The sequence below is a fragment of the uncultured Mobiluncus sp. genome (genome assembly GCF_963511525.1).
Lineage (GTDB): Bacteria > Actinomycetota > Actinomycetes > Actinomycetales > Actinomycetaceae > Mobiluncus.
Window position 1 is genome coordinate 1 of sequence record NZ_CAUPIY010000002.1, and the last position, 230,686, is coordinate 230,686.

Genomic DNA, 230,686 nt, shown 5'->3' on the forward strand with positions numbered 1-230,686 from the left:
CTTCTTCTTCAAATTCATCTTCAAAAAAACCCTTCTTCTGGGTAATAAAGGGTGGGAAATTCGGGGCTAAATCAGGTTGCGAACAGACAGAGAATCCCGGGCAGACATCAGTTGGGGCTGCGGTACACGGGAGTTGGTGAGATACCATTCCTGCTGGGTTTTTTAGATAACAGTTGGATTTTTAGACTCTTCCGACTGGGTTGCAAGCGCACAGAGATTTTCAGGCCGATATTAGGTGGGTTTGAGTAAATATGGGAGGTTTTTTGAGGGAATACCCGGCAGGGGTGTACCTAAAGGTGGAGAATAGCCGGGTAGCTGCCAATAATGGCAGCTACCCGGCTATTCTCCCCTTATAATCCCCAAACCCCGAAACATCCCCCACCCAGCCACTCAAAACCCACCACCCTTCTGACTATTTTGCAGAAAAAGATCCCCCGCCCTGGTGACATGAGCCACAGGGTGGGCATCACGCCTCGAGCAGCGCGAGGGGGATGACGTAGATTCCGTCGGGACGCCGGTAGGCTTGTGTGCCGGTGCTGATTACCGCGAGGAGCGGGTTTTGGCCCGGGAGTTGGCTGCGCAGCCAGTGCAGGTGTTTCACGTCTTGGTCATCGATGGCGCTGGCGAGTTTGACTTCCAGACCGGCAATCTCGCCGTTCGCGCCTTCTAAGATGATGTCGACTTCATGGTCGCCGTTACGGGTTCGCAAGTGGTAGACACGAGCCCGGTTCGCTTCGGCTGCCACGCGGAGGCTCAACACCGCGAGGGACTCAAAAAGCTGTCCCAAGAATTTTTGGCCGCGCGCTCCCAGCAGCGTGGTTTCGTTTAGATTCAGCAGCCGCATAGCCAAAGCGGGGTCTGCCAGCTGGTGTTTCGGGGCTTGTTGCAGCCGCTTGGGAGCGTTAGACGAAGGCGTCCAGCCGGGGACCGGATCGAGAATCCACAGAGCTGTCAAATGATCGCGATAGGCGATAGTCGTGGTTTTGGCCGGCTGGGAACCGTCCCCGCCAGTAGTCGCATCCAGCAGGTTAGCGTAGGAAGTAGTCTGCGAACTTGCCGCCGCATAAGCCGCCAACCAACGGCGCAGCGTCTCAGGTCGGCGCACGGTAGCCCCGTAATCAGGCAGGTCACGGTCCACAATCAGACGCAGATATGAATCGAGCAACTCCTGAGTTACCTCGGCAGATTTCCCCATAATCCCAGGAAACCCACTGCGCGCGATGGCCCGGCAATAATCAGGCAAAGCAAAGTCTGTCCGCCCCTCCACGGCTTGGTCAGGGTCACTCAATAGTGCCCCCAGACTCACGGACGGTTGTGTCAGACCCCTTTCGAACAGCGCCATCGGACGCATCCGCAGTGACAGAATTCGCCCCGCCCCGCTGTGTGTCCCGTTTGCGTCGAAAGGCGTGGCCGAACCCGTCAGCAAAAACCTGCCCGCCGGAGCTCCCGCGTCAACTTGACGACGCACCGCGTCCCACACCGATGGAAACTTTTGCCACTCATCAAGCAGGAAAGTCCCCGCCTCGACAGTCAAAAAATCGGGATCCGCCGCCGCTACCAGCAGAGTCTCCTCGCGATCCAGCATCCAGACCGTGTCGGCCCGCTGCAGAGCCGTGGCCGTTTTCCCCACGCCCTTCGGGCCATCAATCGCAATAGCAGGCACCTCGGGCAGCAAGGCATTGAGCCGCCTATCCAACGCGCGCGTAACATAAGACATGATTCTATTATACTGTTAGCAGGTTATCTACGCTACCTTTAGCCGGTATTTTGTGATGCTTTTAGCAGGGGTTGTGTTGCGCCTGGCGTGAAGCAATATCGTAAACATGCAACGCTAGATGTTGCTAATCGGGAAGTTTTCGTTGGGATAGCGCGGAAAGTGGGGAATAGTGGAGCCGGCAAAACCCGCGAAGCTGGCTGTGTCCACCAGGACAGTGCGGAATCACAAGAACGTTGAGGAATCAAGAGGGCGGATACGCCAGGGATAGTCGAGACGGTGGTGATTTTGTGGGTCTGGGCGGGTGGATGCTTCGGTGTTTGGGGATTTATAGGGGGAGAATAGCCGGGTAGCTGCCATTATTGGCAGCTACCCGGCTATTCTCCTCCTTTAGGCACACCCCAAGCGGGTATCTCCTCAAAAAACCTCCATGATTCCCCGCAGCTCTGGCAGATGTCGGCCTTGGATTCTCTGTGTGTTCACAACCTGATTTACCCCCGAATTTCTGACCCTTTATTACCCAGAAGAAGGGTTTTTTTGAAGATGAATTTGAAGAAGAAGTTTGTGATTGGCGCTGCTTCGTTGGCGCTGGTTGCTGGCATGGGTGTCGCTCCCGCGATGGCGGTTGATATTCATATGCCTAACGGTTCTTTGGTGCAGCGTGTGGCTGGTGATGATCGTGTGGCGACATCGGTGGCTGCGGCTGAGAAGTTCGTGAAGGACGAGACAGCCGCGAACCGCACGGTTACTACGGCTTACATTGTGGGATACAACGCGATTATTGACGCGGCTGTGTCCGGTGAGCTGACTGATGGTGCTGTTATTGTGGCGCCGAAGGATAAGGGCGACCAGCTGTTGCTGGGTAAGACGATGGCTGACTCGACTGAGTTGAGGGGCATCACGACGTTGGTTGCTATTGGTGGCAAGGGCGTGGTTCCGGATGCGACCATTGATAATATTAAGAAGTTCAATGCGGCTATCACGAAGACCGAGCGTGTTGATGGTAAGAACCGTTACGAGACTGCGGTGAACATTGCTAAGCGTGCGTTCAAGAACGCTAACCCGGCTAACGTGTTCTTGACTTCTGGTGCTAACCCGGTTGATGCTTTGGCTGCTGGTTCTCTGAATGGTTCGGTGTTGTTGCCGGTGAACGTGTCTGGTGATGTGGATCCGGTTTTGCCCGAGTACTACAAGGCTTCCGGTGTTGGGGCCAATACCACCTATGTTTTGGGTGGTACTGGTGCGTTGTCTGACGAGCAGGCTCAGAAGGTTATCGGTTCTACCGAAAAGATTAATCCTTGGGCTTTTGAAAAGACAGTTGCGGAACTGAAGAAGGACGTTCAGCTGGCTGCTATCAAGTACTTCGGTACTGATGCTTGGCAGAAGGGTGCAGTTGGTTTGCAGCCTGATCCTAACAAGGCCAATTACGGTTTCTTCGGCTTGGCTGACGGTGGTGCCGCTGTAGCGGGTACTTTGCAGGATGTTCGTCAGGTGACTGATGTCCCCACGGCCCCCGTAGCTACTGCCGCGAACGTGTTTACTGGTTTCAAGGGCACGGCTGACAAGATTGAAAAGAACGCTCAGGAATTGCAGACCCTGGGTAACACTAAGAAGAGCACGCTGGATGCTGAGATTGCCAAGGCTAGCAAGGGTGGTTCAGCCCAGTGGGGTAATACTGGCACTTGTGCAGCTCCGGCCATAGCCACTCAGGCTCCGTTGGCTGCCGCTTACGCGGATTACTTCGGTACTGCTGAGGTTTTGCCGGCCCTGGCTTGCACCAATGTTGGCGGTAAGGATGTTTACAGGGTGACCAATGCCAATGTGGCTTCTTACACTATTGATGCTGACGGTGTTTTCTCTGGTCTGAACACGGCGGTTATCGAAAGGATTAACAAGGCTGCTAAGGACGGTGCCGCGACCGCTGCTGTCGGCAAAGCTGGTCAAGCTGCTGCTTCGACCTACCCGCAGGGCGTGGCTGATTCGTTGATGGCTATCGTGGCTCAGGATCACGGTATTAACTCGGATGATACCGCTAACCCGCCTACCGATACGATTAACTGGCCGGTTTTGACTGAGTTGGCTAATGATCAGGCTAAGACCCAGCGTAGCTTGGAGGAAATGTACAAGGCTGAGCTGACTGCGGCGGTGGCTGCTTACAATGCTCATTCCACTTCCGATATCGTGGCTCAGCCTGCGGGTGTGAAGCGTATCGGTGGTCAGGATCGTTACGAGACTTCCGCTCGTGTGGCTTACTGGGGCGTGCGTTTCAACGCTGTTCCTACTACGGAGCTGTACTTGGCTTCTGGTGAGGATGCGAACCTGATTGACTCCGTGGTTGCTGGCCAGTTGAACCGGGGCTCGATCGTCTTGGTTCCGAAGACCGGTGCACTGCCCGAGTCCACCAAGAACCACATGGGTTGGTTGATTGCCTTCACGAAGGCTGTGGGCGCGCCTCTGACCTCTGGTTTCGTTCTCGGTGGTACCGGAGCTGTGTCTGACGACATGGTCAAGGCTGCCGTCTCGGCCCTGAAGTAAGCCCAGTCTTACTAAAAACTGAATAAACACTTGTGCCCCGGGGCCGTACGACCCCGGGGCACAAGTGTCTGTAAAATCCGTATGCCAAGCTCGACAAAGCGGCGTCCTTTACGCGGTCTGATGTAGTTCAAACAGGAAGATATTGCCAAAAACCATCGGGATTACATGAAAGTGATTTCGCATTCTCTTTCCTTTGTGACGAGGAGGCGTGGCCATTATGCTGTAAGTGTGTAGAAATGCGTACAATGTTGGTGTAATGAATTCACTAAAGATAGGTGAGGTTAGAATTACTCTGACCTTGCTTATATACTAGAGAAGCGATATTGCGAAATACATTACTGAACTCGATATATTTGCAAGGATTAGCTAAACGTATGTAATGATTATTAATAAAAGATCTTGGATTTATTACGAAACATTCGTTAGGCATAGACAATAGATTGCTATCTAAAGCGAGGAAGAGACAGGTATGGATTACTCGAAGCATAAAGAAAAAATAAATAATAATAAATTTTACAAAATAGCATATCCCATCGCCATGATATTTGTATTAGCAGTATGTACTTACGGTGTTATTGCTCTTTTAGACACATGTGGAATAACAGAATATTCTACAGAGTATATTACTTCTTTGAATTTAACTCTAGTCACCCTGATATTCGCATTAAACACGCTGCCATCTTATATTCAAAAGAGAGATTACGAAAACGCTAATCTTGATTTGTTAATTAATAAGGAGAAACAAAAAAACCTGGTAGATGATGTGATTATGTTTTTCACAGTGCTGTCCGTCCTCACCACATCAATTTGTGTAGCAAGACCGCTCAATCTATTGTTAATAGTTAAAATGAATTGTAATGTGATTAACTGGAATGATGAATGTCCAAATTTGATTGTTAATCTAGTTGCTTACATGATTAATCTTGGTTTGCAGAGCGTTTTCTCCCTGAACCGCGATACGCCGATTAGCGGCTTTATACAGCAGGTGCAATGTTTAAAGAAGCTACAATTGATTAATTTCTCTGAGTACAAGCCATGCTGGTTTGACGATATTCTAATCGCAGCATTACTTGGACCAGCAATTTTGTTTTCAGCCCTGTCACCAAGTTTTTTAGGACTCAGCTTATTATTCACTATAATTATTAGCACCTCATTATTTTTGCACTCTCAATCAGAAATTAAATTAACGGGAACTCGGCGTAGAATAAGCTGTACGGAAAAAGTTTTACAGGTTTTCATACTAGTGTATTTTACTTTATTTCTGGTTGCTTTACCTTTTTCTTCACACGTAATTTTTCAACTTGTTTATCGAATCTACTTATTTTTAATTGCTTTTTGCGTATTTTTATCTTTACCCTTAAGATCCAATGGCTACATACGTACACACTTAAATAAATTTTTACTAAAACGTATAACTAATGTAACAAAAAAACAAGTTATGGAACTTAAATGCAAATTAGACAATGAATTAAATCCTCATCTTGCTCAACTAATTAACGCTAGATTGGATATTTCACATACTGATTACTCACTTAATCCATGAATCGTCAAAATTGTCTTTGAGAACATTCATATCTATAAGAAGTTTACTAGTTAAGATTGCTTTCAATTACTCATCCTCTCATGCACACCTTTGACTCAATGGCAATTTTTTTTAGCTTTATCCGGATTGTTTCATGCCTAGGAACTAATTACCAAAATTTGAGAATGCGCCGAATGATTACGTTTGTTTACCACCATCGAGATTGTTTTTGAGGCTAATCCAACGCCCGTTTTACGAACAAGCATACATCGACGCTTCTGCCTGAAATCCACTAGTGTCACATAGCGGATATATACCTGCAACTACCAGGCTTTCGAACCAGCCGGATACACTCACGGTTTTTGCTAATCACAGTTGAGCTTGTCATATCTTTCCGTAAATGTTTGATTTTACATTTTGCAGATTCTTTCGGATTAGTCTAGCGCTAGTTCTTGGAGTTTTTTTGGCCATACTTGGGCTTTGTGTCTCCTTTTTTAGTTTGCCCTATAATCTACGTCCAGTAAGTCTGGTAATTTATGTCTCTACAGTGAATCTTTCGAATCCCGTGAGACTCTCAACGCTTCTTCATTGTTCACACCCGCAATAATCCGTTTCTGCACTCATGTTCTCTAGCAATGGATTGTGGCATAGTTGTTGAATCCACTTTAATTGCCCGGGTTACCTACGTTGATTCGAGATTTTAGGTCACTTTAGCACGACGTGGCCCGGTCTGTGGGCAGCGTAGGGTCGAGATTCTAAAACAGACTGCACCCGGGCGGCGAAACTTGGGGGATAATGCCAACCTCGATATTTGCTTAGTTTTTCAGGTGAGCATTATTCGTGGTGTTTTTATTCAAAGAGGTCAGTGTGGGAACCGGTGCGGTTCAGGAACATAATGAGACGATTTCCATCTATTCGATAGATTAGGAGCCAATCGGGCTTGATGTGACACTCCCTGAAACCGGCGTAGTTACCGCCGAGATCGTGATCCCGGTACTTTGCGTCAAGCGTATTTCCGCTCGCAAGCTGCGTAACGACTGAGTTGAGAAGTCCCAAATCTAGGCCGCGCTTTTTGCCAGCTTCAAATCTTTTTTGAAGCGGTTGGAAAGGACAACTCGTAGGTTCACGCGAGAACGTCCTCCATGGCTTCCTGAAAGTTTGCGTAGCTCTGGTATTTTTCCGGGTGCGCTTTCATTGCCTCATATTCCTGTAAGGCGGCCAAAGTTTCCGCATTGGGAATATCTCTCGTGATTCTAAAAGGTATCCCCTGGTCACGCACGGTTTGACGAAGGAAAATTGTCACGGCAGTGGTGAGATCCATACCCAAATCTTTCAGCAACTCTTGCGCTGATCGTTTGAGATCTGCATCCAAATTTATGTTCGTACTAACTTTGGTCATGACTAGCCCTCCTCCAGTACCATCGTAGAACTAACAGGCTAAAAGTCAACAGTTATGTGCGTAACGTGCGTTTAATACGCACCCTTTAGCAGTGTCCCGAGATTTCTCCCGAGAGTGCGAATCGTCCTAGATAGCAAACAACATTACCGTCTGACGAGACCTAGCCGGGGAACATCAAACGCGACGAACAAATGCGCTCAAAAACTCAGAGTAATCGTCGCGTTGGCCATAGTACTCGTCCTGGCAATCCGCGCAGCAACACCGAACCCGTCCACGATACCCGAGGCTTGCTTGTACCGTGTCCCTTACAATATTCAAGCTCGCATACCGACAAAAGTTGATATATAACTGATGCGTCTCAAGTTTTGTCCCGATTCTGATGTGGGTGCTAGTTGTTTAGCATGGGTTTGATTGTATTGGGTTGTCACCTCCTCGGGTGTGGAATAATTCAGTGATTCATGGAGGCGGTGGTGGTTCCACCAGTAAACCCAGTTCATGGCAGCGAACTCGACCTCGGACAGGGTTTCTTTGGTTCGCGAATAGATCAGTTCGGTCTTGTATAAACCATTTTCGGTCTCTGCCAAAGCGTTATCGTAGGAGTCTCCCACGGTTCCGGTAGCAGATTTTATCCCGTAATCAGTAAGTTTGTCGTTATAGGCAATGGGGGGTGTACTGGCTACCGTGATTGCAATGATGCACCAGCCTGGCAAGATTTTCTCTTCTTGCTAGGGCCATGGCCTGCTCGAGTGCTTGCAGTAGCAGTATTTCGGTCTTCATTCATGACAGGGTAGCCCAGCCCTTAATCTTTCGAGAATACACATCGGTTTCAAACGCTGTATAAACAAAACCTGATGAAGTTCGAACATAGGTAATATCTACTGCCTACAATCAGTTAGGCCTACCTGCCTCGAACTGGCGAATAACGAAATCCGAACGTGTATCCGGCTGGTTCGAAAGCCTGGTAGTCGCCGGTTTAACACCACGTAAGGGTGTGGGCGTGTTAAGAATACGGCCACGCTAGATGCCTAGATAATGACTTACCGGTTAATGAACTTGCTACCGTTATCACAGTTCAGGCTCTAGACCTGGTACAAAATGGCTTCTATCGCAGAGTCTAGAGCTTTGAGCATATGCACCCTGGCGTTATTCTGTAGGGCTTTAAAATGTATCCAGCCCATGTTCACGTCGGTTCCCGTCAGGGTACAGATTGACTCTGCCTTGTGACTAGGACCGCAAAGCGCCACAGTGTCTATCTCAAAAAATCCTGGTTCGTCAGAGATCTCATTCACGGCTTTCCTGATTTTTATTGAGTTACGTAACAGTGCTCTTAGTTGCGTACTCAAATAGGACGGCTTATGTTCGCAATAAAAAGATTGTGCGAGCTTTCTCACAGGTCGCGAGTGGCGGTGGAACCGCTTAGACGCTGGTATAAGCGTTTATTGGTCGAGGCAAAAAAAGTTTAGGACTCACACGTGAAGAGCGTGCTGATAGTGAGCGGCTTAACGTGAATATGTTGAATTGCGGCGGGCTACGTAGATTTTAAAACGGTCTCAGCTTTATTTGTAGCCGAGCTCGACCGACCGGCCCGTTAATGATTGCTTATATTGACAAGTATAAGCATCAATTCGAAGTGGAGCTGATTAAAACCAGAAGGCCAAAAAACTATGAATAGCTGATATTACCCGTGTGGGTACTTTGTATGGGTTTGCCTATAAGGTATTTATCGTTAATGTGTTCTCACTAAAAAATTGATGGCTGGTCCACCAAAACTATCACAAAAAGCAACACTCAATTATCGTGTACAATATAAAATTGACAACTAAGGTATAAAGCCATCTGCTAGAAGCTTCGGGGATTCATACGATAACACCCTAGCCAAAACTGTGGGTGAGCCATAACAAAAATAAGTTAATCTACTCTCGAACATGGTGTTCATGTCACCAGGTCAAAGGGTCAACTCTGAACTGGGTTTAGAGGTAGAGCAATATCCGCTTCCACGAATCTCTGGGAAACATCACTCCTAAGAAGGTCATCGCAAGCTATAACCAACACCGAGTCAGCCAACTAACTTCCGTATCAAAAAGGACAAAAAGGGTGCTAGATTTGGCAAATGAGTTAAAAAAAGCAAAAAACTGTGATGCTGTGGTATCCTAGGTGTGTGAGAAAAATGCATGAAATGTTTACAAAGTGTTCAACTGCTACAACTTACGCTAACCTGGTACTTGAAGCCGCGCTTGAGGCATGGAGATTGAACGGTAAGGGGGTTGTAGTCGACAGTTCGATTCCCGGTAACGGCATTTTTGCCAAACTAATTCATCCTGACGACAAAAGTATAGAGTATTGTGTAGAAGAAGATGTAGACGAATCAACCTGGGAGACCCTCTTAAGCTATACAAAACCTAAGTTTTGGACACAACGGGCCTTAGTTCCCCTTCAAAGTCTCGGGCAAGCTCATGATTTTTTGCGTGAAGGAAACTTCGAGATCCAAGGATGGTGGATTGGTGATGAAGATAATGTGTTATTTGGATCAGTAGAGGTTGCCTAATGCCACCGGCTGTTTATGCGCAGAACGTGATTGCGTTAATCTGGGATTTTGATAAAACTCTTTCTCCAGACTATATGCAAAAACCGCTATTCGAAGAGTATAATGTTGACCCTACGGATTTTTGGATGCAAAACAACGAATACATTGAATACTACAACAAAAAAATTGCAAATAATCTTGAAGAAGTGAATCCTGATACATTCTACCTAAATCAGATAATCAAATATATCAAAGCAGGAATTTTCAAAGATTTAACCAACAAAAAACTACAAGAACTTGGGAGTAAGATAAGACTTTCCGCCGGTCTTCCTGATTTTTTCGATCGTACTCGTGCAATTGCTTCAGAACCAGATTTTAATAAACACGACATTCGTATAGAACACTATATTGTTTCAACCGGGTTACGCGCCATGATTCAAGGTACAGCCTTAGCAGACAAAGTAGACGGTATTTGGGCATGCACCTTATTGCCATCTTCCTCCGAGCCATCTTCCTCCGACAACAAATCAAACAATCTTTTGCCAGTAGCAAGTACACAAGTTCTCTCTCAAGTCGGTTATGCACTAGACAATACAACTAAAACCAAGGCTATTTTTGAGATAAATAAAGGTATTAATAAAGATACAACGGGACGGCTTGATGTTAATACCCGATTATCAGACGATCAAAGACGTGTTCCATTTCACTACATGATATACATAGCTGATGGCCCTAGCGATATACCCAGCTTTTCCGTTGTGGGAAGTAAAGGTGGAAAATGTTTGGCGGTATATGGGGAAGACCCTAAAGAGTATGAAAACGCCGCCTCTTTGGAAGAGCAGGGGCGGGCTCACAGTATTGCCCCAGCTGACTATAGGCCTGGCAAGCCTGCCGATAAATGGCTAAACAGGGCAATTCGAATTATGGCGAACGAAATTGTAGCTAAGCGGGAAGCTGTATTTAATTCTTTAGGAATGCTTCCAGAGCACGTTGTGTAATCTAAAGAAGACATTTTTTATTACATATGTTAAGTTACACTGTGTGTGCACATTTTTTTAATTGTGGTTAGTTTTACGCACGATGGAAACTACTAACAATTTATTTATTCATGTTGTAAACTTGTGTTTACAAATCACTCTCGGCCCAGCTGTACCAGAGCGGGTACAATTAGTACAGCGTTTAGACAAGTACCGTGCTGCTCCGAACCTTATAACAAACACAGCGACCGACTTTGAATATCAGCCCAAAATCGAACTAGATACTTCTTAATGTTTTAGAAGTCTACATGTCTAAATCCGAAAACGTCTTTTTCTTGGCTTGTTCGTTACAGTGCAATTTTATTTCATTTTTAGGCGTGAATGAAAACGATAGAATTAAACACGAATGTTTTGTTCAACACGGCTTGAGGCGGGATAAAAACTCTGCAAATCGCTCATATTTTTGCACAGCCAGCCCAAATCAATTGAATAATATTTTTCTTATTGCTGACGAGTTTCGCTATTTTTAAATCGATTAAGGCGCCACAAACCCGTTTTTCTAACTTATTTAGGATTGGCACAAACATTGCTCACTAATAATCTTTTATAAATCACATTCAGCTAAAGAGAAAAATCCTAGGCTACACAACCATGTCAACAGCAATAATCGACGCCGTGGTTTACCACACACAAGTACTGTAAACCAGCGAAAAATCCTACCGACTCCCGAACCACGAGCGACCAAAACCTGTTGAATAAACTGTTAAAAATTCAATAGCCAAAAACTCATAATTTTAAAACAGCCGCCGATAAAGTACTTTGTTTTAGATTAGATTGAGGATAATCTTTTTGTTTACACCACTCCGGCAGATAGTAGCAATATCTGACAAACAAAAGTTTTCTGCGAAGACCGGTGGGGTTATAATCACAATCATGCCTTTTGGTCGGTTAAATCGAGGCAGAAAGGCAGATTCCAGTAAGTCGGTTGGTGATTTTATGCGGATTATTGGCGTTTTAACCCGACATCATTGCGTAGTTTTTGCAGTTGCTCGAGTGCCTGCTGAAAGCAATTTCGTATGTTGCTAGCTTTAGGCCACTGGCGTTGTTAGTGGCATCTGAAATTTGAGCAGTTTTGGCATTTGAAAATTGAGCACTTCTGTCAGATTAGGAGTGTGATTTCGTTGCATGATTGGGAAGTTATTCGGTCTTTGGCGCGGTCGGGTGTTCCGAAAGCGCAGATTGCTAGGGATTTGGGGTTGGCGCGTAACACGGTGGCGCGTGCTGTTGGGGCGGATTCGCCGCCGCGTTATCAACGGTCTGGGAGGGGTTCGTGTTTTGATGCTTACGAGACCAGAGTCCGCTCGTTGCTCCAGGAAACACCGCGTATGCCGGCAACGGTTATCGCGGAACGGATTGGCTGGCCGCGGTCTGGGAGGTTGTTACGTTATCATGTTGCTTTGATACGTCCTGAGTTCTTACCTATTGATCCGGCAGACCGGCTGGAATGGGATATCGGGGACGCTGTCCAGTGTGATTTGTGGTTTCCTCCGTACAAAGTGCCGTTGGATGACGGGCGGGAATGTCTAGTTCCGGTTTTGGTGATGGCTTGCGCGTATTCACGTTACACGGTATGCGTGGTGATTCCTACACGTACAACTGCTGACCTGTTACAGGGTATGTGGGAAGGGGTGCAGCGTTTTGGTGGTGTACCACGCCGGTTCATTCGGGATAACGAGTCTGGTATCGGGCGTGGTAATCATCTCGCTGCAGGGGTTAGCGGGTTCATGGGAGTACTTGGAGCCACGCTCAAACAGCTCCCTCCCAGAGACCCGGAATCCAAAGGGATTATCGAGCGGTTTAATAGGTACGCAGAAACATCATTCATGCCAGGACGGCATTTTCTTTCCCCGCAGGATTTACAGGCTCAGCTCGATGATTGGATGGTGAAAGCTAACGGTCGTACGCATGCCACGTTACATGCTATACCTGCTGAAATGTATCAGGAGGAACTGACTCATTTCGCGTCGTTACCACCCGTGAAACCACAGTGTGGCTGGTTCAAAGAAGTCCGGCTGGGACGGGATTATTACGTTTCCCTGGACGGGAACCATTATTCCGTGAGTCCGGAATGCATAGCCGCTCTCGTCCAGGTCAGGGCTGACCTGAACACTGTTAGCGTTACCTGCAAAGGAAGCCTGGTTGCTAAACACCGGCGAGCGTGGGGCTCTGGGATAACCATCAAAGACCCAGCCTATGTGGCTAAAGCCCGCCAGTTAAGGGAGAAACTCCGGCTGATTGAACACAATCCCAAGCCTGTCCTCACTGCGCAGACAACGTTAGAAGAATACGACCGGGTTTTCAAGATAGGAGCATAACCAATGACCCAGGTAACTAAAGACATCATTTTTTACACTCACGCATTGAAAACACCTCGCATAGCCAAGACCTTCCAACACATGATAGACATGGCTAAAGACCAGGGCTGGTCCATGGAAGAATTCCTCGCGGCCGTACTCGAGACCGAGGTCTCAGCACGTCAAGCCGCAGGAATCTAGAACAAGCTACAACGAGCCCATTTCCCGTACCGCAAAACCATGGAAGAGTTCGATTTTGACTACCAGCCCCAAATCAGGAACGAGATACTCCCCAATGCTTCAGGAGCCTACATCGCTAAAGCGGAAAACATTATCCTCCTCGGCCCGCCCGGGACCGGGAAAACCCATCTCGCTGTAAGCCTGGGAATGAAAGCGATAGAACAAAACACTAACGTTTTGTTCAACACCGCTCAAGGCTGGATAGAAACCCTGCAAACCGCGCACAACCACGCACAGCTAGCCCAAGCATTAAAACGGTTGAAAAAATACCCCCTTCTCATCATTGACGAGTTCGGATACCTCCCAATCGATGCGGACGCCGCGAACCTGTTCTTCCAACTCATCTCAGACCGCTACGAACAAGGCTCGCTAATAATCACTTCCAACCTACCATTCAGCCAATGGGGAGAAATCCTAGGCTCCACAACCATAGCCACAGCAATAATCGACCGCGTAGTCCACCACGCCCAAGTCCTGCAAACCAGCGGAAAATCCTACCGACTACGCAACCACGACCAACCAAACCCAGTAAAATAAAACTGCTCAAAAGTCAACAGCCAAAAACGCACCATTTTCAACCGCCACCGACAATTTGGGACACATCCGGATCGGATGCATCTCAGATGCTGAGCCAGTTGACAAATAAGCCACTCATGTTTGGTAATAAAAAGCGCGTCCTGGTGGTCGTGTTGTCTCCCACGCCAGCGTACAAGTGGATGGGCGACGAGTCTGATGAGACCTTTGTTTCCCAACAATTCGGTGCAGTAAACATTATTTCCGGGTTGATTAAAAATAAAAAATTTCGACCTGATTTGGTAATTTGTTTCGCGAGCAAATTTGACTTGTATTCAAAAGAAAGCCCTAATCAATCTGACAGTAACCGTGAATATTATAAAAAACTATTCGCAAATCATCGAGAGAAACTCCAATCAGTCTGCCTTGCCAGCAACATTCCTTTCAAATTTATAATTGGTAGTTCAACAACCGGGTGGGGAATCCGGGAAGCAAACAGTTTCATTGCCAACAAACTTGTTTCGAGTCACAAATGAGCTTATTTAATCGAGATTTATCTTCAGCGCAGACCGGTATCTATGTTTACGGGTTTACGCGCAGCAATCAGTTCGGACCTGTAGTCTGGTCTGCAGACGAATACAGACCGGATCCACGCACATCGGAGATGGCGTCCCTTCTAGCGGAAAGCCCTGCCGCCCAGATTTTTGCCTGCGCCGACAAATGTGCCAGCAACAGTGGGGATACCCTGCTGTTACGCTTTCCTATTGACACGGTAGAAACCTGTAGCGGACGAGGCGGTCTAAGTATAGTAGCCGCTGCGGAAACGCCGTTAGGCGCGACCGACCAGTTGAAGTTATGGCTGATGGGGCGGGTCATTCAGAGTCTAATTGACACACCACTGCGAGGATTGGCGGACGTTGAACGAACCGCGCCTAGCACGATGACCGATATAGGTGATGAATTGCAGCACTACGGTACAGAAAGCCTTAACCAGCTCAAACCAGGCTACAAGGCCTTGGCAGCCTGGACGGATATGTTGGTTCAAGGCCAGAGCATGGCTCTACCAACACAAAACTGGACCTTAGAATCAGCTCTGATGATGGCTGCGTTACAGAGTCAGGCACAGTCACGGAAAGCGCAGGTAGCCTTGACTATGCCGGTATCGCAACTCCCTACAAGCAACTTGATTGCGTACGGATGCTGGTTAGACCAAATCATCTGTACTACGCCTGTATAGGGTTTGTAGGAAGGAAGTAAGTCAACCCTGACGGATAACCATGATGGGCGAGTTAGTTTTCACGCCCCGGCAGCTGAGGGACAATGACAAGCTAGCATAATCCTCAAGTAGACGAACCGCCCAATCATTTTCAACCCGACCGAATTTCTTTGGCGCGATCTCAATGCCCCTGTCAGCCCGATTGGGGCAAGACTTGGAACACTGCAATTGTGTTAGGCAGCAAAGGACAGCAGTTTGGCAACCCAATCAGCAAAGCGTGGACACTCCTTGAGCACCGCCTCAAAGGGGGTATGGTCGAATACGTCTGTTGAATCGGGGACTTTACGGTAGCGAACTTTGCTACGTTCCTTTAGTTGAATAATTCGTTTAGACGGGGAAGTTTGGGGCGAATCGTTGATTTCTTCTACCCCGCCGGACGAGTCTCTCCACCCAGCCATCTGGCGAATCTCTGCAGCGCTGAACACCGTTGAACTTCCGTGCAAAGCTGCGGCTATAACCAGCGTTTCAAATTCATGCTTCACTACGAAAGGTAAGAATTTTCCTGGTTGTTCCCGTTTCGTGTAGCACTCGAGCAGTTTTTCCTCAAGCTCCTCACACTTCGGAGCGGACAAACCGGCTTCCTTAATAAAATCCCGCGGAAAACCGTAGTAGTCGATCATCGTCGATACACCCTGCAATTGCGGCTCTGCAAGCAACGAACGAATCAACGAGTCATAACATGGCGTCGCCCTGGAATACCAGCCGCCACCACCAGAACATGCTTTCCCATTCGCACCGACCCCAGTTTTTACCACAATCGCTTTGGTATATAACTTCCCGCCGCTAGCCTGACAAAGATAAGGGTCTAAATAGTTCACAATGAACTGTTGCTCCGATGGTCCCTCCGCAACAATCGCAATCTCTACCATTGCTGCACCTCCACGCACCTTGAGATCACCCTATTGCCATTCACGAGTTCGTTACCTCGCGTTTTGGTGAAACGTTTAATACATTGTTTTCCCACATTTGCCCAACCGAATAATCATCCAGCCATTGGGTGTAAGCCTCTGGCTCGGGGCGATTCACGGTTGTAGCTCCGTTCTCGCGAGTCACCAGAGCCAGCTCTTGCAACGAGAACTGGTTTGCCAAAGTGACTGATTGCGTGGTGACAATGATTTTCCTCTCCGCGCTGGCAACCTCGTGAAGCATTTCAGCCAACTGATAGATAGCGAAAGGATGCAGACCAAGTTCAGGCTCATCCAAAACTATCGTCTCAGGCGGGTTGGTTTGCTGCAACAAGACGGTCAGACAAATAAACCGCAGCGTGCCGGAACTTAACCTCTCCCCAGAGAAAGTGCTATCCAGTCCTTTCTGTCTCCAGCGCAACACAGTACTGTGCGAGCCCTCATAAACCGGGTCGACCACGAAGTCCTCCAGAAAAGGTGCCACCACGCGTACCGAACGTACGATTCCCGCGTATCTCTCAGCGTCACTTTCTCTCATCCGCCACAACACCGCCGCGAGATTCCGCCCATCACTGTGAAGTCGGAAATTATCGGCGACATCGCAAGTCTGTAACACAGGCGAGCGGGACGAAGAGTCATCAAAATGGAAAACCCTGCAACCCGTGAGGATGTCTCGAATCCTTTCCTGTACCCCAGAACTCGAGTGGCGTTCATCTTCATGAGAAAGCACGGAACGACGAGCCAACGGTTTCCAGCCATTGTTGCCGTGGAAATCGTCATAGTAAGGGTCATTGTAATTTGCCGTGTCATGGAAGAAGAGACGTTCTCTCACAAGGGAAGTATCTCCAGTACCACGGCTGAACTGGACATCATATCCACTTTTGAGTGTTGTATTTATCCAGTAATCTACGTTGATTGCAAAACATCGCGGATTAAAGCCTGAACCTCGTTCCGGTTGGTCAAAATCGGCCACCGGGTTGCCCTGAAAGAAGTGTTCGCTAAACCCACCGCTACGCGTTATTGCTTCTTGAAACGTGTCGTCAACCAGTCGAGACAGTAGCTCTATGCCCCTGAGCAGGTTAGTTTTCCCTGCACCATTCGGGCCAATCAACAGTGTTACCGGCGTGACTAGTTCAAGTGTTGCGTCTCGAATAGAAAGCAGATTTCTGATTCTAAAGGAACGAATCGCCATACCAAACATTCTAGCTGCCTCGCTGAGGTAAGTACGCTCACCGGACCGAGGTAATACGCGTAAGCCCGTCATCGTTAACCAAATCGCCTGCGCGGATATCTCTCACCGCGTGAATTTGCTGTGAACTTGATGTCACTGTGTAAACGTTGCATCAAAGGTAAGACAAGACCGTTCTGTAGGGCTTGAAACGAGTCAACGTTTACAGTGCTGTGGCTCTGGGACATCCCAGAGCCACAGCACTGTAAGCAGCTGGCCCCGGGAGGTAACTACCGGGGCCAGACTTTTATGAAGTTATCATCGAAACCATTGAGGTTTCACTAGAATCAAAGGACTCACTGGGCGATGTTTACAGTAACGTCTGCATCCGCACCAGCGGAAACCGTCTTCGCTGCCCCGGTGCCGTCCTCGTCAACCTTGACCGTCACTTTAATAGTGCCAGTAACTGCACCATGGTGATTTTCGTCGGTAGCGGTAACCTTGCAAGCCTTTGCGACGTCATCCCAATCAACAGTGAATTTAACCTTGCCAGTACCAGGATTAGTAGCAGCAAGCTCGGTTTTATCGATAGCGCAGGTGTACACGGCAGGCGCAGCCTTAGCACCAGTCACAGGAACCGAAGCCGTACCATCAGCAGCATTGATTGGGCTGCCAGTTACTGCACCCAAGGTCGGCTTAGCAGAAGCAGTAGCAGCCGGAGTAGCCGGGGTGGTGTCCTTTACCTTGCATACGGACTTGGTGCCGATGAGGTCGGTAACGGTGGACAGAACCTCGTCGGACAGTACGCCAGTACCGCCTACACCGTAGACCGAGATCTTGTTACCGTTCCAGCACAACAGGTGGGTAGCCACGTTAGCGGTGAACTCAGGAATCTTGGTGTCGTTACGCACCAATAGAATCGGGCCGCCCTTCAATTGGCCTGCGGTCAGGGAGTCAGCTAGGCGAGTGCCGTTAGCCACGTAAGCAGCGGTCACATTGTTATGCTTGGCGAACCAGTTAGCAATGAGCTGAGCAGTCTCGAAACGATCCGCACCACCGAAACGCTGCACGGTCTTCGGAGCAATCTTGTCAAACTCCAAACGCCACTGAGCCTTCAGCGACGCACGCTGCTTTTCAGAAGTCTCCAACCACTTCTTGTCATTGTCCAAAGTGTACTTGGCCACTTCCGCAATCTGAGCAAACTGATTGGTCACACCCGAGGCAGCCGTCTTGTGCTTTTGGGAAGCTACCGCAATCGGAAAAGCGATAGTGCCCTGATGCTTCGAATCATTCCACACCTTGTCCAGCTCATCGGTAGCCTTCTTGACAGCATCCTTGTAAGTCTGGGTCGCCTCGATAGCCTCGTAGTTCACGCTCTTAGCATTCTTATTAGCATCTAGGTTATAGAACTTCGGGTCATCTGTAACGACACCGGTACCGTACAAGCTCTCCAGGTTAGTCTGGATTCCGGCGTAAGCCTGCGCAGGGGTTTTACCCGGGTTGGTCACAAACCAGTTAGAAATCTGCTGTTTCTCATTAGAAACTGCGTTAGCCCAAGAATCGTAGTTAGCCGAAGCAGCCTCAACCACATGCTTCAAACCGCCAAAATTGGCCTTATCAGACATGTCAGTTCCGGTCTTGTCCTTCATACCATCGATGAGGAAATCCAGCTCGTCAATCTTGTCACGCAAGTTAGGAATGCTGTAAGAGGTCTCCCACTTGTTACCCAAAGCCTTGATAACCCAAGCATCATTCACGGTAGCGTCCGCAACCGCGCCGGTACCACCCAGAGCAGAGAACTGAGTCGGCAAAGCCTTCTTAATGAACTCCGCCACAACCTCAGGAATCTTACCATCAGGCTGAACCAGCAAGATAGCGCCATCATCCAGAGTACCAGCCACCATCGAGTCAACCACGTGCTCGTTAGCGCCGTTAGCCAGGTAAGCATTCGTCAAATAGCTACCCTTGTCCCAAACCCGGCCAGCAAAAGACGTGTTGCCCTTCAAGGACTCAGAGTAAATGTAGTCCGCGATAGCCACGGAAGTCGCGTAACGATCCTTACCAGCCAAACGAGAAGTCTTCTTAACCTTCATCGCATCCTTGACCGCGTTCAAGGTGTTATCGCTAATGACGCCGTCGCCACCAATAGCCACAACCTCTTTAATGCCCGCGAACTTAGCATCAGTAAAGAACTTGCCGACAGCGGAAGCCACGTAAGAGTTGTTGTACACGAAAGCAATCGGGCCATCAGTCAACATACCAGCCGTAGCTGCGTCAACCATGTTCGCATCAGCTGCGGACACAATGTACAAACGCTCCGCAGCCTTACCAGCAAACTGAGCCTCAGCCACCTGCAGTGAAGTCTGAACACGATCCAAACCACCGAGACGCTCCAACTTCATGATAGAGCCGGGCAAAGACATGTCAGCAGCCACAGCAGCCGGAGCAGCCACGCCACCCATCGAAGCAATCAACGCCACCGAAGCAGCGCCAACCACAAACTTCTTCTTCAAATTCATCTTCAAAAAAACCCTTCTTCTGGGTAATAAAGGGTGGAATTTTTTAAACCACCCAGGTGATCCAGGACGGAAGCACCCGGGAAAAGTCTACACCACCCAAGTGTTCTGTCAATAATGCGAGAGGCCTTGAGTCGCGTTTTTACGCCACTTTCGAGCCTCACGCTTCCGGGAAACCCCGGAACCAAGGAATCCGCCAAGCCCTGCGGCTATCAGCCTAAAGGTAGGCAGAAACCTTGCTAACACCCTGTATATGTAAAGGCTTGGAGCAATCTTACACGAAACCTCGAAAATCGAGTGTGATTTAGGTCACACTTGTGGGTTTAGGAGGGCTAGCAGACACGAACACAGCAGTGCCGTATCGGGTCCGAGTACCGACCGCTTAGAAAATTCCATTCTCCAAAGCATCAATCAGCCACGGTATGGCCGAGGAAGGATTGGGGCCAATCCGACCCGGTGCCATTTCAGGCCAGAGAGCCCTCGCACGTTTACAGGCATCGCGATAGTTACTCATGGGAAAATTGCGAGAGAGCTCTTTGCCATTTCTGCCCGTCGTCAAATTTAACTTACTGACCTCGTCGTCTAGACGAGAGCCAGAAATTTCCCTCCGGCAGTCTGAAACGTGCAGTAATAACCACAGCTCAAACTGAGGATTAGTCACGACGACCCTAATCTGATTTTCTGCTGCCTCGCGCAACACTCCTTGAAGCTTGGCGTGTTGGTCCACATCCACCACCAAACAATAATGGTCGTATAGACCACTGTGCCTCTCCTTTTCAGCCAGACACTTTGAAAGCAGCTTCGAAGGCTCGCCTTCTCCAGGAATCACCTTCACATCTACAGCGGCCTTCTCGGAGCGCAGTTCCCTCGCCAGGAGTTGGAAATAAGTCTGTTCGACTTATGGGCGGAACCTTCCACGATTACCAAGATCTTTTGCCTGGTCCGACGCAGCTTAACGGACTTGTCTCGCCTTGACACGGTCACGCTCCGTCCGAATCATCCAAAACCAATCTGGAAATGAGAGATGGAGCCAAAATCGGCACTCCTCCGTACCTGCCCTCCAAATATTGCTTGGCAACGTTGGTCTTTGATTTGATGTCGGTAAAGTCGCCAAGCGAAAATAACTCGCTGGATCCATCATTGCCTTTCTCTGTTATCCAGATTTGGTGCCGATTCAAGTCCACCTCTGATTGGGGAAGCAACAGAGAAACGTCGTGGGAAGTAAAGATTAGCTGGGCGCCGTGAGGATTGGATTCGGGGTTCAGGAACAGCTCTACCACAAGCTTTGTCAAGCTGGGGTGGAGGTCTGCGTCAAGCTCATCGGCAAACAGAACACCGCCACTTTTGAGAGTGGTAACCACCGGAACTATTAACGAAAGCCACACGATTGTTCCCGCAGATTCATCGCCCAAACTAAAGACCACCGGGTTAGAATCATCAGCCGAACGATGCCGAAAACGTAGCGCACGCCGCATGGCTTTGCCCTGATTCTGCTGGTCAATAGCATCAGGCGGAGCTGATTCGCTTTCCTGGGAGGGATTTGCACTTCCAGAAGCCAGAACAACGAGCCGCTCCAAAAGTTGCGATATTTCAGGATTAATCTCTGCTTCCTCCTGATCCAGAAGCACATCCTCTATGCCCGTGTCGGCCGCGCGAGCTAAATCAGAAAAATCCTCCATAGACATCAGTCCCGCAGCAAGTTGCTCCATTAGAATACTGAGTCTGAGGTCGATTTCATGATTCGTGTCGTTCAAGACTCGCAGCCCATGCAGCAACGCATTCGCTAGAGTGGACTGCAGGGGACTGCCTAACTTTAGACCTCGGGACAACACTAACTCGCGTGGCGCAACGTCAAATTTAAAATTGTCTCCCATGCTCTCAGTCGGAATTTTCGCATTACCCCAAACAATTTTAGGTTTCGGATTGGCGGCTTCTCGTTCCCACAGCGTAGTCGGACGCTGCGAAGCATAGAATTGCATCAGCTCATGCTTGATGCCATTCCCGTCAACCGTGAACTCAAAGTGATAGCGAACTCCACTTCCCTGGGAGTCATCTGCATTGACTTTAGGCTCTAGCACGAAGTCAATTGCATAGCGGCTTTCATCTGTGACGCTTGTTTTTCCCAAGCGGAATGGGTCTCTGACCATATCAGAGCCATCAAGCCAGCTTCCCGAAGACTGCGTAATAGCCGCTAAAATATATGAAACAGCACGCAAAACCGAGGTTTTGCCCGAAGCATTTGCGCCATAGATTGCAGCCACCGGAAATACGCAATCGCCCCACCCCTGGCCAGCAACTGGCCGCTTCTTAGTAAAGGACGGACGGCTCAAATCCAGAACGAATCCATCGCGGAAATTGCGGTGATTGGAAACCTCAATTTTGATAATTTTCATATAACTACTATATCCCAAATGGCATTTTATGAAAATTTTTTTCAGAAATTGCGTTTTCAATTCGAGGAACGACCGGCATGTACAGCAGCTCTCAACCGACACAGGCGCCCAGTTCCCTGTCGCAGGGGATTCCTCACGTGTAAAGCTTTTTTACACGTCGAGAAAACGTGTAAAGAAATTCGGAAATTCTTTACACGTTTTCCCAAACGCGCTGGTAGACCCCAGACGCACGCGCACGCTACAGCGGCGCGGGCCGCAACGCCCTTGTGAAACGAAAACCTACCGCGGGCGAGCGGAATTCCAATCATTCGGCTCCCACGATGGACGCCGCGAACCCCCTAGCGCGGGCGGTACGGGTTATCCTCGGCGGGGCGCAGAATCACGACGCCGAGCGGGGGAATCCGCAAAGACACCGAGCAGGGCCGGTTGTTCCAGGGAATCTCCTCGGCCGTGACCTGGCCGAGGTTACCCACGCCGGAACCGCCGTAAACTTCGGCGTCCGTGTTTAGTATCTCGTCCCACTTGCCGGCAAACGGCAGGCCGACCCGGAACGGATCGTGGGGGTTGCCGCTAAAGTTCGCCACCACCGCCAACAGATGACCCGAATCAATCCCCGAGGGATCCGATTCTGCCACGGAGCGGCGCAGATAGGTGATCAAGTTGTGGTCGGCATCACTGGGCTCAATCCACTCGAACCCGCGATAGTCATCACACCACAGCGCGGGGTTGGACGCATACAGGTGGTTCAAATCGGTGACCAGCTGGCGAATCCCCTGATGCTCGGGAATGTCCAGGTGCCACCAATCCAGGGACGCCCCCGAATTCCATTCCGCGCCCTGGCCAAACTCAGAGCCCATGAAGATGAGCTGCTTGCCGGGATGCGTCCACTGGTAGGCGAACAGCAGGCGCAATCCGGCCAGCTGGCGCCAGTAATCGCCGGGCATCTTGGACAGCAACGAACCTTTGCCGTGCACGACCTCATCGTGGGACAGCGGCAGGACAAAGTTCTCTGAAAAGGCGTAGACCAGGCTAAACGTCAGCTCGTTGTGGTGCCACTTGCGGTTGACCGGGTCCTCCGCCAAGTAGCGCAGGGTGTCGTTCATCCAACCCATGTTCCACTTGAAACCAAAGCCCAGGCCGCCTTCGGAAGTCGGCTGGGTGACGCCGGGCCACGCGGTCGATTCCTCGGCAATCATGACCGTGCCGGGGCAAACCCGATAGCAGGTCGCGGTGACTTCTTGCAGCAGGGCGATGGCCTCGAGGTTTTCCCGCCCGCCGTACTGGTTCGGGTGCCACTGGCCCTCTTTGCGGGAATAATCCAAGTAAAGCATCGACGCCACCGCGTCCACCCGCAGGCCGTCGATGTGGAAGTCCTCCATCCAGTACAGGGCATTGGCTACCAGGAAGTTCTTCACTTCGCGCCGGCCGTAGTTGAACACCAGCGTCCCCCAGTCGGGGTGCTCGCCGCGCTGCGGATCGGGGTCCTCGTACAGAGCCGTGCCATCGAACCCGGCCAGCGCCCAGTCGTCCTTCGGGAAGTGCGCCGGAACCCAGTCCAAAATGACGCCAATCCCGTTTTGGTGCAACACATCCACCAGGTAGCGGAAGTCGTCAGGAGTGCCGTAGCGCGCGGTCGGAGCGAAGTATGACGTGCACTGATACCCCCAGGACGGACCAAACGGGTGTTCCGCCACCGGCATGAACTCCACGTGGGTGAAGCCCATTTCCTTTACGTAAGGCACCAGGTGTTCGGCCAGGTCACGGTAGCCGTAGCCTTCTTTCCACGAGCCGACATGGCATTCGTAGATGCTCATCGGCTGGGCGTGAATCGGGTGTTCCTCGACGTTCGCGGCGCGCTGTTCCATCCATTCGTCGTCGTTCCAGGTGTGGAATTTGTCGGTGACGACCGAGGCTGTGGCGGGCGGGATTTCAGTAGCGCGGGCCATCGGGTCGGCCTTTTGCCGCCAGTTTCCGTCCGGGCCTTTGATGTCGTATTTGTAGCGTGCGCCTATCTCGACACCGGGGATGAACAGCTCCCATACGCCCGACGCGCCGAGGCTGCGCATCGCGCACCCCGACCCGTCCCAAAAGTTGAAGTCCCCCACGACCTTCACCGCTTGTGCGTTCGGCGCCCACACCGCGAAAGCCACGCCCTTCACAACCCCAAGCGGACCCTCGTACTCCTTAATATGTGCACCCAAAACGTCCCACAAGCGCTCGTGACGGCCTTCTGAAATGAGGTAAGTGTCCATTTCGCCCAAGGTCGGCAGGAAGCGGTAGGGGTCGTCCCCCAAGACTTCCTGGTCGCCGTAGGTCACTTTCACGCGGTAGTCCTCGACTTCGGCGTGCGGGATGACGGCGACCCACACCCCGTCCTGTTCGTGTTCAGCAGGGAATTCGCCGTGCTCGGTGACGATGGTGACGCTTTGCGCCATGTGACGCACGGTGCGGATGGTGACGTCCTCACCGTCCGAGTGCGGTCCCAGCACCGAGTGCGGGGCGTAGTAATTCGCGTAGGCGACCTGGTTCAAAAGTTCCGGGGAAACGGTGATTTTAGCCATGGGGTAATTCTTTCATATTTTGCTAGGCGATGTTTGGGTTCAGTCGGGAATGGGGCTGAAGCTGAGAATATGGCCGGGCGCGGTATAAGGATTGAGCTGGACAAAATTATCCCGTCCCCAGGTATATTCATCACCGGTCAGCTCATCGCGCACCACAAAGAGGCGCTGCCCTGCACCGGGCTCGGCCAGCTCCGGGAACTCCTCCGGGCACAACCCTAGAGACGGCAAATCCAGGTGCACCCAGCCGGTTTGGGTGTTGTGCGGATCGAGGTTCACGATGACCAGCACCGTGTCCGCCCGGCCGGTCGGGGAATGCGCGGCGTCAATATGCTTGGAATAAGCGATGATGGCATCGTTTTCGACAGCGTGGAACTTGATGTTGCGCAGCTGCAGCAGCGCCGGGTGCGCGGATCGAGCCGCGTTCAAGGTGCGCAGCAGGGAGGCGATGCCGTACTTGTCGCGCGCCGCCCAGTCATAGACTTTCACCTCATATTTCGGGTTGTCGTTGACTTCCTCGACCCCGGGACGCTGGATGTGTTCGCAAAATTCGTAGCTACCCCCGAGGATTCCCCAGGTCGGAGCGGCCGTCGCCGCCAGCAGGGCGCGGGCTTTGAACGCCCCTACCCCGGCCGTCATGTAGTCGGTCAAAATGTCTGGGGTCATGGGGAACAGCGCCGGGCGCAACACGTGAGCCGTTTCATAAGCGAGTTCCTCAAAGTACTCGGTCAGCTCGGTCTTGGAGTTGCGCCACGTAAAGTACGTGTAAGACAAGTGGAACCCCGCTTTTGCCAGCCCGCGCATCATCGCCGGAGCGGTGAACGCCTCGGAGAGCATGACCACTTCAGGGTGGGTTTGGTGCAGGTCAGCCGCCAAGCGCTGCCAGAATCGCACCGGTTTCGTGTGCGGGTTATCCATGCGGAAAATCGTGACCCCGTGGTCAATCCAAAACTCGATCACCCGCCGGATTTCGGCATAGAGCCCGTCCGGGTCGTGGTCAAAGTTCAGGGGATAAATGTCTTGGTATTTCTTTGGGGGGTTCTCGGCGTAGGCAATCGAGCCGTCAGCCCGGGCGGAAAACCACTCGGGGTGTGCCTTTACCCACGGGTGGTCCGGGGAACACTGCAGGGCAAAGTCCAAGGCAATCTCAAGGTGGTTGCGTTTTGCCGCCGCCGCGAACTCGTCAAACGCCTCAATCCCGCCCAAAGCCGGGTCGACCGCGTCATGCCCGCCGTCCTCGTTACCAATCGCCCAAGGCGAGCCCGGATCGTTTGGCCCGGCCACAATCGCGTTGTTGCGCCCTTTGCGGAAAGCATGCCCAATCGGGTGGACGGGAGTGAGGTAGATGACATCGAAACCGTCAGCGGCGACCTCGGGCAAAATCTCCGCGGCCGTGCGCAAAGTCCCCGGCACAATCTGGCCGTCCGACCCGTAATAGGACCCGATGGAACGCGGGAAGATTTCGTACCACGCTCCTGCCACCGAACGCGCCCGGTCCACCCGCAGCGGGCACAGCCGGGTACGCGTGACCAAATCCCGCAGCGGATTTTCCGCCAAAATGTTCGCGACCAGCTCATTCGTGGCGGCCGACAAACGCACCTGGGGACGGCGCTTTTTCTCGCGTAAGCCCGCAATCGCGCCCTGCAACACGGCCGCGTCAGCCGCGGGCAGCGGAACGGCGGGAGTGGCCGTGTCCCGAGCCGAACCGTAGGCCAGTTTCGCATCGCCCGCAATCGCACGTTCCAGCAGGCGGGCGCCCTCTTCGAGGGTCAGCTCCACGTCGATGCCCGCCGGGATTTTCACGTTGGCGTCATGCACCCACGTCCCATAAGGGTCAATCCACGACTCGACCGCAAAGGCGTAACGTCCCAGGGTGTTGGGCTGGAGCCAGGCTTCAAACTGGTTTTCACCAGTGCCGATTTCATACATCCGGGCGCGGTCCACGACTTCCCAAGCCGTGGGGTCGCTCGGGTCAGGAGCGCCCTCGGGGCTGCCCGCCGGAGCGTAGAGGTCATAGCCCTTTTCGCCACGGCGTTTCGGGTCGGCGGGGCGCAGCAGCACCGCGTCAGCGCCAAAAAGGGAATGCCCGTCGACAAACACGGTGGCGTGGACTGGGAATAGCTCGCCGACCGCGGCTTTTGCCGGAAACAGGCCGTCCTCTACGGTGGGGCGCAGCTCGGTGACGCTGATGCGGTTCAGTTCCACGTCAGCAGGCAGGTGGTAGAGGTTCGGGAGGGTTGGCGGGGTTGGGGGTGTGGCCGCGGATTTTGCGGCAGCGGATTTCGCGACAGTTGGGGTTGCCGGGGTTTCTGCGGCTGGGGTTGCCGGAGTTTCCGGGGTTTTCGCTGCCGCCGTGGGAGCCGGTTTCTTCGTTGATTTCGCGGCGCTTACCGAGGACTTTGCCGTCGATTTTGTGCCAGAAGTCCGGGTCTTGCGGGCGGCGGTCGGCTTACTCGGCTTGTCAGCCGGGGGCTTCGCCGCCGGCTTCGTAGCCGGACGAGTGTTAGCAGTGGAATGACGCCCGGGTTTCTTGGCGTCGGAATTGCCCGTAGAGTTCGTCGTTTCGCTCACGTCTAAATCTTAAAGCATAACTACAGAATTTATAATCCGTGAGTGCGGGGCATTTACAGCCTTAGTAAAGCCGGGCGCAGAGGTTCAATCAGCGCACCGGCCTCCAGAGGAACCGAGACACCAGGAAAACCCGGCACCGCGCTTGTGAATACGGCGAAACCCCGACCCACCGGACTTGTGAGCTAACCAAAAACCCGGCGCAGAAAATCGGAACATCTAACCTGTGAACCCAACCGAAACCTGACGCAACGCGCTTGTGAACCCGGGGAAACCCGACCCACCGGCCTCGTAAGCGAATCAAAAACCCGGCGCAACGCCCTTGTGACCCTAAACAGCGACCCCCAGGAAGTGGCCGACCCCGCCGGTGATTATCATCGCCAGGGCGCCCCCGACCATGACCCGGATGACCGCGCGGAGCCGCGGGGCCTCGCCGCGCCACGCCGAAAGCCAGCCGACCAGCGCTAACGCGACCATCACCATGACGAATGTGGCTTGGATTTTCCACGGGCCGCTGAACAGCAGAATCGCCAGCAGCGGCACCAGCGCGCCGACCGTGAAGGAAACTGCCGAGGAAACCGCCGCCGCCCAGGGCGAAGTGAATTCCTCGGAACTCAGGCCGTAATGGGCCTGGACGTGGGCCTCGACCGGATCGTGGGCGGAGTATTCCTGGGCGACCACGGTCGCGGTCTCGCGGGTCAGGCCCTTTTCGATGTAGTTTTCCACCAGGCCCTGAAATTCTTTTTCCGGGTCCTCGGCAATCAGGCGACGCTCCTTTGCCACCACCGCTTTTTCCGTGTCGCGCTGGGTGGACACCGAGACATATTCGCCCGCCGCCATCGACAGCGCCCCCGCGACCACAGCCGCGATGCCGGCGGTCGCGATGGCCGTCGTGTTTTCCGAGTTCGCCGCCGCCACGCCCACGACCACGCCCGCGGTTGAAACAATGCCGTCATTGGCACCTAACACGGCAGCTCGAAGCCAGTTTAGGCGCGAGGAAGTCACCGCCGACTTGTCGTGTTTTTCGTCGGGTTCGTTCGGGTTTTCGCTCAGGTTTTCGTCCGGGTTTTTGTCCGGGTTTTGACCCAACTGTTCGCTCAACTGTTCGCTCAAGGTGTGTCGCCTCCGTTGTCCCGCTCGGTGCTGTGTTTACTGTCTCAAGCTACGAGGTTTTCGGCGATATTTCAACGAATCTAAGGCTTGCCTTGGTTAGGCGCGGCTACGGCGGGGCGGGTTGCGGGAACCGCGCGCGGAGCAGGCGAGGCAGGCGGAGCGGGCGAGGCTGGCTACACCGCTCAGGCGCGGCAGCGAACCCAACCAAAGCACCTCACTTGTGACAAATATCGCGGCACCGGAACGCAGACGCGCAAACCCTAGACGTCGCAGTCAGAATCGGGGGCAGTTTTTACGCGCTGGGCGATTATCTTCAATCGGATTTGATACAGTCCAGGCTTAACGGGTTAAATATCAAGCAGGCGGCCAGCGTTGGCGCCGCGCCCGGATTTAGGAAAGATGAGGCATAACCATGAAAGCTCCCGAAGAACTGCACGATATTCCCGCTGGTCAAGGCGGCAAAGTTGGTGCGGGCGGGGCGGCAGCCTCGCAAACGATTCCCGGGCCGGTGGTGCGAGATGTCACTGATGACACGTTTGCCCAGCTCCTGGAGCTTTCCCGGACTGTTCCGTTTATTTTGGACATGTGGGCGCCCTGGTGCGGGCCGTGTCGCCAGCTCGGTCCCAACTTGGAAAAGGCTGTTAAGAAGGCCGGCGGGCGCGTGGCCTTGGCAAAGGTCAACATAGACGAAAACCCGGCCATCGGCCAAGCGTTTCAAGTGCAAAGCATTCCCGCCGTATTCCTGCTGATGAATGGGCAACGCGCGCCCTTGTTCAACGGCGCTCTGCCCGCTTCGACAGTGCAGGAGGTCGTCAGCAAGGTTATCGAGTTGGCTGAAAAGGAAGGCGTGACGGGTCGCGTGCAGACTGATGGAGCTGGCGAGGCCGGAGCTGCTGACGGGGCTGGGGCTGCCGGTGCGACTGCCCCGGACGCGCCGCCCGCGGTGGCCGAGGAGATTGAAACCGCGCTGAAACTTCAGGCCAAGGGCGAATATGACCAGGCCATCGAGACTTTGGAGAACTACCTCAAAGCCAACCCCGGCGAATCCAGCAAAGTGGAGCCGCTGTTGGCGAAAATTCGGTTGCAGGCCCGCTCGGCAGAGGCTGAGCCCACTGGTGAGCCGGCTGGACAGGGCGCGAGCGGCGAGATAGCGGCGCAGCTCGAGGCCGCCGATGCCCAGATGAACGCGGGAGATGCCGCCGGGGCGATGTCTCGACTGCTGGGGGTCGTGGCGGAAGCCAGTGGCGAGGACCGCGACGCGGCCCGGGCGCGTTTGGTGGAGTATTTCGCGATTCTGGGCGATGACCCGCTGGTTCCGGCGATGCGCTCGAAGCTGGCTACTTTGCTTTACTAGCCTTTTTCGCCGCGATTTTTCGCGGTGGTTGTCGGAATAAAGGGTGAGATTCAGCCGACAGGTGCCAATAATGGCAACAATCGGGCATATCTCACCTTTTATTTACAACCCAGTCCGTGGCACACCGACTCCGTGGTGTCGCTCCGAAGCTGGCTACTTTTCTTTACTGGCCTTTTTCGCCGCGGTTTTTCGCGGGGTTCGGCTCGCAGGTTTCTTGGCGCGAGCCGGCTTTCCAGCTGATTGGCCCGCCGCAGAGATAGCATTCGTGACTTCTGCAGACATAGTGCGCAGGCCACGAGAAAGCGCGCCCGCATCATCGAAACCGGCCGCCAAGGTGAGCGTGCCCTCTACCCCGGACAGGGTGCGTTCGGATAGGGAAGCTGCCAAACCGCGGTCTACTCCCAGGCCGAGCAGGGCTTTCGTCAGCGCCGCGCGCCACGTGTTGAAGTGCTCCTGCACCTCGGGGGCAAAGTCGCGGGCCGCAGCGTCATGAACCAGTTTGCCCCAGATGCTCTGTTTCTCGCCGTGGTCAAAGAACGTCAGGATTCCGGCGAACATCCCGGCGATGTCCGCCGATTCCAGCGGTGCGACCACGGCGGCTTGAAAGTCGTGTTCCACAGCTGCCAGAACCTCGCGCATCATCTGAGCTTTACCATCGGGAAAGAGGTGATACAGCGAGCCGCGCCCCAGTCCGGTCGTCGCCGAAATCTCGGCCATGCCAGCGCCGGTGTAGCCCCGCGCTTGAAAAAGCGCCGCCAGTTTCCCTACTATCTCCACGCGATTTGGTTTCCCCACCGCCGGTCCTTTCCGCGAGTCAATCCATCTAACTGACAGTATTACGAATTTTTGACCGTTCGTTCCATTGCCGCGCCGGCTTGCCTAGTTTTCCTCAAAAATCCCTCGGTATCGAAGTGTGCGTGGATTATAAGGGGAAAATAGCCGGGTAGCTGCCAATAATGGCAGCTACCCGGCTATTCTCCACCTTTAGGCACAACCCGGCGAGTAGCCTCGGGTTCTCGCGCCCGAAATCCGGTGTCTATGCTCCAGATTTCTGTCCTGTTTGGGAGTGAAACCCTCGTGGTCGTTCATGCAAGACGGGTCGGTTTTACGCGAGGGCGGTGGTGGAGGGCCTCGAAGGAGCATATGGGTACTTGCAATCTCTGCGAGATTGCGTACCCTGGCTCGTTCGCCCGTACACGCGAGCAAGCTCGCGGCCGGGCAAAAAGCGGGAAAACCCGGCGAATTTAGCTTCCGAAGAAGTAGTGAGTCTCCGGGTTATCGGCGGCACGCTCGGCGTTGGTGACCAAGCCCAGCTCGGTGTAGCCAGCCATCAGCGGATGGCTCGGCACCACGCGAACCTGGTAACCCAGCGGGCCGGCGTTGTTCAGCCGCGTCTCTATACGGTAGGACACCACGCCGTTTTCAGAGCGTTCCGCCTGCATCGCCAGGACCTCGAAACCGGACAGGTCGTCGCTGGAAGTGACGCGACCCAGCAACAACTGCACTTCGACGTCTTCGGGACGCAGGTTCCCCAGCTGGACATCAGCAAAGAACGAGGCGCTGTCCCCCACGATTGCTACGTCACCGACTTTGGAGCCGACGTGTTTCACCGCGACCTGGTTCCAGCTCGAACGCACCCGCGCCTTGTAAGCCACCAGGTCACGAGCCGCTTGGTGACCCGCACTGTTCAGCACCCGGCTGGATGCGGCAATCGGGGTATAGAGGTTTTCGACGTACTCGCTGACCATGCGCTGCGCCTGCACGCGCGGCCCCAGCGTCGCCAGCGTGTGGCGTACCATTTCCATCCAGTTGCGCGGAATCCCGTTCTCGTCTCGATCGTAGAAGCGCGGAGCGACCGTGTTCTCGATGAGGTTATACAGCCCCTCGGCCTCGATAGCATCGCGGCGCTCCGGATCGTCAACCCCGTCAGCAGTGGGAATGGCCCAACCGTTACGGCCGTCATACATTTCGTCCCACCAGCCGTCCAAGATGGACAGGTTCAAAGCACCGTTGATAGCGCACTTCATACCGGAAGTCCCGGAGGCCTCCAGCGGGCGCAGCGGGTTGTTCAGCCACACGTCCACGCCGGGCATCAGGGTTTGAGCCATGTCCATGTCATAGTTGGGCAAGAAAGCGATACGGTCGCGCACATCGTACTGGTCCGCGAAAGCCACCAGGCGCTGAATCAGGCTGACGCCCTGTTCGTCGTCCGGGTGGGATTTACCAGCCACGATGATCTGAACCGGGCGTTCCTTATTCGTCAAGATGGCCGCCAGGCGCTCCGGGTTGTTAATCATCAGCGTCAGACGCTTGTAAGTCGGCACGCGGCGGGCAAAACCAATGGTCAAGACGTCAGGATCGAGGATTCGGTTCGTCCAGTCCAGCTCGGCCGGGGACGCCCCGCGCTCCAGCCAGGATTCACGCACCCGCCGACGGGCATCGAGCACCAGCTGTTCGCGCAGCTCACGACGCAGTTCCCAAAGTTCCTCGTCGCTGACGCCGCCTTCCTCGGACGGGCGCACCCACCGGTAGGTGTTGACGTGTTCGCCGGGATCTTGGTGTCCACGAGCCAGCTGCGCCAAACGGCCATCAGTCCAGGTCGGACCGTGTACCCCGTTGGTGATAGAGGTGATGGGCACCTCGGAGACGTCAAATCCGGGCCACAGTTTGTGGAACATGCCGCGCGAGACTTTGCCGTGCAGCCGAGCCACGCCGTTGGCCATGCGCGCCATGCGCAGACCCAAAACCGCCATGTTGAATACGTTGGGGTCCCCGCCCTCGTACGTTTCCGCGCCCAGTGCTAGCAGCTGCTCGGTGGTCACGCCGGGAATCTCGATCGGCGCCAGGTAACGCTGCACCAGGGACCGGTCAAAACGGTCGATGCCGGCGGGAACCGGCGTGTGAGTGGTGAACAGTGTGCCGGAACGCACCGCTTCGATAGCCGTGCCGAAGTCGAGGTGTTCCTCACCGGTCATCAGCTCGCGGATACGTTCCACGGCCATGAATCCGGCGTGGCCTTCGTTGCAGTGATAGACCTCGGGAGTCGGCGCGCCGGTCAACCGACTGTAGGTGCGCAGGGCTTTTACCCCGCCCACGCCGAGCAACAGTTCTTGTTCCATGCGGTGGTCTTTCGACCCACCATAGAGACGGTCGGTCACCAGACGGGCCGCTTCGTCGTTCTTGGCCACGTCAGAGTCCATCATCAGCAGGGAGATGCGCCCCACTTTCGCGACCCACACTTGGGCATACAGAGTGCGGTGGTCGGGCAGCGGCACTTCGATCATCGCGGGGGTGCCATCGTTTTCGCGCAGCAGGGTCAGCGGCATATTATCCGGGTCGATGACCGGATAGGATTCGCGCTGCCAGCCTTCGCGAGTCAGGGACTGACGGAAGTAACCGGCCTGATAGAGCAGGCCCACACCGATAATCGGCACCCCCAAATCGGAGGCGGACTTCAAGTGGTCACCAGCCAGAATCCCCAAACCGCCGGAATATTGCGGCAAAACGGCGGTCACGCCGAATTCCGCCGAGAAATACCCAATCGCGCTGGGCTTGTCAGCATTGTTGAACTGGGACTGGTACCACTGGGGCTTTTCCAGGTAATCTCCCAAGTCGCGTTCCAAAGCCTGGGCCTGGTTCACGATGTCCGGGTTTGCCGAGAGTTCGTCCAGTTTTTGCACCGAAATCGAGCCGAGGAAAGCCGCCGGATCGTGGCCGACTTCCTCCCAGACTTTCGGATCTAAGGACGCGAAGAAATCGCGGGAAGGCCGGTGCCAGGACCAGCGCAGATTTTGAGCCAAGTTTCCGATTGGCTTCAAGTTTTCAGGAAGGACGGAGCGTACAGTAAATCTTCGTATTGCTTTCACAGTCCCATCCTACGTGGTGGTTGAGGATTTTAGGTAAATTTTTACTAAAACATAGTTTTGGCGGCCCCGAAGGACCGCCAAAACTTGGGGGTGTCATGAAAAAAGTTTATTCGCTGGCATCTTCCGGCAGGGCGTAAGCGTCCACGTCGGCCGGCAACTCGACCGGCTCGCGGGTTTCCTCGTCCTCTCCCAGAGCCTGCAAACCAGAGATGGCGTCGGCAGCGCGAGACCCCAACAGGCCGCGCATTTCGTCGAGGTAGGCCGCCACAGATTCGCGCTGGCGTTCCAGCTTTTCGACCGTGCGCTGTGCCGCGGCACGTTCGGCTTGAGCTTCGGCACGAGCCGCTTCACGCAGCTGCTGCGCTTCGACTTCCGCAGCCGAGATGGTGGCTTCGGCGGTACGGCGAGCGTCCTCTTGACGGCGGCGCACCACGGCGTCGGTATCGGTCAACAGACGCTCGGCACGCTGCAGGGTTTCGCCGAGGTGCTTCTCAGCGTCAGCGACCTGAGCCTTAGCGGTGGCGACCATCGCGGAGGTTTCGGCGCGAGCCTGTTCGTGCGCCTGCGCGTCAGCTTCACGAGCGGCCGCGCGCGCGGAGGCAATCTCAGTTTCGGTGTCCTGGCGAGCCTGTTCAGATTCGGCACGCAGACGCTCGGCTTCGGCGCGAGCGTTAGAGATAATCTTGTCGGCTTCGGCGCGGGTTTCCGCCAGCAGCTTCTCAGCCATTTGCTGAGCCTGTTCACGCACCTGGGTGGCTTCGGCAGTAGCGGTTTCGCGCAGCTCTTGAATCTCAGTCGCCGCTTCGTTGCGCAGAGCCGTGGTTTCCTGTTCAGCCTTAACCCGGGCCTCCACGTAATCCTTTTCGGCTTGAGCGCGCTGCAACTCGGTTTCGCGGTCAGCAGTGGCGCGCAGGTCGTTGACCTGGGTGTTCACTTCGGCGCGCAGGGAGGCCGCTTCACGTTCCGCCGCGGCGACCAGTTCATCAGCGCGGTGCTGAGCGTTAGTGAGTACCGTTTCCGCTTCGGTTTCCGCCTGGGTGGTGCGTTCCTCAGCTTCACGGCGAGCCTCAGCCAGCATGGAAGCCGCTTCGGCTTCAGCGCGCTGGGTCAGGCGCTGCGTGTTGGAACGGGTCTTTTCCAGCAGGGATTCCGCGTCAGCGTTCGCCTTATTAATAACGGTGGTGGACTGTTCCTCAGCAGAACGCAACAGCTGCTCGATGCGCTCGCCCAGACCGGTATAACTCGACTTGTCGCTTTCCTTTAGACGGCGCTGAGCTTCGCCCAAATCCCCAGCTAGGGTGGCGTTACGCGCGTCGAGGGTTTCCACCTCGCGGCGTGCTTCAGCTAAAGCCGTCATTAAAGTTTGAATCTGCAGGTCAACCTGAACGCGGTCGTACCCGCGCATCACGATTGGAAAATCTGTCTGCTCTTCGGTCACTTGTGAGTCCTCCTAAAGACGTCAACCAACGGGCAAATTAACCTGCCCCGCCAAACTTAGTATAACGATACCCTAAGTCTATAACGAAAAATTCTCGGATTAACCATTTACACGAACCTTTTCTGACATGGCTAAGTCGCTGTGCGCCGCCATTCTCGCTAAAGTTAAACGGTAGTCGGTTCCAAAAATTTCAAGGAGACCCATGTCATCGAATCGCACCGCCCGCTATCTCAGCATTGCCCTGCTGGTTGTCTCGCTTTTAGCGGCATTGATTGGGGTGTCTCGCCTGACTTTCCTGCGCCCCAGCGCTAACGTAGCGTTTCACAGCGAGCCAACCAAGTCGGCGGTGGTCCTGACGGGAGAAAACCTGTTGGAATCCACTGGGGAAAAGGTCACGATTCGTGCCACCGGCCCGGCAAAGCAGGAAGTCTTTTTAGGAATCGCTCTCACCTCGGACGCCATGGCTTTCGCCAAGTCCGTCAATCACCTAGAACTCAACGGTTTCAAATCCGATGGCAAACTCGCTTCCCGGAGCATCAAGGCGAAAAAAACTAATTCTGCTCCTGGCGAACAAACTTCGCCGGACGGTTTGCAACTCCTCGCTGCCCCCGCCCAGGCGGACGCGGCGGATCTGACATCCTTAGATATTTGGAAACAAAGCGCTCGCGGCACCGGTCACGCCTCCCTGAACTGGCAGCTCAGTGACAATCGCTGGAGCGCGGTCGCGTTCGTGGTGAACGCCCCGGCCAAAGCGGCGGGACCGCAACTGGAACTGAAGTGGAAACTGAAGCACGAACCCTCCAGCATCTCGGCGATTTTGCTGGTGATTGTGGGAATTATCGCCGCGGGAGCCATCGCGACTTACCTGACCCTGCTGGTGCTGTCCGAACGCCGATCGCGTGCCAAACGTTTGGATACTTTAGAAAAGGATCAGGCACGCCAGCTCGCCAGTCAGGTTACCTCCGCGGTCACCGGCGATGCCCCCGCGGATACTGGCGTGATTCCGGCAGTTCATCCCACGCGCCGCTCCCTGCGGATGGCGGAGGAAGCCGAGAGCCAGGGCCGGAGAGGCAAAAAGTCCCGGCGCAGTGAGAAAAACGAGGACCTGAAAGACTCAGAAACGGAGGACAACCATGACGAATAAGCTGACGACCCTCCTGGCTGGCACCGCAACCGCGCTGGCCCTCAGCGCTTGTGCCTACACCCCCACCCTCGTGACCTCACCCAACGCGGGCAACGAACCGCCCGCCCTTGACCAGCAGCGCATCACGAAGGTCACCACCGAGGCGAACACCGCCGCCCAAGCCGGGGACGGCGCTCGTGACTGGCAGCAGCTGGCCAGCCGTTTCGTCAACCCGGCACTGGGCATGCGCAACGGGGAATACCTGATGGCCAACACGACCCGCGGCGCGAACCTGGGAGCACTTCCTCTGACGAATCCGCAGGTCGCAGTGGTTCAGCAGGCCTCGGATTGGCCGCGCTACGCCTACACGGTTTCACCTTCGGTCGAGGGCCAGCCGCTGTACGTCTTCGGTTTCGTCCAGTCCTCGCCGCGCGCCAACTACGCGCTGTGGGGCTACACGAAACTGTTCCCGAAAGCGAGTTTCCCCGCGACTTTCAAGCCCGAAGTCGGCTCGCCCCACCCTCAAGCGGATTCCAAAGATTTCGTGGTGGCACCGGGAGCTTTGGCGAAAACTTACGCCGACTACCTCAACGACCCGAACAACGCCAAAGACGTTTTTGACGCCGAGAAAGATTCTTTCGCCGCGACTTTCGCCCAGCGGCGCACGGACTATTCCTCCCTGGCCCAGCAAAGCCGCGGTTTGGAAGTCACGATGACCGCGCGCCCGGGCGCTGACGGCTGTATCGCCTTGGGCACCACGGACGGCGGAGCGCTGGTCATGGCGACCCTCAACTATGACTTGACCATGAAGTCTCCCCGAAAACTCCAGCTCTCTGCCCTGGCTCATGCCTACACCGGGAAAAAGGTCGCGGCTTCGACCTTGACGGAAACGCACACGGTGGTGGCGTTGTTCAACTTGCCGGACAAAGCCAGCCAGAACCGGAAGATTACGGTCTTGGGCGCCTCCGATGCTGTCACGGCGATGAGCGCGGACTAGGGAGTTCTGCCGGCGTTTCCGTGGACATTCATAAGGGCGTTGCGGCAACGTTTGATGGCGTTTCCGTGCGCGTTCACAAGGGCGTTGCCGCAGGTTAGTGGGTTTGGGTGCGGCCTACATGCACTGGGGGTAGAGCGCCATTAGACGGCGCGAAACGGCCCCGGGATTTTCAATCGGCACCAGGTGCGAGGTTTCGTGAACCTCGACGACTTCAGTGTGGGCGGCCTGAGCCATCGCGGCAGCACGCTCGGGGGAAACGACCGGGTCCTCCTCGCCGCGCATGACCAAGACCGGCTTGTCAAAGCTTTCCAGCAGCTCCATTCGGTCCGGGCGAGCCGCCATCACCCGCTGCGCCCAAGAAATTCCCTCGTTGGAAGCTTCCTCGGACCATTGCACCGCCTGAGAGACGACCTCCGGGCGCGCTCGGCGAGTCGAGGCGGTGAACTGGGATTCAATCTGGGGGGTCAACAGGCTCGCGCGGTTCCCGGCCAGCATGGTGATGAGATTTTCAAAACGGTCGGCTTTTTCGCTGACCGTATCCGCGTCCGCCCGGGTCCCAATCAGGCCCAGACCAGCCACGACATCGGGGTGACGCTCCAAAATGGTCAGAGCCACGTAGCCACCCAGCGAATTGCCCACCGGAATGATGCGCTCAATGCCGAACTTACCCAGGTTCGCCACGATTTCATCCGCAAATGCGTCCAGTGAAGGAGTGTCCATCATTGGCGGAGTTTGGCCGAATCCGGGCGCGTCTACCATCAGCAGCGGCACCCCGCCCAAGCGGTCCGCGGTCGGCAGCCACATCCGGTGATCCATCGGGAAAGCGTGAAGCAACACCATCGTAGGACCAATCGGGCCGGGGATAATGTCGCGAGCAATCATGTTCAGCATGGTTTTATCTTAAAGGATTTCCGCTAATACCGGGTAAACCCGAACGGTTTTGCCCGCCTGGCGCCACCCACATCGGTCCAGCCCCGCGAACCGGACGTGACTGAACAGGCAACCGGCAAGACTGGGGAGGGAAAAAATTACTTTGAAACAGAGCAAAAATGCGATAATCGGAACATGAGTGAACCTTTTGCAGTACGCGGACGCATCGTCACGCCCTCTTCCATAATCGTTGATGGGGCCGTCATCATCGACGGTGATTCCATAGTGTGGATGGGCGAAGCGCCCCAGGCGCAGGCGGCAGGTTATGGTGCCGAGGTCGTGGCCGCACCTTCCCCGACTGACGGGCGTTACATTTTGCCGGGCCTGGTCGATACGCACTGCCACGGGGGCGGGGGCAGTTCTTTCCCCACCTCCGAAACGATAGAAGCCATGATGACCGCCGTGTGGGAACACCGGGTTCACGGCACCACCACCCTGGTCGGTTCACTCTCGACAGCCTCCCCAGAGGACCTGCGCCGACAGGGCCAGATGCTGGCCGATTTGTGTGACGCGGGCGAACTGGACGGGATTCACTTTGAAGGGCCGTTCCTGGCGTCGGGACGTTTGGGCGTGACGGGGATGCTGCCCGGAGACTCCCCCGCTGATTCCTTTCCCGGGGAAGGGCTCACCGCCCAGGAACGCGAGGACCGCGCTCGTGCCGTCCTGGGGACACAAGATTTCGCGCAAGTCCAGCCCCCGAACCCGGCGCTGACCCGCGAGCTGATGATTACCACCCGCGGACATACCGTGTCGATGACACTGGCTCCGGAAGGCAAACGCGCCATCGGTTCCGGTTCCGTGGCGGAAGTTTTGATTGAAAACGGGGCGGTTCCCGCTTTTGGACACACGGTCGCCTCCGCCGAGATGATACGCGGAGCCGCAGCCTGGACGCGGGAAAAACTGGGGCTGACCCCCTCGGATAAGCTGCGTTGCCCCCGCTACTTGGTGACGCACTTCTTTAACGGGATGTCGGCCTTCCACCATCGCAACCCCGGACCGATATTGGAACTGCTGGCGGATGCGGCTGGAGGCGGTTGCATTCTGGAGCTGATTGCGGACGGGGAACACGTGGATTTCAGCGCGGTGCGTAACGTGTTTGAGCTGGTCGGACGCGATTCGGTGGTGTTTGTTAGCAACGCTACCGCCGCCACGGGAATGCCCTCTGACGAGCCCGGCTCCACCGAGGCCGAACCGAACTTGCACCTGGTAGACATCGTGCGCCGAGCCTGGAAAGGCGCGGGGATTCCGCTGAGCGATGCGGTGTATTGCGCTTCGGTGCAGGGCGCCCGCATTTTGGGTCAGACCAACATCGGCGAAATCGCCGCGGGCAAACGCGCAGACTTGCTGGTCACGGACGAGAACCTGTATCCGCTCTCGGTCTATCGGCGCGGCGCCCTGGTGGCTTCCGTACCCAAGAATTAACCGGATTATCTAGTGCCCAGTCAGCGAAAATCCAAGCGGCGCGGCCAATCCTATCGCCCCTTGGACATGCAGCGCCTCACCAGCGTCCCGCGGGTCGTGACGCGCGCTGGGCGGGAATACCACGTCCAGCGTCTGACCGGCGGCGGCGCTCAGAAATCCTATGTCTGTCCCGGCTGTGGGCACGCCGTTGCGGCCCATACCCCACACATCGTGGCGTGGCCGCTGAGCGCGCCTTTTGGAGTGGACACCGGGGTTGAGGCCCGCCGCCACTGGCACACGTATTGCTGGGAATCCGGGACCACCGGGGGATTTTAGTCGGTCCCCGCGGTGTGTTGACGGCACCAGGCCGCTAGGCGGCACCAGCGGGGTACGCGGCGTTTTTCGGGTTGTCTTTCGGGGCAAAACCGCGGTTCAGGGGTGTTTTACGGGTATTAGAACAACCGATTCTCGGCGTCAAAATCCAAGCCGCGCATCTCATCGTAATTCAGCACGACACAGCGAATTCCGCGGTCGGTGGCCAGCGTGCGAGCCTGAGGTTTAATCTCTTGGGCAGCAAAAATCCCGGTAATGCCCTCCAGCTCGGCTTGCCGACCCAGCAAATCCAGGTAGCGAGTCAACTGCTCGACCCCATCAATTTCGCCGCGACGTTTCACCTCCACCGCCACCGGACGCCCTTGTGCATCACGAACCAGCAGGTCAACCGGACCAATGGGAGTAGGCCATTCCCGACGCACCAAAGTCCAGCCCTCCCCCAGCCGCAACGGGACCTGGTCAGCCAGCAGCTGTTGCAGATGCGCCTCGACCCCATCCTTTTCCAGTCCCGGGTCGACCCCCAAATCAGAGACAACATCCTCATAGACCTCAGTAATGTTAATCAGCAGGGCGTCGCCGGATTTGGCCTGGACCCGCCACGTTTGCGGGCCTTTGGGGGCGCTGGAATCTTCCAGCTCAATGTGCAGCTGGCAGGGCGGGCTCATCCAATTCAGGGGCTTGTAGGAACCGCCGTCACTGTGAATCAGCACCGAACCATCGGCTTTCACCATCAACAGCCGTTTCGCCGCGGCTAAATGCGCGTCTAAACGTCCCGAGTAATTGACTTCACAATCCGCTATGACCAGGCGCATACAGTTAGCCTAACCGAAGGGCGCGATCCAAGAAACTCAGTACACCACCTGAGTGCGCGGCGGGGAGGATTCTTTCCAGCTGACCAAGCCGGAATAATCATGTTCATCCATCGCCAACCAAAAATCATCCGGCTCGGAAAAGCCCTGACGCGGCGCGCGGCAATGCAGGATAGCCAGGGTAAAGTCCGACCCTGGCTCCGTGTCCACCGCGGATTCCAGAATCTCAAAGTCCGCCCGTTCCCAACGGCGATTCGAGCCCCAACGCAGGGAAATAACCCGATACCACTTTAGGAAATCCTCAGAATAATGGCACACTCCGGCCCGCCACGGATCGGCAGCGTTAGCCCGCAACGCCACATTGAATGAGCCGTTATTTTGGGCTTTAAACCGCAAGCGCGCCAGGAAGTAAATCGCCAGCGCGCAAATCAGGAACAGCACCAGGAGCAGACCGGTAAGTAAATAACTGGTTGCCATGCCCATGATGTCCCTCCTCACGCCATAAAGCCGCAGCATTCGAGCCTGAATCTCAGGTTAATCTGTCAATGGCGGGCGTCCCGAAGGACGAACCCGCCACTGCCACCCCCAAGTAAACCCCTGGGGAAGGCGAATAGCCTTATGGGAAATCATATCCCAATCGGTCTGATTCGCGTAAGTCGTTTATTTTAGCTTTCCGGCTCGGGAGCCTGGTTCGCAGCTGTAGCAGCCAAATCGCGTTCCAGCACCACGGTTACGGTGTCATTGTCTACCGAGGCAAACCCGGCCTCAACCGGAAAGTTATGCGAATCCGCTTTTCCGGTCGAGCCTGGCGCGTCGACGCGCACCTGGCCGGCACGCAGCACGACCAGTAACGGCTGGTGACCCGGCAGGACCCCCAGGTCGCCGTCTGCGGCAGGCATGATGACCTGGGACGCTTCTCCCTGATACAGGGTGCGCGAGCGGTCTACCACCGCAACTTTCAGCGTGTCTGCCATGGTTTATCACATATCCTTTTGCAGTTTCGCCCAGGCCTCTTCGAGATCCTCGATACCGCCGATGTTAAAGAACGCCTGTTCGGCAATGTGGTCGTACTTGCCTTCGCAAATCCGCTTGAACGCCTCGATGGTTTCGCTCATCGGCACGGTCGAACCGGGCACACCGGTGAACTTTTCCGCCATATAGGTGTTTTGGGACAGGAACTGTTCGATACGACGCGCGCGCGCCACGGTGACCTTGTCCTCTTCGGACAGTTCGTCCACACCGAGGATGGCGATAATGTCTTGCAGTTCCTTGTTCTTTTGCAGAATCTGTTTGACCTCGGTCGCGACCTCGTAGTGTTCCTTGCCGACATAGCGCGGGTCGAGAATACGCGAGGTGGAGGCCAGCGGGTCCACCGCCGGGTACAGGCCGCGAGACGCAATGTCACGAGACAGGTTCGTGGTCGCGTCCAGGTGGGCGAAGGTCGTCGCCGGGGCCGGGTCGGTGTAGTCGTCCGCTGGCACGTAGATGGCCTGCAGCGAGGTAATCGAGTGACCGCCCGCGGAAGTAATGCGCTCCTGGAGCTGACCCATTTCATCAGCCAGGTTCGGCTGGTAGCCCACGGCGGAAGGCATCCGACCCAGCAGGGTGGATACCTCAGAGCCGGCCTGCGTGAAACGGAAAATGTTGTCGATGAACAGCAGCACGTCCTGGTTTTGCACGTCACGGAAGTATTCCGCCATCGTCAAACCTGACAGAGCCACGCGCAGACGCGTCCCCGGCGGCTCGTCCATCTGTCCGAACACCATCGCGGTCTTGTCCAACACGCCCGCGTCAGCCATCTCGTGAATCAAGTCGTTACCCTCACGAGTACGCTCGCCCACACCGGCGAACACGGACACACCACCGTGGTCCTGAGCCACGCGCTGAATCATCTCTTGAATCAACACCGTCTTGCCCACACCAGCGCCGCCGAACAGGCCAATCTTGCCGCCCTGCACGTAGGGGGTCAGCAGGTCGATTACCTTGATGCCGGTCTCGAACATTTGCGTCTTGGATTCCAGCTTGTCGAAAGCCGGAGGGTTGCGGTGGATGGACCAACGCTCCTTGACGTCCAGGGTTTCGCCCTCTTTCAGGTTCAGGCAGTCGCCAATCACGTTAAAAACGTGACCCTTGGTGATGTCGCCCACCGGCACCGTAATCGGGGAGCCGGTGTCCACAACCTTGGCTCCGCGCACCAAACCGTCAGTAGGCTTCAGGGCGATGGACCGGACAATGTTGTCGCCCAAGTGCTGAGCCACCTCCATCGTCATGGTCTGCATCTGGCCGGCTTCGGTGCTGCCCATGCCCGTGTATTCCACGGTCAAAGCGTTGTACATATCAGGCAGTTGATCCGGGGGGAACTCCACGTCCACAACCGGGCCAATAACCCGGGAGATACGACCGGTTCCTGGGGTTTTCTCACTCATTTTCGTTTCCTCTAATCGGCGGTTGGTAATCGGTTATTTCTTAGAATCTTGGAGCGCGTCAGCGCCGGACACGATTTCCGTAATCTCGGTGGTGATGTCGGCCTGACGAGCCTTGTTCATGTCCAAAGTCAAGGTGTTAATCAAGTTGGACGCGTTATCGGTCGCGGCGTGCATGGCGTTTTGACGGCTGGCGAGCTCGGCGGCGGCGGCGTGCAACAGGGCGGTGCGAATCCGTGACTCGACATACAGCGGCATGACGGTTTGCAGCACTTCCTCGGCGCTGGGCTCAAAGTCGTACAGTGGCATGACGGACTTGTCGTCCACTTCACCCAGACCCATGCCATCAATCTGAATAGCTTCGTCGGGGTCAATGACCTTAATCGGCAGCATCTTGCGCACCTGAGGCACTTGGGAAACCATCGAGCGGAACTTGGTGTAAACCATGTACAGCTCACACACCCCGCCCTCTTCGGGCGACTTCAAGAACTCCGCCAAGAGCGTCTTGGCGATTTCCATGGTGCGTTCCTCGCTGGGCTTGTCCGAATCCCCGGTCCACGCCCGGCGCACTTCCGTACCGCGGAAGTTGAAGTAGGACAGGCCGCGGCGACCCGAAACGTAAACCACCGGGTCTTTGCCTTCGTCACGCAAACGCTCCAGCAAACGCTCGGTTTCCCGCAAGATGGACGCGGAATAAGCACCGGCCATGCCACGGTCAGAGGTGACCGCCAAAACCGCCACGCGGTTCGTGTCGGTGCGTTCCGTAATCAGCGGATGATCGAGTTTGGCGTGGGCGGACACGGCTGCAACTGCCGCCGCGATGGCCGAGTCATAAGTGGTGATGGATTCCGCCCCGGCGCGAGCCTTGCCGACCCGGGAGGCCGCAATCATCTCCATGGCACGGAAAATCTTTTGCAGAGTCTCAGTAGACTTGATTCTCTGCTTGAGAGCCCTTTGCGAACCTGACACTTTGCCCTTCCCTTACGTTTCTGTTCGGTTACTTTCGGTGCTGGCCAACAGCGCTGGCACGAGCGCCTCAGCGCTGCTTAACGATTTGTTCCTCGGACTGCTCAGCCTCGGCTTCGCCCTGAATGGCATCTAAGTCAGCCTGAGGGACCAAGTCGTAAGACTTGCGGAAATCCTTGACGGCAGTTTCCAAACGGGCCACCAGTTCATCGGGCCAAGCGCCCTTTTCCCTGATTTCGTTGAGGATGCTGCCTTCGTTGCGCAGGTAATCCAACCAGTCCTTTTCGAACTGCAGTACCTTGTCGGTGGCGATGTCGTCGAGGTAACCGTTGGTACCGGCCCAGATGGAGCACACCTGTTCCTCTACGGGATAAGGCGTGTACTGGGGCTGTTTCAGCAGCTCCATCAGCCTCTCGCCGCGAGTCAGCTGCTTGCGGGTCGTGGCATCCAGGTCAGAAGCCAACATGGCGAAAGCCGCCATCGAACGGTACTGAGCCAAGGTCAGCTTCAACGTACCGGCGACCTTCTTCATGGCCTTAATCTGAGCGTCGCCACCCACACGAGACACCGAAATACCCACGTCCACGGCCGGACGCTGGTTCGCGTTGAACAGGTCGGACTGCAAGAAGATTTGGCCGTCGGTGATGGAGATGACGTTGGTCGGAATGTAGGCCGACACGTCGTTCGCCTTCGTCTCGATAATCGGCAGGCCGGTCATCGAGCCGCCGCCCAAATCATCAGACAGCTTCGCGCAGCGTTCCAGCAAGCGAGAGTGCAGGTAGAACACGTCACCAGGGTAAGCTTCACGCCCCGGCGGACGGCGCAGCAACAGCGACACCGCACGGTAGGCCTCAGCCTGCTTGGACAGGTCATCAAACACAATCAACACGTGCTTGCCCTGGTACATCCAGTGCTGACCGATAGCCGAGCCGGTGTAGGGAGCTAGGTACTTGAACCCGGCCGCGTCCGAAGCGGGGGAGGCCACGATGGTGGTGAACTCCATCGCGCCGGCGTCTTCCAGTGCGCCTTTCACGGAAGCAATCGTGGAGCCTTTCTGCCCGACCGCCACGTAGATGCAACGCACCTGCTTGTTGGGGTCGCCCGACTTCCAGTTGTCGCGCTGGTTCAAAATCGTGTCAATGGCGATAGCGGTCTTGCCGGTCTGACGGTCGCCAATAATCAGCTCACGCTGGCCACGACCAATCGGAATCATCGAGTCGATGGCCTTCAGGCCGGTCTGGAGCGGCTCAAACACGGAACGGCGCATCATCACGCCGGGAGCCTGCAATTCCAGAGCACGACGCTCACCCAAGTCCTTGATTTCGCCCAGGCCGTCAATCGGGTTGCCCAGCGGGTCAACCACGCGGCCCAGGTAACCATCACCTACCGGCACGGAAAGCACATCACCCGTGCGGTAGACCTCTTGACCTTCCTCAATCCCCGTGAAATCACCCAGGACGATAGCGCCAATCTCACGCTCGTCCAGGTTCATTGCCAGACCCAGGGTGCCGTCTTGGAAGCGCAGCAGCTCGTTGGCCATAGTGCCGGGCAAGCCCTCGATGTGGGCAATACCGTCAGCAGTTTCGGTCACGTAGCCGATTTCCTCCGCGGTCGCGGCGGATGGTTCATACGCATCCACAAACTTGTCCAGGGCGTTCTTAATGTCCTGGGGACTTATTGATAGCTCAGCCATCAGCATTCCTTCTGTTGTCGTTCCATAGGGCCTTGGCCCTATCGGTCATATTTTCGTTTCGTTCTAGCTTGCCAGCTTGCGCCGGAACTGCTCGGCGCGGGACTTTACCGCGCCATCCATCACCGTGTCGCCCTGCACAATCTTCATGCCGCCCACCAAGTTCCGGTCTACCACTACGTTGACCTCAACCTGTTCGCCGCTACGGGCGGACAGCAACTGAATGAGCCGGGAGCGCTGGGCGTCGCTCAACGGCGTGGCGGTGTAAACCGTCGCCACCCCCCGCTGCCGCATCCGCGCTGCTGAATCGAGCAAAGCCCGCAGGTCAGCCGCGAGCCGACCGGGCGCCGCTATCGCAATCACCGCGTTCACCAGGCGCAACGCCAGGGGCTTGACCTCCTTGCCGACCAGGGAGTTGAAAGTCTCGAGACGTTGGTCCAGAGGGGCGCGATGATTGTCAGTCAAGAAGTTGCGCAAATCGCGGTTCTTGGACACCACCTGGCTCATGGCGAAGATGTCGCGCTCGACATCCTCTAGCTGGCCGTTATCCTGGGCGGTTTTCAGCAACACGTGGTTTGCCAGCAACCGGCAGGCCTCCTGCAGGTCCAGCTCGCTGGACCAGCGGCCGGCGGCGAGTTCCAAAACTCCCGTCAGGGCCGGCTCAGAAAGCTGAGAGCCCAAGATGGTGCGGACCAGTTCTTGCTTGTCCGGGGCAGTACGCGCCGGGTCGGACAGGTTGCGGGCCAAGCGGACGTTGTTCTCAAGCAGTTCAGACAGGGCAAAGTATTCCTCGGCGACCGCGGGGCCAGCCTTGGTCGTGGCTTTCCCCAGGGTCTTATCGACGGCCATGACCATAGCGGCCAAGGTCCTTACCGACGAGGCTCTCATTGACTTCCCTTACCTTCTCTATCCTTAAGCCACCGGCTGAGCTTCGAGTTCGTCGAGGAACCGATCCACGACGCGCGAGCTCAGGGCTTCGTCCTTCAGCTGTTCGCCCACAATCTTTTCCGCGAGCTGGGTAGCCAAGTCGCCCACGTCCTGACGCAGGGAGGCTTCCGCCGCGGCCCGCTCAGCAGCAATCTGGCGCTGAGCCTGCTCGATGATGCGCTTGGCTTCCTGATCAGCACGTTCCGTAGCACGGGACACGATGTCCTCAGCTTGCGCATTGGCCTTGTTGCGGATTTGCGCGGCTTCAGCTTTCGCGTCGCGCAGCTCGGAATCAATCCGCTGAGCTGCGGCTGCCGAGTCAGCCTGCGCCTTTGCTGTAGCGTCCAAGCCTTCTTGGAGCTTGTCAGCGCGTTCCTGCACCAGTCCGTTGTACTTCGGCAGAGCGACCTTCACAACCACCACCAAGATGACCAGGAAGATGACCGCCGACCAAACGATGTCGTAAGTCTCCGGCAGCATAGGGTTCGGGGTATCGCCCGCCTTAGCTGCTAGTGATACTAAAGTGCCTAACATACGTGCTCCTTACCGGAACAGGAAGCCCGTTACCAAACCAATCAAAGCCAAGGCTTCGACGAAGGCGATACCGATGAACATGTTAGTGGTGAGCTTTCCGGACAGTTCCGGCTGGCGAGCAATAGCGTCCTGAGTGTGACCAATCAGAATGCCCAAGCCAATGCCAGGGCCAATGGCGGCCAGACCATAGCCGATGGTTGCGAGAACAAGTGCACTTCCAGTCATGTTTTCTTTCCTTATTTGTTGTTATTCTCATGCCGGTTGGCGTGAGAAGCCTATTGTTTTTCTAATGTGCGTGTACGGAGAGGTTCACATACACCGCGGTCAGAATCGCGAAAATGTATGCCTGCAGGAAAGCCACCAGGATTTCAAACAGGGTAAACGCGAAAGCTGCCGCAAAAGTCAGAATCCCTATCGGGGACAGCGCCGAGAGATGCGCAAAGAGAAAGTAGTTCGTGGCGCTCAGGGTCAAAGCCAGCAAGAAGTGGCCGGCAATCATGTTGGCCAACAAACGGACGAACAGGGTGAACGGACGAATGATGAAGGTCGAGATGGCCTCAATCGGGGTCAGCAGAATGTACAATGGCCACGGCACCCCCGGTGGGAACAGGGAGGACTTAAAGAAGTGACCCACACCGGTCTCTCGAATTCCGGCGTAAATGAAAACAAACCAGGCAAACACCGCTAACAGTAGCGGGAAGCCCGGTTTCGCGGAACCAGCCAGGTTAAAGCCAGGAATGATACCCGCAATGTTCATGAACAACACCGAGAAGAATACGGCCGTGACGATGGGGGTGTATTTGCGCCCGATTTCTTTACCGATGACTTCCTCAGCGATGTTTTCCTGGCAGAATTTGAACCCGAACTCCATCACGTACTGGGCGCGTCCCGGGATGAGCTTAGCCCGCGTGGCGTACAACACCAGGCACAGCACCAGCAACAGCGTCATGATGAGACGAATCATCATGACGCGGTCGATAGCGAAAGGAGTTCCGGCGAAAGCAACGACCGGAGGGAACAAGTCCCAAATGGTGGGGGCATGGAACGAGTCATTTGTTGCGGGAACCAAATTCGGCACCAATGCCGACATGAGCGTCAACTGCACTCCCATTGTTCTCCTTTGAGTCATAAATCATGAGTTCGCCTAACAACGTTATCATGAAATTCAACTGCGATTTACACAGGTATGAACTGGTGTGGGTGAAAAAACGCAAATTTTCACTACTGCGTCGGATTTTCCCCTTCGGTTTCCGGCTGTGTCGGGGGCGAGGATGGGTCTAATAAGGGCACTTGCGCTTTGGTCAGCGCCACCGGAAAGACGATGGCTTGGACCAAAATCATGGCTAGCAGGGTGAAAAAAATTGTTTCCGCATCCAGGCCCGGCAGCTTTCGCGCCACCCCCAAAGCCAGCAAAATGACGATGATTTTCAGGACAAAATCCCCGCCCATGCCCGCCATCATCAAGTCAGGGTGATTCAGGGTGAACAGGTGGGTGGCAAACGTCACCGCCACTAGACCCGCCCCCACCGCGGCGCATAAACCTACGGAACGCAGTCCCGCTGCTCCTACCAGCCACGCCGCTAACCCGGTCGAAACCAGCAGTACCGCCACCACCGCTAGGGAAATCGCGGTCAGAGAAAACTTCACCGCCCGGCGGGTCCGGGGACCCAAGGGTGCCGCGAAAAAAGCTGCGGATTGCTCAGGTCGGGGAGTCGTTTCGTTCACGGCTTTAAGCTATCAGAAAGGGAGGGGGCGTGGTACAGGGCGTGTTCCGGGCCGTGGGGCTGGCGATAGTTCGGGTTGAACCGACGACGCACCCCTTCGCGCCAAGCCGGCAAGATTTCAATGGTTGCCACCATTGCCAGCAGGGAGGCCACCAGCATCAACACCAAAACGTAGCGCATCCGCAGCAACGTCAACGAAGCCGCCCCGAGGGAAAACACCGCTGTCCACAGGTACATAACCAGTACGGCGCGAACTCGGGAACGTCCGGCGTGGGACAGGCGATGGTGCAGGTGACCGGCATCGGCTTGGAAGGGAGACTGGTGATGGTACAGCCGACGAATCACCGCGGCGACCATGTCAATAATGGGTATCGCCAGCACCGCCAGGGGCAACACTATGGGCAGGAAAGACGGAAAAGCCTGGCGAAAATAGACGACTGCCGGGTCGATTTGGCCGGTGACAATGATGGCGGAAGCCACCGTCAATAAACCCAGCAACATGGCGCCGGTATCGCCCATGAATATGGAGGCGGGAGAAAAGTTGTGTGCCAGGAATCCCAGACAGATCCCGGCCAGAGCCGCCGCCACCGTTGAGGCCAAAGAGGCGTAGGACGCGGCACCCAGCGTGCGCGACAACGTGTAGGAATAGATGAACAGGCCGGTCGCGCTGATGGCCATCATGCCGGAAGCTAAACCATCCAAGCCGTCCACGAAGTTCACCGCGTTGATGGCCGCTACCACTACCAAGACTGTGACCAGCAAGGACAGGCGAGATGAGCCGATGGTAAGGCCGAAAATCGGGAATGACGTCAGCTGGATGCCCAACCAGGACATCAATCCTGCCACCAGGATTTGGCCCGCCAGTTTCGTGTACCAATCCAAGTCCCAGATGTCATCGATGACCCCCAAGATCACAATCAGGACAACACCCACGGCCAAACCTTTGATGTTATGAAAGCTCACGGCATCGGCCAAGAATGGCGTGTGTGAGGCAATGGCCAGCGCCGCGAGGAAACCCACGCCCATCGCTACCCCGCCCAGGCGTGGGGTGGGAAATTCGTGGACGTCACGTTCCCGCACCGGAGCTAAAGTGCCTGTTGCCAGGGCAAACTGGCGCACCAGCGGAACAGTGAGGTACGTTACCGCGGCCGCGACCAGGAATATCAACAGGTAAAACTTCATACGGGCTTTAGTTTAGCGGGTTAGGGGCAGGGTATTCGTGTTTGATGTGAATACTATAACCACACGAGGCCTCAGGCCAGGGCCGCGAGGATGTCAGACAAGGGGATATCGCCCTGGCGAATTAAGCGCGGGGTGCCCTGCGCCAAGGTGATGATGGTGGACGGATGCCCGGAGGGCGAGGGGCCAGCATCGACATAAACACTGACCCTTTCACCGAAATATTGGGTGGCGGCAGCAATATCGGTAGCGGGAGGTCGGGTATGCAGATTGGCGGAGGTGACCGCCAAAGGGCCGGTATAGCCCAGAATTTCGAGGGCACGAGGGTGGTCGGGCTGGCGCAAGGCGATAGTCCCGTGGGTTTGTCCCAAATCCCAGCCCAGAGCCGGATTAGCAGTCACAATAATGGTCAGAGCGCCGGGCCAAAAGCGCTGTGCCAGCACACGCGCCGCGCGGCCCTGGCTCTGGCCCGTCTGAGTCGCCGGAGCCATCAATTCATCCAGCGCTGCCGGACCGGAAACTAACACCGGCGGGGGAAAGTCCTCCCCCCGACCCTTGGCCTGTTGCAGGCGCTCCACCGCCGCGGGAGCAAACGGCACCGAAGCTATTCCATAAACCGTATCGGTAGGCATGACCAGCAGCTCATCGCGTTTTACCGCCGCGTCAATCGCCGCCAGGTCAGTTGGGGTAATCGGCCCGGTCTGGGCATCAACAATCTTCATAGAGCTAATGTTAGTCCCCGCGCCGGCTCAACCGGCAGACCCGGCCCCACCGCGCTTGTGACCATACTCCCAAAACAGGCACAGCCGGGGCGCGCCTTAGCTGACAAACCCCATGAGCGCCCACAGCTGCGGCAGGGCGAACACCAGCGTCAAAGTGGCGGCAGTCCCGACCACCATACCCAGCAAAGCCATCTGTTTCACCGAGATTTCCCCGGTGGCGTAAGCAATCGCGTTCGGCGGGGTCGATATAGGCAGCGACATGCCTAGTGAGCAGGCGATGGCTACCGCGCAGGCAACCGTGACTGTATCGACCGAATCTCCCAGGGACACCGCCAGGGACACGGCCAAGGGCACCAGCAGGTTCGCGGAAGCCGAGTGGGAGATGACGTTGGCGATAGCGAAACCGACGAAACCGAGCAGTGCCACAATCAACACCGCCCCCAGGGACTTCCACGGCACGGAGTTGACCAAGAACTGGTCCAGGCCGGTGTTTCCGATGCCCTCACCCATCGCGATACCGCCTGCCACCAGCCACAGTACCGGCCAGTCTATGCTCTTGATGTCCTCGCCGCTCATGACTTTGAGACACAGCAGGGCCACGACGGGCAGGAACCCGACCACGTTGGAGGAAATCCCGTGCAGGCTCTCGGTCATCCACAGCAGAATCGTGGACCCGGCGATGATATAGAACAGCACGGCTTTCGGTATTTTGTTCCACTTAGAAGTCATTTCGATGTGAATCACGGCGTCGCGCGGGATAAACACGGCACTGAGGAACAGCCACGACAAAAACAGCACGGCCAGCATAAACGGCACCGCCATCATCATCCACTGGCCGAAGGACACGTGAATGCCCTGGGCGGCTAGGGCGCCGACCGCAATGGCGTTGGGCGGGGTGCCGACCGGGGTGCCGATACCGCCCACGTTGGCGGCCAGGGGAATCGACAGTGCCACACCAGCTCGCGCCCGACCCTTTGGCAGTGCCGCCAAAATGGGGATGACCACGGTAAACATGGTGGCAGTCGTGGCGGTGTTGGACATAAACATGGACAGCAGAGCGGTAATCAGCATCAGTCCCAAGGTCGTCAAACGCGCCTTTTCCGGGAAAGGTTTGAGCAACACCGCCGCCAGGTTGCGGTCCAGCGAAAACTTTTCGGCTCCTTCCGCAATCATGAAACCGCCCATGAACAGGATGATTGTCGGGTTGGCTAGGGTCGCGAAGTATTCCGAGTACTTCACGACGTAATCCGCCTGAGCCGGGTCGCCGCCGGTGGGGTCAAAGGGCGACCCAGTGGACACCAGCAGGACCTCCAGGCCGATGACCAGCACCGCGGTGGCGGTCAGGGGAATCGGTTCGGTAATCCAGAACACAATCGCCAGCAGGAAAATCGCCAGCATACGTTCGCCCGGCTCGCCCAGGTTCGGGATGTCGACCAGCAACGGAACTAAGAACACGATGGCCCCCAGCACCAGGCCAATCTTTTCTTTCCAGCCCAGCGGGGCGGATTTTTTGACGTTAGAAGGGGGTTTGGGCCGCAAAGTACGGATGGGACGTTTTGCGGGTTTCGGGGCGGCGGCACGAGACTGGGGCGCAGCTACCGCCGGTTCGTTTCCTTCCCGGCCCGCGTCGGATGGTTCGATAGCGTTTTCGGATTGCGGATTATCTGGATTACTCACTGATCCTGCCCCTTTGTTCCTCGCCGTTCGATGCTGCGTGCCGGCCACCGGTCAGTCCGGGCGGCTGAGCCCTTTGGTCAGCTCCATCGCCCGCGCCGAATCCAGCGCCGAGAGATAGGGCACCGGGTCAATCCCGGCCAGTTCCACATAATCGGTCAACATGGTGCGCACCACGTCTTGGAGTTCTTCGGGTTTCCAGGGTTTCGCCACGTACTGATCGAGCCCGGCTTCGTTCACCGCACGCACGGTGTCAGCCAGGTCTGCCTGGCCGGTCACCAGGACTTTGCGGGTCAACTGGGTGCGTTCGTCGGACATCATCTGTCCCATGAACTCGATGCCGGTCGTGCCGGGTAGCCGATGGTCGCACAGCGCCAGGGCCAGGGCATCGCCATCGTTGGAAATCTCATCGATGACATCCCAAGCGTCAGGCACATCCTCCGCCGGTTCGATGCGCAAAGTGTCCGCGAATCCCAGCAGGTCACGGGTCACGGCGGCGCGAACTTCCGGTTCGTCTTCAAGGATTAGGATGGCGAGTTTCATGGTTTCTCCTTCATTGGGGACTTTTCTATTCTTTCACCCCGTCGCGGGGTTTGGACAAATTTGCCGGGAAACGTCAGAAAAACGATGACCGGCCGGCCGCGCGAACCCGCCCGACCTAGCTTGTGACCCTAGAGCGAAACCGGGGTTCCGGTGGTCGGCAACTCCACGGTAGCCAAGGTGCCCGTCGGGTCCGTGACGTTTTCCAGCCGGATGGTTCCGCCGTGGTTTTCCACAATCGAGCGACATAGCCCCAGGCCAATGCCCATTCCGAACCTCACTTCGCCGCCTTTAGTGGAAAAGTGCGGTTGGAAAATGTGTTCGATGACGTCAGGGGCAATGCCGGGTCCGGTGTCGCGGAACGTCACCACGATTTGGTCGCCGCGGGCTTCCGTTTTAATGGTTAGCTGCCCAATCATTCCCGCCAGTTCGTCCCGGTCGGTGGGGCGCTTGCCGACCGCATCGCTGGCGGCCGAAGCCTCGCCGGACATGGCTTCCACCGCGTTCGTAATCAGGTTCGTCCACACCTCATCCAGCTGGCCGGGGTGGCAAGAAATCCGCGGTAGTTCGCCATAATGCACGTCAAGGTCGATTTTGTCCAAGCGGTGAGACAGCAGGCGCAACGTGTCTTGCAGGCCCGTGTTGACGTCGACGTTTTGTACCGGATCCCCATCGGGACGCGCATAAGAGCGCAGGGACGCCACCAGGTCAATGATGCGTCCCGAGGCGGTACGCAGGTTGCGCAGACTGGTGCCGATGGCGGCCGCTTGTTCCAAGGCCCCCAGGTCCGTGTCCGGGTTGGCTTTCATGTCTCTGGCGAGGTTGCGGGCCAGGTCAGTGCTGTAGACTCCTGCCACGGACAGGCGTTCCACCAGGGTTGCGTCGCCCAGGATTTCCAACAGTTCACGTTTACGCGCCCGCGTTTCCTTGGTGGACAAGAACGGGGCTTCCTCGGCATTTTCCAGGGATTTCAGAGCCAGGTTCCGCCACGTTTCGTCGGGACAGGTCGACAGCAACATGCGCATATCCTCGTGAATGTAATCCGCGGCACGACGAATCGCCGCCACCGGATTATTGAGTTCGTGGGCCACACCCGCCGCCAGCTCACCGAGCGAGGCAAAACGGGCTTGTGCAGCCATTTCCTCCCGAGTCTCGCGCAGTTTGTCCAGGGCTTTCGCCAAGTTCGCTCGCTGCAGCGCCAGTTGATCGGCCAGGACCGCCGTCTCCAAGTGGAGGTTTTCCGCGCGGCGCAAACGGCGGTCGTAAGTGCGCATAAACAAGGCTGCCACCAGCAGCGACACCCGGGAATCCCCGGCAATAATCATGTTCATTTCGTCGAGGGTGAGGCTAATCCCCACGACCTCTTCGGTCACCACGGCCGTAAAGAACGCGCCGATTTCTTCCCCTGAGGACAGCATTCCGATGATGCGCCCGGTCGAAGCATGGTGCATCAGCAAATCCCCGCTCGCCGAGGAGCGTTCCAGCGCGATACTGCCGGATAGCGCCAGGATAATGCTACGAACCGGCTGGCCTTCCTCGGTTAGGTGCGCCCCCACCGGGAAGGTAATCCGTTCCTGGGGTCCCAAGATAATCTCGGCGCGGCGCACAATTTCGGCGATGATTTCTTCATCGTCCTGTTCGAGGTCAAAAACAAAGCGGCTTTCGTACATGCCACTATCATGCCGGAATTTCGCGGGCGCACGGGTAGGTTTGCGAGCCGAGGATATTTTTCCGTCGTTAATCCTATTAATTTGCCTCGGTGTGCCATATATGGCACACCGAGGCAAATTAATAGTTTTTAGACAGGGTGCAAGCCCTGAGCTACTCGTAGCGCAGCGCCTCGATGGGGTCGAGCTTGGCGGCTTTGGACGCCGGATAGTAGCCGAAGAAAATCCCGATACCCAGCGAGAACGCCAGTGAGAACAGCACCCCACCTAGGGGCGGAATCGCGGGATTACCCATCGCGTTGGATCCTAAGTATCCAGCCAGACCCCCCAGGGCCACACCGAGAAGCCCTCCCAGCAGACACACCATCATGGCTTCGACCAGGAACTGCAGCCGAATATTCCACCGTGTCGCCCCCAGAGCCTTGCGAATACCTATCTCTCGGGTACGTTCGGTGACCGACACCAGCATGATGTTCATCACCCCAATGCCGCCGACCAGTAAGCTCAGCCCCGCGATAACCGACAGCCCCAAGGCAATAGTGGAAAAGACTTTCTTAATCTCATCCATCATCGAGTCCATGGAATCAATCATGACCCCGTAATCCGAGTCAGCCCAGGTTTTATCCAAGAACTCCTGCAAACTGTGCTTCAAAGCTTTCGCATCGGTGCCGGGAATCGGGCGCACGGTCGCCCAGCTGAACCCCGGTTCCTTAACCCCGCTAATCTCCTCTTCCAAAGTGTAGGGGATATAGAAACTGTCCCCGCTCGGCCCGCCGCCACTGATGAGAGCGTTGGCAGCCCCTTTCATTTGCACCTGCCGGGCGACCCCGATGACTTGAAAAGTCATTTGGGATTCGTCACTGTCAAGCTCGAAGCTCTGGCCCACAGCGTTTTGTGCCGCTCCCCCGAACAATTTTTTCGCCAGAGTATCGGAGATAACCGCCACCGTGTCGGCGCTTTCGATTTCACCGGCATCAAAACCGCGGCCGGCGACCATTTCCATATTGGACCCAATCAGGAAATCCTGGTTGGTGGTCTGCACATCCGCGTCCACGTCTCCGGCCGCGCCCTTAGCGGTGCCGAAGCTGCCCATACCTTGCACGCTGATACCTTTAACCTGGTCGGAAAATTCCTCGCGAATCTGGTCCAGAATTTCCGGAGTCAGGTATTGGTCATCCCCGTTGCTGTCCGCAAAAGCCGAGCCAGACCCGCTATCCCCGGACATGTCCTCGTCCTCGGTACTCTCAGAATCCCCAACCACATAAGTGGGGTCATCCGAGCCGGACTGTGCTTGGCGAGACTTTGCTTTGGCAATATTGTCCTTGGTATCCACCGAGAGGTACATGTCCTGACCCCCCAGGGAACCAAGCGAGTCGGTCACCGCGCTGGTCACACCGCGAGAAATGGTGAGAATCGTCACCACGGAGGCGATACCGATGATGATGCCCAGCAGGGTCAAAATGGCGCGCAGCTTGTTCGCCCACAGTCCTGCCAGGGCCAGGCGCACGTTTTCTCCGAAAGTCATTGGGCGCCTCCTTTGGTCGACACACCCTCGCCCAACACACCGTCAACCATGGTGAAAATCCGCTGGGTTTGCTGAGCCAGCTCCGGGTTGTGGGTAATCAAAACGATGGTTTTGCCCTGCTCGCGGTGCAGCCGGTGAAACAGGTCCATGACCATCAAACCGGTGGCGGTGTCCAAAGCACCGGTCGGCTCGTCAGCCAAAATAATGTCCGGGTCATTGGCCATTGCCCGCGCAATCGCCACCCGCTGCTTTTGCCCACCGGACAACTCGCTGGGCTGATGGTGAATCCGTTCGCTCATGCCGACCAGTTCCAACAGTTTCAGTGCCCGTTCCCGGCGCTGAGCGCGCCCTACTCCGGCATACATCATGGGCAGCTCCACGTTCTTTAACGCGTCGGTACGCCCCACCAGGTTGAAGTTTTGGAACACGAACCCGATGGACAGCGAGCGAATCAACGCAGCCTCGTTATCGTCAGCTTCGGAAATATCTACGTCACCCAGCAGGTAACTGCCCGAAGTGGGCCGGTCCAGCAAGCCGATGATGTTCATCAGGGTGGATTTGCCCGAACCGGAGGACCCCACGATGGACACGAACTCTCCCGGATAAATCGCCAGGTTCACGCCTTTCAGCACGGTCAGCTCGTGGTCGGTGCCCAGGAAGAATCCCTTATAGATGTCGCTCAGCTCGATGACCGGCTGTCCCTTCGTCGCCCCCGACTGTCCGCTACCCTGGCCGGTGGGCACGGGAGGGGACGCTTGTGAATGCGCCCGCCCCTCAGAAAAGACCCCCGGCAGGCTCATGATGTCACTCAACAGTCCCCTCCATCATCTGCGGAGTATCGACATAGTGACCGGTTTCCCCGGACAAGCCGACATAGTTCATGGCGTTATCCAGCACGGTCGTGCCTTCTTTGATGCCTTTACCCTTGATTGCGGCCATGCCGTTGCCTTCTACCAGGACTTCCACCTGGACTTCGCGAATCTTCGGCTGTTCCGAATCCGGGTTATCTATCACCAGCACGGACTTCGGGCCATCTTCGCCCGTCGCCTCCGAGTGTGCCATTTCGGACGGAGCGGGAGCTTCGGTGGAGGGTGGAACCTGGTCGTCAAGCGGCATCATCGCATCAACCAAAGCACCCTTCGGCACGGTCAGAGCGTTCTTTTCACCAGCAACAATCGCCTTTACTTTGGCGGTAGACCCCAGACGCAAGCCCTGCAAATCGCCCGTCACCGTGATTTGCACCGGAAACATGACCGAGGCGTTGCCGCCCCCACTGCCGCTTCCTTGGTCAGCACCCGGACCGGATGGCGCGGAGGTCTGGTCGATGGCGGCCGGAGAAATAAAGGACACCACGCCCGTAAATTCCTTATCCCCGGTGGCCGGAGTGGTGAAAGTGACCTGGTTACCCACGCTGAGTTTGGAGACCCCGGATTCTTTAATCTGGGTTTCAATGACCATGTTTTGGTCATCTTCCACCGTCATCAAGGCACCTTCCGGAGCGGCTCCGACCTTGGCGGTTACGGAGGTCACAATGCCTGATATCGGGGAAGTTACGTGCGCCGAGCTGATGTCAGCCCGCAGCTTTTGGATGGTGCTTTGCCCTTCCGCCAGGCCCGAACCCGCCGAGGCTTGGGCCGCCCGCAACGCCCGCAGATTCGAACTCACTTCCTGAGCCGCGTGGATTTTGGCGTATTCCAAGCTGATTTTGGCGTCAGACAGAGCGCCTTGCGCCTTCGCGACCGCCTCGCCGGCCTCGGCTATCTGGGTGTCTATTTGGCGGAGCGCAGCCTGGAATTGACGCCTTGCCATCCCCAAGTTTTCGTTCGCGTGGCCCACGGAAATATTGGCCTGAGCCTGCTGGGACCAGGCCGACCTGGCACCCTTGCTGCCATCATCAACATTTTGATCCAAGGTGGCGACCTGCGCTTCCAGCTCCGCGATGCGCTGGTTGACATTCTCAATGAGTGCATCGCGGCGTGTGGGGTTCAGGTTCTTGTCGGTCCGCAGCTGGGATAGTTGTTTCTTGGCCAGGTCCAAATCCGCTGCGGCCGAATTCCGCTCAATGATGGCGATGTCGCGCTGCAGGTTCGCTTCGGAAACCGCGGCTCCGGCGCGACCCGCTTCCATCTTGGCGTTTTCCACCTCTTGATAAGCCGAGCGCAGGGCATTTTCCTGTTCCAGCAAGGCTTGCAAAGTGCGGTTGTCTCTCTCCTGCTTCATTTGTTCGTAGGCCCGCGAAGATTTCACGTATTCGGTTTCGGCTTCCCGCAACGAAGTTTGGGCTCCGCGGATTTCCTGGTTCATGCCCTGATCCAGGGCGCTTTTCGCATTTTGATAGTTTTGGGCAGCCTCGTCGATGCTGTTTTGCTGGGTGATGCGGCTTTCGTTCAGCTGCGCCTGTTGGCTAGCCAGTTGCGAATTCGCCTCGGAACTGTCCAGCTGTGCCAGCAGCTGACCCTGGTTCACCCGGTCCCCCGCCTTCACGTTGAGAGCCTGTACTTTCGAGTTCAGCGAGGAGAACAAGGTCATGGTCTTGGCGCTTTTCAGCGTGCCGGTCATGCTGATGGTTTTGGTGACGTCCTCCCTGGTGACGGTAGTGACGTCCCCGCGATAAACGGCGGTCGGGTCGTACTTGGGAGCCCCCATGCCCATCACTGCCGGAATGACCAGCGCGGCCACAGCCAAGACCGCCACCGCGCTGACCCCGATGATGATTTTCTTTTTCTTGCTCGATTTCTGCTTGCCGAGTTTCAGTTTTTTCTTGCCCTTGAGCAGGGATTTCGCAGACTTTGCCGAGTCATCTCCCGTCACGGAAGCAACAGGGGTAACAGTCGGGTCATCGACGGGAGTGAACACGGGTTCATCGCTCACAAATAACTCCTTATAATCCAAAATCGCTTTTGAAAAACTATAAACTCCTCAGGGCTTTTTTGCCTTGCCAAAAGCTCCGCTACCAGGAAAATCAGTCCAAAGTATGAGACTCGTCCGGTTTCCAGGCACTCCGCACTCAGCCCTCAGAAGGAGATAGTCCCAGATTATCTTGCCTCCCCGCCCGGCCGCCATCAGGGATGCCCCTGATTAAACCCTGACGAGCCCCTCGGCATCCCCAGGCCGGCGACGGTCACGCTAGAGCTTGTAAGAATCGGGGGCGACCGGCCAGGTCGCATCGGGTTTGGGCGTCCCTGAGACCGAGCGCGTGGGCCGCCTGTACCAGGGCCTCGCCTTGCGACTCGGCGTGTTCCATCACGATGGTGGCACCCGGGGCTGCGACCGCCGCAGCCGCCGCCAAAAACGCCCGCGGCAGCTCCAGGCCGTCAGCGCCCCCGCCGTAGAGCGCCAACTGCGGGTCCTGGGCCGCTTCGGGCTGGGTCACCGGGTCGACCACATAAGGGGGGTTGGTGGCGATGACGTGAAACTTTGGCGGGATTTCGGCGCTCACAAGGGCGTTGCGCAGCGTCTGCGGGTCGGTCGCGTCAGCGAGCAGGACCCGCGCCGCTACCCCGGTAAACCGGGCGTTTTCCGCCGTCAGGTCCACCGCCGCTTCTGACACATCCACGCAGGTCAGCACCGACTCGGGAACTTCGGAGGCGATAGACAAACCCAACGCCCCCGAACCGCAGCCGAGGTCCAGCACCCGCGGAGCCACCCCTTGCCGCACCCAATCCGCGGCCGCGTCGATGGACGCTTGGGCGACCCACTCCGTCTCGGGACGCACCACAAACACTCCGGGGCGGGCGTGCAAGGTCAGGTGGCGAAAGTACATGATGCCCATGACGTGCTGCAACGGGACGCGGGTGGCGCGCTGTCCGACCAGCTCAAAGAACCGCTGCCAGGTAGCCCCGTCCAGGCGCTCGCCGTAGCCGGGCCGGTGGCCCAACACGTGCTCCAGCAGCAGACGCGCCTCACCGTGAGCGTTGTTGATTCCGGCCTCGCTCAACACGAAGGCCGCGTCGTTGAGTGCCGAACGTGCTGCCGCGTGCTGGGGTATCTGCATCGAATTCCTTCCGCCGTCTGAGGCGACACGCATGCGGGCTAGTGGGAGGATTTGCCTACCGCCGCCAAGCGAGCGGCTTCGTCGGCGTCAATAGCGGACTGGATGACCGGGGCCAGGTCGCCGTTTAGCACCTGGTCTAGGTTGTAGGCCTTGTAGCCGGTGCGGTGGTCGGCGATACGGTTTTCCGGGAAGTTGTAGGTGCGGATTCGCTCGGAGCGGTCCACGGTGCGGACCTGGGAGGCGCGCGCCTCAGCCGCTTCAGCTTCGCGCTTTTCCGCCTCCAGCTGCATCAGGCGGGAACGCAACACCCGCATCCCGGCCTCTTTGTTTTGCAGCTGAGACTTTTCGTTTTGCATCGACACCACGATTCCCGTGGGCAGGTGAGTGATGCGCACCGCCGAGTCGGTGGTGTTCACGGACTGACCCCCCGGCCCCGAGGAGCGGTACACGTCAATGCGCAGGTCATTAGGGTCAATCTCGATGTCCCCGGTTTCCTCAGCCTCCGGCATGACCAGCACGCCTGCCGCCGAAGTGTGGATCCGCCCTTGGGATTCGGTGACCGGAACGCGCTGCACCCGGTGCACCCCACCCTCGTATTTGAGGTGGGCCCACACGCCCTCCTCCGGGGTGGGGTTGCCTTTCGCTTTGAACGCAATCGAGGCATCCTTCACCCCGCCGAGGTCAGATTCGGTCAAGCCCAGGACCTGCACCGTCCAGCCCATCTTTTCAGCGTAATGCTGGTACATCCGCATCAAATCACCGGCGAACAGGGCGGATTCCTCGCCGCCCTCGCCGGCTTTGATTTCCATGATGACATCGCGGGCATCGTCGGGGTCGCGCGGGGTCAGGGCCTCAATCAGATCGGCGTTGGCTTGCTCAAAAGTAGCCTCAAGCCCGGGGATTTCCGCCGCAAAGTCCGGGTCCTCACCAGCCATTTCGCGCCCGGCTTCCAAGTCGTCACGCGCCTGCAGCCAGCTTTGCACCACGGTGTTGATGCGGCTCAGTTCCGCATAGCGGCGGCCAACCTTGCGGGCATGAGCCTGGTTGGAGTGCAAATCCGGGTCACTCATCTGTGCCTCGACCTGGTGGAACTCCTCCAGCAGGGCTTCTACGCCCCCAAATTCTTCAGGGAAGTCACTCATTTCTGACCTTTCATATCGCTTGCGGCTAAGAGTTGTTCACCGGCAAACCCCGGCAAATAAAAGGCACCGGTCGGTAATATGTACCGACCGGTGCCAAAGTTTCGCTATTCCGCGGCGGCGGGAGCCTTAGCTTCCTCAGCCTTAGCAGCCTGCTTAGCGGCCTTTTCGGCGTCTTTCTTAGCCTTATCGGCAGCTTTCTTCTTGGCGTCGTTGAACTTGGCGTAGCGAGCCTCGAAGCGAGCCACGCGACCGCCGGTGTCAAGAATCTTTTGCTTGCCGGTGTAGAACGGGTGGCAAGCCGAGCACACGTCCACGCGCATCTGACCGGAAGTCAGGGTGGAGCGAGTCGTAAAGTGATTTCCGCAGGTGCAGGTGACCTCGGTCAAAACATATTCGGGGTGAATTCCCTGTTTCATGATTACTCCTTGGGTTCAAGGGCCCCGGGTCCCGCGGCGAAAGCTTTGGGTGAACCGGAAAGACCAAGGGTCTATTATGCCACAATCCACAAAGTCGCACCAACTGGCGCAGCCACGACCGTGGGACACCACCCGCTGACGTTGGACTTCTCGATTCAACGCGGTAATCAGTTATCATAATCATGGCATAGAGGGGAAACCATGACACAAGATTTTACAAATCCACAGCTGGAGATTCGTGGTATCGTCAAGCAAAGACGCCGCTGGCCCATCGTGGTTGGCGTCAGCGCGGGGGTTCTCGCCCTCGCCCTGACCGGTAGCGGCTGGGCTTACGCCACGCATTATTCCAAGTTGGCCCTCCCCCACACGATGGTCGGAAAACTCGACGTCGGGGGCATGACCTCTGATGAACTGAAACGCCATTTGACGGACAACTGCCAAAAGCTGAGCGCTGCCTTTAGCGGTGGCGTTCCCGAAACCTCCCTGAGCCTGGGCCAGATGGGTTTGGACTGCGACGTTCCCGGCACCGCCGCTGCCGTGATGAAAGCCAACGAAAACCTGGGCGGAGTCTTGGCCTCCACCGTCATGGAACGCCAAGTCACCCCCCTCTTTACCCTCGATGAAACCGCCGCCACCCAAGCAGCCCGGGATTTGACCGCTAAACGACCCGATACCGTCGTGGACCCGCATCTGGGATTCAACAGCGAAACGGGCTCTTTCGAAGTGCAGCCGGGCAGCGCCGGGCAGGGCGTCGATCCGAAAGTCGTCATCGCTGCTGCTAAGAAGACTTGGGAAACCCAGACGAAACAATCCCTAAAGGTGAAACTGACCGAAGTCACCCCGAGCAACGCAGATCCGCAGCTGGAAACCTGGGCGCAGCAAGCCAACTCTCTCATTGCCCCGAAAGTAAACCTGATTGGTCGCAGAGTCGGTCACATCATCACCCCCGCGGACAAAGCCCAGTGGGTCGAAGTCACCGAGAACGGACCGGTCATCAGTGAAAAGAAAGTACTGGCTTGGCTCAAAACGTTTACTGACCAGGAAATCGACGTGAATAACGGTCCGGGCGAACGCACCATGACCAAAGACGGCTACCTTTTGACTATGACGAAAATGGCTCTGGACTCTAAGAGAGTCTCGAATAACGACACCATCGCCGCCGAAATCACCGCGGCACTGACCGCCGGACAAAACTATCGCGGGGTTTTTGAGATGAAAGTTCAGGAAGGCAAGTTCAACGACACCGTTGTGGATCAAACCCTTCCCCGCCCGCCCTACAACGCCAAACCTGGCGAAAAGTTCATCAGTGTCGACCTGACCAACCACACCGTGGCGGCTTGGGAGGGCGACAAAGTTGTGTGGGGTCCGGTCGAGGCGGTCCACGGATCGCTGCCTTCCCCGACCTATCCGGGAATTTTTCATGTGCAAACCAAACTGGTGAACGCCCACATGAAGAACGACAAAGCCTGGGACGGCGCTTATGACACCTGGAGCCCGTGGACCATGTACTATCAGGGCGGCTACGCCGTACACGGCACCTATACCCGCTGGAATTGGGTGCAAACGAACTATGGCGGGTCGCACGGGTGCGTGAACTTGAAGCCCGCGAAAGCTAAGGAGCTGTTCGACTGGGCGCGGGTGGGCACCCCGGTGGTCATCCACCGAGCTGGAGTTATCTAGGTTTTTCGAAAGGTTCAATGGATGCGCTTTTCGTATCGTCCGACGCATTTGACGCCGCAGCACCGGCGTCGGTCGTTGGCGACCAACCTCAGATGGCTCGCGGCCGCGGCCACGCTGCTGGCGGTGGCCGGAGGCGGCTGGCTAGCATTTGGCTACAAGCCGTTATGGAACCCCGAGCAGTCCGCCCAGATTAACGCGGCGCGGGACTCGGCGTGCCAGCGCAGTGTCACTTTGCGTCTCGGGGACAACAGTTTTTTGGCAAAGCCTGACCAGGTTTGCTCCTGGCTACATCCCGTGCCCCAGCCCACCAAACAGCTCAGCCCCCAACCGCTGCCCTCACCACAGTTCGATGTCAACGCGATTACTCAGTGGGTACACTCCTGCACCTCCCAAGTCGAGAAACCGGCCAAGAACGGCAGCCGACAGGTGGACAGCAAGGGCCACCTGGTGAGTCTGCTGAAAGACCCGGTCGACGGCGCGGTCGTGAACCACCCAAACAACCTGGTTTCCCAGATTGAAAAGGCCCTGAACAGCAGCAATGGCAACGTGGAAGTCGCCGCTAAACTGTCCCCCCGCAAAGGCGGTTTCGACGACACCGTCGTAGCGGCTCCGGCGATGCCCTATGCGCCCCAGCCACAAGAACGGTGGGTGGACGTAAACCTGACGAACCACACTACTGCCGTCTATGACGGGACGAAAGCCATTTACGGGCCGGTGGCTGCGGTGGACGGACACGCTCAAGCTCCCACGGTGCAAGGGATTTACAAAGTGTACGCCAAGCTGGACATGCAAACCATGACCGGGGTGGGATATGACGGACCCTACAGCGAGAAAGCCCCGTGGATTTCGTACTTTTCGGGGAATTTTGCGCTACATGGGGCACCGTGGCGCTCAAGTTTCGTCTATACCCCCGAAAAAGGTTCTCACGGTTGCGTGAACCTGAGCGTGACTGATGCCAAAGCGATTTATGACCTGATAAGCATCGGCACTACGGTCGTGTCCCACACTTAGGCCACGTAGCCGGCAGCCGATTCCGCCAGGTCCCCGCTCAGGCCCGCCCGCAGTGCGCGCCGAGCGAAAACCACGACCCACATCACTAGGGCCGCATAGACCACCACGGCCACCGCAATCTTTACGGGAGTCAGCAGCGCCGACGGGGTCAGGAACGCTTCTTCCAAGCCCGAAATCCCCAACAGGATAATCAACCCGGCAGCCACTGGCCCGAACTGGCGGCCCGCCCGCGCCAGGGAAACCATGCGCGGGTCTTCGCCGGGCACGAACAACGCCCAAAACAGCCGCAGAGACGCGGCGCAAGCCAAGACGATGCAAGACAGTTCCAGCAGGCCGTGAGGGGTAATCAGCCCAAAGAAAACACCTAGGTCACCGTACTTGGCCATGATGGCTCCGGCCACCCCCACGTTGGCGAAGTTCATCAGCAGCTGGTAAACCGGATAGGCCCCGGTAAAGAACATGGCCACCATCAGCACGGCGATTGTCGCGTTGTTCGTCCACACCTGAGCGGCGAAATCCGGGGCCGGATAGTTTGAATAATAGGCTTTGAAAGAATCCTCGGCGTATTGGCGCATCTCTATCTCAGATTGCTGAGCCAGCAGAATGTCGGGGTGGGTGTAGACCCAAAAACCGGTGAACACCGCGGTAATCAGCGATAGCGCCAGCAGCACCAGGAAAATTGGCCCGATTCGGTACAGCGCCAGGGGCAGAGTCACGGTAAAGAACCCACCGACGGACTCCCGAAACGTTCGGCGCGTCCCCCCGATACGCCCTCGTGCCGTGGACACCAGATTCGTCAGCTCCAGCACGACATCCGGGTCGGTCGGTACGGAAGTGATGGTCGCCAAGTCCGCGCTGGCGCGATGATATAACCCCATGAGTTCGTCGATTTCCGCCCCGCTCAGACGGCGTTTGCGATTCAGTTGAGCCAGGCGCGTCCAGTCCTGAGTTCGCCCTGCGGTATACGCATCGATGTCCATGCTGCTAATTTATACTCAATGGAACAATTTAGCGGAACGAAAATCCGGCCCGACGTGGTCATCACCGGCGAAGCTATTGCCTTGCTGGTGCAGCCAGCCTCCCTGTTTTTGCGCATCGTTTCAGCCGTTATTGATGCGGCTGTGTCGATTTTGGGGATGGTTATCACTTACGAGGTGTTGTTCCTGATATTGACTTTGAGCGGCGAGGACGACGATTTTCTGTATTTTTCCAACGAGGCACAAGTCACCGCGTTCGTCGCGGTGATCACGGCGGTGTGGCTGTTCTTTGTGCCGATGACGGTAGAGACTTTGACCCGCGGAAAGTCGCTGGGACGCTTCATCGTGGGAACACGCATAGTCCGCGACGACGGCGGTCCCATCACTTTGCGCCACGCTTTCGTACGCACCCTGATTGGTCTGGGCGAACTGTGGGCGACGGTAGGAGCCGGGGCCATTATCGCGGCGTGGACGAACCGCAGAGGCAAACGTATCGGGGATATTTTCGCTGGAACCTACGCGGTTTCCGAAGCGTCCGGGGTGACTCGCCGGCCGCTGCTGCTGGCTCCTGAACTCGCCCAGTGGGCTGGCGGAGCCAATGTCGGCGAGCTGGACGGGGTCACCACCGTGGCGGCGCGCCGATTCCTGCAAAGCGCCACCAAGATGGATCCGCTCCACCGCCAGCAGGCGGCCCAAACGCTCGCCACCGCCCTTTTGAACCAGGTGTATCCGCCGCCACCCCCAGGGACAGACCCGGAACGATTCATTGCGGCGGTGCTGGTGCTGCGCCGGGATGCCGAATATCACACGAATAACGCCGTCCAGGCGCGCCTGGAGAAAAAACTTTCCGCGGTGTCCGGTTCCCGGTACGGGATTTAGTCGGGCCGACCGGCGTCAGCTGGTGAGGTGGACGTAGATTTGGCTGGACACAGATAGGTCTGGAATCGGCTCCAGGGCGTCAATCCCGTCACCGTCCCCCAAATTGGTGGTGACCACCTGGGTTACATACAGGTCAGGGGCCTCTATCAACTGGGGAGTTTCGTCTTTAAGGGGCACGACCACGGTCGTCGTCGCGTTGACGACGTGGGTGGCTCCGTCGATCCGGTATTCCCGATTTTCGGCGTTAAGGTTCGTCACCAGCAGTTGGCGCTGCGTCGCGGCGGGCCCCATCACCACTCCTCCGCCGGTAGAAAGAGCGGGCAGCCACGCCAGGTCACGCACAAATTTGTCCGAGTCAGTAGGGGAAACCGAGCCTTGCCGATAGACCACCGCCCCGGCTGCCACGGGCTGGGTGGCGTTGACGATGACTGCGTAATTGCCAGGCTGTAAGCCACCCAGCGTGAAATCCAGCACCGCGCCGGGATCCAGATCTAGGTCTTTGCCTCCCGGTAGCGGGAAACGGCCATTTTCGTTGACAACTTCGATGGTGGCCCGCGCCGAATCAGTGCCGGGGTTCAACAGGCGCACCGCGCCGAGACTCCCGTCCATCGCCACGCCGGGAATGACCTGGGTGGTGTTGGGCAGGGCGGAGGCGTGTACCAGCGACACGCCCCCCGCAGTCAGGCCCAGTAAACTGTGTGTCATCAGCGAGGAGGCCAGACCGGCTCCGTTCGCGGTGACCCGTACCACCAGGCGCTGGGTCCCTCCCACCTGGGATTCCAAAGGGATGGCTTGCAGCTGGCGGGCCGGGACGCTGATCTTTTCCCCCCGGGGGAAATCGAGTTTCCCGGTGTCGCCCCACACTTCGACCTTGGCATCAACCGAGTTAGACGAGGGGTTCATCAGCTGCAGAACGCTCGATTCCCCAATCTCGGTCGACCCGCCGACCAGCCAAGATTCCAGCTGCGCCGGCTGGCAGGACGCACTAGCCAGGCCGCGGTAGTCTCCTGAGGAAACCGATTGTTCGATGTCCGCCCCGGCGAGGGCGACTTTACCGTCCCACGGCTGGGCGGTGAGAAAACCACTGACCGGAGTGGAAAAACTGCCGTAAAGCATGGCGGATTTCGGGGTCAGCTCCAGGTCGTTCTGGGGATTTTCCGGGGGTGGCGCCACTTCTTCGGTGTCGTCTGTCGCGGGGTTCGTGTCCCCGGCCCGGTGCGAGTTCGTTTTTCCTGGGGTCGTTTCCTCCGAAGTCGGTGCGGCGGACTGCGGGGCGCGGCCTCGCGAACCCAAGGGCTGATACACCGCCTTTTCCGGGACCCGCGCGGTGCGAGCCAAAACGGTGGAGGTCATTGACCCCGCAATTTTGGGCGGCGCCAACGGATTTCCGGCCCCGTCAACCGCCGCTGGGTTCACCGTAGGCGGCACCTGGGGACAAGCCAGGGTGATCTGGCCGGGAGGGACCGGCACGGGCTCGCCGTAGTGAGGCTTCTGAGCGGCTGCCGGCCGGGTCAGACCAACGGCAACCACCAGGCCCGCCACGGCCACGACCAGCAGGGTTGCCAGGAACCAGCGCACCCCATCCCAACGGTTGACCGTCGTGTAACGAGAACCAGCCGACGGAACCTTTTGCGGCTCCGTATCCTGGCGCGAATCCTCGCGCGAATCCTGAGCGGTTTGCGGTTTCACAATCTCACCTCCGACACCCGACGCAGCGGTAGGGCTGCAGCCAGAGCAATCAGCAGGGACAGCAGCAGCACCGCACCCCACAACTGGTAAGGAAGATAGGCATAGGTGATGGACACAGTACCGGGATTGGGGGGCAGCTGATAGAGCGCATTCCATTGACCCGTTTCCACCGGGTCAATGATTTTACCGTTGAACCGCACCGTAAAGCTGCTATCAGCTCGTTCACTCAACGCCAGCAGACGGCCCGCCGGTCCGGCCCCGACTTGTGCCTTCCCGCCTCGCACATCGAGGGCCTGTGCCCTGACTTCGCCGGTCGGCCAAGAGGGATGTCCCCCTTTCCACTGGGCCGGGGCGACCCGAGCCACGCTGACCGCGGCGGAATCGGCCAGGCGCCACACCGTACCGGCCTCCGTGGTGGTAATCCGTTCCAACGGCGCGGCCGAGTCTAACGTGTTGACCAGGGAGGTGGTCGCGGCGTCCTTGCTGCGGGGCACGATGATGAAGTTCACATCCAACTGGGCGAGTTGTTCTCCCAGCTTCGGGGTGGAGCCTCCCAGCACCGCTGCCACCGTGGCCTGCAGCGCCGCGTCGGCTGCATCGGGAGTGCGCGAACCGGTCACGTTGCGGTAATTTTTCAGTTTCAGGTAGGGGGAAGCCTCAAAAGTCGTGTGCCGCCAGTCCCGCCATAGACCGGCCGTCACCAGGGTGGATTGGTTGGGGGCACTGGCGACCTCCAGGTTCAGAGCCCGCAGGTGGCGCGGGGAAGACTGGCCTTGGGCAACTGTAGCGGGGAGGCTCACGTCCCGAAACGTTTCCAAAGCATTGAAACCGGACGCGGCGGGGGTAGCAAGCTGGTTTACCAGCATCGGGGTCGCTCCCAAAACAGGAATCAGCACCGCCGCGGCCACCACAGCCTGAACAGTGCGATTGCTCCAGTTGGCGATTTCGGCCGGAATCGTCAACTGCAGACGCCCCACCGAGAACAGGGCGGAGGTAATCAATCCCGCGTGAAACACCGCCAATCCCGGCCCGGCCCAGGCACACACAACGTTGGCTCCAGAGACGGAAACCGGGGTGGAACTGGCCAACCACGCCGTCGCCAACCCCCCCAGCGCGAACAGCAGGCTCCAGTGAGCCCCAGTGGAATGGCTTGGAATGATGACCCCGGCCACCACGGTGAGCAACAGCAGTCCCAAGGGCAGGAAAGCGAGAACCTGCCAGCCGGGCAGGGCAAGAGGCAGGGACGTCGCCGCCACGTCAAGCGGCCAAGCGGTGAGCAAATCCCACCAGTTCGGCCTCGAGACGGGCAGCGGCACCGACAGGGTGGACAGCCACAGCGGCCATTGGGCAGGCGAACCAACTGTGCGCACCACCGTGGGCACGGCCAACAAAACGGCCGGCGCCAGCACAATCAGGGCGTGGACGGCTTTCAGGCGCAGCCGAGCCGGGATGTGGCTGCGAACCGGGTCTGAAGTCTCTGTTTGCGACGTGGTAAAAAGGGGGTTAGCGACCCCTTTCAGCATTGCTATCAACACCAGGAATACCACCGGAATGACCATGATCACGGCCGCGCTCACCACCAGGAAACCGGTGAGGGCGGCGATACCGACCTGGATAATCGCGGCGGAATGCACGCTGACCGTGACCGGTTCGATTTCTCCCATCACGATGCGGGACACCGGCATCCCGGCGCCCCGGGCTAGTGAACCGACAAAAAGGGGCACACTCACTGCCAAAACCCACACCGGCAGCTGACCCAAACCCATACTGACCAGCAGGTTAGGACTGAAAGTCCAGGACAGGGCAGCCAGGGCGCGCAGCGTGCGGGAATCGGTGAGAACCCCGGTGGCCCACCATGCGCTGAGCCAAGCCAGCGGCAGGGTCGCGAACAGCAAAACCGCCAGCACCACCGACCCTTTTATCCCTACGAAACCCGCGATTTGTCCCAGGCTCGCCACTTCCAGACCCAGGGGGTCCATCGCCCCGACAGCCGAACCGTAGCCCAAACCGGCGGGAATCCACCCAGAAATCAGGTCAGTCCAAAAGTCCCGGTTGCTCACCGGCAGGTTCGCCAGCGCCCCGCCGGACACCCCGCCGATGGCAAAGCGCCAGCCCAACAGCCCTACCAGGGTCAGGGCGGCAGCGACAATCCAGACGAGAGTGCGATCCACAGACTTTTCGGTATAAAAGTTGCGCCGCGCTGTCGCATCCGGGATTTGGGGACGGCGCTGGTCTTTGGCGACGCGCCGAGCCGTGGTTTTGGCTTGGCGGATTTGGGAAGATTTCACCTGGAGGGGCCGCAAAGTACGGGGACTCAACTTGCTTTGACGCACCCGCCGCAGTCGGGATTTCCACGCGGCAAAAGGCCGGAACACCGTCACCAGGGTCGATTTCAGTTCTCCCGCCGCGAGCTTGGGCTCTTTCGTGACGATACGCCAGAAAAACCGCAGCAGGCCGAGCACCAAAACAATTAGCGGGAGGAAGATAAACAGCCACCAGGGCGCCGCCACCATCCAGTTGTGCAGCTGGGCGATACGTCGGGCGGTAAAGGAACGCTTTGAATCGGACTCCAGCTTGCCGTTGGCTTCCAAGTCGCGCCCGGTGGGGTCGAAGCTGCGGGCGGAACGGGCGGGACGACCCCCGTCGGGACCGCGCAGCCCAAAGTAGCCCGCCATCTTGTGATAAACCACGGCACGCGGCGCCACCACGACCCGATACCCTGCTAGGTGTACTCGCCGGGAAAACTCCAGACCATCACCGAAAGGACCCAGGTGCGGGTCAAAACCGTCCAGACGGCAGAACGTCTCCCAGTCCACCAGCATTCCCGCCGTGCCCACGCCCAGCACGTCCTCGCGACCATCGTATTGTCCCTGGTCAACCTCACCGGCGTCCATCTCTTGCAAGCGCCGCCCGGATTGAGTGGCGCGAATGCCGACCTCTACGATTTGATTGGCTTTGTCCCACAGTCGCTGTTTCGCGCCGACAACCTTGATGGAGGCGCCGGATTCCAAGACTTGCATCTGTTCTGCCAGGCAGGAGGGTGCCGGGGCGGAGTCATCGTGCAAGATCCATAGGGCGTGGGGTTGGTCCGGGGGCGGCGTGGGGAAATCGGGCTGAGATTTGGCTTGGCGCAGCGCTTCGCCCAAGTTGGGGGCTCCCGGAGTTTTCAGGACTTTCGTGCCGGAGCGGTGTGCCACCCCGGAGCTGGAAACGTCGATGACAAATACTCGTTGTGGAGCTAAGGTTTGCCGAGAAACCGCCATGAGAGTTGCCGCCAGGTAGGGTGTCTCCCCGGAAGTGACGATGAGGGCGGTAACTGCAGTGCGCACAGGGTTAAGGATATTACGTCCTCAATTGGGTTAGGACGCGCGACGCTTCAAACGACGGCGTTCCCGCTCCGACAAGCCACCCCAAATCCCAAAGCGTTCATCGTTTTCCAGCGCGTATTGCAGGCACTCATCCTTGACCTCGCAGCGGGCGCAGACGTTCTTCGCTTCGCGGGTCGAACCGCCCTTTTCCGGGAAAAAGGCCTCCGGGTCGGTTTGGGCACACAGCGCCTGAGCCTGCCAGGCCAGCGGTCCGTTGAGAATTTCGTCAATCTCTGGGGTTGAATCAGCGAAATCAAGTTCGCCTTCACCAAACAGATTCCACAAGGACCCTTCACCTCATTCGCTCTGACAACTTTTGTAAATTTGGCGCCGCGTCTCAGGGACACCAAAAGCGTTACCTCTAAGTTACACGCGTGTGATTCATTAGTTCAAGTGGTTTCAGGCGCCGAGTTTGGCTCAGGTATGCGAAAATCCACCAATTGCACAGCTCGAACGCAAATGTGAGATATGTCACATAGGCTCGACACGCCCGTGGAACGTTTGCCACAAAAGCGGATTTAGGACTAATTGCTAACTCGCCTCAGGGGATGTCGGCCTGGAGCACGACCCCGGTCCCCGAGGCATAAACCGGAACCTTATCCGCCCGCACAAACACGACTTCTCCCGGATGCAACACCAAACCGGCAGTCGCTCCATCACGCAAGGTCGGAGTGCCTTCGAGGCAAAGTATTAGCCGGCCGCCGTGACCGGGCAGCGCCAGTTCCCGCCCGTCCAGGCGGGTCACGGAAAACTCGAAATCGTCCACCGGGGCATAGAACACTTGGGTCGACTCCGTAACCCACTCCGGGGCAATGCGCACCGGCGGGGCGGCGACATAATCCAGGCAGTTCAACAGCTCCTGGCAATCCACGTGTTTTTCAGTGAGTCCCGCCCGCAACACATTATCCGAGCTGGCCATCACCTCGACCCCCAACCCGGACAGATAAGCGTGGATCCCGCCGGGGGGTGTGAACAGCACTTCCCCCGGCCGCAACGTCACCGGGTTCAACATCGCTGCCACTACTGCCCCGGCATCCCCCGGATAGGAACGCGCCAAGCCCATCACAGTACGGTCCACCCGCACGGAAGGCGAGGTTCCGGCCTGCAGACGGTCCGTCATCGCCGCCACCGTGGCCTCGACCTGCGCCGCTTGTGGGGTCGTATGCGGAGACAAAAGGCGATCCACCACCGTGCGGATGCCCTCAGGGGCCGTATTATCCCGCAGCATGGACACGATTTGCACCGCCAACTCGGTATCCAAGTCAGCGAAAATCTCAATGATGCGCCGGGGCGCCCGAAACCCTGCCAACGCCTCGAACTTCGTAATCGCATAGATGAGTTCGGGTTTATAGTTGGGATCCTTGTACAGCCGCTGCGGGGAATCGAGCGGAATACCCGCCAGTTCCTCGGCTTTGTAGCGGGCTTCGGCACGTTCCTTGTCCGGATGTACCTGCAGGGACAGCGGGCGTTTCGGGGCGATGAACTTCATCAGATAGGGCAGGCGCGGTCCGAAGCGCTCCACCACCGAAGCCCCCAGCGTGCCCACGGGGTCGGCCGCAATCCAGTCCTCCAAAGTCAAGGGGTCCTCCTCGGGCTGCCCCGGGGCGTCGAGCAGAATCGAGGGCGACAGCTGGTGGGCGCCGAACCACACTTCTGCCAACGTCTGACCGGGCGTACCGATGCCAAAGCGCTCCTGGATAGCCGTATCTGACCCCCAGGTGTAACGTTTCTCAATCCCTCCGATGCGTTCCACGGCGTCTCCCCTTCCGTTTGCTTGGGATTAATTTTAGGGGGTATTTGCCGTTCATTAGTGCTTTCGGGGAGCTTTTGGTTGGTAGGCTTGATTTCATGCGTGGAATTATTTTGGCCGGCGGATCCGGCACTCGTTTGCATCCCATCACTTTGGGTACCTCAAAACAGTTGGTGCCGGTCTATGACAAGCCGATGGTGTACTACCCCTTGACGACCTTGATTCTGGCCGGAATCCGAGACATCCTGGTCATCACCACCCCGCACGATGCCCCATCTTTCCACCGTCTGCTTGGCGACGGCTCCCAGTTCGGGATTCACCTGGAATATCGGGTGCAAGAGGTGCCCAACGGCCTAGCCCAGGCGTTCGTGCTGGGAGCGGACTTCATCGGTTCGGAAGAAGCCGCCCTGGTGCTGGGCGACAACATTTTCTACGGTCCAGGTATGGGCGACCAGTTGCAGCGTTTCAAGGGGATTGATGGTGGTGCGGTGTTTGCCTACCACGTGCACAATCCCAAGGCTTACGGCGTGGTCGAGTTCGACGAAAACTTCCGCGCGATCTCTATTGAAGAAAAACCCGCGCAGCCCAAGTCAAACTATGCCGTGCCGGGTCTGTATTTCTATGACAATGACGTGGTCGGGATTGCCCGAGATTTGAAACCCAGCGCCCGCGGGGAATACGAGATTACGGACGTCAACCGGGTTTACCTCGAAGCCGGGAAACTGCAGGTCGAGGTCCTGCCACGCGGCACGGCCTGGCTGGATACCGGGACTTTTGATTCCCTGGCGGACGCGACCGCTTTCGTGCGAACCGTAGAAAAACGCCAAGACCTGAAAGTGGGCTGCCCCGAAGAAGCCGCTTGGCGCCGGGGATTTTTGAGCGACGCGGAGCTGGCCGAACGCGCCGAGCCGCTGCGCAAATCCGGCTACGGGGACTACCTGCTGGGGCTGCTGGAAGCCTAGCGCCCCCGCGTTGTCAGAAATCGGCTGCACAATCCGCACCCTCACCCGCGAACAGCACTAGCCCCCCGTGTTGTAACAAATCGGGGATTAAATCGGGGTTGGTGGTCTATATAGACCAGCAACCCCGATTTAATCGCGAAATAGCTAAAGCGGCTCTGTCTAGTGGCCCTGCTGGGCGTATTTTGCCTCAGTTGCTTCCTTGGCCGGACGCCACCAATCCTCGTGGGCGGTGTACCACTCGATAGTGTCGCGCAGCCCCTCCTCAAACGAGGTAAACCGCGGAGTCCAGCCAGTTTCCTCACACAGCTTCGTGTTGTCAATCGCGTAGCGCCGATCGTGGCCGGGACGATCCTTGACATGGTCGAAGTCGTCCTCGGGGAATCCCATCATGCGGTTCAGAGTTTGCACAACCTCCAAGTTGTTCTTTTCACCGTTGGCGCCAATCAGGTAGGTTTCGCCCAGGCGGCCTTTCTCAATGATGGCCCACACGGCAGTGTTGTGGTCATGCACATGAATCCAGTCGCGCACATTCAAGCCATCGCCGTACAGACGCGGGCGCACCCCGTCGATGCGGTTTGTAATCATGCGGGGAATGAACTTTTCCACGTGCTGGTAGGGGCCGTAGTTGTTTGAACAGTTGGAAATGGTCGCTTCCACCCCGAAAGAACGCACCCAGGCACGCACCAGCATGTCGGACCCCGCTTTTGAAGCCGAGTAGGGCGAGGAGGGCCAGTAGGGCGTTTCGGGAGTGAACTTGTGGGGGTCGTCTAGCGCCAGGTCACCATAGACTTCGTCGGTCGAGATGTGATGCAGGCGCACGTGGTGGCGTCGGCAGGCTTCGAGGATGTGGAAGGTGCCCACCAAGTTGGAATAAATAAACGGTGACGGATCGACCAGCGAGTTGTCGTTATGGGACTCGGCCGCAAAATGAACCACCAGGTCAGCATCCTTCACAAGGGAGTCCACCAGGTCGCGGTCGGCCAGGTCACCAACCACCAGGTTCACCCGATCCAGCCCCGCAATCGAGTCCGGGTTACCGGCATAGCCCAGCTTATCCAACACCGTCACGGTGGCATCCGGGTAATCCTCCACGGTCGTGTGGACAAAGTTAGCGCCAATGAAACCGGCTCCGCCGGTGACCAAAACGTGCATGAAGTTCCTCCTTTATTTCGACGCTTTCCAGCCTACCTTGGCCAGGGTGGGTTTAATCTGTTTTTTCGACAGTCTCATTATTTCCAGTTGGTTGTGTCACAGCTTCGTCTGTCAAAGCGGCAAGGTTCCCAGTTTCCGGTCCGTCCAGAGCTTTGGGGTTCGACTCGTTTTCAACTGAATTTGCCGCTTCCCGCTGGGGGCGCTCCAACGCTTTGAAAACGTAGCGCATCACGACTTCGTGACTGTGATAGAGCCCTACTGCTAGCACATAGGTCAGAACGCACACGACCGCCAGCATCATCCAACGTTGCAAAGGAACAAAGTCTTTCCAGTCCAAATGAAAATACAATTCCATAATCACCACGTGGTGTACCAGGAAGATGGCGTAGGAATACTTAGATATGAGATTGATGGGCACCTTGACAATGTTGAAGTCCACATAACGTGACACCACTGCCAGAATAATGAAAGCCGCAATCCCCACCCAGGTCAGTGCGATGTCCTCGTCAAAATTCGGAAAAGCCGTGCTCAAACCCAAAACGGCAGCCGCGGGGAACACCAGCAACGGATGGACTTTCCCTTCCCGAAAGAAAGAACCGAAATAGATTCCGAACAACAATTCGGGAAGCCGAAGCGGCAAAATGACCCCGTTAGGAAAACTGTGCGGGGTTGAGCGCAAGAAGTACCAGGTGCCGGCATAGATTGCCAGACCCGCGATGGCAGTAACCACCGGGAAACGTTGCACCGCCCACAGCAGCAGCGGGAACACAATATAGAAAAGGACGATAAAACCTAGGAACCACTCGCCAAGCAAGTACATGGTTTGCACTCCGAAGTTTGCCACCAAGCCGTCTATTGCAAAGAACGTAAACACGAAAGTGCGAGCCGGGGCGGCGTTGAGCGGAACACCGTTATGGATCACAAACAGAGACAAAGTCCCTATCGCCCAAGCCATCCAAAACATGGGATAGATCCCCAGGAAACGCTTTTTATAGAATTTTTTAAAATCCAGAGGCCGTTTATACGTAAAACTCAGTGCCGTCCCGGAAATAATCAGGAACAGGGATACCCCCAGGCTGCCCACATAAACCCCGAACGGTTGGTTGGTAATCAGATAACCACCCGAGGACAGGTAAGGGTTGTTAAAGTGGGTCAGGACGATGACCAGGACACTAAGCGCCCGGATAAAATCCAGGTAAAAGTATCGCTTTTTTGGCTTTGCCCCAGGTTTTGATTCGGGTGGTTCCACGCGTTTTTCGGTCGTTTCGCTCACTGTGTTCACTTACCCCCACCCCGGCGCAAATAGACCCGTTTCAGGGCAGCAACCCAAGATTTCGGTAACCGGGTTTTCGCGAAATGCGCCAAACGCATTTTCAAGGTTTTATGCGAATGCAGGGACTTCAACATCTCCATGGCCGAGCCGCCACCAAAACGCAGCGCTGTCCCGTAAGAGAATTCTTTGGTGTAGTAGCTCAAGTTCGTCAGCTCGATGCGCGCGAAATTATCCGAAAACAGCCACGCGTTGAAATATCCCACGCTTTGCCCAAAATAGCCGTAACCTCGCTCAATATAGTGCAACAGGGTGCCGTCAATAGCATTGGGCTCGGGTGGGAAATCCTCCCACTGCCAGTCTTTGGCGAACAGCGGCGCCAGAGCGGCAGGCCGAAACCAGAACATGGTTCCCAGGGGCGCAATAGGTTCTTTGTGCGGGTCGAGGGGAACCTCGACTCCCATATCCCGAAGCAATTCCTTGGTGCCTTCAAAGTTCGGACCCCAGGCGATGCTGTAGGGCAGGAAATAATCCGCATGGTTCGGGGCGGTGGGAAACATCATGCCCAGCCGGGGCTCCTGAGCAAATTTATTAACCACATTCTCGATGAATTCCCTGGTGGGAAGCAGATTTTCAAAACACTTATAAGCGAAGCCGTCACCGATGGAACCGGGGGTGAGTTGGGTGACTTTCTTATCATGGAAAAAGCACACCAAATCGTAGTTATCAATGATGTCTTTAACCCCCACCAGCAGCGCGGAAACGTCACGGCCGCGATTTTCAATGCGGCGTACCTCAACGTGGTAGGGCATTTCAGCACAGGCCGAGCGGACTTGCGCAGCTTTTTCCTCAGACCCGACAGTGATAATCAAGTCCGCGCCTTCCGGCATCGAACGCAGATATCTCAAGGTTTGATCCAGCAAATCCATGTAGTACACGTGCGCTACCAAAGCAAGTTTTTGCGGGCGGGCATCGGTCTCAATGCGCGGGTTCAGAGCCTGGGTTGGCAGCACATAGGTTAGCTTTAGGTTCTTCACCAAATCCGCCATGTTCATGGAACGCAAAGCATTGTTCCAAATCAGGTTCGTGTCATAGTCCGTGTGGTCACGCAGATATTCGTAGAGTTCCACCGCCGCGTTGCCGACAGACTGGTTCAAAACATCATCGTAGGGATGAAAGAAGGTGCGCCGCTTGAAAATCGGGCAGCGTTTTTCCGCAATCAGAGTTTTGGGGGCAAACAGGATTGGCTGGTTAGTGAAACCTTCCATATCCTCAGTGTTTACATAGACATCGGATTTGAACCCCAATTTCTCAAACCGTTTCGTAAAAGGAATCTCATGTTTCCCGACCGAATCCAAATAGCTTGACATCGGGGGCAGATGATCCCAATAGTCCTGGAATTGAGGAGCACTGACCAAGGAACGGCGATAGACGTGAAAATGCGACTGAAGATGTCGGGGAATGTACCCCTCCGGGGTAGTCCCGAAAGGATCCTCGGGATATTCGTGAAACCACGTCACTCCCCAAAAATCAATGTCGCGCGTCCCCATGGAATCAAACATTTCCCGGAACGGATAAACCGGACCCATAATGGTCGCGTTGAACAGCACCGTTTCGTCAAATTCCACGAGCCGAGACCATCCGTAGGAATCTAACGCAGTTTTATAGGCCCAGGCATCAAGCCCAACGTTTTCCCGCACAATCAGTTTGTCGGCAAATTTTTCCAGGCGCGCCCGCCCAGCAGAATCCAGTTTGCCGTTCACCACCACGCACAGTTCAGCCGTGTTTTTCACCATGTCGGCGAGCATGGTTTCTATATAATCGTCTACCACGCCATCCGCATCAAAGAAGAAAAATATGCCCAGACGTTTCGGATTGGGTGCAAGTGCTGCCACAAAGTCTCCCTTTTTCCCTGTTCCAGGTTCTCTCGCTATCGGACTTTTAAGCCGAAGCCATAATCTGGTTTATCTTCGTCGGGTCGCCCCACACCCCAGGCGAGTCATAAGGTCGGTCGGGGAAGGCTCCGTAGTCCAAAGTGATGTCCAGGTGATTTTCCAAAATGTAGGCCTCGACTCGTTCTGCCAACGACATTGGCTTGCCGCTGCACACGTTGATAATCCCCGTTACAGCCGTTTGCGTTGAAGCCGCCGCGATCTGTTCGCCCAGTTCATCAACCGAAATGAAGTCATAGAGGTTCTTTCCCATGGTGAAAGGGAAATGTTTTTGGCCGTCGCGTGAGGCTTTCAGCAGTTTGGAAAAGATTGAGTTTCCGTGCAGGTCATCACCGGTGATGTAGTAGGCGCGCAACCACAAGACCGTGGCATCATGTTGTTTAGCGCTCATGAAGGTGAACTGACGCAACGCGTTCTTTGCGATACCGTAGTTCGATTCCGGGTTGCACGCACAGTTTTCGTCAATAGCGCCCTCCCAATAGCCAACTTCGTGCATAGTTCCCATGGTGGCAAACGTTTTCAACCCGCCTTTAAACAGGTTCTCGGTGAAATGCATATGGGCAGCCAAATCATCAATATGAGCCGGAGAGTTATGCTTGAAACCATCGCGCCACGCCATATGCAACACGACTTCGGGACGTTCCAACTCATCATAGATAGTTTCGCTGCCGGAAAAAATATCGACATCCAGAATCTTGGCTCGCGGGTCGATACCGTCGGTGCGCCGATCGACCACGGAGACCTGGTGGCCTTGGTCAAGCAGTGACGAAACAACGTGGCGACCAATGTATCCGCCCGCCCCGGTAACCAAAATTTTCTTACGCATAATGTTGATAATACCAGCCTCTCAGTTAGGGAAAACTTACCTTAAGATTTGTCTCGCTGCCAGGTCTGATCGACCCAGGTCGTCAGTTTCTGCAGGCCTTGTTCCAGACCAATTTGAGCCTGGAATCCCAAGGCTTCAGCTGCCCCCGAGGGATCCGCCCAGGCGTGGCGCACGTCACCATGACGCCACTGACCGGTCACCTCAGGCTCAGGGGCACCATAAATGCGCGCGATTATCCGCGCGGCCTCAGCGATGGTCGTGTACACTCCCGAACCAATATCGACCGGGAAACGGGGTGGGGTTTTCGTTTCCAAAGCCAACAGGCAGGCTCGAGCCACATCGTCAATAATCACGAAGTCTCGACGTACCTGACCGTCTTCGTAAAGAGGAATAACCCGGCCTTCCCGAGCCAGTCGAGAGAAAATCGACATGATGCCGGTGTAGGGGTTACCGGGAGTTTGACCGGGACCATAAACGTTTTGCAGACGCAAAATCACGATTTCACATCCAAAAGCATCCCCCCACAGAGTCAGCAGGTCTTCTTGGGCGCACTTGGTGATTCCGTAAACTGATTCAGGATGAACCGTAATGCGGCGCGCATCCTGTGCGACCGGCTGGGCACCAGGAAAATCCCACTGCCCCGACCCCAGCATCGCCGCGGTTCTCATTCCGGGGTAAAACAGTTCCCCAGCCTGCGGGCCTTCCTCTCGAAGCCACGCACCCTCACCGTAGACCGCTCTGGAGGAACACAAGAGAATCCGGCGCGGGATGGCCTGGTGGGACTGGAGTTGATCCAACATAAGGGAGGTTCCCACCACGTTCACCATCGTGTGACGGGTGGATTCCCGTAGGGACTGGCCGGTACCGGTTTCCGCCGCCAGGTGCACCACAACTTCGGGTTTTCCCTGTGAAAGCGCGGTTTCCCACGTATCAGCTGCAGTCACATCGCCGATTAGCAGCTCGACACGGGAATCGAAACCAGCCGCGGGCTGGCCCTCCGGGTGAACTTGAGCCAGAAGGTTGTCGATGGCGATGACCTTGTCGAAACGCTCCACCAGCGACGTAGATAGAGCCGACCCGATAAATCCAGCTCCTCCAGTCACCCAAGCAATTCTTGGCTCCGTCATTGTTACTCCGTATTCCCCCAAAACCTTTGTTGCGATACTGTGACTATCTTATCCGTTACCGCAGAGGCGAAAAAACGACAGTTTAACCCACCTGCCAGTATCGGGGAAATCGGCGCCACAAGTAATGGGAGGATTTTCCAAGGAATACGGTAGGATATGGAAAGCTCAAGAAACGTGGAGGAAGATTGCCAGCCGTTGCCATCGTGACCCGGACTCACAACCGGGAACTGCTTTTGAAACGAGCCATTGCTAGTGTCGGCGCCCAGACTTTCACAGATTATGTCCACATTATTGTCAATGACCGCGGCGACCCAGGCGCAATTCAGACCCTCCTAGAGACCGTTCCCGCCCAGCAGCGTGAACGCAGCGAAGTTATTACCTTGGGTCCCGGGGACGTAACCGGGCGCGAAGGCGTGGTTAATCCCGGGTTTGCCCGCGCGCAACAGCTGCAGGCCACTTACACGGTCGTTTTGGACGATGATGATTCCTGGCAGCCAGAGTTCCTGGAAACAACCGTGGGTGAACTGCAACAGCACCCCGCAGCGGTCGCGGCAGCCACCCAAAGCAACGTGATTTATGAGACTGTTGATGTGGAAAATCACACCGTTACCGAAGTCTCACGAGAACTGTTGGCCGCGGACAAAACTGCGCTGAACTTGGAAGATACTCTGATTGAAAACTTTGTACCCCCGGTAGCTTTGCTGTTTCGCACCGAAACACTCCAAACTCTGCAGGGATGGGATTCCACTCTGCCGGTTTTGGCGGACTGGGATTTTACCCTTCGGCTGCTGCTGCTCGGCGAAGTGCGCTACTTAGCACAACCCCTGGCAAACTGGCATCACCGCCAAAACCTGAGCGGAGATTTAGGCAACTCAATTGTGGTGGCCGCTCGTGAACACCATGATTTTCACGCCATTATTCGCAATAGCTACCTCCGCCAAGCGAACCGAGCCAATCCAGCAACATTGGGATTGGCTCTGCTGATGGCTCACTATCAAGATGAGCTGCGGCGTGAGCAACGTGAGATTGAGGCCGCTCAGGCACAGCACCTCGAAACGGTGAAAGACGCCCAAATTCAGTTATTGGAAAGCCAAATGGCACAATATCGAGGTTTACAGGCGGAAACCAACCAAATTCTGTCCGATCAGATTAACGAAGCAACCGAGCTGTTGAAAGCCCTGCATCAGCGCCTCGACAACCGTAGTATCAAGACCTGGATTGCCCGACTGTTTGGCCATCATCGCGGCTCTGCCCACCCCTCTGCGGAGCCAAACGCGCAAGCCGGCTCTTCCGACAAAGACAAAGCATAGCTAATGAAGAAACAACCCGATTCCGAAACCGGAGAGAACCCGAATTCCTGGAAGCACACCGTGGCTCTAACCATGGTGTTAGCCAAACGTGTCGTCAGCTCGGAATATAAAGGCACCCTGTTGGGTCGACTGTGGTCGCTGATTAACCCGTTGGCCACCATCGCGGTTTTCGCCGTGATTTTCGGGCTGGTTTTCCGCGGCGGAGTCGAACCGGGACGCAATTCCGGGATTGATTCCTTCGCTCTGTGGATCGGCATCGGAGTTTTGTGTTGGGGATACCTGGTGGGCGTAGTGAACGACGGCATGGGGGCTTTGGTCGGTAACTCAGGATTGCTGACCAAAGTGTATTTTCCGCGTTACGTGCTGGTACTTTCCGCAGCCCTGGCTCGCACTTTCGATTTTCTCTTTGAACTGAGTGTGTTGGTGATTATCACCGCCCTGATAGGGGGGCCACAAGTCTTGATGTACCTCCCCTTGCTGCTGCTGATCGTAGTGATTACCGGGCTTTTCAGCTTTGGTTTGGCCCTGTTTTTGGCTATCGCCACCGTTTACTTTCGGGACATCGTTCATCTGTGGAGCATCCTCGCACAAGTGTGGATGTATGCTTCCGGAGTCGTGTTCCCGCTCACGATGTTGGTGGCCGCCCAGGAGCATCTGTTTGAGATGGGTTGGGGCTGGCAGGGTAAACCCTTGCCTTTGGACGTGGTGTTCCGTCTCAACCCCGCCGAGCTTATCTTGGAAGCCTTCCGCTCGGTTCTCTACGACTACGCTTTGCCCGGACCGGAAGTGTGGGGAGGCATCCTGGCCTGGACTGCTTTTAATCTCCTGATAGGGATACTGGTTTACCGTCGTTTCTCACCGAGAATCGTGGAGGAACTCTAATGTCACAACGCGACAGTTTTTCTCACGCAACAGTCTCTACGGGCGATTCCCCACGTCCTCCCGCCATCACGGTCGAACACTTGTCCAAGACTTTTCGGATTTACCACGAGCATGAACAATCCTTGAAACGTCGCCTCTTGAAAGGCAAGAAAGAACGCTATGAACTGTTCCATGCCCTGGATGACATCAATTTAGAGATCCCCGAAGGGAAAACTTTCGGCCTGTTAGGTCAAAACGGTTCGGGTAAATCTACTCTGCTGAAATGCATCGCCCGGATTTTGAGCCCTGACTCCGGCACGGTTACCACCCGCGGCCGTGTCGCTGCCATGCTGGAAGTTGGTTCCGGTTTTCACCCCGATTTGACCGGACGGGAAAATATTTTCCTCAACGGATCCATCTTGGGCATGTCCAAAGCCGAGATTGAACGCAAACTGGACGCGATTGTGGAATTTTCCGGGGTGGAAAAGTTTATTGATCAACCGGTGAAAAGCTATTCTTCCGGAATGTATGTGCGCCTAGGATTTTCCGTAGCCATCCATGTGGAGCCTGAAATCTTGCTGGTGGATGAAATCCTGGCGGTCGGCGACTTGGAGTTCCAAGAAAAATGTATGGCAAAGTTTGCCCAGTTCCGTTCCGAAGGCCGCACCGTGGTTGTGGTCAGCCACGGTCTGGAACAAATGCGGACTTTCTGCGATGAGGCGGCTTGGCTGGATCACGGGAAACTGGTGGCTGTTGGGGGAGCCTCAGAGATTGTCGACCGCTATTCCAATATGGCCCACGGTGCGAGACGGGTCGAGCAGGGAGGCGGAACCCGGTTCGGCAGCGGTCAGGTCGAAGTCACCAAGATGGAATGGTTGGGGCCAGAGGGGGCAAAAAAGGTTCACACCGGTGACCCAGTGACTATCCGACTGACCTATGAAGCCAAAGAACGCATCGAGAAACCCATTTTTGGCGTATCGGTGGACACTCGCGAAGGCTTCTGGGTGTGGGGATACCATGCCCTGGACGCCGGATACGTACCGGAATACATCGACCCAGGCAGCGGGACTATTGAAGTCAAGATTCCTCGGCTGCCGCTGCGTCCGGGAACTTATTTCCTCTCTTGCTCTATTCAAAACATTGATTCGTCGGTCATGTACGATGCCTGGCAGAAAGGTTTGGCCTTCGATGTCTTGCCTTGGGCAGGAATGGAATCTGCCGGGGTAGTCACCTTTAACTCGACTTTCACCAACCTGACCCCCCCGGTTCCGATGGTGGAATTACCCGCCCGAGACGCAGCCTATTGGGAAGCGTTAACCGATCCGGATATGTTCAACGCAGATGATGCCGGTCAGGCCTGAGAGCTGGCATAATAGCGCAAAAATGACAATCCCTAATTCTCGTGTACGGGGCATGCCTATAATGAATAGTAGAGCATTTGGATTTAGCGATTGAAGGATCTCCATGATTTCTACCCAGAAACGGTTTTATTTACGCGTCATCGCAGGATTATTTGCGTTTGCCATGGCTTTGACTGGGGTGACTGCCTGGCAGGCTCCCCTGGCTCACGCCTCCACTACCAGCTACTGGACTGCAGCCAGTAACGGTTGGAGTGCCCGCATCCAAGACCACAATGCGCAAGTGAACCTAGCAGGAAAATCTCAGGACGGGCTGTGGAGTGGGGCACAAGCCACCACTGCCTACCAGATGTCCCGCCGTGGCACCCTGAATCTGCAGCTGGTAGGGAATAATGGGCAAAACTGCCAGCCAGGTATGTGTACGTACGGCACCGGAGATCATAAGGCAGTGCTCCAGATGATGTTTGACGGGGCAAATTGGTACGAAATTGGAATTTTGAGTGAAGGCTACGTAACCTACGGGCCGCAAATCATCGTGCGCGGTATGAACCGGGGACAAATGTTCCAAGGTATCTATCCCCTGGTTGACTATAATCAGCAACTCAACAACGCCTCCATTATTCAAAAGATGCAAAATGGCACAGCGGTGGACATAGACCAACAGCATTACGTTCGGGACTACCGTCACATCATCAAAGCTCAGTGGAGTTCTAAGTCAATCCTGTTTATCGTGGACAATACCCGCCGCTATGGACCCTACTATTTCAGCGGTTCTATGAATGGCCCGGCCGCAACCATGATGGCTGCCGGCAAGAATCCTGGCGACAGCGCCAATGTGACCTTCACTAACATCAACTTTTCCGGCATCAATAAAGGCACCCAGGTGTTTATCCCCGAAGGTAAGCCCTATGCTTCCATCAGCGCAAACCTGATGAATAACGGTGCCGGGCGAGGCTTCAATGCCTACATTCGACTGCACGATGAGTACGGGTCGGCGGCAGCAGCTGGGATACAAACCGACCGCGGAGCTCCGGAAACTGGTGGAAATCCCTGGATTTTCTTGGGTCGGATGGAGGACGGCATTTTCGACTATGACTATGTGAAGCCCTCCGACTGGTCCTGGCATAACTTCCGAATTGAATGGTGGGCTAACTCTGGTTGGGCAGTAGTGTGGTATGACGGTCGTCCCATAGCGAATCTGAAAGTCAACTTCCGTGGTCGGCTCTATGCCTCGGTGGAAGGCGATGGCGCTAATAACGGCGACTACGTTCATGCCTTCTTTAGTAACGTGGAAACTCAGGCAGGCAATGCCTCGGTGGGCGATTGCGGATTCTACCCGGAATGGACTCCCACTGAAACCTATGGTTTGCACGCAAAACGTACCGCTAATCGCGACTTTGAAGTTGAGGGTATCGTAGGAGGAGTACCGGCCGGCAGAGACTGGGATACGACTTTGATTGCCGGTTCAATGATTACTTGGCAGTTCCTTCCCGAAAACGGACAGGGCAACAACGGGGGCTGTATGACCAATTCTTGGTCTACCGATCCAGCTCATCGGATATAGTCCTGATACCGATTTGTTTCAATAGGAGCCCCGGCTCAAGCTGGGGCTCCTACTCTTTTAATCCGTTTCGCTGAGCCCTGCTTTGCTCTCTAGTTTGGGGGCAGTTTGCCCTAAGTACACTCAAGCGCTGCGCGTAACGTTGCGGGCAGAGGCGTTAATTTCCGCAGGCCTCGATTTTATACACCGTGGCTTCGCCGAGCTGCGCGACCGGGGTGAAACCTCTGGTCACTTCCACGTTGTGCAGGCCCGGATAGGTAAAGTCGCGGTCGGAAACTCCGGTAGCATCGGCGTAGTAGTGGGTGATTCGTTCTTGCCGGATAATGGCGCAGACCTTGGGGTTCGTACCGATTTCACGGAAGTGGTCGGCCAAGTACTTGCGGTTTTCGTCAAAGGCCGACCCGGACAGCTGCAGGTAATAGGTCGGGATGCCCGTGGTGGCGTACAGGAGGCCTTCCCCAGCGGAGGGGTCGCCGATGACCAGGGAGTTTCGCGGCAGCCGGAGGCTAGACATGGCTGCGAATTCTTCGCTCGACACCCACGGGGCATGGAACTGGGAACCGGGCACAAAGGCGATGGTGGCCAGCGTCACGCGGTCGGGATAGCATCGTGGCACCACCGGAGCGGCCACCAGCCCGGTGAGCAGAACCACGGCGAGGGAGGCGACCCCGACACGCGCCGCGGAACCTCGTGACGGCAAAACTCGTGACGTCACCGCGCGGGACAGAAACACCGCGAGTTCCCCTACCGCTCCCGCCGCAAAAACTGGCAGGAACACGGCAATCCCGGACCCGATACGGTCATAAGCCCCGTACCACAGGCCGGTGAGGATGCTGAGCGGCCCCAGCGGCACTTTTGTGGCCGCCACCAGGACCAATATCCCGGCAATAATCGTGACCATACGCAGGTCACGACGTTTTGCGGTGTACCAAGCCAGGCCCAACAGGCTGAACAAACCCAAGGGAAGCGGCAGCCACCAGGGGTTTTGGTAGATTTGGCTCAGGCCGAGCATGGCCGCCAGCGCCCGCAAGATTTCCAGGTTGTCCCCAGCCTGGGTGGCACGCGCCCCGATTCCCAGCCGAGTCAGGCCGAAGGGCACCACCAGCCCTCCCGCCAGGGCCGCTAAGACTACCCCCAACCACCACCATGGCTTGAGCTGGCGTTTCACGACCGCATTCAGCAGGCAGGCGAATACGGCCAGACAGAGGAAACCGAAAATAGAGGGGTGGGCGTGGATGGCGGCGAAAACCACCAAAGCGCCCAGTACGGTCTTGGGAAAAAACCGTCCCCAGAGCCGGGAAAAGGTGACGTCCGGGGTCACGCCCGCATGCCAGCTCACTAAAGTATCCGCCGACCTGAGGATGACCCACAGAGCCAGAGGCCACCACATGACCCCCAAGACGTAAGGATAAAGGGATTGCAAAACCCCCAGATAGTAAGGAAAGACCAGGGGCCAGAGGCTCAGCAGGACCGCCAGGGGAACGCCGGGGTGACGCTGACCAAAGGCATATTGGGCCAGCAGGGCGACTCCGAGCGGCCACACGGTGAGGGTGAGGGTCATCAGCAGGGCGTTGGACAGGAGCGTGGGTGTGGCGTAGGGGACGAATAGGCCCAATAGCGCTGCCCACTGGGCCGGATAGTACACACCCTGGCGGCCGGGATACAGCGAGTCCAGAGCCCCTGTCCAGGCGGCGCTGCCGTCATCGGCCACCACCCGCACCGAGGAGTAGTGGAACATCGCGTCGAAAGATTGGGAGGGGGACGCCGGTATCGGCAGGGTTTGCACAAACGGTAGCAGCTGGATGATCCCGGCCGCCACCAAGGCCAGGAACAGCGAAATCACGAACCAGACCCGCGGCACAGAGACTTCGGGGGCTACCGGATGCGCCGGTATCTCTGCAGTCACGGTGTGGCCTCCCCGCGGCTGGTGTCTCAGGGAATACACCCGTTGGGAGCAGACTGCAGCGACCAGAAACACCAGGAAAGGCCCGACCACCTGCAAGTTCCACGGAATGTGCAGCCAGGCCAAGACCTGACCGAAAACGGCCAGGACTCCGGCGGTAATCGGGGCGCCCAGAGCGAGAGCGGGCAAAAGCCGGAAACGCGCGGCCACGGCCAGCACAAAACCGGGAAGAATCAGGAAAACCGCCAGAACGGCTATACACAGCAGGAACGCGGTCATCGCGCCGGTCCCGATTGTGGCGCAGGAGACTCACCTGACACGGAGGGCGCGGCGGTCATCGGGGCGGGCATTCGGCCCCAGCCGGCACGCAGCGCCCGCAGGATTGTCGCGGCGCGCTGGGCCAGGTCATGGGTCAGCCGCGGGGCAAACACCAGGTTGAAGGCCACGAATTTGACCAGCCACACCGCGTATCCCAGCCGCCAAGTCACAGGTATCGGGGCGATGCCACGAATCAGCCAGCAAGTGTTGCGCACCAGGTAGAACACCCGGAACGGCGAGTGAACATGTACGACTTGGGCGCGACCCGGGATTTTCACGACATCGTCGCCGAGCTGGTGGTCAATAGTCGCCCCGGTCACCAGAACGGTACCGCGGCCGGCCGCGTTGGCTCGGGCGGACCATTCCAAATCCACGTGGTCAATGAACATGTCCGCGTTCATTGGTCCCACGGCTTGCCAGGTTTCCACTGGGACGTACAGCCCGGAGGCAATGAGGAAAGCCGCGGGCAGTAGGCCCCCGCCAGAGAGATCCGCGGACGCCTCGCGCAAGGCCTCGTCCGGGTAGCGGCGCGGCCCGAAGCGGGTGAAGCGGTAGGCCAGTACGTCTCGTTTGCTCGCATCGGTTTCGCGTTGGTCAAAAGCCAGGCCGCCCAGCGCCCCGATGTTGCCAACCACACGCCCGTAAGCCTCTTCGATTTGTGCCACGTAGTCGCTGGCAAACACCGAGTCGTGGTCAAAGAACAACAGCGCGGTCGCACCGTGACGGATAGCATGGCGGGCGCCGAGGTTTTGGGCCGCCGCTATGCCGAGATTGCGCCCGAGTTCCAACACCACTACCCCGCGTTTGGTCCAAGACTGCCAGTATTCGTGCAGTTCCACAGAGGGTTTCGGGGTGTTGTCGACTATCAACACCTGTTGAACCTGGGTTTGCAGCGAGGCGATGACCGCATCGAGCCGAGCCATATCGGGGGCATACGCCACCCCGATTGCCCACACCTGTTTTTGTGCTGTATCTACCATCCCTGACAGTTTAACGCATCACAACAAACGACATTGAGTAGCGGACACAAAGCCGGTCAACCAGGAAACAAAACATGACCCCCCTCAGGCGCAGCGGCACAAAACGCCACCACAATAACGGTTCCCTTGTGACAGCAAACAAACAACAAACTAAGCGGGAACGAACCAGTTAGAATGAAAACCGACTCGACCCCCACTCCTGCAAACGTTGACGGTCTATTTTTGAGAGGTGTTTGCCATGAAAAAGCTAAGTGGCTCCGTCTTGGCGCTATTGTGCCTTTTAGCGCTGGGTTCCTGCGCGAATCAGTCCGAACACTCCACTGCCAGCAAGACACCGGGACAGTCCGCCGCCACACCTACCACCACTGCACCTGACATCGCTACCCCGCCACCCGTAATCCCCACTCCTACCGAATCGGGAAATTGGAAAGCGAACCTGCCCACCGACGACTATGGCGAATATCTGCTCTCTAGGGTTTCAGCAGACAGAGTTATTGACGAGGAGGACGTTGACGGTACAGACTGGGTTTGGAACCACCTGGCTCAATATGACGGTAAGCACAAAATACTGGCCGCCGCCTACGTAACCGGATTCGACCCCGACAAAAAACCCGAGGTCAAACTGTATGAGGGTTCCCTCACGACTTTAGGAAAAGACCTGGCCAAAGCCGATGAACCACAGGTTCTCGCCCCCGGGGAAGGTTGCCTACTGTACTACGAGGGACACCCACAAGTGTGGATTCTCACCGATGACGGGTCAATCTATCAAGTGCGCTGGCCTCGGGATCGCTGCGAGCACAACATGGAAATGGATACCAAGTATCCCTTCATCTCCTCAAAAATACTCGGATAGGGTTAGCGACCCAAAGACGCCACGTAATCCAAGGTCGCCTGATAGTCCGGCAGCAAGCCCTGTTCACGAGCCTCGGCCAGGCTCGGCGCGGCCGTGTCCTTTTCCGAAAGAATGACTTGCAGCGGCCTGCCGGCCAAGTCACGATCCGGCCACTTTAGCGCCACTTCTGGGTCGACCGGGGAAACCCCGTGTTCGCGTCCCGGATTGTAGCCCGCGGAGCACAGGTAAACCACGGTGGAGTTGTCCTCCAGCGCTACAAAACAATGCCCCAAGCCCTCCGACAGGTAGATGGCCCGGCGATGTTCGCCCTCCAGCAACACCGAATCCCACTGGCCAAAGGTGGGGGACCCCACGCGAATATCGACCGCGAAATCCAACACGGCACCACTCGGACACATCACGTACTTAGCCTGGCTGGGCGGCACTTCCGCGAAATGAATCCCGCGCACCACCCCGGCTTTTGAAATGGAGCAGTTCGCCTGGACCAGGCCCAGCGGATGACCCACTACCCCGGCAAACTCGTCCATCTTGTACATTTCCATGAACGCCCCGCGTTCATCGGGGAACTGTTTGGGGGTAATCTCCCAAGCGCCGGCAATTTTTAGTTCGCGGTATTCCATCGTGTCTTCTTTCCCTAGTCCGTAGCTGTTTCAGCCATCAATAGTTTAGTGGGTTTTTTTCATATGCAGAGCGACCCCGGCCGGTCAGCTGGCAAACCCGCTGGCCGCCATGGTTTCGGCGTAGACCTCGTCGTATTCCGCGGCAATGGCGGACGGCGAGTAGCGATCCCCCACCGTTTCGGCGACTTCGCGGGGCTCCATCGCGGCGGTAGCGGCCTGCAGTTCCTGACACGCCTGAGCCCAAAACTTCGAGTTCTTTTCCGTCACGATGCGCACGACCCGCTCGGTATCGGCGCCAATCCACTGCAAATCGCGGGCACCTTCACCCAGCACCAGGGGACGTCCCGCCAGCAGAGCCTGGAGGGCCGGCACGTAAAAGTTTTCCTCCTTGGTGGGACCGATGAACAAATCCGCAGCATTGAGGGCTTCCATCACTCCGACCTCGTTGGTGGAGACAAAACGCACGTATTCCTCCAGCTTCAGGTCTTTAATCTTTTCCTGACTCCGAATCTTCGCGACCCCTTCACCGACCCAGGTTAGGGTGGCGTCCACCCCGGCAGCGCGCAGCGTTTTCACCGTGCGAATCGCTACTTCCGGCTGATGCTTCGCGTTGACTGCACCGACCGAAACTAAGCGGAGCTGACCCGCCTCGCGCGGGCGAGGGGCGAACTCACTGTCAGCGGGAACCGCGCTTTGCGTTCCCTCTAGCTGCGGCACCGCAGGGTACAGCGGGGAAGGCACTATGTAGGGCACGGCGGCGGTATAGGACGAGAAACGCCGGGAGGCAATGTCCTCGAGCATTTTCACCGCCGGGGCGGTGAGGCCGTCGGGACGCAGCAGGATTTCCTCTACCGGCAAGACTTCCTGCGGCCAGTCCATCGGGCTGGTCAGCTGCCACGGCTCGGTGTGCACCCAAGCACAAGCCAGCTGTTCATCCTCGCGTTCCGGCAGCCCAAACGGAATTAGGGAGCGTTGATTCATCGTGTGAATAATGTCAAAACCGGGAGCTAGGGCGTACACAATCTGAGCGGCACGTTCGAAATCCTCCGGAGCGCGCATCGCATTGGGAAAACCCCGCACATCCACGTTGGCGTCCACATAGTGGTTTTCCTCACTACCAGCCGCTTCGGAACGCAAATGCACCACCGTCACCTCGTGATTCATCCCGATAGCCTGGGCATTCATGCGCACGAACACCCCGGTATTGGGAGATTCAATCGTGGGATATTCAGTAGTAACAACGGCAACCTTCATAGTGTCCATTATGTCTCAATAGTGCGGTTGGGTTGCCGGTTCTGGTCTACTGACTGGTATTGACTGCACAAGGGCGGTGCGAAGCCTATCAGCGCACGTGTCCGGGGCAGGTGTCGTAGTTGACGCGGTACAGGCGCTGTCCGGTGAACTCATAGTCCCCCGTAGCCACCACGTTTTCCGCGATTTTTTGAAGCATAGGTTGGGGCGGACGAAACTTTACATTCGGTTCTTTCCACATCCAGATGTAGGTGCCGTAACGAGAGCCGGCGGCGAGAGTGTCGTTATCCGAGTAATAGTGCGTGACCCCTTGTGCTTTTAGATAGTCACAAGTTTCGGGGGAAATCTGTCCGTCGTAGAGGTCTTTTGTGACTTCCAGGGCCTGCCCGGTGGGGTAGTTCATGGCGGGACGCACCACATGGACTCCGCCCAAAATCCACCAAAACGGGGTGCCAATCTGCGGAGCGCCCCAGATGACGGCGTTGCGCGGCAAAGTCGGGGCCACCCGCTCGATGAACGCCTGTTCGGAGGCAGTGACCATCGTGCCCCGGACGATAACCGCCGGATCGTAGGAACCGTCGATAACCGCGACGCGTCCCCCCAAGGTACCTCCGCACCCGCCGACCAGCACCACCGCAGCTAGTGCCCAGGAAAACTGCCGATAGGCCCGCGGGCGCGCCGCCCAGCGGGGATGGGCGGCGAAGCGTTCCAGGCCGCGCGACAGGGCTAGTGACCCTAGAGGATAGGCACACATCAACACCAGCGGGGCAATCCGACCGGACTGCAGATACCACGGTGCCGTGAGGAAGTAACCCGGCCACACCGGCCCGGCCGCCAGCAGGAAAAACACCGCGCTCATGACCAGCCCGCCGACCAGCCACAACAGTCGGCGCTGGCGTACCAACCACACGCTAGCCACCATCGCTGCCACGGTATAAATCGCGCCACCCAGCCCGAAACCCATAAAGAACGGGCCTTTCGGGTAATCCACCAACAGCCGCCAGGTCATGTCCCAAGTGTGGTTGTACGGGTTGGCGAATTTAGACATGGAGACCAGGCGCGGCACCATCACCAGCCAAAATCCGACCCCCAACACCGCCACAACCATCAGCGGTACGAACAGTTTCACCCCTTGTGACGCATTCCAACCCCGCCACCAGCGCCATCCCAGCACCAGCACCGGCAGGGACATTAGAAGCACCAGGTTGAACACCGACGCCGGATGGGTGCAGCCCAGACCGGCCAGTCCCACCAGCCAACCCAGGCTCACCCACGGGGTGAGCTGGGAGGACAGCAGGCTGTGGCGGAGGTTTCCGCGGACTTTTTGCCCGAAGCGCCATGCCACGCGACCGGGAGACGGCACGTCACCGGGTATTTCCAGGGACGTCCCGGCAGTCTCGTGGCGAGGATACTTCACCGGGGCGGGGCGCAGTCGATAGATGGCGACGGCGAAAATCACCATGCCGGGGGTCGCTAGGAGCGAGAAGGTGTAGGGCGGGGTGGCCAAGTTCGCCACGTAGTTGGCGGTGAAAGTGGAGCTGGTGGCCGCGCCCAAGGCGGTCAAAGCCGCGATGGTGCGGCTCGCGTCACCCGCGCCTTTCCACGCAGTCAGGGCCAACAGGGCGAACAGCCCCAGCAGGGCGGGCCACAGCACCAGAACGGCCGTCATAGCTCCCGCGTAAGACTGCAACGGAGAGCCGGGCAGCAGTGCCACCAAGTTGTGAAAGATATTGGGATAATAGGCTCCGACCCCTTCGTTCATGGGAGCCAACGTGACCCAGGGGCTGGCGGAAGCGAACTCGCGCGTGTAACGAATCCCGGACAGATGAAACACCACGTCCCAGGTTTGGGGCACCCGCGTCGCCAAACGGGTCGCCACCAGGTAGGGCAACGCCGACAGCACCGCGCAGCCGGTGAAAACTGCCCACAACCCCCCAGAAACGCCGGTTGAGGGAACCCGGGGCCACACCGCTCGTGACCCCGAACGCAGGGTCCACAGCCGACCCACCACGAAAGGCAGAGAGATGAGCACCAGCAACGGCAACGCCAGCCACGCCCGCCACGGCAGGTGTAGCCCGATGGCAATCCAAGTCGCTCCGGCCCACACTCCCAAGCTCACTGCCGGAGCCGCCACGACGCGCAAAGCCCCGTGAATCCCCAGACCCCACAGCACCGTCAGCCCCGGCACCAGCAGGTAGACCAGGGCTACCAGCGTCGCGCCGGCCAGTATAAAAACGTTAGTCACCGTGGATGGTTCCTTTCGAGCCGGCGGTCGGTGGGTTTTGCAGGAAAGCATCGAGAATTTCGTCAATGACTTTTGACTGGGATTCAAAAGACAATGGGTCAGCGGCGGTGGCGGCAGCTTGTTTGTAGCTGGTGATTGCTTGGGGGGTCAGACTTTGCAGGGCAGCCACAATGCTGGGCACACTGAAATCCTCAGAAACCACCCCGAGCCCGTAATCATTGACCACGTTGACCATTTCGACCGTTGGCCCGATTGCTACCGCCAGCCGGGCTTGGACAAAGTCGAAAAGTTTATTCGGTAAGGTCAAGCGGGCGTTCGTATGCGTGGGGGGAATCCAAAAAACGCCTACGTCATATGCGTTGAGGGTGGCCGGCAGTTCAAAGGGTTTCACCGGATCGTGGAAGCGAATCCGCGGGTTTCCCCCTGCGACTTCGCGAAGTTTTGCCAGGTAAGCGCCCCCGTCCCCAGCGGGAACCAGGTACAAATCTAGGGTGAAAAGCGAACCGGCTTGAATGGTGGCCTCAATCATGGCTTCGATGTTGCGCCCGAATACCGCCCCGCCGGAATGCACCAAGCGGATGATGCCGTCAGGGGCTACGGACGTGGGCTGCAAATCTGCGTAAGGTGCTGCGTTCATCAACAGGCGGGGTCGGACTCCGTACTGACTCTCATAAAGTTTGGCGATTTCTGTTCCGACCGTGGTGGCAGCAGCGGTGTGGGGCAAATATTTCCGGCAAATGTGCTCCATCAGGGGTTTGACCAAGATTCGCCACGAGGCAATATGGGTGCGTTCCCCCGGAGCCCATTCGTGGAGGTCAGACCACACTGGAGCCTGATTGCGCCGGGCGATTGTGAAAGCTAGGGGCAGGGCTCTAGCGTCGTTGGCGACGATGGCGTCAAAAGTCCGGTCCGCTAAAGCCCGCAACGCGTACCGGTTCCCCGGCGCCGCCAGTTCCGCTTGGTTGTGCAGGTGCAGAGCCAGTTGCATGACTCCCAAGGGGGTTTGCGGCAAAGATTTCGCCGAGTCGGGCACTTGGATATGTTCGCTCACATAGTCTGGCTTTGGCCCGTAGCCCAAGCTGGTGACGTGACCATGTTTGGCAACCACGCTAATCTCGCGCAGCACTCGCGCGTCACCTTCAATGTTTGAGAAAGAAATCACCAGGATTCTGGGGTCATTGGGCATGGTCACATCATACCGCCCGAAGGAAAAAACAGCGCTGGTATTATCGTTTCAACAAGAGGAGTCAACGTGAGCAAATCCAGTGAGGATTATCTGCGGGTCTTACACCTGGGCGACCCGGCGCATACCGCCACCCTGTTGGTTCACGCCGCGAACGAAACCGGACGGGATTGGAGGGTACTGCCCCTGGCGCAAAGCCCGCAGGTAGCTAACCCGGTCGTGCGAACGGTGGGGCGAGCCTGGCGTGGAGCCTGCTGGGAGGCGCGTCTCCTGGTGGCTCAGAAGGCTCGTCCTCGCATACATTTACACTCGGCAATGGCACTGCCCCACGTGAGTTGGGCTTTGGGGGATTACGTGTTGCATTTGCACGGCACGGATATTCGCACCCGCCGCTACGAACCAGCTTTTACCAATCGGGTTCATGAAGCGGTAGAGCACGCCCACCAAGTGTTTTATTCCACACCTGACCTGCGTGAACATCTCACGGATTGGCGGCCGGAAGCGCGGCTGATTCCGGTGCCGGTGGACTTGGATTGCCCGGTAACAACAAATCCCTATCGGCGAAAAGCGCCCTCCACCGGTTCCTATGTTTTTTTTGTTTCTCGGTGGGAAGCTGTGAAGGGTGGAAACACGCAGGTAGAGGCTGCAAGGTGCCTGCGCGCACGACTACCCCAGTCAGTCGCGCTGGTCGGTTTGCAATGGGGTGATTTACAGCTGATGGATATGGCTCGTGAGGCCGGAGTCTGTCTGATTCCAAAACTGCCGGGAGCGCAATACCGCCAGGTTATTCGGGACGCGGCGGCGTGTGTCGGGCAAACCGCCGGGATTCTCAGCGCCTCTGAACTGGAAGCGCTGGCTGAGGACGTGCCGCTCATAGCGCCGCTGAATCCGTCTTGGTATGACGCCTCACACCCTTCTCTGGTTGACGTTCCTGTTCTGGGCGGAACCGCCCTGGATCCCATGGACAGCGAAACCATCGCAAAACTTACGCTGGCGGCGCTAGAGATTCCTGTCTCGCAGCGCCCACCGACCCGCGACTGGGTGCAGCGCTTTCATTCTCCCGCCGCTGCCCTCACCGGAGTTTTGGAAGGCTACCGCACCGCAGGGTGGTAGCGCGTTCTAGGCGTCAGTCGCCAGTTTCGCGTTGGCAAAAGCCGCGGTCGCGTCACTGTCTGCGCTGGCGCCGCCGCCGACTCGCAGGTAGCGCGCGGCGGGGAAACGCGAGGGAGTGAGGATGCCACGGCCGTCAAAAATCACTTTCGCTCCGGGCAAGTCCGACTCGGACAGTTCCCGGTATTCGGCATGGTCGGCCTGGAGGATGGCGGCTTCGACCGGCTCGCCCAGGTGGTAGGGCTCCCAGCCAAACCCGCGCAACTCCTCGTCACTGAACATCGGGTCGTGTACCACCACGTGTGCCCCGCGTCGCGAAAGCTCCGCGACGGTGGCAAACACGCCGGAAAACGCGGTTTCTTTGACACCGCCGCGATAGGCCGCCCCCAGCACCACCACGGGAGTCCCCGAAAGCGCCGTACCCCGCTCGCCCAGGGCTTGTGAAAGACGTTCCACCACGTAAGCCGGCATTTCTGAGTTCGCCACCCGGGCGGAGCGCACCACCGTTGCATCCGGGTCAGTCGAGAGGTAAAGGCGGGGATAGACCGGAATACAGTGCCCTCCCACGGCGATACCGGGACGGTGAATGTGGGAATATGGCTGGGAGTTGCAGGCGTTGATGACTTTCATCACGTCAATCCCGGCACTATCAGCGAAACGCGCGAACTGGTTGGCCAGTCCGATGTTGACATCCCGGTAGGTCGTTTCGGCCAGTTTCGCCATCTCGGCCGCTTCGGCGCTGCCCATATCCCACACGCCGTTCGGTTGCGGCAGGTCGGTGCGCTCATCAAAATCCAACACCGCGCGATAGAATTCGATACCGCGCCGGGTGCCTTCCGCACTCAGCCCCCCCACGAGTTTCGGGTAACGGCGCAGGTCGGCATACACTCGCCCGGTCAAGACCCGCTCGGGGGAAAACACCATCCAAAAGTCCTGACTCTCGTGCAGACCCGAGAGTTTTTCAAGCATCGGCTGGAACCGGTGACGGGTCGTGCCCACCGGCAGGGTCGTTTCGTAGCTGACCAGAGTGCCAGCAGTGAGGTTTTCCCCCACCGAAGTCGTGGCCGCGTCCATAATCGTGAGGTCTGGCTCCCAGGTCTGGTCGTTGACAAACAGCGGCACCACGATTACGACCGCATCAGCGCCGGGAATTGCCTCGGCATAGTCCGTGGTGGCGTGCAGCTGTCCAGCCGGAACCAGCTTGGCCAGGTATTCGCTTAGGTGAGCCTCCCCCGGAAACGGCTCCACCCCGCTGTTGATGGCCTCAACCGTGTGCGGATTGATGTCTACCCCCACGACCTGGTGACCCTTTGAAGCGTATTGGGTCGCCAGCGGCAGGCCAATCTTTCCCATTCCTACAACAGCGATTTTCACGGCGTTTCCTTTCCTTCGCGACACTTATGTGGTACCTGTGCGGCATCGCAGCGCGAACTTGGCACCATCTGTCCACGGTTGATTCTACGCTAGACTGACACCATGAGTGCTGAGCTTCCCGTTTCCCCGGCTGGGCCAAACCCGGAAAAACCTGGGAACCCCACGGAAAACGAGGCTCCCGCCACACCCCCCTCAACCCCAAACAATCCCGGACTGCGGGAGTGGCTGAGCCGTCACCGAGTTCTCACCGATGTGCTGACAATGTTGGGTGGCACCGGCGGGGCTCAGCTGATTACCTTGCTGGGTTACCTGGTTTTGGCCAGGATTTATACCGACAGCGATTTCGGCGTGCTTTCCATCATTGTTTCTATCGGCTCGATTGGCGCGGTGCTTGCGGCGGGTCGCTACGATCCGGCCATCATGCTGCCAGATACTGACCGGGACGCGAAACAGGTCGTGCGCCTGTCGGTGACGATAAACGTGATTTTTTCGGTCATTTTCCTGGCCGGGAGCCTGGTGGCGACCTTCGCGCTGAGCCGTGTCTGGCCACAGGTCGCCCCGCTGCTGATTTTTGCCGCCCTATATGTCACGGTTACTTCCCTAAGCTCCATTTGGACTTTTTGGTTGAATCGACTGGGGGAATATCGCCAAATTTCAGCCAACCGGCTGTTTAGCGCCGTCGCGCAGGTCGGGTTACAGATTGGAGCCTGGCTGGTTGGTTTGGGCGGTGCCGTAGGGCTCATCGGCGGGCGAATTTTCGGAGTCCTGGCCGCGACCATCACCTTGGGTTATCGGGCGCGAGACAGCCGGACGGATGTGGACAATACCCCGGGGGCACGTCGGCGAGCCTTACGCCGATACCGGAAAATGCCCCTGTTGAACGGGCCATCCGCTATCGCGGACGCGGTACGGATAAACGGCATCAACCTGATGATTGCCGCGATTTTTTCCACCGCCATGCTGGGGCAGTTTTCCTTCGCATGGCTCATCGTGCAGGCTCCGGTGGCCCTGATTAACGGCGCGGTGTCGCAAGTGTATTTTCGTGAGTTGACCAATACCCCACGAGGTCGGTTGCGGGCGATGGCCGCCAGCGTCACGAAACGCGGCGCTTTGGCGGGTCTGGTGCCGTTCGCGGCTTTGGCGGCGCTGTCCCCGTGGCTGATTCCGCTGATTTTCGGGGCGCGCTGGGAGATGGCGGGGCTGATTGTGACGATTTTGTGTCCGTGGCTCTACGTGAACTTGGTGACGTCCCCAGTTTCCAACATTTTTGTGGTTACGGAAACGCAACAGGTATCCCTAGGATTTTCCCTCGTGTTTGCTGCGGTTCCCCTAGGGCTACTGGTGCTGGCGGGCTGGCTCGGCTGGGGAATCCTCATGACCTGCGGGGTTTTGAGCGCCGCTATGACCGTCATGCTGGTCGTATTCATCGGGCTCGCCTTGCAAGTCGCCGCCCGTTTCGACACGGCAGCGGCCTAATTGTTCTTACTAATCCACATCTGTTTGATTCTCATAGTTACCTTTTTGCACTAGAGCAAAATAAATTGCTGGAATCAACATCATGGCATATCCAAGCAACAGTTGGAGCGGCTCACCCAAAAACGAATTCCTGGACCAAATAAACCCTGCTAGTACAACAACGATAACCACTGTTAGATACAGTAGTTTTTGAAGTCTACTAAATCGCGTCTTTGAAGCAACAAAACGCGCGCTGGCGAGTACCATTATTACCCAAAGAACCGAGCCTCCAACTAACATTATCCAGTCAATTACTGTTGATTCAGCTCTCACGGTGTGAGGAAAATAAATGACACGCTGATACCAGGCTAACCACGAAAGTAGTGCTCCTGACATTGCGATGAGAGTTGATGCAACGATTAATCTAGAAATGTTTTTCATGAGACTTGGTACTAACTACCGAGGGGATAAAATTCTACAGTTAAGGTATTCTTCGCCATTCCACTAGGTGAAAACGTGACATCTAGTATAGCATGGGCACCCAGTTTGCCAGGAATCGCATCATACCAGCCCCAACCAGTCGTGTACGAGAACGGACTAGGTGCATTGTTTTTCTTTAGCACATGACCCCATGCGCCTTGCCCCGCCACCAGAGCCCTTTGGTATATGTCAGTTGGGTAAGAATATGAAGTTGAACCAAATACTCGATTGACTCTGATTTTTTTATTTCCACCGGTACCCCTCAAATCATAGTCCAAGCCTACGGTAGCGGTGAGTGGATACTCAGTCTTGGTTTCACTTCCAGTTGACATCAGAGATACACCTGTTCCATTTGACAACTGTTGGAATTGTTTTGGGGTGATTGCTCCAACGGACAACAAGTCCTGTGCTGTAACTTCAATCTTTGATTCACTGCTATAACTGCGATACTCCGTATTTGGAAGAGTCTCCCGTTGAATCACTCTCGTTGTTTTCAACTCAATAGGCGCCGACAAGCCGGTCGAGTTGTTCATCAATACCACACGTGAACTATCTGAGCTCACAATCTCCTGGGTAGCTTGAGCCTCGGGAGGTAAGAGGTAAAATGTACCTGTAGCTAAAAGTGAAACACTTAAAAACGTTAGAAGAGACCGCATTTTTATCTCCTTTGATAGGGAAACACTGTTTCTATATGCTACCATACAGTTTCCCGACGGTCAAGATTCCGGCGTACCTTATGTATTTTGAGCGCGAGGGCGGTGTGGTGCCTCACATAGTTTGAGCGCGAAAATACCTCTCAAAGAAACGGGGAATCCTCGCCACCTGCGGGGTTTTGAGCGCTGCCATGACCGTCATGTTGGTCGTATTCATCGGGCTCGCCTTGCACGTCGCCGCCCGTTTCGACACGGCAGCGGCCTAATCTCCGGCAGGCTGACTGGACTCGCCAGACCGGTTTTTGGTGTGTAATCAGACCTGGGCTGCACCTTCGACCAGGACTTTTACGGCTTCGTGCGCGGCGGTACCGGTTCCATAAGGGGTGGCGGTGGTTGGTTCGGGCAAAGGCCGGGTCGCCGCCTGGACCAGCGAGGCTGGTTCGGCCAGCTGGTTCCAGCCCAGCTCAACTGTCTCTACCCACTCGGTTTGGGGCCGTACCGTGGTGGCCGGGACCCGCAGCAAGAACGCTTCCTTTTGCAGTCCGCCGGAATCCGTAACAATGTGTCGAGCCTGCAGCGCTGCGGCCACCAGCTGCGGATATGCCAGCGGTTCGTGCAGGTGAATGGCTCCGCGCGCCAGATTCACGCCCGCCGCCTCCGCTTTGGCGCGCAAGCGCGGATGAGCCAGCAACACGACCGGGAACGGCAGATCCGCGAGAGCCGCCACCACGGCCTCGAGGCGGCTCGGATCGTCGGTGTTTTCGGCTCGGTGAATGGTGGCTAGGGCGTATTGGGAGGGCGCCAAGCCGAGTTCGGCGGGGATGGGGTTAGCAATCTGCCCGGATTGGACCCGGTCGCGAATCGCGAACAGTACGTCAGTCATCACGTCCCCGACCAGGACCGAACGGCCCTCCAAGCCTTCGTCTGCCAGGTGACGCATCGCGACCTGGGTGGGTGCCAGCAGCAAATCCGCGGCGTGGTCAGTGAGCACCCGGTTGATTTCTTCGGGCATGTCGCGGTTAAAGGAACGCAGCCCGGCCTCCAGGTGCGCGACCCGCTGGTGAATCTTTACCGCCGCGAGCGCCCCGGCCAGCGTCGAGTTCGTGTCCCCATAAACCAGCACCCAGTCCGGCTGCGCCTCAGCAATGACCGGCTCCAGTTCGGCCAGCATCCGCCCAGTTTGCACCCCGTGACTGGCGCTACCCACGTTGAGATGTACGTCGGGACGCGGAATCTCCAGGTCTTGAAAGAACACTTCGGACAGCATCGGGTCGTAGTGCTGGCCGGTATGGACAATGAGATGTTCCACCTCTGCCTGGGCACACGCCTTCGCGATCGGTGCCAGTTTCACAAACTGGGGGCGCGCCCCCACAATCGACATGATTTTCACGTCTCTAACTTACCAAGACCGGGCCTAGGCGCGAAGCTGGCGAACCCGCGAAAGCGACGCCGGACTCTAGTGACGTATCTGCGCCAAAACCACCCGAGCCGCGTTCTGGCCGGTCAAACGCAACGAACGGTGCTCCTGTACCCACTTGCGCGTCTCACCGGTGCGCAACCGACCCTCTAAGACGCTGCTCAGAGCCATTTTCAGGACTTCGCGGTCATAAGGCAGGGCCAAACCTAACTGGTTTTCGGTGATGTCCGTGCCGGCCGGGCCCGCGCCCACGTAAATGACCGGAGTTCCGCAAGCCAGCCCCGCCAACACCTTGGTCGGGTAGGCGAAATCGTAGCCCAGCCCCGGTTTGATACTGACCAGGCAAGCCCGCGCCTGACGCTGCCACGCCGCGGCCTCAACCGGGGAGACCTGGCCAAATAGGATTCGCCCCGGCTCCAGGCGCTGGGCAATATCGTGCATAGCGGCGAAAGAACTGCCCTGCCCCAGGAACAGCAGGCGGGCACGGGGAAACTTCGGGGCAATCTCGGCAAAAGCCTGGGCAAAAATTTCCGCCCCCTGCCACTCCGAAGCCGTCCCGGCATAAACCAACCAATCCGCGGCGGCGACCTCATCGGCGCTCAACCCCGCCACCGGCTGCGGAGCGGGACCGAGCGCGGTAAACACCTCGGTATCTATCCCGTTTTCCACGACCGCCACTCGCCGGGCTCCCAGCTCCTGACAACGGGCTGCCACCTGGTCAGACACGGCAATGACCGTGGCAGCACCGCGCAGCGCGAAACGTTCCACCGCCCGCAGCGCCCGCACCACCCAGGCCGGGGCGCTGGTCTGAGCCGCATCTGACCAAATATCGGCCGCGTAATACACGTAAGGGCGACGTTTCCAAGCTGCCAGAACGCGCAGCATCGCCCCGGTAGTCGGCGGCGGCTCGCTGACATAAACCCTGGGGCTCGGGGCGAACAGGAGCCGGAAAAACGCGGGAATGTCAAAGCTCATATAGGGCAGGTAGCCGCGAATGTACCCGGTTTCGTCACGTTTGGCCTGGACTCGTTGGATGCGCAAAAGGTTCCCCGCGCCGGTTTGCGCCTCAACTTGCGCCCGCGCGTCGCGGTCAGTGCCGGGGGCGGGAATCGTGGTCAGGACATTGACGGCGGCCCGGTGTTCCAGCAGGGCTTTCACCAGGGCTTCGAGCCGGAACGAGGCCGCGGCCGGCTCCGGGGCAAAAATCCGGGAAACCACGGTGACATCAGGACGTGCGCGCATAGCTCCATTCTTTCCAAGTTTTTCCGGTCACAAGGGCGGATTGGCCGCGTTTTTCGGTGTGCCAAGGTGGTTCGTAAAACCTATTGCGTTGCATCGATATGCCAGAGATGGCACCGCGAGGCTCTTTCGGGTTTGGTGACGAAAGGGGGTGCCGCGGCGCTTTCAAGTCGCGACTCTACAGGTCGACCGTTTGTCCTGTGTCTCGCGACTGAACCATCGCTTCCAACACCCTGAGAGTCTGCAGCGCGTCCGTGAGCGGCACGATTCGGCTCGCGTCCCCGTTCAGAGCGGCGACAAAGTTCTCGTGCTCGACCCGCAGCGGTTCGCGCTGATCCAAGGCATACTGGGTCACTTCCCCGACGCTCACCCCGCGGACGTTCGCCACCTGGTCCCATTCCACAGCTTTGGTGCCATTTTCATAGAACGTCAAAGTGGAGTTCATCGTGTCCGCGACCAGCGCGCCCTTTTCGCCGGTGACGGTGGTGAGGCGTTCTTTGAAAGGACTGAACCAGTTGACGATGTGGTTCACCAGCACCCCGTTTTCCAGCACACCGGTGGCGAACAGCAAATCTTCGTGTTCGCGCCCGGATTTGCGGGCCGTCCGGGCAGACACGGATTGGTAGCGCAAACCTGCAATCCACGCGGTCAAATCCACGTCATGAGTCGCCAGGTCCTTGATGACCCCCACGTCAGAAATTCGAGCCGGGAACGGGCCTTGACGCCGCGTGGCAATCTGGAATACCTCCCCGAGTTCGCCGGCGGCAACCCGCTTTTGCAGCTCGATCAAGGCCGGGTTGCAGCGTTCTACGTAACCGGCGGCACCCACCAGGTTGGCCCGCTGGAAAGCGGTCACGATTTGTTCGCCCTGCTCAACCGTGCGAGCCAGGGGCTTTTCGATGAGAGCCGGGACACCCGCGGCGGCCAGCTGCAGCGCCACTTCCAGGTGATAGGCCGTGGGCACCGCCACGACCGCGGCCTCGATACCGGCCTCAATCAAGGCTGACACATCGGGAAGAACCTCTAACTCCCCCGCCACACCGAACTTGTCACCAGCCGGATCCGCTACGGCTACCAGGGTTTCGCCGGGGGTTTCGCGGACGTTGCGGACATGGTGGCGACCCATGCTACCAATACCGATTACACCAACACGTATTTCTTTCATGACTTTCCTATCTGCTTTGAGTTCCGGCTAAAACGGTCCCCCGGACCGTTTCTAAACGCCTCCACACCACCACGCGGCGCCCCCATGCTAACGCACCGGCGCCGCGCTGGAATCTAGGCACCGGCTTTGGCCAGGGCGTTCACGGCAGTCACGATGCGTTCCAGGTCTTCCTGATCCAAGGAGGGATGCACCGGCAGAGACACGACTTCGCGGGCGGCCGCTTCGGTCTGGGGCAGGTCCAAGCCCGGCGCAAAGTGGCACAGAGACGGCAGCCTGTGATTGGGAATCGGGTAGTACACGCCCGAACCAATCTGGTATTCTTCGCGCAACGCCTGAACAAACCCATCACGGTCGGCCGTGACCCGAATCGTGTATTGGTGGAACACGTGAGAGGCTTCCGGAGCAATGACCGGGACGGTGACCCCTTGCAGGTTCGCGCTTAGGAAAGCGGCGTTTTCCTGGCGTTTCGCGGTCCAGCCCGCGACCTTTTTCAGCTGTTCACGCCCGATTGCGGCGTGAATGTTCGTCATGCGCAGGTTAAAGCCGATGACTTCGTTCTGGTACTGCTTTTCCATGCCCTGATTGCGGTACAGGCGGCATTTGCGGGCGTGCTCAGGAGTTTCAGAGGTAATCATACCGCCCTCGCCGGAGGTCATGTTCTTGGTTGGGTACAGCGAGAAAGCCCCAAACGTCCCAAATGTCCCGACCTGCTGACCGTCCCAAGTCGCTCCGTGAGCCTGGCAGGCGTCCTCGAAAATCATCAGGTCGTGTTCGCGCGCAATCCGACCCAGCTCGGTCATATTCGCCGGGTGTCCATAGAGGTGCACCGGCAAAATCGCCTTGGTGTTCGGCGTAATCGCCGCCTCAACCGCAGCGGGATCGAGGCAGAAATGTTCCGCCTCAATGTCAGCAAACACCGGCCTTGCCCCGGTTAGCGCCACCGAATTCGCCGTGGCAGCAAACGTAAAGGAAGGCACGATGACTTCGTCGCCCGCCCCGATTCCAGCCGCCAGCAGCCCGCACAGCAGGGCGGAAGTTCCGGCGTTAACCGCCACGGTTTCCCTCCCCGCCCCTAACTGGGCACCGAATTCCTGCTCGAACTCGGCCACTACGCTGCCCTGAGCCAACATTCCGGTGCGCAGGACCGCATCCACTGCTTCGCGTTCTTCCGCGCCGATAATCGGCTTGGCTGCGGGGATGAATTCTTTACTCATATTGTCTCCTTGCTTGTGTTTCTAAGCCATACTTAGGCTTGGTCAAAAGTCAGTTTTCCATCAGTTTCGGTATAGGTCTGTCCAGTGACGGGGCACCGCCAACACCCGGCTTTGCCCTCCACCGCTTCGAGGCGCACTCCAGCGCGTCCCACCCAGCCAATCTGGCGGGCGGGAACGCCAACCACTAGGGCATAATCGGGAACGTCACGGCTGACCACCGCGCCGGAACCGACTGTGGCCCAACGCCCCACGGTGACCGGAGCAATGCACACTGCCCGAGCCCCGATAGCGCAACCGTGGCGCAACGTCACCCCCACTGCTTCCCAATCAGTTGCGGATTTCAAGGTGCCGTCCGGGTTGATGGCCCGCGGCCACTGGTCATTGGTCAAGACTGCGGCCGGCCCGACAAACACGCCATCTTCCAGCACTGCCGGTTCATAAACCAAGGCATAGTTTTGAATTTTGCAATTCGCGCCGACTTTCACGCCGGCATCGATGTAGGCTCCGCGTCCCACGATGCAGTTTTCCCCCAACACCGCGTCTTCGCGGACCTGGGCGTAATCCCAAATCGAACAGCCAGCACCGATTGCAGCCGACTGCGCAATTTGGGCGGTTTCAACGATACGACCCATAGCTACCTTTCTTGACCAAATGAAACTCCTCCATCTTATCCCAACGGGGCCTGGCGAAACCTGGTGGAAAGCGTGCGAACCAAACAATATCCGGGTTTAGTGATCGAAATCCGCGATTAAATCGGGGTTGCTGGTCTATATAGCCACTTACCCCGATTTAATCGCGAATTAGAATCGCTTAGCAACGGAGACCCCGATGTCGAGGACTCCAACTCCGCAAATCATCCCGGGCACAAAAAACGGGGGCTCGGGAATCGTCCCGAGCCCCCGCAGTTCAAGCCCTATTTGGTACGTGCTGTCGGGGCAGCCGAAATGGATTGCAGGGTTACAAAGACCTGGTTAATTTGCTCCTGTGACACCGCGCCGGGTCCACCCAGGGCCGTGGCCGTGTGTGCTTGGAGACGCACAATCTCTGCGGCGACGTTCCCGTTCAAGGAGTTTCCTCGGGCGTTGGGCAACAGCAGAATCGGCCCGTCACTGAGCACCCCGCCAGCTACCGCGTCGACCGGGTTCTTTCCAGAAGCCAGGTAGACCTGCGCGGAGCCTTTCGGGAACTGGTATTTGCTGATTTCACGAGCCGTCTCGTAGCGGTCGGCGCCAAAGACACGCTCGGAGGCGCGCCCGGCAGAGGCTTGGGACAAAATCCGATTCGAGACCGCGCCCGGCCCGCCCAAAGCCACGACTTTGGCCGGGTTTATAGCCGCAATCGTTTGGGTCACAACCGCGGGCAGCTTGCCTTTAGTGGGGACCAAGATGACCGGTCCGGCCGTCAGCGAACCGGCCGCCAACGCGTCTATGCCTTGTGACATTTCCGCCAGGAATACGGCACTGGCCGGCCGGGTTTCCGCAGCGTGACGGGCAATGAGGGCAGAAGTCTCCACCCGGTCGCGGCCTCCGATACGCTCGGTAGCCACCCCCGCCGCCACAGTGTTCAATACCGCGTTACTCACCGCTCCGGGACCGCCCAAAGCGACCACCTTCGTGGCTTTCGCTTCCCGCACGTAGTTCGCGACCGCCGCTTGGGCATCCCGTTTGTCCAGCACCAGCACAATCGGGCCATCCGTGAGCGACCCACCGGCCAGCGCATCAGCGGTATTCACCCCGTTGGCCACGTAAACCGTACCCGAACCCTGCGGGAAAGCGTGCCGGGCAATCTCAATAGAAGTGCCCACGCGGTCTGCGCCCGCCAAAGCTATCGGGGTGCCGGCATTAATCTGTTTTTGCTGGAGCAGAGTGTAATCGGGTACCTTAATCGGTTCGTCCGGTTGGGAAACGTATTCCGCAACCATCTGGCGCAGCGTCGGCAGGAATTCGTAAAAGGCGTTGCCGGGGCAGGCGGTGGCACCAACGTCACGGTGTCCCGAGATGACCGGCACAGTGATGGTTCCTTTGCCTTTGTGGATTGTGGTCTGAAGTTCCAAGGGATCCAGGCCGGTGGGCTTAAGTTTGTAGGCAATAACGCGAGACACCGTGTCTACCGCCGCGTCCGAGGGGCGGAAATCAGTGTAATTGCCCAGCACGGAAATCCCGAAAGTCCAGGCGTTCACGCCCGAGGCATGGGCGCCGATGGTGTTGTAGTGCCAGAAATCGCCGGCACGCCCCTGCCAAGCGCGCCCAAAGTTATCCACCAGCACGTTGTAGCCGATGTCTCCCCACTTCAGACTGATGGCATGGTAGCGGTAGATGGAACGCAGGATGCTGGGAACCGCTTCGGGGCTGTAGTCGTTGGCGGTGGCCGTGTGGTGCACGACCGCCCCCGTTACCTCGCCGCGAGAGGCTCGCCAACTCCGCCAAGATTCGTTAGCGCCCCAATCTGACCGAGTGAACACGGTGGAGGGCTGACCGGTAGCGGGTACTTTCGTCCACTTGTTTTCAACGTTTGAGGGAGGAATGACTTTGTTGCCGGCATCGTCCTGATTGTCTTTAGTGGCGTTGGGGTCGCCGCCGTCCGGTCCGCTGGCTTGTCCCGGGGCAACAACACGGGTAGGCGTTTTCGCGGAGACGAAAGCATGAGTGTAGCCCCGATCGTTCAGGGCGTAGTTTTGGTCGGCTTGACGGGTACCGGGGTCGATGACCTCAACTTTGGGTTGGAAACCTCCCGTCGAGTCAGCCAGCACCACCGCTACCTCGGCTTTAGCCGCGTTGGACACAATCCATGGCTCGCTGGCCGCAATGGAACCATCCTTACTGGATTCGAAGTCATCGCCGATAGTTTGCCAGGCCGACCACACGCCGCCCTGCAGGTAGCGTCCCAGAACCGCCAAGGGTTGAGGTCCGTCTGCCGGCCACTGCACCCCCACCAACGACACCGCGGACTTGAGGTCTACGCGTGATACCTGCTGCTTTGTGCCGGTGCTCGGGTTCGACTCGACGTGTCGAGACTGGGTCACCAGACCGCTGCCCCCTAAATGGGTCACTTCCCCGCGCAGGGAGGCCTGGAATTGGGCAACGTGGGCACCAAGTTCCGACCCGCTTAAACCGGGCAGGGAGGTCGCGGTGGAAAAATCCGTGCTATAAGCATCGCTCGGTGCCGTATCCCCTCCGGAAGTCGGGGCCGCGAGGGCCGGGCTGGCCAACAGACACAGGGCGGACAGCGCCCCCAAGATAACGTACTTAGGCATTACTAACTCCAATCAACACTGCACAATAGCTTTTCCGATTTTTTCACCTGTGTCCAGATTAAGTCTCGGAAACCACAAAATTATCATGCGTTTTGATATTCTTTGATGCTTAATTTTCACATCAGTAACAATAGTAACACATTCTGTAGGCGTGCCCCGCACATTTTTTGCCTCACGATAAATCTGCTTTCACGCAACCCGCCCACCCATGACACAATAGAGACGTGAGTGAAAACGGGAATACTAGCGCCCCCGCCGGGTCTGACACCACCGCCCGGCACGCCGGCCAGGAAGTCGCCCTGATAATCCCGATTTATAACGAAGGCCCCGTCATCACCGAGGTCTTGCAGGAAGCCAAAAAAATCTTCCCTTACCTCATCTGTGTTGACGACGGTTCTAACGACGATTCCGCCGCCTTGGCTCGTGGGGCCGGCGCCACCGTCCTGACCCACGCTATCAACTTGGGACAAGGCGCCGCCCTGCAGACCGGAATCACCTACTTCCTGCAAGCCACCGACCTTCCCTACGTCGCAACTTTCGACGCCGACGGACAACACCAAACCGATGACGTCGTTTCCATGTGGAAACGCGCCAAAACAGACGAACTCGACATCATCTTTGGTTCCCGGTTTTTGTCCGAAAGGCAAGAAATGGGTGCCGCCAAGCGTATCGTGCTGAAAACCGCCGCCTGGGCCACCGCCCGCACGACCCACATGGAGCTTACCGACGCTCACAACGGACTGCGACTGCTGTCACGCCGGGCGGCGGGCACGTTGAATCTAAAGCAAAACCGTATGGCCCACGCTTCGGAAATCGTGGCGCAGCTGGGCAAAAGCGGTCTGCCCTGGGCGGAAATGCCGGTCCATATCCGCTACACAGACTATTCCAAAGCCAAGGGTCAATCCCTGTGGAACTCGATAAACATCGTCATGGATTTAGTTATGGGGGTGCGCTGACATGGGTGTTTTCACAAGTGTTGCCGGGCTGGTTCCCGCGCAGGTTCCGACACTGCTGGCTTGGGCCGCGGCCGGCCAATGGGGTATCAAGATTGTCCTGTTAGTTGTGGTCGCGGTGGGGCTGGCTTACGTGTCCCGCCTACAAGGAGCCCGTAACCTGGCATTGCGGCGTATCCTGGCGCTGCTGTTCGCGGTTTTGGCGGCGGTGGCAATCATCTATCCGCCGGTGATTTCCGCGGTTGCGGCGTTCCTCGGCGTGGGGCGCGGCACTGATTTGCTGCTGTATCTGCTAGTGATTGTGGTGTTGGCGACCTGGCTGGTGCAGTGGCGTTACAACATCGCTGTCCAGGCGCGCTTGACCAAACTGACCCGGGCTCTGGCCTTGGCAGAAGCGCGGCTCACCAACCCTAACGACGAGCCAAAACCCGATACCGCAGCCGCAGACCCCAGCTAATCAACACCAGCAACGGCGAGACATACGGACGGTCTGCATAAAGCCGGTCTAGGAAAATCCGTGCCGAATTGTGGTGGGCTCGCAAAACCCGTAGATTGCGTTTCTGACCCGCCCCCAACGTCTTGTTACCGGTCGTAGCCCCCTGCTCGTGTATCGCCACGGCACTGCCTACGAATAGCGCCCCACGTCCCAGAAAACGCCGTGCCCGCCAGGCTAAGTCCATATCTTCAAAGTACATAAAGTAAGCCGGGTCGAAACCGCCCAGCTGCTCCCAATCCGCGCGGCGAATCAGGATACACGCCCCACTGACCCAGTCCACCTCAGCTGAGCCAGTCCCCTGCCAAGACGACCCCCAATACCGACGGGTCCACGGGTTTCCCGGCCACACCCGCCCCAGTAGGGCGTGGCCTATCCCTATGGAAATATAGGGAAAAGACCGGCCGGTTGGGTAGCGCGTGCCGGTTTCGTCCACCAGGGCCGGACCGATAACGGCCGCTGCGGGATGGGCTTCGGCGGCGGCAATCAGGGTGTCCAGAGCGCCGGGGGTCAGGCGCAAATCCGGGTTAGCGAACACCAGCCACGGCTCACTGCCCCCAAAGTCAGAACCAAAATTATTACCTGCTCCGAATCCCGGATTGCCCGGCAAAGATCGGTATTCCGCCCCGAATTCTTGGCAGGCTGTTACCACCGCGGAATCACAGTACTCCGAGTTGTCCACCACCACAGTGTGAATTACCTGATGGGAGGCTTCGGAAAGGCTCTGTAACAGTCCGCGAATCCCCTCCCCGCAGTGGTAAGCAACCGTCACCACACGGATGGCCGGGCGGGCATCACTGGGCATCTGGGACGGACTGGTGGGGGCTGCGGACACACTTGACACGAAATTTCCCTCCCTGGCACACAAAAAAAACTAGCAAAATCATCGGTTCCGGCACGGCCGTGCCAGGAAATGCCCGACGCTTAAGTCTACAATGGCTGGGTGTCATCAAAGCACCACCCTATTGCCTCGCACGCCGCCGCTCTGACGCGCCCGCGGCGAGGGTTGCGCATTTTGAGTCTCGTCGTAGTGTTCTTGGCGATTTTCAGCCTGAGCTTCGCTGGCCTGGTTAATGCCGATATTTCCTCGTGGACCAAGAAAGTGAACCTAAACGCTTTCCTGGACGACAATCGCAAAGAGAAAGACCTCCCGAATGACAGTTTCGCGAACCGTGACTTGAACGTACTGGTCATCGGTTCAGACCATCGGGCACAGAAGGAATATGACGAGACGGGCCGACGGATCACCGGAATGCGCTCGGACACGACCATGGTGGCACACATCAGCGCGGACCGCACCCGCGTGGAAGTCATGTCTATTCCGCGCGACCTGATGGTAAAACGCCCGGCTTGTCTGCGCGCTGACGGGAAAACCGAGCCCGCCAGCTCAGGTTACGTCCAGTTCAACTCCATTTTTGCCCTGCTGGGACAGGACGAGGACGTGGCCGCCGCCACGGCTTGCACCATGAAAACAGTCGAACAGCTGACCGGGATTTTCCTTGATGAATTCGTAGTAGTTGACTTTGATGGTTTTGAAAATATGGTTGCCGCGTTGGGTGGAGTGCCGATTTGTCTGGAAGAAAAGATGAAAGACAGCAAGGGCACCATTGACCTCCCCGCCGGATGCCAAACCCTGAACCCCCAACAGGCCCTCGGTTTTGCCCGAGCCCGCTACGGGGTGGGCGACGGCTCGGACATTTCCCGGATTGGCCGCCAACAGCAGCTGATCGGCGCCATGATGAAAGAAGCCAAGAGCCGCAATATGCTCACCGATCTGCCTTCGCTTTATGCATTCCTAAAGGCAGGAATGAAGTCCCTCACCACCTCTGAAAACTTCGGCAACGCCAAAAATCTGGGCGGATTGGCGCTGTCTCTATCGAAAATCAAGCCCAGCAACATCCGCTTTTACACCCTGCCGTTCGGGGAATATGCCCCTGACCGGGCCCGCGTGGCGGTGGCGGACAACGCCGAGGAGATGTTCGATGCCCTGCGTTTGGACAAGCGGGTTCCCCTCTATTTCCCCTACCAGGACATGAACGGGGGTCTTCACGAGCCCAGTGAGCAGGCTCCGACGTCCTCCAACTCGCCTGATTCCGCCAGTTCCGTCGGGTCTGTCCCTTCACAAGGGAGTAGCACCGGTCGCACCGGAGGCTCACCTTCCCGGGGGACAAACGGGACGAGCGGGACTAACGGGACGAGCGGGACCAATTTTGCTCACTCTGGACAAACCGCGGGAGGCTCGGCGAACAGCGGCTCTGCCGACAACGACGCGGGCAACACTGAAGCCCCGGCACATAACTCAGGCACTGCGGACAATCCGAACTCGGCCGGTACGGGCGAAACGGGAGGAGACTCTGCCAATAACGCCCCATCTGGGGAAGCGCCCGGAGGTAGCGGCTCGTGGCAGAATCCCCAGCAATGACTTTACCGCCGTCCTTTCCGCCGGGTAGTTCCCGGCCCAGCCCTGCCCCGGAAAACCCCCAACCAAATCAGTACCAGGCGAACCAGCCGACTTACCCAGCTTTTCCAGGCAGCCAAAGCGCCACAGACCGACCGGATTTACGCGCTGCCGTGGTGGTCGGCGGCTCCGCCACTCCATCGACGCAGCGCCAAGGGCTGAGCTATGCGGACTTGGCGCTGCCAGCCGCTTATGCCCCCGGTTCGGCTGCGAACCACGCCCCTCACACCCCCGGTATTCCCGGCTCTCCCGACACACCCCCGGTGCGGGCGGCTATCCCGAGGCCCGCACCCGACCTGGTGACCAGCCCAGGACCGCACCGGCCTGCCAGCCGTCCCCATTCTGGCGTCGCCACCCGCAGCTGGCCCAAACGCATCTTCATCACCATCTTGACCCTGGTTTTAGCGCTGGTTTTGGCCATCGTTTTTTGGGGACTGTTCCTGAACAATCGGGTCAATACGAATATAGGGCGTACCGATGCCTTGAGCGGGGCGGTCGACACTCCCGGCACGACCTGGCTCATCGCCGGTTCGGACTCCCGCGAAGGCACCGCCGAGGCGAACAGCGGGGTGGAGGGTCAGCGTTCCGACACAATTCTTTTGCTGCATCAAGCCACCAACGGAACTGCCATACTGGTTTCCCTGCCGCGCGACACCTATGTCGAAATTCCAGGTCATGGTCATAACAAGCTCAACGCCGCGTTTTCCGAGGGCGGCCCGGCTCTGCTGGTTTCCACCGTCGAGGGCTTGACCGGACTGACCATCGACCATTACGTGCAAATCGGTTTCAACGGGGTAGCCCAGGTCGTCGACGGGGTCGGGGGAATCAATCTGTGCTGGGACCAGACGTTTTCCGACCGGATGACGGGGCTGAATTGGCAAGCCGGCTGTCACGACGTGGACGGGCCGACCACCCTGTTGTTTGCGCGGATGCGCTACTCCGACCCGCTGGGCGACATCGGGCGCACCCAACGCCAACGCCTGGTCATCAGCTCCACTCTAAAGAAAGCGCTGAGCCCAGAAGTGCTGATTAATCCCGCCCGGCAAGTGGCGCTGGCAGACGCTGGCGCGGCTGCTCTGACAGTTGATCGTTCTGCCCAGACCATGGACATCGGCCGGCTGGCGCTGGCACTGCGGAAGGCCGGGGACGCCGGGCTGCAGGGGGTGCCGCCCATTGCGTCGCTCGGTTACAATCCCGGCGGCGGCGTGGGCTCGACGGTGAAACTGGACGAGAGCCGCACCCCCGCTTTCTGGGAAGGGTTGCGTAACGGAACCCTCACCCCTGCCGACCTGACCCCGCAGTTCTAGGTCCGTTGTTTCAACCCCGCTGGTATCGCTCGTTTGGATAGCGAGCGGGGCGTCACTCATTTTGGATAGCCGGCCGGGCGGGGCCTCGCTCGTCAGCGGGGCGAGAGGAGCGAAGGCGGAGGTACTCGCAGGCGACGCTAGGGGGTGAGGAAAATGCTATGCTCTGCAAGCATTTTCCGAGGGGGGTCTGTGACCCCCCAAGTCGCGCGAGACCTCCGCGAGCGACATCTCGCCCACCCAAACCCAGGCGTGAGCGACATCCCACCCAAACCACGATTCTCGTGACACCCGGCCGAACGCGAGGACGAATGGCGCAATCGCCGCACCGGGCTGCAAACCAGCGGGGTAGAATGACGTTATGAGCGAAGCTGAGAATGCTCCCCTGGTGGGCTTGGTTATGGGTTCGGATTCCGATTGGGCGACGATGTCGGCCGCCGCGGAGGTGCTGCGCGACTTTGGGATTCCTTTCGAGGCTCGGGTCGTGTCCGCCCACCGGATGCCTATCGATATGCTGGAGTACGGGACTTCGGCGGAAAAGCGCGGTTTACGGGTGATTATTGCCGGCGCGGGCGGTGCGGCGCACCTGCCGGGGATGCTGGCGGCAGCTACTGTCCTGCCGGTCATCGGGGTGCCGGTTCCGTTGAAGCACTTGGAGGGCATGGATTCCCTGCTGTCCATCGTGCAAATGCCCTCCGGCGTGCCGGTCGCCACCGTTTCTATCGGCAACGCCAAGAACGCCGGCTTGCTGGCCGCCCGCATCTTGGGCGCCGGTGAGGGCCCGGAGGCACAACAGATGCGCGAACAGATGTTGAAATATCAAGCCCTGCTGCGCCAGGTAGCCATCGACAAAGGCGAAGCTTTGAAAAACGTGATGGACACGGAGGAGAACTGAGTTGACCACCTATCATCCGCCCGTGGTGGCGTGTATCGGCGCTGGTCAACTGGCCCGAATGCTGGCTACCGAAGCCGGTGAACTGGGCTTTCGCTTGCGAATTTTAGCTGACTCCCCCTCGGATCCGGCCGCGTTCGTGTGCCCGGAAACCGTGGTGGGCTCTCCTGACGACCCCGAAGCGTTGCGCGAGCTGCTGGACGGGGCGGACGTGGTGACTTTTGAACACGAGTTGATTCCAGACACCGTTTTCGACACCGCCGCCGCGACCGGTGTTCCCGCCCGGCCCTCCCAATCCGCATTGCTCTATGCCAAAGACAAACTGGCGATGCGCCAACGTTTGGGGGAACTGGGACTACCCATGCCTGCTTGGGCCAATGGGGCGGACTTGGATGCGGTCAAGGACGTGGGGCGGCGCTGCGGCTGGCCGCTGGTGGCGAAAATCAGCCACGGCGGGTATGACGGGCGCGGGGTACGTCTGGTATCGAGTTTGGACGAGTTCAAGACCTGGCGAGAGGGCTTAGACGAGGGTATCGAGTCCCTGGTCGAGCAGCGCGTCCCGTTCAGCAGCGAGCTGGCCGTGATGGCGGCGCGGCGTCCCTCGGGGGAACTGCGCACCTATATCCCCATGCAAACCTGGCAGGAGCAGGGACAATGCGCGGCTGTTTTGGAGCCGGCGCCGATTCCTGAGGACATCAGGGACCAAGCCGAGGACTTGGCGCGTCAGATTGGGGTGGAACTCGACATTACCGGGGTGTATGCGGTCGAAATGTTCCTGGTAGTGACCCCTGCCGGGAACCATCGCCTCTATATCAACGAGCTGGCCATGCGCCCACACAACTCTGGACACTGGACCCAAGACGGGTGCGTAACTTCCCAGTTCGAGCAGCATTTGCGGGCGGTATTGGACCTGCCGTTGGGCGATACTTCCCGCACTGCGCCCTATACTGCGATGGCTAATGTCTTGGGCAGCAAGCTGGACGACCCGGCTCAGGCCGTGACCAGCGTGATGGAAAAATATCCCGAGGCAAAGATTCATCTGTATCGCAAAAGCAACCGCCCCAAGCGCAAGCTCGGTCACGTCAACGTCTGCGGCACAGACCCCAACCTGGAGCTTTCTTCCGCCCGCGCGGCCGCCGACCTGCTAATGGGCAAGTAAGCGCCGCCCCGACCTTGTGACCCTAAATATCGTGGCGGCCCGGAATACCGAGCCGCCACAATGAAACACCCACCTAACGCAACGACAGGTGTCGAGACAGCGAGTTATGGGCAAACCAGTAGCCGACAATCAACAGAGGGATTATGCTCAGCATTCCCAGTGGCAGGAATACGCCGGCCCCTTCGTTGGTCTGCGAGAAGATAACGCCGAAAAGTAACTTTGTCTGGGCGCTGCCTGCCGAAGTCGTGATGTGCAAGGTCACCGGCACCAGGAAAGTAAACAGAGCCAACACCGCTTCATAAACCACATAGATGAGGATTGCGCTGATGGTCACCGCTTTGTTGGTGGACAGGTAAGTGAAGCTGAATCGGTTAGCTAGGGCAGATAAGCACACCACCCACAGCACAAATTGTGCCGTCGCCAGCAGTAAGACCACGATTGCGGCAATGATGAGGTAGGCGGGGGTGCTTTGCAGGAGCTTACCGATAGCCTCCCAGGTGGCAGCGAATTTGTCGCCGAAACTCAGCTCGGGGCCTGCCGCCCTCGCCCACCGGGTTAAGATGACCCAACCCAGCGCCAAGCAGCTCCAACAAATACTGAGTAGGACCGCGATAAACAGCCACAGAGACTTCGCACCCAGCACGGTTCCACCCGAGGCCGGCAGGGTGTTTGTAAAGTAGCCGCGCTGCCCATAGGTGGTCTGGTAGTAGTACTTGGAACCCATGATAAACACGAGGAAAGGAATGATGATTGCCACTAGGGCGCCGATGGTGGTGCCCGTGGTGGCTAGGAAACTTTGGTTAGTGAGGCTGAGCATCCCCGAGACAAACACCACCGCCAAGCCGACAGCCAGATAGAGCAGCAGCTGCCAGCCCATTTCCTTGGCTTCATACTTGAATAACTTAGCAAACATGGGAGTATTCCTTCCTAAAGATTTGATCCAGGGACATGCCGTAGGCTTCCCGCAGTTCATCGGCTTCGCCCTGTTTGAACAGCTTGCCCGCGTGCAGGAATACGGCTTCGTCCAGCACCGGCTCAATGTCAGTGACCAAGTGGGTGGAAATGAACAGAGTCGCTTCGGGGTTCCAGCCTTTCACAATGGTGTCCAGCAGGGTTTGGCGTGCCGCCGGGTCCACCCCCGAAATCGGTTCGTCCAACAGATAGAGCCGGGCGGAGCGTGACATTATCAGTGCCAGCTGAAGTTTTTCACGCATTCCCTTGCTCATATGGTTGGTGGTTTGGCTACGTTCTAGCACCAAAAACTCCACCAGTTCCGTGGCTTTTTTCGCGTCAAAGTCCGCGAAATAATCCGCGTGACGCCCGATAGCCGCGTCGACGCTGATTGATTCGGGCAGCCAGGCGGCGTCGGGCAGGAAAGAGGTCATGGCTTTGGTTTTCGTCCCGATTTGCTGACCATCGATGCGGACTTGCCCGCTGGTGGGTTCCAGTACGCCTGCCAAGATTTTTAGCAGCGTGGTTTTCCCCGAGCCGTTTTCGCCCAGCAAACCGATGATTTTCCCGGCACTCAAGTTGAGGGTGAGCTGGTCTAATGCCGGTTTCACCACTCCGTTTACCTTGATGCCCTGGTAGCGTTTGGTGAGGTTGGACACTTCCACTAAGGGTTGCATCTCAATCACGTCCTTTCCATTGACTATTCAACAGATCTTGGGCTTCGCTGAGGCTCAGTCCCAAAGTTTTCATGTCGGTTATGAAGTTGCGTACGGAGGTTTTCGCCAGATCCTTTCCGAGTTCCCGGACAGCCCGGGTATCCTCGGTGACGAAACGTCCCAAGCCCCGGCGTGAGGCAACCAAGCCGGTGCGCTCCAGCTCGGTCAACGCCTTTTGCATGGTGTTGGGATTGACCCCGTACTCGGCGGATAGATCGCGTACAGAGGGAATCTGGGAACCCCTCTCCCACGCTCCGCTGGTGATACGCCGTGAGAAGTCGTCAAGTAACTGACGCCAAATGGGCGTTCCAGTATCAAAATCCATCAGCTTCTCCTTACCGAAACAAACGCGGTACCATGTTTGTGTACTACAACACTAATACACCATCACACGGCTGTCAAGGGGAAACTATTTTGCGGTGAATAGAAGGGGGATTCGGCTCAAGCCCACAACGACGGCCAGAAAATACCCAGCTCGCCAGCCAGTTTTCGCAGCAAGGGCAAGGAAATCCCGATGACATTATGCGGATCGCCCTCGATACCGCTGATGAATGCCCCGCCCAGGCCGTCAATCGTAAACGAGCCAGCAACTTCCAGCGGTTCTCCGCTGGCCACGTAGGCCCGAGCCTCTGCCTCGCTGAAATCCGCAAAATGCACCACGGTAGACTCGGTGCGCCCCACTTGCGCAACCGGCTCGACGGCATCGCGGCGCAAACGCATCACCCAGTGCCCGGTGTGCAACACCCCGCAATCCCCCGACAGGGCACGCACCCGCGCGAGGGCCACCTCGGGATTGTGGGGTTTACCCAGCACTTCGCCGTGAAACTCCAGCATGGAGTCGCAGCCCACCACCAACGTATCCGCACCCGGCGAAAGCGACGTATCGAGCTCCCCCGCTACCGCCCGCGATTTTGCCTGCGCTAGAGCCAAAACCTGCTCAGCCGGGCCAGCCGCACGCGCACGCAACTTGGCGAGCAAAGCGTCCTCGTCCACGTGAGAAACCCGCACCACCGGGCGCAACCCCGCCCCTTGCAACACTTTGCGCCGCGCTGGGGAGGCGGAAGCCAACACCACGCGCACCGCGGCCGCACCCAAATCAGAATCCGATTTTTCCATGCCTCTAGCCTAATCGCGCAGGTTTGAATCGCGGCAACCCAGAAAACGACCCAGCAGTTCTAGCAGCTCGGCCCAGGTTTGGCTGCCCGGCACTCGCAAGGACCCGTGGAAGGTCCCGGCATACATATGCGCCTCCACCGGCACCCCGCAATCAGCCAGGTGCAGCGCCAGACGCAGCCCTTCATCGCGCAACGGATCGATGGGGTTCACCACGATGAGACTGCGCGGCATTTTGCCCGCCACTGCCGGACTGTCCAGGATTTCCGTCAGTTTCGCACGCAGGGCCAGGCTCGGTGCCGCCAAATCCCAAGCCTCCCGATTAGCCTCGGCCGTCCAGACCGGGCCGGCAGCGTGAGTTTGCATAGAATCACTCTCGCAGCGCGGATCCAAGCAGGGTTCAAACAGAATCATGCCCGCCACCGGACACTGGTCGTGCTGCTCAATCACATCCGCCAAAGAATAGTACGCCAGGCCCGCCCCTGCGGAATCGCCGAAAACATACACTTCCAGCCCTAACTCGCGCCCCCAATCGATGGCGTAGAGCAGCGCCGCCCGGCAATCCGCCACCGCCCGATCCGCCGGAAATTCGGGCGCCAAACGATAATCCGCGGACAGGACTATGGCCCCCAAATACTCAGCCAGCTCAACATTGTGCACATCATCAAACCGGGCTCTGCCAGCCACGTAGCCGCCGCCGTGGAGGGTGAGCAAGATTGGCGCACCGCCCGCCCGACCTTTTGCCGCCGAGGACTGCGCAGCAGGTTGCGGGGTGAAACAACGCAGTTCCATAGGTTGGCCATCCCCGCCGGGGATTTCCCTCACCTCGAGGTTCACTCCGGTCGGGGTTTCTGTGGACATGCCTAACATTCGGTCCCCTTCGCTTCGCATAGTTTGCAGGTCACAAGGTGTTTGTGGGGGGCGTAGCGGCGATTGCTGGCGTCAGTTCGGGGCACAGAAAGCGTTTCCCACCTGGGCGATAGCGGCCACGCCCTCCAGACCAATCAGCACTTCACCAGTTTCCTTTCGCCAGCACTATTCTAGCTGCGGTTGCGTTCCCACCCTGAAAAGTCGGACAAAGTACTCGCCGGAGACTCCAGAAAGACTGGGAATACTAAGGAATAATTTAAATGCTCCGTCGAATAGCGCAACGGGTCAAAAGAGGGTAAAGTTTTACTCGATGATGACTTAGGGTTTTACCAATCTCCCAGTTCACGAATACCTGCGATAGTCCAGCGTTTCGGTAAATTCGAGAGAACGGAACCAGGATATAGAGAAACGAAAGCAGAGGAACAAAGAATGACCAGAGTCCTTTTAGTCGAAGACGATCCCGCCATTGCCGAACCGCTGACCCGCGCCTTACAGCGTGAAGGCTACGAGGTCAGCGCCCACGTTACGGGCGGTTCTGCCCTGAAACAAGTCAATGACTCCGACATGGTGATTTTGGACTTGGGTCTGCCCGATATGGACGGCCTGGACGTAGCCCGCACGATTCGCGCCCAAGGCCTCACCATTCCGATTCTCATTCTGACCGCGCGTACCGGTGAAGTCGACATGGTGGTGGGCCTGGACGCGGGGGCGGACGATTACGTCACCAAGCCTTTCCGGCTGGGCGAGCTGCTGGCCCGCGTGCGGGCTCTGCTGCGGCGTTCCGGCGGGGAAATCACTGAAGAAAGCGACCTCACCGCCCAGGACGTGCGCATTGAGGTCTCCGCTCACCGCGCTTTCCAAGGCACGCGTGAACTGCAGTTGACCGCGAAAGAATTTGAACTGCTGCGGGTGCTGGTGCGCGAAGCCGGCGCCGTCGTGGAACGGGAAGCCATTATGCGCGAAGTGTGGGGCGGGGACCCGTCGGGTTCCACCAAGACCCTGGATATGCACGTCTCGTGGCTGCGCCGCAAGCTCGGCGACGACGCGAACAATCCGCACTACATCACCACCGTGCGCGGCATGGGTTTCCGTTTTGAAACTGCCTAACCCTTGCGCAAGCAAATCCTGATTTCCATCCTCAGCGCGGTCATCATTGCCGTGCTGCTGCTGGGCGTGCCCCTGGCCGCCTTCGCTGTCAATCAGCTGTGGGATTCAGCCCGCGCCGATGTTGACGCGACCGCTAAACAATACGCATTAGCCCTGGACCGCACGTCCCTGACCGGCCACTATGTGACTGACGTGACCGTGGCCAGCTGGCTGTGGCCGGGACGCTCGGCGGACACCAGGGTGGAAGTCACCACTCAGGACGGGCGCGACCTGAGCTTCGGGACTCGCCCAGTTTTCCCGCTCATCTCGCGGGTCGAGACCGCCACGGGAGCCACCCTGACGGTCATTTCTTCGTCAGACAACGCCCGTTCGCGTTCCGTGGTGTTCGTTTTGGTGACACTTTCCGGGGTAGCGGCATCAGTCTTTGTCGGCGCATTTATCGCGTTGCGAGCGTCTCGCCGGATTTCGGCGCCGCTCATTTATCTGTCTGCCCAGGCTGAACAGCTCGGTTCCGGAGGGGTGCGTCCCCGCGTGACCCCCTCCGGGATTGAGGAAATCGACCTAGTGCAAGACGAACTGGTTAGAGCCAGCGAAAACCTGGCGGGGCGTATCGCCGCGGAACGCCAGTTCGCTTCGGACGTGTCCCACCAGCTGCGCACCCCGCTGACCGCCTTGTCTATGCGGCTGGAAGAAATCCAGATGATCAGCAGTGAACCGGAGATACAGCAAGAAGCCGAACAGTGCCTGGACCAGCTTGAACGCCTAACCGGCGTGGTCGAGGACCTAAAACGCAACTCCCAGAATGCCGGCGGGGGCACCACCCAGGCGATTAACGTCGACGAATTCCTGGTGCACCAGCAAAACGAGTGGGAAAACCAGTTCCGGGCGGCGAATCGCCCGCTGGTGTTCCGCAACGAAACCGACCGTCCCGCCCTGGCCACGCCCGGCTCGCTGGGTCAAGTCATCGCCACCCTCCTGGAGAATTCATTGAAGTACGGGGCGGGTACGACCACGGTGCGCGCCAAGATGAGCGGCAACAAGAAGGGCATGTATTTCGAGGTCAGCGACGAGGGCGCGGGGGTGGATGACGAAATCGCCCCGGATATTTTTAAGAAGGGCGTCTCGGGGCACGGTTCGACCGGGATTGGCTTGGCGCTGGCGAAACAGCTCATCGAAGCCGACGGCGGGAAACTGGAACTCATTGTGCGCCGCCCCCCGACTTTCCAGGCTTACGTCGCCACCGTGCCAGCGTCGCTGGATCCGAACAAGGTTTTGCCCCAGGGCGCCATTATTTCCGTGTCCCACCCCAAGCGCCGGTTCTGACTTTCCCGGGCTCGTCGGCGATTTTCCCCGGTGAAGGGCGTTTGCCCGGATAGGATTTTTTTGTGGACGATTTTCGGGAAGGTAACTGGCTGTTGCGCGCCGAGGCCGCGGCCGGTTTGCGGGCACTGCACCGGGCCGGGCAACAAGTGAAAATGATTTACATCGACCCGCCCTACAACACCGGAAACACTTTCGCCTACCACGACCGGCGCGCCAAGGACGAGTGGCTCGCCATGATGAGCCCGCTGTTGGCCGCGGCGCGTGAACTGCTCAGTGCTGATGGTCTCATCTTTATCTCGATTGACTTTAACCAGCTGTGTGAACTGAAACTCGAGATGGACCGTATTTTCGGCACCGCAAACCTGATTGGTAACTTCGTGTGGGTTTCTAACCTGAAAGGCCGCCAGTTGGGGGCCGGACCGGCGGGAACGCACGAGTACATCTTGACTTATGCCCGCGATGCCACCCAGGTAGGCCAGCTCCGCGGCCGCACCGAGCTTTTGCAAAAACTCATGCCTACCGTGTACCGCCTGCCCCAACGCCAGGTGAAACACGATGCGTGCGGGGCTTATGTCACCAAGAACGAGCTGTACAACACGAACTCGAAGTTCAACGAGGTCACCGCCCCGTCTATGGTGTTCGACATTCACTATCATCCCCAGACCGGGGCGGTGCGCACCAGCGAGGTCGGGACTGTGGACCCCGAACTGACAGTTGCCGGCTGGGTCTGCGCCCACCCCCACCCGAATGCGAAACCGGGACTGAAGTATCACGCTTGGCGCTGGTCGCGAGCCAAGGTGGAGCGCGATTACGCTGACCTGGAATTTCAGGTACACGGCCGGGGGGCGCATCGCAGCCTAAAGATTTATACGAAAATCCGTAACTTTCACGAAACTGCCCTGAAAGACCTGGTCATGGGTCCCTCGACGATTTCGGGGCAGCGGGAACTGCAGCGTCTGGGGCTCGGTGGACTGTTTGAAACCCCGAAGCCCACGGGACTGCTGCAAGTCCTCATCGAAGCCGCTACCAGCCCCGGCGACACGGTCTTGGATTTTTTTGCCGGCTCGGGCACCACCGGGCAGGCGGCGCACGCCACCGGGCGGCGTTTTTTCCTGATTCAGCTGGAAGAGCCCTTTAGCGCGGTGAAATCCGGCCCGGCTGGCGAACAGGGGCTGCACACTATCGCTGACCTGACCGCCGCCCGACTGCGGGCTGCCAAAGTTCCCTTCCACGAACTGCGCTGTTAGCCAGCTTGGCGCGGGTGCAGGCCCGCTCGCGCACTGTTTCACTAAGCGGCTGGAGCGCGCTTGGCTGCCGAACCACAGTGCCACCGCCAGCCACGAAACGTACCCGGACTGGGCAATCACTATCTCCCACCGGGTGATGCGCTGCCTCGCACCACCGCGCCACCGACCGTTTCGTGCCATCGCACCACCAACCGTCTTGTGCCACCGCCCTCGACCACCCTCACCGACCTTCACCGCCCTCCGCCAACCATGACCTGTCTTCACCAACCCGGCTCCCCTAAAACCGTTGAAAAACCGCGAAATTCCTGGTAAATCCGACTTGTGCTAGGCTTGGAACCCGGGAAAGTCCCACTAATTTGCCACCCATCAGGAAGGCTATATATATGAATTCGCCCAGCCACAAAGGCTTCGACACCTACCTTTTGATTTCCGGATTCGCCCTGTTCGCCATGTTTTTCGGCGCCGGCAACCTGATATTTCCCTTCCAAGTCGGGGTCAGCGGCGGGGCCAACGTGATTCCCGCGGTTATCGGAGTTTTGCTGACGGGCGTGCTGTTCCCGGTGGCGGGGATGATGGCGGCCTCCACGGACGCTTACGGAGCCGGGCGGATTGCGGACCGCATCGGACACATTCCGGGGCTGGTTTTGACCGTGGCTATCTTTCTGTTTTGCGGGATGCTTTACGCGATGCCCCGCGTGGCGACCGTGTCTTGGGAAATGGCGGTGCGGCCTTTGACCAGCCTCGGGGCCCAGACCGGAGATAGCCCTGCGAATCATGTTGGGCTGTTTATTTACTCGTTGATTTTCTTTGCCATCGTGTTGATTTTGCTCAACCGTCCCGACCGGATGCTCGATCGCATCGGGCAATACCTGACCCCAGCGCTGCTGATTTTGCTGCTGGTGATGATTGCCATCGCCATGTTTAAACTGCCCAGTGTCGAGACACTCCACCCTGATCCGGCTTACCAGGCATCGCCCTTTACCGCCGGGCTGAAAACCGGCTACGGCACGATGGATGCCTTGGCCTCCCTGGTGTTTGGCGTCGTTATCATTACCCAGCTACACGCTCATGGTTACAACGAAAAGCGTTCCGTGTTCCGGGCGACGACCTTTACCGCCGGGATTGCCGGAGCGTCCCTGGCCATCGTTTACACCGGCTTGGCTTTCGTGGGTACCCGCGTGGCTGACCAAGAAATTGCCAACCCGGCCGCCGGTCTATCCCTGGCGGCGCAAATGATTTTCGGTCCGGTCGGTCAAAGCCTGTTCTCGATTATCGTGTTCCTGGCCTGCCTGACCACCGCCACCGGGCTGATGGGAGCCTCGACCCAATACTTCTGCGACCTGTTCCCGAAGGTACATCGATCCGCCATGCTGGGGATTCACGTAGTGGTTTCCCTGCTGGTGGCCAACCTGGGCTTAGAGAACATCCTCGCCATCGTGGTGACGATTGGTTTGGCGACCTATCCCCCAGCTATCTGCCTGATTCTCATCGCCCTGCTGGATTACACCATGAAACGCCAGCTGTTCTGGACCTACCGGCTTTCCGCGTGGGTGGCCACCATCATCGGGATTTTTGAGGCCATCTCCACTTTCAAGCTGCCGGCTTGGGAGGACGTCAGCGGTTGGCAGCAAGCTCTGCAAGGTGTTTTGCATGTCCTGCCGTTGGGGGATGTCCAGATGGGTTGGCTGACCCCCGCTTTGGCCGGGGTCGCGGTGGGTATCGCCATTGACCTGCTGCACCCCATCGATGTGGCCAAGCTGCCGGTTTCCCAGACCCCGACCGGGATTCCTGACCGGGACTCGGAGACAGACGAACTGCCGGTTGAGAGCTAACCTCCGGCACCGAATACATAAAAATACGTTGGGCACTGCATCTGCAGTGCCCAACGTATTTAAGCCAATAAAGCGAAAAAAGCTAATAAACCCCTCGCTGCTACCGATAGGGAACGTGGGTGAAATTTGCCCACCCGAGGATTTCTTGATGGAAGTGGTCAGCATGGATGCTATCGGACTGAGTAATTACGCGGCGATGAACGGAATCAAGCCGTCGACTCAAGGCTAAACGAGCTTAAAAACCAAGGATTCGTCATTACCGGCTCAACAGCCGCTTATGACGAATCCGAACTGTCCCAGGTTTTGTTCCATTTATTATACGGGGGTCACTTGTTTGAACCGGTGTTCATTAAAACTTGCGATGACCTGCTCGGGTATGGCGTAGCCCAGGGATTCGTGGAGACGGATATTGTCCCACCAGTGCACCCAGTTCAGGGACACCCATTCGACTTCTTTGCCTAATCTTCGGGTTCGGGGGTAGATTGACTCGGCTTTGTAAAGGCCGTCAACGGTTTCGGCTAGCGCGTTTCGTAGGAATTCACCAACAGTTTCGGCCGATGAATTGATACCGGCAACTGCCAGCCGTTCACTGTATTTATTGCTTGCGTACTGCGATTCGCGGTCAGCCTGATGGACTAGACCATCAAGATTGTATTTAGCGCAACTCATTGCCTGCCAAATGGTGCAAGACCCATCCGCCTCCAGCCGGTCACCCACCATCCAAACCGGGCGATTCTTGAAATCTATCAAATACCTCTTAGACATGCTCCTAATCCCCTCAAAAATGGGGAGGAACAAACCCAGTACGCTTCACTCCTAATCTGACAGAAGTGCTCAATTTTTAAAATGCCAAAACTGCTCAAATATCAGATACCACTAACAACAATCTATTTTCGCGCTCAAACTATGTGAGGCACCACACCGCCCTCGCGCTCAAAATATGTAAGGAACGCCAGACTCTTGACCATCGAGAAACCGTATAGTAGCATATTGGTGTAGCGTGGCCCTATCGAAGGAGATAAAAATGTACACATCTGCTATAAAACACAGGTTAGCTTTCGTATTTACAGGCGTGTTATCTGCTTGCCTGCTCGCCTTCAGCCCTTTCATCCCCTACGGTAATGCTACCGCGCTGTCCGGAGATTCTGAACTGCATCAACTTCAAGACAAAGCGCGCAGCGGTGTACAGCTGAGTAACGCCGAATTACAAATCCTGGCTGACCCTTATCGTATTCCTGAGTTTGCCAACCTCAGCGACTCAGAAAAAGCATTGATAGCGAAGCACAACTCCGACTTCTCACAACCTATAACGATTTCATTTGACCCAAGCACAGGAATGGCTGTTTCTGTCAAAGAAACGTCAGCATCGGCAGAATTGCAATCAGTTACGATACATAATCCGTGCCGTACCGGAGACACTTGCTTGCTAACTACTAAAGTACCTTACGCGATCTTCGGACTGTCTGGGGTAGGTGTGGCGACCAGCCCGTACTGGCAATACAGGTCATCAATATACGCAGGAAATCACTGGGTGTCAGATATTTGCTGGATAGGAGAAAGCTGCGTTAAAGGCGCACTCGCGCCCGGAGCCTCTTTCAACTGGGGTGGCAGACTTGTCACCATGACCTCTATACGACTGCTGTCATAGAACAGCATGCCAGCTAGCAGTAACTAACTGGGGTTGCCCGCAAAATTACCTTTAGCCCTAGCCCTGTCCTTTAGCCCCCCCAAAAAATGTTGCATATTAAAACACTTGGGGCGGGGTGCCCCCAGGCAACCCACCCCAAGTGATGAAACGAAGACTACTTCAGGGTAACCTCGGCGCCGGCCTCTTCGAGGTCAGCCTTGGCCTTCTCAGCGTCTTCCTTCTTGGCGCCTTCGAGGATGGCCTTGGGAGCGCCATCAACCAGGTCCTTGGCTTCCTTCAAGCCCAGGCCGGTCAGGGCCTTGACGACCTTGATAACCGGCACCTTGGAGGAGCCAGCGCTCTCAAGCACTACGTCAAACTCGGTCTTTTCCTCGCCACCAGCAGCTTCACCACCAGCAGCCGGAGCAGCCGCCACGGCCACCGCGGCCGGAGCAGCGGCGGTCACGTCAAAGACCTCCTCGAACTTCTTAACGAAGTCAGAGATCTCAATCAGGGTCATATCCTTGAACACGTCGATCAGTTCATCAACAGTCATTTTCGCCATTTTAGGCATCCTTTCGGTTTATCCGCCTGGTGGTTCCTGTACACCGGGCGTTGCTCGCTAGGGCGAGCGCATTTCTCTTTGAATCTAGGTCTAAAGTAAAGCGCCTTAGGCCGCGAGTTTTTCGCGGTAGGCGTCGATGGTGCGAACCGTCTTGGAGGCCGAAGCCTGGAACAGCCCGGCAGCGCGAGTTTGCAGCGCCTTGAGCAATCCAGCGGACTTCGCCAGCAAAACTTCGCGGGATTCCAGGGAAGCGAGTTTCTTAACGGCGTCAGTATCGAGGATTTCCCCGTCCATGATGCCAGCCTTTAGAACCAGCGCTTTGTTATCCTTCGCAAAGGTATCCAGAGCCTTGGCGACGCTAACAACATCACCATCGGCCGGGACGAAAGCGATAGCGGTCGGCCCCACGAGATATTCGTCGAGACCTTCCAGCCCAGCTTCCTTCATAGCCAGTTTCGCGAGCTTGTTCTTCGCTACGGAGTAACGTACTCCTACCCCAAGCGAGGTACGCAGCTCTTTCATCTGCTTTACGGTCAGACCACGGTATTCGGTCAAAATGACAGCGGCGGAGTCCTTCGCGGATGCCGCGAGAGACTGCACATCTGTGACTTTATCAGGCCTTGCCATGAGCCCTCCTTCCGTTTTTAGCCGGCGTCACGGAGTTTTGGGCAATAGAAAAGCCCCGGGCGCAAGATCCGGGGCGTACAGTTACGGTTTCCGCCCTCTCAGGGGTTTTGTCCCTGCACAAGGTCGGTGGGTACCGTTCGTGATTCGCTTATCGTTTCCTGCGCAGGCTCAGCTATCGCTGAATTATCCAATCGGACCGGCGGTCTTAGGCTCGTATAGACTAGCACATCACCCGCCTGGAGCCAAATCTGCGCCTTCCCTTGACGCGTGAAAGCTCATCGGCACCCTAGGGGCGAGGCGTGCGTACCAGGAGCTGTTCGATAGCGTGGCGGCGGCGGTTCAGAGTGGCGCCGGGCTGGTCGAACTTGGTGAACTGCCAGGGCGCCGCCAGGCTCATGAACGTGTTGATGGCGACTTCCGGGCTGGTTTTCATTTCGTTTTGCAGCCAGGAACGAATAATTACGAAAGTGTTTTGCACCTGCTGTTCGGCAGCCATGGCAACCCACAGGTCGCCGTTGTCTTCCCCGGAATAGGTCACGTAATCCAGGACGTAGCGGCGCAGATACTGGTGAAAGTAGTCGCTGAAATAGCCGCGTGTTCCTGACGAGGGCACGTCAAGGAAAATATGGCGGTACACCTCAGCGTGACTGGCGATGTGTTCCAGCAGTTCGATATAAATCTGACGCCAGCGCAGCAGGTAGTTTTCTCGGCTGGCGCTGAGCAGCTGACCGATGGCGGGGAAAAATTCGTGGATTTCCGTCAGCAGACACTTGGCCAACAGTTCGGCGGGACTGGAGGCGTGGGCGTAAAACGTGCCCCGAGACACGCCCGCTGCTTTCGTCAGTTCCGACACTGACACGTCTTCCGGAGCCCGGGTGGCGCAGAGACACAAAATGGCGTCATTCAGGCTGTCCCGCGCGCGGGCATAGCGCGGATCCATCACCACCTCACCGGTCGGAAAACTCACAGGCTCATTTCTTGCCACAAATTTATTGTGGCACAACCAGCGGACAAGCTGAAACATTAATAAAGAATTACGCAACATTCTATTGAACACCTGTGCAATAGGGCGTAATATAAATCCCGAAGCAAAGTGGCTTCATTTGAACTGCGGAAAAGGAACACTTATGGCACAACAGAGCGAAAAGACCTCGGGAATTTCCCGACGGTCATTTTTACAATGGTCCGGTGTGGCTGCTGGAACCGCAACCTTGCTGAGCGTGGAAGGCTCACTGCCGGGCTCTTTGGCAGCCAACGCCGCCGCACCTGACGACACAAAGCTGGTGTGGTCGGCTTGTACCGTGAACTGTGGTTCGCGCTGCCCGCTGCAGCTGCAGGTCAAGAACGGTCGGGTGGTGCGAGTTCTGCCGGACGACACCGGTACGAACGAACTCGGTTCACAATCCGTGCGCGCTTGCGTGCGTGGTCGCTCCATCCGGCACCGGATTTACAATCCCGACCGGCTAAAGAAGCCGCTGAAGCGCAAACCCGGCACGAAACGCGGCGCCGGCGAATGGGTGGAAATCAGCTGGGAGCAAGCCCTGGACGAAATCGCCCAAAAGATGAAGGAAATCAAGTCCAAGTACGGCAACGAAGCCTTTTACATCAACTACGGTACCGGCACCCTTGGGTCTGTTGTTTCGACCTCGTGGCCCCCGGATGTGACCGCTTTTGCCCGCCTCATGAACTGCTGGGGTGGCTACCTGGATCACTATTCCGACTACTCCACCACGGAAATCACCACCGCCTACCCATACTTTTACGGGACTTGGTTTGGATCAAACTCGCTCGATGACGCGGCGCGTTCAAAGCTACAGGTCATGTTTGGTAACAACCCGCTGGAAACTCGCATGAGCGGGGGCGGGCTGACGTTCACCACCCTGGAGACGAAAAAGGCTTCCGGGGTGCGCACCATCATCATCGACCCGCGCTATTCCGAAACTGCCGTTGACTTGGCGGACGAGTGGGTGGCGTTGCGTCCGGGGACGGATGCGGCTCTCGTTGCGGGCATGATTCACGTCATGCTCCAGGAAAACCTGCATGACCAAGCCTTCCTGGACACCTATTGCGTGGGCTTCGACGAAGCCCACATGCCGCCCGGCGCTCCCGCAAACGCGTCTTACCGCGCCTATATCGAAGGCAAGAAGGACGGCATTGAAAAGACCCCTCAGTGGGCCAGCGCAGTCACCGGCGTGCCGGAACAAACCATCCGCCAGCTGGCTCGTGAAATTGCCACCGCAAAACCCTGCGCGATTACCCAGGGCTGGGGCCCGCAACGCCACGCCAACGGAGAAAACACAGCCCGCGCTATCTTCCTGCTGGCTTGCGTGACCGGCAACGTGGGCATCCCCGGCGGCGGCAACGGCGCCCGAGAATCCTCCCCCGCCCTCGGGGTCGGCAAGAACCTGACCACCTCGAAACCGAACCCGTCGATGAAGATTATCTCGGTGTTCTCGTGGCTGGACGCCATTGAGCACGGCGAAAAGATGGACACGTTCAACTCGGGTGTGATGGAAAAACCCGAACTGGGGGTGCGTAACTTTAAAGTCCCGGTCGATGAGAGCGGCACCCCAACCAACACGAAGTTGGAAGTCCCCATTAAGATGGTGTGGCAATACGGCGGGAACTCGCTGGTCAACCAAACTGGGGAAAACGCCGCTTCTGTGAAAATCCTCCAGGATGAATCCAAGTGCGAACTCATTGTCGATTGCGACATTCAAATGACGGTGTCTTGCCGTTACGCCGATTATGTCCTGCCCGGCACTTCCGCCGCCGAGGAATCCGACTACCACGCCGGGGAAAACGGCGCGCCGATGGCTTACGGGATTGTTTCCTCGCAAGCCATCAAACCCCTGTATCAGTGCAAGGACGTTTACACGATTTGCACCGAACTGGCCGACCGCCTGGGCATAAAGGATGACTTCACCGAAGGCAAGACCCGCGAGGGCTGGCTGAAAGAGGCGATTGACACCGCACGCGCTGACGACCCCGAACTGCCCACCTTTGAGGAATGGAAAAAGATGGGGGTCTACCGCCGCTACGAAGGGCCGGTCGTCTCGATGGAAGACTTCCGCACGGATCCGCAGGCCAACCCCCTGCCCACCCCCAGCGGAAAGATTGAAATCTATTCCCAGCGCATCGAACAGATGGCTACCAAGTGGACTTTTGACGACTTCCGCGAAAAGGCCGAGGGTGACCGGCTGGTGCCGCTGCCCGAATATGTTGAGACTTGGGACGGACCGGCCGCTGCCATGACCGGCAGATATCCGCTGCAATGTATCGGCCACCACTTCAAAGGCCGGACCCACTCAACGTATGGAAACGTGGACTGGCTGCGGGAAGCTCACCTGCAAACCATCTGGATTAACCCGATTGACGCCAAGGCTCGCGGGATTAAGAACGGCGACTTGGTGTTTGCCTACAACGACCGCGGCACCGTGAGGATTGAAGCAAAAGTCACTCCCCGCATTGCTCCCGGAGTCGTTTCCCTGCCTCAAGGTGCCTGGTACCATCCGGTCGACGCCTCCGAGGTGAAACCCCCGGCCGGTGCCAACCGAGATATTCCGGTGGACATTGGTGGAAACACCAACACTTTGTCCTCGCTGCGTCCCTCGCCCCTGGCGCACGGCAACGCGGTACACACCATCACCGTGGAAATTGAGAAGGCTTAGGAGGACACATCATGGCTGAAAACTTCACGAAAGCTGGCGCCAAGTACGGGTTCTATTTCAACCAGACCCGCTGCAACGGCTGCAAAGCCTGCCAGATTGCCTGTATCGATAAACACGACCTGCCGCTGGGCGTACACTGGCGCAAAGTCGCGGAATACTCCGGCGGGACCTGGAAAGTCCAAGGCAACACCTTCCAACCGAAAGTGTTTGCCTACTATGTCTCCATCTCTTGCAACCACTGCGAATACCCGATCTGCATGGAGGTTTGCCCCACCACCGCGATGAGCCGCCGCGAGGACGGCACCGTATACGTGGACGAATCGAAATGTGTGGGCTGCCGCTACTGCCAGTGGGCCTGCCCCTACGGCGCGCCCCAGCTCAACCCGGAGACCGGACATATGTCGAAGTGCGACCTGTGCTACGACTACCGTTCGGAGGGCAAAGATCCGGCCTGTGTCGCGGCTTGTCCCTCGCGCGCTTTGGAATGGGGACCCATCGAGGAACTCCGTAAGAAACACGGCAACCTCAACGGTATTGCCCCCCTGCCCGACCCGTCCTTGACGGAACCGCACCTGGTCATCGAAGCACACCGGGACGCGGAACCGTGGGATCAACCCACCGGCGAAATCACCAACCCGAAGGAGATCTGAAAATGGAAGAACTCCCTATGATTCTGTTTACCGTCATCGCCCAGATGGCAATCGGGGCTTTTTGGGCTCTGGGATTTGTCCAACTGCTCGGACGGCTGCGCAAACTGCCTGGTGAAGCCATAGACCGGGTGACCGACACATCCTTGTTCGCGGTCGGACCGCTGCTGATTCTCGGTTTCTTCGCGGCGTTTTTCCACCTAAACGACCCGTTCCACGCCCCGTTCACGCTGCTACACGTCGGCTCCTCGTGGCTCAGCCGCGAACTGTTGAGCGGGGTGTTGTTCGGCGGTTTCGGTTTCGTTTTTGCCGCGTGCCAGTGGAATAAGTGGCTGAGCCGCACCGTCCGCGATGTGCTGGCGGTCCTCACCGCCCTGAGCGGCTTGGCCCTGCTGACCTCGATGAGCGGAGTGTACTGCACCGTCAGGACCATTCCGGCGTGGCACACCCCCGCGGTTCCCGTGTTCTTCTTTGCTTCGGCTCTGTTGACCGGCCCGCTCGCGGTGGCGCTGAGCCTGCTACTGGTGTGGAAAAAGGCACTGTCCGCGACCGAAGCCGCTCCCGAAGTAAAGGGATGGCGTTCGCACCTCGCGGTAGGCCAGATTAGCGACGACCTGAAGTCGCTGGTGCACTCCGCCATGCAAATCCTCACCATCGTGGGCGCAGCCAGCGGCATCGTCATCATGATTACCTACCCGGCTTACCTGTTAGGTCTGCATCAGCAGGGCGGGGCGGCGGCGCAGGTCGCCGACGTCATCTCGGGTGGTTTCCTGACCTGCCGCCTGATTCTGTTAGGTATCGCGGTCATCGGCGCTGGCGTGTTTGCTTTCACTCAGATTCGTTTGCATACGCAACCCACAACTACCCTGACCGTGTTGCTGTGCGGTTCCTTGCTGCTGGCTTTCTTCAGCGAACTGATGGGCCGAGCCGTCCACTACGAGGGCTTGTGGCATGTAGGCTTGAATACAGTGCAAAACGTTATCGCACCCTAACTGGGGTCCTAGAGAAAACTCGGTGGCTCCCGGCGCATAACCGGGAGCCACGCTTTATGACAGAAGGAAGATACCCATGAGTCAGCACATCGACGCCCCTTATCTCGATGCTTTTGCGGCGTCTTTTCTGGTTTTGGGCCGACTGCACCTGGGTCACGCGACCACGGACACCCGCCGCGACATCTACTCGAAACTCTCCGACTGGCCTTTCTGGTGCGAGCCCTCCCCCCTCCCCGAACTCGCTGACCTCCAGACGGACGCCCACGCCGCCCTCACCCGCGGCACCGACCTGCTGCAACGCTCTTGGGAAAGTCACGAGGACGACCAGACGATTCGCATGGATCAGGACTTCCTCTACGGGGTTTCGGCCCATGCCCGAGTTTCGCCTTTCGAGTCCGTACATGTTGGCGAGGAGCAGCTGGTGTTCGATACCGAGACGATTCAAGTCCGGATGTACTACTCTCAGCTGGGTTTGCAGGCTCCCCGGCTGCACACCGAACCGGATGACCACCTGGGGCTGGAGTTCGCCTTTCTGTCCCAGGGCTGCCAGCAGATGATGGCAGCGCTGGAACAGGACCAAACGGAGGACTTCACCCGCGTGCGCGACATCGTCACGGCTTTCACGGCCGAACACCCCCTGCGCTGGGTTCCCGCGACTTTGCGCGAGGCCGAGGCGCAGGCTCACACCGCCTGGATGCAGGGGGTCGAGGCCCTGAGCTACGCCGCTTTTGCGTCTTGGTGCGTGGCTCTGTCCACCCGGGAGTTGCTCGCCTCCGCGGACGTGGTGTCGGGATTCGCCGCTCCCTACCGGGGCATTACGCCCGGTCACAAGGGAGTTGCGGTGGGTAAGTTCGGCGACCCCGGCGTGGCGGGGGCGGCTCGCGACGCGGCGGACACTGCCGCTCCCGCTCGAGATAGCGAACCTAGCGAACCCGGACACCCCGGCGACCACACTTCGGAAAACCCCGCCCGATGAAAGATTCCCTGCGTGAGCTGCTGCGCTTTTTGAGCGCCGGGGAAGTTCCCGAAACCCTGATCTTGGCCTGCGACCACAGCCTCCGACCACGTGTGCCTCGCCGGGCGTGTGCGCTGCATTACGATGCTTGCTGGGGCGAGGCACCGTTGGGTTCTATCGCCCAGATTCTGGCACTAGGGGTGGGCCAGATTGCTTTCGTGCCGTGTTCCAGGGACGGGGGTTTGGGCCGGCTGTTGCAGCTCGGCGAGGAGTTTTTTCCCGGCCGCTTGCGACTGTGGGAGACGCCTCACCAGGGCGGGTTTGCCGGAAAATGGGTCGAGGTTTCACAGCTCGGGGTGTCGCGCCGGTCGTTCTTAGGGCTATCCACCACGTGTGTCCTGGATCTCAGCGCCAATTGGCAAGAACGCAGCGCGCAGGCTTTTGCCCTATTGGGGGTGAGCGAGCCGCCGCCGGACCCACCACCGGCGTGGACACTGCAGGTCAGCGCCTGCAACGTTTGCGGGGTATGCGTTGCGGCTTGCCCCCACCAGGCTTTGTCCCTCACGCCTGACCCCGAGGACGCCAATCTGTTCACCCTCACCCAAGACCTAGCGCGCTGCGAAGCCGACGGCACCTGCCTGAAACTGTGCCCGCCCCGCACCTTAGCGGTGCAAGGCCACCCCACTTGGGCAGAAATCCACAATAATGCGACCCGAACCCTGACCGCGGTGAAAACGAAAGTCTGTCCCTCGTGCCACAACCGTTTCCCCGCCGGTACAGGCGAGCTCTGCCCCTTGTGCGCCTTCCGGCAAGACCACCCCTTCGGCTCAGCTATGCCCATGCATTCCTCACACGATTAGGACTGATACTCTGAAATTAGCTAAGTTAAATTTGTCAAGATTGACCATGCATCTGCCAGAAAAATGGGCAAATTTTGTCCCCGGTGAAAAAATGCAATATTTCAATTGAAGTGATTCTTGCGGCGAGACATAGCTGGTGCAAGAGTGAAGCAAGAGGCCATCAAACGGGCAAACCCAAATTACAGAGGCCTCTAATTGAAAACTCTCACGTAGCTAACTTTTGCGGGATTTCTTTCACCCGCATACAATAATACGAAAAATTCAATGTTAAAGGGATTGTCAATTATGAATACACGGATTGCAGATTACCTAGGGTTGTTTATAATTTTTACCTTTTACGTACTGTATTTTACATTGTCCCCCAGTCGCGAAAATCCATTTATAATTTTCACCGTCATCCTCCTGATTTTAAGCCTTATTTCCATACTGACTTCGTTCGAGGAATTATTTACAACATTCAATAAAAATCCACTCATCTTTAGGACCTGCTGTATAACTTTAATCCTAATAGGGGTCTTTTTTTTGGGATTCTTCGTTGGAATCTCCTGGTCAAGCAGCTACCCCTTTTTGCTGTGGGATTACGCCGCCGAAGTTTCTGCCCCTTGCTTGATGATGCTCTACTTCCCAGCCACAACATTGTGGCGACTCGCCAAAAAGCTCGAAAATTCGCAAATACACCAGGCATGTATGGATAGTTCCAAATAAGTGACCTTAAACTGGTGGGGCCAAGGTTGCCCCTGACCCCACCATGAAGAAAGTGCTTATTCCTTAGTCGCTAAGGACAGCGGAATGGAAGGACCCATCGTCGTTGAGGTGACGGCCTTCGTGATGTAGCGGCCTTTGATGGTCGCGGGACGCAGGCGCTCAATCTCTTCCAGAACAGCCCGGAAGTTTTCGGCCAGCTGGGCGGCCTCGAACGAGCACTTACCGACGATGAACTGCAGGTTAGCGTGCTTGTCGACGCGGAACTCGATACGACCACCCTTGATGTCCTTGACGGCCTTCGCCACGTCCATGGTGACGGTACCGGTCTTGGGGTTCGGCATCAGGCCACGCGGACCGAGCACCTTACCCAAGCGACCAACCTTGCCCATCAAGTCAGGAGTCGCTACGGCCACATCAAAGTCAGTGTAGCCTTTGGAGACCTTCTCGATGAGTTCGTCCCCACCGACCTCGTCAGCGCCCGCCGCCTCGGCGTCAGCGGCCTTATCACCTACGGCAAAAACCAGGACCCGAGCGGTTTTGCCGGTGCCGTGAGGCAGAGAAACGGTGCCGCGCACCATCTGATCAGCCTTGCGGGGGTCAACGTTCAGACGCATCGCAACCTCTACGGTCGCGTCAAACTTCACGCTGGAAGTTTCCTTGACCAGCTTGAAGGCGTCGTCGATGGGATAGAGAGTGTCGGGAAGAATCTTCTTCGCGGCCTCGTTGTATTTCTTGGCGTGTTTCATGTTCTGCTCCTTACGCAGTCGTGGTGTGGGCAAACACTAAGCCCCTCCACAGTTTTTGACGATTAACCGACCGTGATGCCCATGGACCGAGCGGTACCCGCGATAATCTTCTTCGCGGCCTCGATGTCATTAGCGTTGAGGTCTTGCATTTTTTCCGAAGCGATCTTTTCTACCTGATCCCAGGTCAGATTCGCTACCTTGACGGTGTTCGGGGTGCCCGAACCCTTCGGAACGCCCGCGGCCTTGCGAATCATCTCGGAGGCCGGCGAGGTCTTCAGCACGTAGTCGAAGCTGTGATCCTCGTAAACGGTGATTTCCACAGGAACCACGGAGCCGCGCATCGACTCGGTCTTGGCGTTGTAGTCCTTGCAGAATTCCATAATGTTTACGCCGTGTTGGCTCAATGCCGGGCCAATCGGCGGTGCCGGGTTTGCCCCACCGGCTTGAATCTGGAGTTTGATAACTCCGATGACTTTTTTCTTAGCCATATTTTCGGGTCCTTTTCAATAGGGGTGTCGACCTGGCAGGTTTCCACCCAAACTTCTCTGACTTTGTGAAGGCCGTGTTGACACGGTTTCCACTCGGTCTGCGTCGTTTTCTCACGGCGGTTTCCGCCGCAAAACGCCACCCATTTGTGGGCAGCAAAAGGTGCGCGCCATCAAGACGCACAAGGAAATATTCTAACGCTCCCCCGGCTTTTACACCAATTTAGCCGATTCCCAAGTGCGCGGCGGAGGGCCGGGGCAGGAATACCATCAACACGTAAAACCCCAGCAGCACCAAGAAACCGAAGTGCAGGCCTACAGCCGCCAACAGCAACCCCAGCAGCAGCGGCGTCACGATCGCACCAATCCCCGAAAGGGAACTGATGACCGCCGCCGCGTACTCCTTGTGCACCCCCGGCAAGCCGGAAAACTCGGTGGCACTGATGGGATACAGACAGCTGACCCCGACACCGCTGATGAACAAACCGACCACCGCGACACCGACTGAGGGCACGAAAGCGACCGCAGCGGTGCCGAAAAATCCTAGCCCCACAAATACCCACCAGGCCCAATAGCGCCGGGCAAAGGCAGCCCCACCCAGACGACCCACCGCCATGCCGATGGCGAAAGCGGTCGCTAAGCCAGAAGCGAGAGCCAAGTCAACCCCCAATTCCCGCAGGCGCGTCACCGCCCAGGCATACATGGCGAACTCGACTCCGGCCGTGAGGATGAGCCGCAGGATTTGGGAAATCAACAGCCACTTGGAGGGCTTCACGCTGGACGTGCTGTGGTTGCCAGGGGGCACCTCCGCAGCAGCGGGGGTCGGCGCGTCACTGCCAGCAGCACCCGTTGCGGAAGACGACTGAGTTGGCACGCTCAAACCCTTTTGCAAAACCTTACGGAATGGCACGGCCGGGAGCCTCCATCCCCACACCAAGGTCGGCACGGCCATCAGCAAAACAAACCACAACGCCATCCGCCCAAAACCGGGAAACACGCGCTCTACCAGGGCAAAAACTACCGTCGTAGCAATCGACACCGAGGAGGAAATCCCGACGGTTAGTGACAGGTACTTTGTCCCCTCGGTACCGACGAAAGTCCCGGCTACCGCAGCCGAAACCGTACTGCCACCCAAGCAGGCCAAGGTCACCCCCACCAAGCTGACCACAATCGAGGGACTCCACTCCACCATCGCTGTTCCCAGCAGAACCAACAGCGGGGCAAGCCGCAGCGACCAGACCGGGCCGTTGCGCATCACCCACGGCGCCAGCAACCCCGACACCAGCATTCCAAAGCCGTAGGCGGCACCCAGCCAAGTGAAAGCCTCGGGTTTCGCGCCGAGGTCGCGCGACAGGGTGGCGATGAGGGAACCGGCGGCGGTGACATAGAAACCCGCCATCGACAGCCCAATCGCCATCGGCGGGAACATCCGCTTTTGGTTGTGCCAGATTTCCGGCCCCACGTTCGCGGGATTCTGAGGATTTACTGCGTTCACGTCACTCCTTCATTTTCTCGCGGCAACCGAGCGTGGTTGACGGGGAAAGAAAACAAAGATAATGGCCACCACCAGCGCTATTGCCAGGAATCCGGCGGAACCCGCGAAGGACAGCACGTAGCCGTGGCTCCAGGCGTTCGCTAAGGCCAGGTCTGCTCCCGGCGCGGTGGCTTCCAGACCAGCAGTCGCTGCGAAGAACACGCCGGTGAGGATGGCCGAACCAATGGCGGTAAAGATGCGCTGGCCGGTTTGCTGAATGCCTCCGGCGATACCGCCTCGGGAGGGAGAAACCTCCAGCATCGTTTGAGTTTGGTTTGCTGACCCCATCGAACCCGAGCCGAAACCCAGCACCGCCAGCCCGATACTGATGAGCCACACGGAACCGCCGCGGGCAAACATCACCGCCATCACCGCGGTCAACACCACCCCCACCAGCATTATCACCAGCGACCAGGCCTGGATAGCCCGGCCGTGCTTGATGGTCTGGCGCGCCACGGCGATGGAAGTCAACCCGGACAGAATCGCTCCGGGCATCCCGCTGAGACCCGCAATGAGCGCGGTTTGACCGAAACCGTTTTGCAAGAACATGGCGTTGATGGCGTAGACGGAAGGCACCCCCAGGAACTGGATGGCGCCAATCGCGCTGGCAAAGCTGTAGGAGGGGATTTTGAACAGCCGCAAGCTCACCATCGGGTAGCGTCCTCGTGCCTCGTAAGCCCGCTCCCACCAGACCCAGAAGCCCAGCACCGTGAGAGACACGGGAATCAGGGCAAAACGCCACAGCGACCCGGTGGTTACAAAAGGCAACATCATGCCGATAACGGCTGCCCCGAGCAGGATCATCCCCAGCGGGTCAAGGTCAACCCGGGAGCGCTTCGGGGCTTTCTTTCCAGCCTTGGTGGCCCGGGCAATGTCGGCTTCCAAGGCTTCGATGCGGGCACGGCGCGCAAAAATTCGTTCCCGTTTGAACGGCAGCCACAGCAACGCACAGACGACCCCAATCAGACCCAACGGCAGGTTCAGGGAAAACGCCAGCCGCCAGCCTTGTTCCCGTCCAAAAATCGCAATCAAGACGCCCGCCAACATCGGGCCCAAAGCCACGGTGACGGACACGACTAAACCCATCAGGGCGTAGGCCAGTGCACGAGCCTGACCGGAAAAATACTGCTGAATAATTCCCGCGGTCTGAGGACTATAGATACCGGCCGCGAAACCTTGCAGGATTCGCATCCAAACCAGCATGGACCCGGAAGTTGAGATAGCGCACAGGAACGAAGACACGGAAAACAGCGCTAGCCCTAGGACGAACAGGAGCGAGCGGCCAAACAAGTCGCCAATGCGCCCCATCGGCACCATCGACAGCCCAATAGCCAGGGCATACCCGGAAATGACCCATTGCACCTCTTGGGCACTGGCTCCGATAGAGTCGGGCAATACCGCGAGGGCGACGTTCACGGTGGAGACTTGCAGCAACGTCAAGGCCAGTCCCATCAGGACCACGACCAGTATCAGCGAAGTGCGATATTTCTTGGAGGAACCGGGGACAGTGATAATCCGCGGGTCGCCATCGTTGGTCTCGTCCTGCGAGCTGTTGTTTTCGTCGGAAAGCTCGTCGTTTTCGCCGGGAACTTCGGTATTCTTTGCCATGTGCCGCCTGAGATTTCTGTGCCGTAAAAATAACCCATAATAAAGTAGTGGTGGCGGGTAAGGGATTCGAACCCCTGAAGCATTGCGCAGCTGATTTACAGTCAGTCCCCTTTGGCCACTCGGGAAACCCGCCATACGCCGAAAGCGCCCAACTAGACTACCAGATGCGCCGCTATTTTCGCAAACGTCGGTTTTTAGAGCGGAGCTTTGTGGAATATTATTTACAGCCCTGGCGGGTGTCCCCGGATTCTCACGAGCGCTGGGGCGGGTTCGTTGATTATCGAGGCGATTGCACGAACGACCGATTTCAAGTTGAATTCCGCAGCACCACCCACCCCAGCGATTCTAAAACTGCTATTGAGCGTATTTTTACGCCGTAGAGATTCTGTCCGAGTGCGACGAAATCGGTCACTCATGCCGGACGATGCGAATCTGGGCGACTCGCGATGCACTACAAAATAACCGGCTCGGGCACCAGGGTAATTCCATAAGCCCCCTGCACCGCGGCGATAATATGGCTGGCCAGAGCCGTAATGTCCGCGGCCGTAGCGTTACCGCGATTCGTCAACGCCAGGACGTGTTTTGTCGAGACTCCCGCGCCCGCGTTCGGCAGGGCAAATCCTTTCGTGATACCGGAGTGCTCGATGAGCCAGGCGGCAGATAGTTTCACGCCCACCTCTCCGGCACGGCCCGGCAGCGCCGTCTCCCAGCGGGGAGCGTCCTTTGGCAACTCCAAAGCCGCGGCCGCCTCGACCGGCAGTATCGGATTGGTAAAGAACGACCCTACTGACCAGGTGTCATGGTCGGTTGGGTCCAAAACCATGCCTTTGGAACGCCGCAGCTCCAGCACTGCCGCACGAATCTGGGCCGCCGGTACGACCGTGTCCATCGGTACTCCGAGCGCCCTGGCCAACTGGGCGTACCTGACCGGGGTGCCCCCACCGCGCTGCAGCGCAAAATCGACTTCCAGCACAATCCACCGCCCGGTGGCGGGGTATGTCCCGGGGCGTGCCGGCGCAAACCGCGACCGCCCCGAATCTGCCTCAACCTGCAGTCGAGACTGTTTTAGCAGGGAATCCCGGTAGCCAAACCGGAGCTCGGCCGCGCTCAAATACACCAGCTGGCACTCCTGGCGGTCCCATGCCGTGACTCCCAGCAGGCAGTCCGCGACCTCCCCGCCGTAAGCCCCGATATTTTGCACGGGTGCTGCCCCGACCACACCGGGGATTCCACTCAGCGCCTCCAGCCCGGAAAACCCTTGCGTCACGCAAAACTCCACCAGCCGATCCCAAGCGAGCCCCCCGGACACGCTGAGAAATACGCACGAGGGCGTGGCGGCGGCGAGCTGCTGAGCTTTCGCCATGACCGCCTCGCCAGCGCGCAATTCCCCAAACTCCTGCAGGGTCAACACCCGCGTGTCCTCGCGGCCATCGCGGATCACCAATCCGGGAAACTCGCCGTCCACAGGTACCAGGTTCGACCCTCCACCCAGGAACAGCAGCGGCTCCCCGGCCGCATCAGCCTGAGCAATGGCCTGAATCAGCTCGTCTCGCCGCTTCCCCACCAAAAATCGGCGCGCTTCACCCCCCACGCGCAAAGTACACAAATCGGCCAATCGCACTGATTACGTCTCCTTTATACCCAAACGCTGCCCCTTTGGCTCGGGCCGCGCCCCCTAGGGCAGCTCTTCGATTTCGGCTTCGTCCTCAACGAATTCTTCGTACTGTCTCGGGGCAGGCCGCGGTTTGGCAAAGGTCGGTGGGTACACGGCCCGAGGGTCGATGGCCTCCTCGGCCGCTTCCGCGTTCGCTGGGGCATAAGGCTGGGCGGGACGGGGAACAGTCGGTCCGGCGGGGTTCACAAGGCCGGGATTTTGGGGGAATCTCGGATCGGTTGGCGCAACCGGTTGACCGGGGTTGACCGGCGAGCCTGGAATTTGCGGGCCAGGCTGACCAAGGTTCGCTTGCGGGCTTGGAACCTGCGGGCCAGGCTGTCCCAAGTTAACCAGCGGATGCAGGGACGGCGCCACGGGAGCGCCCACGGTGGGGTAGCCTTCCATCGTTCGCACCACAAAGGGATATCCCGCAACGGTCTGTTGTTCCGGCGCGGCGGGATTCGCTGGATTCACGTGATTCGTGGGATTGTTTGGCACCGGCGCGCCAACCCCGGCTGGCGCTCCTGGAACGGCCATACCCGGCCCCAGCGGCGCACCTCCCGGCACCGGCGCGCTTGGTCCCATCGGCGCACCAGGCAAAACAGGCGCGCCTCCCGGCACACCCGGTGCACTTCCTGGCACACCCGGTCCAGCAGGCCCACCAAAACCGGGAACCTGGGGTCCGCCGGACTGACCGGATAACGCCGCGTTCTGGGATCCGCCACCCGGCCAGCTATTCGGTGGATTCACCTCACCGATGCCGATTCCCCCCGGTGAAAACGGTTCACCAGGAGCGGGGAACGCCCCATCCTGAGGACCCGCCGCGGGCTGAGCGGGGAACTGCTGACCTGCCCCCGGAGCAGCCCCGGGCGCCGCCTCAGGAGCCCCCGCAGGGTTCCCCGGAGCCTCACCGGAGGCATTGCTGGTGCCGCCCGCATCCAAGTAACCGTAAGGCTGTGGACTGGGAATGGCCGGCATACCATTGGGCCAACCCCACGCGTTCCCGTACGCCCCGGCCGCGTTGAGATCCATCTGCCAGTATCCCGCGTTGTAGCCGTAGGGGTCATAGCCATATCCGCCGTAGGGGTCGGCGTACCCATCCGCGTACAAATCCGCATAAGGATTTGACGTCCCGTAGCCGTAACCGTTCGCATAAGGCTGGGTGTAAGGGTCGGCTCCGAAATCTTCGTACGGGTTGGCGTAACCGCCGTAGGCATTCCCGTAGGGGTTGGCGTAACCGTAAGGGTCGTAGGCATAAGGGTCGAAGCCGAAAGTCTTGATGGCCAGTTCCTGCATCTCCTTTTGCTTTTCCCAAGCCTTTTCCTGGCGCTCCATCGCGTCTTTTTCTTTGTAGAACTCGCCCCATTCCTGCAAAGTTTGGGAGTCCAAGCCAACCGCGGTGTCGTTGACGGACTGACCCAACAGGTGCGCCAAGCTCGAATCCAGAGGTTCGCCGTCCTCGGTCTGTCCTTCGGGCAGTTGAACAGTATCCCCGTGCCCACCGTCCTGAGCCAATGCGCCATCAGGGTTGATTGGAATCAAGTTGGATGCCACGCCCTCGTTCAAGGCGACACGGTGTTCCACCAGTTCTCGCACGGCTTCGCGAATCTCTGCTAGACCTTTGCGTTCCTCCGGGTTCAGCCCGACCCCCGCTCGTGCCGCCACCTTCGACATATATGTGAAGGCCTGGGCGACTTCTTCCGGAGAGGAGCCAGAACCGGGCGCGGTCAGCAGGTCTTTCCGGGGACTGTCCAACACGGACAGAATATAGTTTTTCCGAGGTTGGGGAATCGACCCCTTAATGAGTTCGTCCTCGTTGTAGTCCAACATATTCCGGAAATTTTCCAAGGTGAACAGATTCGGGTCGCGTTTTTCGCTCATCACATTGCTTCTGAGTTCCTTCATCAGGCGCCGAGACGGATCCAGCTTGCGCATAAACCACCAGGTCGGGATGCAGGCGATACCGAGTGAGGTGATAGATACCACCCAGCTCAGCACCAAAGAAACAGCCGAGATGGCAAACGGTCCGCTCTCGTATTGCAGCTGAGCCAGGAACTGCAGACACCGTGACACTCCCGCACCCAAAATGAACGTGGCGAACTTTTGCACATGGTTCAGGTCTTCGCGCCGCAGCGCCATATCCACCGCCAAAGGCACCCCTGGAATGGGGTTACGCCACGAAATCCGGTACTGGATATACACCGACATAACTACGAAGATAATGCCTTCTACCAGGTAGTACCCCGCTGCGGCCATAATTTCCTCGCCCGAAATCGAAGCATTAGGCGTTTCGAACACGACTCCGCCGACAACCATCATGATTTCGGTCGCCATCCAGATGAGAATATACACAATCCACGCCCGAACTCGGAAACGCGGACTGATGACCCAGTTACGGTTCGGCACCCAATTCAAAGGCCGGGGAAACCAGACGTGAACCATCAACAGGTAAGGCAGCTGGAAAGCGACCCCGACCACCAGCACCAACATAGTATTCATCGAGTTAAATGCGTTTTGCGTCAACCACCCGGAGTTATACAAGCTGATGAGGGCAGCTGGGCTGAGCATCACAGCAATGAGAGCGAAAGACAGGGCGACACGAAGGGTCCAGCCAAGCTGGAGTAAAGCTCGCCGGTAGTGCATCGGTATGGCTTTGGGAACCTGGGGCCGAAACAGAACCATAATGATAAAAATCGCCAGCATAATCGGCAGCGGCCCGTACTTGGTAAAAATATGAAATGCCCACGCCACCCCATTGGAGGGGAAGGTTAGCCATACATCGTACACTTTGACGCCCTTCCCGCTGGTGATTCTAAACGCTGCCCAGAGGGCAGACTGTTGAGGTTTTGCTGACAACAGGCATCCTGCCGTTTCCGTAGCGGCTTCCCCAGGAGAGGCGAAAGAACCACTGCGAACTCATCGCCGCCTCGGAAAGCAACTATCATCAGATTTTACCCGTTTAATTCCCCAGGTTCGAACTCTTGAGCCACAAATCGATTTGGCCCAGCAGTTTTGTCTTGGTTTGCGCACTGGCCAGAGATGCGCGGACAGACCCTGCCGCCAGTTCGGCCAGCTCCCGGTCGGTGAACCCGGCGACCTGACGGGCGGATTCATACTGGTCCAACAACCGAGAGCGGAACAGCAGCGGGTCGTCCGCCCCCAACGCGACCGTGGCGCCAGCCTCAGTCAGGGTCCGCAAGGGCACCTCGGCAAGCGTGGGATACACCCCTAGGGACACGTTCGAGGCGGGACAGACTTCCAGAGCAATACCGTGGTCTACCAGCGACTTCAGCAGGTCGGGTTGTTCCGCAGCCCTCACTCCGTGACCCAGACGGGCGGGGTGCAGGTGGCGCACCACTTGGGCAATATGTTCCGGGCCACGCAGTTCCCCACCGTGGGGAAAACTGGCGAGCCCCGCCCTTGTGGCGATACGAAATGCCGGCTCAAACTCAGGGGTGGAACCGGCGCGTTCATCGTTGGACAGCCCGAATCCGATGACTTCCCCCGGCTGATCTCCGGCGTAGCGAGCGGCTAAACGCGCCAAAGTCCGGGCATCCATCGGGTTGCGGGTGCGCGACGCCGCCACAATGACCCCGATTTCCACCCCGGTCGCCGCGGCGGAAACTTTCGCTTCGTCCAGGATGATTTCCAGCGCGGGGGTCAGTCCGCCCACCCAGGGAGCATAAGACGTGGGGTCGACTTGTATCTCTAACCGCCCGGAGCCTTCCTCCGCATCGTCCTCGGCGGCTTCCCGCACAATGCGGCGCATCACCGTTTCGGAACGCACCAGGGCGCGCGCCAAGTCATAAGAACGTTGAAAACGGAACCAACCCCGCTCGTCAGCCGGGACGTGCAGGGGGTCGCCTTCACCCATGAAGCGGGGCAGGCGCTGCTGGGTTTCCCGAGCCAGTTCCAGCAGGGTCTGGGGACGCATCGCCCCGGTGAAGTGTAGGTGCAGGTGCGCTTTGGGCAAAGCCCGCAAATCCCGCTTCAGTTCAGTCACGGTAACTAATCTAGGGGTTTTTCGCGCCGGAAAAAACTTCGCCCCAAGCTGCGGGGCTTCCGGGGCTAATAACCCGCCATTTCTTCCAGACGCTTTATCCTCTGATCCATCGGGGGGTGGGTAGAGAACAGGTTACGCGCCCTAAACGGGTGGGCAATCATCATGGCGGACACGGTTTGACGCTGCGGAGTGGGCGCCAACGGGGCGCGAGACACCCCGGTTTCCAGTTTCTTCAGCGCCGACGCCAGCGCCAGCGGGTCATTAGCCAGGCGCGCTCCGTCCTCGTCCGCATCAAACTCGCGGGTCCGGGAAATACTCAACTGGATCAGAGAAGCCGCAATCGGCGCCCCCAAGGCGAGCAACAGCGTGGCGATGACGCCCCCGCCTTCACGGTCTCGCCCTCCGAAAAACATGGCAAACTGGGCTATTGACGTAATGACCCCGGCCAAACCAGCCGCCACCGAAGACGTGAGAATATCTCGGTTGTACACGTGCATGAGTTCGTGGCCCAGCACGGCTCGCAGTTCGCGCGGCTCCAGAATGTCCAGAATGCCCTGGGTGACACACACCGCCGCGTGCTGGGGGTTGCGCCCGGTCGCGAACGCGTTGGGGGTTTGGGTCGGGGCGATGTACAAGGCCGGCATGGGCTGGCCGGCCTGCTGGCACAAGCCCTGCACCATCGAATACAGTTCGGGGGCTTGCTGGGGGGTGAGCGGCTGGGCATTCATGGCACGCAGAGCGATTTTGTCCGAGTTCCAATATCCCACCGCGGTTTGAATCAAGGCGATGGCTCCGAACACGACAATCCACATCCGGTTGCCGGTCCCGCCTGCCAATAGGGCGCCGATTGCCAGCAGTACCATCCACAGCACTCCCAACAGAGCTGCGGTCTTCAAGCCATTGAAATGTTTCTTCACGCTTTGATTGTAACGATAAGCGAACGAAATATCGCCGGGAAGTATCCGCCTACGGTACGAATTTTCGCGTTATTTGCCGTTTTTCGAGCCTTCCGGGGAAGCTCCGGGCGGGGCGACCCCAGGTGAGACAGCTTCGGTGGCGGGCGGCATAATCGGGGGTTGCTGTTTGGTCGGAGGCTGGTTATCTAGCGGCTGATTATCCGGCGGCTGGCTTGCCGGCGGCTGGGCCGTTTTCGTCGCGTGGGGTAGCTGATTGAGACCCGGGTTTGAAAAAGTCTTAATCCGACTCACCGGGAAATAGCGCAGCATGACGCGGCCGACGATCTGTTTCTCGTCCACAAAACCGTGGTTGTTGTCGTCCTGGTGGTAGCGGGAATCCCCGGAATTATCGCGGTTGTCCCCCATCACCCAGTACTTGCCGGCGGGCACGGTCACATCAAAAGGCACCGGTATCGTGTTCGCGCCCTTTTTCAGGTAAGGTTCGGCCACGGCCTTGCCGTTGACCTCAATCTTGTTTTGCACAGTGCAGCAGGTCACGTGATCCCCGCTGACCCCGACGACGCGTTTCACCAGATATCCTCCGGGGTATTCGGGTTTCAGCTGCAGCACCCGCAGTCCTTTATCGAGCGCCTGTCCGAAGGCAGTTGCGGCGAAACCGGTGGGGTTGTCGTTCTTATACTCGTCGGGCAGCCAGTTATGGCGATCCTCGAACACCACGATGTCGCCGCGCTCAATGGGCTGAAAGTTCTTCATCTTCGAAACAAAAATCCGGTCGCCCTTCATCAAGGTGTTTTCCATCGACTCGGAAGGAATCACGAAAAACTGAAAAATAAACGCCTTGGCCAGCGCCATTATGATGACGGCGACGACCACCCCCACGACCAAATCCACCCACCACGGCGAGTTTTTAGCCCTTTTGCGGTGAGTGCGGGGCAGCGCGTCCTCGGGGGTTGCCGCGGCACGCTCGGCGGGTTGCCCAGTGTCCCCGGTCAGCTGCGTCTTTTTTCTCACGCCCTCAATCCTACCGTTTGGCCCACGCCGATTGCGCCTCAGGAATAGAATTTGGTCTAATCCGAGGTCTATGTCAGCCCTCGGTTGAGAAAACTTTGCAGGAAGGCGGGCAAGATGTTGTTTTTTAAACCTTACAAGGCTCCGGTAAAGGGCGCCGTGGTGTTGATAACCGGGGCGGGGTCTGGGATTGGCCGGCTGATGGCGGTGGAGGCAGCCCGGCGCGGAGCCAGAGCCGTCATTGTTTGGGATCTGAATGCCGAGGGTGGGGCGGAAACGGCCGGTATGGCGGAAGCGGCCGCTACGGCGCCGCGGTTCCGTTCCGGGGCGTTCACGGTGGATGTCACCGATGCCGAGGCCGTGCACGAAGCCGCCGCACAGACCTTGAGCGAGTACGGCAGGGTCGACATCCTCATCAACAATGCCGGTATCGTCACCGGTAAACCTGTGTTGGAAACGACCGACCGTGACGTGCAGCGTTCTTTCGAGGTGAACACGATTGCCCACTATCGTACGGTTCGTGAGTTTTTGCCGGGTATGATTGCCCGAGACCGGGGTTCGGTGGTGACTATCGCTTCGGCTGCTGGGCTGGTCGGGGTGCCACGCCTGAGCGACTACAACGGTTCGAAGTTCGGGGCGGTCGGTTTCGCGCAATCCTTGCGTGAGGAGCTACGCCACATGGGTTCTCACGTCCACACGTTGCTGTACTGCCCGTATTACATTTCGACCGGGATGTTTGCCGGCGTGAAAACGAAGTTCTCGCTGGTTTTGCCCATCCTCACCCCGGAAAAAGTTGCTACTCAGGTTTTGGACGCAATCGACAAAGGCACCCAGTTTAAGGTCCATCCCCCGATTGTGCGCCTGGTACAAATTTTGCAAGCATTCCCGGTACCTTTCATGGACGCAATGGTGGAATTCTTCGGCGTCGCCGACACAATGAATGAGTTCACAGGTCGCGCCGGCGACGCTACGAAGTAGCGTCAAATCGGCGCGACAACAGCGCGAAGCCGTTAAGAAACGGCACCGATGTGCCGTTTCAGGCGAAGCACCCTAAAAATAAAACGGCGACGCTACGAAGTAGCGTCAAAACGGCGCGATAACAGTGTGGAGGCGTTAAGAAACGGCACCGATGTGCCGTTTCAGCCGGAACACCGTAAAGCACCCGGCAGCAACGCGTAGCGTTGCATGAGCCGGGGGCTTGACGGCGGAGCCGTTAAGAAACGGTGCTGGTGCACCGTTTCAGGCGAAGCACCACAAAACCTATCCCGGCGACGCTACGAAGTAGCGTCAAAAGGGATTCGCCTCGCTCTTTAGCACATGAAATCAGAGTTGACCGATGCAAATCGGTGATTAAATCGGGGTTGCTGGTTACATAGACCACCAACCCCGATTTAAACGCAGATTTCAAACGCACCGGCCGCGTAACCCCAATCTAGGAACACCACAAAAAGGATTCGCCGCACAGATGTGCGGCGAATCCCCTACTCTAAGCCTTACTTTCCGGATTTTTTGGATTTACCGCTGGAATCAGCAGCGATCTCTTCCGCACAGGCTTTCACGGCATCGTCGACGGTGCGACGGTGTCCCGGCGTCAGGTCTTTCAATCGGCCCTCAACCACCGTAATCACGGTGCCGGAAGGCAAATCTTCATAGACCTTATCGGCCGCGCAGGCAGCCAAAGCTACAGACATAACGTCCGCTACAGCGGCCTCTTGCTGCTTATCTTTAGCCTCCCCATCGGCACCGTTCTTGGCGGCGGCGAGCTGGTCAGCCAGAGCCGTAGAAAACTCATCCTTGCTGGGTTTCGTCCCGTCCTTGGCTTCGTTTCCGCAGGCAGTCAAGCTAAATACCAGGGCTCCTGCCAGGCACAGTCCGGCAATTTTACGAATCATAGTGATATCCTCCTCAGTTTCAGGTCTACTTTAGGCGGTTAATTTGCAAGTGCGCAAAATCCGAGAGGGCGGCCTTAACTTTTCCTTCGGGAATGTGGTCCAGGTGTCCCAGGGCGCGTTCGACCCACTGCCCGGCCAGCCGCTTTGTTTCCGCCGTCACCGGGTGCGCCGCCAATTGGGCGGTGACTTGAGCTAAGACCGCATCGTCTTGCAGGGAGGCAGTATCGCCAATCGCTTTCAACAAGGCGCGGTCGACCTCGGTGTCCCGACCCTCCTGCACGATCTTTCCCAGCAGCAGGACGGGTAGCGTTTTCGTGCCGTCGCGCAGGTCGGCTCCGGGGGTTTTCCCGCTTTGAGCCTCGGTAGCCTGCAGATCCAACACATCATCGGCAATCTGGAACGCCACGCCCAAATCCTCGCCGAACTGGGTCACAGCCGCGACCGTGGCCGCCTCGCAGCCGGAGAGTTCCGCACCGTACAGTGCCGCACAGCCAATCAACGCGCCGGTTTTGTCCCGCAGCACGTCAATATAGAACTCGATGGGGTCGTCATCATCTCCGGGACCGAAAATGTCATGCATTTGCCCCAAGCACAACCGCTCGAACGTTTGGGAATGCTGCGCCACGATGCTAGGTCCGAGTTCGGACACCAGCAGGGAGGCGCGGGCAAAAATCAAATCTCCCGCCATCACCGCCAGGGTGTTCGTCCACTGCACGTGAGCCGCGCGTACCCCGCGGCGCATGGTCGCTTCGTCCATCAAATCGTCGTGGTACAGCGAAGCCAGGTGAGTCAGCTCCACTGCCACCGCGGCTTGCTTAACCTTGGCGGACACGGGTTGATCCGGAGCTCCCAGCTGGGAAATGAGCAGGGTCAGCAGCGGACGCATCCGTTTTCCACCCGCGGCTCGCAGGTGGGAAACCAGCTCTGAGGTGTTTTCTCGCTGCGTCTGCGTTTCCCGCACCAGCATCTGTTCGACGTCATCCAAGGCTTCCAGAAGTTTCGTTTCCAGTGAGCCCGGGGTCTGCAGGACAGAGTCAGTCGAGACCGGGTATTGCGTGTCGGCCAGTTTTTTTCTCACGGGTTCAAGACTATGCGCCCAGGGTAAACAACGCCAAAAGCGGCTGGCTGGCTACGCCCAACGCGATGGTCGCCAACGCGCACAGCACGATGACGCATTTGGTCAAGCCATCGCCAGCCGAGATGGTGGCGGTGTCTGAACCGGGTTCGGTAAAGAACATTCGCATGATGACCCGGAAGTAAAAGAACGCGGTAACGACCGAGGCCAGCAAGCCAATCAGGACCAGGATGCCGTTGGCGGGATCTGCCGCCAAGCCTGCCTCAAACACGACGAATTTTCCGATGAATCCACCGGTCAGAGGGATGCCCGCGAAGCTCAGCAGGAAGATAGCCATCGCGGATGCCATAGCCGGGTGCTTGCGCCCCAGGCCGTCCCAAGAGCTCAGCGCCGAAGCCTCCCCGCGCACCGTGCCTTCTGCGTCCTCGTCACGCACAATCGAGACGACCGCGAAAGCGCCTATGGTCGCGACGCCGTAAGCCAAGACGTAAAAGACTATGGAAGTGAAAGCACTCCCCGTAGTCCCGAACAGGGCAATCATGATGAAGCCCACGTGGGCAATCGAGGAGTATGCCAACATTCGCTTCACGTCAGTTTGGACGATGCCCAGGAAGGTGCCCACCACGATGGTCGCGATGATGACCATCCACATGAGGACCACGAAGTCCCAACTCAGCTGCGTGTAGAGGAAACTGTACAGGTGCAGCAGGGCACCGAAAGCGGCGACTTTCACCCCAGCCGCCATGAAGCCGGAAATCGGCGAGGGCGCACCTTGGTAAACGTCGGGAGCCCAGGCGTGGAACGGCACGGCGGAAACCTTAAAGAACAAGCCCACCAGCAGCATGGCTCCGCCGGTCAGGAGCATCCAGTCCAGACCCGAGTTCAAGGACACGGCGCTGGACATCTCCACTAGGTTCAAGGTTCCGGTGTAACCGTAGAGCATGGTGATACCCATCAGGAAGAATGCCGAAGCAAAAGCGCCGAGGATAAAGTATTTCAGGCCGGCTTCCTGGCTCAGCAGGCGGCGACGCCGACCCATCGCGCTCATGATGTAGAGCGGCAAGCTCATCAACTCCAGCGCCACGAACAGGGTCAACAGGTTCCCCGAGCTGATGAAGGCCATCATGCCGCCCAGCGAGTAGAGGAACAGGGGGTACATTTCCGTGCGCTGGTAGCGAATCTTAATCGCGTAGTCCTCCTGGGACGAGCCGGGGGTGTCAGCAGCCTGGGGAGTAAACGAGCCGTCGTTCGGGGTGGAGCGGTCAATGACCACGATAGCCGCCAACAGCCCTACCACCAGCAATACCAGCTGGAAACCCAGCGAGAGCTGATCCTCGAGCAGGGTTCCCGCCGCAATTTGGCGCGCTCCCTGCTGACCAACCACGGTAAAACGCCAAGCGACCAAGACAATTGCTGCGATGACGCTGGCGAAAGTCAGGAAAGCGTTGACGCCTTTACGGAAGCTAGGCCAGGGGAAAGCCTCAATGAGGGTCGCCAACACGGCGGCACCCAGCAGGACCAACAAGGGGCTCAGTGCATCCCATTCCACCACGGGGCTAACCTCCAAGGTTTTCACAATCACCGGAAGAATCGCGTTCATTTGGCGCCTCCTTCGCTCGTGGCTAAGACGGCTGGGGCAGACGCCAACCCGCTGCTAGACACCGCTTGATACATGAGGGCGGCGTCGGGCTTAATCAGATCCAAGGTCGGTCCGGGCAAGACGCCCAAACCGAACATCGCCAGAACCAGGGGAACCATGATGAACTTTTCTCGCCAGTTCAAGTCCTTGGCTTCGCGTACCGCGCCGTCAATCGGCCCGGTAAATACATTCAGGTAAGGCACCAGCAAGTAAACCGAAGCCAACACCACGCCCAAGATAGACAGGATTGCGGCCGCGATGTTCATCTTAAACGTGCCGACCAGAATCAAGTATTCGGGCAGGAAACCGGACAGGCCAGGCAGGGCGATAGCCGCCAGCCCCGACACCAGGAACAAGCCTGCCAAAGTCGGGGTGACCCGCTGGAAACCGCGGTAGGCCGCGATTTCTTGGGTGCCGCCGCGTGTGGTCAGCCAACCACTCAACAGGAACAAGCCGGCGATAGAGACCCCGTGGGCGACCATGTAGAGCATGGCGCCCTCGATTGCGGTCTGGGAGCCAATGTACAGAGCCAACACCATGAAACCGAAGTGGCTCACGGAAGTGAAGGACACCAAACGCAGCAGATCCTTTTGCGAAATCGCCGCCAGCGCCCCCCACAGAATCGAGATGACCGCCAGCACCACAATAACCGGCGCAACTTTGGCGGAGGCCGTGGGGAACAGCTGCCAGCAGAACATAATCATGCCCCAGGTACCGACCTTGTCCAGTACGCCCACAAGCAGCACGGAGGTGCCGCCGCGGGCGACCGCCGCGGTGGAGGGCAGCCAGGTGTGCACCGGCACCATCGGCGCCTTGATTGCGAAAGCAATGAGGAAAGTCGTCATAATCCACATCTCGGCAGCCCCGGGGTGGAAGTTCCCTGAGGTCAGGTAATCCATGTGGAAAGCTCGGTCCCCGCCGCCGGAATACACGTACACGCCGATGACACCGAACAGCATGACCAAACCGCCCACCAGGGAATACAGCACGAACTTGATGGCGGCGTGGCGACGCACTTGTGCATCCCCGTTACCGTAACGGCCCACCAGGAAGTACAGCGGAATCAGCATCCCTTCAAAGGCGATATAGAACAGCAGCAGGTCACGGGCGGCGAACAGCAGCACCATGAAGGATTCCAAAGCCAGGATGAGGGCGGCGTATCCAGCTGCCGCGTTCGAGTCGGTGTCGTCCCGCCAGGAGGCCAGAATGACCAGGGGGGTCAAGGCGGTGGCGAGGATAATCATCACCATGCCCAGCCCGTTGACACCCAGCGCCCAAGACAGGCCAATCGCGGGCATCCAAGCGTAGGACTCGCCCAGTTGGAAAGCTCCCGGGGTTTTCGGGGCGAAGTCATAGCTGGTGAACAGGGCCACCAGCACGCCAGCCAGGACCGCAGTGGATACGGCGAGGGAGACTTCCCGGCCAATGGAACGCAGCCAGGGGATGAGCCAGATTGCCAGGGCAAACCCCATCGGAATGCACACCAGCAAGGACAACCACGGGAAACCAGCCGTTGTCGGAATAGTTGTTTGAGTCAAAACCATGTTCATCCTTTGTTTACCTCACAGCCTTGTCGCCAATACCAAGACAAGAGCCAAAACTGTGCCGAACAGGGTCCAGCCAGCGTAGCGGCGCGGGGAGCCGGAGTGGGCCAGCGCCCCGACTTTACCGAGCCAGAGAGAAAGTCGACCGGAGCCTTCCACGATGCCGTCGATGACCGCCCGGTCTGCCACCGCCACCCCGGAGGACAGCGCCAGTGTGGGGATAATAGCGACCTTTTCGTTTACCGCGTCTTGGTAGAGGTCCTCGCGGGCCGCCATGATGAAGGCGTTGGCTTCGGGCACGGCCTTTTCGACCGGGCGTTTCATGAACAGCACCCAAGCGGTGACCACACCGATGATGACTACCGCCAGGGTCAAACCAATCAGCAGGGCTTCTGGCATGACTGGCTCGCCGTGTTCGACCATTTGACCGCGGGTGCCGATATTCACGATGGGGTTCAACCACGTCACGAACAGGTTGCCTACCGAGAGGAGGCCGCCGAGCGCAATGGAGAACACGGACAGCACCAGGAGCGGAATGGTCATCCACGGACCAGCCTCGTGCGGGTGCACCGGGGCGCCCTCCGCTTCGGTGGTCCAACGAGCCTCACCGTGGAAGATGAGGAAGAACAGGCGGGACATGTAGAAAGCGGTGATACCGGCGCCAACCAAGGCGACGAGACCGAATACCCAGGGGTACCAGGCCCCGAAGTTCGGGTTGGGCAGGAAAGCCGCCTCGATGATTTTGTCCTTGGAAAAGAACCCGGAGAACGGCGGGATTCCCAGGATAGCCAGCCAGCCGATGAAGAACGCGAACCAGGTAATCTTCATGACCTTGAACAGCCCGCCGAAACGGCGAATGTTGACCTGTTCGCTCATCGCGTGCATAACCGCACCGGCAGACAGGAACAGTTGGGCTTTAAAGAACCCGTGGGTAATGAGGTGGAAGATGGCGAATGCCCAACCGACCGGACCCAAGCCCGCCCCCAGCATCATGTAACCGATTTGGCTCATGGTAGAGGCCGCCAGGACCTTCTTCATGTCGTCTTTCGCACACCCGACGATGGCTCCGAACAGCAGGGTGATAGCCCCGATAATGGCTACGACCAGGGACGCGACTGGGGTTTGGGTATAGATAGCACCGGAACGAACCATCAGGTACACGCCGGCCGTCACCATCGTGGCGGCGTGAATCAGCGCAGACACCGGGGTCGGGCCGGCCATAGCGTCACCCAGCCAGGCTTGGAGGGGGAACTGGGCAGATTTGCCACAGGCCGCCAGCAACAGGAACAGACCAATCGCGGTGGCCCAACCCGGCTGCAGCGTAGCGCCCAACACGTCGGCGAAATCCACGGAGCCGACCACGGCGAACATCGACATCATCGCCAGCAGCAGCCCCAGGTCGCCTACGCGGTTCATGATGAAAGCCTTGTTCGCGGCCAAAGCGTTGTTGTGGACTTGGTTCCAGAAACCAATCAGCAGGTAGGACGCCAAACCGACGCCTTCCCAACCGACGAACGTCACCAGGTAAGAGCTGCCCAGTACCAGGGTCAGCATGGAGGCCACGAAGAAATTCAGGTAGGCAAAGAAACGGCGTCGGTCAGGGTCGGCCGCCATGTATCCCACCGAATAGATGTGGATGAGGCCACCGACGAACGTCACCAGCATCACGAACGAGATGGACAGCGGATCCAACAGCAGACCGAAGCTCACGTTCACTTCCGAACCGGGCAGCCAGTTCCATACCGTCAGGCTTTGCGCGCGGGTTTCGGGGGAGCGTCCCAGCATATCCGCCAGAATGACCACGCCAATCACGAAGGAAGCCCACGGCGCCAGCATTCCCAGGTAGTGTCCCCAGGAATCCACGCGACGTCCCGCAATGAGCAGGAACATGGAACTGACGAAAGGAATGGCAATCATCAGCCAGGCGTATTGAGCCATGCCGGTGGCGGCTCCGAATTCCAGAACCGCGCCGCTAGCCAGCCCGTTGACAAGATTGAAAGTTTGCAACATATTTTCCTTTCCCCCTTAGCCGTTCAACAGGTTGAAGTCGTCGAGGGAGGTGGTGCGCCGGGAGCGGAACAGCGACACGATTAGGGCCAAGCCGACCACAACTTCCGCCGCCGCCACGGTCATCACAAAGAAGGCCAGGACCTGGCCGGTCATGTTGGCGTTGGCTTCTCCCAGAGCCACCAGCGCGATATTGCACGAGTTCAGCATGATTTCCACACCCATCAGGGCGATCACTGCGGAACGGTGGAGCAGCACGGTCAGGGCGCCCACAGCAAAGAGGCCCAGGGCCACGAATACCAGGAACATCACGTTCATGCGTTTTCTCCTTCTTTCGTGGCTTCACCAGGTTCGGTGTGGCCCTCAATAGTTTTGTCGAGCGGCTTTTCCAGTTCCGCCGTCATCTCGGGAGCGCCCGGTCCGGGCATTCCCGCCGCGCCGGAACGCGCGACCAGTGTGGAGGTTTTCGCTCCGTGCAAGCTCACGTCGCCGCTGATTTCGGCCGCCAAAGCGCGAGCCGTCCACGGCGAGGCTTCCCCAAGCGACCGTTCTTCGCCGCGAACCCGCACCACGCGCGGCACCGATTCCGGCACCGGACGCTGGGTTTCGCCGCTGATAGCCGGCACGTCCAACGCGTTGGTTTCGGCGTAAACCCCCGGCGGCACGGTCTGGCCCAGCACGTGACCGGTCTCCCGGTACGCCTTCATCCGCTGCTTCACCAGGAAAGACTGGGTCAAGCGCGGCAACAGCGCCTCAGAGTGAGTCAAGCTCATCGCACCGACCGCGGCCACAATCAGCAGGGTGGCGATCATTTCCAGCGGAGCATAGTAAGTGTTGATGACTTCGGTGGCCAGCTGGACCGGATTTGAGTCCCCGCTGGGCTGCGCCGGAGCCCCGTTCACCGTGGTGTTCGCGGCCGCGACTATCGCCATAATCCCGAAAGCGATGGCCAACAGTACCGACACCGCGACGGTCACGACTTTGGAATCTCGCGGCGAGTCCACGGCTTGCACCCCCACCAACATAATGACGAACAGGAACATCATCATGATGGCGCCGGTGTAAACCACAATCTGGACCGCGCCCAGGAACTCGGCACCGACCGAAAAGTAGATACCCGCCACACACACCATCATGGCAACCATGTAGACCGCGGCGTGAACAGCTCGATTCGACAACGCGACACCCAAAGCCGCAATCAACGCCAGAGCGGAACACACCGCCACGAAGATTGTCTGACCGGTGCCCATCTCGGGTAAGGCCGCGGCCGCTTGCAGCAAGTGGCTCATGCTTTCACCTCCTGTACCGGTTTCCCGGCGCTGGCCAAGGAGGCATCGTGCGGACGGCGACTCGCGACCCAGTCAATCTGGTCGGGGGTCGGGCCGGTGACGCTTCCGTTGTAGTAATCCATGTCAGAAGTGCCTGAAGCCATCGGGTGGGGCGTGTCGAGCATTCCGGCATCCAAAGGAACCAACAGGCGGTCCTTTTCAAAAATCAAATCCTCGCGGTTGTCGTCCCAAATCTCGTAATCGTTGGACATCGTGAGGGCTCGCGTCGGGCAGGCTTCGATGCACATGCCGCAAAAGATGCAGCGCAGATAGTTGATTTGGTAGACCCGCCCGTAACGTTCGCCGGCGCTGTACTGTTCCTCCGGGGTGTTCGAGGCGGCCTCCACGTAGATGGCGTCGGCCGGGCACGCCCAAGCGCACAGTTCGCAGCCCACGCACTTTTCCAAGCCATCCGGATAACGGTTCAGCTGGTGGCGTCCGTGGTAGCGCGGCTGGGTCGGCACCTTTTCGAAGGGGTACTGTTCAGTCACGTAGGGGCGGAAGAAGTTGCGGAACGTGACCCCGAAACCGGCGACTGCTTTCAGCGACTCCGCGATGGGGCCTTTTTCCTTGCGTTGCCACAGTTGCGGATCCGCGTCCGCGGTGGGGGCAGGACCGGCACCAGCGGTGTTTTCCGGTTCGTCAGGGGAGGCGACCAAATTGTTGTCAGAAGTTTCTGCGCTCACTTTTCTTCCTTTCCGCCCGTGATGGCTGTCTCAGCCGGGGTGTTGGGAGTAACTTTCAAGAGTCCAGAACGCGGACTGGGGGGCAGCTCCTGTCCGGGCAGGGGCGGAACCGGGAATCCGTCCGCCATCGGGTCAAAGGGTTTGGCCACGGGCGGTTTCGCTTTCTTGATGGGAATCAGCATCACGACGACCAGCAGCACCACGCAGACCACAGCCACCGCAATCATGATTTGTTGCGAGTTGAAACCGAAGAACACGGGCAGAGCCTTAATCCAGGCCACCGCCATCATCCACACGAAGCCGATGGGAATCAAGACCTTCCAGCCGAGGTTCATGAACTGGTCGTAGCGGAAGCGCACCTGAGTGCCGCGAACCCACACAAAAATCCAGAACAGGAACCACACCTTGAGGGTGAACCACAGGATGCCCCACCACGGAGACCCGGTGACGGGGTTCATGAAGTCCCACGGCCACGGCGCTTTGTAGCCACCCAGGAACATGGTCACCGCGACGGCGGAAACATTAAAGATGTTGATGTATTCGGCCAGGTAGTACCAGGCGAAGTTCATTCCCGAGTATTCGGTTTGATGCCCGGCCACCAGCTCGCTTTCGCATTCGGTCAGGTCGAACGGCAGACGGTTCGTTTCCCCGAAAGAAGCGATGAGATAGACGATGAAGGCGGGCAACAGTCCCAGCAGCCAACTCGGATCCTTTTGCGCCTCCACGATTTCGGAGGTGGACATGGAACCAGCCATGATGAACACGCTGACCAACGCGGTGCCCATCGCCAGTTCGTAGGAGATAACTTGAGCCGTGGAACGCACGGAACCCAGCAGTGGGAACGGAGAGTTCGCTGACCAGCCGCCCAGGACAATCCCATAGATACCGACGGCGGAAATCGCCAACACAATCAAGGTGGCAACCCCGGAGTCGAACAGCTGCAGCGGCGTGGATATTCCGCCAATCGTCACGTTCGGCCCGAAAGGAATCAGCGCGAAGATGGCGAAAGCCGTGAATGCCACCAGAATCGGAGAAATCAAGTAAATCAGGGTGTCGGCGCCCTTGAGACGAAAGTTTTCTTTGAACACCATCTTGCCGGCGTCCGCAACCGCCTGGAGCAGACCGAGCGGGCCGCGCACGTTCGGACCGGGACGGGTTTGAATACGACCCAAACCGCGACGCTCCACCCACAGTGCCAACAGCACATAGAGAATCAGCGTCACGATCAGAATCAGGGCTTTAATCAGGGAAATCCACCAGGTTTCCTGGCTGAAGTCAGCCCCTTTCGGAGCCGACGCCCCAGCGGGCCACAAGTCAGCTCCCATAACGGTCAGGATAGGAATCAATGTGTACATGATGGTTACGCCTCCGCTGCTTTCAAGCTAACAAGCTGGCCGTAAGCCGAACCCAAGGTTTCGTGAACCAAAGATCCGGGGGAACATTCCGGCATCCACACGACCCGCTCCGGCATGTCCGTAAGCACCACCGGCAGGGTTAGGGCACCTTTCGGTCCCGTAATCTTGGCAAAGTCGGTGATGCCGTTTTCCCGAGCGGTTTCCGCGCTCATGCGCACCACCGGAACTCTGGCGGTTCCCGCCAAGTACGGCTCACCGTCCTGGCAGCGCCCCGCGTCCAGCAGCGGCTTCCAGGTGATGACCAAGGCCTGACCGGCCTCGGGCGGGACAATGGGAGGATCCTCACGGAACGGCGCCCCCAAGCGAATGCCTTGCCAGGGACCCAACTCCTCGTACTCGTGCAAAATAGCGGCCAGAGAGTCCAGCCCCAAGTCGTAGCCCGCGGCCCGACCCAGCAGGTTCATGACTTTCCAGTCCGGCAGTGCGTGGGACGCCAAAGCCTGACCGAAGGGGCGCAGCCGGCCCTCCCAGTTGATGAAAGTTCCGCTCTTTTCGTGCGGCGGCGCCACCGGCAGCACGACATCGGCGTACTGGGTAATCTCGGTCTTGCGCACCTCCAGTTGGATAACGTGCTTCACGCCTTTGAGGACTTCCCGCGTGCCGTCAGGGTCCTCCAGGTCGCGCAGATCCACCCCGCCCATCACCATGGTGGTGCCGGGCAGGAACTGTTCCCAAGCCTCGGGGGTCAACATGCACCGGAAACACAGCGGCAGATTCTCGTGCAGCGGCTCCTTTAGGCCCCAAGCCGCATCGATGTCGGCACGAGCTGCCGGGTCGGTCACTAGGCGGCCACGCGGCAGCAGGCCGGGGAAACAGCCCGCTTCGATTGCGGCACGCGAACCGGCACGCCGCGGTATCCACGCCCAAGAGGCGTTGGTGGCGTCAGCCAAGCGTGCGGCATATTCCAGCTCGTCAACGACCAAGCTGGCGCGTTCTCCCATCAGCACCAGCGAGCCAGGCTGGCTCAGAGATTCCTTCACCCAAGCAAACTCGCCTTTACCATCGATGATGTCTTTCAGGATTTGGAGTTGCTCCCCCGGCTGGTTTTGCACCAGGGTGGCACCGAGTTTGCGCGCGCCGTCGCTCAAGAACGAGGCGAGGGTGGCGACCTTCGTGCCGTGGTTTTGCGTAGCTTTGCGCAGCCGCAGGAACAGGGTGGCGCATTCGTCCTCCGGTTCCAGGTCGACCAGGAACACAAACGGCGCTTTTTCGACGTCTTGGTAGGTCACTTCCAGAGGACGCCCCGCGACCCGCATTCTGATGAAGTTCACTTCGTCCATGCGGAAGTCCCGCGAGCGCGCATCCACAATGTTCGACTTGCCTACCACGTGGGCGAACTTGCCCCAAGCGTAGTAGTCCTCGAGGGTGAGGTGCTCTCCGGGGAAGAACGTGACCTCCGAGTTTTGTGCCGATTCTGTGACATAAGCGGCAGCCCTAGAGAGGGCGGTGCCCCAGTCCGTTTCCTCCAGCTCGCCCGCGTCGTTACGCACCATCGGGCGGGTCAAGCGGTCGGTGGAGGACTGCCACGCGAAAGCGTAACGATCCTTATCAGAAATCCATTCCTCGTTGACTTCGGGATTATCCCCCGCCAGGTGACGCAGCACCACCCCGCGGCGAGCGTCGACCCGAATTTCCGCCCCGCTGGCGTCCTGGTCGGTAATCGAGGGGGTCGAGATGAGATCGTGGGGACGCGCCCGGAAACGGTAGGAGGCATTCGTGAGGGCGCCGACCGGGCAAATCTGGGTGACGTTACCGGAGAAGTACGAGGCGAAACGTCGACCGGACACGTCGCGGTGCGCCACGTCCGGGTTGCCCGAATGCATCGAACCGATGATGCCAGGCTCCCCGCTCGGGCCGGTCATTGATTCACAAGGGGTGACGGTAGCGCCGTCCGGGTTGGCCTCCTCGTCATATATTCCCAACACCTGCGTGTCGAAAGAACCGATGTTCTCGCCCATAAAGAAGTGGTCGTCGCGCGGAGAAGAACCGCCGCCCCGCCCTTGTAGGTCCAAGAACGCGTCACCGGCGATTTCCTTGCCGAAACGCACGCAGCGCTGGCACAGCACGCAGCGGTCCCGATCCAGCAGAATCTCGGAAGTCAGACGCACCGGCTTGGGCCAGACACGCTTTTTATCGGAGAAACGCGAGGTCGGGTTGCCTTCCATGAACGTCTGGTTTTGCAGCGGGCATTCCCCGCCCTTGTCGCAAACCGGACAGTCTAGCGGGTGATTGACCAGCAGGAACTCCAGGATACCGTTTTGGGCTTTGGCTGCGACCTCGGAGGTGAACTGGGTGTAAATCTCCATCCGATCCGAACAGGTGGTCGAACAGGCCGGCATCGGTTTAGGCATCTTGGCGACCTCGCCTTGCCGGTTGGGCATAGCTACCTCAACCAGGCACGCGCGGCACGCCGCCACCGGTTTCAGCAACGGATGGTCGCAGAAGCGCGGCACGTAGACTCCTGCCATCTCGCAAGCCCGAATCGCCAGGGTGCCTTTGGGCACTTCCAGGGGCTTGCCGTCAACTTTGATATTGACCATTTGCACTTCGTCGCTCATTTATTTACCTGCCTCGCCCGATGCCTCGTGGTAGTACACGCTGCGTTCGTAGGGGAACAACTCCCAAGCCGGGGTTGTGTAGCCTTTTTCAAACTCGTCACGGAAACGCTGAATGCCGGACTTCACCGGGGTGATGGCCGCGTCTCCCAGCGCGCAGAAACAGCGCCCGCCAATCTCGGAAGTAATCGACAGCAGCTTGTCCACGTCGCCGACCTCGCCTTTACCAGCTTCGAGGCGGTGCATGATTTGCTTCATCCAATAGGTGCCTTCCCGGCACGGGGTGCATTTGCCGCAGGATTCATGCTGATAAAAGTCAATCCAGCGGGTCATGACGCGCACGACCGAAGTCGTTTCGTCAAACACTTGAATAGCGCGAGTAGCCAGCATCGACCCGGCGGTGACGACTTCCTCATAAGTCAGGGGAACATCGAGTTCTTCGGGGGTAAAGATAGGTGCCGAGGAACCCCCGACCGCCCAAAACTTCAGGTCGTGACCAGAGCGCATTCCGCCGCAGTATCCCAACAGTTGCCGCATCGTGATTCCGAACGGCGCTTCAAACTGGCCGGGGTGGGCCACGTGGCCGGAAATCGAAAAAATCCCGTGTCCCTTGGACTTTTCCGTACCCATCGAGGCGTACCAGTTATCCGAATACTTAAAGATGCCCGCGACCTGGGAAATCGTCTCGACGTTGTTGATGACGGTGGGACGGGCGTACAGGCCCTGGGCGGCCGGGAACGGGGGCTTCAACCGCGGGTGTCCGCGCCGCCCCTCCAACGAATCCAAAAGGGCGGTTTCTTCACCGCAGATGTAGGCTCCCGCCCCGGAGTGGGCGGTAATTTTGAGGTCGCCCAGCAGTCCCGCCTCGGTAGCTTCCCGGATTGCGGCCAGCAGCCGGCGCAGTGGGTGGGTCACTTCTCCGCGCAGATACACGAAAGCGTGTTCGCAGCGAATCGCCCGGGAACAAATCGCCATTCCCTCGATTAGGGCGTGCGGGTTCGCCATGATTTGTGGAATATCCTTGCAGGTCCCCGGCTCGGACTCGTCAGCGTTCACCGTCAGGTAACGCGGCAAGCCGTCATCGGGAGGCAAGAACGACCACTTCAAACCCGCGGGGAAGCCCGCGCCACCACGGCCGCGCAACCCAGAGTTCTTGACCGCAGCCAACACATCGGCGGGATCCATCGAGTTGGCTTTTTCCAGACCCTTGTAGCCCCCGCGAGCCCGGTAGGCTTCCAGGGTCCAGGACCGGTCCAAGCCCCACATATCCGACAAAATCGGGGTCAGCGGCACCTCGCCACCAGGAATGTCCGTCAGGTTCAGTTCACTCATGACTACTCACCTTCCTTCGGTTCGGGAGCGGACCAGCCCGGGTCGCTGGGGATTCCCCAACCTTTTTCCGCGGCGATACGCTTGCCCAGCAGGGTGGGGACACCGGCGGATTCGCCCTCGTCGACCAGTCCGTCTTCGAAACCAGCCAAGAGGTGTTCGTTTTCTTTGAATGTCGGGACGTGATTCGGGCCACGGGTCGGTTTCACCGGATTGCCCGCACGCAAATCGTCAACGAGTTTCACGGCCGACTGCGGAGTTTGGTTATCGAAGAATTCCCAGTTCACCATGACGACGGGGGCAAAGTCGCAGGCAGCGTTACATTCAATCGCTTCCAGGGTAACTTTCCCGTCCGCAGTCGTTTCCCCGTTACCAATGCCCAAGTGGTCGCACACGGTTTCCCAAATCTCGTCGCCACCCATGACGGCGCACAGCGAAGTAGTACACACCCCCACGTTGTATTCGCCGTTGGGACGGCGCTTGTACTGGGTATAGAACGTGGCGACCGCCGAGACTTCCGCGGGGCTGATGCCCAACAGTTCGGAGCACAGCTCGATACCGTTGGCGGACACGAAGCCGTCTTCGGACTGCACCAGGTGCAGCAACGGCAGCAGCGCCGAACGCGAGTGTCCTTCGGGATAGCGAGAAATAATCTCTTGGCCTTCGCGAACCAGACGCGCTTTGACGTCCTCGGGATACGGTTTCATCGATCCACACCTCCAAACACCGGGTCAATCGTGCCGATTGACACCACCAAGTCAGAAATCAAGCCGCCCTCGCACATCATGGAGGCAGATTGCAGGTTTGCATAAGAGGGGTCGCGGAAGTGCGCCCGGTAAGGCCGGGTGCCGCCGTCGGTCACCAGGTGCACGCCCTGCACGCCCTTGGCATGTTCAATCTGGGCGTAAACCTGCCCGGGCGGGATCCGGAACCCTTCGGTCACCAGCTTGAAGTGGTGGATGAGTTCCTCCATCGAATGCCCCAGAATATGCGACACGTGCTCGGGGTCCTGGCCTTGGCCGTCAGCGCCGATGGTCAGCTTAGATGGATAAGCGAACTTGGGGTCGGCAATCATAACCGGCTCGCCCTGGCTTTGCTCCAGGCGATCCAAAACCTGGTACACAATGCGCAGGGACTGATACATTTCCGCGAAACGCACCTCGGTACGCGTGTAGCAGTCGGAGTGGTCGCGGGTGGGAACATCGAAAATGTAAGTCTCGTACCCGCAGTAGGGCTGCAGCTTGCGCATATCCAGCGGCAAACCACCCGCCCGCAGGCACGGACCGGTCAGGGACAGCGCCATCATGGTAGACAGCGGCAGCCACCCCACGTCTTTCATACGGCCAATAAAGATGGGGTTGGCCATAATCAAGTCCTGCATTTCGCCAATGTCGCGTTTGACCAGCGGGAGCTTTTCACGAATCATGTCGATGGTGTCGTCCAGCAGGTCGTTGGACACGCCGCCGGGACGCATATAGGTGTTGTTCATGCGCAGGCCGGTAATGTGTTCAAAAATCCGCAGGATTTCTTCACGAGCCCGGAAACCAGTGGTCAGCATGGTCGTCGCGCCCAGCTCGTTCGCGCCGGTGCCGATAGCGACCAAGTGCGAAGCAATCCGGTTCAGCTCCATCAACAGCACCCGGATTTCGCTGGCCCGCCGGGGTACCTGATCCGTTACCCCCATAGCTTTTTCGACAGCCAGACACCAGGCGACTTCCGTAAAGAACGGCGCGACGTAATCCATGCGGGTGCAGTAGGCCACACCCTGGTTATAAGTGCGGAATTCCATTGATTTTTCAATGCCGGTATGCAGGTAGCCGGTGCCTAGGCGGCAATCCTTAATCGTTTCGCCTTCCAGCTCTACCACTACGCGCAGCACGCCGTGAGTCGAGGGGTGCACCGGGCCCAAGTTGACGGCAATCCGGTCATTGTGAGCCGACTCGAGATCAGCCGCCATCGCGGCCCATTCCCCGTCCTGAACGGAAAACTCCGGCATTCCCGGCACGTAGTCGCCAGCTCCCGCCGTGGCATGAACATTTTGCGTTTTTGCCTCTGGGTTCATAGTTTCGGTACTCAACTGTAGCTCCTCCGCGTGTCAGCAGGCGGGACGGTGCCGCCCTTGAATTGCACTGGAATGCCGCCCAGCGGATAGTCCTTACGCTGCGGGTGTCCGACCCAATCGTCGGGAAGCAAGGACCGGGTCAAGGCCGGGTGGCCGGTAAAGATGATGCCCATCATGTCGAAAGTTTCCCGCTCGTGCCAGTTGTTTCCGGGGTATATATCCACGATGGAGGGGACTTTCGGGTCGTCTTCGGGTGCCGCAGTCTCGATGCGCAGGTTGTGGTTGTGAGTCACGCTGATGAAGTGGTACACGGCGTGCAGTTCCCGCCCGGTGTCGTGCGGGTAATGCACCCCGGACACGCCCATGCACAGCTCAAAGCGCAAGTCCTGGTCGTCACGCAACGCTTTTGCGACCGTCACCAGGTGCTCGCGGGCGACGTGAATCGTCAGCTCACCGTGGGAAACGACGACCCTGTCTATGGCAGTGAGAGGATCCACCCCGGCCTCACGCAAGTCTTCCTCCAGGTAGTCCACGCACTCATCAAACCAGCCCCCGTAAGGCTTCGGAGACTGCCCGGGCATCATGACTTCCCGGTGCAACTGACCGTAACCGGAAACGTCGCCGGTGCCGTGAACCCCGAACGGGTTGTCGCGCACCCCCAGGGATTCGCCGCGAGGATTGGCGTACTGGGGCAGTTTCGGCTCCAGCTCGCCCTCCGGGGCGGCTTGCAAATCTTGAGTTTCTTCGCTCACGCCATCAGTCCCTTCATGTCGTTCAACGAGGCCGCCTGTAGCGCCGCGGCTTCCGCCTTGCGGATGGCTTCCTCACGATTCTTGCCCAAAGGATCGACCTTGATGTGGTCGCGCAAGCTCAGCAACGCCCCCAGCAGCATCTCCGGACGCGGCGGGCAACCCGGCAGGTAGATGTCTACTGGCACCACGTGGTCACAGCCCTGCACAATGGCGTAGTTATTGAACACGCCGCCGGACGAAGCGCAAGCCCCCATCGAGATGACCCACTTCGGGTCGGCCATCTCGTCATATACGTTGCGCATGATGGTGGCCATCTTGTGCGAAACACGACCCGAAACCAGCATCACGTCAGCGTGACGCGGGGAGGAACGGAACACTTCCGAACCGAAACGGGCGATGTCGAAACGCGAGGCTGCGGTCGCCATCATCTCAATAGCACAGCACGCCAAACCCATCGTGACGGGCCAAATCGAGAGGGCGCGAGCAAAATCAGTGAGCTTTTCCGGCAAGGCCGCCAAGCCGTCAGAATCTTGATCCAACATTTTATGGTTTCCTCCAAAATACTTGGAACGGTTTAGTTCCAGTCAAAGCCGCGACGGGCCCACACATAGATAAAGGGCACTGCCAGCAGTTCCACGAAAGTCATCATGACGAACATGCCGAACTTTCCTTGCTGGAAAAAGGAAATCGCCCAGGGGTAAAGAAAAACCACCTCGATGTCGAAAATGATAAACATCATGGCGGTTAGGTAGTACTTAACCGGGAAACGCGCCTGGTTTCCGCGAGCCGGAGTGGGGTCACAGCCACATTCATACTTGGCATTCTTAACGCGGTTTGGTTTCGTGGGACCGAACAAATAACCGGACAAAACCCCAGCTAAGGCCACTACCGCGGCTACTAACAGCATTATCAGCAGCGCTACGTAAACGTTCATAGCTTCTCCATCTTTGAAAACACCTGAGTTGCCTGCCGGCACCATAACCAGCAAAATCTTCCCAAGCGAGTTGCCAGCTCCACCCTACAGTTTTTCCTCCTAACTCAGTAAATTTTGTACGAAATGCAGGATTATCGCCGAGTTTTTCTTGAATTTTGCTCAATCTGTGCGCTGTAGTGCGGATTCGATTTAGGAAAAAAAGAGTTTTCTAATTGGGACTTGGGTCCCTATTCGGAGGCCGGTTGGTGGGGAGTTCAGCGCCTGCGTGCGTAGGGCCGCGTCGGGAGTCTGCCCGCGTGCTACCCTGCTGGTTTTGGGCGCTGAGCGGGGGAACCTAGGATAGATGGGTGCTATTCGTCCACACTCGCGCCGTTGATCGCGATTTGTCCCCGGAGCTGGTTCCGATGGACGCCGCGGCGCTCCCCACGGACGGTTTTTTCTTTGCTTCTCCCCCCGCACAAGGCGCCCCCCTCACGTTGGCTGCGCCGGGTTTGGGGGATTTTCCCGGTCAGGACTTTGCTCCGGCATGGCATTGGGAGGACGGCTCGGACCTGGATCGGGCCGGGGCGGCGTGGTTCCTGGTGGGACGCCACGCCCAGGTGTTTGATGCGGTGCAGCGACGCGGCACGGGCCCGGTGGCCTTCGCGTCCTTTGGTTTTAACCGCTCGGCGACCTCGGTGTTTGTCCTGCCGTCATTCCTGGTGGGAAGCGACGAGGAGGGGGCGTGGATTACCGTGGCTTATCAGGCCGCGAGTCCCGATGAGCCTCGAGCGGCCCGATTGTATCGGGCCGCCATAGCTTGGATTAAAAACTTTCCCCACCGCCAGCTCCAAGATGCCCTGCAGACGCGACCCGCCGCCGTAGTGGGAAAAACGTCTTACCAGGAAAACGTCGCCGCCGCCGTGCGCGCCATTCGCGAGGGCAAAGCGGAGAAAATCGTGATGGCTCGCCCGGCTCGCTTCGAGTTCGCCGGGGAGGCAGGCGCGCAGCGGGCGCGTGCAGCCGGTGGGGCTTTAGCCTCCCGCCTGCGCGAACGCTACCCGACTTGCTGGATTTTCAATGTCGGAGGGCTGGTCGGAGCCACGCCGGAGATGCTGCTGGAGGCTGCCGCGGGACGGGCACATTCGCGAGTTTTGGCGGGCACGGCGACACCCGGCGAGGACGTGGATTTGGCTCATTCGGCGAAAAACCTGGCGGAACACCAGGTGGCGCTGCGTTCGGTGGCCGAGCCTTTGCGCCGCGTTGACCCCGATTTGGAGACGAGCGGGCCTTACCTGTTACAGCTGCCGAATCTGACCCATTTGGCTACGGATTTGCACCTGCGGGTGCCGGCGGGCAAGACACTGCTGCACCTGGTCGCGCAGTTTCACCCCACGGCGGCGGTGTGCGGGCTGCCGCGGGAGTTTGCGCAAGGGTTTATTTCCCGGTTTGAAGCGGATCGCGGGCGTTACGCCGGGCCGGTGGGCTGGGTCGATGCCCGGGGCGGGGGGCAGTTGGCTTTGGCGCTGCGGTGCGCCCAGCTCGATGCGCTCGGCGTGGAGGCCTGGGTCGGGGCGGGTATCATGGCGGATTCCGACCCGGAAACCGAGTGGCGGGAAACCGGCGCGAAACTGGCGCCAATCCGGGATTGCCTGGACTTGTCGGCTGAGTGACCCACGGGGCGCTCAGAAGGATTACCCGACCTTGCCAGATGGGCGGGTTAAGCGCGACGAAGCGCCCCCACCGACCTAACGCCGCCGCACTGCTAATCCACTAGCGGCGATAGGTGGCGGTCAAGGTCGCGCGCGCCAACCCGTTGAACAGGCTCATGAAGTGTACCGTGGCGTTCGTCGCGGTGGCCGGATCCAGCTCCAGGCTGGGGATTTTCAAGGCGTGAACAGCGAAAACGTAGCGATGTTCCCGGTCCCCCGCCGGCGGAAACGGACCATCGTAAGCAAAAACCCCGGTATCGTTACGGATATGAAAAGCTCGTCCGCCCGTTAGGGCTTTAATGGTTGCGTCGTCCGCACCTGCCCCCAGCGGCAGGGAAGTCACTGACGGGGGAATATCCACCACGGTCCAATGCCAGTAGCCAGACGGTGTGGGAGCATCGGGATCGAAACAACTCAGGACGTAAGAGGCAGTCTGCGCCGGAGCCCCGGACCAGGACAGCTGCGGTGAAAGGTTTGCGCCCTCACCGGAAAAGTCGCGGGGCATAGCTGTTCCTTCCTGCAAGTTTTCACTGGTGAGAGTAAAGGACGGTAGCTGCGGGAGCGCTTCGGCATAAGGATGTGGGGCGAGGGGACGAGAATCTAAGTTCATGGTGTTTCCTAACTGTTGGGGGTATTCGAGTTTCGGCGTGCGGTCGGTACTCTCGTCAGCCGACACGACAGTCTGTGCCGACCGCCGGGGGCGGATACACCTTAAGTGTAGCTTGGCGTTACCGAGACCCGCTCCCTCTAAATCCAGGTATTACAACCGCGGAACGCCACTTTGAGCGATTTTGTGACATGTAGCAAAATCGCTCAAAGCGCGTTTGTACGGCAGATACGGCGCAGAACTCTGCGCCATTGACGCTTAGTTTGACGCCATTTCTCTCCCCCCACCTCATCACCAAATGCAAGCCGGGACATCGGGCGCGACCGGAGCAGGGGGCGACTCAGCAACGAAACGCCCCACCGGAAACCCCCTAACCCGACGGGACTAACCTAGGGAACTAATCGAGACTGGTGGGATTCAGCAAGAAATCCAGGACACTCATAGTAAGGATTCCGTGCTGGTCATAGGTGGGTTTCACAGTATCGCGCACCAACAAGATTTTCTTGAAGCTGTCCGGGACCTCAACAAGCGGAGCTTTCTCTTGGCGTTCCTTTTCCGAGTCCGGGATACGCCAGGCTGATTGCAGGTAGCAGCGCCGCGAACCGAGATTTGCCACGAAATCTACCTCGAGGTTTTTCCGAATGACTTTGCCGTCTTGACGAGCCTGTTTTTCCACGCAACCGACATCGACCGAGAAACCCCGCAGGCGCAGCTCATTATAAATAATGTTCTCCATTAGGTGGTTTTCCTCGACTTGGCGAAAGTTTAACCTAGCGTTACGCAGACCCACGTCCTCGAAATAGTATTTTTGCGGACTCCCGATATATTTTCGACCTTTCACGTCATAGCGAGACGCTGCCTCGATCAGGAAAGACTCCTCCAAATACCCGATATAGGACGCGATAGTGTTCGCGCTGAGTTTTGACTTCAGGACGCTCTTAAATGTCGCCTCTATCCGCGACGGATTCACCAACGAACCAACCGAGGACGCCAGCACATTCACCAAGTCCTCTAACTCTTGCGTTTTCTCAATTCCGTTCCGGGCAATAATGTCCTTTAAATAAGCTTCCGCAAACAAGCGCTCCAGGTAGCGCGACTTTTGCTGGTCACTGCGCATCGACAGCACCAGCGGCATTCCCCCATAGAGCACATACTCCGCCCAACCGCCATACCGATCCCCGTCGAATCCACTCATATACTCTGCAAAAGACAGTGGCCGCACCCGGACCTCGTCCCCGCGTCCGCGAAACTCGGTCAGCACATCAGTGGAAAGCATCTTCGAGTTACAGCCTGTCACGTAAACATCCACGTTGTGGGAACGGAGCAACCCATTCAAGACCCCGTAAAGACGCGGAGCCAACGTTCCTTTCAGCTCTTGGTCTGTTATCGCATACTGGACTTCGTCAATGAGCACGTAGTATTGCGAGGTTTTGTCAAGGAGTCTGGATTTCAGGTAATCGTTGAGCGCGCCGGGGTCGCGGTAAGCTGTCGCATCTTCCGTATCCAGCGCGATTTCAATAATGTGTTCATCGTCTACGCCCAGCTCCCGACGCAGATAATCGGCGAAAAGCCTAAACAGCAGGTAAGTTTTTCCGCAGCGCCGAACCCCGGTAATGACTTTAATCATCCCGTTTTGCATCCGGTCAATGAGCTGGTTGAGATAAACGTCCCGGCGGATTTCCACACTGTTAGTCTACTCCACTTTGAGCGATTTTGCTTCATGTAGCAAAATTGCTCAAAGCGCGTTTGTGCGGCAGATACGGCGCAGAACTCTGCGCCATTGACGCTTAGCTTGACTCCGCATCGCAAGTGTTTACGAATATCCTCACGCTAGAGGCTGCTCTCTCCAGCTGAGGGCATATGCACGAACGACCGATTTCAGACCTAAATCTACGTCATTGCCCCACTGTGCTTGTGCAAAACCGCTGGTAGACCCGATTCTGGCTGAATAAAGGGGCTCCAAAGCGAAACGAAATCGGTCATGCGTGCAGGGCATGACGTAAAACCCCGCCGCGGACCTGGCGGTAGGATAGAACCTATGCGCGCGAACCTCGACAAGAATCCTCACGACGTCCAATCCATGTTCAATGCCGTGGCCGGCCGTTACGACCTGATGAATTTCCTCGCCTCCCTGGGGCAGGAAAAAGCGTGGCGCACCCACGTCAAGCGCGCGGTGGTGACGCGGCCATTTTTGAAGGTGCTGGATGTGGCCGCCGGGACCGGCGCCAGCTCGATTGAGTTCGTGCGCGCCGGGGCCAAAGTTGTGGCGGTCGATTTTTCCGAGGGCATGATTGCCGAGGGGCGCCGGCGTCACCCGGAGATTGACTTTCAACAGGGCGACGCGATGAACCTGGACTTTCCTGACAATACTTTTGACTGCGTCACCATTAGTTTTGGGCTGCGCAACGTGTCAGACCCCGACCGGGCTTTGCGGGAGTTTTACCGGGTAGTGCGCCCCGGCGGGCACGTGGTGGTGTGCGAGTTTTCTCGCCCTACTTTTGCCCCGTTCAGAGCCGTTTATCGGTTCTTTTTGCACCGGGTCATGCCGCCGATTGCCCGGCTGTTCTCGACCGATGCCGTGGCGTATGACTACCTGGCCGAATCTATCTTGGCTTGGCCTTCTCAGTACGAGTTCGCCGCCCAACTGCGCGAGGCGGGTTTCGAGCGCCTGCAGCTCAAGAACCTCACCGGCGGTATCGTCGCCCTGCACCGAGGCTACAAGCTGAAGTAGCCGCCGCCCCGGGGTGTCTCACAGATTCGGCAAAACGCAATAGTTCCTGGTGGTGTGTTTCGTCACATATTCGGTTTTTATAATGACAACGTGTTGATAACAGACGAACTTTTTGCTAAAATCGAACTAAGGAGGAGCGCCATGACGACTACGAATTTAAACATTAGGACTGACAAAGAGGTCAAAGAACAGGCCGACCGCATCTTTTCGGAACTGGGTCTCAACATGACCACGGCTATTAATATGTTCTTGCGTACTGCCATTCGCGAACAGGGAATTCCTTTCAAGTTGAGTCTGAATGTCCCCAATGACGCTACCGCTGCCGCGATAAGGGAGGGTCGGCGGATAGCAGCCGACCCCAACGTTAAGGGCTACTCGAGTCTCGATGAGCTAAAGGCCGCATTGGAAGTATAAAGTACGAAGTCAGGTTTACGAGCCATTTTAAGAAAGACGTGAAACTCGCAAAAAAGCAGCACCGGGATTTAGAAAAACTATTCAAAGTTATCCAAGTCTTGGCAGAGGGAGGCACTCTGCCCGAAAGATACCGCGACCACGGCCTTTCCGGCACTTTCGCGGGAACCAGGGAATGCCACATCGAACCGGACTGGCTGCTGATCTACGAAATCCGCAGTAACGTGCTCGTGCTGATGCTCTATCGACTCGGCACCCACGCGGAGCTATTCCAGAAATAGCTTGAGCTGCCTGTTTCCAGGCAGCTCAAGAACCTCACCGGGGGTATCGTTGCCCTACACCGAGGCTACAAACTGAAGTAGCCACACCCCCGCGTAAATGCCGGGCTGGCCGCCGCCCGAAGGCAGCGACCAGCCAGCTAGACACGCGCGTACGGCTATTGCGCCTGGAGCGTCACGGGAATCTTCTTTTCCGCCCCGTTCCGCACCACGGTTAGTTCCACCGTGTCGCCCACGGCGTACTGGCGCACGAAGCCGACCAGGGACAACGAGCCTTTCACGGGCTTGCCGTCAATCTTGGTGATGATGTCTCCCTCTTTCAAACCGGCTTTATCCGCGGCCGAACCGGAGTTGATTTCCTGGACCCGCGCACCCAAACGGGACACTTTGTCCACGGTGGCGACCTCTTGGCCCACGACGACCCCGAGAGCCGCGTGCACCGCTTCGCCGTGATCAATCAGCTGGGTGGCAATCATCGAAGCCTGATTAATCGGGATGGCAAAGCCCAATCCGATAGAGCCCGCCTGACCCTCGCCAGTCGAGCCACCGGAACCCGATAGACTCGCAATGGACGAGGTCACGCCCACTATCCGCCCTCGTGAATCGAACAACGGACCGCCGGAGTTACCCGGGTTCACCGCCGCATCCACCTGAATCGCGTTCGTGGTGACTTCAGTAGGAGCGGTGCTTTTCTCGGGCTGGGAAGGTTGCAGCATCCCGCCACCGCCGAAGTAACGCCGCAGACCAAAGGGATCTTGCTCATCCTCGTCGTCGGGACTACCCCCCTGCACCGCCTGCACCCGCACCGGACGGTTCAGCGCCGAGACAATGCCCGTGGTGACGGTAGACGATAGCCCCAGAGGGTTACCGATGGCCGCGACCGACTCCCCAACTTTCAGGTCGTCGGAGTTGCCCAACGGCGCCACGGTTAGATCTTTCGGCGGGTTCTCAATCTTGATCACCGCCAGGTCAGTCAGCACATCACGGCCCACGATTTTTGCTTTGTACAAGCGTCCGTCGAACAGTTCCACGGTGATGACCCCGTTGCCGTCCGCGGCTCCCGCCACCACGTGGTTATTGGTCAGGATGTAGCCTTTCGAGTCGATAATCGAGCCGGAGCCCTGGTCGGATTCGTTGTTCGTTTCCACCGAAATCGCTACCACGGCGGGACGAACCGCCTTGGCCACGGCCTCCCAGTTCGGGTTCTGAGAGTTGGAGTTTGCCACTGGCTCGGGGGTGGCGACGTTCTTATCCTCCGGGTTAAACAGGGTGGAACTGGTGGTTTCCCCATCATGCCCAAAGAGACCGCTCTGTTCGATGGCGTACAAACCTCCGGTACTCAGCAGCGATGCCGCCACCGCCACGCCAATCATGGCTCCCCATCCGGGACGGCTTTTTTCCTTTTTATCCCCCGGGGTCGCCGACCAGGTCAAACTGTTTTGCAGCGGGTTCGTCGCCCCGCGGGTGCCGGTAAAGGGGTCGGAAGTCGCAAACGGATTGCCTCCCTGATAGCCCGGTTGACCTGGGTTGGAGCCAGCTGGCTGACCCTGATTCGGGTGGGTCGCGGAGTATTGCGGGTTTGCCGGATTCGCGAGGGGGTCGGAAAAGCCCGGAGTGGTGCCCCAAAAGGCGTTGGCGCCGTACTGTGCCGAAGGGTTCGCGCTCGCCGGGTTGGCCGGGTTGGTCGGGTTCGCCGAGTTGGCCACGTTCGCCGGGTTGGTCGGGTTGACGGGCTGGGCAGAATCGGTGTCTGACGAGTGGTCAGAAGCGGTGTCGGTCGGGTGGGCCGGGGCGGTGTAGGGCGAACCGGTGGAGCCGCCGACAGGCTGGCCAGCGGGGACGCTCCCGGACGGGCTTGTGAAACCGTCACCGGCCGAACTTGCGGACCCCGCGCCCGCGACTTCACTAGAAGCCTGCGCAACCGGACTAACACCGGACTGATTGGCATAATCGCTGGCCTCAGCGGGTTCAGCGCTGGCCTGTCCGGCGGGAGTAACCGAGATAATCCGGCCGCTCAGGCTGGGAGCTTGCGTCTCGGTGGGCTGTGGGTTGGCGGGCGTCGCGGCCTCATTAGAGTTCTGGGGATTCATGGGAATCTGCGTTTCTTGATGTTCCGAAGTGGGCCCGGTATTTTCTTGGTTTTCTGGCGCGGGCGTTTCCTCGGGGGAAGCCCAGGGGTTATTCGTATCGCTCACTGTTTCTCCTCATAAGTTCTGACCGGTTTTGACCCGGTGACTTCAAAATTACCTGGGATACTGGCGCCGGCCTGTGGTCAAAGCTCGTTCCCAGGTAGGATTTGCCAGGTTTGTGCTCTCAGACACCGGCGCGAGAGGTCCTAACTTTCATTTCGACACTTTTGCAATATATTCCCCCACCGCCGGATTGTTCAAAGTCAGGCCGGGGGCAGGACTATTTCCAGCAGGCTCAGCCCCCTGACCGGTTGGGCCAGGGCCGAGACCAACCCCGCCAAGCTGTCGACCCGCTCGGGTTGCCAACCCACCGCCCGAGCTAGCCCGCAAACATCGCCAACCTGGGGAGTTAGGAACATCCTGGTGAAGGTATCCGCCGGAGCCGCACCGTGCTCCAGACCGCCAAAAATCCGCCCACCCCCGTTGTTTATCACGATGACCTGCAAGTTTGGTACTTCTTCGGCGCTGCCGTGGCACAAGGCACCCAGGTCGTGGAAAAACGACACGTCCCCAAAAACCAACCGCATCGGCTGGCGCCGAGCCAGCGCCGCCCCCCAAGCCGAAGCAATCGTGCCATCAATCCCAGCCAGACCCCGATTGGTAAAGACGCGGTGTGCGTCGCACGTGCTGACCTGGGGATTTATGGCCTGAGCGGGTGTGGAGGAGTCGGGTTGTGCGGGATTTTCTCTCGATGCGCGCGGCATCAGCACGTCCGCCCGCGGGGGGTCTGGAATCGGGTTTGGGGCCGAATTGCGCGCCACCGCGTCGAAAACGCGGATAGTCAGCGAAGCCCCCAGGAACAGGTCCACCGGCTCGGGCGAATACATAGTGCTGTCCCAAATCACTTGCGCCGCGCTGTGAAAACCCCAGTCCTGGGTCAGGGTCGCGGCCGCTTTTTCACCCGCCACACGCCACATTTCCAACCAACTTTCCGGAGCCTCGGCATCGGGCCGGCGGGGAGCCGAGCCTTGTGACGGTTGCGCTGCTTTCGCCAGTTCACAAGCCAGGGTGGACGCGTCCTCCCACTGGCGAGCGATGTTGCCCGCCAGGTTGACCGTTGTGCCCGGCGTCCCCACGGTTTCCACGGGAATGTCGCGGCGGGAAATGAGCCGCGTAATCGGCCTGGTCAAGGTAGGGCGACCCGCGACAATGACGCGCTCCAGGTTGTGCTCAGCCACCGCCGCCAACGTCGTCCCGGCGGCTTTGGCGTAGGCTCGCACCGCGTTGGAGTGACGCCGCCAGGCAGTTTGCGGTTCAGCCAGGACGGGAATCCCCGCGTTTTTGACCGCCTCGCGCAAGTCAGCGTAGGTAGCGTCGCTGAGGTCCCCGGCAATCAGTAGGGTACCGCGCGGTGCCTGGTGTGGGTCAAAAGGTTCCTCGCTGGCGTTGGTGCGGGCGGCGCGGGTGGCGAACGCCTCAATAGTTTCGGGGGGCGCCAGAGGCTCGATGAAGCTGGCGTTAATGTGTACCGGTCCGGGGAGGGGGAAGTGTTTTTCCGCGGTGGCCGGGTGAGGCGAGGCGCTTTCGCCCTGACAAGCTGCCGCTGCGGCCGACACGGTATCTTGCAGCTCCGCGGGGGTGATGCCGGGTTGAATATCCGCGGCGAAACGCACGAAATCCCCGAAAATCCCTGGCTGCCAAGTGGTTTGGTTCGCGCCGGTGCCGCGCAGCGCCGCAGGACGATCCGCACTAAGAACCAACAACGCCAGTCCCGCGTGAGCCGCCTCCATCACCGCGGGCAGGGCGTTGCCCACCGCGGTGCCAGACGTCATCACCAAAACTGCCGGATGCCCCGCGCGCGCCGCCCCGAGAGCCATAAAAGCCGCATCGCGCTCGTCAATGCGAACGTGCAGGTCCAGGCGGTGGCTGGCTGCCAAGTGGTTCAAGGCATAGCCCAAGGGGGCATCGCGGGAGCCGGGGCAGTAAAACCAGTCCGTGAATCCCTGCTTCACCAGTAAACGCACCAAATCCCCAGCGTATTGCTGGTTTGAAGCGTCTTGATTGTCCCGCTGACTGGTGTCACCCACAACTCGCCCTTTCACTGTTCGCATCATGCTTTTCGCGTTCCCCGCAAAGCCGGTAAACCGTTGGAATGCCGGGAAACGAAAGCCGTTTCAAAACTGCAAAATTTTCGTCTCCGGGGTCAATGCTACCTTTCAAGTACTATCGCGCCTACCGAAGGGAGGTTTATGGACAGAACCCAGTCATAAGGTTTCGATTTAGTTCATCACTGGTACCGTGCGGGTATTCAGCCGTTTCGTGGCGGGTGTGTTCAGCCATTTTCTTGGGGAAGCTGAATTTTGATGGCCTGGCCGCGGTGAATCCAATAGCCGCGGGCGGGCGGGAATGCGGTTCCGTCTTGGGGGACGCTGACGCCGAAGATGGCGGTGGTGTCGGCGGCGCTCAAACCGAGAGAGAGTCCCGCAGCGGGGGCTTTCACCACCGCATTCAACTCGGAGTCAGTCATCCAAGACAGCCCATCATGGGAGTTCGCAGCGCCCGAGGCAAAAACCAGGTGTCCGCGACTACGTGCCGCGCGGATGACGTCTGCCATGGCTGTCGCAGTGTCCGTGTTTTGAGCAAATCCGGGCAGATCGGCAATAAAGATAGCTAAACCGGGGAATCCCGGCGGGGATTTTTGTTCCGCAACGGAAAGCAGCTGGTGATAAAAGTCGCGGAAGTCTGAGAAACCACAGGATACCGCGTCCCAAATCTCCAGACCAGCCAGGGTTTCCAACGCGGGCGAACTGTCCTCACGGCTTTGGGCAGACAACAGCACCATCCCGGTGTCCGGGCTGGAAGTACGCAGTGAACGAGCCAGCCAGCGCATGACCGCCAAGCTCACCGCCCGGTCGACTTCCCCGTCCCCTCGCGCAATGAGGTAAACCCCACTGGTGATGGTATTGATTTGCCGACCACCGGGGGCACTCAGCCCCAGCGCCATTTCTCCCTTAGGAGCAACGGTGAGGGCGGTGGCAAACACCGGTACCGCCAATCGGTCAATCCGGTGGGCCGGGGTTTTTGCCAGCGCGCCCAAACGTTCCAGGATGCGTGTCTGGGCGGGCTCGGAGGGGTCGTTACCGAGGACAGCGATTTGAATAGCTCGCGGGTCATCCGCGACGAGGCCGCGGCCGGGAACGGAACCGTCTAACGCGATTCGCATTCCGAATGCACCTCGCCACGCTGCCGGTAGGTTCTCGAGGCTTTCGGCGCTGATGACGAAATGGATTCCGACGACTCTACCTCCGGTGATAAGTTCCAGAAAACTGGCGGAACTGGCTCCCGGCAGGGATTCCAACACGGCTTCCAAACCGTCAATCGCGACGATAATGCGCTCGCCACGGTCGGTTTCACTGCCCGCTACGCTATCCGCGTCGAAGGGTGTGCCGGGCTGTTCGCCGCGCAGCACTTCGCGCAGTTCAGGGAAGCTGCGGGTGGCGTTGCGCAGCGCTATTTCGGTACGCCAACGCCACCGGCTGACCAGGTACTCAATTGTGTCGGCAATTGTCTCCGGCTCGTTAGCATGGGCTACCACACCCACGTTTGCCCAGTTAGACAGCACATCGAGGGCGGGGTCGGCGCTGCAGACATAGAGAGTAACGGGATGGCCTGAGGTGTTCAAACTATCGGCAGCGATGGCCCGCAGGACTCCGGTGCGCCCGCTACCGCTCGGACCTGCCACGAACAGGTTGCCCTCGCGGTCGGGGGTAAAGCCAAAGGGGACGACATCTTGGTGTGCCAGGTCATCGCGCACCCCCAGGCGGAACTCCGCGTCGCTGGATTGTCCCAAGGCCGCTAGGTCATAGACATTTTCCAGCCCGGAAGTCCAGCGCCTGACTGCGGATTTTCCGCGGCAAAACGACCCTGCCAGCACAGACAGCGGAGTTGCGGCTCGCAGCACACCAACCGCGGGCTGGTTCCCGCTGGTTTTAGCCCGACTGGAACGCCCGCCCATAAGAGCCGGCGCTCGCCAGCGGCCGCCCGTTACCAGTGTCTGTGGGAACGCTGCTCCGCCCAGGGCGGTGAAGTTTACGGGAGCCAGCTGAGGGTCGCTAAAATCGGTAACCATCAGGGTATTTAGGGTCTGGAAGCCGGTCGCTACCCCGCCGACCAGCAGGACCCCGCGGCCGGGATGTGTGAAAGCCGCGTGCGGATCAATTTCAAAACTGCCACAAACCACCTCTAGGGCTTCGTCCTCCAGGTGCAGCACCACACGTGTCGGCAGGTACTTCAGGGCTTCGCGCGGGAGCTTTTCGGTGTCCCCGCTGCTCACCAGCAGGTGCAACCCTAGAGCGCGGTACATATGCAGCCGCTCCGCCAGCTGCGAGAGCTGCCGTGAGGTAAACGCCTCCCCGGCGGCTATGACGACAATTAAATCGGCCGGGACTCCCGCTATTTTGGCTCCGCGCGCTCGCGCCAGACTGCCTGCCCCGGATTCGCTCAGCCAAATTTCGCGCCGCTCAGTTTCCGCTTCCAGGTAACGCAGCAGCCGGGTAAACACGGCGTCTCCCCGCCCCGACTCGACACCTAAACAGTGCGGGGCTTGCTCCAGTTCGCCCCATTTCGTGCCGCGGGAGTCAAAAATAACCCAGTTCACGTCCTCCGGGCGCTGGGTCAACGCCAAGCCTGCCAAATAGGCAGCGATGACATTGGTTCGGGCAGCCTGGTTTTCTCCTGCCACGATGGCGTTCTTGCCGTCAGCCAAATCTAAGGTCACCGGGCCGGAGGTGCCGTAGCCGATGGCCGCCGCGCAGCGGGACCCGTCCCCCAACTCGCCTAAAACAGCCGCGCTTTCGCCAGTCGCCAGGGGATAAACATCGGTCAGCTGGGCCACTACCGGCAAAGGCTCGGCGGTTTTACCGGGCAGCTTCAGGTTGGCCAGGAGCTCCGCGACTTTTCGCGCACTAGGGGTAGTCAACAACAGGGGTTCCACACTCTGCCGGGTCGGGCGGGCGGACTGCAGCGGAATCCCGTTAGAAGCGGTGTGGCGCGGACTTTGCGGGACGGTTCCGGGAATGCGGGACACGCCGTCTTGCCAAGACCCGGTCGCCAAGTCCAAGACTTGCCGAGCAGCACTAACCGCACTGCTGAGGTCGTCAACCGTGTTAACCAGCCAAACGCCAGGTTCCGCGCCGAAATCTTCCCATTGTGAGCCGGCCGGGACTTCTCCGTCCACCACCAGCAACAGGCGTTGGCGTGAGCCGCGCAGACCCTTGCGGCTGGTCCAGGCTTGTGCCAGGCGTTCGGCGCTGGTTTCGCTCAAGTCGCTGACCGGCTCTAACTCTAGATCGTCGCGCACTGCCTCACCATGCGGCAGGTAGCTAACCCACGCCCAATGTGCGGGTTTCGCCGCGGCAACCACGATTTTCAGGTCGGCTGGGGAATAGCGCAGGGCGGCGCGAATCAGCAACTGATTCAACGCGGGTCCGCGCAGGTTTCGCGGACCGGTCACTGCCAGCGGCCCGGAATCCGCCGGAACATAGGCGACCTCCAGACCGGTATGTCCCGCACCGACCGTAGCGGCGCCAATCGCGCTGATTCTGCGGTTAATGGCCGTGATTTGTCCCGAGGTCGGGTGGCCCGTCTCCGCATTCGCCCCCGCCATCGGTCCCCAACCGCGAAACGGGGTCGCATCTGCGGGACTGCTCAACGTGATTTCGGGACGAACCTGGGTGAAACCGACCGGAATCCGCATTTGCGCACTCGCGTGCCCCCACAGTCCGGGCAGCAGGGCGTGGCGCGGGTCCGCCAAGTCGGTAACGCTGGCACGTATCGCCGCGTCGCGACGGTCCAAAGCCTTCTGAATCTGCGGGGTGAGCGCGGCCATGTCACGCTCATACCGCACCCAAGCCGCCCGGTTTTGGGTCAGGGCCCACCCCACTTCGGCGCCGCCCGCCACCACAGCGAGCCCCAGCAGGGCAAACGCCGCAGCACTGGGGAAAATGACCGCTAACACCCCAAACAGGGCCACCGGCACCACGGGCACGGCAAGCGTCGCAGGATTCGCCAGCCACAAGCGGGGTCGAGCCGGCATTTCTACGTTGATTCCCAACGGTTCGGGGTCGGTCACCGGTTGCGGTGAATAAGCCAGCAACGACTTCATTCCCGCCGGCGCTGGCGGCAGCTCGTCACTCTCCCCCACCAGCGCCAAACCTGCCCCCGGCGGTATCGGCGCTTTTGCCACCGGCAAGACCCGCGGCAGCACGTAAGGTTTACCGACCTGCGCCGGACCTGACCCGCCAACCTCACCCCTCGAGACTTGTGACCCCGAGGACTCAGCAACGACCGGCAGCGACCCGGTGCCTCCCGGATCCAACAGGGGCGCCAACGGTGTCACACTGAGGCGAGACGTCGGCCCTCCGCCCAAAGCTGTGGCCACATCGGCAACTCGAGCTCGCGCGTCCGCGTTTAACAGCACTTCGGCGGGGCTACCATCCACCAAGATTCGAACCGGTCGGCGCATCAGGCTTCAAACCTCAACAGGTAGTTTGGCGCTAGTTCCAGCACGTCACCGGGTTGAATGTTGTACCGCCTGTGCGGCTGTAAGTCCACCATCTGGCCTGTCGTCCGGCACAAGCGCGTGCCGTTGTCCGACCCCAGGTCCTCCACGGTAACTTCCCATCCCTCGGTACAGATTCGGGCGTGAGTGCGGGAAATTTCGAGGATTTCGGGTGGAGTAGTCAGGGAAAACACCCCTTCGCGCCCGTGGGTTTCCGGAGCCCGACCCACCACCAAATCGCCTGTCAGCTCGACAGTTTGCTGGTCGGTGGAACGTACCCAGCCAAGTTTCGGGAAAGCCACCTGAATCGGGGCGTCCAGGACTCCGCCGCAAACCCGGCAGCGGGGAAAATCCGGCGGATTGTGGTGGCCCAGCGGACAAATCCGCACGGTAAACGTTTTGCCCCCGTCGGCGCTGTGTTTCATTTCTATCCCTCGCTGTCTGGGGGAGGCGGGGGTGGCAGAAGGGAGCCCGGCGGCTCCGGCGGCTCGGATTGCGCGGAATCGGTCGGTTCAGTGGGGGTGGGCGCGGATTCTGGGGCGGTCACGTCGACCACAATCGCGGTCACATTATCGGTCCCGCCCGCCTGCAAGGCCAGGTTCACCAAGGAGTTTACTGCCATTTCGGGGGTGGGACTTTCGCCCAGAGTCCGCCCGATGACACCGTCATCAATCATGGAATGCAGCCCATCGGAGCACACCAGGAAACGCCGGGGTGCCGCGACCGGATAAGTCCAGGTATCAATCTGTGGCAACCCAACTTGACCAGCTCCGATAGCGCGGGTAATGACCGAACGGGTCGGCCAGACCCGGGCTTCTTCCACGGTCAGCATCCCCGCCTCGACCATCTCGGCGACTTGGGAATGATCCCGCGTCAGCCGGGTCAGCAACCCCTCTCTCAACACGTAAGTTCGCGAATCCCCCACATTGAGAACCAAGAACTGCGCCGCTTCCGACCCGTCCGTCGCGGCCGCGGAACCCGCCTCGTCAGCCGCGGACCCTCCTAGTGAACCCAGCAACACCAAACCTGTCAGCGTGGTTCCCGGCGGCGAAATCGTGTAATCGATGTTTTCCTCCACCAGCCCCATAACTTCCTCGCAGGCCGCCTCCAGGGATTCGCGCACCACCGGCAGGCTCACCTCCGTGCCGGTCAGAGGCTGAATATGCCCCAGCAGCGTAGCCGAGGCCTGTTTGCCTCCGGCATGACCGCCCATTCCGTCCGCAACTAAAAAGAACGGCAGAGTCGCCAGGAATGAATCCTGATTTTCGGCTCGTTTCAAGCCGATATCGGTGGCGGCAGCCCAGCGCAGTGTTTCCCCGTGGGGAAGCGTCCAGGTGCCGGTTTCGATTTCCATCGGTTTCGTCCTTCGCTCCTTATTTGCAGTTTCGTTGCCGCTGCTAACTAAAGTCTAGCGAACACGGCGGCTACCTGTTCAACTCTTTCGCGCCACCGTTTGCTGACCGCCGAGCTCACGGGTGCCAGATTTCCTTTCAGTTCCAAGGTTTCCACTGGATACAGGCGCCCATTTTCGAGGCGAGGATCCGCGGTGAGGATAGTGTCGGTGAACAAGCGCAGTGTCCCGAGTCCGCAGGCGGCTGTCGTTTGCAGCTGGGTCGCGAGGGCCAGTCCGGCGCTCAAGCCCACCCCGGTGTCTAAAGCTGAAGACACCACCAGAAGGGGCGCGCTGGTGCCACCCGGAGCAGCCGTCCGCAGCCCGTCCGCCACCAGGGCGGCGGCACGCGCCGGGCCGCCCAGGGGCATCGCTTTAATGACGGCTGCAGCCAGCCCGCTGGCGATGACCTCGGTGAGCTGCCCGCCCAAGCGGATAGTTTCGTCAGCCGCCACCGGAATCCCCGTCGCACACTGCAGTTCGACCAGTTCATCGAGGGTTTTACACGGCTGTTCGGCATACTGCAACCCGCCCGGTCCGGCCGCTTCGCACAAGCGCGGCAGTGCGGTTTTCGCCTCAGCCAGACTCCACGCCGCGTTGGCGTCTACCCGAATCTGGCCCGCCGCTCCCAGGGCCGAACGAACCGCGCGAATCCGGGCAATGTCGTCCTCGAGGTCGCTGCGCGGGTCGGCTACCTTCACTTTTGCCGTACCACACCCCGACTCGCGAACCAGCCGCGCCGCGGTGTCGGGGGCCACGACCGGCACCGTGACGTTGAGGGGAACGGGGGAAGGCGGGGTCGGTAACCCCTGTGCCGCCACCGCAAACGCCCCGGAAAACCAGGTGGCGGCGACTTCTGGAGGATAGTTGTCGAACGGCGCCGCCTCAGCCAGGCCGGCAGGGCCTTGTAAAATCAGCCCCTCCCGCACCGTGATATTGCGAAACTTGACGCGCATCGGTACAGAAAACACCCACGCCCGCTTGATTCCCTGCGCCGTAAACAGCTGGGTGCCAGCCGGGCCGGGTTCGAAAGGGGAAAGGCGGGCGGAACTGCCGGAATCCTCAACGTTGCTGGTCACGATGCCACCACGGGACCGGCTGTCTTTCCGGAGTCCGGCAGGGTCAGCGAGGCGGCGACTTTCGCCCCCACGTCGGCAAGCGGCCCGAAATCGGGGCCAGCCACCTGAAAAGCCAACACCCACAAGGTATCCCCGATAGCCGCCGCCCAGCGCTGCTGCACTCCCCGACCGTCCGGCAGACACGAATCAGCCCAGATTGCGGGGTTTTCAGCCAACTGGGAAGTCGCGACTTCCCGCGGCTGCCAACCGGCGGGTACCGCCAGTCGGCGCAACCAATTCACGCTGTCCTCCGGGCTCGTCAAGGGCGCGGACATCAACAAAATCCGCGAATGCGGGATAAAGTCGTGGGGCGTATCCAGCGCAAAACGGCTTTCCAGTTTCAGCCCGGGAACACGCGCGGGGGCGCTCGGCTCCAGGTTCAACACCCAAGTTTCGGGGTAAGCTAGCGAAACCCCGTCAATCATCTGGGTGTCGAAATAGTCAAAGCCGCGCCGGTTCACCTCCCGTTCCCGGCGCTTTTGCGCAGAGCGAGTGCGTTCCAGCGCCCCCAAAGCCCCATAGAGGCGCTCCTCTTTCATCCACCGTGGCTGCAGGAAACTCGGCACCGGCGCGGGAATCAACGCCCAAAACGCTACCCCGAGACCAATCAAAGCCAGCAAGGCCGCCAGCGGAATCCCCCACACTCGCCAAAAGGACAGGCCGGTGGCGTAAGTCACGCAGGCCTCGAAAAACGTCACGCCCAGGCACAGAATGGTCAGGCCGGGAATCATGATGGCCACAACCCGGTTACCCAGCTCAGTTTTCCCAAAACCATCACGCAGGAATTTCGCGTAGGGCGTCACCCAGGTCACGATTATCAGCGCGATTCCCACCAGCGTGGCAACCAGGAACGTGAAATCCATCTTCGCCTCCGCACGTCTGTCTGTGATTAATCCTAATTATGCTGTGTCTTACTGGCTCGGTGTACTACGTACGTAGACTCACTAAAACCCTCGTTTAGACCTCACGTTACTACATCAATGTCGGCGAACCGGGTGGATTCGCAACAAATTGAAAAAATTAAGAAAGTTTGAAATGCCAAACCGCAGAGTACGTAAGGGATGGGTCACCTGCACCGATTACAGCGATGGGAAATTCGTGTCCGCTCTTAATGATTTCATCAGGTATTGAGAAGGTGTATTCATTGTTAGAAACGAAAGTTTCACACGGTTTTTCACCGGTTTGGTAGGAACAGATATTCACAATTTCCCATGACTTTGGATGACCGTTCGAATCGACACCTTCGGGGTAATAAGCAGTGTCGATTTGCTCTAAAGGTACTGCACTGTGAATACGTATTTGGAACGTTTCCGCATCAACCGATTCGGGAAGGTTTACCCATTGTATCGGTGAGGCAGGTGCTTCATCATCGACTACTCCCCATGAAGAATGAGATTCATCAATGGAAATTTGTGGTGAGCAAAATTCTTTAGAGCAAAAACGTAAGTAAGGAACGTGGCTTGAAGCTTCGTCATTTTGGGATGAGACATGTCGCCCTCCGGTACATGAAGCAAGACACACAAGACAAAATAATAAAACCAGAGTGTTAGTCAAGCAAGACTTGGAATGAATAAAAGCTAACATTTTACAATCTCAATACATATAGGGGAATGAATTTTTGCCAGATGAAGCGACTGGAAAATGATTCTTACCAACCGTCCAATCACGAGAGGCTCCCAGATTCCAATCGTCAACATGCAATGTTCCGATAAAACTCTAGGGTTATCATTTTTTGGAATTACACGAAAATCTACCAAATCACTTTGGCTACTGTTGCGGCTATAGCTAATACACTTTTCATACTTATTAATGAGTAAGGATAAAATACTCCAAAATTTCGACATATTTTCGCCTTGTATAAAATCAATGCGTAAACTGATGTCACAGGGAAACTCACAGCCTCTAGAAATTGCTTCGATGTACCCCTCACCTCTAACGTCAGGGAAAATTGGCTGAGGAACCATATCGCCTATGAACTGTAAAATCCTAGAATTATGGTTATTTTCATCGACCCCAGACTTACCGTATTCAATAGTGGATCCCCACTCCGGTAAGTTGAAACTTCCCATACGAATTGCGACAGCATCCACCTGCGTATTCTTAACTTGTGACAAACAGTGAGACAACATCCAAAATAATAAAGAAAATGCAGGTTTTTGCTGATCTGCGAAACTCACATATACCGATGACACCAGTCCCGGAATGTCTTGCGGCCATTTCTCTTCCGGGTGATAATACCAGGGAGCGCATCTGTTATCGGTAAAATCAAAGCACTCTTCATTCATACCCTCGAATAGCTCAATTATCTGTTCTTTCTCGGATTCTGATATCTCTACGCTATCTTTGGTTACAGTTTTAGAAACAAAATTAATTTCTACTGTATTGCCCATGGCCAACAACTAATCTCTCGGTTGTCAGACTTATGCTCTCCGTAGCTTTTTTGCACCCCAGGCGCATACCCGGTGCCGAATGTATGCCATGAAGTTTTTTTGCCGGTTACGCATGCAACTCTAGCATTCGGTCCCGGTGTTTGCCCTTTGAGGCAAGGTTTACTTTCTCGAGCGTCTTCCATTCCCACCTTCACATATCGGTTACCATACCAGGCATATAGTTGAGCCGTAAGCCTCATGGTAGAAAAACTTGGATTTCCAACCGGTTTCCAGCACACATGCCCCGACACCTCAGCAACACCATTGGAGGGATGAGGATAATGCGCCGTAACCAGACCACCATTAGGCGAGATCAGATTCCGCCCCTGGTTGCGTGTCGTTGCTTGTGCTTCTTTCACCTCACCCACAAATTGAGTCTGCTGAATACTGTCCAACGAATCATCGTATGGAATAGGCTCGATTGCGCCAGCAGCCGATGGAACTGAAACCAGCAAAGATGCTGCTACGCAGCCAATCGCCACGGGTATGAAAACAGAACGCATGACATGCTCCCTTGCTAATGCCAAATAATCATTGTGTGTTCGCGATTATATCACCCAATACAGACAGATACTGCAAATTCGTCATTGCTGGTAATCAGTTTGCGCACTATCACAGAGATAGAACTCGTATCCCTAGTAATAATACGGAAACTCGTCCCAGTTCGGGGCCCGCTTCTCGAGGAAAGAGTCGCGGCCCTCGCGTGCCTCCGCGGTCCCATACGCCAGCCGGGTCGCTTCCCCGGCAAACATTTGCATTCCGACCAGGCCGTCGTCCACCGCGTTGAAAGCGTATTTCAACATGCGAATCGCCTGCGGGGATTTCCCGGCAATGGTCAGCGCCCATTCCCAACCCACGCGTTCCAGGTCCTCGTGCGCCACCGCGCGGTTCACCACTCCCCAAGCCTCAGCCTGGGCAGCGGAATAGGTTTCGGCCAGGAAGAATATCTCACGGGCGCGCTTGTCCCCGGCTTGCCGCGCCAGCAGCCCCGAACCGTATCCGGCGTCGAACGAGCCAACATTCGCGTCTACCTGTTTGAACTGGGCGTGTTCCCGGCTGGCCAGCGCCAGGTCGCACACCATCACCAGTGAGTGTCCCCCACCGGCCGCCCACCCGTTGACCAGGGCTATAACCGGTTTCGGGGTGGCGCGAATGAGGCGCTGCACCTCCAGGATATGCAGCCGCCCATAGCGTCCGGCCGCGTCTCTCGGGTCGGGGAGGTCCGCAGTTTCTGGGGTTTCCGGGTGCTTCAGGTCAGCAGTCCGGTCGGCCGGGTTTCGGGTTTCACAAGGGCGTTCGGGCGGGTTTGCCGCTCCCTCTGGCGGAAGTGGTGCGTCGTCGCGCGGAACGGTCACGTGATACTGGTAACCGTCAGCGCCACGCACCCGCTGATCCCCGCCACTGCAAAACGCATAGCCGCCGTCACGCGCCGGCCCGTTGCCAGTCAACAAAATCGTGGCCACACTGGCAGTCATGCGGGCGTGATCCAGGCAACGATACAGCTGGTCGACGGTTTGGGGACGAAAAGCGTTGCGCACTTCGGGCCGATTGAACGCAATGCGCACCACCGGTGCCGGGCTGCCGTCCGCGCCCACGCCCCGGTGATAGGTCACATCGCTGAGCCCCTCCAGTCCGACTTCCCGCCACCGTTTTGCCTCAAAAACATCTGAAACCGCGTTATTGTCCACGCTTAGATTCTAACTGTTCACCAGCGTGTTGCGGCCGGCTGGGGTTACTGGAAACTGAAGTTTGTGTTGGGCAGCAGCTCAATCCAGGTGGTGCCGCGGTTGAGCAGGACGGGCTTGCCGGCCGAGTCCGTCAACAGCAGCGGCGAGCCTTCTGAATCTTTGGACCAGGTCACTTGGGCGACCGAGCCCCCGCTCGCCACGTAGGCGGTTCCGCCGCCGGTCAGCACCGTTTCGGGGACAGCAGCCCCGGCCGCATCTTTTGCGCCGGTGTCAATGATGGTGGTCAGCACCACCACCACGTTATCGGTTTGCAGCGGCGCTCCCGACCGGGCGCTCGCCGCCACGCCTCCATCAACCCGCTGCCAGCGCGAACCGGTCCAGTTGTAGCCCGCGACCAGGGAAGGGAAGCGCGCCGCCAGGGAATTCGCCGGAGTTCCTGACGAAACCGCGGTGGGAGGCTCCCCTAGGTCGGGGTTGACGAAATCGAAAATTGGGGGCGCGTCAGGCTCAATAGTGCGGTCTTTGCCGACCTTTTCGTAAAGTTTAGGAATCGAGAGATAGAGGTTGTGGGGCATGGCACGGAACTTCACGCGATACAGCGCCCCCAGCGCCTGATCTTCGTTGAATCCACGCAACCCGGAGGCGGGAACCCGAGATTCAAACACTGGGGTTCCCCCCGAATAGACCAGCATTCCGCCGAACGGAGCCGCGATACCCGGATCCATCGGCCGCACGGAACGCACGGGGCCGATTTCCTCGGGAGTATGCATATGAAACACGGCGTTATACCTCGTCATACCGCCCTCGACCTGTTCTTCGAACACGATGTCGGCGTCCTCCAGCCCTGATTGCGGACGAGCCGCCACGGTGTTCTCCACTTTCACCGCCACCGCGGGGTGCGGGGTTAGGTCTTCACGAGGTAGGCCGGTCAAGGGCCAAGAGGCAGGTTCCTCGGGCTGGGTGGTAGGGGGAGGGGTCTTTTCCGGCTCAGGCGTCGAATTAGCACAGGCCGTCAACCCCAGCATCCCCAGCATTGTCCAGAAAGCCACGAAAACCGCTAGAATCTTATTGAAACCGGCTGTATGACGGGTTCCGGGCATGTTGCGACGCCCGGCGCAAACAACTTTGTTTGCCGCATTTTCTGTGGTGTTATCCCAGGTTACAGCCATAATTGAACTTTAGCGTTAAGGCAGGGTGAAGTTGGTGAGTGACACAGCGAAGCGGGGGGTTCCCGTCCGGTTCTGTTTCCTGACGGGAGGCACGAAGCCCCAGGACGTAGTCAGTCTGGCCGAATTTTTGGATACCGCGATTGAGCCTTTTCTGACTACTGAGGAAGAACTCGCCCGCAGCGGTCGGGAAATCGCGGACGACTACGACTGGGAGGCAGCGTTAGCGGAAGTCCGCGCCGAGGATGACACGCAAACCCCGGACTTGCCCACGGAATCGGACCTGCCCGAACAACCTGCTGAGACCGCCCCCGACGCTACCGACACCGAAAAACCCGTAGGCGGAGCTTTTGAGGGCGACCCCGCGGACGTACCCCCCAGCGAGTTTGTCCGCAAAATCCTGGTTCCCATCGCTCCGGGAGTCGATCCGGAACAGGCCCGCCACACCCTGCGGTCACGCTTGAACGGTCCCCTGCCAGCCAAAACCGACTTGATTATGCAGACCTCCGGCTCCCAGACCGGCAACGGGCACTTGGTGGCGATTTCCGCCAGCGCTCTGGTGTCCTCCGCCCGGTCGACCCTGGCTGCCCTAGGCGGGCCGGGCCGCTGGATTCTGGCACTGCCGACCCATCACGTGGCCGGGCTGCAGGTGTTGACCCGTTCGCTCATTTCCGGGACGAAACCTGTCATTGTGGATACTACTAAAGGATTTAAGCCTGCCAGCCTGGTGCGCGCGGTGGAACGTGCCACCAAGGATTCAACCCTGCCGGTGTATCTGTCGTTGGTGCCCACCCAGGTGTCAAAGATTTTGGACGAGGGCGGGGACGCGGTCGCGGCTTTGGCGAAAGTGGACACCATCTTGGTCGGGGGTGCTGCGTTTACCCCGTTCCTGGCCGACCGGGCGAAAGCCGTGGGCTGGCACGTGGTAGAAACCTACGGAATGACCGAAACCTGCGGGGGATGCGTCTATGACGGGATTCCCCTGCTCGGTACCCAAGTTTCGACCGTGGGCGATACCGTGTGGATTACCGGCACGTCTTTGATGGAGGGCTACGTTGAGAAACCGCCGGCCGGAGTCGATCCCGCGGAGGTTTCGCCGTGGATTCAGATGGGGCCGCGCCGCTGGTTTAAGACTTCCGACACCGGCCGTATGGAGGGTCCGCGCCTGATTATCCAGGGCCGTACCGATGATGTCATCAACACCGGCGGGGTAAAGGTTCATGCTTCCGCAGTGGAACAGGCCTCGTTAAGTGTGACGGGGGTTGGTCAAGTGTGTGTGGTCGGGCTGCCCGATGCCCGCTGGGGCGAGCTGGTCACCGCGGTGGTGGTGCCTGGAGACGACCTCGACGTGGATTTGCTAGCCCCGATGTTGGGCTCCCCGGCTTCCTTGGGGATTCGCGGGAAAGACGGAACTTCTGAGCCGGATTCTCTGGCGGCGCGGATTCGCACCGCCGTCACCGCGGAACTCGGTGCCGCCCACGCTCCCCGCGTGGTCGTGGTCGTGCAGCACCTGCCCACGTTAGGGCCGGGCAAGGTGGCTCGTCACGAGGTTACCGAGCTGGCGAAACGGGAACTTCGCGCCGGTCGCGCCTGGGTGCGCTAACCGAGCCCCGCAGGGTCGGGCGGGCTTAGGACTTTGCTCGGGAGCGCTGTAAGGAGTTCCGGATCAGCCCTGCTATGAGGTTGGGGATGAATGTGAAACCGACATAGATGCCGGTGAACAGGAAAAATTCATCCCAGTAGACGCTGAGGTTAGAGGCAGCGTCCATCGCCAGAAAAAAGTGCGGAATAAAGAGTACTACCGGCGCGATGAGCCACCACAGTGACCAGCCGTTGGCAATCCCGTCTGCAACCCCGCATCCCAGTCCCAACAACGGTAGCGCCAGATAGAAAATCATCAAAATCCACCCGAAACCGCCATCGCCTACAGACTTAAAAATCGGTTGGGTCACATAGGGCAAAGCCAGGAACAGCACGGCATAAGCCGCTAAGAGAATCCAACGTGATTTGGAGTTAGACATCTGCGACCTCTCCTTTGCGAATGAAAACCATTTGAAAACCATGATACCGGCCGCTCGCCCTCTCCGCCCTTTTTATGCCATTTCCTCCGTTGGCTATCAGCCCGGCATGTCCAGAAATCGACAAAACAAGAAAGACCACGGTTTTTACGTTAAGATGAAGCCGTGGCCAGAGTTTTGTTGTTTATCTTGTGGTTGGCGCTGACCCTGTATGCGCTGATTGATTGCATTCGCACTCCGAAAGATAATATGCCCGGCAAGGTACCGAAGATTTTGTGGATTTTGCTGATTTTGTTGCTGAGCCCTATCGGGGCGATTGCGTGGATAATCGTGTCGCGAGTCGCCGCTGCCGAAGCCAAAGGCGGGGTTATCGAGCCGAATATCTGGTCCAGTGAGGAATCCGTACCCCTCAGTTTCGGGCGAAAACCCACCCCGGAGCAGCCTAGCGCTCCTGATGACGACCCGGAGTTCCTTGAGGAAGTCAGCCGGAAACTGCGTGAGAAACAGCGTGAAGAATACGAAAGCAAGAAGCGAGCGAAAGAGGACGAAAAACTCCAACCCCGCCCGGATGAAAAGTCCGGCACAGAGAAGCCTACTGACCCGGAAAATCCGCCGGATTCCGCGGACTCCCCCGAAACGAAATCCTAACCACCCGGGCTTGTGCCCCCGTCAGCAAACCGCGAGCATCCGGTTGGCCCGGGATCACCGCGCGCACCGAGCAACCCCGAGATGCGCAGCGGACAGCACGCACCGGCCTGCTGAACCGGAAACACTCCTGACCTGCCACGAAGCGATAGTAGCAGGCCGGACGGCTATTCCTCAGTTTTCTCGGAAGGTTCGGCCTTATTGGCCTTATCTTTTTCAGCCTTTTCAGCGGCTTGCTCCAAAGCCTCCTGGTTCAGCTCCTCCAGGGTGGCTTGCGCCCGGGCGCGCTCTTTCTCAGCCGCGTCCTGGATTTGTTCCTCACGCAACCGAGTATCGATGCTCGGGGGTTTCCCGGTGGAATCGTCCAAACCGTCACCGTCACGGTCACGCGATTTGCGGCTGGACACCAGGGAGGTGGGCTCGTCGGAAGGCCGGAAGAACACATCAATCCAGGCCGTGCGCGGGTCGGAATCCACGAAGATAGCTTTGAAGAACAGCGTGAGAGGCACCGCCAGAATCGCGCCGAGCGGGCCCATCACCGTGGACCACACCATCAAGGACAGGAAGGAAACGGTGGCGTTCAAGCCCACCGCGTTGCCGGCGATGCGAGGCTGCAAAATGTTCAAGAACAGCATCGACGCGACCATGTAGCCGATGAAGACCCCGACGGCCGGCCACACCCCGCCCAGCGCCAAAGCCAGCAGAATCGGGGGAATCATGGAAAGGATGAATCCCACCGCGGGAATGTAGTTCGCCACAAAAGCGAGGATGCCCCAGGTCCAGGGGGTCGGCACGCCAAACACATAGAGAATTCCGACGTCCACCAGCGCCACGACAGCACCAAAAACGGTGGTCATCAGGAAGTAAGTCCGCACCCGCAGGGAGAAGTTGCGCAGTGCGATGGCAAAACCTGGCGCGTAGGAAGCCAGCTCAGCGGCGCGACGGCGCACCACCACGATGTCTCCGACCACAAAAATCGCCACCATGATGATAAAGAACAGGGTGGTTCCCGCGCCACTAATCTGGTTAGCGAAACCGGACAGATAAGAAAATATCCGGTTGATATCCACGTTCTTCCAGGAATCCAACACAGCGGAAGTGTCCAGGCCGCGCTGATCCAACTGACTGATGGCGTTCTCATAGAGTGCCTGGAACTTTGAGCCGTAGCGGGGTAACTCCGTGACCATCGCGGTGATGGCAATCGCAATCAACCCCAGCATGACAAAGAGAATGGCGAACAGCAGCACGATGTTGACCAAAGCCGCCAAACCGACCGGCCAGCGGTGGCGAATCAGCCACTCCGAAACCGGGCGCACCGCCAAAGCCAGCGAAAACGCCAGGAAAGTCGGCATGAACACCCCGGCTATCTGTGCTAAGAGGAAAATAATCAGCGCGCTGGCAGCCAGCGCGAAAGCGAAGCGCATCCCGGTGGGCCAGGCCGCCAAGCCGGAGGCTGTCGCCTCTGAAGCCTTTACTTCTACGGTGTTGCCCGCATCTGCAGTGCTACTCGACTCGTCACCGGGGGCACCAGACTTTACCGCCTGAACCATCCCTTTGGCCTTATCTATCATTCCCATAGGAATAACCTTACCAACCTAGCGGCAAAAAATTGAAGTTCCCGGCCCGCCAACCGCAGCTGGCGAACCGGGAACCCCGAAACTATTGAATTAAACCCGATTCAGCCCTGTAATCACAGGTCACCGGGCATTTTCGACCCTACCCCCACGGGTGTTCAAAGTCGAAGTGACCTTCGGTGTCGTCGAACAGTCCGAATCCGGTCGTGTCGCTGTAAGGCAGCTGCGACATCAGCATCTCGTGACCGCTCTCGGAAGGCTTGATTTCCACGCGGCGGTAACGGCCCAGGCCGGTACCGGCCGGAATCAGCTTGCCCAGGATGACGTTTTCTTTCAGGCCCGACAGCGGGTCGTCGATGCCTTCCATTGCCGCGTTGGTCAGGACCTTCGTGGTTTCCTGGAAAGAAGCCGCGGACAGCCAAGAATCGGTGGCCAAGGACGCCTTGGTGATACCCATCAGCTCGGAACGTGCCGAGGCGGGCTGCTTGCCCTGCGCCACGACCCGCTTGTTTTCCTCGCGGAACTTCGCCTGGTCGATGAGCTGACCGGGCAGCAACATGGTGTCGCCCGACTCCAGCACGGTGACGCGGCGCAGCATCTGGCGCACGATAACCTCGATATGCTTGGCGTGAATATCCACGCCCTGGCTGTGGTAAACCTGCTGCACTTCGTTGACCAAGGAACGCTGGGTTTCGGCTTGGCCTTTCACTCGCAGCAGTTTCTTCGGGTCGATGGGCCCCTGGGTCAGGCGGTCGCCCACCTCCAGGTGATCGCCGTCCGCAACCAACAGAGCCTGGCGGCGAGACACCTCGATGACCAGGTCTTCCTTGCCGTCGTCACGAGTGATGATAACTTCGCGCGGGCCGGACGGGTCGTCGTTTATCTTCACCCGGCCGGCAGCCTCGGTAATGGTCGCTTCACCCTTGGGGGTACGCGCCTCAAACAGCTCCTGCACACGCGGCAGACCCTGGGTAATATCGGCCGCCGAAGCCGCACCACCGGTGTGGAAGGTACGCATCGTCAGCTGGGTACCGGGCTCGCCGATGGACTGAGCAGCGATAATACCGACAGCCTCGCCAATATCCACGCGCTTGCCGGTAGCCAGGGACCGCCCGTAGCAGGCGGCGCAGGTACCAATCGCCGCATCACAGGTCAGCACGGAACGCACCTTAATCTGGGTGATACCGGCTTTGAGCAGTTTCTTAATCGCTACGTCACCGACATCTTGACCGGCTTCAAGCACCACGTTTCCGGCTTCGTCCACCGCGTCAACAGCTAGGGTCCGTGCAAAAGCGGTGGTCTCGACCAGTTCGTCGGGCTCGACTTGGCCATCGTCGTTGACCGAACCGATGGTGATGTTCAGTCCCTTGCGGGTGCCGCAGTCTTCCTCGCGGATAATGACGTCCTGAGACACGTCCACCAGACGCCGGGTCAGGTAGCCGGATTCCGCGGTACGCAAAGCGGTATCGGCCAGACCCTTGCGGGCGCCGTGGGTCGCGATGAAGTATTCCAGCACGGACAGACCCTCGCGGTAGTTCGACTTAATCGGGCGCTCAATCAAGCGCTGCTTCGGGTCGGACACCAGACCGCGCATACCGGCAATCTGTTGAATCTGGGACCAGTTACCGCGCGCCCCGGACTTCACCATGCGGTACACATTGTTGCGTTCGGGGAAGTTATCACGCATTTCTTCGGCCACTTCATTCGTGCACGCCCGCCACAGGTCAATCAAGGCGCTGTAGCGTTCGTCCTCGGTGATAGCACCCAGGTCGTAGTCAGCTTGCACGTCAGAAGCGAGGTTTTCGTACTTTTCCAAAATGGCGGGCTTGGTCGAGGGCGGCACCACGTCCGTGAAGGAAATCGTGATCCCCGACCAGGTAGACCAGTGGAAACCGAAGGACTTGAGCGCATCCAGGGACACCTCAATATCGGCCTTTTGATACAGTTCCGCCAGGTCATTGACGATTTTCCCGAGCTTCTTTTTCTCTACCACGTAGTTCACGAACGGGTAGTCGCGCGGCAGCGAGTCATTAAAGATAACCCGACCCAGGGAGGTTTCCAGCTCAAAGCGGTCTCCCGGCTGCCACCCCTCGGGCATTGTCATGTCCTCTGGCGGTAAGTCGCCCGGTTCCATGCGGATTACGCAGGTTTCCTGCAAAGCCAGGTCATCGTTGTCGTAAGCCAGGCGGGCTTCGGCGGGGCTGGAGTAGTACTTCAACACCCGGTTACCGTCAGGATCAAACCGCGGGTTATGCACCATTTCCGGATCTTCGTCCGAGGTCAAGTGATAGATACCGATAATCATGTCCTGGGAAGGCATGGTCACCGGACGGCCGTCCGAGGGCTTCAAGATATTGTTAGACGACAGCATCAGCACGCGCGCCTCAGCTTGGGCTTCGGCGGACAGGGGAACGTGGACCGCCATTTGGTCGCCGTCAAAGTCCGCGTTGAACGCGCCACACACCAGCGGGTGCAGCTGAATCGCTTTGCCTTCCACCAGCAGCGGCTCGAAAGCCTGGATACCCAAACGGTGCAGGGTTGGCGCCCGGTTCAGCAACACCGGGTGGTTGGTGATAACCTCGTCCAAAACGTCCCAGACCTGGGGGTTTTGCCGCTCCACCATGCGCTTGGCAGCTTTGACGTTCTTCGCGTCCCCGTTTTCCACCAACACCTTCATCACGAAAGGCTTGAACAGTTCCAGAGCCATCGTCTTGGGCAAACCGCACTGGTGCAGCTTCAACTGCGGACCGACCACGATGACGGAACGACCCGAGTAATCCACGCGCTTGCCCAGCAAGTTCTGACGGAAACGTCCCTGCTTGCCCTTGAGCATATCGGACAGGGACTTCAACGGACGGTTGCCCGGACCCGTCACCGGCCGACCACGCCGACCGTTGTCAAACAGGGCGTCCACGGCCTCTTGCAGCATGCGCTTCTCGTTGTTGACGATGATGTCCGGAGCGTTCAAATCCTGCAAGCGGCGCAGACGGTTGTTGCGGTTGATGACGCGACGGTACAGGTCGTTCAGGTCAGAAGTCGCGAAACGTCCGCCGTCCAGCTGCACCATCGGGCGCAGGTCCGGGGGAATGACCGGAATCGAGTCCAACACCATCGCCGAGGCCGGTTTTCCGGTCTGGAGGAAAGCGTTAATGACTTTCAAACGCTTCAGGGCGCGGGTTTTCTGTTGACCGGACTTGCTCTCCACGACCTCTTTCAAGGCCTCAGCTTCAGCTTCCAGGTCGAAAGATTCCAGACGATCCTTCACCGCCTGGGCGCCCATGCCACCCTTGAAATAGGTGCCGTACAGGGCATACATTTCGCGGTACACCAGCTCGTTGCCCTCCAGGTCGCCGACCTTCAGGCTCTTGAACCGTTCCCAAACTTCGTCATGCAGTTTCAGGTCAGATTCGGCCTGGTGGCGAATGGCGCGCATTTCCTTTTCGCCGTTGCGCTTGACCTTGTCGATTTCGGATTTCTCGGCGCCGTCCTTTTCCAGCGCCGCCATATCCTGTTCCATCTTTTGGGCGCGCTTTTCGACGTCCAGGTCGCGGTTCTTTTCGAGTTGTTCACGAGCCAGGTCGGATTCCTTTTGCATATCGGCAAGGTCCTTGTGGCGGCGTTCCTCGTCAACCTCGGTAATCATGTAAGCCGCGAAGTAAATGACCTTTTCCAGGTCCTTCGGAGCGATATTCAGCAGGTAACCGAGCCGGGAGGGTACGCCCTTGAAGTACCAAATATGCGTCACCGGGGCAGCCAGCTTGATGTGACCCATCCGCTCGCGACGCACCTTGGAACGGGTGACTTCCACCCCGCAGCGTTCGCAGACAATGCCCTTGTAACGCACGCGCTTGTACTTGCCACAGGCGCATTCCCAGTCGCGGGTCGGCCCGAAAATCCGTTCGTCGAACAAGCCGTCCTTTTCCGGCTTCAGCGTCCGGTAGTTGATGGTTTCCGGCTTTTTAACTTCGCCGTGGGACCAGCCGTTGATGTCATCCTCGGTCGCTAAACCGATGTGCAACTTGTCAAACTTGTTTGCATCCAACATTTGTGTTCTTTCCTCTTCTTCCGGTCCGTCTTAGGCGTTGATGAATTCGTCGGTCGTCAATAGGCCGGGGGCGTTAGGCCGTTTGCCCAGGTCAAAGCCGAGGCTGTTGGGTCCGCGGCCGGCTTCGTCGTCATCGTCACGCAAGTCGATGGCGTTTCCGGCGGCGTCCAAGGCCTCAACGTTCAGGCACAGCGAACGCATTTCCTGCATCAACACGCGGAAAGATTCCGGAATGCCCGGCTGGGGCAGGTCCTCGCCGCGCACGATAGATTCGTAAACCCGCACACGTCCTTGCACGTCATCGGATTTCACCGTCAACAGTTCCTGGAGGGCGTAGGCGGCGCCGTACGCCTCCATAGCCCACACCTCCATCTCACCGAAACGCTGGCCACCGAACTGAGCCTTACCACCCAGAGGCTGCTGGGTAATCATGGAGTAGGGGCCAGTAGAACGAGCGTGAATCTTGTCATCGACCAAGTGGTGCAGTTTCAGCATGTACTTGTAGCCGATAGCAATCGGGTACGGGAAAGGTTCCCCGGAACGGCCGTCATACAGCTTGGCTTTGCCCATTTCGTCGATAAGCGGGCGGTCGAAGTCGTCGCGGACGCGAGTGTTACGCAGCAGGCCGGTAATCTCGTCTGCCTCCGCACCGTCGAACACGGGAGTCGCCACGTGCTGTCCCGGTTCGCAAACCTCCAACGGAACCTCCTGAGCCCACTGTTCACCGGCCTTGCGAGCTTCACTAATGTCCCAGCCCTCGTGAGCCAGCCAACCCAAGTGGAACTCGAGTACCTGACCCAGGTTCATACGACCTGGCACACCCATCGGGTTCAAGATAATGTCCACCGGGGTACCGTCCTCGAGGAACGGCATGTCCTCCACCGGCAGAATCTTGGAGACACAGCCCTTGTTGCCGTGGCGTCCAGCCATCTTGTCCCCGACCGTCATCTTGCGGCGCTGGGCGATAAAGACGCGAACCATATGGTTTACGCCAGGTCCCAGCGCGGCATCTTCGCAGTCACCGGCCACGAATTCCTTGACGCCGATAACGATGCCGGATTCGCCGTGCGGCACCCGCAGCGAAGTGTCGCGGGCCTCCCGCGCTTTTTCGCCCAAGATGGCCCGCAGCAGGCGTTCCTCACTGGTCAGCTCGGTTTCGCCCTTCGGGGTCACCTTACCGACCAGGATGTCTCCCGCACTGACTTCGGCGCCGACACGGATAATGCCACGTTCGTCCAGGTCTTTGCGAGCAGCTTCGGAAACGTTAGGAATGTCCCGCGTGATTTCTTCCTCGCCGAGTTTCGTATCGCGCGCGTCGATTTCGTGTTCCTCAATGTGAATCGAGGTCAGCAAATCTTCGGAAACGACCCGTTGGCTCAAGATGATGGCGTCCTCGTAGTTCAGCCCTTCCCAGGACATGTAGGCCACCAGCAGGTTCTTGCCCAAAGCCATTTCTCCGCCGTCAGTAGCGGGACCGTCAGCCAGAACGTCGCCGGCTTCGACCCGGTCGCCCTCGTCGACAATAACCTGCTGGTTATAGCAGTTGCCTTGGTTGGAACGCTTGAACTTTTCCACCGCGTAAATGCGGGTTTCGCCGTCATCTTCCTGGACGCGCACCAAATCGGCGCTGACCTCGGTGACGACGCCGCCCTTCTTAGCTACGACCACGTCGCCAGCGTCAATCGCGGCGCGTTTCTCGATGCCGGTGCCCACCAGCGGAGCTTCGGTTTTCAGCAGCGGCACCGCCTGACGCTGCATGTTTGCCCCCATCAGAGCGCGGTTTGCGTCGTCGTGTTCTAGGAACGGAATCATCGCGGTCGCGACCGACACCATCTGACGAGCCGACACGTCCATCAAGTCGACTTCTTCGGGGCTGACCAGCACCGGGTCGCCGCCGGTAGAACGGCACAGCACCGCAGATTCTACAAAGTGTCCGTCTTTCGTGAGCTGCGCGGAGGCCTGAGCGATGTTCTTGCCTTCTTCGTCATCCGCGGTGATGTAGTGGATTTCGTTGGAAACGACGCCTTTCTTAACCACGCGATAAGGGGTTTCCACAAACCCGTAAGGGTTAATCCGCGCGAAAGTCGCCAGCGAACCAATCAAACCAATGTTCGGGCCTTCGGGAGTTTCCACCGGGCACATCCGCCCGTAGTGCGAGGGGTGCACGTCACGAACTTCCATCCCCGCCCGGTCTCGGGACAGGCCGCCCGGACCCAAAGCGGACAGACGGCGCTTGTGCGTCAGACCCGCCAACGGGTTGTTTTGGTCCATGAACTGCGACAGCTGGGAGGTCCCAAAGAACTCTTTGATGGCCGCCACGACCGGACGAATGTTAATGAGCGAGTTCGGGGTGATGGCCTCGACGTCCTGAGTGGACATGCGTTCTTTCACCGTGCGCTCCATGCGGGACATACCCGTGCGCACCTGCATCTGAATGAGCTCGCCGACCGGACGCACCCGGCGGTTGCCGAAGTGGTCGATGTCGTCGGTCTTGATGTGCAGTTCGGTTTCTTTGCCGGCCGCGTCTTTGACTTTGACCGTGTCGTCCCCGGCACGCAGCGCCAACAGGTAGCGGAACGCGGCGACAATGTCGGTCAGGTCCAGGGTGCGCTCACCCATTTCCCGCTCAACACCGAGTTTCTTGTTGATTTTGTAGCGTCCCACCTCGGCTAGGTCGTAACGCTTGGGGTTGGTGTAAAAATTATGCAGCAGGTTACGTCCGGCCTCCACGCTCGGCGGCTCGCCGGGACGAATCTTGCGGTAGATGTCCTCCAGGGCTTGATCCTGGGTTTCAATCGCGCCGTCTTTTTCCAGGGTTTCCAGCATCAACGGGAAGTCTTTGAAGGCCTCGCGAATCTCGCCGATGCTCATGCCCAGCGCCTTGAGGAAAATGGTGGCGGACTGCTTGCGCTTGCGGTCGATACGCACCCCAACCGTGTCCTTCTTATCAATCTCGAACTCCAGCCAAGCACCGCGGGAAGGAATGACCTTGCCCAAGTAAATGTCCCGATCCGAAGTCTTGTCAGCAGTCTTTTCAAAATACACGCCGGGGGAACGCACCAGCTGGGACACAACCACCCGCTCGGTGCCGTTGACGATGAAGGTACCGCGCGGGGTCATCAACGGAAATTCGCCCAAGAACACGGTTTGGGTCTTAATTTCGCCGGTTTCGTAAGTAATAAATTCGGCGGTCACATACATCGGCGCATTGTAGGTCAGGTCCTTGTCCTTGCATTCGTCGATGGTGTAGTGCGGGGTTTCCAACGTGTAGTCCTTAAAGGACAGGCTCATAGTGCCGCCGTTGTCCTCAATGGGGCTCATTTCGTTCAGGATTTCCTGCAGTCCCGAAGTGCGGGGAACGTGCTTATCGCCGGTTTTGTCGGCTTCCTTGACGCGTTCCTGCCAGGCTTCATTCCCCAGGAACCAGTCAAAAGATTCAGTCTGGAGCGCCAACAAATTCGGCGGCGCCATGGGTTCATCAATTTGGGCAAAAGACACCCGGAAAGGGTGAGTGGAGGATTCTTTGGATTTCGTAGCCAAGATTTCCGTTTCCTTTATGTCGTATGGATGGTCGAGAATTCAGGGCAAACTTTCCCGCGCACACTACCGCGGCAATCAGCCTTGAAAATCTCGATGCGCTCCGGCGTTTGAACATCTCGTCCCTCGCTGACCTGCCCTGATATTGCCGGCGCATACTTACGCAATATCAACGGTTTTAGGTCGCCTCGGACAAAGAACACGCAAATATCTACTCTATAACTTTTCCCACCCGCACGCAATTTCCCGCTGTTAAATCCTGGCAGAGCGACCCCGCCAGCAAAGCTACTTAATGCTGCCGGAAGTAAGACCACCAATCAGACGCTTCTCGATGAGGGCAAACATGATAATGACCGGCACAATCGCGATTACGGATGTTGTAAACATGTACTGCCATTCACGCACGTAAAGCCCCAAGAAACGCGGCATTGCCACCGTCAAAGGTTGCAACTCGGGCTTTTGCACCAACACGAAAGCCGCCGCGTACTCGTTCCAGGTATTAATGAACACGAATACGACCGCGGTAACGATACCAGGCCACACCAGAGGCAACGAGATTTTAAACATGGTTTGGAGACGTCCCAAGCCATCCATCAAAGCGGCTTCATCCACTTCCTTGGGTACTGAAGAGAAAAACGCCTGCATAATCCAGATTGCGAAGGACAGGTTAAAAGCCCCGTTGATGAGGATTAGCGCCACCCACACGACTTGTCCTTGCCAGCTGGAAAACTCCTGGTAGAGGCCGACCGCCAACACGGTAGGCTGGAGCATCTGGGTGCACAGTACCAGGAACAGGAAGGGCATCCGCCCGGGGAAACGGAACCGAGCCACATAGTAGGCCGCGGGGGTCGCCACCAACAGCACCAGGAGTGTCGCCCCGATGGCGATGACGGCCGTGGCCAAAAGCGATTTGCCTACGTTTACCGCGGGGAAGGACCACACCGTTAGGTAGTTGCTCAGTTCCAGTTTGGAAGGCAGGTAGTCCGGTGGGATTTTCCGTACGTCGCCGCGAGTCTTAACCGAAGTCACAAACATTAACGCGTAGGGAAATAGGAAGAACAACACAATCAGCAGCGCCCCGACAAGCGTCATGACCATGCCCGCGGGACGGCGTTTACGGCGGGTCGCTGGGGTAGCTTCAGAAGCTGCCTTGGCCGGTTCAGAATGTTTGGTCAGAGGGGTACTCATGTTACTCCACCTCCTTCGTCGGCTTCACAGATATGAGATAGATGGCAATAATCACCAGGCAGAACATGAAGTTCAGGACCGACAGCGCACTCGAGACGCCCGGGCCGAGCTGTGCCTTGTACTGGAAGATCAAGGTTGTGGTGGTGTGGGCGGAGTGATAGCCAGGGGATTCCACCAAGATCTGCAAAATAGGCAGGGAGTTAAATACGTTGATGATGTTTATCAAAGCAGCGGTGGCGACAGCGGGGCGCAACATGGGGAACACTATCAGCCAATAGCGCTGGAAGGAGTTGGCACCGTCTACTCGAGAAGCCTCCAGAATGTCTTTCGGGACGGACTGCAGTCCCGCCAGGATGGTGTACGTCGTAAAGGGTAACGACACGTAGATAGCCACAAAAACTGCGACCCAGAAAGCCGCAGTGGGATTTTCCGTGAAAGCATAGGCTTTTTGCATGATACCCGTGTCTACAAAAAACCGGTTGAACAGACCATATTCTGAGTCAAGGCCGTAGTTAAAGGCGGTGGTCGTCATCACCACAGAACACGCCCACGGGAGAATCACGAAGAGTCGCACCAGCTTGCGACCGGGGAAGTCCTTGTTTAGGAACTGCGCCAACCCCAAGGAAACTAGCACTGTCACCGTCACGACTACGACCACCCACAGGGTGGTGTTGAGTAGCACCTGGCCAATGCGCACAGAGGGATACGTCAGCGCCCCGGCTTTACCGACATAGTTGTCCCAACCTGTAAACCCTTTGTTTACCCCATACTTGTTGAATTTAATGAAGGAATAGTAGATGAGCAGGATAGTCGGGTAAATCACAACCCCGATAATCAGCAGGAGAGTCGGCGCCAGCCACGGTATAGCGGCTACAGTTTCCAACCACCGGCTCTTTTTCGCTTTTGGCTCAGTTTGGGTGCGCAACTGGGTCTTGACGTTCTGTTCCACACTGGGCGCACTTTTCATATCGACGAGATTCCTCTATACAAAGCGGGTTTTTATCGGGGCTGTAGAGGTGACAGTCGCCACCTCTACAGCCCCGTTTTCAAGCGTTCACGTCAGGACTCGGCATCGACCTGAGATTGAATCGCATCCAGCACAGCGGCTGGTTCTTGAGCGGTCAGTTTCCCGGCAGTAGACTGCAGGGCTCCTTGCAGCGTATCCCACTGCGGGTTGCCCACTGGCAGGAACCTTACGGTACTCAGCGCTTCGTAGAACTTCTTGTCGATGGGGCCGGCTTCGGACTTGCCTTGCTCAATGATGCTCTCCGTCACCGGAAGCAACCCGGAGGGGGCATACCAGTTCTTGTACATCGCGTCCGAGTAGAACAAGTCAAGGAATCCCTTAGTAGCCTGCTTGCGGGCGTCATCGCCATTGTCAAAAGCGAGGATGAAGTCCGTCACCCCGATTGCCACGCCCTTGCCATCCTTTGAAGGGATTGGGGCGATGTCATACTTAATGTCGGGGTAGTCCTCGGCCGTTACGCTCAAAAGACCGGAGTGGGCCATCATCATGGCCACCTTGCCGTTGTTGAACAGGTCGGCGACATCTTGACGGTTGGACGTGCCGGCGTTGGGTTGGGTGCAGCCTTTATCGATGAGCTTCTTCATCTCGGTGAAAGCCTCCACGGCTTTATCGCTCTTGGCTTTCAAGGTCTTGCCCTCGGACCAGTCACCACCGGCACCCCACAGCCACAGTGAAGATTCGACCTGGGCTTCCTCCCGACCTAGAGGCATACCGTAGGGGTACACATCCGGGGAAGCAGCTTTAATCTTGTCGCAGGCTTGCTCCAGTTCGTCCCATGTAGCGGGAACCTTCGCGATGCCGGCTTTTTCGAAGATGCCGGTGTTGTAGGCCATCATGCGGGAGGAGGCCACGTCGGGGACGACCCATTGAGTTCCGTCCGCCCCTACCCCGTTCTTCAGAAGGGCGGGTTCAATCGTTTTTAGTACGTCTTCGCTCATGACTTCTGTAATGGGGTAGAGCAGTTCGCCATCGGCTGCGGACGCAAAGTTATTGTCATTCAAAATGTCGGGTAAATCCTTGGCTTGTACACGAGCCTGCACCTTGGAGGAGAAATCGTCCCAACCTTCAATTTGCAGTTCAACCTTAACCTTCGGATAGGTCTTGTTGTACTCAGCGATAATGTTTTCCCAGTCCGTCTTAGTCGACGAGGCGTACGAAGGAGCCAGGATTTTGATAGTGGTTTCCAAGTTAGCCGGATCCGCTGCGGCGCTGCCTGAGCCAGATCCAGAACTTGCACATCCTGCTAAAGCGAGCGCCGCGATTGCTGCTACAGCGCTAATTTTTACGATGCCTTTCACGAGCTTTCCTTTCCATTGTTGTAAGTTGTCAGCTCACGGTGGTAACCGAAGTAATTTTTCCGCACTGTCTCAGGCGAAAAGGTGGACTTCATTGAACACCTACAACAAAGAATATGATTTTTTCTAATCGTTTTGGTGTGATTTAAACAAATTATTTTATTTGACCACCCGTTCCTAGACTGTCAAAACCGTGATACCTTGGCTTTCCAAGACTTCTAAAGTTTGCGAATCGACACTGTCCGTGAGGATTTCGTCAATCGGTTCAAAGTCACAAATCCGAGCGATCCCTAACGCGGAGAATTTGGAGCTATCCGCCACCACGGTGACTCGTTGCGCGGAACGGAGAAAATCAGCGTTGGTCTCCGCTTCCAACAAGTCATCATTGAACAAACCACGTTTCACGTCAATACTGACCACCCCCAAAAACACCCGCGACATCGCCAAATTGTCCAGCACCAGTCCAGACATATTACCCACGACTTCATAAGAGCAAGGACGCATGGTTCCCCCCACGACGATGACTTTAATCTGGGGACGCAGCGCCAGTTCGTTGGCGATGTTGATGGCGTTCGTCACGACTGTTACCCCGTGACGTTGAAACCCGGGATCCTTCGAAACACGCAGCGCCAATTCACGCGAAACCTCCGTGGTGGTAGTTCCCCCGTTTAAGCCGATAACATCCCTCGGTTTCACCAATTTGGCAGCAGCTTTCGCCAGACGCTGCTTGGCTCGACCACTATTCACCGGGCGATACCGCAAGGGCAGGTCCCCGGATAGGGGGTTGGCCACCGCTCCCCCACGAACCCGGGTAACCATCTGTTGGGATGCCAACCTGTCCAGATCGCGACGTGCAGTGGCTGGGGATACACCCAGGAGAGTTTCGATGTCCTCTACCTGAATCGAGCCGTTTTCGAGCACGAAATCAAGGATTTTGGTCAGCCGTAATGATTGATGGGCCATGCGCTTTCCCTCCTGATTGATTTAAAATGTCTATAACATGAAATTTAAATCAGTTTCAAACAATTTGTGTCACCTTGCGTGGTATTTTTGTTTCTGAACAATGTAGCCGATTTTATTAGGGAGAACACACCGCCATGAGTATCACCGCTGAGGAAATTGCTAGCCAACCCCAAACCTGGAAACAGGCCATTGACATGCTCGCTTCCCTGGACCCCAAGTTTTTCCCCGATAAAGGCAAAAGTGTTGCCATGATTGGCTGTGGCACCTCCTGGTTCATGGCGCAGGCATACTGCCGAGCGCGGGAAGTCGCCGGACACGGAGTCTCCGATGCTTTCACCGCTACCGAATTCCCCCTGACACGCCACTATGACATGGTCATTACCCTGTCTCGTTCGGGCACCACCACGGAGATCATCGATATTCTCAAAGCCTTGCATGGCAAGGTTCCCACCCGCTTAATTACTGCTGTCGGCAATGGTCCCGCCACACCCTTTACCGACATGGAACTAGTTTTAGGCTTCGCGGATGAAACGTCGGTAGTGCAAACGCGTTTCGCCACCACGGCTCTGGCTTTGCTGCGCGCCAGCCTCGGAGAGGACTTGACGAAAGCTATTGCGGATTGCGCCGCGGCAGTGAATGCGGAAATTCCCGCAGCTTTCGTAACCGCCGACCAATTCACCTTCCTCGGCACCGGCTGGACTTACGGACTCGCCAACGAAGCCGCCCTAAAGATGCGCGAAGCCTCACAATCCTGGACCGAGTCCTATCCCGCGATGGAATACCGCCACGGGCCGATTTCCATTGCCGAACCGAACCGCATTACCTGGATTTTTGGCTCCGTCCCCGAGGGGATGGAGGCGCAAATCGCCGCTACCGGTGCCACTTTGGTCCACCACGACTACGATCCGATGGCCTCCCTGGTGCTGCTGCAACGCGTCGCTGTGGCGCGCGCAGAACACCGGGGTCTGAATCCAGACACCCCGCGTCACCTGACTCGTTCAGTGATTCTGTCCTAATTACGCACCTGAATAATCCTCGCGTCTTTGGAGGGACAGATGTCACCCGATGAGCTTCCGACACCAAAAACCGGTTCTGCACCGGTGTACGCGCTGGCCTTTGATGTGGGGGGAACGGATACGAAGGTCGCTTTCGTGTCTAACAGCGGTTCGCTGGTGACGCTGCCGACCCTGGCTACTTCAACCGGCGGCGCTGTCTGTCTGATTGACCAAATTGCTGGTCAGTATAGTCAGATTCAACAGGCTTTGCGCCGCGGTGAAATACGTCGCCCTGACGGCAAAGCTGTGACCGCTGAGCAAGTTTGTGGTGTTGTCGGGGTGGGTGTTCCCGGAGTAATGGTGGAAGAAACCGGAATGACTATCACCTCAGCAAATTTAGGCTGGGGCAGTTTTCCCATGCGCGACCGATTAGGTGAAGCCTTGGGCGCTCCGATTGCGTTGGGACATGACGTTCGTTCCGGCGCCTTGGGCGAAGCCTTATTTACCGGACGTCAGGAGTGTTTTTTTGTCGCTATCGGGACCGGCATTTCGGCAGGGATAGTTCTCAACGGACGAGTACTGAACCGGAGCGGAAGCTCCGGCGAAATTGGCCAGGTTCTACTTCCCAATCCCGATTTGAATTATCTGGAAAAGGCCGCCGCGCCAGCTTCTGCCCAACCGACCCAGCTCCCCTTGGAACGGATTGCGTCCGCCGAATATACCGCCCGACGCTACGCCCTTTTGAAAGGTATTTCCCCACAAACTGACCACCCCACATCCAAGGATGTGTTCCTGAGAGAACGGGAAGGAGACGAATGCGCTCATCACGTAATCGAAACCGCCACGCAGGCATTGGGGGCAGTCTTGGCTGCCAGCCTGGCGACCTTGGGAAATCTTGAAGTCATCGTAGGCGGAGGACAATCAAAGGAAGGATCCGCCTACCTTGAACGACTCCGTCAGGCTACGGTATCGCACCTCGTGAACCTGCCTGAACCGAAGTTCTCATTGTCAAACTTTGGGTCGCGAGCGCAACTGTTGGGTATCGCGGCGCAAGCCTTTGCCAAAGCCCACGTTCCGATTATCCCCGCGACCCGCCCGTCATAAGTTTGGAAAGACTCCTTATGCCCCAGTTAGTTACTTTCACTCCCAACCCTGCTTTGGACATCACTTACACGGTGGATGCCCTCAAGATCGGTTCGACACACCGGGTCGAGGACTTCGTTTACCGTGCCGGAGGTAAGGGGATTAATACAGCTTCAGTCCTGGCTCAAATGGGGTATCCCACCCTCGCAGTTGGATTTTTTTCCAGCCCGGAATACCTTGCCGACCTGGAAAAACGGAAACTAGAGTGGCACGGAAAGTTTAGTTTTCTACCCTTGCCCATGCCATTCCCAAACCGCCAATCCGTAGCTATCGTGGCTGACGGAGACGCCACAGTATTCAATGAGGCAGGACCGAACTATGGCACTATGAACCCCAACGACGTTACTCAGCATTGGGAACAGGCATGGCTGCAGGCACTCGAGCTGGACTGGGCGACACCGAATGCTTTCGTCAGCATTAACGGGTCTTTTGCCCAGGGCAGTCCCAAGGGGATGCTCGGACGTCTAATCACTGGTTTGCATAACTTAGGCTGCTGGGTGATGGTGGATACCTCCGGGCAGTTTCTCTTAGAGGCCGCTCAGGCGGGCGCGGATTGTCTGAAACCAAATGTGGCGGAACTGCGTGAGGCTACCGGTATTACTGAGTTGTCCGCGGCGGCGCGCTCTTTGCTATCTCTGGGAGCTCGCTCCTTGCTGATTTCCGCTGGAAAAGACGGGCTGGCCTACGTGGAGCATCCCGCCGCGCCTGTGCACACCGCCTCGCTACAGGTCGAGTGGGCCGCCCCCGGGATGACTTTGGAGGGCAATCCTACTGGAGCGGGTGATGCGGCGGTAGCTGGATTTCTGTCCGGTATGTCCGAAAACTTGCCGACACACGAGGCTCTCGGGCGCGCGGTGTCTTGGTCGGCAGCCGCGGTTCCGGCGGCAGTTGCTGGTGTGGTGGAAACAGATATGGTGGCAACAATTGCCGCTAAAATGACCTTTCAAACTGAAGAATGGAGTGCATAAATGCTGTGCGATATACGTAAACTCGCTGCTGAGGCCGCCTCGGCCGGAGTCGGTCTGGGAGCTTTCAACGTGGTGCTGCTGGAACATGGCGAAGCCCAAATCGCCGCGGCAGAAGCGGTCAACCTACCGGTGATTCTGCAGCTGTCCCAAAACGCTGTTAAGTACCATCATGGCTGGCTGGAACCCATCGGCTGCGCCGTGCTAAAGCTAGCCGAACAGGCAAAAGTCCCGGTGGTAGCGCACCTCGATCACGCTGAGGACCTCGACCTGTGCCGCGCGGCAGTCGATTTGGGCTTTACCTCGATTATGTATGACGGCTCCAAACTGCCGGATGCACAAAACCGTGACACCACCGCGCAGATTACCCAGTGGTGTCACGACCGTGGCGTGAGTGTCGAGGCCGAATTAGGAGAGGTCGGTGGAAAAAATGGAGTCCACGACCCGAGCGCACGCACCAACCCAAAGGACGCCGCAAAGTTCGTGGCAGACACCGGCGTGGACTTGCTGGCGGTAGCGGTGGGGTCGTCACACGCGATGACCTCGCGCGATGCCACGTTGGATACAGAACTTATCTCTGCCATTAAACAGGCTGTTCCGGTTCCGCTGGTCCTGCACGGTTCTTCCGGGGTTTCTGACGAAGGAATGCGCGCCGCCATCAAAGCGGGAATGACCAAGATTAACGTCTCTACGCACCTGAACGTGGTCTATACCGCTGAAGTTCGTAAGGACTTGGCACAAGGCCCCGATTTGGTCGACCCCCGTAAGTATTCCCGTAACGGTAACACCGCATTGCAAGCGGAAGTGGAACGTCTGCTTCTCTGGTACTCAGGGAAATAAACCCCGCTAGATGCTGAAATTCCGGGAAGGAATCGTCAGGATACCCGTCAGCTAACCGTTTATCGCGCGCAGCCCGAAAGCGAAAGAACGCGATTCTCCTGACGCGAGTACCAACAAATCCTGGTTGCGGTTCAGGGCGTTGGGCGGGCAGGTCATCGGCTCGACGGCCAGGGCGCGCCCGTCGCGAACGCCGGGGAAAGCCTGCTGGTGAGCAGGGTCAGCGGTATAAATCTGAAGCCACCGACACCACGGCCCGGCACTGAGTTCCGTCCCCGAACCGTCCGCCCAGCACAAGGCGGCCCGGACTCGCCCGTCCGGTTCGGGTTGCGCCCGAAACGCGTGATCAAGCCAGAGTCCGCGCAGCGCTACCGGCCGCGCTTGACCCAACACAGAGCCACGAATGTTCCAGAGGAATCGTAAACCCCGGGCAGAAATGCAAATCGATTATGAGAGTGATGTAACACATCTAGCTCCGTGATATAGTGTTGGTATTAATCTTGAAACTACAAGGAGGCTTATATGCTTACTAACAAGGCTATATTTGCTGCTATTTCTCTTCTTGCACTAAGCACCTCGGGATTCGACAGCGTTGCCACTTCTCAAAATGACAGTGCTCCAATTCTACCCATCAATAGCCGCAGCGAAATGATACGCCCGACCACTCCTCTAATCGAGGTTGATTCAACACTCAGTAGAATCAGTTTCTCCAACCCTGCGCGTCCACAGTTGAGTGCCGTGGTACCTACGAAACCAGTCTATTCACCTTCGAAGTGCACAGGATACACCGACTTGCCGCATAAGAGCGGCAACATGGCATCCGTACACGGTCGTATAACATGCTCAAATAACGTTCAATACCTTAAGACAGTGACATCTCTCTACCGCGAAACTCCGTACGGATTCCAACCGTTGGCTTCCGATGGATCTGAAACTACCGGAAAGAATACAAGCTACGATGCACATCCTCACCAGTCCTGTTCAGGTACTGGAACACACACATATTGGGGTTTTTCTGCACATTTTACAACCGAGAATGGGAAGAATTACTTCGCCAGGACAGGTAATGGTGGAAATAACCGAATCAGTAGATTTTCATGCTAGCTCGGACATTATACTTCACCTCAGTTGCAGCGATTGTAGTTGCTCTGGCATCTTGCACCCTCGGGTCAACAGGTTCTACTTCACGAGATCCGTCACCTGCGGCTCTGGAATATGCTTACGTAGGACCAGATGCACCCCCTACACTCGTTGTAAATGGAAAAGAGATTACACCAGTCGAGTTTCTGTGGTTACCCGATTTCGAGGCACAGATAGGCAACATGGTAACGTCTATGGAGCATATACCTATCGTGACACGAAAGAATCCTGCTTTTCTCGAACTGCGATTTTACAGGATTGCACCACCGCCCTCGACTTTAGTCCGTCAGTGTGAGCAAATTTACAAGAAAGAATCAGTTAATCCCAACAAATGCACATACCAAGAATTCGGCATCAATTTACAGGAAGATTGGCAGGTAAGAGACTCTTTCATAGAGCTAAGGTTACCTATTACGATGAAGTCTAAATACGTGACATTATCTATCTTTTATCCCAATGCAAATGGTTGGGACAAAGCCTCTACTGATAGTCCGATGAACCATGCCAACTATGTATTCATTCTTAAAAGCGATTGATCCGAATCTCGCGCTGCGGTCTAACGACCATCGTAATGGGTATGTATCTGATTTGGTCTTTAAACACTTTGATGCCACTCTGATGCTGCTTCTACCAATAGGAAATATGCAGGACACATTTTCCTGGGCGGACCTCGCCGCGAAACATCATTACTCCTTGGTTGAAGTTTCTCGGAATCCTCAGCTACTCGAAACAATCGACACCGGTTCCAAATTGCACTTCGCCGAGGGCGTAATTAACAGTGAAGTTTACTTATCTCAGCTGACAGCCACGCTCGCGGATTTCTCCGAATACGATTCCTGGCACGGTATATTCTGGAGTGGATATGTCGAATACGCAGAACAGGCTCATCTCATCGGCCCTGTTGATTCATTCCTACGTCCTGAAGAATACGCGCTACGTGAGTTTTTGTCACGTAAACTCACCACCGCCTTAAATTCTCGCCTGCCATCTCTCCTTTTTAATTCCTCAATTTCGTGCGTATTAACTCAGCCAATCTATTCTGACAGAATCTATGTTTCATGCCATAAAAGAATTGCGTTAGCCCTGTCGGACAAACTGCCTGACGTTCTTCCTGTCACTGCCGAGGATTCGTTACCCAACTTCTGATGCTCTTCTTAAGACGATGTAAATAGAGAAAGTTACGATTCCGAAACCTAGCATCGGACTTTCACGGTCGGGGGTGCGGGGTGACGGCTATTCATCAGCGTGCCGCGGTGAAGGAGCGTAGCCCGAAAGTGAAGGTTTCCGGTTTCCCTGGTTCCAGTACCAGTACGTCCTGGTTGCGGTTCAGGGCGTTCGGCGGGCAGGTCATCGGCTCGACGGCCAGGGCGCGCCCGTCGCGAACGCCGGGGAAAGCCTGCTGGTGGGCGGGGTCGGCGCTATAAATCTGGAGCCACCGACACCACGGTCCAGCACTGAGTTCCGTCCCTAGACCATCGGCACAGCACAAGGCGGCCCGGACTCGCCCGTCTGGCTCGGGTTGCGCGCGAAAGGCGTGGTCAAGCCACATTCCGTGCAGCGCTACCGGCCGCGCTTGACCCAACACAGTGTCCGCGGGTCGCTCTAGACCGGTCGGCAGGTTGCGTGTTGAATCGAGCACGAGGTTGTTGCCTACCGAGATACTCAGGGTGCATTCGTCCAGGCTCGCGCCCCCCGCGCTCAAATAAGGATGCCACCCGAAGCCAAATGGGCAGGGCGCAGCGCTGAGGTTGGAAACTCGCAGTTCGCCTCGCAACCCTTGGGTCGCATCAATGCTCCAGTTCATCACGTATTTGAGTCGCCACGGCCAGCCTGGTTGCGGTTCCATTTCCAGCGTGAGGCATACCGCCGCGGGGTTGTCGGACGTTTCGGGATCGAGTTCCCAAGGCCGTTCCCTGACGAAACCGTGAATGGCGTTGCGGCGGTCGGGTTCGTTGATTTCGAGCTGATACGTTTCGCCTTGAAAGGTGAAATTCCCGCCGTCTACCCGGTTGGGCCACGGCGCTAGCAGACATCCCGCCGCAAACGGAACCGGGGACACTCGTGACAACCCCTGGTGCGGCAAAGGAGGGGTCACCACCAGCGGCTTCCCCGCAAAAGTCAGCGACCACAAGCCCCCGCCGAAAGGGGAAATCTGGGCGCGGTATTGACCGGCACAAAGTTCTAGAAAGTCATTGCTCGAGGTCATACGCCGATTTTAGCAAGGGTGGGGTCACCAGAGCGGGCCATCGGGTAGCGGTTGGCGCTCAGACTACGCGGACTACGCGGCCGCTAATTTTTGCACCAGCTCACAGATTTGTTCCGCTTTATCCTTCGACACATCGGTGGGCAACCCCAGACTGCGCTGGGCCAAAGACACGGTGTGCGGGTAGGATTCCAGTGGCCCGACACCGTAAGGCTCGAGGCTATCCACCCCGGGGAAAAGTATCGAGTTGTACCAGCGACGCGAATAAACGTGAGACTCCCGAAGTTTAGCGTGTACCTCGTTTACTGCCCGCGTATCTCGCAGCAGAATCGGGAAGATGAGCAGGGGTTGGGGTGCAGCGCAGGCTATCTGCGCTGGAATTTGCAGGTAGTCCCGCCCGCTCAGCCGGTCTTGATAGATAGCGACCGCCTGCCGGCGCTGCTCCTGATTCGACTCGAGACCGTCCAAGGCTTGGCACGCTTTGTTCGCGATGTAGGGGCTCATTGAGTAGTTGGGGTACTCGAGCGCGGCTCGCCGTTCCGCAGGCGCGATAGCCGGTTCGAACAGGCGCATCCGGCGCAGCACCCGCTTCAGCGCATTCGCCAGCGCCTGGGGAATCCGAGAAAATACGCGAATCTGGTTGAGATAGAGCCGCGCCGACAGGTCCTGGAGCCACGGAAGTGCGCCCACGTTTCCAAGTGCGGACTTGATGGCTGCATAGAGCGGGGAATCGGTGGTTTCGAGGCGAGGGTTTACCCAGATGAGACCACCGAATCTGGTGGCGGTCAAAATCTTTTCCACCCCGAAAGAATGCACGGAAACGTCCGCTAACGGCTCACCCTGGGAGTCTCGCGCCATTCGGCCTACACAGTGCGCGGAATCCTCGACATAAAGCAGCTTGCGCTCGCAGGCGAAGTCTCGCGCCGCGAGCGTGTCAGCGTCAGAAATAAACCCGAAAGTGTTTTGCATCACCACCCCTACCAGCTGGCTTTGCTCCCATTGGCCGCCAGTCTGCACTTGCGCGGTGAGGGATTCGGGGTTGACGTCGGCATACACGCCGCTCAGTCCCGCCGCCAGAATCGGATCCACCGCGGTGCAGCAGGTATAAAGCTGGGTGAGAACACCGGGTTGGCGCTGACCCCCAACGGTCGAAGCTAGGCTTGCTAGAGCGCTAAAAACCGCGTGCATCCCGTAGCGGGCTTTATAAACCGGGAACCAATCCTCAGCGCAGGTTCCAGTCACCTGAGCCATTTTCTGTCTCAGATTCACAAGGGCGGTCGTGTTTTGCGGGTTAGTCAAGGTTGAGTCCTCGTCGGGTGGCGTAATACACTGAAAGGGTATCAGTTTATCCTGTTCAGGAACACTTTTATTCCCGACTTTCAGCTCTAACAGTTGCGAAGGTAAAATACGTCGGGGTTACGGACATTAATCCGCCCAACAACCTAGAAAGATTACCCAGTGCCTATCCTCACCAATCAATCCCCGGCCTCTGAGCTGGCAGAATACGAAGACTTCGTTGCGAACAGCCCCCACGGACACATGATGCAGTCGGTGAACTGGTCCCAGGTTAAGAGCAACTGGAGAGCGGATTTTGTCTACCTGCGCGGCGCGGATGGGTCAATTAAAGCGGCGCTCTCGATTCTCTCCATTGCCAACGACGGGCAGCACTCATTTCTTTACGCGCCGCGCGGTCCCGTGTGCGACCTTGCGAATGTTGAGCTCGTCAGCGCCCTCACCAAAGAAGCGCAGCCGGTTATCGAGAAACACAACGGATTCCTGCTGCGTATGGATCCAGAAGTGACTTACAGCCCGGATTTGGTCCAGATGTATACCCAAGCCGGATTCACCGTGCGGTCACGCGAGATAGAGGATCCGCACGCATTTTCCAATCCACGCATCAATATGGTGGCTAATCTCTCGGGACTCACGCAAGAGAACCTAATAGAAAACTATTCACGCAAAGCCAAGAACAAGATCCGCAAACCATACAAATCCGGGATTACGACCCGCCTAGTTTCCGTCGATGAAGACGACTATCTAAAGTCCCTGGACGAGTTCTATCATCTCACCGAGATTATGGCGCAGCGCCAAGGCATCACCTACCGGCCGAAGGAATATTTCGCCCGGCTGATGCGCGCTTTTGATGACTCCAAACTCTTCGTCACCTCTTACGATGCCGACGGAGAGAGAGAAGTTCTCTCCAGCTGCATAGTGGTTTCCTACAATCGGAAATCGTTTTATATGTATGCTGCGTCCTCAAACGAGAAACGCAACCTGCTGCCTAATCACCAGATGAATTTTGAAGCGATTAAGTACGCCATCTCGCGGGGCATGAGCGAATACGACATGGGCGGCGTGTACAGCACAGAGACCGACGACGGCCTTTTCAACTTTAAGCACCATTTCACCGGCGATGAGGGGATTCGCGAAATGCTGGGAGAAATCGACCTCGTGATTGACGAGGCTCGCTACCGGGATTTCGTGGCGAACCACTGAGGCACGTATCTTAACCGCGCTGTTGACGCTTCGCTCATGTTTTGCCGCTGCGCCCCGTGCATTTATGCCGCTTCGCGGCCTAACGGAGCTCTGCCTGAAACGGCAAATCATTGCCGTTTCTTAACGGCTCCGCGCCCTGAGCGCTTCGTATTTCTGCTACTTCGTAGCAGGGGCGAAGTGCCGCAATGTTTACGCTTCGCTCATTTTTTGCCGCATGGCGGCAAAAAATGCTCAGCGAGAAAAGAAACTCGTGAATAGGGATTGCGGTTTGCGTTCGTCTTCGGAACAGGTACACCACTGATCGGCCGGGACGCTGGCCTTGACCGCCTCAATGTGTTGGCCACACCCTGTCCAAGTGGTCTTTCCGCAGTTCGCGCACTTTACTGGAGAGCACATATTTTCCCTTTCCTAAAGTTTTGGTTCATAGTCGACGGCAGCGCTACATTTCCAGCACCGCGCCGGGGTTATCGAAATAGTAGGCGAAAACCGTATTGACCCCGCCAGATAATACTTTAGCATTAATCCCCGTGGGTTCCAGAATTCGCTGGGCCAGCCAGGCGTTAGCCCCGCTGTCGTCGCTCAAGTACACGGTTTTCCCATCGGCCCAAGTCCGCACCTCATCGAGCCGCGAACGCAGTTCCGTCAAGGGAATGCACCTGGCGCCTTGCAAATGTCCGGCATTGAACTCGGGGACGGGGCGCACATCAAGGATTGGGGTGGCGGGGTCGAGGTGAGCCGCTTCCTCGGCGTACCACAGTTTCAGCCGGCCACGTAGCACATTTTCCGCCACGTAGCCCAGGAAATTGACCGGATCCTTCGCCGCGGAATACGGGGGCGCATACGCCAAATCCAAGTCAATCAAATCGGGGGCACTCAGCCCGGCCTTGAGAGCTGTGGCGATAACATCGATACGCTTATCCACTCCGTTGCCCCCGATTCCTTGAGCACCGAGGATCCTTCCGTCCGCTTCCGCGAAATGCAGCATCAGCTGCATCGGTTGGGCGCCGGGCAGGAAAGTGCCGTGGTCGGTGGGGTGGGTGTGAATAGTGCGGTAGGCGATGCCCCTCGCGTCCAGTTCGGCTCGGTTTGCCCCGGTCTGAGCCACAGTCATGGGTCCCACCCGGAAAATCGAGGTAGAGATGGGTTTGGGCAAGGGGCGGGCCGTTTCTGGGTCAGCGATGAAGTCGGCGATAAGCCGAGCCGCGCGGTTGGTCGGACCGGCCAGCGCAACCGGCCGCGCTTGTCCAGTCACCCCGGTCTGCTGCGTAACGGCGTCACCGCAGGCGAACACGTCAGGCAAACTGGTACGTCCGTGCTGATCAATTACCATAAAGCCTCGCTCATCAGCCTTGACCCCGGCTGCTACGAAAGGCTTGGTGGCGGGGATAACGCCCGCAGCCAGCACAATCAACCCCACCTCCAGGCGCTGCCCGTCTGACAGTTCCGCCAGATCGTGAGCGGGGAAATGTTGAATCTTGGTGACACGAGTTTTCGCGATGACGTTAATATTGAGCGATTGCAAGGCTCCGGTCACCAGGTTAGCCATCTCCAGGTCCAGCGGGGGCATGACATGGTCAGTGCCTTCCACGATAGTTGTGTTGATGCCGCGGTGAGCCAGAGCTTCCGCCGCTTCGATGCCGATGAATCCCCCGCCGATGACCAGCGCTGATTTTGCTGATTCAGCTAGGTCCACAATCTGTTGGGCATCATCTACGGTGCGCAGCGTGTGAACCCGCGGGGAATCCAAGCCCTCAATCGGGGGACGCGCAGCCCTCGCTCCGGGAGAAAGAATCAGCTTGTCGTAACGTTCCGTGAATTCTTGCCCGTCCGCGTCACGCACCTGCACGGTTTTCGCGTCCGCGTCCAGGCCGATGACCTCGTGGTTCACCCGCACATCCAGATTCAGTTTCGCTTTCAGGCTCTGGGGTGTGTTCAGCAGTAGGCTTTCCCGTGTGGGAATCTCCTGGCCGACATAAAAAGGCAAGCCGCAGTTGGAAAACGAGGGGTACGGCCCTTTTTCAAACACCACAATTTCGGCTGACTCGTCCAACCTGCGCATCCGCGCCGCGAAGGACAGGCCGCCCGCAACTCCGCCGACCACTACCAGTTTCATGACTTCTCCTGATTCTGCCGTTTTGACTTGGAAAGTTCCCTGGGAAGTGTCCCCGGCGAAGCTCCCCTAATACTATTAACATAGCATACCTTCGTGCACGGGGCTAAACTGACCATCCGCCCGCCGAGACGAGCCTGAACAACCCGCCCACCCGCGCTTGTGCGCGATTCTGAAGAACCGGCGAAAACGGCTAGAGCAGTGCAAACAGCAAGCCGAGCAAGCAGCCATAAGCCAGGGTGAGGAAACCGGTGTTGCGCAAAGCCACAATCAGAGCTTTGCCGGTCAGGTGTGTGCGCACCGGACGCATCGTTAACAAAGCCCCTAGCCACAGCAACAACTGCACCACAAAACCGCCGCTCCACTGGACGAAACCGCCGGGGAAGATTTCCGGCCACGGCACAAACAGCACCGCCAGCGACAACAGTAGAGCAACATAGATGAAAAGCTGATAAATACGCCGTGACCAGGCATCTCCCAAACGAACCGCCAGGGTAACTTTGCCGGATTTCTGGTCCGTGGGAATGTCGCGCAGATTATTGACCATCAGCAGTGCGCAGGATAGCAACCCCAAGCCGCTGGCCAGCGCCCAGGACTGCCACGGCAAGATTTGGGCCTGCACCCACAAGGTTCCCTGCACCGCCATCAGCCCGAAAAAGACAAAAACCAGCAGCTCAGACAAGCCCACCCCGGCGTAGCCATAAGGGTGCTTGCCTCCGGTATAGAACCAGGCAGCGGCGACTGCCGCCACTCCGGCGCCGATGAGCCACCACGACTGGGAGACGACGGCGACACTCAAGCCCACGATGCTGGCCAAAGCGAAACAGCTCAGCGCCACCGCCAAGACTTTGCGCGGATTTTCCCCGCCTCCGACCAGGCGCGGCGGACCAACGCGGTATTCGTCCGTGCCCCGAATCCCGTCGGAATAGTCGTTGGAAAAATTCACCCCGATTTGCAGTAGCAGTGCCACCGCTAAGCAACCCAAGGCCAACCAGGGATCCATCTTGCCCAGTCCGGCGGCAATGCCGGTGCCGAGCAGGACGGGTGCCGCCGAAGCCGGGAGAGTACGCAGCCGCGCTCCTTCAATCCAGGCTTGAGCAGTGGCCATCGGGGTTCCTTTCTTTGCGTTGCAATCGTTGCGGCACCGGGTTTCCGCGCGGTTTGCGCTTTCACGAGGTTCTTCGCCCAGCGGGTTTCGGCCGCAAATTGCCTTAAAAGTCTAACGCGGTTTTAACCTGAAATTAACCAGTTAATTTGTAACCCCGGGTGTGGGTTTCAAACTCGCGATTTTTCACATTCGGGGGTTGTGAGACGATGGAGTCATGGCGAAAGAAAAAACGGTTTACGTGTGCTCTAACTGCGGGGAGGAATGGCCCAAATGGGCTGGCCAATGCCGCGGTTGTGGCCAGTGGGGCACCCTGGAAGAAAACGTGGTCCTGGCGAAAAGTTCCGCCCGCGGGGGCGGTGGAACCGCGGTGCGCAGTTCCGGGGGATACGGGCGCCCGGCGTCCCCGGCCAAACCCATTGGCCAGTACTCCACCGAACGGGCGGTGCGCCTGCCCACCGGAGTGGGCGAATTCGATCGAGTCCTCAGCGGCGGTATTGTCCCCGGAGCGGTCATCTTGCTGGCTGGTGAGCCGGGAATCGGGAAGTCAACGCTGCTGTTAGAGGTCGCCGCCCGGATTGCCCAAGGCACGACCCCGCACTCGCCCGGTGCCAGTGGGAAAAGCGCCGGGCTACGCTTGGTTTCCTCCGATTCGCAACGCCACGACGCCCCAGACACTGAGGGTAAAACTGTCCTGTACCTCACCGGCGAGGAAACCGCCGAAGCGGTACTGTCCCGCGCAAAACGTATCGGTGGAGTGGCGGAAAACCTCTATCTGGCGGCTGAAACCCAGGTTTCACAGGCCCTGGCCCAAATCGAGACAATCAGCCCGGATCTAACCATCATCGACTCCATCCAGACCTTAACCGATCCCACTATGGACACGTCTATCGGCGGCCCAGCCCAGGTTCGCGAAGTCGCGGCCCGACTCATTGACGCGGCAAAGGGCCGTCACATGGCACTCGTCTTGGTGGGGCATGTTACCAAGGACGGGGCGGTGGCCGGCCCGCGCACTCTAGAACACCTGGTGGACGTGGTGTGCCAGTTTGAGGGCGAACGAACTGGGGAACTGCGGCTGTTGCGCGCGGTGAAAAACCGCTACGGCCCTACGGACGCGGTCGGTTTCTTTCAAATGGTCGAATCCGGCATCGAAGGCATCGAAGATCCCAGCGGCCTGTTCCTCAGCAAAACGGCCGAGCCGGTGCCCGGGGCCTGCGTCACCATGTCGCTGGAAGGCCGGCGCGCCTTGCCTATAGAGATAGAAGCCCTGGCCACCCCCATTGCGGGCGGTTCACCGCGACGCACGGTTTCCGGTCTGGATTATTCCCGCACCGCCATGATGCTGGCTGTCCTACAAGCTCGGCTGAAACTGCCTTTCGGCACCTTGGACGCTTACGTCTCCACAGTGGGCGGAGCCAGAGCGGTCGAGCCGGCAGTGGACTTGGCGGTTGCGCTCGCAGCGGCTTCAGCCGTGACGGGTCAGGTCATCGACCCTGGTCTGGTGGCTTTCGGGGAAGTTTCGTTGACCGGAGAAATCCGTTCCTGTACCTCGGTGTCTCGCCGAGTAGCAGAGGCGGCTCGACTGGGATTCACCGGCGCTATTGTGCCTGCCGCCGCCGCAGGGGGTCTTAAGGCTCCGCGAGGATTCAAGATTCAAGCTGCCGCGAACCTGCGAGAGGCGATGAGCCTTGCTCTACGTCGCGCCCCAGCCTCGCCTCCAGACCACGAAATCTGAGTTGCCCCGAAACGGAACTTTTCGCATGCCCGGTATGTCACAATAAATACACCCCGACTACCGAAAGGAACTGATATGAACCGAAAACATCTCATTGTCGCGGTTTGTGCTCTCGCCTTGACCGGCGCGTCTACCATCACCTGCACCGCCGCCAACGCTGAGGGCTACAACCAGCTCGCGGGCACTAACCGTTACGAAACTTCCGTGGCGATTTCCCGCCATGCCTACCCCACCTCAGCGGAAAATGTATACCTGGCGCGTGGCGACGTTTTAGCCGATGCTCTCTCAGCGGGGTCCCTGCCGGGAGGCCCGATTGTCCTGGTCAACCCGGTTGGCAGCAATGCTGCTGCCGCCCAGTATGTGTCCGCCTTGAAAGTCAGCGGCAAAGTCATTGCCTTGGGCGGGCCGGGCGTAGTTTCCGATACCACCCTAACCCAAGTCGCTGGGGATAAGCCTACCTCCCGAATCTTCGGAGCCAACCGCTATGAAACTTCAGCCAAGGTTGCCGCGGCCGCCTTCCCCAGCGGCGCAAAAGTGGCTTATATCGCCAACGGTGCCGGGGACGGCTCTCCCGACGCGGTAGCTGGTGGGGTTCTCACAGACGGTCCGGTCATTTTGGTCAATCCCAACGGAAATAATGCTTTTGCCGCCAATGCCATTAAGGCGCTCGGAGCCCAAAAAGTCATCGCCTTGGGCGGGCCGGGAGCCGTGTCCGCCGCGGTGCTTAGCGAAGTTTCCCAAGGGATAGCCACTGACCGTCTGCAGGGAGAGAACCGCTACGTCACCTCCCTGGCTATTGCCAACCACGCTTTCCCCGGTCACAAGGGAACCTTCTACGTGGCTCGCGGCGACGTGCTGGCTGATTCGGTTTCCGGGGGAGCACTCCAGGACGGTCCTATCATCCTGTCCCCCACCTCGTCTAACTCCGGGATAAATATCGCCTCCGGTTACGTTCATAACAACGCGGCTTCTCCCATTTTCTTGGGTGGGAGCATCTGGAATCCGCAGGTCATGCAGATGATTGCCAGCGGCACTGGATACACTCAGCCGGCTCAGCCGGCTCAGCCAGCCCAGCCGACTCAGCCAGCCCAACCGGCTCAGCCAGCGCAACCGAGTAATCCCGGCAATGCGGCAGCCTCGATGGAGCAAGCCGCCGCCCAAGAGGAAGCGGATATTTATGCCGGGATTAATGCCCGACGTGCCCAGGACGGTATCGCGCCTCTGACTCGCGATCCCGCTATGGATGCCATGGCCCGCGCCTGGTCGCAACATATGGCTCAAACCGGCGACTTTGAGCATTCCGACGGAGCCCCCAATGGCATCGACTCCATCCTTGGCAATCCGTGCCATATGGTAGGTGAAAACATTGACTGGCACATGGGGTACTTTCCCGCTGGCCAGGGCGGCGCCAAGCACGTCACCAACTGGATTCACTCACCGGGGCACTTCGCGAACCTGATAAACTCAGGCTTCACCACCACCGGTATCGGGGTGTGGTTCGACGGGCCGAATTCATCCTACGCGACCCAGATGTTTTGTCGGTAAAGGGATTCCTGAACAGCCAAAGCATCTGTAATCAACCACTTCTAACTTAATAAACTTTTTGGGGCTGGCGCGAGCCAGCCCCAAAAAGCATTAATCCCAAAACAGCGCCGAAAATGGCGGTTTCTCAGTCTGAGAACTCGATGGCCGTACCACCGCGAGACACGGCCTCGACACGACCCGTCTGAGAGTTGCGGCGGAACACGGCGTGAGAAACCCCCGCCAGCTCCTCGGCCAACATCGTCTTTGGCTCGATAAAGAACCCGGTGTCACCAGGCATAACACCGCCTGAAGGCATGTAGTAAACCTTGGTGTCACTGTTCAAATACAAGCCGCCTTCAACAACGCAGTCATCTCCCAGCGGAATCGCCAGACCGGAGTTTGCCCCCATGTGACAGTCCTTACCCAAGGACACGCGCTTGTGAATTCCCACCGCCAAAGTACCCGCGGTAGAAGCGCCGCCAGCCAAAGTCGTGCCTTCGTCCACCGTCACGCCCTGCGACAGCCGCCCCTCAATCCGAGCAGCCCCGAGGGTTCCCGCGTTGTAGTTCACGAATCCGGTGTAGCCAATCTCGGTGCCTGGATGCAGGTATGCCCCCAACCGCACGTTTTCAGTATTGGCAATCCGCACCCCGTCCGGAGTCACGTAGGTGGTCATCCGGGGAATCCGATCCACACAACGGATATTGGCGCCGATGCCGTACTTGGTCATCAGGCGCAGACGGGTTTCCTCGAAGTTTTCGTAATCACAAGCTCCGCGGCTGGTCCACGCCACCAGGTTTAGTTTGTCGAACAGGCCTTCCAAACTCAACGTGTTGGGTTTCACTATGCGCCACGACAGGGCGTGCAAACGCAAGTACCCATCAGGAGCGCTCTGGACATCGTCCTCCAAATCGGCGGTCACGGTAATGACCTTGTTAACGATCAGGCGGGCATCGTCCTTGCCCTCCAGGTGCGCCAGCTTCGCGGTCAGCTCTTTCGCCTTCGCCTCGTCCACGTCGCCCTCGAAAATGTAAGGGTACCAGGTGTCCAGCGACTTTCCGCTCTCAGTTTCGGCCGTCAGGCCGACACCCCAAACTTTCTTAACCATGTTTTTCCTTCTCTCTAAAATAATGTCAACAATTTTGCCTCGCCTCACCGCCTGCGCCGGAGCGCATTACGCGCCGCCGGTAAACAGGTCGGGTAGGGAGACGCAAAAAGCCGATTACCTGGCGGAACGGGAACGCAGGTTCTCGTAGTGGCGCTCGGTGTGGCCGATGTAAACCTGACGCGGGCGAGCAATCTTGGTCGCCGGGTCGGCAATCATTTCGCGATACTGGGCAATCCAGCCCGGCAGACGGCCCACCGCGAACAACGGGGTAAACATCTTCATCGGGAAGCCCATCGCGCGGTAAATCAAGCCAGTGTAAAAGTCCACGTTCGGGTAGAGGTTGCGGGAAACGAAGTAGTCGTCGCTCAGCGCGATGCCCTCCAGCTCCAGCGCCAAGTCCAGCAGCTTGTCGGCCTTGCCCAAACGGCTCAAAACTTCGTGGGCGGACTCTTTCACCAGGGCGGCGCGCGGGTCGTAAGCCTTGTACACACGGTGGCCGAAGCCCATCAGCTTGATGCCGTCTTCCTTGTTCTTAACCTTATCGACGAAGGTCTTAATCGACATGTCGGTGTCCCGCAACTGAATCAGCATCCGCAGCACTGCCTCGTTAGCCCCGCCGTGCAACGGACCGGCCAGGGCGCCCACCCCGGAAGCCACCGAAGTGTAAAGGTTCGCGTGAGAGGAGCCCACGAAACGCACCGTCGAGGTCGAGCAGTTCTGTTCGTGGTCAGCGTGCAAGATGAACAGACGATCCAAAGCGCGAACCATAGCCGGATCGATGTCGAAGGACTGGTAGGGCAGCCCGAAACACATCCGGATAAAGTCCTCGGTCAGGTCACGAGACGCATCCGGGTACAGCTGAGGCAGACCGGCGGCACGCTTAGCGATGGTCGCGACCATGACGGAAAGCTTGGCTATCAGCTGAATCGTGGCTTCTTCGAGCTGTTCGGGGTCGAGGGGGTTCAGAGTGTCCTCGTAGTAGGTCGCCAGACCGGCAACGCCCGCCTGGAGCATTGACATGGGGTGACCGTTGGAGGGGAAGGCCGTAAAGAAGGCCTTGAAGTCCTCGGGCAACAGGCGGTTGCGCTTGATTTTATGGGTGAAAGTTTCCAGGGACTTCGCGTCGGGCAGGTCGCCATAAATCAAGAGGTAAGCGACCTCCACGAAACTGGATTCACGAGCCAGTTCCTCGATCGGGTAACCGCGGTAACGTAGCACTCCTTTGGCGCCGTCAATGTATGTGACCTTGGATTCACAGTTGGCGGTGTTGCCAAAACCATAGTCCAAAGTGACGTTGCCAGTGGTACTCAACAGTTTGTTGATTTCAAGACCACTGTTGCCTTGCGTGGCTTGGTGGAAAGGGGTATCCAATCGCTTCTGGTCAGATTGAATAAAGTACTCTCCGTTTTTCTCACCCATGAGATTCCTCCTCGATTATTTTGATTTTCATATAAGCGCTGGTCCGGCAGCATTGCCAGGCTTGGGAGCTTTGGGACTTAAGTCCTTAGGAATATACTACTCCCGTTACCCGCGTTTCGTCCAATAGTTTCGACGTCAATAATTTAAATGAAAATCGCCAGACCCGTGCCTTATCGCACCGCTGCGTACCCCACGTCGAGGGTCATTCAGTAAGCCTGGCAAAAATTATGCCTGCCGGTGCAGAAATCAACCCTGGGGAGGCAGCGCGGCGACCATCGGGTCGTCCTTGTCGACCTTACCCACTACCGAAGCCCCTCCGGGAGTCGGGTTTTCAAAGTCAGCGAAGAAGTCCCGGTTTGCCCGCAAGAAGTCCGTCCACGGCGCAGGCAAGTCGTCTTCGTAATAGATCGCCTGGGGCGGACACACCGGCTCGCAAGCTCCACAATCCACACACTCCAGCGGGTTGATGTACAGGGTACGTTCGCCCTCATAAATGCAGTCGACCGGGCACTCGTCGACGCATGCCTTATCTTTCACATCCACACAAGGTTGAGCTATCACGTAAGTCATAGGTCTATCCTACCCCGTGTCGTCTCAGGTTCACCTGTCGGCTAGTCGTCTGTGTCTTGGGGCGGGGCAGCGTCTTCACTAGCTTGTTGAGCGGCTAGATCCTTCGCGCACACTACGGCATTATCCGGCGCGTAGGTGTGAGTATAAGTTTTGGAATCGACCTTTTTGCCATTTAGGTAGCGGGTTCGCGTGTTACTGATAGTAAAACCGGGCTGACCTGCGCCGGAGGGCACACACTTAGACCAATTGTTGACAGTAGTCTTGGGCTGTACATAGTTCGTCCGGGGACCTTGGGTTGACTCCACGGTGTAATACTTGGTGCCCCAGATACGCATATGCAACTGACCCTCGCCAGTCCACCCCTGCAGCACAACAGGAGTCGGGTTCGGGTTTTTCCACTTCAAATCCAGGGAACCGGTCCACAAGGTACACTCCCGCCCGGCCGGGTACCTGGTGAAATAAACTCCGTGAGGATTGAACTCAATCAAATCCATCCCCGCAAACCAAGCTGCATTCAGAGTCGTGACGCACATCTGAGACAGGCCACCGCCGAGGGCTTTGGTGTGCACGCCGTTTTCAAAAACTCCGGAGTAATGCCACCCGTTCTCGGCCGTAATCGGACCTAAGTCTCGCTCTAAGGAAAAGTCCTGCTTCGGCAAGTAAACTTTCCCCGTCAGAATTTGGGCGGCTTTGGTCAGGTTAGCAGTCCTGATGCCATCAGAAGTCAGCGGAGTGGCGAACTCACCAATAATCTCTGCCACCCCGGCTTTATTCGCGTCATCGGTGCTAAACGCCGGAGGAATCAGGGTCAAATCCACGCTCACCTCGCGGTTTTCCTCCGAAGTCGCTCCCAAAGTCACACGGTCGGCCAATTGTTTCGAATCAAGTTTCGTCCCGTCATGAGACGCCACCACCTGCGGGGATCCGGAAGCAAAACTGAAACTGGCATTGACCGGCTCGGTTTCTAAGCCCTTGGTGTTTTCCAAGGTGAACTTCTTTAGTTTCTCTCCGTCTAAACTGGCTTTCAGTTCATCATCGCGTAGGGACCAAGTTACGTCCTGACACAGTTCCACAGTTGGAATGTCCAGGCTTTGCCCGCCCACGTTGAGCTTCACCGGGGCGCTCATCAGGGTTTTCGCCTCACCTTTGGTGGCCGCGTCCAGATGCGTCTGAGTCGACTTCGGGGCACTAGACTTGCCGGGAAGTTCCAGGGGGCCGCCGGGTTTCCACCACGAGGTTTGCAGCAGGGCGGTGGCGGCTTTCAGGTCCAGATCCCGCCCCGGACCGGGCTTTACCGGCTTTAGCTGACCCGCCTGACAATTAAAACCGGCTTCCTGCGGCGGGGACTTTAGATCCGCGGCCGCCGCGGAAACGGCTTTATCCAGCGCTTTCTCGTCAATTTTCGATTTCAAGTCCAGCGCGCCGGCGCCACCGAGATGAGGGATAATCTTCATTGGGTTCAAGGAGAAATCGGCAACTTCATGCACGGAAGAGGCAAAATCGGGCTGCAGCCCCGCTACGGTCGGATCAATGTTCGCCGTCTTGGCGCCCAGTTTCACCGGGAAGGGTTGCTTCAGCTTGTCCCCCAAATCGGAATCGAGCTTCTTAATGGCTGCATTGGGGGTCATCCCCCCAACAGAAACCCCCGCAAAAGACGCCCCTCGGGGCATACTGCCCGACACGGCTAGTGCCACCCCCACGTAGGCCAAGGCCAAAACCCCAATAACCACACCGATAGTCACCGGAACCTTGCCGCTGCGTTTCTTGTCTTGTGCAAAACCGGGAAACATTTCGGTGGCGTTGGCAGCCCGCACCCCACCCGGCGCTTTTCCTGCCGGCTTTGCGGGGCGGGAAACGGGGCGGGAAACAAATTTGGGCCGGGCAGGACGCGACCCCTTGGGGGAGGCACCTGGCCCCGCACCTTTATTCACGTCTGGTTTACCCATCGATTCCCCTCGCGGTATCCGCTCTTGATTTATCCGCCGAGTTACTGCTCGCGGCGACGACGCGCCGCATCTTTGTAGCGTGTTTCCGTATCCAAGATTACCTTACGAATCCGCACAGCTTCGGGAGTTACCTCAACGCATTCATCATTTCCGGCAAATTCCAGGCTTTCCTCTAAGGTGAAGTTCATCGGCGGGGTCAGGCCTTCAAAAGCGTCCTGGGTGGAGGAACGCATGTTGGTCTGCTGTTTTTCCTTGGTAATGTTGACAATCATGTCCTCGCCGCGTGGGTTCTCGCCCACGACCTGGCCTTCATAAACCTGCGAGCCGGGCTGGATGATGAAGTTGCCGCGCTCCTGCAGTTTAATCATGGCGTAAGGACTGGCTTTCCCGGCGCGGTCCGCGATGAGCGAGCCGGTCGCGCGCCCTTCGATGTCGCCCTGCCACGGCGCCCACCCGGAACTGACCGAGGAGGCAATCCCGGTGCCGCGCGTCTCGGTCAAAAACCGGGTCCGAAAACCAATCAAACCGCGGCTCGGCACGGTAAATTCCAGACGCACCCAGCCGGTTCCGTGGTTGGTCATTGTCTTCATCTGACCTTTGCGCGCCGCCAGCAGCTGTGTCACCGTTCCCAAGTGTTCCTCCGGGACGTCCACGGTCAGGGCCTCCATCGGCTCCATCAGTTTGCCGTTTTCCGTTTTCGTCACGACCTGCGGTTTTCCGGCGGTCAGTTCGTAGCCTTCCCGGCGCATCTGTTCGACCAAGATTGCCAGAGCCAACTCGCCGCGCCCCTGTACCTCCCAGGCGTCCGGTCGCCCAATATCCACAATTCGCAAGGACACGTTACCCACCAGTTCTCGCTCCAAACGATCCTTGACCTGGCGAGCGGTAACTTTTGCGTCTTTCACCCGCCCAGCAAACGGCGAAGTGTTGATACCAATCGTCATGGAAATTGCCGGTTCGTCCACCCGAATCAGCGGCAGGGGACGCGGGTCGTCCACGTCAACCAAGGACTCTCCGATAGTGATGTCCTCGATGCCGGCCACCGCCACAATATCCCCGTATTTTGCCGACTCGGCGGGGACTCGTTCCAGGCCGTGCGTGGCCAGCAGCTGGGTAATCTTCACGGTTTCCACCATGCCGTCCTGACGAGCCCAGCCGACTGTCTGACCTTGCCGGATGGTTCCGTTGTGAATCCGCAGTAGCGCCAAACGGCCCAGGAATTGAGACGCGTCGAGGTTCGTGACGTGCGCCTGCAAGGGTGCCTCCGGATCATAGGTGGGTCCCGGAATATGCTGCAAAATGGCCTCAAACAGGCACTCCAGGTCACCGTCAGGGACGTTGCCGTTGCCGGGATTTGTCAGTGAGGCCGCCCCGACCTTGGCCGAAGCGTAGATAATCGGCAGATCCAGCAGCTGGTCCAGGTCCAAACCTTCCTCACCGAGTTCCCCGCTGGCTTCCAAGTCAGTGGCCAGCGTCAGCAACAGGTCAGTCGCCTCGGAAACGACTTCATCGATACGCGCATCGGGGCGGTCGACCTTATTGATGACCAACACGACCGGCAGACGCGCCGCCAACGCCTTGCGCAACACGAAACGAGTCTGGGGCAGGGGACCTTCTGACGCGTCCACCAGCAGCACGACCCCGTCAACCATCGACAGGCCGCGCTCGACTTCCCCGCCGAAATCAGCGTGACCAGGGGTATCGACCACGTTAATGGTGACGCCCTGGGGACATCCACTATCCACAGCTGCCGGACCGCGATAATTTACCGCTGTGTTTTTAGCCAGGATAGTGATGCCTTTTTCACGCTCCAAGTCGCCTGAATCCATGACCCGTTCCGGGCCGTCAGCCCGCAAGCCTTCGGCATGAGCCTGTTTCAACATGGCGTCGACCAGGGTCGTTTTCCCGTGATCAACGTGCGCGACGATGGCGACATTTCGGATATCTTGACGCTGTGCCATAAACCCTTTTCTGTAGTTACCGGTTTTCCAAAAACAACGCCCTATTGTAACGCCGCTTACTCGCCGGTGAACAACGGAATCTTGGCGCCGGGAATCGCGTCAATCAAATCCCTGGTGTAAGCCTCGGTCGGGTGATCAAAGATTTCATCAGTCAAACCGGTCTCCATGACCCGGCCTTCCTGCATCACCACCACGTCATCCGCCATCTGACGCACCACCGCCAAGTCGTGGGTGATGAACAGGTAACTGATGTGTTCCCGGTGCTGAATCTCAGCCAACAGCTGCAAAATTTGTTCCTGCACCAACACGTCCAAGGCGGAAACGGCCTCGTCCAAAACTATAATCTCGGGATGCAACGCCAACGCTCGGGCAATCGCGACGCGCTGACGCTGACCGCCGGACAGCTCTCCGGGGTAGCGGCGCATCGCCGAACGCGGCAGGGCTACCGCGTCCAACAGCTGAGCCACGCGCTCTTCACGAGCCTTCCGGTCGCCTTTCCGATGCACCAGCAGCGGTTCCTCGATACAGCGGTAAACGCTGAACATGGGATTGAGCGAACCGTAGGGGTTTTGGAAAACGACCTGCAGTTTCGCTCGCATATCGAACAGCTCGCGTTTGTTCAAGGTCGACAGGTCAGTACCTTCGTAATAAACCTTGCCCGAAGTGGGGTCCAGCAGGTTCAAAATGATGTTCGCCACAGTGGATTTCCCGGAACCGGATTCGCCCACCAGCGCCAAGGTCGTGCCTTTGCGCAGGCCAAAGGACACATCGTCGACTGCCTTGAGTTTCTTGGCCGCGCCTTTTGCTCCGCGCACGTCAAAAATCTTGGTCAGGTTCTCGACCCGAATAATTTCTTCCTTGTATTCCTCCCGGCTGGCTCCGAATGTCAGCAGCTCGTCAGAGACTTCGCCGCGTTGCTTAGCCGCTTGGATACGGTGCGAAGCCAGGGACGGCGCGGCACTGACCAGGCGCTTCGTGTAGGGGTGCTGCGGCTGTTTCAAGATGTCCAGAGCCGGGCCGGATTCCACCACGCGCCCCCTGTGCATGACGACCAGGTGCGAAGCCCGTTCCGCCGCCAGACCCAAGTCGTGCGTGATGAACAGTACCGAAGTGCCGCGCTCGTGCGTCTGATTCTGCAGGTGGTCAAGGATACGCCGCTGCACCGTGACATCCAGGGCGGAAGTCGGTTCATCGGCAATCAACAGCCGCGGATCGGCAGCCAGGCCAATCGCGATGAGGGCACGTTGGCGCATCCCGCCGGAAAATTCGTGGGGGAACTGCTTCGCACGGCGTTTCGCGTCCGGCAGCCCCGCTTCCTCCAGCAGTTCCACCACGCGCTCGTCCTCGCGACCTTTGGCTTTACCGTTAGCTCGCAGCGCTTCGCGCACCTGGAAACCGATTTTCCACACCGGGTTCAGGTTCGACATGGGGTCTTGCGGCACCATGCCGATATGCGAACCGCGCAGCTCAACGTATTGGCGCCGACCCAAACTGGTGATGTCGTGACCCTGGAACAGAATCTTGCCGCCCACGACCTTGCCCGTACCGGGGAGCAACCCGATGATGGCGGAGGCGGCCGTAGACTTGCCGGACCCGGACTCACCCACAATAGCGATGGTCTGGCCGGGATAGACACAGAAGTTGGCTTTGCGCACGGCGGGAACCATACCGGTAGAGGACTGGAAAGCGACTTCCAAATCGACGACTTCCAGCAAGGGTACGGTCGAGCCCGCTTTCACGGCCGCGTAAGATGCCGAACGCAGAATCAGCTCATCTTTGGTGGCTTCCATCTCGGCGGCGGTAGCCGGCTGATCAGCACCCTCCAGTTCCTGAGTTAATACCGGCATACCCGAGGCTTCGGCAGCGGCCTCGCTGAGGTTCTTTGCATTGTCACTCAACGTTACTTCCTCGCTTTCGGATCGAGGGCATCGCGGACCACGTCACCCATCATGATGAAGCTCAAAACGGTCATGGCCAGCGCGCCAGCCGGATAGAACAGGACTGACGGGTTTTGACGCAGAGCGGACTGGGCGCGGGAAATATCTCCGCCCCAGCTGACCGCATCAGAAGGCAGGCCGACACCCAGGAAGGACAGCGTCGCTTCTGACACAATGAATGTCCCCAGGGCCACGGTGGCGTACACAATCATCGGAGCGGCCGCGTTGGGCACTATGTGGCGCAGGATGATACGAATCTTGCTTTCGCCCAGAGCCTTGGCAGCGTTGACGAATTCTTCGTTCTTGGTTTGCATCACGGCTCCGCGGGTAATACGCGCGATTTGCGGCCACCCGAACACCGCCAACACCAAAACTACCGTAAAGATGGTGCGGTTTTCCCTGAACATCTGCATCACCACGATGGCTGCCAGCAGGAATGGCACCGCGAAAATAATGTCGGTGATGCGGGAGAGGACCGAGTCGAGCCAGCCGCCAAAGAAACCCGCCAAGGTTCCGAACGTGCCGCCAATGAGCACCACCACCACGGTGGTTAGGATTCCCACAATCACGGAGGCGCGCGCCCCGTAAACGGTACGCGCCATAATGTCGCACCCCTGCCGGTCAAACCCGAATGGGTGTCCGGCACTGGGTTGACCGTAAGAGTTCTT

Annotated in this window: 185 protein-coding genes, 1 tRNA gene and 4 pseudogenes (1 of these 190 cut by a window edge); 56 read left to right on the top strand and 134 right to left on the bottom strand. The window is 58.0% G+C overall.

Features of this window, described 5'->3' with window-relative positions; all coding sequences use genetic code 11:
- Positions 1-466: 466 nt before the first annotated feature.
- Positions 467-1,717, bottom strand: coding sequence for a DUF4143 domain-containing protein (locus tag RQ935_RS01945; protein ID WP_311496975.1), 1,251 nt, complete (start codon positions 1,715-1,717; stop codon positions 467-469).
- 540 nt (positions 1,718-2,257) lie between these two features.
- On the opposite strand from RQ935_RS01945, the gene RQ935_RS01950 reads away from it, so the two are divergent.
- Both RQ935_RS01950 and RQ935_RS01955 read left to right on the top strand, forming a co-directional pair.
- Positions 2,258-4,249, top strand: a complete 1,992-nt coding sequence (locus tag RQ935_RS01950) for a cell wall-binding repeat-containing protein (RefSeq protein ID WP_311496976.1) — start codon at positions 2,258-2,260, stop codon at positions 4,247-4,249.
- Positions 4,250-4,718: 469 nt separating this feature from the next.
- Positions 4,719-5,792: a hypothetical protein gene (locus RQ935_RS01955; RefSeq protein ID WP_311496977.1), complete on the top strand. Its 1,074-nt coding sequence runs from the start codon at positions 4,719-4,721 to the stop codon at positions 5,790-5,792.
- Between the two features lie 828 nt (positions 5,793-6,620).
- Here RQ935_RS01955 and RQ935_RS01960 read toward each other — a convergent pair.
- From RQ935_RS01960 to RQ935_RS01975, 4 genes and pseudogenes are all read right to left on the bottom strand, one after another.
- A pseudogene (locus RQ935_RS01960) lies at positions 6,621-6,898 on the bottom strand (type II toxin-antitoxin system YafQ family toxin).
- The gene (locus RQ935_RS01965; protein WP_299295243.1) at positions 6,895-7,170 is read right to left on the bottom strand and encodes a type II toxin-antitoxin system RelB/DinJ family antitoxin; all 276 of its coding nucleotides are present in this window, start codon (positions 7,168-7,170) and stop codon (positions 6,895-6,897) included. Before RQ935_RS01965 ends, RQ935_RS01960 begins: the two are co-directional and overlap by 4 nt.
- Before the next feature lie 314 nt (positions 7,171-7,484).
- Positions 7,485-7,880: an integrase core domain-containing protein gene (locus RQ935_RS01970; RefSeq protein ID WP_311496978.1), complete on the bottom strand. Its 396-nt coding sequence runs from the start codon at positions 7,878-7,880 to the stop codon at positions 7,485-7,487.
- A 369-nt stretch (positions 7,881-8,249) separates the two neighbouring features.
- A complete protein-coding gene (locus RQ935_RS01975; RefSeq protein ID WP_311496979.1) occupies positions 8,250-8,459 on the bottom strand; it encodes a hypothetical protein in 210 nt (69 codons plus the stop codon).
- Positions 8,460-9,337: 878 nt separating this feature from the next.
- Between RQ935_RS01975 and RQ935_RS01980 the strand changes: the two genes are divergently transcribed.
- The 7 genes and pseudogenes from RQ935_RS01980 to RQ935_RS02010 all read left to right on the top strand — a co-directional run bounded on the left by RQ935_RS01980 (position 9,338) and on the right by RQ935_RS02010 (position 15,015).
- Positions 9,338-9,715 (top strand): hypothetical protein, encoded by a 378-nt coding sequence (locus tag RQ935_RS01980; protein ID WP_311496980.1) that lies wholly within the window; start codon positions 9,338-9,340, stop codon positions 9,713-9,715.
- Positions 9,715-10,692 carry a hypothetical protein gene (locus RQ935_RS01985; RefSeq protein ID WP_311496981.1) on the top strand — a complete coding sequence of 326 codons (978 nt, stop codon included), beginning with the start codon at positions 9,715-9,717 and terminating at the stop codon, positions 10,690-10,692. Before RQ935_RS01980 ends, RQ935_RS01985 begins: the two co-directional genes overlap by 1 nt.
- A 1,151-nt stretch (positions 10,693-11,843) precedes the next feature.
- Positions 11,844-13,046: an IS21 family transposase gene (istA, locus tag RQ935_RS01990; RefSeq protein ID WP_311496982.1), complete on the top strand. Its 1,203-nt coding sequence runs from the start codon at positions 11,844-11,846 to the stop codon at positions 13,044-13,046.
- 3 nt (positions 13,047-13,049) lie between these two features.
- The gene (locus RQ935_RS01995; RefSeq protein WP_311496983.1) at positions 13,050-13,226 is read left to right on the top strand and encodes a hypothetical protein; all 177 of its coding nucleotides are present in this window, start codon (positions 13,050-13,052) and stop codon (positions 13,224-13,226) included.
- A gap of 15 nt (positions 13,227-13,241) precedes the next feature.
- A pseudogene (istB, locus tag RQ935_RS02000) lies at positions 13,242-13,802 on the top strand (IS21-like element helper ATPase IstB); the annotation flags it as partial.
- 86 nt (positions 13,803-13,888) lie between these two features.
- Positions 13,889-14,314 carry a hypothetical protein gene (locus RQ935_RS02005; protein WP_311496984.1) on the top strand — a complete coding sequence of 142 codons (426 nt, stop codon included), beginning with the start codon at positions 13,889-13,891 and terminating at the stop codon, positions 14,312-14,314.
- A 128-nt stretch (positions 14,315-14,442) separates the two neighbouring features.
- The gene (locus RQ935_RS02010) at positions 14,443-15,015 is read left to right on the top strand and encodes a hypothetical protein (RefSeq protein WP_311496985.1); all 573 of its coding nucleotides are present in this window, start codon (positions 14,443-14,445) and stop codon (positions 15,013-15,015) included.
- A 212-nt stretch (positions 15,016-15,227) separates the two neighbouring features.
- On the opposite strand, the gene RQ935_RS02015 is transcribed toward RQ935_RS02010, so the two are convergent.
- The 8 genes and pseudogenes from RQ935_RS02015 to RQ935_RS02050 all read right to left on the bottom strand — a co-directional run bounded on the left by RQ935_RS02015 (position 15,228) and on the right by RQ935_RS02050 (position 28,275).
- Positions 15,228-15,923, bottom strand: coding sequence for a DUF4276 family protein (locus tag RQ935_RS02015; RefSeq protein WP_311496986.1), 696 nt, complete (start codon positions 15,921-15,923; stop codon positions 15,228-15,230).
- A gap of 40 nt (positions 15,924-15,963) precedes the next feature.
- Positions 15,964-17,151 carry an AAA family ATPase gene (locus RQ935_RS02020; protein ID WP_311496987.1) on the bottom strand — a complete coding sequence of 396 codons (1,188 nt, stop codon included), beginning with the start codon at positions 17,149-17,151 and terminating at the stop codon, positions 15,964-15,966.
- 332 nt (positions 17,152-17,483) lie between these two features.
- On the bottom strand, positions 17,484-19,646 hold the full coding sequence (locus RQ935_RS02025) for a cell wall-binding repeat-containing protein (RefSeq protein ID WP_311496988.1): 2,163 nt from the start codon (positions 19,644-19,646) through the stop codon (positions 17,484-17,486).
- Between the two features lie 379 nt (positions 19,647-20,025).
- Positions 20,026-20,526 (bottom strand): annotated as a pseudogene (locus tag RQ935_RS02030) (RloB family protein); the annotation flags it as partial.
- 97 nt (positions 20,527-20,623) lie between these two features.
- On the bottom strand, positions 20,624-22,036 hold the full coding sequence (locus RQ935_RS02035; protein ID WP_311496989.1) for an ATP-binding protein: 1,413 nt from the start codon (positions 22,034-22,036) through the stop codon (positions 20,624-20,626).
- A gap of 338 nt (positions 22,037-22,374) precedes the next feature.
- Positions 22,375-24,597, bottom strand: a complete 2,223-nt coding sequence (glgB, locus tag RQ935_RS02040; RefSeq protein ID WP_311496990.1) for a 1,4-alpha-glucan branching protein GlgB — start codon at positions 24,595-24,597, stop codon at positions 22,375-22,377.
- Positions 24,598-24,636: 39 nt separating this feature from the next.
- On the bottom strand, positions 24,637-27,165 hold the full coding sequence (locus RQ935_RS02045) for a maltotransferase domain-containing protein (RefSeq protein ID WP_311496991.1): 2,529 nt from the start codon (positions 27,163-27,165) through the stop codon (positions 24,637-24,639).
- A 327-nt stretch (positions 27,166-27,492) separates the two neighbouring features.
- Positions 27,493-28,275 carry a VIT family protein gene (locus tag RQ935_RS02050; protein ID WP_311496992.1) on the bottom strand — a complete coding sequence of 261 codons (783 nt, stop codon included), beginning with the start codon at positions 28,273-28,275 and terminating at the stop codon, positions 27,493-27,495.
- A gap of 412 nt (positions 28,276-28,687) precedes the next feature.
- Between RQ935_RS02050 and RQ935_RS02055 the strand changes: the two genes are divergently transcribed.
- A complete protein-coding gene (locus RQ935_RS02055; RefSeq protein WP_311496993.1) occupies positions 28,688-29,629 on the top strand; it encodes a tetratricopeptide repeat protein in 942 nt (313 codons plus the stop codon).
- Between the two features lie 153 nt (positions 29,630-29,782).
- Here the strand turns inward: RQ935_RS02055 and RQ935_RS02060 are convergent, their stop codons facing one another.
- The 3 genes from RQ935_RS02060 to RQ935_RS02070 all read right to left on the bottom strand — a co-directional run bounded on the left by RQ935_RS02060 (position 29,783) and on the right by RQ935_RS02070 (position 34,933).
- Positions 29,783-30,424, bottom strand: a complete 642-nt coding sequence (locus tag RQ935_RS02060; protein ID WP_311496994.1) for a TetR/AcrR family transcriptional regulator — start codon at positions 30,422-30,424, stop codon at positions 29,783-29,785.
- A 449-nt stretch (positions 30,425-30,873) separates the two neighbouring features.
- Positions 30,874-33,495, bottom strand: a complete 2,622-nt coding sequence (glgP, locus tag RQ935_RS02065; RefSeq protein ID WP_311496995.1) for an alpha-glucan family phosphorylase — start codon at positions 33,493-33,495, stop codon at positions 30,874-30,876.
- A 106-nt stretch (positions 33,496-33,601) separates the two neighbouring features.
- Positions 33,602-34,933: a DivIVA domain-containing protein gene (locus RQ935_RS02070; protein WP_311496996.1), complete on the bottom strand. Its 1,332-nt coding sequence runs from the start codon at positions 34,931-34,933 to the stop codon at positions 33,602-33,604.
- A 202-nt stretch (positions 34,934-35,135) separates the two neighbouring features.
- Here RQ935_RS02070 and RQ935_RS02075 point away from each other — a divergent pair, with 202 nt between their 5' ends.
- Entirely contained in the window at positions 35,136-36,077 is a 942-nt protein-coding gene (locus RQ935_RS02075) for a hypothetical protein (protein ID WP_311496997.1), read from the top strand.
- The gene (locus RQ935_RS02080; protein WP_311496998.1) at positions 36,067-37,053 is read left to right on the top strand and encodes a hypothetical protein; all 987 of its coding nucleotides are present in this window, start codon (positions 36,067-36,069) and stop codon (positions 37,051-37,053) included. Before RQ935_RS02075 ends, RQ935_RS02080 begins: the two co-directional genes overlap by 11 nt.
- 114 nt (positions 37,054-37,167) lie before the next feature.
- Here the strand turns inward: RQ935_RS02080 and RQ935_RS02085 are convergent, their stop codons facing one another.
- Positions 37,168-37,944, bottom strand: a complete 777-nt coding sequence (locus RQ935_RS02085) for an alpha/beta hydrolase (protein ID WP_311496999.1) — start codon at positions 37,942-37,944, stop codon at positions 37,168-37,170.
- Positions 37,945-38,118: 174 nt separating this feature from the next.
- On the opposite strand from RQ935_RS02085, the gene RQ935_RS02090 reads away from it, so the two are divergent.
- On the top strand, positions 38,119-39,405 hold the full coding sequence (locus RQ935_RS02090) for an amidohydrolase family protein (protein WP_311497000.1): 1,287 nt from the start codon (positions 38,119-38,121) through the stop codon (positions 39,403-39,405).
- 12 nt (positions 39,406-39,417) lie between these two features.
- Positions 39,418-39,720 carry an ATP/GTP-binding protein gene (locus tag RQ935_RS02095; RefSeq protein ID WP_311497001.1) on the top strand — a complete coding sequence of 101 codons (303 nt, stop codon included), beginning with the start codon at positions 39,418-39,420 and terminating at the stop codon, positions 39,718-39,720.
- A 116-nt stretch (positions 39,721-39,836) separates the two neighbouring features.
- Here RQ935_RS02095 and nucS read toward each other — a convergent pair whose 3' ends face one another.
- The 22 genes and pseudogenes from nucS to rpmE form a co-directional block, all read right to left on the bottom strand.
- A complete protein-coding gene (nucS, locus tag RQ935_RS02100; RefSeq protein WP_311497002.1) occupies positions 39,837-40,529 on the bottom strand; it encodes an endonuclease NucS in 693 nt (230 codons plus the stop codon).
- A gap of 36 nt (positions 40,530-40,565) precedes the next feature.
- A complete protein-coding gene (locus RQ935_RS02105) occupies positions 40,566-41,003 on the bottom strand; it encodes a DUF2550 domain-containing protein (RefSeq protein WP_311497003.1) in 438 nt (145 codons plus the stop codon).
- A 188-nt stretch (positions 41,004-41,191) separates the two neighbouring features.
- Entirely contained in the window at positions 41,192-41,500 is a 309-nt protein-coding gene (locus tag RQ935_RS02110) for a F0F1 ATP synthase subunit epsilon (RefSeq protein ID WP_311497004.1), read from the bottom strand.
- A gap of 6 nt (positions 41,501-41,506) precedes the next feature.
- Positions 41,507-42,952, bottom strand: a complete 1,446-nt coding sequence (atpD, locus tag RQ935_RS02115) for a F0F1 ATP synthase subunit beta (RefSeq protein WP_299296154.1) — start codon at positions 42,950-42,952, stop codon at positions 41,507-41,509.
- A 33-nt stretch (positions 42,953-42,985) separates the two neighbouring features.
- Positions 42,986-43,918 carry a F0F1 ATP synthase subunit gamma gene (locus RQ935_RS02120; protein ID WP_311497005.1) on the bottom strand — a complete coding sequence of 311 codons (933 nt, stop codon included), beginning with the start codon at positions 43,916-43,918 and terminating at the stop codon, positions 42,986-42,988.
- 67 nt (positions 43,919-43,985) lie between these two features.
- The gene (gene atpA, locus RQ935_RS02125; protein ID WP_311497006.1) at positions 43,986-45,608 is read right to left on the bottom strand and encodes a F0F1 ATP synthase subunit alpha; all 1,623 of its coding nucleotides are present in this window, start codon (positions 45,606-45,608) and stop codon (positions 43,986-43,988) included.
- 63 nt (positions 45,609-45,671) lie between these two features.
- Positions 45,672-46,493 carry an ATP synthase F1 subunit delta gene (gene atpH, locus RQ935_RS02130; protein WP_311497007.1) on the bottom strand — a complete coding sequence of 274 codons (822 nt, stop codon included), beginning with the start codon at positions 46,491-46,493 and terminating at the stop codon, positions 45,672-45,674.
- Positions 46,494-46,517: 24 nt separating this feature from the next.
- The gene (locus tag RQ935_RS02135; protein ID WP_311497008.1) at positions 46,518-47,066 is read right to left on the bottom strand and encodes a F0F1 ATP synthase subunit B; all 549 of its coding nucleotides are present in this window, start codon (positions 47,064-47,066) and stop codon (positions 46,518-46,520) included.
- Between the two features lie 9 nt (positions 47,067-47,075).
- Complete coding sequence (gene atpE, locus RQ935_RS02140; RefSeq protein ID WP_004007339.1) at positions 47,076-47,291, bottom strand: ATP synthase F0 subunit C; 216 nt, start codon at positions 47,289-47,291, stop codon at positions 47,076-47,078.
- Positions 47,292-47,352: 61 nt separating this feature from the next.
- Positions 47,353-48,177 (bottom strand): F0F1 ATP synthase subunit A, encoded by an 825-nt coding sequence (atpB, locus tag RQ935_RS02145; protein ID WP_311497009.1) that lies wholly within the window; start codon positions 48,175-48,177, stop codon positions 47,353-47,355.
- 110 nt (positions 48,178-48,287) lie between these two features.
- On the bottom strand, positions 48,288-48,791 hold the full coding sequence (locus RQ935_RS02150; protein ID WP_311497010.1) for a hypothetical protein: 504 nt from the start codon (positions 48,789-48,791) through the stop codon (positions 48,288-48,290).
- Positions 48,788-49,972, bottom strand: a complete 1,185-nt coding sequence (locus RQ935_RS02155; protein WP_311497011.1) for an MraY family glycosyltransferase — start codon at positions 49,970-49,972, stop codon at positions 48,788-48,790. The genes RQ935_RS02150 and RQ935_RS02155 overlap by 4 nt, the downstream gene beginning before the upstream one ends.
- A gap of 71 nt (positions 49,973-50,043) precedes the next feature.
- Positions 50,044-50,691, bottom strand: coding sequence for an L-threonylcarbamoyladenylate synthase (locus RQ935_RS02160; RefSeq protein WP_311497012.1), 648 nt, complete (start codon positions 50,689-50,691; stop codon positions 50,044-50,046).
- 96 nt (positions 50,692-50,787) lie between these two features.
- On the bottom strand, positions 50,788-52,230 hold the full coding sequence (locus RQ935_RS02165) for an SLC13 family permease (protein ID WP_399531883.1): 1,443 nt from the start codon (positions 52,228-52,230) through the stop codon (positions 50,788-50,790).
- Positions 52,231-52,419: 189 nt separating this feature from the next.
- On the bottom strand, positions 52,420-52,908 hold the full coding sequence (locus RQ935_RS02170) for a response regulator (RefSeq protein WP_311497014.1): 489 nt from the start codon (positions 52,906-52,908) through the stop codon (positions 52,420-52,422).
- A gap of 128 nt (positions 52,909-53,036) precedes the next feature.
- Positions 53,037-54,575 (bottom strand): ATP-binding protein, encoded by a 1,539-nt coding sequence (locus tag RQ935_RS02175; RefSeq protein ID WP_311497015.1) that lies wholly within the window; start codon positions 54,573-54,575, stop codon positions 53,037-53,039.
- 151 nt (positions 54,576-54,726) lie between these two features.
- Positions 54,727-56,097, bottom strand: coding sequence for an ABC transporter permease (locus tag RQ935_RS02180; protein ID WP_311497016.1), 1,371 nt, complete (start codon positions 56,095-56,097; stop codon positions 54,727-54,729).
- Positions 56,094-56,900 (bottom strand): ABC transporter ATP-binding protein, encoded by an 807-nt coding sequence (locus tag RQ935_RS02185; RefSeq protein WP_399531886.1) that lies wholly within the window; start codon positions 56,898-56,900, stop codon positions 56,094-56,096. The genes RQ935_RS02180 and RQ935_RS02185 overlap by 4 nt, the downstream gene beginning before the upstream one ends.
- Position 56,901: 1 nt before the next feature.
- Positions 56,902-58,968 (bottom strand): biotin/lipoyl-binding protein, encoded by a 2,067-nt coding sequence (locus RQ935_RS02190; RefSeq protein WP_311497018.1) that lies wholly within the window; start codon positions 58,966-58,968, stop codon positions 56,902-56,904.
- A 250-nt stretch (positions 58,969-59,218) separates the two neighbouring features.
- Positions 59,219-60,091, bottom strand: a complete 873-nt coding sequence (locus tag RQ935_RS02195) for a HemK/PrmC family methyltransferase (protein WP_311497019.1) — start codon at positions 60,089-60,091, stop codon at positions 59,219-59,221.
- Positions 60,092-60,129: 38 nt separating this feature from the next.
- Entirely contained in the window at positions 60,130-61,233 is a 1,104-nt protein-coding gene (gene prfA / locus RQ935_RS02200; RefSeq protein WP_311497020.1) for a peptide chain release factor 1, read from the bottom strand.
- Between the two features lie 215 nt (positions 61,234-61,448).
- Positions 61,449-61,649, bottom strand: a pseudogene (gene rpmE, locus RQ935_RS09795) (50S ribosomal protein L31); the annotation flags it as partial.
- A 201-nt stretch (positions 61,650-61,850) separates the two neighbouring features.
- Between rpmE and RQ935_RS02210 the strand changes: the two are divergent.
- Both RQ935_RS02210 and RQ935_RS02215 read left to right on the top strand, forming a co-directional pair.
- The gene (locus RQ935_RS02210) at positions 61,851-63,329 is read left to right on the top strand and encodes a L,D-transpeptidase (protein ID WP_311497021.1); all 1,479 of its coding nucleotides are present in this window, start codon (positions 61,851-61,853) and stop codon (positions 63,327-63,329) included.
- Between the two features lie 21 nt (positions 63,330-63,350).
- The gene (locus RQ935_RS02215; RefSeq protein WP_311497022.1) at positions 63,351-64,340 is read left to right on the top strand and encodes a L,D-transpeptidase; all 990 of its coding nucleotides are present in this window, start codon (positions 63,351-63,353) and stop codon (positions 64,338-64,340) included.
- On the opposite strand, the gene RQ935_RS02220 is transcribed toward RQ935_RS02215, so the two are convergent.
- On the bottom strand, positions 64,337-65,320 hold the full coding sequence (locus RQ935_RS02220; protein WP_311497023.1) for a stage II sporulation protein M: 984 nt from the start codon (positions 65,318-65,320) through the stop codon (positions 64,337-64,339). The two genes, RQ935_RS02215 and RQ935_RS02220, sit on opposite strands and share 4 nt — an antisense overlap.
- An 18-nt stretch (positions 65,321-65,338) precedes the next feature.
- On the opposite strand from RQ935_RS02220, the gene RQ935_RS02225 reads away from it, so the two are divergent.
- A complete protein-coding gene (locus tag RQ935_RS02225; protein ID WP_311497024.1) occupies positions 65,339-66,196 on the top strand; it encodes an RDD family protein in 858 nt (285 codons plus the stop codon).
- 15 nt (positions 66,197-66,211) lie between these two features.
- Here the strand turns inward: RQ935_RS02225 and RQ935_RS02230 are convergent, their stop codons facing one another.
- The 4 genes from RQ935_RS02230 to manA form a co-directional block, all read right to left on the bottom strand.
- On the bottom strand, positions 66,212-67,885 hold the full coding sequence (locus RQ935_RS02230) for a DUF5719 family protein (protein WP_311497025.1): 1,674 nt from the start codon (positions 67,883-67,885) through the stop codon (positions 66,212-66,214).
- Entirely contained in the window at positions 67,882-71,214 is a 3,333-nt protein-coding gene (locus tag RQ935_RS02235) for a glycosyltransferase (protein WP_311497026.1), read from the bottom strand. The genes RQ935_RS02230 and RQ935_RS02235 overlap by 4 nt, the downstream gene beginning before the upstream one ends.
- 30 nt (positions 71,215-71,244) lie before the next feature.
- Complete coding sequence (locus tag RQ935_RS02240) at positions 71,245-71,538, bottom strand: WhiB family transcriptional regulator (protein ID WP_311497027.1); 294 nt, start codon at positions 71,536-71,538, stop codon at positions 71,245-71,247.
- Between the two features lie 256 nt (positions 71,539-71,794).
- Positions 71,795-73,006 carry a mannose-6-phosphate isomerase, class I gene (gene manA / locus RQ935_RS02245; RefSeq protein WP_311497028.1) on the bottom strand — a complete coding sequence of 404 codons (1,212 nt, stop codon included), beginning with the start codon at positions 73,004-73,006 and terminating at the stop codon, positions 71,795-71,797.
- A gap of 95 nt (positions 73,007-73,101) precedes the next feature.
- Here manA and rfbA point away from each other — a divergent pair, with 95 nt between their 5' ends.
- Positions 73,102-73,965: a glucose-1-phosphate thymidylyltransferase RfbA gene (gene rfbA, locus RQ935_RS02250; RefSeq protein ID WP_311497029.1), complete on the top strand. Its 864-nt coding sequence runs from the start codon at positions 73,102-73,104 to the stop codon at positions 73,963-73,965.
- 159 nt (positions 73,966-74,124) lie between these two features.
- On the opposite strand, the gene rfbB is transcribed toward rfbA, so the two are convergent.
- From rfbB to RQ935_RS02275, 5 genes are read right to left on the bottom strand one after another with little or no spacing between them, the layout of a single operon-like run.
- Positions 74,125-75,117 carry a dTDP-glucose 4,6-dehydratase gene (rfbB, locus tag RQ935_RS02255; RefSeq protein WP_311497030.1) on the bottom strand — a complete coding sequence of 331 codons (993 nt, stop codon included), beginning with the start codon at positions 75,115-75,117 and terminating at the stop codon, positions 74,125-74,127.
- Between the two features lie 52 nt (positions 75,118-75,169).
- Complete coding sequence (locus RQ935_RS02260; RefSeq protein ID WP_311497031.1) at positions 75,170-76,390, bottom strand: acyltransferase; 1,221 nt, start codon at positions 76,388-76,390, stop codon at positions 75,170-75,172.
- 5 nt (positions 76,391-76,395) lie between these two features.
- Positions 76,396-78,282: a rhamnan synthesis F family protein gene (locus RQ935_RS02265; RefSeq protein ID WP_311497032.1), complete on the bottom strand. Its 1,887-nt coding sequence runs from the start codon at positions 78,280-78,282 to the stop codon at positions 76,396-76,398.
- Between the two features lie 46 nt (positions 78,283-78,328).
- Positions 78,329-79,165 (bottom strand): NAD(P)-dependent oxidoreductase, encoded by an 837-nt coding sequence (locus RQ935_RS02270; RefSeq protein ID WP_311497033.1) that lies wholly within the window; start codon positions 79,163-79,165, stop codon positions 78,329-78,331.
- Between the two features lie 41 nt (positions 79,166-79,206).
- Positions 79,207-80,268 carry an NAD-dependent epimerase/dehydratase family protein gene (locus tag RQ935_RS02275; RefSeq protein WP_311497034.1) on the bottom strand — a complete coding sequence of 354 codons (1,062 nt, stop codon included), beginning with the start codon at positions 80,266-80,268 and terminating at the stop codon, positions 79,207-79,209.
- Between the two features lie 209 nt (positions 80,269-80,477).
- Between RQ935_RS02275 and RQ935_RS02280 the strand changes: the two genes are divergently transcribed.
- The 4 genes from RQ935_RS02280 to RQ935_RS02295 all read left to right on the top strand — a co-directional run bounded on the left by RQ935_RS02280 (position 80,478) and on the right by RQ935_RS02295 (position 85,385).
- Positions 80,478-81,602, top strand: coding sequence for a glycosyltransferase (locus tag RQ935_RS02280; RefSeq protein WP_311497035.1), 1,125 nt, complete (start codon positions 80,478-80,480; stop codon positions 81,600-81,602).
- A gap of 3 nt (positions 81,603-81,605) precedes the next feature.
- Positions 81,606-82,484, top strand: coding sequence for an ABC transporter permease (locus RQ935_RS02285; RefSeq protein ID WP_399531838.1), 879 nt, complete (start codon positions 81,606-81,608; stop codon positions 82,482-82,484).
- Positions 82,484-83,824, top strand: a complete 1,341-nt coding sequence (locus RQ935_RS02290) for an ABC transporter ATP-binding protein (protein WP_311497036.1) — start codon at positions 82,484-82,486, stop codon at positions 83,822-83,824. Before RQ935_RS02285 ends, RQ935_RS02290 begins: the two co-directional genes overlap by 1 nt.
- A 103-nt stretch (positions 83,825-83,927) precedes the next feature.
- Positions 83,928-85,385, top strand: coding sequence for a hypothetical protein (locus RQ935_RS02295; RefSeq protein WP_311497037.1), 1,458 nt, complete (start codon positions 83,928-83,930; stop codon positions 85,383-85,385).
- A gap of 154 nt (positions 85,386-85,539) precedes the next feature.
- On the opposite strand, the gene RQ935_RS02300 is transcribed toward RQ935_RS02295, so the two are convergent.
- Both RQ935_RS02300 and RQ935_RS02305 read right to left on the bottom strand, forming a co-directional pair.
- Positions 85,540-87,564 carry a DUF6541 family protein gene (locus tag RQ935_RS02300; RefSeq protein ID WP_311497038.1) on the bottom strand — a complete coding sequence of 675 codons (2,025 nt, stop codon included), beginning with the start codon at positions 87,562-87,564 and terminating at the stop codon, positions 85,540-85,542.
- On the bottom strand, positions 87,561-88,583 hold the full coding sequence (locus tag RQ935_RS02305) for a glycosyltransferase family 2 protein (protein ID WP_311497039.1): 1,023 nt from the start codon (positions 88,581-88,583) through the stop codon (positions 87,561-87,563). The genes RQ935_RS02300 and RQ935_RS02305 overlap by 4 nt, the downstream gene beginning before the upstream one ends.
- 238 nt (positions 88,584-88,821) lie before the next feature.
- On the opposite strand from RQ935_RS02305, the gene RQ935_RS02310 reads away from it, so the two are divergent.
- Positions 88,822-89,436 (top strand): hypothetical protein, encoded by a 615-nt coding sequence (locus tag RQ935_RS02310; RefSeq protein ID WP_311497040.1) that lies wholly within the window; start codon positions 88,822-88,824, stop codon positions 89,434-89,436.
- Between the two features lie 2 nt (positions 89,437-89,438).
- On the opposite strand, the gene RQ935_RS02315 is transcribed toward RQ935_RS02310, so the two are convergent.
- The 4 genes from RQ935_RS02315 to RQ935_RS02330 all read right to left on the bottom strand — a co-directional run bounded on the left by RQ935_RS02315 (position 89,439) and on the right by RQ935_RS02330 (position 94,738).
- A complete protein-coding gene (locus RQ935_RS02315) occupies positions 89,439-90,056 on the bottom strand; it encodes a dTDP-4-dehydrorhamnose 3,5-epimerase (RefSeq protein ID WP_311497041.1) in 618 nt (205 codons plus the stop codon).
- 84 nt (positions 90,057-90,140) lie between these two features.
- Entirely contained in the window at positions 90,141-91,310 is a 1,170-nt protein-coding gene (locus RQ935_RS02320; RefSeq protein WP_311497042.1) for a glycosyltransferase, read from the bottom strand.
- 88 nt (positions 91,311-91,398) lie between these two features.
- Positions 91,399-93,552 carry a DUF6541 family protein gene (locus RQ935_RS02325; protein WP_311497043.1) on the bottom strand — a complete coding sequence of 718 codons (2,154 nt, stop codon included), beginning with the start codon at positions 93,550-93,552 and terminating at the stop codon, positions 91,399-91,401.
- Positions 93,545-94,738 carry a hypothetical protein gene (locus RQ935_RS02330; RefSeq protein ID WP_311497044.1) on the bottom strand — a complete coding sequence of 398 codons (1,194 nt, stop codon included), beginning with the start codon at positions 94,736-94,738 and terminating at the stop codon, positions 93,545-93,547. The genes RQ935_RS02325 and RQ935_RS02330 overlap by 8 nt, the downstream gene beginning before the upstream one ends.
- A gap of 66 nt (positions 94,739-94,804) precedes the next feature.
- Here RQ935_RS02330 and RQ935_RS02335 point away from each other — a divergent pair, with 66 nt between their 5' ends.
- Positions 94,805-95,848: a hypothetical protein gene (locus RQ935_RS02335; RefSeq protein WP_311497045.1), complete on the top strand. Its 1,044-nt coding sequence runs from the start codon at positions 94,805-94,807 to the stop codon at positions 95,846-95,848.
- Between the two features lie 6 nt (positions 95,849-95,854).
- Here the strand turns inward: RQ935_RS02335 and RQ935_RS02340 are convergent, their stop codons facing one another.
- Positions 95,855-97,219 carry a nucleotide sugar dehydrogenase gene (locus tag RQ935_RS02340; RefSeq protein WP_311497046.1) on the bottom strand — a complete coding sequence of 455 codons (1,365 nt, stop codon included), beginning with the start codon at positions 97,217-97,219 and terminating at the stop codon, positions 95,855-95,857.
- Positions 97,220-97,321: 102 nt separating this feature from the next.
- On the opposite strand from RQ935_RS02340, the gene RQ935_RS02345 reads away from it, so the two are divergent.
- Positions 97,322-98,695: an oligosaccharide flippase family protein gene (locus tag RQ935_RS02345; RefSeq protein WP_311497047.1), complete on the top strand. Its 1,374-nt coding sequence runs from the start codon at positions 97,322-97,324 to the stop codon at positions 98,693-98,695.
- 9 nt (positions 98,696-98,704) lie between these two features.
- Here the strand turns inward: RQ935_RS02345 and RQ935_RS02350 are convergent, their stop codons facing one another.
- The 8 genes from RQ935_RS02350 to RQ935_RS02385 all read right to left on the bottom strand — a co-directional run bounded on the left by RQ935_RS02350 (position 98,705) and on the right by RQ935_RS02385 (position 108,095).
- Complete coding sequence (locus RQ935_RS02350; RefSeq protein ID WP_311497048.1) at positions 98,705-99,115, bottom strand: hypothetical protein; 411 nt, start codon at positions 99,113-99,115, stop codon at positions 98,705-98,707.
- Positions 99,116-99,126: 11 nt separating this feature from the next.
- Positions 99,127-99,810: a hypothetical protein gene (locus RQ935_RS02355; protein WP_311497049.1), complete on the bottom strand. Its 684-nt coding sequence runs from the start codon at positions 99,808-99,810 to the stop codon at positions 99,127-99,129.
- A 310-nt stretch (positions 99,811-100,120) separates the two neighbouring features.
- A complete protein-coding gene (wecB, locus tag RQ935_RS02360) occupies positions 100,121-101,197 on the bottom strand; it encodes a non-hydrolyzing UDP-N-acetylglucosamine 2-epimerase (RefSeq protein WP_311497050.1) in 1,077 nt (358 codons plus the stop codon).
- Positions 101,198-101,263: 66 nt separating this feature from the next.
- Positions 101,264-102,466, bottom strand: a complete 1,203-nt coding sequence (locus RQ935_RS02365) for a glycosyltransferase (RefSeq protein WP_311497051.1) — start codon at positions 102,464-102,466, stop codon at positions 101,264-101,266.
- Positions 102,467-102,641: 175 nt separating this feature from the next.
- On the bottom strand, positions 102,642-103,628 hold the full coding sequence (locus RQ935_RS02370) for a Gfo/Idh/MocA family oxidoreductase (protein WP_311497052.1): 987 nt from the start codon (positions 103,626-103,628) through the stop codon (positions 102,642-102,644).
- Positions 103,629-103,741: 113 nt separating this feature from the next.
- Positions 103,742-104,842: a DegT/DnrJ/EryC1/StrS family aminotransferase gene (locus tag RQ935_RS02375; RefSeq protein ID WP_311497053.1), complete on the bottom strand. Its 1,101-nt coding sequence runs from the start codon at positions 104,840-104,842 to the stop codon at positions 103,742-103,744.
- A gap of 32 nt (positions 104,843-104,874) precedes the next feature.
- Positions 104,875-105,474, bottom strand: coding sequence for an acyltransferase (locus RQ935_RS02380; protein ID WP_311497054.1), 600 nt, complete (start codon positions 105,472-105,474; stop codon positions 104,875-104,877).
- Positions 105,475-105,755: 281 nt separating this feature from the next.
- Positions 105,756-108,095: a cell wall-binding repeat-containing protein gene (locus RQ935_RS02385; protein WP_311497055.1), complete on the bottom strand. Its 2,340-nt coding sequence runs from the start codon at positions 108,093-108,095 to the stop codon at positions 105,756-105,758.
- Positions 108,096-108,319: 224 nt separating this feature from the next.
- On the opposite strand from RQ935_RS02385, the gene RQ935_RS02390 reads away from it, so the two are divergent.
- On the top strand, positions 108,320-109,051 hold the full coding sequence (locus tag RQ935_RS02390; RefSeq protein WP_399531846.1) for a glycosyltransferase family 2 protein: 732 nt from the start codon (positions 108,320-108,322) through the stop codon (positions 109,049-109,051).
- A 1-nt stretch (position 109,052) separates the two neighbouring features.
- Positions 109,053-109,505, top strand: coding sequence for a DUF2304 domain-containing protein (locus RQ935_RS02395; RefSeq protein WP_311497056.1), 453 nt, complete (start codon positions 109,053-109,055; stop codon positions 109,503-109,505).
- Here RQ935_RS02395 and RQ935_RS02400 read toward each other — a convergent pair.
- Complete coding sequence (locus tag RQ935_RS02400; protein ID WP_311497057.1) at positions 109,459-110,385, bottom strand: glycosyltransferase family 2 protein; 927 nt, start codon at positions 110,383-110,385, stop codon at positions 109,459-109,461. The genes RQ935_RS02395 and RQ935_RS02400 overlap by 47 nt on opposite strands.
- Positions 110,386-110,484: 99 nt before the next feature.
- On the opposite strand from RQ935_RS02400, the gene RQ935_RS02405 reads away from it, so the two are divergent.
- The 4 genes from RQ935_RS02405 to RQ935_RS02420 all read left to right on the top strand — a co-directional run bounded on the left by RQ935_RS02405 (position 110,485) and on the right by RQ935_RS02420 (position 115,354).
- The gene (locus tag RQ935_RS02405) at positions 110,485-111,963 is read left to right on the top strand and encodes an LCP family protein (RefSeq protein ID WP_311497058.1); all 1,479 of its coding nucleotides are present in this window, start codon (positions 110,485-110,487) and stop codon (positions 111,961-111,963) included.
- Complete coding sequence (locus tag RQ935_RS02410; protein ID WP_311497059.1) at positions 111,942-113,306, top strand: LCP family protein; 1,365 nt, start codon at positions 111,942-111,944, stop codon at positions 113,304-113,306. Before RQ935_RS02405 ends, RQ935_RS02410 begins: the two co-directional genes overlap by 22 nt.
- Positions 113,307-113,664: 358 nt before the next feature.
- The gene (gene purE / locus RQ935_RS02415; protein ID WP_311497060.1) at positions 113,665-114,198 is read left to right on the top strand and encodes a 5-(carboxyamino)imidazole ribonucleotide mutase; all 534 of its coding nucleotides are present in this window, start codon (positions 113,665-113,667) and stop codon (positions 114,196-114,198) included.
- Position 114,199: 1 nt separating this feature from the next.
- Complete coding sequence (locus RQ935_RS02420) at positions 114,200-115,354, top strand: 5-(carboxyamino)imidazole ribonucleotide synthase (protein ID WP_311497061.1); 1,155 nt, start codon at positions 114,200-114,202, stop codon at positions 115,352-115,354.
- Positions 115,355-115,427: 73 nt separating this feature from the next.
- On the opposite strand, the gene RQ935_RS02425 is transcribed toward RQ935_RS02420, so the two are convergent.
- The 5 genes from RQ935_RS02425 to RQ935_RS02445 form a co-directional block, all read right to left on the bottom strand.
- Positions 115,428-116,267: an ABC transporter permease gene (locus RQ935_RS02425; RefSeq protein WP_311497062.1), complete on the bottom strand. Its 840-nt coding sequence runs from the start codon at positions 116,265-116,267 to the stop codon at positions 115,428-115,430.
- Positions 116,257-116,991 carry an ABC transporter ATP-binding protein gene (locus RQ935_RS02430; protein WP_311497063.1) on the bottom strand — a complete coding sequence of 245 codons (735 nt, stop codon included), beginning with the start codon at positions 116,989-116,991 and terminating at the stop codon, positions 116,257-116,259. Before RQ935_RS02430 ends, RQ935_RS02425 begins: the two co-directional genes overlap by 11 nt.
- Entirely contained in the window at positions 116,984-117,346 is a 363-nt protein-coding gene (locus RQ935_RS02435) for a GntR family transcriptional regulator (RefSeq protein ID WP_311497064.1), read from the bottom strand. The genes RQ935_RS02430 and RQ935_RS02435 overlap by 8 nt, the downstream gene beginning before the upstream one ends.
- Positions 117,347-117,462: 116 nt before the next feature.
- Positions 117,463-118,137, bottom strand: coding sequence for a Maf family protein (locus RQ935_RS02440; protein ID WP_311497065.1), 675 nt, complete (start codon positions 118,135-118,137; stop codon positions 117,463-117,465).
- Between the two features lie 9 nt (positions 118,138-118,146).
- Complete coding sequence (locus RQ935_RS02445; RefSeq protein WP_311497066.1) at positions 118,147-119,004, bottom strand: alpha/beta hydrolase; 858 nt, start codon at positions 119,002-119,004, stop codon at positions 118,147-118,149.
- Between the two features lie 429 nt (positions 119,005-119,433).
- Here RQ935_RS02445 and RQ935_RS02450 point away from each other — a divergent pair, with 429 nt between their 5' ends.
- The 4 genes from RQ935_RS02450 to brnQ all read left to right on the top strand — a co-directional run bounded on the left by RQ935_RS02450 (position 119,434) and on the right by brnQ (position 124,513).
- Positions 119,434-120,111 carry a response regulator transcription factor gene (locus RQ935_RS02450; RefSeq protein ID WP_297590446.1) on the top strand — a complete coding sequence of 226 codons (678 nt, stop codon included), beginning with the start codon at positions 119,434-119,436 and terminating at the stop codon, positions 120,109-120,111.
- Between the two features lie 3 nt (positions 120,112-120,114).
- Positions 120,115-121,434, top strand: coding sequence for a HAMP domain-containing sensor histidine kinase (locus tag RQ935_RS02455; RefSeq protein WP_311497067.1), 1,320 nt, complete (start codon positions 120,115-120,117; stop codon positions 121,432-121,434).
- 62 nt (positions 121,435-121,496) lie between these two features.
- A complete protein-coding gene (locus tag RQ935_RS02460) occupies positions 121,497-122,681 on the top strand; it encodes a site-specific DNA-methyltransferase (RefSeq protein ID WP_311497068.1) in 1,185 nt (394 codons plus the stop codon).
- A gap of 383 nt (positions 122,682-123,064) precedes the next feature.
- Positions 123,065-124,513 carry a branched-chain amino acid transport system II carrier protein gene (brnQ, locus tag RQ935_RS02465; RefSeq protein ID WP_311497069.1) on the top strand — a complete coding sequence of 483 codons (1,449 nt, stop codon included), beginning with the start codon at positions 123,065-123,067 and terminating at the stop codon, positions 124,511-124,513.
- A 315-nt stretch (positions 124,514-124,828) separates the two neighbouring features.
- On the opposite strand, the gene RQ935_RS02470 is transcribed toward brnQ, so the two are convergent.
- Positions 124,829-125,278, bottom strand: coding sequence for a hypothetical protein (locus RQ935_RS02470; protein WP_311497070.1), 450 nt, complete (start codon positions 125,276-125,278; stop codon positions 124,829-124,831).
- A gap of 259 nt (positions 125,279-125,537) precedes the next feature.
- Here RQ935_RS02470 and RQ935_RS02475 point away from each other — a divergent pair, with 259 nt between their 5' ends.
- Complete coding sequence (locus RQ935_RS02475) at positions 125,538-126,161, top strand: hypothetical protein (RefSeq protein WP_311497071.1); 624 nt, start codon at positions 125,538-125,540, stop codon at positions 126,159-126,161.
- Positions 126,162-126,315: 154 nt separating this feature from the next.
- Here RQ935_RS02475 and rplL read toward each other — a convergent pair whose 3' ends face one another.
- The 3 genes from rplL to RQ935_RS02490 form a co-directional block, all read right to left on the bottom strand.
- Entirely contained in the window at positions 126,316-126,705 is a 390-nt protein-coding gene (gene rplL, locus RQ935_RS02480; protein ID WP_308534990.1) for a 50S ribosomal protein L7/L12, read from the bottom strand.
- A gap of 105 nt (positions 126,706-126,810) precedes the next feature.
- On the bottom strand, positions 126,811-127,332 hold the full coding sequence (gene rplJ, locus RQ935_RS02485; RefSeq protein ID WP_282921048.1) for a 50S ribosomal protein L10: 522 nt from the start codon (positions 127,330-127,332) through the stop codon (positions 126,811-126,813).
- A gap of 286 nt (positions 127,333-127,618) precedes the next feature.
- Positions 127,619-128,299, bottom strand: a complete 681-nt coding sequence (locus tag RQ935_RS02490) for a TetR/AcrR family transcriptional regulator (RefSeq protein WP_311497072.1) — start codon at positions 128,297-128,299, stop codon at positions 127,619-127,621.
- A gap of 160 nt (positions 128,300-128,459) precedes the next feature.
- Here RQ935_RS02490 and RQ935_RS02495 point away from each other — a divergent pair, with 160 nt between their 5' ends.
- The 5 genes from RQ935_RS02495 (at position 128,460) to RQ935_RS02515 (ending at position 134,457) form a co-directional block, all read left to right on the top strand.
- Positions 128,460-131,003, top strand: coding sequence for a DMSO/selenate family reductase complex A subunit (locus RQ935_RS02495; RefSeq protein WP_311497073.1), 2,544 nt, complete (start codon positions 128,460-128,462; stop codon positions 131,001-131,003).
- 11 nt (positions 131,004-131,014) lie between these two features.
- On the top strand, positions 131,015-131,653 hold the full coding sequence (locus RQ935_RS02500) for a DMSO/selenate family reductase complex B subunit (protein ID WP_297722725.1): 639 nt from the start codon (positions 131,015-131,017) through the stop codon (positions 131,651-131,653).
- Positions 131,654-131,655: 2 nt separating this feature from the next.
- Positions 131,656-132,642: a DmsC/YnfH family molybdoenzyme membrane anchor subunit gene (locus RQ935_RS02505; RefSeq protein ID WP_311497074.1), complete on the top strand. Its 987-nt coding sequence runs from the start codon at positions 131,656-131,658 to the stop codon at positions 132,640-132,642.
- A gap of 76 nt (positions 132,643-132,718) precedes the next feature.
- Positions 132,719-133,618, top strand: coding sequence for a molecular chaperone TorD family protein (locus RQ935_RS02510; RefSeq protein WP_311497075.1), 900 nt, complete (start codon positions 132,719-132,721; stop codon positions 133,616-133,618).
- Complete coding sequence (locus RQ935_RS02515) at positions 133,615-134,457, top strand: 4Fe-4S dicluster domain-containing protein (RefSeq protein ID WP_311497076.1); 843 nt, start codon at positions 133,615-133,617, stop codon at positions 134,455-134,457. Before RQ935_RS02510 ends, RQ935_RS02515 begins: the two co-directional genes overlap by 4 nt.
- A gap of 761 nt (positions 134,458-135,218) precedes the next feature.
- On the opposite strand, the gene rplA is transcribed toward RQ935_RS02515, so the two are convergent.
- The 10 genes from rplA to lepB all read right to left on the bottom strand — a co-directional run bounded on the left by rplA (position 135,219) and on the right by lepB (position 147,120).
- On the bottom strand, positions 135,219-135,908 hold the full coding sequence (rplA, locus tag RQ935_RS02520; RefSeq protein WP_311497077.1) for a 50S ribosomal protein L1: 690 nt from the start codon (positions 135,906-135,908) through the stop codon (positions 135,219-135,221).
- Between the two features lie 62 nt (positions 135,909-135,970).
- Positions 135,971-136,396: a 50S ribosomal protein L11 gene (gene rplK, locus RQ935_RS02525; RefSeq protein ID WP_297724999.1), complete on the bottom strand. Its 426-nt coding sequence runs from the start codon at positions 136,394-136,396 to the stop codon at positions 135,971-135,973.
- A 220-nt stretch (positions 136,397-136,616) separates the two neighbouring features.
- Positions 136,617-137,888, bottom strand: a complete 1,272-nt coding sequence (locus RQ935_RS02530) for an MFS transporter (RefSeq protein WP_311497078.1) — start codon at positions 137,886-137,888, stop codon at positions 136,617-136,619.
- Between the two features lie 9 nt (positions 137,889-137,897).
- Positions 137,898-139,535: an MFS transporter gene (locus RQ935_RS02535; RefSeq protein WP_311497079.1), complete on the bottom strand. Its 1,638-nt coding sequence runs from the start codon at positions 139,533-139,535 to the stop codon at positions 137,898-137,900.
- Positions 139,536-139,583: 48 nt separating this feature from the next.
- Positions 139,584-139,668 (bottom strand) — tRNA-Tyr (locus RQ935_RS02540).
- Between the two features lie 318 nt (positions 139,669-139,986).
- Entirely contained in the window at positions 139,987-141,156 is a 1,170-nt protein-coding gene (locus RQ935_RS02545; RefSeq protein ID WP_311497080.1) for a UDP-N-acetylmuramate dehydrogenase, read from the bottom strand.
- 54 nt (positions 141,157-141,210) lie between these two features.
- On the bottom strand, positions 141,211-143,976 hold the full coding sequence (locus RQ935_RS02550; protein ID WP_311497081.1) for a translation initiation factor 2: 2,766 nt from the start codon (positions 143,974-143,976) through the stop codon (positions 141,211-141,213).
- A gap of 172 nt (positions 143,977-144,148) precedes the next feature.
- Positions 144,149-145,192 (bottom strand): adenosine deaminase, encoded by a 1,044-nt coding sequence (locus tag RQ935_RS02555; RefSeq protein ID WP_311497082.1) that lies wholly within the window; start codon positions 145,190-145,192, stop codon positions 144,149-144,151.
- A gap of 65 nt (positions 145,193-145,257) precedes the next feature.
- The gene (gene htpX, locus RQ935_RS02560; RefSeq protein ID WP_311497083.1) at positions 145,258-146,109 is read right to left on the bottom strand and encodes a zinc metalloprotease HtpX; all 852 of its coding nucleotides are present in this window, start codon (positions 146,107-146,109) and stop codon (positions 145,258-145,260) included.
- A 69-nt stretch (positions 146,110-146,178) separates the two neighbouring features.
- Complete coding sequence (gene lepB, locus RQ935_RS02565) at positions 146,179-147,120, bottom strand: signal peptidase I (RefSeq protein ID WP_311497084.1); 942 nt, start codon at positions 147,118-147,120, stop codon at positions 146,179-146,181.
- A gap of 114 nt (positions 147,121-147,234) precedes the next feature.
- On the opposite strand from lepB, the gene RQ935_RS02570 reads away from it, so the two are divergent.
- On the top strand, positions 147,235-148,095 hold the full coding sequence (locus tag RQ935_RS02570; protein ID WP_311497085.1) for an SDR family oxidoreductase: 861 nt from the start codon (positions 147,235-147,237) through the stop codon (positions 148,093-148,095).
- Between the two features lie 515 nt (positions 148,096-148,610).
- Here RQ935_RS02570 and RQ935_RS02575 read toward each other — a convergent pair.
- Genes RQ935_RS02575 through ndhC form a run of 16 tightly spaced genes read right to left on the bottom strand, consistent with a single transcriptional unit; the run spans position 148,611 to position 166,335 of the window.
- The gene (locus RQ935_RS02575; RefSeq protein WP_311497086.1) at positions 148,611-149,009 is read right to left on the bottom strand and encodes a hypothetical protein; all 399 of its coding nucleotides are present in this window, start codon (positions 149,007-149,009) and stop codon (positions 148,611-148,613) included.
- 25 nt (positions 149,010-149,034) lie between these two features.
- Positions 149,035-150,087, bottom strand: coding sequence for a polyprenyl synthetase family protein (locus RQ935_RS02580; RefSeq protein ID WP_311497087.1), 1,053 nt, complete (start codon positions 150,085-150,087; stop codon positions 149,035-149,037).
- Between the two features lie 10 nt (positions 150,088-150,097).
- Entirely contained in the window at positions 150,098-151,684 is a 1,587-nt protein-coding gene (gene nuoN, locus RQ935_RS02585; protein ID WP_311497088.1) for an NADH-quinone oxidoreductase subunit NuoN, read from the bottom strand.
- Positions 151,681-153,273: an NADH-quinone oxidoreductase subunit M gene (locus RQ935_RS02590; RefSeq protein WP_311497089.1), complete on the bottom strand. Its 1,593-nt coding sequence runs from the start codon at positions 153,271-153,273 to the stop codon at positions 151,681-151,683. The genes nuoN and RQ935_RS02590 overlap by 4 nt, the downstream gene beginning before the upstream one ends.
- A gap of 12 nt (positions 153,274-153,285) precedes the next feature.
- Positions 153,286-155,277, bottom strand: coding sequence for an NADH-quinone oxidoreductase subunit L (nuoL, locus tag RQ935_RS02595; RefSeq protein WP_311497090.1), 1,992 nt, complete (start codon positions 155,275-155,277; stop codon positions 153,286-153,288).
- Positions 155,278-155,292: 15 nt separating this feature from the next.
- The gene (gene nuoK / locus RQ935_RS02600) at positions 155,293-155,592 is read right to left on the bottom strand and encodes an NADH-quinone oxidoreductase subunit NuoK (protein WP_282921025.1); all 300 of its coding nucleotides are present in this window, start codon (positions 155,590-155,592) and stop codon (positions 155,293-155,295) included.
- Complete coding sequence (locus RQ935_RS02605; protein ID WP_311497091.1) at positions 155,589-156,563, bottom strand: NADH-quinone oxidoreductase subunit J; 975 nt, start codon at positions 156,561-156,563, stop codon at positions 155,589-155,591. The genes nuoK and RQ935_RS02605 overlap by 4 nt, the downstream gene beginning before the upstream one ends.
- Entirely contained in the window at positions 156,560-157,288 is a 729-nt protein-coding gene (gene nuoI, locus RQ935_RS02610; RefSeq protein ID WP_311497092.1) for an NADH-quinone oxidoreductase subunit NuoI, read from the bottom strand. The genes RQ935_RS02605 and nuoI overlap by 4 nt, the downstream gene beginning before the upstream one ends.
- Entirely contained in the window at positions 157,285-158,643 is a 1,359-nt protein-coding gene (gene nuoH, locus RQ935_RS02615) for an NADH-quinone oxidoreductase subunit NuoH (protein WP_311497093.1), read from the bottom strand. The genes nuoI and nuoH overlap by 4 nt, the downstream gene beginning before the upstream one ends.
- Before the next feature lie 5 nt (positions 158,644-158,648).
- Positions 158,649-161,261, bottom strand: coding sequence for an NADH-quinone oxidoreductase subunit G (locus RQ935_RS02620; RefSeq protein WP_311497094.1), 2,613 nt, complete (start codon positions 161,259-161,261; stop codon positions 158,649-158,651).
- Positions 161,262-162,590: an NADH-quinone oxidoreductase subunit NuoF gene (gene nuoF, locus RQ935_RS02625; protein ID WP_311497095.1), complete on the bottom strand. Its 1,329-nt coding sequence runs from the start codon at positions 162,588-162,590 to the stop codon at positions 161,262-161,264.
- Between the two features lie 2 nt (positions 162,591-162,592).
- Positions 162,593-163,294: an NADH-quinone oxidoreductase subunit NuoE gene (nuoE, locus tag RQ935_RS02630; RefSeq protein ID WP_311497096.1), complete on the bottom strand. Its 702-nt coding sequence runs from the start codon at positions 163,292-163,294 to the stop codon at positions 162,593-162,595.
- On the bottom strand, positions 163,291-164,664 hold the full coding sequence (locus tag RQ935_RS02635) for an NADH-quinone oxidoreductase subunit D (RefSeq protein ID WP_311497097.1): 1,374 nt from the start codon (positions 164,662-164,664) through the stop codon (positions 163,291-163,293). Before RQ935_RS02635 ends, nuoE begins: the two co-directional genes overlap by 4 nt.
- Positions 164,661-165,401, bottom strand: a complete 741-nt coding sequence (locus tag RQ935_RS02640; protein WP_311497098.1) for an NADH-quinone oxidoreductase subunit C — start codon at positions 165,399-165,401, stop codon at positions 164,661-164,663. The genes RQ935_RS02635 and RQ935_RS02640 overlap by 4 nt, the downstream gene beginning before the upstream one ends.
- Entirely contained in the window at positions 165,398-165,943 is a 546-nt protein-coding gene (locus RQ935_RS02645; RefSeq protein WP_297723466.1) for an NADH-quinone oxidoreductase subunit B, read from the bottom strand. Before RQ935_RS02645 ends, RQ935_RS02640 begins: the two co-directional genes overlap by 4 nt.
- 32 nt (positions 165,944-165,975) lie before the next feature.
- A complete protein-coding gene (gene ndhC, locus RQ935_RS02650; protein WP_311497099.1) occupies positions 165,976-166,335 on the bottom strand; it encodes an NADH-quinone oxidoreductase subunit A in 360 nt (119 codons plus the stop codon).
- Between the two features lie 347 nt (positions 166,336-166,682).
- On the opposite strand from ndhC, the gene RQ935_RS02655 reads away from it, so the two are divergent.
- Positions 166,683-167,987: a chorismate-binding protein gene (locus tag RQ935_RS02655; protein ID WP_311497100.1), complete on the top strand. Its 1,305-nt coding sequence runs from the start codon at positions 166,683-166,685 to the stop codon at positions 167,985-167,987.
- A 100-nt stretch (positions 167,988-168,087) separates the two neighbouring features.
- On the opposite strand, the gene RQ935_RS02660 is transcribed toward RQ935_RS02655, so the two are convergent.
- Positions 168,088-168,636 (bottom strand): YbhB/YbcL family Raf kinase inhibitor-like protein, encoded by a 549-nt coding sequence (locus RQ935_RS02660; RefSeq protein ID WP_311497101.1) that lies wholly within the window; start codon positions 168,634-168,636, stop codon positions 168,088-168,090.
- A 394-nt stretch (positions 168,637-169,030) separates the two neighbouring features.
- Positions 169,031-170,317, bottom strand: coding sequence for an ATP-binding protein (locus RQ935_RS02665; protein ID WP_311497102.1), 1,287 nt, complete (start codon positions 170,315-170,317; stop codon positions 169,031-169,033).
- Positions 170,318-170,671: 354 nt separating this feature from the next.
- On the opposite strand from RQ935_RS02665, the gene RQ935_RS02670 reads away from it, so the two are divergent.
- The 3 genes from RQ935_RS02670 to RQ935_RS02680 all read left to right on the top strand — a co-directional run bounded on the left by RQ935_RS02670 (position 170,672) and on the right by RQ935_RS02680 (position 172,056).
- A complete protein-coding gene (locus RQ935_RS02670) occupies positions 170,672-171,364 on the top strand; it encodes a class I SAM-dependent methyltransferase (RefSeq protein WP_311497103.1) in 693 nt (230 codons plus the stop codon).
- Between the two features lie 141 nt (positions 171,365-171,505).
- Positions 171,506-171,778: a type II toxin-antitoxin system RelB/DinJ family antitoxin gene (locus RQ935_RS02675; protein ID WP_311497104.1), complete on the top strand. Its 273-nt coding sequence runs from the start codon at positions 171,506-171,508 to the stop codon at positions 171,776-171,778.
- Complete coding sequence (locus tag RQ935_RS02680; protein ID WP_311497155.1) at positions 171,775-172,056, top strand: type II toxin-antitoxin system YafQ family toxin; 282 nt, start codon at positions 171,775-171,777, stop codon at positions 172,054-172,056. Before RQ935_RS02675 ends, RQ935_RS02680 begins: the two co-directional genes overlap by 4 nt.
- Before the next feature lie 155 nt (positions 172,057-172,211).
- Here the strand turns inward: RQ935_RS02680 and RQ935_RS02685 are convergent, their stop codons facing one another.
- The 12 genes from RQ935_RS02685 to RQ935_RS02740 form a co-directional block, all read right to left on the bottom strand.
- Positions 172,212-174,248 carry a trypsin-like peptidase domain-containing protein gene (locus tag RQ935_RS02685; RefSeq protein WP_311497105.1) on the bottom strand — a complete coding sequence of 679 codons (2,037 nt, stop codon included), beginning with the start codon at positions 174,246-174,248 and terminating at the stop codon, positions 172,212-172,214.
- 197 nt (positions 174,249-174,445) lie between these two features.
- Positions 174,446-176,296, bottom strand: coding sequence for a 2-succinyl-5-enolpyruvyl-6-hydroxy-3-cyclohexene-1-carboxylic-acid synthase (gene menD, locus RQ935_RS02690; protein ID WP_311497106.1), 1,851 nt, complete (start codon positions 176,294-176,296; stop codon positions 174,446-174,448).
- 218 nt (positions 176,297-176,514) lie between these two features.
- Positions 176,515-180,705, bottom strand: coding sequence for an FtsK/SpoIIIE domain-containing protein (locus RQ935_RS02695; protein ID WP_311497107.1), 4,191 nt, complete (start codon positions 180,703-180,705; stop codon positions 176,515-176,517).
- Positions 180,705-181,166, bottom strand: coding sequence for an FHA domain-containing protein (locus RQ935_RS02700; RefSeq protein ID WP_311497108.1), 462 nt, complete (start codon positions 181,164-181,166; stop codon positions 180,705-180,707). Before RQ935_RS02700 ends, RQ935_RS02695 begins: the two co-directional genes overlap by 1 nt.
- A gap of 2 nt (positions 181,167-181,168) precedes the next feature.
- The gene (locus RQ935_RS02705) at positions 181,169-182,095 is read right to left on the bottom strand and encodes a protein phosphatase 2C domain-containing protein (RefSeq protein WP_311497109.1); all 927 of its coding nucleotides are present in this window, start codon (positions 182,093-182,095) and stop codon (positions 181,169-181,171) included.
- Between the two features lie 47 nt (positions 182,096-182,142).
- On the bottom strand, positions 182,143-183,210 hold the full coding sequence (locus RQ935_RS02710) for an enolase C-terminal domain-like protein (RefSeq protein WP_311497110.1): 1,068 nt from the start codon (positions 183,208-183,210) through the stop codon (positions 182,143-182,145).
- Positions 183,207-184,112, bottom strand: coding sequence for a hypothetical protein (locus RQ935_RS02715; protein WP_311497111.1), 906 nt, complete (start codon positions 184,110-184,112; stop codon positions 183,207-183,209). Before RQ935_RS02715 ends, RQ935_RS02710 begins: the two co-directional genes overlap by 4 nt.
- A gap of 157 nt (positions 184,113-184,269) precedes the next feature.
- Positions 184,270-184,833, bottom strand: a complete 564-nt coding sequence (locus tag RQ935_RS02720; protein ID WP_311497112.1) for a hypothetical protein — start codon at positions 184,831-184,833, stop codon at positions 184,270-184,272.
- Positions 184,827-185,639, bottom strand: a complete 813-nt coding sequence (locus RQ935_RS02725; RefSeq protein ID WP_311497113.1) for a hypothetical protein — start codon at positions 185,637-185,639, stop codon at positions 184,827-184,829. Before RQ935_RS02725 ends, RQ935_RS02720 begins: the two co-directional genes overlap by 7 nt.
- Positions 185,624-186,181: a hypothetical protein gene (locus RQ935_RS02730; RefSeq protein WP_311497114.1), complete on the bottom strand. Its 558-nt coding sequence runs from the start codon at positions 186,179-186,181 to the stop codon at positions 185,624-185,626. The genes RQ935_RS02725 and RQ935_RS02730 overlap by 16 nt, the downstream gene beginning before the upstream one ends.
- Before the next feature lie 132 nt (positions 186,182-186,313).
- Positions 186,314-187,366, bottom strand: coding sequence for a 1,4-dihydroxy-2-naphthoyl-CoA synthase (locus RQ935_RS02735; protein WP_311497115.1), 1,053 nt, complete (start codon positions 187,364-187,366; stop codon positions 186,314-186,316).
- Between the two features lie 44 nt (positions 187,367-187,410).
- Positions 187,411-188,535, bottom strand: coding sequence for a DUF3048 domain-containing protein (locus RQ935_RS02740; protein ID WP_311497116.1), 1,125 nt, complete (start codon positions 188,533-188,535; stop codon positions 187,411-187,413).
- A gap of 34 nt (positions 188,536-188,569) precedes the next feature.
- Here RQ935_RS02740 and RQ935_RS02745 point away from each other — a divergent pair, with 34 nt between their 5' ends.
- A complete protein-coding gene (locus RQ935_RS02745; RefSeq protein ID WP_311497117.1) occupies positions 188,570-190,135 on the top strand; it encodes an AMP-binding protein in 1,566 nt (521 codons plus the stop codon).
- 25 nt (positions 190,136-190,160) lie between these two features.
- On the opposite strand, the gene RQ935_RS02750 is transcribed toward RQ935_RS02745, so the two are convergent.
- Entirely contained in the window at positions 190,161-190,553 is a 393-nt protein-coding gene (locus RQ935_RS02750; RefSeq protein ID WP_311497118.1) for a hypothetical protein, read from the bottom strand.
- A gap of 162 nt (positions 190,554-190,715) precedes the next feature.
- Here RQ935_RS02750 and RQ935_RS02755 point away from each other — a divergent pair, with 162 nt between their 5' ends.
- Positions 190,716-191,198, top strand: a complete 483-nt coding sequence (locus RQ935_RS02755) for a PLDc N-terminal domain-containing protein (protein ID WP_311497119.1) — start codon at positions 190,716-190,718, stop codon at positions 191,196-191,198.
- Positions 191,199-191,362: 164 nt separating this feature from the next.
- On the opposite strand, the gene RQ935_RS02760 is transcribed toward RQ935_RS02755, so the two are convergent.
- The 7 genes from RQ935_RS02760 to RQ935_RS02790 form a co-directional block, all read right to left on the bottom strand.
- Positions 191,363-192,772, bottom strand: coding sequence for an AI-2E family transporter (locus RQ935_RS02760; RefSeq protein ID WP_311497120.1), 1,410 nt, complete (start codon positions 192,770-192,772; stop codon positions 191,363-191,365).
- Between the two features lie 139 nt (positions 192,773-192,911).
- Positions 192,912-196,814 (bottom strand): DNA-directed RNA polymerase subunit beta', encoded by a 3,903-nt coding sequence (locus tag RQ935_RS02765; protein ID WP_311497121.1) that lies wholly within the window; start codon positions 196,812-196,814, stop codon positions 192,912-192,914.
- A gap of 30 nt (positions 196,815-196,844) precedes the next feature.
- Positions 196,845-200,354 (bottom strand): DNA-directed RNA polymerase subunit beta, encoded by a 3,510-nt coding sequence (locus tag RQ935_RS02770; RefSeq protein WP_311497122.1) that lies wholly within the window; start codon positions 200,352-200,354, stop codon positions 196,845-196,847.
- A 282-nt stretch (positions 200,355-200,636) separates the two neighbouring features.
- A complete protein-coding gene (locus RQ935_RS02775) occupies positions 200,637-201,539 on the bottom strand; it encodes a carbohydrate ABC transporter permease (RefSeq protein ID WP_311497123.1) in 903 nt (300 codons plus the stop codon).
- Between the two features lies 1 nt (position 201,540).
- Positions 201,541-202,506 (bottom strand): sugar ABC transporter permease, encoded by a 966-nt coding sequence (locus RQ935_RS02780; RefSeq protein ID WP_311497124.1) that lies wholly within the window; start codon positions 202,504-202,506, stop codon positions 201,541-201,543.
- Positions 202,507-202,598: 92 nt separating this feature from the next.
- Positions 202,599-203,864 (bottom strand): extracellular solute-binding protein, encoded by a 1,266-nt coding sequence (locus RQ935_RS02785; protein WP_311497125.1) that lies wholly within the window; start codon positions 203,862-203,864, stop codon positions 202,599-202,601.
- A gap of 174 nt (positions 203,865-204,038) precedes the next feature.
- Positions 204,039-204,824, bottom strand: coding sequence for a DeoR/GlpR family DNA-binding transcription regulator (locus RQ935_RS02790; RefSeq protein WP_311497126.1), 786 nt, complete (start codon positions 204,822-204,824; stop codon positions 204,039-204,041).
- 134 nt (positions 204,825-204,958) lie between these two features.
- Here RQ935_RS02790 and RQ935_RS02795 point away from each other — a divergent pair, with 134 nt between their 5' ends.
- The 4 genes from RQ935_RS02795 to RQ935_RS02810 are packed head-to-tail and all read left to right on the top strand — an operon-like array spanning position 204,959 to position 208,767.
- A complete protein-coding gene (locus RQ935_RS02795) occupies positions 204,959-205,840 on the top strand; it encodes a sugar isomerase (RefSeq protein ID WP_311497127.1) in 882 nt (293 codons plus the stop codon).
- A gap of 39 nt (positions 205,841-205,879) precedes the next feature.
- On the top strand, positions 205,880-206,923 hold the full coding sequence (locus tag RQ935_RS02800) for an ROK family protein (protein WP_311497128.1): 1,044 nt from the start codon (positions 205,880-205,882) through the stop codon (positions 206,921-206,923).
- Between the two features lie 17 nt (positions 206,924-206,940).
- Positions 206,941-207,930, top strand: a complete 990-nt coding sequence (locus RQ935_RS02805) for a PfkB family carbohydrate kinase (RefSeq protein WP_311497129.1) — start codon at positions 206,941-206,943, stop codon at positions 207,928-207,930.
- Positions 207,931-208,767 carry a class II fructose-bisphosphate aldolase gene (locus RQ935_RS02810; RefSeq protein ID WP_311497130.1) on the top strand — a complete coding sequence of 279 codons (837 nt, stop codon included), beginning with the start codon at positions 207,931-207,933 and terminating at the stop codon, positions 208,765-208,767. It abuts the gene before it with no gap.
- Positions 208,768-208,818: 51 nt separating this feature from the next.
- Here RQ935_RS02810 and RQ935_RS02815 read toward each other — a convergent pair whose 3' ends face one another.
- A complete protein-coding gene (locus RQ935_RS02815) occupies positions 208,819-209,157 on the bottom strand; it encodes a hypothetical protein (RefSeq protein ID WP_311497131.1) in 339 nt (112 codons plus the stop codon).
- Positions 209,158-210,414: 1,257 nt separating this feature from the next.
- Between RQ935_RS02815 and RQ935_RS02820 the strand changes: the two genes are divergently transcribed.
- A complete protein-coding gene (locus RQ935_RS02820; protein WP_311497132.1) occupies positions 210,415-211,050 on the top strand; it encodes a hypothetical protein in 636 nt (211 codons plus the stop codon).
- A 94-nt stretch (positions 211,051-211,144) separates the two neighbouring features.
- On the opposite strand, the gene RQ935_RS02825 is transcribed toward RQ935_RS02820, so the two are convergent.
- On the bottom strand, positions 211,145-212,110 hold the full coding sequence (locus tag RQ935_RS02825) for an aldose 1-epimerase family protein (protein WP_311497133.1): 966 nt from the start codon (positions 212,108-212,110) through the stop codon (positions 211,145-211,147).
- A gap of 72 nt (positions 212,111-212,182) precedes the next feature.
- A complete protein-coding gene (locus RQ935_RS02830) occupies positions 212,183-213,349 on the bottom strand; it encodes a DegT/DnrJ/EryC1/StrS family aminotransferase (protein WP_311497134.1) in 1,167 nt (388 codons plus the stop codon).
- 216 nt (positions 213,350-213,565) lie between these two features.
- Between RQ935_RS02830 and RQ935_RS02835 the strand changes: the two genes are divergently transcribed.
- Positions 213,566-214,603: a peptidoglycan bridge formation glycyltransferase FemA/FemB family protein gene (locus tag RQ935_RS02835; RefSeq protein ID WP_311497135.1), complete on the top strand. Its 1,038-nt coding sequence runs from the start codon at positions 213,566-213,568 to the stop codon at positions 214,601-214,603.
- A 439-nt stretch (positions 214,604-215,042) separates the two neighbouring features.
- Here the strand turns inward: RQ935_RS02835 and RQ935_RS02840 are convergent, their stop codons facing one another.
- Entirely contained in the window at positions 215,043-216,716 is a 1,674-nt protein-coding gene (locus RQ935_RS02840) for an FAD-dependent oxidoreductase (protein WP_311497136.1), read from the bottom strand.
- Between the two features lie 190 nt (positions 216,717-216,906).
- Complete coding sequence (locus tag RQ935_RS02845; protein ID WP_311497137.1) at positions 216,907-217,821, bottom strand: 1,4-dihydroxy-2-naphthoate polyprenyltransferase; 915 nt, start codon at positions 217,819-217,821, stop codon at positions 216,907-216,909.
- A gap of 214 nt (positions 217,822-218,035) precedes the next feature.
- On the opposite strand from RQ935_RS02845, the gene RQ935_RS02850 reads away from it, so the two are divergent.
- Both RQ935_RS02850 and RQ935_RS02855 read left to right on the top strand, forming a co-directional pair.
- Complete coding sequence (locus RQ935_RS02850) at positions 218,036-219,553, top strand: AAA family ATPase (RefSeq protein WP_311497138.1); 1,518 nt, start codon at positions 218,036-218,038, stop codon at positions 219,551-219,553.
- Positions 219,554-219,628: 75 nt separating this feature from the next.
- Positions 219,629-221,098, top strand: coding sequence for a cell wall-binding repeat-containing protein (locus RQ935_RS02855; RefSeq protein ID WP_311497139.1), 1,470 nt, complete (start codon positions 219,629-219,631; stop codon positions 221,096-221,098).
- Positions 221,099-221,222: 124 nt separating this feature from the next.
- Here RQ935_RS02855 and RQ935_RS02860 read toward each other — a convergent pair whose 3' ends face one another.
- From RQ935_RS02860 to RQ935_RS02890, 7 genes are all read right to left on the bottom strand, one after another.
- Positions 221,223-222,185, bottom strand: coding sequence for a DapH/DapD/GlmU-related protein (locus RQ935_RS02860; protein WP_299296377.1), 963 nt, complete (start codon positions 222,183-222,185; stop codon positions 221,223-221,225).
- A 114-nt stretch (positions 222,186-222,299) separates the two neighbouring features.
- Positions 222,300-223,604, bottom strand: a complete 1,305-nt coding sequence (locus tag RQ935_RS02865; RefSeq protein ID WP_311497140.1) for a citrate synthase — start codon at positions 223,602-223,604, stop codon at positions 222,300-222,302.
- Between the two features lie 246 nt (positions 223,605-223,850).
- A complete protein-coding gene (gene fdxA, locus RQ935_RS02870) occupies positions 223,851-224,174 on the bottom strand; it encodes a ferredoxin (RefSeq protein ID WP_299296381.1) in 324 nt (107 codons plus the stop codon).
- A 41-nt stretch (positions 224,175-224,215) separates the two neighbouring features.
- Entirely contained in the window at positions 224,216-226,120 is a 1,905-nt protein-coding gene (locus tag RQ935_RS02875; RefSeq protein ID WP_311497141.1) for a VanW family protein, read from the bottom strand.
- 41 nt (positions 226,121-226,161) lie between these two features.
- Complete coding sequence (gene typA / locus RQ935_RS02880; protein WP_311497142.1) at positions 226,162-228,081, bottom strand: translational GTPase TypA; 1,920 nt, start codon at positions 228,079-228,081, stop codon at positions 226,162-226,164.
- Positions 228,082-228,137: 56 nt separating this feature from the next.
- The gene (locus RQ935_RS02885; RefSeq protein ID WP_311497143.1) at positions 228,138-229,979 is read right to left on the bottom strand and encodes an ABC transporter ATP-binding protein; all 1,842 of its coding nucleotides are present in this window, start codon (positions 229,977-229,979) and stop codon (positions 228,138-228,140) included.
- A gap of 2 nt (positions 229,980-229,981) precedes the next feature.
- Positions 229,982-230,686 carry the 3' portion of an ABC transporter permease gene (locus RQ935_RS02890; RefSeq protein ID WP_311497144.1) on the bottom strand. It continues 264 nt past the right edge of the window, so 705 of the gene's 969 nt are visible here — the last part of the coding sequence; the start codon falls outside the window, past its right edge — the gene reads right to left on this strand; the stop codon is at positions 229,982-229,984.

Excerpts from the sequence above, each read along its gene's own strand:
- RQ935_RS02305 (WP_311497039.1), bottom strand. The coding sequence starts at position 88,583 with ATGGTAGATACAGCACAAAAACAGGTGTGGGCAATCGGGGTGGCGTAT.
- atpE (WP_004007339.1), bottom strand. The coding sequence starts at position 47,291 with ATGACTGGAAGTGCACTTGTTCTCGCAACCATCGGCTATGGTCTGGCC.
- RQ935_RS02175 (WP_311497015.1), bottom strand. The coding sequence starts at position 54,575 with ATGTACGAAAGCCGCTTTGTTTTTGACCTCGAACAGGACGATGAAGAA.
- RQ935_RS02085 (WP_311496999.1), bottom strand. The coding sequence starts at position 37,944 with ATGCTGAACATGATTGCTCGCGACATTATCCCCGGCCCGATTGGTCCT.
- typA (WP_311497142.1), bottom strand. The coding sequence starts at position 228,081 with ATGGCACAGCGTCAAGATATCCGAAATGTCGCCATCGTCGCGCACGTT.
- RQ935_RS02075 (WP_311496997.1), top strand. The coding sequence starts at position 35,136 with ATGTCATCGAATCGCACCGCCCGCTATCTCAGCATTGCCCTGCTGGTT.
- RQ935_RS01945 (WP_311496975.1), bottom strand. The coding sequence starts at position 1,717 with ATGTCTTATGTTACGCGCGCGTTGGATAGGCGGCTCAATGCCTTGCTG.
- RQ935_RS02760 (WP_311497120.1), bottom strand. The coding sequence starts at position 192,772 with ATGGGAATGATAGATAAGGCCAAAGGGATGGTTCAGGCGGTAAAGTCT.
- RQ935_RS02105 (WP_311497003.1), bottom strand. The coding sequence starts at position 41,003 with ATGGCAACCAGTTATTTACTTACCGGTCTGCTCCTGGTGCTGTTCCTG.
- RQ935_RS02155 (WP_311497011.1), bottom strand. The coding sequence starts at position 49,972 with ATGAAGTTTTACCTGTTGATATTCCTGGTCGCGGCCGCGGTAACGTAC.
- RQ935_RS02225 (WP_311497024.1), top strand. The coding sequence starts at position 65,339 with ATGGAACAATTTAGCGGAACGAAAATCCGGCCCGACGTGGTCATCACC.
- RQ935_RS02110 (WP_311497004.1), bottom strand. The coding sequence starts at position 41,500 with ATGGCAGACACGCTGAAAGTTGCGGTGGTAGACCGCTCGCGCACCCTG.
- RQ935_RS01985 (WP_311496981.1), top strand. The coding sequence starts at position 9,715 with ATGCCACCGGCTGTTTATGCGCAGAACGTGATTGCGTTAATCTGGGAT.
- RQ935_RS02270 (WP_311497033.1), bottom strand. The coding sequence starts at position 79,165 with ATGCGTAAGAAAATTTTGGTTACCGGGGCGGGCGGATACATTGGTCGC.
- RQ935_RS02715 (WP_311497111.1), bottom strand. The coding sequence starts at position 184,112 with ATGGATTTCACGTTCCTGGTTGCCACGCTGGTGGGAATCGCGCTGATA.
- RQ935_RS02015 (WP_311496986.1), bottom strand. The coding sequence starts at position 15,923 with ATGGTAGAGATTGCGATTGTTGCGGAGGGACCATCGGAGCAACAGTTC.
- RQ935_RS02575 (WP_311497086.1), bottom strand. The coding sequence starts at position 149,009 with ATGATTCGTAAAATTGCCGGACTGTGCCTGGCAGGAGCCCTGGTATTT.
- RQ935_RS02135 (WP_311497008.1), bottom strand. The coding sequence starts at position 47,066 with ATGTTAGGCACTTTAGTATCACTAGCAGCTAAGGCGGGCGATACCCCG.
- RQ935_RS01995 (WP_311496983.1), top strand. The coding sequence starts at position 13,050 with ATGACCCAGGTAACTAAAGACATCATTTTTTACACTCACGCATTGAAA.
- RQ935_RS01950 (WP_311496976.1), top strand. The coding sequence starts at position 2,258 with ATGAATTTGAAGAAGAAGTTTGTGATTGGCGCTGCTTCGTTGGCGCTG.
- RQ935_RS02820 (WP_311497132.1), top strand. The coding sequence starts at position 210,415 with ATGTATTCATTCTTAAAAGCGATTGATCCGAATCTCGCGCTGCGGTCT.
- RQ935_RS02080 (WP_311496998.1), top strand. The coding sequence starts at position 36,067 with ATGACGAATAAGCTGACGACCCTCCTGGCTGGCACCGCAACCGCGCTG.
- rplL (WP_308534990.1), bottom strand. The coding sequence starts at position 126,705 with ATGGCGAAAATGACTGTTGATGAACTGATCGACGTGTTCAAGGATATG.
- RQ935_RS02795 (WP_311497127.1), top strand. The coding sequence starts at position 204,959 with ATGAGTATCACCGCTGAGGAAATTGCTAGCCAACCCCAAACCTGGAAA.
- RQ935_RS02865 (WP_311497140.1), bottom strand. The coding sequence starts at position 223,604 with ATGGGTGAGAAAAACGGAGAGTACTTTATTCAATCTGACCAGAAGCGA.
- RQ935_RS02180 (WP_311497016.1), bottom strand. The coding sequence starts at position 56,097 with ATGACTTTCGGAGAAAACGTGCGCCTGGCCCTGGCAGGACTGTGGGCG.
- purE (WP_311497060.1), top strand. The coding sequence starts at position 113,665 with ATGAGCGAAGCTGAGAATGCTCCCCTGGTGGGCTTGGTTATGGGTTCG.
- RQ935_RS02375 (WP_311497053.1), bottom strand. The coding sequence starts at position 104,842 with ATGAGTAAAGAATTCATCCCCGCAGCCAAGCCGATTATCGGCGCGGAA.
- RQ935_RS02720 (WP_311497112.1), bottom strand. The coding sequence starts at position 184,833 with ATGTTAGCTTTTATTCATTCCAAGTCTTGCTTGACTAACACTCTGGTT.
- RQ935_RS02875 (WP_311497141.1), bottom strand. The coding sequence starts at position 226,120 with ATGGGTAAACCAGACGTGAATAAAGGTGCGGGGCCAGGTGCCTCCCCC.
- RQ935_RS01980 (WP_311496980.1), top strand. The coding sequence starts at position 9,338 with ATGCATGAAATGTTTACAAAGTGTTCAACTGCTACAACTTACGCTAAC.
- RQ935_RS02850 (WP_311497138.1), top strand. The coding sequence starts at position 218,036 with ATGGCGAAAGAAAAAACGGTTTACGTGTGCTCTAACTGCGGGGAGGAA.
- nuoN (WP_311497088.1), bottom strand. The coding sequence starts at position 151,684 with ATGAACGCGATTCTTCCGGTGATTGTGAAAACCTTGGAGGTTAGCCCC.
- RQ935_RS02705 (WP_311497109.1), bottom strand. The coding sequence starts at position 182,095 with ATGGAAATCGAAACCGGCACCTGGACGCTTCCCCACGGGGAAACACTG.
- RQ935_RS02505 (WP_311497074.1), top strand. The coding sequence starts at position 131,656 with ATGGAAGAACTCCCTATGATTCTGTTTACCGTCATCGCCCAGATGGCA.
- RQ935_RS02285 (WP_399531838.1), top strand. The coding sequence starts at position 81,606 with ATGAAGAAACAACCCGATTCCGAAACCGGAGAGAACCCGAATTCCTGG.
- RQ935_RS02700 (WP_311497108.1), bottom strand. The coding sequence starts at position 181,166 with ATGAAACACAGCGCCGACGGGGGCAAAACGTTTACCGTGCGGATTTGT.
- RQ935_RS02220 (WP_311497023.1), bottom strand. The coding sequence starts at position 65,320 with ATGGACATCGATGCGTATACCGCAGGGCGAACTCAGGACTGGACGCGC.
- RQ935_RS02825 (WP_311497133.1), bottom strand. The coding sequence starts at position 212,110 with ATGACCTCGAGCAATGACTTTCTAGAACTTTGTGCCGGTCAATACCGC.
- RQ935_RS02620 (WP_311497094.1), bottom strand. The coding sequence starts at position 161,261 with ATGAGCGACGAAGTGCAAATGGTCAATATCAAAGTTGACGGCAAGCCC.
- RQ935_RS02010 (WP_311496985.1), top strand. The coding sequence starts at position 14,443 with ATGGCGTCCCTTCTAGCGGAAAGCCCTGCCGCCCAGATTTTTGCCTGC.
- RQ935_RS02395 (WP_311497056.1), top strand. The coding sequence starts at position 109,053 with ATGGGTGTTTTCACAAGTGTTGCCGGGCTGGTTCCCGCGCAGGTTCCG.
- RQ935_RS02025 (WP_311496988.1), bottom strand. The coding sequence starts at position 19,646 with ATGAATTTGAAGAAGAAGTTTGTGGTTGGCGCTGCTTCGGTGGCGTTG.
- RQ935_RS02350 (WP_311497048.1), bottom strand. The coding sequence starts at position 99,115 with ATGAAAAACATTTCTAGATTAATCGTTGCATCAACTCTCATCGCAATG.
- RQ935_RS02315 (WP_311497041.1), bottom strand. The coding sequence starts at position 90,056 with ATGGAATACCGCGAACTAAAAATTGCCGGCGCTTGGGAGATTACCCCC.
- atpH (WP_311497007.1), bottom strand. The coding sequence starts at position 46,493 with ATGAGAGCCTCGTCGGTAAGGACCTTGGCCGCTATGGTCATGGCCGTC.
- rplA (WP_311497077.1), bottom strand. The coding sequence starts at position 135,908 with ATGAAACACGCCAAGAAATACAACGAGGCCGCGAAGAAGATTCTTCCC.
- RQ935_RS02290 (WP_311497036.1), top strand. The coding sequence starts at position 82,484 with ATGTCACAACGCGACAGTTTTTCTCACGCAACAGTCTCTACGGGCGAT.
- RQ935_RS02445 (WP_311497066.1), bottom strand. The coding sequence starts at position 119,004 with ATGTTAGGCATGTCCACAGAAACCCCGACCGGAGTGAACCTCGAGGTG.
- RQ935_RS02345 (WP_311497047.1), top strand. The coding sequence starts at position 97,322 with ATGAGTGCTGAGCTTCCCGTTTCCCCGGCTGGGCCAAACCCGGAAAAA.
- RQ935_RS02160 (WP_311497012.1), bottom strand. The coding sequence starts at position 50,691 with ATGAAGATTGTTGATGCCCAGACCGGGCCGATTACCCCAACTGACCTG.
- RQ935_RS02475 (WP_311497071.1), top strand. The coding sequence starts at position 125,538 with ATGTACACATCTGCTATAAAACACAGGTTAGCTTTCGTATTTACAGGC.
- fdxA (WP_299296381.1), bottom strand. The coding sequence starts at position 224,174 with ATGACTTACGTGATAGCTCAACCTTGTGTGGATGTGAAAGATAAGGCA.
- RQ935_RS02675 (WP_311497104.1), top strand. The coding sequence starts at position 171,506 with ATGACGACTACGAATTTAAACATTAGGACTGACAAAGAGGTCAAAGAA.
- RQ935_RS02810 (WP_311497130.1), top strand. The coding sequence starts at position 207,931 with ATGCTGTGCGATATACGTAAACTCGCTGCTGAGGCCGCCTCGGCCGGA.
- RQ935_RS02005 (WP_311496984.1), top strand. The coding sequence starts at position 13,889 with ATGCTGAGCCAGTTGACAAATAAGCCACTCATGTTTGGTAATAAAAAG.
- RQ935_RS02805 (WP_311497129.1), top strand. The coding sequence starts at position 206,941 with ATGCCCCAGTTAGTTACTTTCACTCCCAACCCTGCTTTGGACATCACT.
- RQ935_RS02355 (WP_311497049.1), bottom strand. The coding sequence starts at position 99,810 with ATGCGGTCTCTTCTAACGTTTTTAAGTGTTTCACTTTTAGCTACAGGT.
- rplJ (WP_282921048.1), bottom strand. The coding sequence starts at position 127,332 with ATGGCAAGGCCTGATAAAGTCACAGATGTGCAGTCTCTCGCGGCATCC.
- RQ935_RS02055 (WP_311496993.1), top strand. The coding sequence starts at position 28,688 with ATGAAAGCTCCCGAAGAACTGCACGATATTCCCGCTGGTCAAGGCGGC.
- RQ935_RS02440 (WP_311497065.1), bottom strand. The coding sequence starts at position 118,137 with ATGGAAAAATCGGATTCTGATTTGGGTGCGGCCGCGGTGCGCGTGGTG.
- RQ935_RS02495 (WP_311497073.1), top strand. The coding sequence starts at position 128,460 with ATGGCACAACAGAGCGAAAAGACCTCGGGAATTTCCCGACGGTCATTT.
- RQ935_RS02780 (WP_311497124.1), bottom strand. The coding sequence starts at position 202,506 with ATGAAAAGTGCGCCCAGTGTGGAACAGAACGTCAAGACCCAGTTGCGC.
- atpB (WP_311497009.1), bottom strand. The coding sequence starts at position 48,177 with ATGGGAGTGCAGTTGACGCTCATGTCGGCATTGGTGCCGAATTTGGTT.
- RQ935_RS02740 (WP_311497116.1), bottom strand. The coding sequence starts at position 188,535 with ATGGCTGTAACCTGGGATAACACCACAGAAAATGCGGCAAACAAAGTT.
- atpA (WP_311497006.1), bottom strand. The coding sequence starts at position 45,608 with ATGGCTGAGCTATCAATAAGTCCCCAGGACATTAAGAACGCCCTGGAC.
- RQ935_RS02695 (WP_311497107.1), bottom strand. The coding sequence starts at position 180,705 with ATGCGCCGACCGGTTCGAATCTTGGTGGATGGTAGCCCCGCCGAAGTG.
- RQ935_RS02535 (WP_311497079.1), bottom strand. The coding sequence starts at position 139,535 with ATGGCAAAGAATACCGAAGTTCCCGGCGAAAACGACGAGCTTTCCGAC.
- RQ935_RS02370 (WP_311497052.1), bottom strand. The coding sequence starts at position 103,628 with ATGAAAGAAATACGTGTTGGTGTAATCGGTATTGGTAGCATGGGTCGC.
- rplK (WP_297724999.1), bottom strand. The coding sequence starts at position 136,396 with ATGGCTAAGAAAAAAGTCATCGGAGTTATCAAACTCCAGATTCAAGCC.
- RQ935_RS02750 (WP_311497118.1), bottom strand. The coding sequence starts at position 190,553 with ATGTCTAACTCCAAATCACGTTGGATTCTCTTAGCGGCTTATGCCGTG.
- RQ935_RS02860 (WP_299296377.1), bottom strand. The coding sequence starts at position 222,185 with ATGGTTAAGAAAGTTTGGGGTGTCGGCCTGACGGCCGAAACTGAGAGC.
- rfbB (WP_311497030.1), bottom strand. The coding sequence starts at position 75,117 with ATGCACGTTTTGGTCACCGGCGGAGCCGGTTTCATTGGCGCTAACTTT.
- nuoF (WP_311497095.1), bottom strand. The coding sequence starts at position 162,590 with ATGAGTGAACTGAACCTGACGGACATTCCTGGTGGCGAGGTGCCGCTG.
- RQ935_RS02310 (WP_311497040.1), top strand. The coding sequence starts at position 88,822 with ATGAAAAAGCTAAGTGGCTCCGTCTTGGCGCTATTGTGCCTTTTAGCG.
- nuoL (WP_311497090.1), bottom strand. The coding sequence starts at position 155,277 with ATGTTGCAAACTTTCAATCTTGTCAACGGGCTGGCTAGCGGCGCGGTT.
- RQ935_RS02425 (WP_311497062.1), bottom strand. The coding sequence starts at position 116,267 with ATGTTTGCTAAGTTATTCAAGTATGAAGCCAAGGAAATGGGCTGGCAG.
- RQ935_RS02790 (WP_311497126.1), bottom strand. The coding sequence starts at position 204,824 with ATGGCCCATCAATCATTACGGCTGACCAAAATCCTTGATTTCGTGCTC.
- RQ935_RS02385 (WP_311497055.1), bottom strand. The coding sequence starts at position 108,095 with ATGCCTAAGTACGTTATCTTGGGGGCGCTGTCCGCCCTGTGTCTGTTG.
- RQ935_RS02170 (WP_311497014.1), bottom strand. The coding sequence starts at position 52,908 with ATGAAACTCGCCATCCTAATCCTTGAAGACGAACCGGAAGTTCGCGCC.
- RQ935_RS02845 (WP_311497137.1), bottom strand. The coding sequence starts at position 217,821 with ATGGCCACTGCTCAAGCCTGGATTGAAGGAGCGCGGCTGCGTACTCTC.
- brnQ (WP_311497069.1), top strand. The coding sequence starts at position 123,065 with ATGAATTCGCCCAGCCACAAAGGCTTCGACACCTACCTTTTGATTTCC.
- atpD (WP_299296154.1), bottom strand. The coding sequence starts at position 42,952 with ATGAGTGAGAAAACCCCAGGAACCGGTCGTATCTCCCGGGTTATTGGC.
- RQ935_RS02645 (WP_297723466.1), bottom strand. The coding sequence starts at position 165,943 with ATGTTGGATCAAGATTCTGACGGCTTGGCGGCCTTGCCGGAAAAGCTC.
- RQ935_RS02515 (WP_311497076.1), top strand. The coding sequence starts at position 133,615 with ATGAAAGATTCCCTGCGTGAGCTGCTGCGCTTTTTGAGCGCCGGGGAA.
- RQ935_RS02800 (WP_311497128.1), top strand. The coding sequence starts at position 205,880 with ATGTCACCCGATGAGCTTCCGACACCAAAAACCGGTTCTGCACCGGTG.
- RQ935_RS02380 (WP_311497054.1), bottom strand. The coding sequence starts at position 105,474 with ATGGGTCGTATCGTTGAAACCGCCCAAATTGCGCAGTCGGCTGCAATC.
- RQ935_RS02450 (WP_297590446.1), top strand. The coding sequence starts at position 119,434 with ATGACCAGAGTCCTTTTAGTCGAAGACGATCCCGCCATTGCCGAACCG.
- RQ935_RS02670 (WP_311497103.1), top strand. The coding sequence starts at position 170,672 with ATGCGCGCGAACCTCGACAAGAATCCTCACGACGTCCAATCCATGTTC.
- nucS (WP_311497002.1), bottom strand. The coding sequence starts at position 40,529 with ATGCGCCTGGTCATAGCGGATTGTGAAGTCAATTACTCGGGACGTTTA.
- RQ935_RS02365 (WP_311497051.1), bottom strand. The coding sequence starts at position 102,466 with ATGCGCGCACGTCCTGATGTCACCGTGGTTTCCCGGATTTTTGCCCCG.
- RQ935_RS02035 (WP_311496989.1), bottom strand. The coding sequence starts at position 22,036 with ATGAAAATTATCAAAATTGAGGTTTCCAATCACCGCAATTTCCGCGAT.
- RQ935_RS02840 (WP_311497136.1), bottom strand. The coding sequence starts at position 216,716 with ATGAAACTGGTAGTGGTCGGCGGAGTTGCGGGCGGCCTGTCCTTCGCG.
- RQ935_RS02500 (WP_297722725.1), top strand. The coding sequence starts at position 131,015 with ATGGCTGAAAACTTCACGAAAGCTGGCGCCAAGTACGGGTTCTATTTC.
- prfA (WP_311497020.1), bottom strand. The coding sequence starts at position 61,233 with ATGAGTGACTTCCCTGAAGAATTTGGGGGCGTAGAAGCCCTGCTGGAG.
- RQ935_RS02295 (WP_311497037.1), top strand. The coding sequence starts at position 83,928 with ATGATTTCTACCCAGAAACGGTTTTATTTACGCGTCATCGCAGGATTA.
- RQ935_RS02300 (WP_311497038.1), bottom strand. The coding sequence starts at position 87,564 with ATGACCGCGTTCCTGCTGTGTATAGCCGTTCTGGCGGTTTTCCTGATT.
- nuoK (WP_282921025.1), bottom strand. The coding sequence starts at position 155,592 with ATGAACGTGATGTTCCTGGTATTCGTGGCCCTGGGCCTCTTTGCTGTG.
- ndhC (WP_311497099.1), bottom strand. The coding sequence starts at position 166,335 with ATGAACGTTTACGTAGCGCTGCTGATAATGCTGTTAGTAGCCGCGGTA.
- rfbA (WP_311497029.1), top strand. The coding sequence starts at position 73,102 with ATGCGTGGAATTATTTTGGCCGGCGGATCCGGCACTCGTTTGCATCCC.
- RQ935_RS02090 (WP_311497000.1), top strand. The coding sequence starts at position 38,119 with ATGAGTGAACCTTTTGCAGTACGCGGACGCATCGTCACGCCCTCTTCC.
- RQ935_RS02210 (WP_311497021.1), top strand. The coding sequence starts at position 61,851 with ATGACACAAGATTTTACAAATCCACAGCTGGAGATTCGTGGTATCGTC.
- nuoH (WP_311497093.1), bottom strand. The coding sequence starts at position 158,643 with ATGTACACATTGATTCCTATCCTGACCGTTATGGGAGCTGACTTGTGG.
- RQ935_RS02775 (WP_311497123.1), bottom strand. The coding sequence starts at position 201,539 with ATGAGTACCCCTCTGACCAAACATTCTGAACCGGCCAAGGCAGCTTCT.
- RQ935_RS02320 (WP_311497042.1), bottom strand. The coding sequence starts at position 91,310 with ATGAAGGTTGCCGTTGTTACTACTGAATATCCCACGATTGAATCTCCC.
- RQ935_RS01965 (WP_299295243.1), bottom strand. The coding sequence starts at position 7,170 with ATGACCAAAGTTAGTACGAACATAAATTTGGATGCAGATCTCAAACGA.
- RQ935_RS02215 (WP_311497022.1), top strand. The coding sequence starts at position 63,351 with ATGCGCTTTTCGTATCGTCCGACGCATTTGACGCCGCAGCACCGGCGT.
- RQ935_RS02605 (WP_311497091.1), bottom strand. The coding sequence starts at position 156,563 with ATGAGCCACTTGCTGCAAGCGGCCGCGGCCTTACCCGAGATGGGCACC.
- menD (WP_311497106.1), bottom strand. The coding sequence starts at position 176,296 with ATGATGCGAACAGTGAAAGGGCGAGTTGTGGGTGACACCAGTCAGCGG.
- glgB (WP_311496990.1), bottom strand. The coding sequence starts at position 24,597 with ATGGCTAAAATCACCGTTTCCCCGGAACTTTTGAACCAGGTCGCCTAC.
- RQ935_RS02590 (WP_311497089.1), bottom strand. The coding sequence starts at position 153,273 with ATGAACATGGTTTTGACTCAAACAACTATTCCGACAACGGCTGGTTTC.
- RQ935_RS02855 (WP_311497139.1), top strand. The coding sequence starts at position 219,629 with ATGAACCGAAAACATCTCATTGTCGCGGTTTGTGCTCTCGCCTTGACC.
- RQ935_RS02570 (WP_311497085.1), top strand. The coding sequence starts at position 147,235 with ATGTTGTTTTTTAAACCTTACAAGGCTCCGGTAAAGGGCGCCGTGGTG.
- RQ935_RS02660 (WP_311497101.1), bottom strand. The coding sequence starts at position 168,636 with ATGAACTTAGATTCTCGTCCCCTCGCCCCACATCCTTATGCCGAAGCG.
- RQ935_RS02435 (WP_311497064.1), bottom strand. The coding sequence starts at position 117,346 with ATGGATTTTGATACTGGAACGCCCATTTGGCGTCAGTTACTTGACGAC.
- nuoE (WP_311497096.1), bottom strand. The coding sequence starts at position 163,294 with ATGAAACCGTATCCCGAGGACGTCAAAGCGCGTCTGGTTCGCGAAGGC.
- RQ935_RS02730 (WP_311497114.1), bottom strand. The coding sequence starts at position 186,181 with ATGCGTTCTGTTTTCATACCCGTGGCGATTGGCTGCGTAGCAGCATCT.
- RQ935_RS02510 (WP_311497075.1), top strand. The coding sequence starts at position 132,719 with ATGAGTCAGCACATCGACGCCCCTTATCTCGATGCTTTTGCGGCGTCT.
- RQ935_RS02195 (WP_311497019.1), bottom strand. The coding sequence starts at position 60,091 with ATGCAGATACCCCAGCACGCGGCAGCACGTTCGGCACTCAACGACGCG.
- RQ935_RS02725 (WP_311497113.1), bottom strand. The coding sequence starts at position 185,639 with ATGGGCAATACAGTAGAAATTAATTTTGTTTCTAAAACTGTAACCAAA.
- RQ935_RS02020 (WP_311496987.1), bottom strand. The coding sequence starts at position 17,151 with ATGGCGATTCGTTCCTTTAGAATCAGAAATCTGCTTTCTATTCGAGAC.
- RQ935_RS02765 (WP_311497121.1), bottom strand. The coding sequence starts at position 196,814 with ATGTTGGATGCAAACAAGTTTGACAAGTTGCACATCGGTTTAGCGACC.
- RQ935_RS02330 (WP_311497044.1), bottom strand. The coding sequence starts at position 94,738 with ATGCCCAATGACCCCAGAATCCTGGTGATTTCTTTCTCAAACATTGAA.
- RQ935_RS02470 (WP_311497070.1), bottom strand. The coding sequence starts at position 125,278 with ATGTCTAAGAGGTATTTGATAGATTTCAAGAATCGCCCGGTTTGGATG.
- RQ935_RS01955 (WP_311496977.1), top strand. The coding sequence starts at position 4,719 with ATGGATTACTCGAAGCATAAAGAAAAAATAAATAATAATAAATTTTAC.